Genomic DNA, 229,906 nt, shown 5'->3' with positions numbered 1-229,906 from the left:
AGTACCGTCGGGGAGGGTGAGCCAGTCCTGGCGGGCGGATGTCCGGCCGAGTGTGGCCGTTCCGCCTGTGCGTTGCGGGTGCGGAACCGAGAAGACCAGCCGCCCTTGCGACCGCAGACGTCTGGCGATGAGCGGGAGGAGGCAGTCGGGGTCGACCAGTCCGACCGCGCCGAACACCGAGTAGATCACGCTGAACCGCCTACGCTGGGAGCGCAGATAGGCGGCGGCTTCATGGGCGACGAAAGTGACCCCGTCCACCTTCCCGTATCGTTCGTTCGCCCGGCGGATCTGCGTCTTGACCATGTCGACGGCCATGACCCTGCCCCCATGCTGGGACGCGAGATGAGCGGCGTGATGTCCGGGGCCGCACCCGAGTTCCAGGATTTCCCGATCTCTGATGGCGGGGCCCAGCATCTCGGCCCCGGGGCCGACGCCCGGGGACGTGCCCCACTCCATGCGCGGCGGTGCCGTGGACGCGTTGTCCGCGAAGCCGGGCGTCTGGTCCGCATAGGCCTGCCAGGTGGGCAGCGAGTGGGCCTTCATGTGTCTTTTCTCCGGAAGCGCGCTGGACGAGGAGGCAGGGTGCGGGTTGAAGGGGGTGGCGCGGGTACGCCCGAAACGCACCCGCGCCAAGCGTTGAAGGCTCCACCGGAGACCCCAATACGGCGGAAGATGCCCGATCAGGCCAGGCCGGTCACCCGCTGGGCGTATACCTGCGCGATCCAGGCGGACTTGAACGCGGCGAGGTCCGCACGGAACGCCTCCATCGACGCGCCGTACGGGGCGACGACGCCGCCGGTCTGGTCGGGTACGGACTGGCAACCGTGCACCAGGCGCCCGCCGAGGGCCGCATGGGCCTTGATCGACTCGATGCGGCGGTACTCGTTGAACCATCCGCCGTGGTAGACCTCGTCCAGCATGCCGCCCATCTCGTCGTCGAGGTCGAAGACGACGGAAGTCGCCGCGGGGAAGAACCAGCACGGCCCGACATTGGAGATGTGCCCGTCCAGCTCGACCTTGTTGAGGGCCATCAGCGTGGCCGCCTCGCGCAGCATGCGGAGGTGGTCAGAGGTGATCAGGGGCAGACCCAGCCCGCTGAGATGTTCCTCCCGGAAGAGGAACGCGTAGACCTCGTGGGCTGTGAGGAGTACACGGGCGGGGTCGCTGGTGGAGACGGCGTTTTCCCTGATGAAGTCCAACGCCATCTGCTCCACCGCGTTCTCGGAGCTCTCCTGTACCGGAAGCAGTCGCTCCGCGACCAGATTCCAATCGGTGATGAGCCAGGTGTGTGACTCGAAGCGGAAGAAGTGCCGCTCGGGGTCGATGGTGAGTCGCCGGCCATCCACCTGCACGCCCGGCAGGCGGTTCCAGTGGGGATGGAACGCGGTCGGCAGCACGACGCTGATGGGCGAGGCCGCGGGGGCGGGCGCGGCAAGTGACACGTTCGTCATGGAGTCCTCCTAGGGTCGGTTTTGGGCATGGGGGTGCCCTGGCAGGGGGTGTGGCTGTGTGAGCGGTGCGCTCGCGAAGGCTCGGCGGTGCTGCACAGAAGCCGAGTGGTGCGCGCCAATCGGTGAGGCCTGTGCCCGGCTTGCGAGTCGTCAACGAACGTGGTGGCGGGCACGACTCATGAAGGTGGCGACGACAGTTGCCACTACGGGTTGGCTGATCTCTCCCTTCGCAAAAGCGTGCGATCACTTCTTCCCCGACATCCACTGGGGAGTGATCAGCACCATAGGCAACAGTCGCGATCTGCGCTGCGGTTCCAGGGCTTCAGGAGGGGTCATCTTTCTTCCAGTCAAGGCGGTTGAAGAAGTCACGCCCTCATGGGGCATGAAGCCCATCACCGGAAGAATGACGGCCGATCGGCCCAATTTCCCTGTCTTATTCATATAAGCACCACGGCAGTCACCGGCACCAAGCTGCGAAAGTATGCCGACAGGACAGGAGAGCCACAGCACAGAGGGAAATGAGGGGAGAGGTGTTCGTGCACGGACTACCCGGTGGGGTCAATGAACGGCTCCGCGCCGACGGCACCGGCCGCGGGATCGCCCGGTGAGTGTGGGCGGGGTCGGCATCCCGCGGCTTCAGGAACTCACCTACATCGAGATGGCGGCCAGGGCGGTGGCTGCAGGGGAACCGTTCGAGCGGGTGCGTCTGGCCATCGTCAACCAGGCCGAGCATGTCGCCCGCGCCAACGACCGGGACGGATCCTTCGACGTCGACAAATGGATCGAGCGTCACTCCAACCCCCTTCAGTACGTTCACAACACCGTGGATGTGTTGAAGGAGTTGATGCGGCTCGGCTGGCTGGAGCGGCACGCGTTGCCCTCGTCACCTCGCTCCGCGCACGCCCATGCAGACGCGACCTTCACGATGACCGAAACCGGTCGCGCCTGGACCGACCTGGTCGTCCAGGACCCATACGCCGGCTACCACGCGCTGGCAGGTGCGCTGATCGATGCCCATCCCCAGTTCGAGGGCTTTCTCCGCCTGGTGGGGGCGCGGCCCGACAGCGTGTCCGACCACCTCAGCGTGCCGCTGCTCAGGTACCGGGACGAGCACGAGGACCACGGGGCCTTCCTGACCGCCTTCATCAGCCACACCATCCTCGAAGTGGCTGACGGCACGCTGGGGTGGACGGCGGCGCCCGAGACCATCGAGGACTCACTGCGCACCTATGTCGAACGCGCCGTCCACCGTGCGGCGGTTCGCGCCGAACAGCGGGCGCAAGAGGAGAAGGAGCGGCAAGCCAAGGAGAAGAAGCCGCGGAAGCCGGGAAGCGGCCAGGCGGAGAGGCGCTGGGAAGAGATCGCCGCGCAGGTCCCGCGCCCGCAGGCATGGACCCGCAAGCGCTACGCGGCGCTATGTGAGGAGGCAGCCATCCGTCTGGCGGTCACCGCCTCAGGATGTCCGATGGACTACATCAGTCACGAGCTCCTGCGCCGCTGGTCGCGCTTTCTCGGGCTCGCCAACTTCAGCTACTACGTGCCCGGCCCACCCTCCCTGCGATTGTGGGCGACGGGCCGAGTGACCGGCCGCGGCAAGGACGTGTCGTTCATCCGCTCCGTCGGGGCCGAGGCACGCATCGCCGCGCTGAGGGCGCTCCCCCGGGTGTGGCGGGCGGAGAGCGAGCGGGCCGGGGGCGCGACCTACTGCCCCGTCTGGCGCATCCGTGCTGCGGTCTGCTGGGACCAGCGGATCAGCGACGACGAGTTCGACGCGGCCATCACCTCCGCGTTCCGCGGCGACGTCGCCGGCCTCGGCTTCCGCGTCCATCTGGACGAGGCATCCCACGTGCGTACGCCCGGCTCAGTCAAGCCACTTGTTCTCTCAAACTACTCCGGCATGCCCAAGGTCTTCCATGTGATGAGTGTCTTCACGGACCGCCACGATGAGGAGGTGCACATTCGATGAGCACATCCAGACTGCTGCCCGGGCTCGTATGGATGAAGAAGGAATGGCGGCTTCGGAGCAATCCCTTTCCAGCGACAGGAGTCGCGCGTATCGGCGGTCAGGACGCTCGCGAGAACGGTCTGCTGTACGAGCCGAACGTACATGCCGAGCAGTTGTACGAAGTCATCGAGAAGTTTGTGCTGGGCATGTCCTACTCGGGTCTCAAGTTCGGCTATCTGTGGTCGGTGGGGCTCGTACCCGGCGACTCGGATGCTCGCGGGTTCGGCAAGTCCGTCCTGATGCAGCATGTGGCCGGTAAGATCAACCGAGACTTCGGTAAGGACGCATACCTGACGGTGGGTCTGGACGAGGAGGACGCCGCCGAAGTTCCCATCTGCTGTCTGCTCACCAGTTTCGACACCACACACGTCCGCTCGCTGGGCGCGGCGCTCTTCGCCGCGGTCGAGTACGCGGTGGGCTACCACACCACGGCGGACTCCGCCCCGCTCGCCCGGCGGCTGCGCCGTCGACTGATCGAGCGGACGGCAACGGACAACGTCAGGGATCTGGTGGCGGCGGTGATGGACGAGCACCGGACCCTACGAGGCAAGACGCTCGGCCCGCCCGATGTCAAGCTAATCGCCGCCCTGTGCGACGAGAATCCCAGAGCGGCCATCGACTATCTGATCGGAATCTCACCGATCTCGCGTTCCCGTAGCGGCGCAGTCCACATGGCGACCTTCCTGGTATTCGCCGCTGCTGCCGGCATGCGTCATGTCATGGTTTTCTGCGACCAGTTGGAGGACTTGGCCAGCACCACCACGGCGAAGGCGAAGAGGAACCTGGAGGTCGAGCGGTTCCGGGACGTCATCGTGGAGACCCTGCCCATGGCGGACATGCTGACCATGGTCGTCACCATGCACCCTCGGGCCGCCCTGAACATCGGTACGCCTTGGGCCCTCGCCGACCTTCCGACCTTCGACCTGAGCAAGGCCAACGAGGGCAGCACCGTCAAGCTGCCGGCGCTCCGTGACGCTGCCCAGGTGGCACAGATGCTCCGGCCGTATCTGGTCGCGGCGACCAAGGACGGCGTGGTACGGAACGACGGGGACGAGCTGTTCCCTTTCACCCACGAGGCAGTCGCCTGCCTGTTCGAGCGTTCGGCCCGCAAGCCCCGTGATGTCCTGCGCAAGGCGCACGATTTGCTGAATGCGGCGGCCGCAAAGAACGTGGACCGGATCGAGGCAGCGGACGTCCAGAGTTTCTTGGCGGCAGGGCGGCACTACGGCGGGAGGGACAACGCCTCCGTCACAGGTGTCTCCGGCACCCTGGACTGGAGCCGCATGTGAGCACGTTCACCCTGTCCGCGCTGCTCCGCGAACGAGCGGAGGCGTGGCGCAGGCCGCTCCGTGGGCTAGATGTCCGCTCGTGCGACTACTGCGCTGCGGTCCTGAGTCCGTGGGAGAGGACGGGTTGTGCCTGCCAGGGCCTGACCGGCGGCCGCCTCGAGGACACGCTGTATGCCCTGGCCTGTTCCAGCGTTCGCCCCTCGCATACCGGGAAGCTGGTGCTGCGGGCGTGGATCGAGTACGGGGTGGAGGTGCCTCTGAAGACTGCCGGGGCACTGATGGCCGGCGACCACCGATTCTGCTGGGCGGGTGCGGGCCGGTACGGGCTGTACCGGCATGGTCCCCTCCCCGGCCCGCGGACCCTGGAGCAAGCGTGCCGGGTCGCCGTCGCCTTGTCCCGGCCACCGTTGGCGATCAGCGACCTCGACCATTGGCTCACCGGGCTCGGCTACCGCTACGAGCCGCGGTCGCTGAGGAACGCCGTGCGGTCCTCCCGGTGGCTGGTACCGCGACCGGACGGAGTCATCGAGCCGGCCGTCGGGATGGCCGAGGACCCGGCGGCCTTGGACAGCTTCCGGCTACTGGGGCTCGAGCAGCTGCCGGCGGACGAGGCCCAGGAATCCCACAGGCTCCACGGGGCCGTTGCGGAGCGGCTCGCCGCAGCGCGTGCGTCGCGGCGCCTGAGGGAGGACAGGGACGTCCTTCCCTGGGCCGCGACGGGCTTGGACTGGTCCGGTGACCCCGACGGCACTGCCGTTGCCGCAGAACACCGTACGGCCGCAGGACGTCACGCCCTCACGTCCGGCTCGACAAGCGCCGTCCACAGCGAACGCTCCCGGAGACTGGATTGATAGAGGTGCCGACCCGGTCTGACGCTCTCGAAGCGCCGTACGAGGGTTTCAGCCGCGGCGCGGGTCCGATGCGGGACCTCCCGGGCGATGATTTCTGCCCAGGGCAGGCGGCTTGCCGAGGCGTGTAGCCGAAAGCGGCGCAGGAAATTGCAGGCGGTCCAGCAGATGAGGTCGGGAGCGTAGACGATGAGGTGCCCATGTCCTTGCGACCGGGCCTTGGGCAACGCCTTGAGAGTCGCCTGCGCTGTCGCCCACGCCTCGACGGCACGAGCGACACCGACTGGTGTCATCGACGAGTGGAAGAGGGACCGGTAGGAAGGAGACGAGATGTCCTCCCACAAGGTGTGCAAGCCTTCATCGGACGACACCGTGTGCACCAGCTCCGGCCCGGGCCCCGTCAAACAGGCGAGAGCACGAGTTACGTCAGCCATCGGAACGTCGGCCCCGTCCGGTTCACGCACCATGCCCCGGCGCGGGTCGAAGCGCCATGTCTCCCAATTCGCCTGCATCAACGAGCGGATGCTGGGGCACCGGATGAGACGGTCCTGGGAGGTCCGGTGGCTGACGTACTGGTCCGCCTCGTCATGGAGACGGCGGACTCGGTCACGCTCCGCTCCGCAGATGACCTCCAATCGTACGACCACGTCGTTCAGAGCGCGTGGTCCGTGTTCGGCCCGAGCGGTCGCGAGCGCCACGAGCCGCTGCATTCCATCGATGCACTCGACGCCCTCGATCAGCACCCGATCGGCAAAGGCCCCCGAGGCCGGCAGCAGGCGCACGGCGTCTGCTCCGAGGGTGATGATGCCCACGGCACCGAAGTCCTCTGGGCGGTCTCGCAGCAGTTGTTCCCAGGCATCGGCGAGCTCGGTGCCCAGAAGCGGACCGCGGCATGCCCCGAGGGCGGCCGCCCGATCGGACCCAGCACCCAGCGAAGCGATGTCAGCGGCTGCCACATCCATGGCCCAGCTCCGCGCCATCTGTGCGAGACGCAGCGGACGCAGCACGATCGCCGGGCTGTTGGGAGGGACGGCTGCGACCTGTCGGGAACGATCACGCTTCATTCCCTGTCAACGGCCGCGGCGCATGGACGTGACGGCGCTTCGGACACCTCCGCGCGAGACCGGTTCGGAGTCTCCGTCCAGACACCGCCACTCCGTCAGTGATCGGCATGGTCCGGCCCTCCGTGGTTCCAGGGCCGACGCCCCGGCCCGCGGAGGAGCCCCCCCTTCCCCCTGGTCCCGGTCAGGCCGAGGCGAGGGCGATCTCGGTGGACTTGACCAGGGCGCGGACCTCGGAGCCCTCGGACAAGCCCAGGTCCTTGACGGCATCGGTGGTGACGTCCTGGCCGCCGGCCAGGCGTACCCGCACGGTGGACATGGCCTCGCCGCTGGTGATGGAGGAGGCCGTGCCGGGGAACTGTTCGCGGATGCTCAGGGTCATGGGGGGCCGCACTGGCGGTTCGCCTGTGCGTACGGAAGGTGGGTGACGGCAGCCGTTTCCGGGGAAGGGCGCGGAACGGCGGTCGCGGGTGCGAGGCGGGGAGGGGTGGTCACCTCGTATCCACGGCGCTGGATAGGCTCGGCGGCCGTGGACTGGTTGGAGCGGGTGGCGGGGCTGCGGCAGTGGGCGCGGGGCGGCGCGCGGGCGCCGCACAAGCCGTTGCTGCTGCTGTACGCGCTGGGCCGCTTCCAGGAGGACTCCGAGGGCGAGCTGCGCTACAGCGACGTGGAGGGGGACCTGAAGCGCCTGCTGGCCGAGTACGGGCCGAGGAACCGGACCACTCCCGCGTACCCCTTCCATCATCTGACCGGTGACGGGGTGTGGGAGGTGAGCACGGACGGCGGGGCGGGGAGCCCGGGCCCCTTGGTGACCGAGCTGCGGGCGTCCGGAGCGCGCGGCCGGCTCGACCCCGAACTGCGGGCGGCGCTGAGGCGCGATCCGGCGCTGCTGGCCCGGATGGCCCGGATCCTGCTCGACCTGCACTTCCCGCCGTCGCTGCACGGGGAGCTGTGCGAGGCGGCGGGGCTGGAGTTGGAGTACGGGGAGTTCGGGGGGCTCGGTGAGTACGGGGGGCTGGTGCCGGGGCAGCGGGGGCGGCGGCGGGATCGGCGGATGCGGGAGATGGTGCTGGCGGCGTACGAGTACCGGTGCGCGTTCTGCGGATACGACGGGGCGCTCGGCATGGTGCCGGTCGGCCTGAAGGCGGCCCATGTGCGCTGGTGGGCGTTCAAGGGGCCGGACGACGTGGACAACGGGCTCTGCCTCTGCGCCCTGCACCACAAGCTCTTCGACAAGGGCGTACTGGGTCTCGGCGAGGATCTGCGGGTGGTGGTGTCGGCGCGGTTCACGGGCCGGAGCGCGGCCGCCGAGCAGCAGGTGCGCGCCCTGTCGGGGCGGGCCCTGATCGGGCCGCGGACGGGTTCGGCGCCGGTGGCGGCCGAGCACCGCTCCTGGCACACGGACCATGTCTTCCACGGGAATGGGGAAGCGAGGGGACCTCAGACGGTCGCGTCCAGGTCGCCGGCGTAGTGCTCGATGGCCCGCCGGTAGGCCCGTACCGTCTCGTCCCCGCTGGTCCCGGCGAGCAGCCGCAGCAGCAGGGCGGTGGCCTCGTGGTGGCCGCCGGTGTTGTAGAGGGCCATCGCCAGGAAGGCGCGGAGCGCCCCGTCCTCCGGGTACCGCTCGGCGCCCCGGCGCAGGGTGTCCACCGCCTCCTCGTACCGGCCGAGGACGCGGTAGGTGCTGCCGAGCCCGAGCAGCGCGCCGCGCCGTGAGGCGTCGGAGAGCTCCGCGCCGCGCAGGCACCGCTCGTAGTACGGCACCGCCTCGGCCTCCAGCCCCAGGCGGTCGTGGACGCTCGCCGCGCGGTACGCCGTCTCGGCGTCCCCGGGGTACGCGGCGCTGAGCGCCACCAGCAGCTTCCGCGCCTCCTCGAAGCGCCCGGCCTGGTACGCGCGTTCGACTTCGGCGAGGTCGGCCGGGGGCGGTTGCGTCACCACGGGTGCCTCCTGTGGATGGCGATGTCAGTCCTGCGGGGCGCTTCGGCGGCGGCGGCCCGCGTAGACCGCACCGGCGCCCAGCAGCAGCGCCGTTCCGCTCGCCAGGGCGATGCCCGGGACGGCGGACGAGGAGCCGGTGGCGGCCAGGCTGCCGCCGAGGCCCGAGCCGGTGGCGACGGGGCCGGACGGGCCGGCCGGGGTCCACACCTGGCTCTGGGCGCCGCCCGCCGGGGACGGGGCGGGGGTGGGCGAGGTGCCGGGCGTGGCCGCGGCGTTCGCGGGAGTCAGGGCGAAGCCGTACTCGTAGTAGACCGGGGTGCCGCCGCAGGAGTCGTCGTCGTTGAGGTAGTCGGCGGCCACCGACACCGTCCCGGTGCCCAGGGGCGTCTGGGCACCGGCCTTCAGCCGTACCTTGATGTCGGCGTGCTCACCGGGCTGCAGCGTCTCGACCGCGCCCGCGAAGTTGTCGCCGTCCAGCTCCTGCCAGTCCGGGTCGCCGGCGGTGGACCAGGTCAGGTCCAGCTTGTCCCCGATGCCCTTCTGGCCGCTCTGGTCGACGGCGCTCACGGCGATGTACGGCCAGACCGTGTCCATGGTGCGGGCGGTGCCGTTGGCGACCCGCACCGTGAAGACCACGGTGTCGCCCCGCTCGACCGCGCCGGGCACGCCCAGCGCCCGGGCGGTGAGCCGCGGTTCGGGGACGCAGGCGCCCTCGACGGCCTGCTCCAGGGCGTCCTGGAGGGCCTGTTCGGCCGCGTCCAGGGCGGCCTGGGCGGCGGCCGTGGCGTCCTGGGCCTTGCGGACCTCGCGGGAGGCGGCCACCAGGGCGTCGCCCAGCGCGGTGTGCGCCGCGGTCACCTTGGCCTGCGCCTCGGTCTCCGCCTTCTCGGCCGGCGCCACGGCCGCGGTGGCGTCGGCCACCGCCTTCTCGGCGGCCTTCTTCTGGTCGTCGGTGGCGTCGTCGGGTAGCTCGGCGAGGGCGTCCTCGGCCTCGATCAGCGCCTTGTCGGCGGCCTCCCGGGCGGTGGTCGCGGCGGCGGCCGCCTTCTCGGCCTCGTCGATCGCCCGGACCAGCGGCGCGCCGTCCGCGTCCACCTTCTCGAACGCCGCCATCGCCGCCTCCTCGGCGGCCACGGCCTTCTTCAGGGCCTCGCGCGCCTCGGCGACCGCCCGCCGCAGCGCTGGGACGGAGAGGTTCTGCAGGTCGCCGCCCTTGGCCCCCTGGTCGCCCTTGCGGGATGTGTGACGGGAGTCCTGCTGGTCGGCGACCTGCCGCCTGGCGGCGGGTGCGGCGGGCTCGGGCGCCACGGTCCGGTCCCGGCTGCTCTCCGGCGCCCCGGGCTCGGCCCCGGACGTCGACCCGGACGAGCGGGGCACGGCGAGCGCGGGCGGCGCGGACAGCAGGACGACGGGGGCGGTCACGGCGGCGGCGACGGCCGTGGCCAGCGTTCGGCGGATTCTCACTTCAGCCCTTCGGTCAGGGTGCCGGGCCGGGCCCGACGTCCGGACGCGGTGCGCGCCATGACGGGTCGTCGTATTTCCAGGGAAAGGAAAGGAACGGGGGAGGGGAAGGAACGGGGGGGAAGGGCAGGTGGCAGGAGACGCCGGCGGTGGTCATCGCGGGCGGCCGCCGGTGTGCGGCCCGGGAAGATCGTATGACCGTCTCCTGTCGCCGCGAAGGGGGTTTCACCCCTTCCGGCCGCCTCTTGCCCCGTTCCGGCCCCCAACGGACGGTACAGATGGCGCAGACGGCACAAAAGGCGTGCGGGAGGGCGGGAAGGGGGCCGCCGGACGTCGCCTCGCACATGGTCGAGTGATGCAGATCACTCGGCCGTGGGAGCCCTCGTTCAGCGCACGGCGTCCAGGCGGGCGCGCTGCTCGGCGGTCAGGTCCAGATCGACGGCGGCCAGGCTCTCGTCCAGCTGGGCCACCGACGACGCCCCGACGAGCGGGATCGCGGGCACCTGGGCGCCGATCAGCCAGGCCAGCACCACCTGGTTGACGGTGGCCCCGGTCTCGGCCGCCACCTCGCGGAGCACCGCCAGCCGGGCCGGGGTGCCCGGGTGGTCCAGCTCGTGGTCGAGCGGCTTGTCCTCGCGTACGTATGCGCCCGACAGCAGCGGGCTGTACGCCACCAGCGCCAGCGCCGGCTCCTCGCGTACGTAGCTGAGGAGGGCGCCGTCGGCCACGCCCTGGTCGCCGTCCGGGGAGAGCCGGCCGGGCACATCGGTGCGGCGGCGCAGATACGTGTGGTGGTACTGGAGCACCTCGTACCCGGGCAGTCCGGCCGCCGCCGCCAGGGCCCGGGCGCGCTCCACCTTCCACGCCCAGTGGTTGGAGACGCCGAGCAGGCCGACCGTCCCCTCGCCGACCAGCCCGGCGAACGCCTCGACGGTCTCGGCCTGCGGGGTCGCCGGGTCCTCGATGTGCGCGTACAGCAGGTCCAGCCGCTCCACGCCGAGCAGCTCACGGCTGCGTTCGGCCGACTCGCGGACGACCTTCGCCGAGAGCCCTTCGCGGTCGGTGGTGAAGTCCTTGCCCGGTCCGGTCGGGCGGGCGCCGAGCTTGGTGGCGATCACGATCGCGTCGCCCACGCCCCGGGTGCGCCGCCAGCGGCCGAGCAGCGCCTCGCTCTCGCCGCCCTGGGTGCCGTGGTGCCAGTACGCGTAGTTGTCGGAGGTGTCGATGAAGGTGCCGCCGGCCTCCGCGTACCGGTCGAGGATCGCGAAGGACGTCCGCTCGTCGGTCCTGGTGCCGAAGAGCATGGCGCCGAGGCTGAGCACGCTCACCTCGCGGCGGGTGGCGGGATCGGTGCCGATGGTGCGGTAGCGCATGGAGGACCCCCTGGTACGGCCCGCTGGGCGCGGGCGGCGGTGGGAGGACTCTCGGTGTTGGAGCGCTCTCCAAGTCAAGGGCCGAGGGCGGTGGCGGTCCCGTACGGGCCCGGGCGGCTGTCCCGCCGTGCGGGGGCCGGGCGGCCGGGCGACCATCGGAGCATGACCACCACGATCCACCTGGCCCAGCAGGCCGAGGCCGACGAGCTGCTGGGACGCAGTCCGCTCGCCGCGCTCACCGGGATGCTGCTGGACCAGCAGGTGCCCATGGAGTGGGCGTTCTCCGGCCCGTACACCATCGCCCGGCGGATGGGCGGGGACGATCTCGACGCGCACGAGATCGCCGGGTACGACCCGGAGGCGTTCGCCGAGCTGCTCGCGGCCAAGCCGGCGGTGCACCGCTACCCGGGGTCGATGGCCAAGCGGGTGCAGCAGCTGTGCCGCTACCTGGTGGCGGAGTACGACGGCGCGGCGGAGGCCGTCTGGGCGGACGCGGCGAGCGGCAGGGAGCTGCTGGCCCGGCTGGTGGCGCTGCCGGGCTTCGGCAGGCAGAAGGCGCAGATCTTCCTGGCGCTGCTGGGCAAGCAGTACGGGGTGCGGCCGCCCGGCTGGCGGGAGGCGGCGGGCGCGTACGGCGAGGAGGGCGCGTACCGGTCGGCGGCCGACATCACCGGGCCCGAGTCCCTCGCCCGGGTGCGCGCGTACAAGCAGGAGGCCAAGCGCGCGGCCAAGCGGGCGAAGGAGTCGCGGTAGCGGGAGCCCCCGGAGACCTGACGGCCTCGGGGCGGGGCGGCCAAGGTCTCCGGATCGGGCGGGGGAAGCGGAGGTTCGGCACCGAAGTGACGTTCTGCGATGCCAAATGTACGGAATCAGACGTGAGTTGTGGCACATCCGTTCACAGGAGCCTGGGAGATCGCTAGCTTCCCCTCAACCTCGTTCGCCCCGGAAGGACCTCTGTGAACGCATCCCATCGCAGAGCGGCGGCCGCCCTGGCCGCGGCCGCACTCGCGACTCCGCTCCTGCTGGTCTCCGCGTCCCCCGCCTCCGCCGTCCGGACCGACCCCGGGCAGGAAGCGGCCAAGGACGCCGCGAAGCTCTCCCAGAAGCTGGTGCGCGACGCCTCCGCCAAGGACGCGTACCGGCACCTGCAGAAGTTCCAGCAGATAGCCGACTCGGCCGGCGGCAACCGCGCGGCCGGCACGCTCGGGCACGACGCCTCGGCCGCGTATGTGTACCAGCAGCTGAAGAAGGCCGGTTACCAGGTCTCGTACCAGCAGTTCGAGTTCCAGTTCACCAACACCCAGGCCGAGAAGCTGTCGGTGGTCTCGCCCGAGGCGCGGGACATCGCGATATCGGCGATGACCTACACCAAGTCGACCCCGGTCGGCGGTGTCACGGCCGCGCTGGCCTCGGTCCCCGCCCCGGCGGAGGACACCACCCCCGGCTGCGAGGCGGCCGACTACGCGGGCACCGCGTACACCGGGAAGATCGCCCTGATCAAGCGGGGCGGCTGCACCTTCGCCGACAAGCAGGCGCAGGCCGCGGCGGCGGGCGCCACCGGCGCGATCATCTACAACAACACCGCGGGCGCGCTCTCCGGCACCCTCGGCGACGCAGGCGCCGCCAAGATCCCCACCGGCGGCATCACCCAGGCCGAGGGCGAGAAGCTCGCCGCCGACGCGGCCAAGGGCCCGGTGACGGTGCGCTTCGACCTCCGCCAGCTCCAGGAGAAGCGGACCACCAACAACGTCATCGCCGAGACCGCCCGGGGCAACGCCGCCAACACGGTGATGCTCGGTGCCCACCTCGACGGGGTGACGGCCGGCCCCGGCATCAACGACAACGGCTCCGGTTCGGCCGGACTCCTCGACGTGGCGCTGAAGTTCGCCCAGTCGAAGGAGATCAACAAGACCACCAACAAGGTGCGCTTCGCCTGGTGGTCGGCCGAGGAGAACGGCCTGCTCGGCTCCGAGCACTATGTGGCCGGCCTCAGCGCGCTGGCCCGCAAGGAGATCAGGCTCTATCTGAACTTCGACATGATCGCCTCGCCGAACTACGGGCTGTTCGTCTACGACGGCGACGACTCGGACGGCGTCGGCTCCCCCGCGGGCCCGGCGGGCTCGGCCCAGCTGGAGCGGGACATCAACGAGTTCATGGACAAGCGCGGTCTGCCGCACGAGGGCACCGACTTCACCGGCCGCTCGGACTACGGGCCGTTCATCGAGGTGGGCATCCCGTCCGGCGGTACGTTCACGGGTGCCGAGGGCGTCAAGACCCCGGCGCAGGCGCAGAAGTTCGGCGGCACGGCCGGGGCCGCGTACGACGCCTGCTACCACGCCAAGTGCGATGACCTGAAGAACATCAACCTCACCGCGCTGGACGCCAACGTCGATGTCATCGCCAACGCGGTCGGCACCTACGCGCACGACCTCAGCTCGCTGCGCAAGCCGGTGACCACCGTCCCCACCGAGGGCGACGCGGGCAGCGGCGGCGGCCTGCACGACGGCCACGGCCACGAGGTCACCGAGTAGTACGCCTCTCGTACGCACGGGGCGCGGCCGGATTCCCTTCCGGCCGCGCCCCACCCGTTCGCCCGGCGACCGTACGCGAAGTGGTGGCTCGGGTGCGTACGGGGCGTCCTGGGACGTCCCCGGGGGCGTCCCGGGGTAGCCCAGCCGGGTGAACCGGCGTGATCCCACCCGTACCGGTTACCGCTTTGCTCCGGTTTCTCACGCATCGCACCGGCGCCGCGTGGCTGCGCCGGGCGCCATCCGCCCGGTAGGCTTTCCGTGTGATCTTCAAGCGCATCGGCAACGGGCGGCCGTACCCCGACCACGGCCGGGAAAGCACCCGGCAGTGGGCGGACGTCGCGCCGCGCCCGGTCCGCCTCGATCAGCTGGTGACCACCAAGGGCCAGCTGGATCTGGAGACGCTCCTGGCCGAGGACTCGACGTTCTACGGCGACCTCTTCGCCCATGTCGTGAAGTGGCGGGGCGACCTCTACCTGGAGGACGGGCTGCACCGCGCGGTGCGCGCGGCCCTCCAGCAGCGCCAGGTGCTGCACGCCCGCGTCCTCGAACTGGACTGAGGGCCGGGCCGGGGCCCCGTTGGATCAACCGTTCGGACCGTTTCAGACCCGTCCGGCGGTCATCTGCTGATCCTTTAGTAGGCATAGTCAGGGGCCAGCATTACGCTGCGCCCATGAGCATGCTCACTCCCCCCGGTATGGGCGGAAAGTACCGCATCACGGGTAACACCTACCCGCGGATGCGGCGCCCCCGGCGACGCCGCCGGATCGTGGTCGCGGGCCTCTCCGCGGTGGTCGCCCTGGGCCTGGCCGGCTGGGGAACGCTTCAGCTCGTGGACGTCTTCGGCGGTGACGGGGAGACCGGCGGCGCGAGCACCGCGGCCGCCGACCGCTGCGAACCCCGCAAGGCGACCACCGCCACCACCGTGTACGCCCCGCTCAAGCCGGCGCAGATCACGGTGAACGTCTACAACGCGACCCCCCGGGCCGGCCTCGCCAAGGCGACCGCCGACGAGCTGAAGAAGCGCGGCTTCGCCATCGGCAAGGTCGGCAACGCCCCGGCGGCCTACGACAAGAAGGTGCCCGGGCCGGGGGTGCTGCTCGGCGCCGCCAACTCCGACAAGGCGGCGTTCCCGGTGCTCGCGACCCAGCTCAAGGGCGCCGCGCGGAAGACGGACACCCGCCAGACGGCCGATGTGGACCTGATCATCGGCACCGCCTTCAAGACGCTCGCGCCTCCCCGGGACGCCACCGCCGCGCTGACGGCCCTCTCCCAGCCGAAGAAGCCCGCGCCGGAGAAGTGCTAGGCCCCTGGCGGCGGCCATGCACGGCGCGCCGGCGGAGGCAGAGCAGGCCGAGCGGTCCTGAGACGGAAGGCTCGGCCCGCGGTCCACGGCCCCTCGGTCAGTCCGCGCCCCTCGGTCAGTCCGCGGTCCCGTACATGCGGTCACCCGCGTCGCCGAGGCCCGGGACGATGTACCCGTGCTCGTTCAGCCGCTCGTCGACCGAGGCGGTGACGACCGTGACCGGGGTGCCCGCGAGCTCGCGCTCCATCACCTCGACGCCCTCCGGCGCGGCCAGCAGCACGACCGCGGTGACATCGTCCGCGCCGCGCTCGATCAGCTCCCGGATGGCGGCGACCAGCGTTCCGCCGGTGGCCAGCATGGGGTCGAGGACGTAGACCTGGCGCCCGGAGAGGTCCTCCGGCATCCGGGTCGCGTACGTCGACGCCTCCAGCGTCTCCTCGTTGCGGATCATCCCGAGGAAGCCCACCTCGGCGGTCGGCAGCAGCCGCACCATGCCGTCCAGCATGCCCAGGCCGGCGCGCAGGATCGGCACCACCAGCGGCTTGGGGCTGGAGAGCTTCACACCGGTCGTCCCGGTCACCGGGGTCTCGATGTCGACCTGCTCCGTGCGCACGTCCCGGGTGGCCTCGTAGGCGAGCAGGGTGACCAGCTCGTCGGCGAGGCGCCGGAAGGTCGGGGAGTCGGTGCGCCGGTCGCGCAGCGTGGTGAGTTTGTGCGCCACCAGCGGGTGGTCGACGACGTGAATCCGCATGCCCTCAACCCTAGCCCGCAGCGGCATCGGCCCATGCCCGGGAGGGCACACGCTGGCATCAACCCACGCCACAGGGGGAAAGTGGGGTGGACGGACCCAGCCTGGGGGTGGTCGAGATGCCGGAACGCCGAGAACCGGAACGGCGGCGTGAGCGCCGCGATCCGTCGTCCGTCCACTCGGATCGGCCGGGTGAGGAGCGGGGTCGGAGCCGGAACCGCGGCCGGAGCCGGGACCGAGGTCGCGAAGGCGACGGCGACGGCGATCGGACGTCCAGGTCCGCGCCCGGGTCCGCTCCCCGATCCCGGTCCGGGTCTGGCTCCCGGTCTGGGTCCGCCTCCCGGTCGGGGTCCGCTTCCCGCTCGGGGTCTGCCTCCCGATCCGGGCCCGGGTCCGCTTCCGGGGCCGGGCCGAGGCCGAGGTCCGGGTCTGCCTCCGGGTCGAGGTCCGCGCCCGAGCAGCGGCTGATCGACGACCCGCCCGTGGTCGGCGGGCCGCGGCCGGACGGGCCTGAGACGGACGCCGAGCGCCGGCGCCGCCGGGCGCAGTTCCTGCGCGAGCTCTACGAGGCCAAGGCGCTGCGCGACCGGGTGCAGCCGCGCCGCGCCCGGGCGGCCCGGATGCGCCAGGCCATGCGGATGCGCACCTTCCGTTGGTGAACATCCCCGCCCGCCCCTCCCGTACGCCCCTTGGCCGCCCGAGATCACTTCCTTCCGACTTCGACCGAGTCCGGCTGACTTCGACCGGCTTCGACCTGCTGTGATCGGCTGCCCTCGGTATGTCCTCCGGGGCCGACCGCCCGTCCGAGGACCGCTCGCCGGGCCCGCGCGGACGGGGTCCGCTGGTGACATCGAACGGCCGCCGGACCAGACTGGTGCACGACGCAAGAGCGGAACACCTCTCCTCCGGGCCCGGTATCTGCCACGATGCCGAGTGGGCGGGGCATTCAGGAGGGCCGCCCGATCGTCACACCTCTGATCAGTGGGAGAGTCACGGTGTACTTCGCCGCACTGCTCGCGCGCACCGAAGACGGGTGGGAAGCGAGCGACACAGAGCTCGACGATGTAGAGACCTTGTCGGATCTGATCGAGCTTGCCCGGGATGCCTCGGTGGACGACGACACGGTGATCGTCTTCATCGAGCAGGAGGACGCATGGTTCGGCATCGTCCGGGTGGAGGGTGAGGACGACCCCCGGATCTACGTGTCCGACGGAGCGGCCGCCGCCCGCTCCTCGTACGGGGAGATCCTCACCAGGGAACTGCTGGGCGACGACCAGTCGGACGACGGCACCGACCTGGACGCCCTCGACCTCGACGGCACCGAGGACGGAGAGCCGGAGGCGGCGGACGACCAGGACGCCGACACCGCGGCCGAGTCGGTGCCCTCGGCACCGGTCGGCGACCGGGAGGTCCTGGACGACCTCGGCCTGACGGAGAAGGAGCTGCTGGTACTCGACACCGACGCGCTCGGCACCATCGCGGACGCCCTGGGCGCCGCGGAGGTCCTGGAGGCCGTCCGCTAGTGCCCCACCCCCCGCACCGACCGCACGACCCGCCCGCGCCGTACGCCGTCGATCCCGTCCGGGACCCCTGGCGGGCGGCCATGCGCGACGCGCTGGCGGAGGCGGAGCGGGCCGCGCGGGCCGGCGATGTGCCGGTCGGCGCGGTCGTGCTGGGCCCGGACGGCTCCCTCCTCGCGACCGGACACAACGAGCGCGAGGCCACCGGGGACCCCACGGCGCACGCCGAGGTGGTGGCGCTGCGCCGGGCGGCGCGGGCCCTCGGCGAGTGGCGGCTGCCCGGCTGCACCCTGGTCGTCACCCTGGAGCCCTGTGTGATGTGCGCGGGCGCCCTGGTGCAGTCCCGGGTCGGCCGGCTGGTGTTCGGCGCGCTGGACGAGAAGGCGGGCGCGGTCGGGTCGCTCTGGGACCTGGTGCGCGACCGGCGGCTCAACCACCGTCCGGAGGTGATCCACGGGGTGCTCGCCGAGGAGTGCTCCGCTCTGCTCACCCGCTTCTTCCGCGACCGCTGACGCCGCCCGGGGCCGCCCGGGACGCCCGCGCGATGCCCGCCGAGTGTCCGCGAACCGGCCTGTGACGGACCCGTGCACACCCGCTGACCAGCGCCGACCGGCGCCGGAGAACCGATTTCTTCGATCAGGCACCTTTGGGCTAAGCTCTCTCTCGGTAGCGTGTCCGAGCGGCCGAAGGAGCTCGCCTCGAAAGCGAGTGTGGCGTAACCCGTCACCGTGGGTTCAAATCCCACCGCTACCGCAGGTGGACGAAGGGTCCGGCTCACCGAGCCGGACCCTTCGCTTTGTCCTCCGTCTCAGTTTCCGTCTCAGTTGGCCGGTACGAGCACCCCGGCGGCCCCATCGTCATCGTCGTCCGGCCGCTCTCCCGCCGGTTTCCAGATGAGCCCGTCGACCTGCCGCGCCACGTCCGTCCGCACGGTGTCGACCATGTGCTGATACCGCGCCGCCATAGCGGTGGTGGACCACCCCATAAGCCCCATGACAGCGCGCTCGGAGACACCGAGGATCAGCAGGACGGTTCCACTCCCAGCTTCAGGCGTTGAGTGAACGGCTCGAAGCGCTTGAAAATCGCTGCGAACTGGGTGGCGCTCGATCTGGAACCAGCATGGGAGTAACGGAGGGTGTGAGGTAAGTGACAGCCAGGGGACGGCAGAGCGGGCTAGGGGACATGTCCGGTGACACCCTCCTGTCCCCTTCCCTGTCCCCCCGCCTCGCGCGCGAGACTCGGGGTATAGGCACTCGGAGGAGGGCGCATGACTGACGACAGGCCCGCATGGGCGCGGCGTATCGCTGCCGAACGACAGGCTCGCGACTGGTCACAGCGCGACGCGGTCAGGGCCCTCCGGGCGCATGCCCCCACGGAGCTGCCCTCAGAGGAGAGCATGATTCGCCAGTGGAAGCGCTGGGAGTCAGGCCAGGCGCCGAACGACTTCTACCAACCGATCATCGCGGCTCTATTCGGCACGGTGACTCACGCACTCTTCCCCGCGCCCTCTCGCCGAGACGGAGAGAAGGAGGTCCTGGCCGCGAGCGGCATGGAGACTCTGGAGATCGTGAGCCGTCTCAACCGGTCTGACGTCGACGGTGCCACTCTCGACGCTCTGCGGATCACAACCGACCGACTGTGCTCGGAGTACCCGTTCATGCCGAGTGGGCAGCTCATCATCGAGGGACGGCAGTGGCTGCGCCGGGTCGTCGAACTCCACACGAAAAGTCTCACGCTTGCCCAACATCGAGAGGTGCTAGCGCTGTCCGGTTGGCTAGCGCTTCTGGTCGGCTGTGTCGAGTAGGACATGGGGGACCGGCACGCCGCAGAGTCGACCCGTCGCGCCGCCCTCTCGCTCGCCGCCGAGGTCGACCACTCAGAGGTAGCAGGATGGGCGCACGAGATGCGGGCTTGGTTCGCCCTAACGACCGGTGACTATCGCGGGGTCATCTCAGCTGCGCAAGCTGGAGCAGAGACAGCGCCGAACCACAGCGTTGCCGTGCAGCTTGCGGGCCAGGAAGCCAAGGCTTGGGCTCGCCTTGGAGATCGCCGGCAGGTTGAGGTAGCCCTCGACAAGGGGCGGCGACTGCTTGAGGGAATGCCGCATCCGGAGAACCTGGACAACCACTTCGTGGTGGACCCTGCCAAGTTCGACTTTTACTCGATGGACTGCTATCGGCTGGTTGGGGAAGACCGGCTTGCGCGGACGCTCGCGGAAGAGGTCCTGAGGGCTGGTACTGACTTCGACGGCACGGAGCGCTCCCCCATGCGGAACGCCGAAGCACGAGTGACTCTGGGAGTTACCGCCGCGCGCGAAGGCGACCTCGAACAGGCTCTCATTTATGGCGAGCGGGCACTTCAGGGTGACCGTCAGTCAGTCCCCTCGCTTGTTATGACCAGTCGGGAACTCGCGGCCGTCATGCGGCAGCGCTACAGCACCGAGCCCACGGCGCAGGGCTACCTGAACCACCTACAAGACCTGGGAAGGGAGAAGCCGGGGTTCCTCCCCTCCTAACCAGGTCAACGCAAAGATGGGCGCGACCTCACATTGAGGCCGCGCCCATCTAAGTTTCCGTATCATAACTATGGATATAGCGAAGCCGAACTACTTCTTTTTGCGCCGCTTGGGTCGCTGGGGTCTTTTCTTTCGACCAGATGAGGCCGATACAGCTTTCTCACCTTGCCCAAAAAATCGCAGCACCTTAGCGGCTTCCGCTCCGCGACCTTGGCGCGCAAGCTCGGTGGAAAGGATATTCTTAGCGTCAAGATTACCCGCAAGCGAGGAAATCGACAAAAGCCTCTCAGCTTCTGAATTAAACCCTGCCCTGAGGTAAATCAATCCGGCCCCCGTGGCAGCATGAGTATGCCCACGCAGAAAGGCCACATGTAGCCAGTAGTGGGCTCTCCCTAGGTAACCACGCTCAAGTAGGCTGATTCCAAAATTACAAATTTCCCACCCATCCGTCCTGTCGAGTCCATACCGAAGATTAATTTCCGCCTCTTCGATATCACCCTGCTTGGCGAGCAATAGAGAAAGGTGCAGAGCCGCCGATGGGTTCTTGCTGCAGTCTGCAGCCCTATATGCTTCCTCTGCGCCAACCAAATCACCTTCATTATCCAAGGTCATTCCTAGGTTGAACGCACTGATCGAATCGCCAGCCTTCATCCCTCTCTGCCAGAATTGCTTTGCTTGGGCCAGCTCGCCATCCTGCAAGTGCATGTACCCGAGAACGCCCAGTCCGGACGCTCCCCCTAGTTCTACTGCCTTATGCAGTAGCGCCGATCCTTCGTCTCTCCGTTTCTCATCGATCAAATGCTGTGCCCAGGTGACCATGGCGTTCGTTGATCCCTCGTCGGCGCCCCTCTTGATCCATTCATGCGCTTCCTTTTCCATACCTTCTTTCTTGAGCTGCAGCCCATAGCTGTGCATGGCGTGGGAGTATCCCCTATCTGCAGCAGACTTCCACCACCTCTTGGCGGACGTAAGGTCGCCTAGGCGTGCATAACATTGCCCCAAATTGAACGCTGATCTGCCACTAGCGTCAGAATCTGCAACTTTAAGCCACCAGTCAGCCGACTCCTCGTCGTCCGGCGTCGCGTAGGCAAGATGTTGAATCGAGTGATCATCGCCCTTTTCTGCACCACGCAAATATAGGGCGATAGCTTGTGAAATATTTCCGTCCTTCTCGTGAAGCCCACCCAAGTAAATGGCGGCGTCGAGACTGCCAAGATCAGACGCTTCTCGCCAAACGTTCTTGGCTAGCTCGCGCCTATCTGTTCGCACATAGACGCGCCCCAAATTAACCCGGGCCGGGATCGGATTCGCCTCTAGGGCACCCTCCCAGGCCTTCTCGGCTACAGGCCATTCGCGATGCTGGATCGCAGCCATTCCTACATGAAAGGAGAGGCCCTCCGGTATCGCGTACTGGAGAACCGCCTCCCAAGTCTCAGCGGGAATTTTAGGCGCCAATCCCCTGCGCGCCATGGCATCCGGCAGGTAATCAAATACCCTGTACATGAAGCCAGCCCGTATCGGTAGCAAAAGGCTGGTAATTCCGTAGTGTCGGGTCGTGGCCCACTCCAGTGCCGTGTCTAGAGGTTCGGGCCGGAGTAGGTCTCCGCCTTGTTTAGCGAGATAGGCGTGGTGGAGGTCGACCAGAAGCGTCAACGGGATGTCATTGGCGAGGCCCGCGCGAGCGCAATCCACTGCCGCCGCTACTATGGCGGCTCCACGAGGATTTCCTTCTGCTGTCCAAGCCAATGACCACTCCTCGTAAAGGCGAGGGCCGGCGGCCAGGTACTCGGCGATACCGAAGATTTCGGCGTGATTCGCTGCACCTGATACGCGGCTGTCTCCAGCACGCCGCGCGCGTTCTAATTCATTTGCGTCCCAAATTCTTGGCAAGAAAATAGGATCGAGCTGCTGCAATAGCCTTGACCCCAGCGCATAGTGACCGTGCTCGTGACTGTCCTCTCCGACCCGCCTGCCTACCGGAGAGAGACGTCGATATTGCTCGGCACGCATTGTTGCGATGACTGGTACGCGGAAATTTTTCAATAGGCCTGCCGTGGCAGGAGTCAAGCCGTCCGGCCCGATGTAGCGCTCAAGGTCATCAAGCCATAGAAAACAGCTACTGCCCGATTCGACTATATCTTGCATATGGGAGACAAGGTCACGCCCATCGATCGGCGCCCAAATATTTGCCTCGGGACTAAAGGCAAGCAGGGCTTCGAATGCTGCACGCGTTTTACCCGCAGTGGAGTCGCCAACAAGTAGCACGAATCCGCCATCTTCCCGTGCCTGAGATATACGTCGACGCAGTTGAGCGTCTACGGTTCTCTGCACGTATTCGGGAAGAAGTCCATCATGCCGACTTTCGGCCCGGTGCACTCCCATCTCATAAGCATCGGTCGATCCTATTCGAACCGTCGTGAAGGGAGTTCGGATCGAGAACCTTGAATCCTTTCCGATATCCGAAAGAGAAATCGTTTCGGCGTTTAGCTGTAGTCCCGAACCGAGTTGATATACGCGCCCCTCTTGCTCAGAGTGGCCACTTTGATAGCTGTTCGGGCTGAGTGGGTGATTCAATCCTGTTGCTCCTAGTTATTATTCTGAACTCCGGTGCCCATTTGGTAAATTCGGGAGCTATCGCGAGAGGTTGCAGATTGCGAGATATTGGTCGACCCCCTATTCTCGCCGCCATTGTCAATCTCGTTATGCAACTGCTTTAGGAAAAGTAGATCATCGGCTGCTTCCGGGTGCTCGGCAAGAAGCCGACGGAATTTACCCCTCCACATTTGCTGCATCTCGGCGACTGTCTCCTCCGAGTCGCCCCGCGCTGATGCCTGGCCGAGTTCGGTACGGGAGTCCTCCAGTAGCGCCTCTGGATCGGCTTCCGTGGTCCGCCTGAGCGCCCTCGCTACACCCTCCTTAGCTCGGTCCCAGAGGTCCGTGGTCATCAGAGTGACGAGCGCGTTCGCGCTGGCAGTAGCGATCGCGATCAGTGCTGGATCCATGTCTCTCCTCCGCAGGATTGTGCGTTCTCTCAGCAGAGTAGAGGGGCGGCCCTCCGCTCGCACAGGAAACGGTGGAGATCGCCTGGAGCAGGGCAGAACCCCAGGTGGCCCGGTAGGTGGATGTCTCCAGCCCTAGCTGCGGACCGCAGGGTGTAGCGGGTTGGCTGGTGCCCCCGACAGCAGCTATTTCGGCTCTGTCCCTTGTCAGCGCCGATCACGGGCAGCGTTGTTCATCTGCGCGTCCATCATCCTCGCCGGGACGGACCCTCAGGGATCGGGGCACTGGGCTCACGAGTGGTGTCCCAGGTGTCCGGCTGTTTGGTTGACGCGTTGACCAGCGAGAACGGGCGGGACAGCTTCAGGGGCGTACCAGGTTGTCTGGTTAAAGGGGAGCCAGCCTGGGGAGGCTGCTGCGTCATCAGAGATCTGCGGGAGGGGCGGAGCGTGCGAAGTCGACCTGAGGACATCAAGCACGAGGACGAGATCGTATGGACAGAGGACGTCAGCTCATTCGACTACGTCCGCGAGACCTTAGTGGACGGTGTCGGCACTCGGCGGCGTCCCGTCTCATGGCGTGGCCAGGCAGGACGACGAGTCGGCTACGCACTTCTCAAGTCCAACGCGCCTAGTGACCGCGATGCGCCGGGCATGTTCACGCGGCGCGTGTTCTGGGTGAAGGAGCACGATCGATCCGAACAACCGGACGGGGCTTATAGCTCCGGCGCACCATCGGAAGCGGTCGACCCTCGAACGGTGGCCCCACGGGTCTGTGGGGAGCTAACTGAGCGAGCATGGGGTGGACCTCTAGACTCCACTCCCCCCAAGGAGCGAGCCGCCGCGAAGCAAGCACAGAGTGCTCGCCCCTCACGAGTGGCGGCAGAGGCAAGTACGCCCGAGGCGCCGGCTGCCGTAGAGCAGGGCGTCAAGGAAGCCTTCGCCGACTGGCTACGCTTCCGCGATGTGAGCGTCCCCGAGACACTCGGCGCGGCTGCTGAGGAAGCCTTCTCTCGTTGGCTCTGGGGGAACTCTAAAGAACTGATGGAGGCAATCGCTGCGGCCATCGCCAAACGAGTCTCGCTTACGGAGACGCCCTCCCCCGCAGCTGCCGATGTGCCCCGCGAACAGAAGTAGCGCCGTCACGCTCAGCGCGGCCGCCCTCCTGCCTACTGGCGGACGCGGGCACCGGGCCGTCTCAGTTTCCGTCTCATTCAGTCCCGTTCAGAGGCGGCCGGAGGAGTCCGCGCGCAGCGTTGGCGGACGGCTGTGAACGGGGTCGTACGGACTCGGATCATGCTCTGAACAGCATGAACAGACCTCGAAAGCGAGTGTGGCGCAAGTCACCGAGGGTTCAAATCCCTCCGCTACCGCTTCGCACGAAGGCCCCGGCGCTGTTCCCAGCACCGGGGCCTTCGTCGTGCCGTGGCAGGAGACGCCGTGAGCAGCCCTGAGAAGCCGTGGGAAACCGGGATTGCCGGCCCGGTCTTCGTCCTCGGGTGCTCGGTTAGACTCACCCGACCGCCGAGCGGATCACCGGCAGAGCGGTGCGAAGAGACGGCGAGACGGGGGACAGGGCCGATGGTGCAGGCGAAGAAGCTCACGCTGTACGTGGTGGTCGTCTTCGTGCTGTACACGATCATCACCTCCCCGGCGCGGGCCGCCGACCTGGTCCAGGTAGGGTTCGAGGGCATTTCGAGTGCCGCGCAGGCGGTCGGCGAGTTCATGACCCAGCTCGTCAACTAGACCGGCAGGCCTGGCCGGTCCCCTGGCCCGGCGGGCTCGACGACCGGTCGACGAGGAGTCGCTGTGATCCGCCACCTGGTCCTCTTCAAGCTCAACGACGGCGTCAGCCGCGACGAACCGCGCGTGGTCGCGGGCGCCAAGGCGTTCCAGGAGCTCGGCGGCATCGTGCCCGAGCTGGAGTTCTGGGAGTGCGCCTGGAACATCACGGACCGGCCCATCGCGTACGACTTCGCGATCAACTCCGCCGTCGCCGACAAGGACGCGCTGACCCGCTACGTGGAGCACCCGGCGCATCAGGCGGCCGCCGGGCAGTGGCGCGAGTTCGCCACCTGGGTGATCGCCGACTACGCGTTCTGAGCCCCCTCCGGCCCGCGGCCGGAGCATGGAGCCCCGTACCGGAAACGGTGCGGGGCTCCTCGTATGCCCGCCCCCGGGCCATGAAACCGACGGGGCGGGCAGGGGGCAACACGAAGTGCTCCGGTGCTTGCACACAGTGGACATGTCTTGTGATGCTATGACCGCTTTGACCGCTTTTGACGGATGAGTTGACCGTTATTGACCGCGGAGTACGACCACGAAGGGGTGGCGAGAACGTGCCGGCCAGTACGACGTCTCAGGTGCCGCCCCAGAACGAGTCGACCCCCTCGGAGGCCCGGACCCGCTCGCAGAGCCGGGCCGCGGACACCCGGGCGCTCACCCAGGTGCTGTTCGGGCAGCTGAAGACGCTGGAGCCGGGCACCGCCGAGCACCACCGGGTCCGCGGGGCGCTCATCGAGGCCAACCTCCCGCTGGTGCGCTACGCCGCCGCCCGCTTCCGCTCGCGCAACGAGCCCATGGAGGACGTCGTCCAGGTCGGCACCATCGGGCTGATCAACGCCATTGACCGGTTCGACCCGGACCGGGGCGTGCAGTTCCCGACCTTCGCCATGCCCACCGTGGTCGGCGAGATCAAGCGGTACTTCCGCGACAACGTCCGCACCGTCCACGTACCGCGGCGGCTGCACGAGCTCTGGGTGCAGGTCAACGGGGCGACCGAGGACCTGACGACCGCGCACGGCCGGTCGCCCACCACGGCCGAGATCGCCGAGCGGCTGAAGATCTCCGAGGAGGAGGTCCTCTCCTGCATCGAGGCCGGCCGCTCCTACCACGCCACCTCCCTGGAGGCGGCCCAGGAGGGCGACGGGCTCCCCGGCCTCCTCGACCGGCTCGGCTACGAGGACCCCGCGCTGGCCGGGGTCGAGCACCGGGATCTCGTACGCCATCTGCTGGTCCAGCTGCCGGAGCGGGAGCAGCGGATCCTGATGCTCCGCTACTACAGCAACCTGACCCAGTCCCAGATCAGCCAGGAGCTGGGCGTCTCGCAGATGCACGTCTCCCGGCTGCTCGCCCGGAGCTTCGCCCGACTGAGATCCGCGAACCGGATCGACGCCTGAGCCGCGCCAGGCATGGACCGGGCCCGGCCCGGGAACGGATCGGTAGGCACATCCATACGTACACCTGATCGGTTCGCCACCCGATCGGTTAGACCGGTTTCGACGGCGGCACCAGCCGACGGACCGTCAAAAGGCGGCAGCAGCCGCCTTTTCGGCATATAGCCACCCTCTCCATGTCGACAAGTCACTACAGCGTGTTGCCGACATGTGACATTCTGCTGGAACCGCGTTTGCCGCAGTCTCGGCTCCGGTATTCAGGTGGAGGCTGCGTTCCTCCGATGGTCGCGGCCCGCGACCGTCCGCGATCTCAAGGGGGTGGCATGTCCGCAGAACAGGGCAGCCCGAAGGTGCTCACGCTCACGCCCGACCACGCGTCGGCGCCCGTGCGACTCGACCGGTCCGCCCCGGCCGGTCTGGCCGCCTCGGCCGACCTGTCCGCCCCGGCCGACCTGTCCGGGCTGGCCGACCCGTCCGCCGAGGCCGGGCTCCCCGCCGCCGGCAGATCCGGGCACGCCACCGAGGCCGGACCGGCCGCCCCCCTTCCCGTGGCGACGCTGCCCGCCCAGGGCGGTGACCCGGTGCCGGAGACCGCGCCCGCGGGGCCGCCCGCCGCCGCGCAGGGCACCGCGACGACCGAGGCGATCGACACCCGTACGCTCTCCCGCTCCCTGTTCCTGCGGCTCGCCGCCCTCGACGCCCAGGGCGCCGACGGGCCCGAGCGGGCCTATGTCCGCGACACCCTGATCGAGCTCAACCTCCCGCTGGTGCGGTACGCCGCCGCCCGCTTCCGCTCGCGCAACGAGCCGATGGAGGACATCGTCCAGGTCGGCACCATCGGCCTGATCAAGGCGATCGACCGGTTCGACTGCGAGCGGGGCGTGGAGTTCCCGACCTTCGCCATGCCCACCGTGGTCGGCGAGATCAAGCGCTTCTTCCGTGACACCTCCTGGTCGGTGCGGGTGCCGCGCCGGCTCCAGGAGCTGCGCCTGGCACTCACCAAGGCCGGTGACGAGCTGGCGCAGAAGCTGGACCGCTCCCCGACCGTCGCCGAGCTGGCCGCCGCGCTGGGCGTCTCCGAGGAGGACGTGGTCGACGGGCTGGCCGTCGGCAACGCGTACACGGCCTCCTCGCTGGACTCGCACGCCCAGGAGGACGACGGCGGCGAGGGCTCGCTGGCGGACCGGCTGGGCTACGAGGACACCGCGCTGGAGGGCGTCGAGTACCGCGAGTCGCTGAAGCCGCTGCTGGCCAAGCTTCCGCCGCGCGAGCGGCAGATCATCATGCTGCGGTTCTTCGGCAACATGACCCAGTCGCAGATCGGCGAGGAGGTCGGCATCTCCCAGATGCACGTCTCCCGGCTGCTGACCCGCACCCTGGCCCAGCTCCGCGAGGGCCTGATCTCGGACTGAGGGACGACGACCGCCGGGACGGCATGGCGGTACGCGGTACCGGTCGGCCGAGGCCGCGGTACCGCGTACCACCCCGGGCGCCTACGGCGTGTGCGCGACGGCCCGGCGGCGGTCAGGCCAGGGCGAGCCAGGCGACCGCCGCGACGACGATGACCGCCAGGACGACGCCGGCGATCAGACCGACCCGGGGGCCGGCCGGGGCCGCCGCCTGCGGCCGCCGCTGCGGGGTGCCCTCGTCGACGAAGGCGCGGAACATCTGGGTGCTGCCCGCGGGGTCGTGCTGACCCTCGGGGCCGGGGGTGTTGTGTGCCATGGGGCAGGACCCTAGCGAACCCGCCCGTCCGGCCCAACCCGCCGCCGTCCGCGGCCGGTCGGCCGGTCCCGGACCTGAGCCGCGGTCCGGCGGGCGGAAGCCCATCTTCCGGCTCCCGTGGGCTCCCGCCCCGCGTCCCGGACGCCCCGCTCGACGAGGGCTTTGCCAGCTCTTTAGGCCCGTTCGCCCGTTTTCGTTTGCCTGTAGCAACCAAACGCTTCTATGGTTGCCCTAAGCAACAAGACCTGGGGGTGCCATGGCGGAACGGAGCCAGTACGAGGAACTGGCCCGGCAGCTGAGCGCCATCGGAGCCGTCAAGCGGGGACTGGCGCGGGCGATGCCCGCCGAGTGCCCCGGCGGCTCCGCGGCGGTCCTCTCCCTCCTGGCCCACCACGGGGACATGCGGATGAGCCGGCTCGCCGAGCTGCTCGCCGTCGACATGTCGGTGACCAGCCGCCATGTCGCCCATGTGGTGGACCGGGGCTGGGTGGAGCGGCTGCCCGACCCGGACGACCGGCGCTCCCGGATGCTCCGGCTGACCGGGGCGGGCGAGGAGATGCTCGACGACCTGGGACGGCGCACCACGGACATGTTCGCCCGCACGCTCGGCGACTGGTCGGCCGAGGACGTGGGCCGGCTCACCGCGTTGCTGAGCCGGCTGCGGGACTCCTTCGGGGACTGCCGGAGCCACGCCGTCCGCACCTCCGGCTGAGGGCCCGCGGACCCCGGGGGCGTAGGCCCACCGGACACACGCACGCAGAACCACACGCACGTACACCAGCACACACGCACGTACACCAGACGCACGCAAAGGAAGTCCATGGCTACGACCACACCAGCCGGTGTGCGGGGCGGCCGCGCCAAGCACGGGGGTCACGCCTCTCCCGACGGCGGCGCGCCGATGACGCACCGGCAGATCATGGAGGCGCTGTCCGGGCTGCTGCTCGGCATGTTCGTCGCCATCCTGTCGTCGACGATCGTCTCCAACGCCCTGCCGCAGATCATCTCCGACCTCGGCGGCGGCCAGAGCGCCTACACCTGGGTGGTCACCGCCTCGCTGCTGGCGATGACGGCCACCACCCCGCTGTGGGGCAAGCTCTCGGACCTCTTCTCCAAGAAGCTGCTGGTCCAGATCGCGCTCGTGATCTACGTCCTCGGCTCCGCGGCCGCGGGGCTGTCGCACAGCGCCGGCTTCCTGATCGTCTGCCGCGTGGTGCAGGGCATCGGCGTGGGCGGTCTGTCCGCGCTCGCCCAGATCGTGATGGCCGCGATGATCGCCCCGCGCGAGCGCGGCCGGTACAGCGGCTACCTCGGCGCCACCTTCGCCGTCGCCACCGTCGGCGGCCCGCTGCTCGGCGGCGTCATCACCGACACCGAGTGGCTCGGCTGGCGCTGGTGCTTCTACGTCGGCGTGCCCTTCGCGATCATCGCGCTGGTGGTGCTCCAGAAGACGCTGAAGCTGCCGGTGGTCAAGCGCACGGTCAAGGTCGACTGGGCCGGTGCCTTCTTCATCAGCGCGGCCGTCTCGCTGCTGCTGGTCTGGGTCACCTTCGCCGGTGACAAGTACGACTGGATCTCCTGGCAGACGTACGCCATGGTCGGCGGCTCGATCGCGCTCGGCGCGATCTTCCTGCTCGTCGAGTCCAGGGCGAGCGAGCCGATCATCCCGCTGCGGCTGTTCCGCAACCGCACCATCACCCTGGCCGCCGTCGCCTCGCTCTTCGTCGGCATCGCGATGTTCGCGGGCACCGTCTTCTTCAGCCAGTACTTCCAGCTGGCCCGGGACAAGTCGCCGACCATGTCCGGCGTCATGACCATCCCGATGATCGGCGGCCTGTTCGTCTCCTCCACGGTCAGCGGCCTGGTCATCACCCGCACCGGCCGCTGGAAGGCCTGGCTGGTCACCGGTGGCGTGCTGGTCACCGCCGGACTGGGGCTGCTCGGCACCATCCGCTACGACACCCCGTACTGGCATGTGGCGATCTTCATGGCCGTGATGGGCCTGGGCATCGGCATGATGATGCAGAACCTGGTGCTCTGCACCCAGAACCAGGTCGCCCCCGAGGACCTCGGTTCCGCCTCCTCGGTCGTCACCTTCTTCCGCTCGCTCGGCGGCGCGGTGGGGGTCTCGGCGCTCGGCGCGGTGCTCGCCAACCGGGTCACCCACTACGTCCAGGACGGCCTCGCCGACCTCGGCCCGAAGGGTGCGGCGCTCGGCCACGGCGGTACGGGCGGGGGCGGCATCCCCGACCTGGACACGCTGCCCGGCCCGTTCCGGACCGTGATGGAGACCGCGTACGGCCACGGCGTCGGAGACGTCTTCCTCTACTCGGCGCCGTTCGCCTTCCTCGCCTTCCTCATCACCCTGTTCATCAAGGAGGTCGCCCTGAAGACGAACGCAGCGCCCGGCGGCGCGGCGGACGAGCCCGTGCCCGCCACCGCGGCGGCCCCCACCGGCGACACCCATGAGCTGCCCGCCGTGGCCCCCGCCACGGCCCCCGCGGCGGAGTCCGCGCCGGCCGCCGAGCCGGTACCCGGCCCCGGTTCCGTACCGCCGGGTGGTGGGATCACCGTCCACGGCACGGTCCGCACCGCCGAGGGCGCCTGGGTGCCGCAGGCCGCGGTCACCCTGATCTCGCTGGCCGGTCGGCAGCTGGGCCGCGCGGTGGCGCACACCGACGGCGGCTACGCGCTGGACGCGCCGGGCCCCGGCTCGTATGTGCTGATCGCCTCCGCCGACGGCTTCCAGCCGCAGGCCTCCACCGTGGTGGTCGGTGAGGAGGCCCTCGCGTACGACATCCTGCTCTCCGGCACCAGCGGGCTGGCCGGAACCGTGCGCTCCGCCGAGGGCGGGCAGCCGGTCGAGGGCGCGATGGTCATCGTCACCGACGTACGGGGCGATGTGCTCGCCACCGGGCTGTCGACGGCGGACGGCGCCTTCACCTTCGCCGAGTTGGTGCCCGGCACGGTCACCGTCGCGGTCAACGCGGAGGGCTTCCGTCCGCTGGCCCTGCCGGTGGAGATCGGCGGCCAGGGCGTGACCCGGATCGACGCGCTGCTCCAGTCCGGCGCCCGCCTCCAGGGCACCGTACGGGCCGGGGCGGACGGCCGCCCGCTGGCCGACGCCCGGGTGACCCTGGTGGACGCCGCCGGGAACGTGGTCGCCACGGCCACCACCGGTGAGGACGGGGCGTACGGCTTCGCCGACCTGACCACCGGCGACTACACCGTGATCGCCACCGGCTACCCGCCGGCCGCCGGTGCGCTGAGCATCACCGGCCGCGGGATCGACGGCCACGACATCGCCCTGTCCCACCCGGCCGAGTAGCGCCCGAGGGGCACGCACGCGGGCCGGAGGTCCGCCGAGCAGCGCCCCCCGAGGGGGACGCACGCGGTCCGGCGGACCGGGCAGCCGACTCCCGGCCGCGCTTCGAGCGGAGGCGCGGCCGGGCACCGGGGCGGCAGGCAGGGGACGGCCTGCCGCCCCCCTCACGTCTTGAGAGTGGAGAGACTTCGCATGGCACTGCACGCACAGGTACGGACCCGGGACGGCTGGGCCGTCCAGCACGCGGTGGTCACCGTCACCGACATGACCGGCACGCAGGTGCTGCGGGCCGAGGCCGACGCCGACGGGGCCGTCGCCTCCGACGCGCCGCTGGCCCCCGGCCCGTACACGGTGATCGTGACGGCGGTCGGCTACGCCCCGGCGGCCTCCACCGCGCTGGTCACCGCGAGCGGCCGGGCCTCGGTCGGCACCGTGGTGCTGGCCCGGCAGGGCGGTGCGGAGCTGCCGCCGCCCGGGCTGTGGGCGCTGGACCCGGCGCACTCCACGGTCGCCGCGACCGCCCAGCACCTGGGCATCTCCAGCGTGCACGGCCGGTTCACCGAGTTCGGCGGCCGGATCGAGATCGCGCCGGAGCTCGGCGCCTCCCGGGTGGAGGCGGTCATCTCGGCGGCCTCCGTCGACACCGGCAACGGGCTGCGCGACAAGCACCTGAAGTCCCCCGACTTCCTGGACGTGGCCGCGTACCCGGAGATCACCTACCGCAGCCACGGCCTCACCCCGGCCGGGCCGGACCGCTGGACCGTGCACGGGCTGCTCACCCTGCACGGGGTGGCCCGCGAGGTGGACCTCGACCTGTCCTACTCGGGCACCGGCCCCGACCCCTGGGGCGGCCGGCGGGCGGCCTTCCACGCCACGGCCGAGCTGCGGCGGGAGGACTTCGCGATGAACTACAACCAGGTGGTGCAGGCCGGCATCTCGGCGATCGGGACCACTCTGCGGGTGGAGCTGGACATCCAGGCGGTACGGGAGGAGCCGGGCCGGCCCGCTCGCGGCGTCTGAATTCCCGCCTCCTCCGTCACCCGTCGCGCATCGCCTCGATGCCGGCGACCAGGACCCGCAGCGCGAAGGCGAAGTCCCGTTCGAACATCTCGTCCACGGTGTCCCCGCCCCGCGCCGCCATGATCTGCCGGCCCAGTTCGAAGGTCTGCCGGCCGTCCGGGTGGTGTTCCAGGGCCTCCATCGACCGCTGGAAGAACTCGTCCGGGGTGAGCCCGGCGCTATGGGAGCGGGCCCGGTAGTGGCCCTCGATGGTGCCGAAGCCGTAGACGAACTGGAAGACCGCGGCGATCGCCCCCGCGTGCCCCTCCGGCGGCACCCCGGTCCGGACGACGATCTCCTGGACGGTGCGCGCGAACGCCAGGGAGTGCGGGCCGATGTTCAGGAACCGGCCGATCAGCGGTGACACCCACGGGTGGCGCACCAGCGTCTCCCGGTAGGTGACCGCCATCGCCCGCAGCTGCTCCCGCCAGTCGGCGCCCGGCGCCCCGGTGTCGGGCAGCCGCATCTCGCCGAAGACCGAGTCCAGGGCCAGCTCCAGCAGCTCGTCCTTGGTGTCGACGTACCAGTAGACCGACATGGCGGTGACATCGAGCGCGGCGGCGAGCCGGCGCATCGAGAACGCCTCCGGCCCGGCCGCGTCCAGCAGCCGTACGGCGGCGGCCGTGATGCGGTCGCGGTCCAGCCCGGCGGCCTGGTCGGTCCCTGCGGCCTTTCCGGTCCCTTCGGTCTTTCCGGTCCGCCGGGGCGAGCGGCCGGCCTTGCCGCCGTCCTCCAGCCATACGCTCGTACGGCCGGGACGCCTGGTGCGGTCGGCTGCCGACGCCATGGGTGCCTCCTCGTTCCTGGCCCGATGCTATTGCGCGGTACGCGGCGAAGGCCCCGCACCCCCGCCGCGTACCCCTCACGCCTCCCGGAACGTCCCGGGGGCTCCGCCGGGGCGCTCGGCCCGCCGCAGCAGCAGCGCGGCGAGGAGGCCGCCGGCCAGCACGGCCGCCGCGCCGACGAGCTGGCTGGTCTCCAGGCTGGTGGCGAAGGCCTCCGAGATCCGGGCCCGCTCGGCCGGGCCGCCGGCCGCCGCGAGCGCCGCCGGGAGGGAGGCCGCGGAGACCGGGACCAGCGCGCCGAAGCGGCTGTTGAGCACCGCGCCGAGGATGGCGACGCCGAGGCCGTTGCCGAACTCGGCGAGGGTGCCGTTGATCCCGGCGCCCACGCCCGCCTTCTCCGGCGGGATCGCGCCCATGATGGCGTTGGCCATCGCGGGCATCGACAGCGCCACGCCCACCCCCATCACGACCAGGCCGACCAGCATGCCGCCGTACCCGTGGGCGCCGCCGAGGACGGCGATCGCCGCGAGCCCGGCGGCGACCAGGGACATGCCGAGGCCGATGGTGCCCGGGGTGCCGATCCTGGGCAGCAGCCGGGCGGCCACCCCGCTGAGGTTGAGCACGACGACGGTGACGGCCAGCGGCGCGGTGCGCAGGCCGGCGTCGAGCGGGTCGTAGCCGAGCACGAACTGCAGGTGCTGGGTGAGCAGGAAGAGCGAGCCGGTCATGCCGAAGGCGACCAGGACGACACCGGCGACCGCTCCGGTGAACCGCTGGTCGGTGAAGAAGTGCATGTCCAGCATGGGGTGTTCGGTGCGCAGCTCCCAGAGCGCGAACAGGGTCAGCACCACCGCGGCCAGCCCGGCGGAGACCAGGACATGGGCGGAGCTCCAGCCGTGCTCGGGGCCGGAGATGACCGCGTACACGGCCGAGGTCATGCCGATGGTGGACAGCAGGGCGCCGAGCAGGTCGGGCCGGTCGCCCTGCCGGTGCTTGGACTCCGGTACGAGGGCGGCGACGGCGACCAGGCCGAGCACCACCACCGGGAGGTTGATCAGGAAGATCGCGCCCCACCAGAAGTGCTCCAGCACGAACCCGCCGAGCAGGGGCCCGGCCGCGAAGCCGAGCGAGCTGACGGTGGACCACAGGGCGATGGCCCTGACCCGCTCGGTGTCGTCGAAGACCAGCACCACGACGGCGAGGGTGGTGGTCATCAGCAGCGCGCCGCCGACGCCCATCCCGGCCCGGGCGGCGATCAGCTGGGCCGAGGTCCGGGCGAGCCCGGCGGCCAGCGAGCCGAGCCCGAAGAGGACCAGGCCGGCCAGCAGCATCTTCCGGCGGCCGTAGCGGTCGGCGGCGTTCCCGGCCGTGAGCAGCAGACCGGACTGCACCAGCGCATAGGCGTTGATCATCCACTGGACGTCGGAGGTGGAGGCGTCGAGCGAGCCGGTCAGGGACGGGATGGCGACGTTGAGGACGGTGTTGTCGATCAGCACGGTGAGCTGGGCGAGGCAGATGACACCCAGGATCAGCCAACGCTGGGGATGGCCGCCGGAGGGCTCGGCGGCGGTGCTCGCGGGCATGGTGGCCGTCACGGCGGCAGCTCCTTTACGGTGTAGAGGACCTTTCCTCTACACCGTACAAGCCTCTCCTCTACGCCGTACAACGAATAGCGCCGCCCCCTCTCAAACCCCCTCGCCCTCCGCCGGCTTGATCAGATAGCCCGCCCCGCGCCGGGTGTGGATCATCGGCGGCCGGCCGGCGTCGATCTTGCGGCGCAGATAGGAGATGTAGAGCTCCACGATGTTCGCCTTGCCGCCGAAGTCGTAGCTCCAGACCCGGTCCAGGATCTGCGCCTTGCTGAGCACCCGCCGCGGGTTGCGCATCAGGAACCGCAGCAGCTCGAACTCGGTGCCGGTGAGATGGACGGCCCGTCCGCCCCGCGCCACCTCCCGGCTGTCCTCGTCGAGCGTCAGATCGCCCACGGCCAGGACGGAGGCGGGGCGCGCCGCGACGACCGGCGAGCGCCGGACGAGCCCCCGCACCCGGGCGACGACCTCCTCGACGGCGAACGGCTTGACCACGGCGTCGTCCCCGCCCGCGGTCAGCCCCGCGACCCGGGCGCCGCCGGCCGTACGCCTCGGCGTCAGGAAGAGGACCGGCACCCCGGGCAGCCCGCGCCGCAACCCCGCGAGCGTCCCGGCATCCGCCCCGGCGTCCAGCACCGCGGCGTCCAGCACCACCGCGTCGGGGCGGTGCTCCCGGGCGGTACGCACCGCCGCGGCCACGTCCTCGGCGCCCCGCACCTCCCACCCCTCGTACCGCAGGGCGGCGGCCAGCAGGTCGGTGGGCGAGGTCTCCGGCCCGACGACCAGTACGTGGACCCCTCCCGGCGCCGCTGCGGACGGGAACGGAACGGTGAGCCCCTCGGGCGCGGAAACGGTCATACGGCGAGAGTGGCCCCGCCCGGTGAGAGCCCCCTGGCCCTTGTCTGTGAATCTCCTGAGAAAACCGCCTCAGTCACGCGCTGGTGAGGCCGAACAAGCCGGCCCCATTGCCGTAGCAGACCGCCCGCAGCCAGTCCGGCCCCAGCTCCAGCCGCTCCAGGGCCTCCAGCTGGTGCGGATAGCCGTACGGGATGTTGGGGAAGTCGCTGCCGAGCAGGATCCGCCCGCCCAGGTCCCGCAACCGCCCCCGCTCCTCCACCGGGAAGGGCGCCAGCCGCTCGGCGAAGTCGGTGAACGCCATGGTGGTGTCGAGCCGCACCTCCGGATACCGCTCGGCGAGGTCCAGGAAGTCCCCGTACTCGGGCATCCCCATATGGGCGACCATCAGCCGCAGTCCGGGGTGCCGGCCGAGCACCCGGGCGATCGGCTCCGGCCCGGTGTGCCTGCCCGGGGCGGGCCCCGAACCGCAGTGGATCACGATGGGCACTCCCGCCTCCGCCAGCAGCCCCCACACCGGCTCCAGCAGCGGGTCGTCGGGGTCGTAGGCGCCCACCTGCAGATGCGCCTTGAAGACCACCGCCCCGCCCTCGACCGCCTCCCGCACATACCCGGCCACGCCCTCTTCCGGGAAGAACGTCGCCGTGTGCAGGCAGTCCGGCACCCGCGCCGCGAAGTCCGCCGCCCAGCCGTTGAGCCACCGGGCCATCCCCGCCTTGTGCGGGTAGAGCATCGAGGTGAACCGGACCACCCCGAACTCCCGCAGCAGCTCGACCCGCCGGTCCTCCTCCTCGCGGTACGTGATCGGCCACGCGAGCCCGGTCGTCGGGCCCACCGCGTCGAAGTAGGCCCAGACCTTCCGCAGCACCCGCTCCGGCATGAAGTGGGTGTGCACATCCACCAGCCCCGGCAACCCGTACCGCTCCCGAAATGCCCGCACCCACGCGCCCTCGCCCGCCGGCCTCTTCCGCCCGTCCCGCCCCTCATCCACCCCGCACATGCGCCCCATCCTCCCCGTCTCCCGACCTTCTCCCCCTTCAGAACAGCCCGCCCTGCACCTCCTCCTCCCCCGGCACCCCCACCACCGGCACCGCGACTCCACCCCCACTCTCCCTCTCCCCCATCTCCCCCTCCGCCACCGCGGCCAGCCCCCAACCCACCATCAACCGCGTGTCCAGCACCACCGCCTCTCCGCCTTCCGCCTCCAGGTGCAGATCGGGCCCGGCCGCCGCGACCAGCCGCCCCACCAACCACCCACCGTCCACCAACTCGGCGACCACCCCGTCGATCCGCTCCACCGCCCCCAGGGCGAACACCTCCGCATGGTCCTCGACCCCCAGCGGCAACCGCTCCAGCGTCTCGTCCCAGCCGCCCACCTCCGCCGCCCGCCGGTACAGCCCGGTCACCTCGGCCACCCGCTCAGCCGCCCCGGGCAACCCGACCCGCGCCAGCCGCTTCACGGCGTACGGCACCCGGTCCGGCACCCCGAGCGCGGTGCCGAGCAGCTCCTCCGTCCGCCGCGCCGCCATCAGGGCCCCGCGGCCCAGCCAGGTGTACGCCACGGCCCCCTGCTCCAGCAGCCGCGCGCCGCCCCGCTCCTCGGCGGTGATCCCCACCTTCACCAACCCCGGCCCGAACCACGCCAGATACACCCGGAACGTGCGCGGGTCACCGGCCGCCGTGTCCGCCGCCACCGAGTGCGCCCGATCCAGCCGAGCGCACTCCGGGCACAACCCGCCCGTGCTCCGCCCCGGCAGCCTCGCCTCCACCGGGCAGCGGTTCCCCCGCGCCCCCGGGCACCGCCGCTCGCCGACCACCCGGAACGCCACCCGCTGCCCGTATCCGAGCCCACTCACCCGCCCGCCCTCCCACACCAACCCGGGCCCCCGCCCGCCCCCGGCCCCACCCCACCGCAACCCCCGGCACCGCCACACCCTCACCACGTCCGTTCCTTCCCGCGACCTCCCTGATCCTGGGAGTATCGAGCCGCATACCAGGTCGAGTCGACGGCAGGATTGCGCAGGGTCCCCCGGAAACGGTCATCGGGGATCGCCGGCAGTGGCGGACTGCCCACGTCCTCGGGCGGATCCGCACGCCAGTCGGCAGTGAGGTGGCGGCGCATGCTCACGCTCTCGCACATGGACCTGTAGGGCGAGCCCCAGCTCCCGTGCACCATCCTCTCCGCGGCCCATCCGCGGGGGGGTCCCGGTGGGTGTCCGCCTGCGCGATCACCGAGCGCAGTCGCAGGGCCGGCGGGTCGGCCTGTTCCGGACTCGGTGGGGCTTCGCCCCGGTCCAGCGCGTCCAGGACCGACCCGACCTCCGGGTACTTGTCCAGACCCGTCTCCGCAGTCACTCTGCGCAGCTGCCTCCGCGCGGCCTCGGCCACCTGCGCACGGGGCAGGAGGGCGAGCAACGCACCGAGCTCCTCCAGCTCGTGGAGGAGGCCGACCGGGAGGACATCGATGGGACTGCAGGACAGGTCCAGCTCCGGCAGTTGTCCGTCCGGTCGGGGAAGGGGGTCGTCGGCGCTGCCCCAGTCCGGACCGAGGGGCCGGGACCACTCCCGGACCAGTCGGCCGTCGAACGTGACGGCGCCCCCGTCCCGACCGCTTTCCAGCTGGTCGGCCGGCTCCGCCAGATACGCACCCAGCGAGTCGGCCCGACCGAAGTCGGTGCCGCTCTCGTCGAAGAAGCGTCCGATCGCACCGTGGGAGCCCTGCCCCCGGCGGCAGTCGATCGTGAGACCGTCGGCCGTCACCCCGTAGGAACCGGACTTCGGGTAGGCGTCGATCCAGTAGTCCTCGGCCTCCTCCTCGTCCAGGTCCTCGTCGGTGCCGCGCGGGGACCTGGTGTCCCCGACGATCTCGCTCACCGAGAGCAGCCGGTCGTGCGTGCTGAACCGGAAGGCTTCCGCGCACTCCGGAGCCCCGTCGTGCCGGAGCAGTGACGCGACCAGATCGGGAGGGAAGGTGACGCCCAGCTCCTCCTCCGCTGCCGCTGTCTCCTCCTCTCCAGCGGGCGGCCCAAGCGTGGCGAAGGTACGAGGTGCGTTCTCACGCAGCCACTCGTCGATGCGGTCCCACGAATCCTGGACCTGCTCTCTCCTCATGGACCGAGCCTAGAGACGGACACTGACAGCCTGATCGCCGTCCGCCGTCCGCTGTGGTCTTGTGGGCGGCTGGGCGCCGCTGGTGCGATGGGGCGAAACCCGCTCTCGTCGGCTGGAGGCATCCGTGGAAGACCTGCGCCTGGCTTCGTGGAAGCGCTACGGGCACGACCGGCTCTATGTGAACCTCCCCGACGGAACGGCCGTCGCCTGGCTCGATCGGAAGTCCGGTGCGGTCACCATCGTGGACCCCCGCCACACACAGGCCGCGCACGCACTGCTGGCGCCGCACACCGCACCTGCCCCCACCGCGGCTTCGCCCGTTGACCTGGACCCGCTGCTGCCGGACATGGACCTCGCGTCCCACGCGCCCGGTCACGGCTTACGGGTGAAGCTGAACGGCTCGGGCCCGACGCTGCTGCGACGGGTCCTCGACCGGCTGATGCGGCGGCCGAGCCCGATGGAGTCCTGGCGCAGCGGGCTGGTGGGTGAGAAGCGCGTCGGGGCGGAGCTGAACCGTCTCACCCGGCACGGCTGGCGGGTCCTGCACTCCGTGCCACTGCCTCGGGAGGTGGACATCGACCACCTGCTGATCGGCCCCGGCGGCGTCTTCACCGTGAACACCAAACGCCACCCGGGCAGGAAGGTCTGGGTGGGCGACGACATGACCAAGGTCGACCACGGCAAGCCCCACCCGTACGGCATCAAGAGCCGCGCCGAGGCCAGGCGGGCCCAACGGGTCCTGGAACGGCACTCCGGGCTCTCCGTCCCGGTCCAGCCGGTGCTGGTCTTCGTGGACATCACCGCGCTGAGGCTGGAGGCCACCCGACTGGCGATCCGGGTCTACCAGGAACGGGAGGTCGCGGCGCTCGGGCCGCTGTCCGGAGTCCTGGACGCGGAACAGGTGGAACGCCTCTACCGCGTGGCTCGTGACCGCCGGGTCTGGGAGGGCGCCTGAGCGAGCGGCCACCTCGCCGCCGGCGGCCGTTTCCCAACGCAGCACGGCGTCGCTGCGATCGGACGCGCCCCCGTCGGTGTCAGCGACACGGGTGAGCTTCGCTGCTGTACGGCCGCCAACGCAAGAGGCCCGGACTCTCGTCCGGGCCTCTCAGCTGTGTGCACTCGGCAGGATTCGAACCTGCAACCTTCTGATCCGTAGCTCTAGCCGGATCGGTCAGCGACGGTCATACCGGCCGCTACAAGGCCCGGGAGAAACAGTAGCGGACGGGGGTGGATGCTGAGGTTGCGGTACGGGGGTGCTGTACAGAAGGCCCGCCCGCCACGACAACCTAGGCTTGGCTAAGTCACTGGCAAGGGTCATTTAGCATGACACGGTGACCGGAGCTGACAAATACCCCAAAGGAACGGGTCACCAGATCCCCCTCCACCCCTAAAATTGTCCGCTTATTCCGGAAGGATTTTATCTAGCTTACCCTCGGTAAACTCTACATGCAGAACCACAGGGAGCGAATTAACAAACCCTTCCGCCTCTTGATAGAGACTGAAGACATCGGCCAGCGTCTTGTCAAGCGAGAATGCGGCATAGTTATTATGAACGAGCTGATTCCTCAATGAGCCCATTTCCAGAAATGCAGCTATTGAGCTTTCGAAACGAGGCCTACGGCGGCAAGTCTCAGCCATTTGCCGCTTAAAGTCGGCACCGAAAAGAGACCAGAACTTGCCGGCGTTTCGCTTATCCCAGTCGAATAGAGTATGGTACTGGCGCTTGATTGCTTTCTGATCTACCAGTTCCAGGATCTTTAAATCCCCAGAGTTTGCCCGAACATGTTCACGGATGACATCGCAGACGCGAGACTCAAACTCGCTAGCCGCGGCAAGTAGGAGCACCTTGGGCAGTGTCGCTTGCAGAGTCGCGTGATGAGACACTTGATTGGTCGATCCGAGATAGTCCAGAACGCTTTTTTGATCCTCGTACATTCTTTGAATTAGCGTCACAGGGTGCCCTTCGCCGCCTGGAGCAGCAATGCTTGTGTAATTTCAATGCGCCCGCGGACGTTGGCCGTCTTCGTTGATCCCTCCTGCTGGTATGAAGTGAACGTTTGATTTTTGCCAATTTGTGTTACCCAGTTCGGACTAATGTGCGGCAATTCTTCGCCCTGGTCTCGAAGCATCAACGCCGAAGCGTAGACCGCTTCGAATAGCAAGGGGCTGAACCTCGACGATCCGGCCTTATAGGTATCAGCGGCCGCATTCTCGTTAAGGCGCATGAACCAAGACCACTCCTCCATTGTTTGAGTGATCTTATCCTTTGCGAACACTTTCGACCGCTTGCAGAACCGGTTAACGAATCCGGCCATGGAACCCGCATAGGACTCGGTGCCCTCACGCAGCGCCAAGCTTCGAAGGATGACTTCCATGTCCTTCATGCGCGAGTCCGGCTGCTCGGCATCCAATAGTGCCCTCCAGGTGGGCACCTGATTCATGAGGAATACACTATCGAAGAATTTTGAGTGATATAGGCTTGCTCGGATTTCCTGCGGGTTGAGATTGACACCTCCCGTATTCAGGCGATTGAACATTTCGAACATAGCGGAGTCATCGTCGGCTGGGCTAACCTGCTTAACGATCACATTTCGAATTGTCCGCAGGTCGAGTTGACGGCGATAATCGCCAAGCTTCCCATACGTCAGACCAGAAAATTTGTTCTTCGGCCGCCCCGCTACCGATGGAAGGCTGAGCTTGAAGTTTTCGAACAACTCGTCATCTGCAAGTACGTCGTCCGAAATCCCTCCTTCGGTGTTGAACAAGTTTCGCAGAATAGCCCTCTTATCGTTACGCGGAAACCGCTGCTTAGCGAAAAAGAAAACGGTTAGAAGTCGCTGCTGGCCGTCGATTACAAGAAAGTTGTTTCGGCCTTCCTCGTACAGGAACACCTGTGGTACGGGAAGTCCGAGGATAAGCGACTCGATGAGCTTCGAAGCCCGCTTACGATCCCAGACATAGTTCCGCTGGAAGGGGGGAATCTTGATTGCCCCTTCCTCGATAAAGTTATTGATCGTGAGAGTGTTAAAATCGTTGGGCGATGCAACGATGTCATACTCGTCGATCTGGCCAACGGCTTCCTCCTCCTCCAGCTCCTGAACGTTGAGGCTGCGCAGATCAGTTACCGCTTCAGGCAAGGGGTCCTCCTGTGTTCTGGGGCTCGGCTGCACTCTAGCCGGGCGGGGCATAGAGGGAGGGGGAGAGCGCGAGATAGGACATCAGCTTGACCACCGACCTCGCCTACTGCTCATGTGACTCCCATCCCGTCTGCCGTCGACCCACACGTACGTGGAGCGGGCGCGGTGCCGGGCGTCCAGGTGGAGCGCCCCACTGGACGAACGACCTGGACGCCCGGCACCGCGCCTGCTCGGCTTGTCCTGGGTCGATGGCGGACGGGATGGGAGTCCCCCACCTCAGCCATCCACGCGCCGGCACCCGCATACAAAGCCCCCGCCATCCCGGAGCCTGAGCGCCCCCGCCGGAGGCTTGTCCGTGACGGGTGCACCATCGCCCGGCTCCCCGCCCATCAACCCGAGCCGTAGGCGTGCGGACGGCGGCCGGGCTGGAGCGGGGCGGAGACAGGAGCGCAGGCCCGGACGACGGGCCGCACGCGCCGCGCGTGCGCGGCGGGTGCCTTGATGAAGTAGGGAAACTCCTACCGCGCGGCGATCAGGTGCTTGCCGTCGTGGCTCCGCACGTGGGGCCCGTTGCCGTCCAGGGCGTCGAGGAGGCGGACGGCGTAGACCTCGGCCATGCGGTCGGAGATCTGCTCGGGGGTGAGCCAGGCAACCGCGGTCGACTCCTCCGAGGTGCGCTCGGCGCCGCCGGACGGCTTGCAGCGGAAGACCAGGGCGACGACTCCGCGCACAGTGTTCTTGTACACCCCGGTCAGCTCGTCCACCTCGACCCGGATGCCGGTCTCCTCCCAGACCTCGCGCATCACACCGTCCTCGGGGGACTCGGCGAGTTCGAGCACGCCGCCCGGGAGCTCCCAGGTGCCGTTGTCGGCCCGGCGGATGGCCAGGAGCCGGCCGTCCTCGCGTACGACCGCGCCCGCGACGGACACCGAGTGCAGTGGCGTTGACTGGGTCTCGCGGGCGCTGTTACTCATGTACAGGAGCATAGGAGGAAGAGAAGGACTATGGGAACCGCAGTAGGAGGGGACAGGGCCGTACCCCGGTACTTGCAGATCGCCGAGGAGATCGTCCAGCAGATCCGGGCAGGCGTCCTCAAGCCCGGTGACATGGTGCCGAGTGAGTCGGAGCTGACCGACCGCTACGGCGTCTCCGGCGGCACGATCCGCAAGGCCATGGTGGAGGTGCGCGCGAGCGGCCTGGTGGACACCCGGCACGGCAAGGGCTCGATGGTGAAGGACCGGCCGCCGGTACGGCTGCGCTCCTCCGACCGCTTCCGGCGCTCGCACCGCCGTGGCGGCAAGGCCGCGTACCTCGCCGAGACCGACCAGGCCGGGGCCACCTCCGAGGTGCGGATGCTCTACCGCGGCACCGCCGAGGCGCCCGCCGAGATCGCCGAACGGCTCGGGCTCGACGCCGGCACCCAGGTGCTCGCCCGGCGGCGGCTCTACTTCCGCAACGGCACCCCGGTGGAGACGGCCACCTCCTACATCCCCTGGGACGTGGCCAAGGAGATCCCCGAGCTGCACAACGACAACCCGGGTCCCGGCGGCATCTATGCCCGGTTGGAGGATCACGGGCACGAGTTCGCCGAGTTCATGGAGACGCTCGTCCCTCGGCTGGCCACCAAGGCGGAGTCCTCGGAGCTGGCGCTGAGCCCCGGTGCGCCGGTTGTGCACCTGGTGCGGAACGCGGTGACCACGGAGGGCCGGGTCGTGGAGGTCTGCGACACCCTCATGGCCGCTGACCAGTTCGTTTGGGAGTACCGCATCCCGGCCGTCGACTGACGCTCGCTCAACTCCTCGCAACCCGCCGGGACTTTCTCGCCTCGGCGGGTTGACTCATGTACAGGAGTGCTGCACTCTTCTTCATGTCACTCCTATACATGAGTGACTGAGTCAAGCACTTCTAGAGGAGTGATCCCTGTGCGCCTGATCCCCGTGGACATGAGCGGCGTGACCGTGATGGTGGCCCAGCCGCCCCAGACCAAAATGCGTGACAAGAAGAACGGCGTGGTGGCCGTGGACCCGGAGACCGGCGGCTCGCTGATGACGGTGGACGTGCTGTTCGTCGCCAACGGCAACGCCGAGGTCATCACGGTCACCGCCGCCGAGGCCGACATCTCCGGCGAGCTGGCCACGGGCACCCCGGTCGCGCTGACCGGACTCGTTGCCCGGCCGTGGGAGAACGAGTTCAACGGCCAGAAGCGGCACGGCATCTCCTTCCGCGCCGCCGCCGTCACCTCCCTGGTGAACTGACCGTGTCCGCCGGACAGTTCCTCGCCTGGCTCGGCCTGGTGCTCGTGGTCGCCGGACTCGTCGTCCTGCGGTGGCAGCGCCCGGTCTGGTTCTGGTACGCGGTCGGGGCCCCGGCCAAGCTGGTCAGGGTCCTGGTCACGTACCGCTCGGTCATGGAGGCGTGCGGGCTCACCGAGCCGCCGTCCCGCTTCGGCCTCGTGCTCGCGGCCACCACCAACCGCACCGCCGCCCGCCGGGTGCCCCGGCTGACCCGCATCCGCTTCACCGGCAGCGGACTGGTCCTCCGCATCCGGATGCAACCCGGTCAGGAAGTACGGGACTTCGAGACCGCGACCGAGCGGCTTCGGCACTCCTGGCGCGCGTACGCGGTGCACATCTCGGGGCTCGCCCCCGGTTGGCTCCAAGTGAAGGTGGTCGGATACGACGTGCTGCGGCGGGTCGTCATGCCCAAGGCGCCGCCGCCCGAGCTGCTGCGCGTCCCAGTTGCCCTCCGGTCGGACGGCTCGGCCCATGTCCGAAACTTCCGGACCGTCCCGCATGAGCTGGTCATGGGCGCGACCCTGTCGGGCAAGTCGGTTTACCTGCGCGGCCTGCTGGCCGGTCTCGCCCCGCAGCCCGTCGCCCTGGTCGGGATCGACTGCAAGTGGGGAGTGGAGCTGGCCCCCTTCGCGCCCCGGCTCTCCGCGCTGGCCTGAACTCCGGAGGAAGCGGGCGACCTGCTCGACGTCCTGGTCGAAGAGATGGTGGAGCGGTACGAGCTGATCCGCAGCGTGCAGGGGCTCGGCTCCGGCCCGGCGGAGGTCATCACCTCGGACATCTGGGGCCTGCCGGAGGACATGCGGCCGGCGCCGGTCGTCGTGGTGATCGATGAGGTGGCAGAGCTGTTCCTCACCGCCACCTCCGCCGACGAGAAGCGCCGGGACCAGATGGTCACCCAGCTCATCCGCCTTGCTCAGCTCGGTCAGGCCGCCGCCATCTATCTGGAGGTGTGCGGCCAGCGGTTCGGAGCCGAACTGGGCAAAGGAGCCACGGCACTTCGCGCCTAGCTCACCGGCCGCATCACGCACCGGGTGAACGACGAGACCACGGCCAAGATGGCGCTCGGCGACATCAGCCCGTCCGCCGTGCTCGCCGCCACCGGCATAGCGCCGGAACAGCGCGGGGTCGCCGTCGCCGGGGATTCTTCGGGCGGCTGGTCGCTGGTCCGCAGCCCGCTGACGGAGCTTGCCGACGCGGTCGCCGCCTGCGCCGAACACGCGCACCTGACCCCGGACATCCCCGGCCTCACCGCCTTCCGGCCCGTACCGGCCACGACCGCCTTCGCCCTGGTCCCGGCGGACGCCTCCGCCGCCGACAAGGACTGATCGCCGTGCGCCCCTTGCTCCGCGTGGACGCCGTCCTGGTCCAGGCCGTCATCGCCGGTGCCCTGTCCTTCTCCCACCTGCACGACCTCGCCGAAGCCGCCGGACAGCACGGGTGGAAGGCATGGGCCTACCCGGTCTCGGTGGACCTGCTGCTCGTCGCCGCCTGGCGTCGGCTGCGGTCCCTGCGGGGCACCGGGGCCTCACGCAACGCCGCCTGGTCCTGGTTCGCGGTCGCGCTCGCCGCCTCCCTCGGGGCGAACATCGCCACCGCCGGGCTCCTCGACCTGGGGCACGTCCCCGCCTGGCTGCGCATCCTCGTCGCCGGGTGGCCGGCACTCGCCTTCCTCGGCGGCGCCCTCCTCGTCCACGCGCCGCCGGAGCCCCGGGAGCCGGAGCCCGTCCCGGCCGCCGTGGCTGAGGACCCGGGCCCCCAGCTCGTACGCGAGGAGATGCCCGAGCCCCGGACTTCCCCGCCGCCCGAGCTGCTGCCGTCCGCTCCCCTTGCGCCGCCCTCCGACGCCCCGGCCGTACCGGATGCCTCGCCGTCCGTCCCGCCCGCCCTGGTGGCCCACGCCCGGAAGCTCGCCGACTCGCACCGCTCGGCGACCGGCCGTGACATCGACGCCGACACCCTGCGCTCCCGGCTCGGCGTCCCCGCTCCGATGGCCGACGCCATCGCCGCCCAACTCGCCTGAGAGGAGGTGACACCCATGCGCCGCAACCGCTTCTGGGACCTCGACCGCATCGGCCCCGTCCAGATCGGCACCCACCGCGACCGCCACGGCCGCGAGGCCCACGCCGCCGCCTGCACCGCCCCCGGCTGCAACTGGTCCGCCGACTACCACAACCGCCCCGCCGCCGAACTCGCCGCCCGTACCCACCGCTGCAACCCCCGCTGACCACCGAGGAGAACCGCGTCATGGACGTACCGCTCTGGCTCGCCCTGATCGCCGTCGGTGCCCTCGGCGTCAAGCTCGTCCGCCCGCCCTGGTGGCTCGTCGCCGTGCTCCTCCTCGGCGGCTACCTCCTCGCGGACAGCCTGTTCGCCCCGGTCATCGACCAGCTCGCCAAGTGACTCGGAAGGAGAAACCCGTGTTCAAGCCGCAGTACCCGACGCCGGACACCTACACCCCGACCGCCCTCCCGCAGGCCCCGGCCGCGCTCGACCGGACCGCCGCACCGGCGCCCGCTCCCGCGCACCGCCCCGGCCTGGTCGACCTGGCCCAGCGCAACCCGGCCGCCGCCGTCGTCGGGGTCGTCGTCACCGGCGTCGTGCTCACCTCCACGCTGCTCGCCGTCGCCATCACCGGCCTGGCGCTCGCCATCAGCGGCACCGTCCTCCTGGCGCTCGTCCGCATGCTCCGCCAGGACTTTCGTCGTTGACCGGCCTCCGGGCGGTGCCACAAGCCGCCAAGCATCGCCACCGCCCGGACGGCCACTCCACCCCTTCCAACCGCGACCGAAGGAAACCCGCCGTGGACACCTACGCACTCGCCTTATCGCTGCCGCTGATCGGCTGGGCCGCCCACTTCGGCGTCCTCGCCCACCGGCTCGCCGCCGCCCGCCGCGACCCGCTGACCGGCCTGCGCACCCGCGCCGGATGGACCGCGCTCGCCGAACGGGCCGTCCGCCGCCACCGCGAGGCCGTCGTCCTCCTGGTCGACCTAGACGACTTCAAGCAGACCAACGACCTCCACGGCCACGCCGCCGGAGACGCCGTCCTCACCGCCACCGCCGCCCGCCTCACCGCCTGGTGCGGCCGGTACGGAGCCGCGGGCCGCCTGGGCGGAGACGAGTTCACCGCCGTCGTACGGGACATCCGCCGTACCCCTGGCCTAGCCGAACTGCGCCGTGCACTCGGCGAATCGTTCCTTCACGACGGCCGCGCGCTGCCGGTCTCCGCCTCGGTCGGCGTGTGCCGCCTGGCCGAACTGCCGGTCCGCAGCCTCACCGACGCGCTCTCCGCCGCCGACGCCGCCATGTACGCGGCCAAGGGCTCGGCCGGCCGACGCGGGCCGCGCCACCTCGCTCACTGACCGGCCTCCGGGCGGCGCACAAGCCGCCAAGCATCGCCGCCGCCCGGACGGTCCGGCCCCTTCCAACCGCAATCGAAAGGACTCCCATCATGGCCCAGCACAGCCTTGCCCGCTCACGGGTCTGCGGTGACTGCGACGGCTTCCCCGTCGTCCACATCACCACCGGCACCGCCACCCCGGACGGCCAGCGCCGTACCGTCTCCGCCACCTGCCCGACCTGCCACGGCACCGGCCACCGCCCGGCGACCCCGCGCACCTCGGTGGAGGTGACCGTCTGATGGGGTTCTTCAGCCGCCGCTATCCCGACGACTACGACCACCAGGAAGTGTGCGACCGCGCCAAGCGCGAGGTTGCCCAGGAACGGCAGATCAGGGAAGCCCACAAGAAGCACGACTTCCTGCGCCCCGAGCCGCCCAAGGCCCGCGGAAGGAACCTGAGCGGCCCGACCAGCAACGACGCCAGCACCCCCCAGGGAAGGCGGCGCTGGTGACCCACTCCGCGACCCTCGCGGGCCTGGACCCGGCCACCCTCGGCGACACTCTGCGGGTGGCCGGGTCCCCCGGCTTCGACCGCTGGCGCGACCAGGTGCGCCGGACCGGCGGCTGCGCCAACCCGGTCCACCTGGCGGGCTGGACGGTCACCCGGGACAAGGCCAGCGGCGAGATCCTGCACCGCTACTCCACCGACACCGAACCCGGCGGACGGCTCCGTGTCGCCTGCGGCAACCGCCGCGCCTCGCGCTGCCCGGCCTGCGCCTGGCTCTACGCCGCCGACACCTACCACCTGATCCGCGCCGGACTGGCGGGCGACGAGACCAAGGAGGTACCCGCGACCGTCCGGGACCACCCCCGGGTCTTCGCCACCCTCACCGCCCCGTCCTTCGGACCCGTCCACAACCAGCCGAACACGGGCCGCTGCCGCTGCGGCGCCCACCACCAGGCGGACGGCGACCTCCTCGGCACACCGCTCGACCCGGATCGCTACGACTACGCCGCCGCCGTGCTGTTCAACAACCACGCCGGGGACCTGTGGCAGCGCTTCACCAACCGGCTGCGCCGGGAGATCGCCGCCCGCGCCGGGCTCACCCAGCGGGCATTGAAGGAGTCGGCTCGGGTCTCGTACGGCAAGGTCGCCGAGTTCCAGAAGCGCGGGGCCGTGCATTTCCATGCCGTCGTCCGCCTCGACGGGCCCGACGGCCATGACTCCCCGCCCCCGTCATGGGCCTCGGTGCAGCTGCTCACCGAGTCCATCCGGGCCGCCGCCGTCCACACCTACACGACCGTCACCGTCCCGGCCGCCGGCGGCCAACCCGCCCGCGCCCTGCGCTGGGGTACCCAGCTCGACATCCGCCCCGTCCGCGCCTTCGACGCCGGCACCGACATCACCGAACAGGCCGTCGCCTCCTACGTCGCCAAGTACGCGACCAAGGCCGCCGAGACCACCGGCTCCGTGGACCGTCGCATCGGCAACCGCGAGGCCCTGGTCCTCCTCGACGTGCCCGACCACCCGCGCCGCCTCATCGAAGCCTGCTTCGACCTGGACGCCGCCTATCCGGACCGGCGGCTGCGGGCCTGGGCTCACATGCTCGGCTTCCGGGGCCACTTCTCCACCAAGTCCCGCCGCTACTCCACCACCCTCGGGGCCCTGCGCCAGGTCCGCGTCGACTACCGGGCCGCCCAGCAGCGCGCCGAACTCGGCCTCCCGGACGCCGACCAGGACCCGACCGTCCTCGTCCTGGCCGACTGGCGGTACGCCGGGCAAGGCCATACCCCCGGCGAATCCGTCCTTGCCGCCTCCATCGCACGGGACCTCCGGCTCAACCGCGAGGCCGCCCGCGAAGCCCTGCACGACCTACCCGCCCCCGCACCGGAAGGAGCCGCAGCATGATCAACAATGTGATCCAGCCGAAGTGGCACAGCACCGCCGAGGTCGCCGGCATGCTCGGCTTCGGCCTGTCCAAGACCAAGATGCTGGTGCTCACCGGGGAGATCCGCTCGGTGAAGATCGGCCGCCACCGCCGCATCCTCCCGGCCTGGGTGGACGAGTACGTCCAGGGCGTCATCGCCGACGCGGAAGGGCTCGCGGCATGAGCGGCAAGCGCGGCAACGGCGAGGGCTCCATCTACTCGTACAAGAACGGCTACGCGGCCTACGTCTGGGTGACCAAGCCGGACGGCAAGCGAGCCCGGAAGTACGCGTACGGCAAGACCCGCGAGGAGGTGCACGGGAAGTGGCTCGCGCTTCACGCCGCCGCCAAGAAGGGGCCCGTGGCCACCCGGCACCGCACGGTCGCCGCCTTCCTCGGGTACTGGCTGGACACGATCGTGAAGCCCAACCTGGCCCCGCTGTCGTACGTCTCGTACGAGGGGTACGTGCGGCTCTACATCGCTCCACACCTGGGCAGGAAGCGGCTCGACAAGCTGACCGTCCGGGACGTGCGGGAGTGGCTGACCGTGCTGGCCGAGGTCTGCCAGTGCTGCGCCCAGGGGAAGGACGCCAAGCGGGACGCCAGTCGTCGCCGGTGCTGCGCGGCCGGGGAGTGCTGCGAGTCCTTCCCGTCCCGCCGGGTGGTCCAGGGGGCCCGGGACGCTCTGCGGGCCGCGCTCACCCATGCGGTCACCGAGGAGGAGATCGGCCGGAACGTCGCCTCGCTGGTGAAGGTGCCCAAGCCCCGGCGCCGTCGCGTCAAGCCGTGGTCCGCATCCGAGGCCGGCCGGTTCCTCGCGGATGCCGCCGCCCGGGACGACCGCCTGTTCGCGGCCTGGGTGCTCGTGCTCTGCCTCGGCCTGCGACGCGGTGAGGTCCTGGGGCTCACCTGGGAGTCGGTGAACTTCGAGACCGGCGAGCTGTACGTGGACCACCAGATCCAGCGGGCCGGTCGGCAACTGCTCCACCGGGAGACCAAGACCGAGGACTCGGACGACTTCCTGCCGCTGCCGTCGCTCTGCTTGAAGGCCCTCCGGATGCGCCGCGCCCAGCAGCTCGGCGACCGGAACGCGGCCGGGGAGCTGTGGCAGGACAGCCGCGGGCTGGTCTTCACGACCAAGTACGGGACCCCGATCGAGCCCGGGAACCTGACCCGGATGTTCGCGCTGCGGTCCCGCCGCGCCGGGCTCCGGGTGATCCCGCTGCGAAACACCCGACACACCTGCGGCTCGCTCCTGGTCGCGCTCCAGGTCCACCCGAAGGTGGCCCAGCGCATCCTCCGCCACTCGCAGATCGCCATGACCATGGAGGTGTACGCGGAGGCGAGCGAGGAGGAGGTGCGAGCGGCGATCGGCAAGCTGTCCGATGCCGTGGGCGGCACCACCGGCTGATGCCGATCAGCACGGTTGCTGTACTTCGCTGCTGTACGGCCGCCAACGCAAGAGGCCCGGACTCTCGTCCGGGCCTCTCAGCTGTGTGCACTCGGCAGGATTCGAACCTGCAACCTTCTGATCCGTAGTCAGATGCTCTATCCGTTAAGCTACGAGTGCTTGTGCTTCCCGGGCTTTTCGTCCCGGTCGGCGTTGCGAGAACAACATTACATGACCGGCGGCGGGACGCGAAATCCATTACCCGGACCGGTGCTGACCTGGGCAAACTCCCCAGACGATCTTCCAGGCGCCCACCCGGGGCCGTTGGCCCGAAGCCGTCGGCACGGCGGCGCTCCGGGGGCGGAAACGACCGAAGCCCCGGCCGTGGGGCCGGGGCTTCGGGTGGTGCTGCGGAGGCGGAGGGATTTGAACCCTCGATGGGCTTTAAGACCCAAACCGCATTAGCAGTGCGGCGCCATAGACCGGACTAGGCGACGCCTCCAGTGCGCGCACCCGCGCGGAGCGAGTGGTGCGTGCAGATGATGACACAGCCACGGGGGGTGCCACCAATCGATCCCTACGGTACTAGGCGGCCCCGGGGCGGGGCAAAGCGTCAGCGGGTGCGCAACGCCGTCGCCGGTGGCGCGTTAACGGGGTGAGCGAAGGTCCGGCCTCCGGCCGGGCCGCCCCCGGCTTCCGCACTCCTGGAGAACGCATGCTGCGTCGCCTCTTCCTCACCTCCGCCGCCTCCCTCGCCGTACTGGGCGCCGCCGCGCCCGGTGCCGTCGCCCTGGACACGCCGCTGCCGCTGCCGCTGCTGGCGGGGCCGGACAAGCTGACCATCACCATCGCCGACTCGGGCTACTCCACAGCGAACGGCACCTTCGAGCTGGAGTGCGACACGCGCAGCGCCGTCGGGACGCACCCGCGGGCGAAGAGCGCGTGCGCCCGGCTGGACGAGCTGGCCGCGCAGGACAGGGACCCGTTCGCGCCGGTCGCCGAGGGCACGATGTGCACCATGCAGCACGGCGGGCCCGCCACCGCGCACATCACCGGCACCTGGCGCGGCAAGGACGTGGACGCCCGGTTCTCGCGGACGGACGGCTGCGAGATCGCCCGCTGGGACGCGCTGAAGCCGGTACTGCCGAAGGTCCGGTCGTAGTCCTCACCACGGTTCGTCCGAGGCCCGCCTCCTCGCCTCACCCCGGCCCCCGCTGTGGGCTCGCCCCGCGCCCGGCCTGCGCATATGCCCGCGGCCGGGGCGGGGCCACGGCAGCCTCGTACAAGATCATCGTTCGCGACCCCCCACACAACCGCCGTCGGGCCCCCATCGGCTGCCCTTAGACTCCTTGTGCAGTGACAGGCCGAGCGGGAGGAAGCGTCGTCGTGAGCAGCAGGCCATCCCGAGGCGCTGCTCGCCTCGCAGCCATACTCGACGCGCTGCCGGACGGGCTCGTACTCGTCAACTGCAACGGCACGGTCGTCAACGCCAACACCATCGCGCTGGAGATGTTCGAGGCGCCGGGCACCGCCCTGGTCGGGCGGGGTCTGCTCGATCTGCTGCCGGCGTTCGACTCCCGGCTGATCCCCGGCTCGATGCGCCGGCCCGAGGCCGCGGACGCCCGCAGGCGGACCAAGCCGGCCAGGATGGTGGCGCGGCGGACCGACGGCGGCGAGTTCCCGGTCGAGGTGACCAGCGCGAGCCTGGAGGACGGGCGCGAGGCGTACGACCCGTACAGCGCCGGCGCGGGCTCCTCGTTCACCGGTGACGAGCTGCTGATGCTCGTGGTGCGCGACCTGTCCGGGACCATCGACACCGAGGCCGAACTGGCCCGGTCCCAGCGGCAGACCGAGATGATCCTGCGCGCCGCCGCCGAGGGCGTCGTCGGCACCGACACCGACGGCCGGGTGGTGCTGGTCAACCCGGCCGCCGCCCAGATCCTCGGTTGGCGCGCCAGCGACCTCGGCGGCAAGGAACTGCACACGCTGATGCTGCACTCCCGCGCGGACGGCGAGCCGTTCCCGTACGAGGAGTCGCCGCTGGCCGACACCCTGCGCTCCGGCCGCAAGCACCGGGTGCGCGGGCAGGTGGTGTGGGCGAAGGACGGTTCCCCGGTGCCGGTGGACCTGACCACCGCGCCGGTACGCGACGGGGACCAGCTCGTCGGCGCGGTGATGACCTTCACCGACCGCCGCCCGTACGAGGAACTGGTCGCCCAGCACGAGACCCAGGTCGCCGAGGTCGAGGCGCGGATCGCCGAGCTGACCGAGCGGCACACCGCCGAACTCGCCGAACTGGCCGAGCGGCATGTCACCGAGGTGGCCGACCGCAGTGAGCGGGACGCCGTGGAACGGGAGCGGCGCGAGGAGGCGTACGCGGCGCTCGCCGCCCGGCACACCCAGCTGACCGCCGTCCTCGGCGCCTCGCTGCGCGGCCCGCTGGAGGAACTGCGGGGCGAGCTCGGCACCCTGGCCGCCGACCCGGCCGGACAGTTGTGGCCGGAGGCCAACCAGGTTCTTCACCACCTCGCCGCCGGGTACGCCCGGATGACCACGCTCGTCGACAACGTGCTGGGCTACCAGCGCCTGGACGCCGGTGCCGAGCCGCTGCGCAAGGGCGTGGCCCTGCTCGACGGGGTCGTCGCCGCGGGTGTCGAGGGCGCGGTGGAGCTGATCGGGCCCGGCCGGGTGCAGTTCGCCGTGCACGCCCCGCCGATCGAGGCGGTGGTGGACGGGGCCCGCCTCTCCACGGCACTCGCGCATCTGATCGCGGACGTGGCCGGCGTCGACTCGACCGGACGGACCCGCCAGGTGGCGGCGGGCGGCTACGCCGACTCGACCATCGTGGTGGCCGCCGCCCAGCGCGGGGACGTGGTGCGGATCGAGGTCCGTGGACCGTACGCGGGCGGTGACCCGGTGCACGAGCCGATCGTGTGCGGCGTCGTCCGGGCGCACGGCGGAGTGGTCCAGAGCCATGAGGTCCCCGGGATGCCCGGCAGCGCGTTCGTGCTGGAGGTGCCCCTCGGCGAGGTCGACCGGGCCCGGGACGGATACGCGGGCGGAGCGGCGTTCGCGGCGGCGGGGGCCTTGCTGCCCGCCCAGCAGAACGGCGAGCGGGATGCCCCCGGCCGCCGGGGCGGCAGCATCCCGGGCAGCCGGGACGGTCGGGGCAGTGGGGACGGTCGGGGCGGTCGGGATGCCCTGGGCGGTCCCGAGTCTTTGGGCGGTCTGGATTCCTTGGGCGGTCCGGCTTCTTCGGGCGGTCTGGCTTCTTTGAGCGGTCCGGATTCTTTCGGCGGTCAGGGCGGGGACACGGCCGGTGGCGGCGGGGTGGCTCCGGCGGCGGGTACGGCCGGTGGGACCGACGGCGGTACGAGCGGTGGGGGGCGCCGGCGGGCGCGGCGGTCTTCCACGGACGCCTTCCTGGAGAGCCCGGTACGCACCGAGGATCCGGTGGCCGCGGAGCCGACCGGTCGTCGTCGTGCCCGTGCGGACGAGGCCGCGGCCGTGGGCGGAGCCGGGCCCGACCCGGTGGCGGCCGCGATGGTGCCGGCTGCCCCCACCGGGCGGCGGCGCGGACGTCCCAGCCCGGCCGAGGGCGCGGTCCTGACCGCCGCCGAGAGCGCCCAGGGCAGGCCCGCCCTGGGTGAGACGGTGCCGCCGCAGGGCGTGCCCGCCGACGCGGCGACGCCCGTCCACCCCTCCGGGCGGCGGGCCCGACGCGACGGGGAGCCCGCCGCGCTGCCCGCGCTCCCGGCCGCCCCGGTCGCGGGTGGGCCGGCCGATCGTGCCGAGGAGCCGACCGGCCGACGGGCCCGGCGCGCACTGGGCCCCGCCCAGGAACGGGCGGCCACGGCCGAGGCCGGCTCCTCCGACGCCGCTGCCCCGCGCAGCCCCTTCGCCCTGCCGCCGGCCGACGCCGACCGCCGGGCCCCCGCCGACGCCATCCAGGCGGACCCGTCCCCCGTCACGTCTGTGTCCGGTGTGTCCGGCGTGCCCGGCTCCGACGAGGAGCAGACCCGGCACGACTCGGCGGACGCGGAGCACGGGCCGGGCTCGCTGCCGACGGGGCCCCACCCGTACCAGCGGAACGGAGCCCAGCAGTCGGCCCAGGCCCACCCGGCGCCTGACCCGGCCCCCGGCCCCGATGCGGCTTCGGCGCCCACCGGGCGGCGGCGCGCGGTGGGCGAGGGTGTCTCGCGGACCGCGGACGCGGCCGGCGGACCGGCGGCGAACGGCGCGGCGCCGGAGGCGGGCAGCACGGCGGCGGACGCCGGAACGGGTGGCGGCACCGGCTCCGTACCGCTGCCTCCCGAGGCACCGGCCGGCACCGCTGCCGATCCCGGCGGGCCCGTGCCTTCCGGTCGGCCCGCCCCGGCCCGGCGGAGCCTCGCGGAGCAGCCCGCCGGCCAGTCGCCCCCGGCCTCGGCCTCGACTCAGGATCCGTCGCAGTCCACCCAGGGACGGGCGTTCAACGTGCGCACCCTCGGCCAGGGCGTGCCCTTCACCCAGCAGACGGACGGTCAGACGGCTACGGGCGGTCAGCCGGTGGTCGGGCAGCAGGCGGTCCGCCCGGGAGCCACCGGCACCGGCACCGGCACCGGCACCGGCACCGGCACCGGGGAAGGGTCCGCGGGGCCGCAGGCCGCTGGGCAGCAGGCCGCCGCGGGACAGGATGCCTCGTCCGGGTCGGGGCGGCGGCGCAAGCTGGCGACACCGCCGGAGGAGGACCCGGCGCCCGTGCTGGAGGCCGCCGCGGCGGCGCGGCCGCATCCGCAGCCGCAGCCCCGGCTCGCCTCGTCCACCGGTGGACGGGCGTACGAGATCGGCGCGCCCGACCAGGACGCCGCCGAGGGGCCGGAGCTTCTGGACGGGCCGGGCGGTGCGGTCGAGGTCGCCAACGAGCCGACACCGCAGCCGGTGGACGACGAGCTGCCGCCGGAGCCGCTGGACAACCCGCGTCGGCTGCTGGTGTGGCCCGCGCCGGATGTCTCGACGCAGGAGGCGCTCAGCGAGCGGGGCTACCGCCCGGTGATCGTGCACTCCCGCGAGGAGGTGGACGCCCAGATCGCCGCGTTCCCGGCGGCGCTGTTCGTCGACCCGCTGACCGGGCCCATCACCCGTACCGCGCTCCAGTCACTGCGGCAGGCCGCGGTGGCGGCGGAGGTGCCGGTACTGCTCGCGGCAGGGCTGGGGCAGGCGACCCGGGAGGCCGCGTACGGCGCCGATCCGGCCGTTCTGCTCAAGGCGCTGGCGCCCCGGGACAGCGAGCAGCACCCCTCCCGCGTCCTGCTCATCGAGGAGCAGGACGAGATCGCCCTCGCGCTGACGGCGTCGCTGGAGCGGCGCGGGATGCAGGTGGCGCGGGCGGCGACGGACAGCGAGGCGGTCACGCTCGCCGCGCAGACCCGGCCCAACCTGGTCGTGATGGATCTGATGCAGGTACGCCGGCGGCGGGCCGGGATCATCGACTGGCTGCGGGCCAACGGGCAGCTCAACCGCACCCCGCTGGTCGTCTACACCTCGGCCAGCCTCCAGGAGGCGGAGCTGCCCAAGCTGTCGTCGGGCGAGACCGTGCTCTTCCTCGCGGAGCGCTCGACCAGCGGCGAGGTGCAGGCGCGGATCGTGGACCTGCTGGCCAAGATCGGCACCAACTGACGGAGCCCGGCGGCGGGAGACGGGCGGAGTCGGGCGGCGTGAGGCGGACGGCGTCGGGCGGGATGTTTCACGTGAAACATCCCGCCCGACGCACTGCTGTGCCGCTCCGATTAGTCCACGGCGGTGCGGGTCACAGCTCGGTGATGTCGAGCGCGCCCTCCGCGTACTGCCGGCGGATGACCTTCTTGTCGAACTTGCCGACACTGGTCTTCGGGACCGTCGGGACGATGGTCCAGCGCTCGGGCAGCTGCCACTTGGCGATCGACTCCCCGAGGAAGGCCCGCAGCTCCGCATAGTCGGTGGTGGCGCCCTCCTTGAGGACGACGGTGGCGAGCGGGCGCTCGCCCCACTTCTCGTCCGGCACGGCGACGACCGCGGCCTCGGCCACATCGGGGTGGGCCATCAGCGCGTTCTCCAGCTCCACGCTGGAGATCCACTCCCCACCGGACTTGATGACGTCCTTGGCCCGGTCGGTGAGGGTGAGGAAGCCGTCCGGGCTGATGGTGCCGACGTCACCGGTCTTCAGCCAGCCGTCGGGGCTGAACTTGTCCTCGGGGCGCAGTGGTTCGGCGTCCGGGCCGCCGTAGTAGGCGGCAGCGATCCACGGACCGCGTACCTCCAGTTCACCGGCGGACTCGCCGTCCCACGGCATGATGTCGCCGCCGGGCCCGGTCAGCCGCGCCTCGACACCGGCCGGGAAGCGGCCCTGGGTGAGCCGGTAGGGCCACTCCTCCTCGGCGGTGAGCCCGGCCGGCGGATTGGCCATGGTGCCCAGCGGGGACGTCTCCGTCATGCCCCAGGCATGGCAGAGGCGGACGCCGAGCTTGTCGTACGCCTCCATGAGGGAGGGCGGACAGGCGGAGCCGCCGATGGTGACCCGGTCCAGGGAGGTCAGGTCACGGGGGTTGGCGGTGACCTCGGCGAGCAGCCCCTGCCAGATGGTGGGAACGGCGGCGGCGTGCGTCGGGCGCTCCCGCTCGATCATCTCGGCGAGCGGCGCCGGCTGGAGGAAGCGGTCGGGCATCAGCATATGGACGCCGGCCATGAAGGTGGAGTGCGGCAGCCCCCAGGCGTTCACATGGAACTGCGGGACGACGACCAGGCTGGTGTCCCGGTCGGTCAGCCCCATCGACTCGGTCATGTTCACCTGCATGGAGTGCAGATAGATCGAGCGGTGGGAGTAGACCACGCCCTTGGGGTCTCCGGTGGTGCCGGAGGTGTAGCACATGGCGGCGGGCGCCCGCTCGTCCAGCTCGGGCCAGTCGTACCGGGTGGGGCGGCCCGCGATCAGCTCCTCGTAGTCATGGACGGCCGGCGCGACCCCGTCCAGGGCGGAGCGGTCACCCGGACCGGCGACGATGACGTGCTCGACGCGCGGGAGGTGCGGGAGCAGCGGGACGAGGAGCGGCAGCAGGCTGCCGTTGACCAGGATGATCCGGTCGGCGGCGTGGTTGACGATGTAGGCGAGCTGCTCGGGCGGCAGCCGCAGGTTCAGGGTGTGCAGCACGGCGCCCATGGAGGGGATGGCGAGGTACGCCTCGACATGCTCGGCGTTGTTCCACATCAGCGTGCCCGCCGGCTGGCCCTCGTCGACGCCCAGCTCCCGCAGCGCGTGCGCCAGCTGGGCGGCCCGCTCGCCGATCTCGGCGAAGGTGCGCCGATGCGGCTCCGGCTCCCCGGTCCAGGTGGTGACGGTGGAGCGGCCGTGGATCGTCGACCCGTGGGCCAGAATCCGTGAGATCAGCAGCGGTACGTCTTGCATCGTGCTGTGCAGCAACAGAGCCTCCCGACATGCGCGCCATTACGCGGGGATGAAGTTCCGGCGATTGTGCGCACATACCACGTGGTATGTCACTACCCGGCTACCCGGAAGTAGGAGCCTCGCGGCGAGGGGCGTGGAGGGTGGCCGGGTCAGCGGGCCGGGGCGAGCTCCGGGTCCTCGCGGAGCTTGCCGAGCGCCCGGGACACCGCGCTCTTGACGGTGCCGACCGAGACACCGAGCACCTCGGCCGTCTGCGCCTCGCTGAGGTCCTCGTAGTACCGCAGCACCACCATGGCCCGCTGCCGGGTCGGCAGCCGTTCCACGGCGCGCCACATCGCGTCGCGCAGCGCCTGCTGCTCCGCCGGGTCGGCCGCGGGCGGCCCCAGCGGCTCGGGCAGCTCGTCGCAGACGTACTCGTCGACCCGGCGCTTGCGCCACTGCGAGGTACGCGTGTTGATCAGGGCGCGGCGCACGTACCCGTCGAGCGCCCGGTGGTCCTCGATGCGGTCCCAGGCGACGTAGGTCTTGGCGAGCGCGGTCTGGAGCAGGTCCTCGGCGTCGCACGGATTGGCCGTCAGCGACCGGGCGGTGCGCAGCAGCACGGGGCCTCGGGCCCGTACGTACGAGGTGAACGACGGGTAGGAGGAGACGTGCGCGGCGGCGGCCGTGGAGGCGCCGGCGCAGACGGGCCCGGGAGTCGCGGTCATGGGCCCACGCTAGGCGCGGGTATGACGCCCCCGTATCGCCCGGAGGTCCCGACCGCGGGTCCCCCTCAGGTCGGAGCGGTGGGGCCCTCCCCACCACCTGGAGGTGGAGGACGGCGCCTCGGCAGTCAGGGTCCGGGGCGGTGACATGGGCCTCGACGGGGTGGCGGCGAGGGTGCCGGCGGGGCGTGGGTGGGGGGCGTCGGCGGGGCGGTGGCCGGGGGGGCGAGGGCGCCGGCGGGGCATCGGTGGGGGCGCCGGCGGGGTGCTCGCGCGGGCACGCGGGCGGCCCGTGCGCCGGTACCGGGGTACCGTCGCACGGGCCGTCGCTGTGACCACGTCTCCGCCTGTCGCTCTTCCGCTTCTCTTCTGCTCCTCTTCCGCTCCTCTCCGTCCGCCTGTCGCCGTTCGGTCCCTGGCCGTCCCTGGTGGGCGTCCGGGCCTCCGGGCCTCCCTGTCCGGCCCGTGGCGGGCCGGTGCGGAGGCTCGGCGCCGGGGCCCGGCCTACCAGAGGTTGGTGAAGTAGATCGTGGTGTTGTCCTGGTCGATGACCGTGAAGGCCGACCCGTTCACACTGGCGGTGTTGTTCTGGTTGGAGGCTCCGGTTCCGGTGGCGACCTGCTGCGTGGTGGTCGAGTTGCCCTCGTTGTCGTCACCGACACCGCTGCCAATGATCGATCCCACCGACGCGTTCGATCCGTCGTCCGCGAAGCTGCCGTTGTCGGCCGTCGCCACTCCCGCGAAGAGGCCCAGGGCCAGCGGCAGGGCGGCAGCGGCGACGATCACGCGGGCGGTACGGATGCTTGCCATGTCGTTTCTCCTCCAAGGCACCGATACGGCGGTGCAAGTGCGGCTGTTTCCTGGGGAGTTGACCGTCTCCCCGAGTCCTTCGCGACGTCGTGATCCAAGAGTTGCCCACCGAATCCCCGGCGAACCAGACATGACCGGCCGATTCGCTCGCAAGCGTGAGGACAAGTCGATAAACCTCCTCACGGTGACTTCCGGGAGGAAACGACGGGCCGAAAGGGGCACACCGGGGGCGCGGCCAAGGACGGCAAGAGGAGAAGCGTTTCGGCATTACCACCGACCGGCCCGCCGGAGTCGGGTGTCGGGCGGCCCCGGCCCGTGCGGAGCCCTACGGAGCCGTACGCAGGTTCGAGTGCGGTCGGGGAGGCGTGTCTACAGTGCGCGCATGAGCACACACTCGTACCTCTCCGAACTGTTCTCGCTCGACGGACGGACCGCGCTGGTGACCGGTGGCAGCTCGGGCATCGGCCGGGCCATCGCGACCGCTCTCGCCCGGGCGGGGGCGCGGACCGTGCTCATGGCCCGCGGCAAGGAGGAGCTGGCCGCCACGGCCGACGCCCTGACCGCGGAGGGCTGCCAGGTGGGATGGGTGAGCGCCGACCTCAGCACCCGCCCCGGGGTGCACGCGGCGGCCGAGGAGGCGGTCGCACTCGTCGGCGAGCCGGACATCCTGGTCAACTCCGCCGGGATCAACCTGCGTCCGCCGATGGACGAGCTCGACGAGGAAGTCTGGGACCGCACCATGGCGGTCAACCTCACCGCCCCGTACCTGCTCGGCCGGCGCTTCGGCCCGGGCATGGCCGAGCGCGGCTACGGCCGGATCATCCACATCAGCTCCCAGCAGGCCCACCGGGCCTTCGTGCGGAGTGGCGCCTACGGCGTCTCCAAGGGCGGTCTGGAGTCGCTGGCCCGCTCGCAGGCCGAGGCCTGGTCCTCCGCCGGCGTCACCTGCAACACGCTGGTCCCCGGCTTCGTCCTGACCCGGCTGAACGCCCGCCTGGCCGGCGACCCGGCGACGGTCGACGCCCTCGCCGCCCGCACCATGGTCGGCCGCAACGGCCTCCCCGAGGACTTCGCGAGCGCCGCCGTCTTCCTGGCCGGCCCGGGCTCGGGCTATGTGACCGGACAGTCGATCTTCGTGGACGGCGGCTTCTCGGTGCACTGACCCGTCGCCGCCCGGCAGGGGCTCGGGGACCCGGGCGCTTCCTCACGCGCGGGACGGGGCGAACGCCGAAGGGGTGCCACCGGATCGGTGGCACCCCTTCTGACCAGCATGTGAGCTGACTGCTGCTGCGGTGGGTGTGGGATTTGAACCCACGGTGACTCGCGCCACGACGGTTTTCAAGACCGTTCCCTTAGGCCGCTCGGGCAACCCACCCATGCCCCTCGGCAGCGACCCGCGAGTGATCGACCATGAGGCGGCTACAGCCTACCGGTTGGCGGTCAGCGGTCGCCCTTGCGCTGGTCGAGGGTGACCTCGACGGTGTCGGACTTGCCGGAGCGCTGGTAGGTGAGGGAGACCTTGTCGCCGGGCTTATACGTCCAGATCTCGCTGATCAGGGTCGGGCCGCTGTCGATGGTGCGGTCGCCGAACTTGGTGATCACGTCGCCGGGCTTGAGGCCCGCCTTGGCCGCCGGGCCGTTCGGGGTGACCGCGGCGGAGTCGCCCTCGCCGTCGTCGGCGATGCGGGCACCGCCGCCGCCCCCGTCGGTGGTCATGTTCACGGTGGCACCGATCAGCGGGTAGACCGGCTGGCCCTCCTTGATCAGCTGCCGCGCCACCGTCTGGGCCTGGTTGACCGGGATGGCGAAGCCCAGGCCGACCGAGCCCGCCTGGGACTGGCCGAGACCGCCGCCGCCCGGGGACTGGATCGCCGAGTTGATGCCGATCACCGCGCCGCGCGCGTCCAGCAGCGGGCCGCCGGAGTTGCCCGGGTTGATGGAGGCGTCGGTCTGCAGGGCGCTCATGTACGAGCTGGCGCCGCCCCCACCGTCGCCCGAGGCGACCGGGCGGTCCTTGGCGGAGACGATCCCGGTGGTGACCGTGTTGGACAGGCCGAACGGCGCGCCGATCGCGATCGTCGAGTCGCCGACCGCCACCCGGTCGGAGTTGCCCAGCGGCAGCGGGGTGAGGCCCGAGGGCGCCTGGCGCAGCTTCAGCACCGCGACGTCGTAGCCCTCGGCCCGGCCGACGACCTGGGCCTCGTACGACTTGCCGTTGGAGAACGTCGCCCGCAGCTTGCCGCCCTCGGCCGCCGAGGCGACCACGTGGTTGTTGGTGAGGATGTGGCCTTCCTTGTCGAAGACGAAGCCGGTGCCGGTGCCGCCCTCGCCCTCCGCGCCGCCGGAGCCGCCCGACTTGGCCTCGATGGTGACGACGCTCGGCAGCGCCTTGTTCGCCACGGCCGCGACCGTGCCCGGGTCGCGCTTGAAGCTGCCCGGCGCGTCGCCCGCGGCCACCGTGGTGGAGCTGATGCCGCCCCGCTCCGCCGCCCAGTAGCCGATGCCGCCGCCCACGCCGCCCGCGACCAGCGCGGCGATCAGCACGGCGGCGACCAGGCCGCCGGAGCGCTTGCGCCCGGCCGGCTGATCCGCTCCCGGCGGGACCGGGGCACCCCAGACCGGGGTGGCGGGCGGCGGCGGGGGCCAGCCGCCTGCCAGAGTGCCGGTGTTCTGCCCGTACGGGGTCGGGGTCGGGGTGTTGTAGGAAGGTGCGCTCGCGTGGGCGGGCGGGTTCTCGTATGGGGACGAGCCGCCGGGGCCGACCGGTTCGCCCGTACCGCCGTACGGCGGCGTCGACGGGGCGTGTGCCGGGGGCGGGGGCGGGGCCTGGTGCGGCCGGTCCGATGCTGCCGGGCCCTCGGCGGAGGCGGGGGCGGCGCCCTGGTGCCCCGGGGCAGGGGAGGGGGAGGTGGAGGGCGGCACGGGAGGGTCCGACGGGGCGGGCGGGACCGCGTTGCCCTCGTTCTCGGTGCTCACAGCTCGTTCTCCTCGGGGTTCCACGGGTTCCACGGCACGTCGTCTTCCGGGCGCCTGCCCTGCCTGGGGACGGGCACTCCCGGCCCCGGCTCCGGCGGACGGTGGTGCGGCCGGTGCGCCGGGAGGCACGAAGGACTCGTCGCCTTGTGTGCTGTCAGCTTTTCCCACCGCCCGTCAGGCCACTGTAAGCCGGAGCTGTGCATCTTCCGCCCATCCTTTACTACGGACAAATCGGGCGCCTGGTGGAGGGGCCACCGGAGGGCCCACCGGGGACCCCGCCGGGGACCCGTCCTCGCGGGGCGGAGAGCCTGCCGGGAATCCCTCCTCGCGGGGCGGAGGGCCCGCCCGGTGGGGGCGGCGACCGGCGATGGCACCATGGCGCGGTGACCCACGCACGGCAGCACACCATCCAGGTCGTCGCGCACCGGGGCGCCTCCGAGGACGCGCCCGAGCACACCCTGGCCGCCTATGTGAAGGCCATCGAGGACGGCGCGGACGGGCTCGAATGCGACGTCCGGCTCACCGCGGACGGCCATCTGGTCTGCGTACACGACCGTCGCGTCAACCGCACCTCGAACGGCCGGGGCGCCGTCTCCACGCTGGAGCTGGCCGACCTCGCCCAGCTGGACTTCGGCGCCTGGAAGGACCCGCACGAGAGCCCGGACTGGGGCGACCCGGAGTACACCTCCGTACTGACCCTGGAGCGGCTGCTCGCGCTCGTCGCCGACGCCGGGCGCCGGATCGAGCTGGCCGTCGAGACCAAGCACCCCACCCGCTGGGCGGGCCAGGTCGAGCAGCGGCTGGTCCAGCAGCTCGAACGCTTCGGCCTGACCCGGCCGCCCACCGGCAGCACCTCCCCCGTGCGGGTCATGAGCTTCTCGGCCCGCTCGCTGCACCGGGTGGCCGCCGCGGCCCCGCAGATCCCGACCGTGTACCTGATGCAGTTCGTCTCGCCCCGCCGGATGCGTGACGGGCGGCTGCCCGCCGGGGCCCGGATCGCCGGCCCCTCCATCCGTACCGTCCGCAACCACCCCTCCTATGTCGAACGCCTCCACCAGGCCGGCCACCGGGTCCATGTGTGGACGGTCGACGACCCCGCGGACGTCGAACTGTGCGCGGAACTCGGCGTCGAGGCGATCATCACCAATCGCCCCCGCCAGGTGCTCTCCCAGCTCGGCCGCGCCTGAGCGGACACCGGACCGCGGGTGTGGACGGCGGTACTCCGCCCGGCCGGAACGCGGGATTCCGAAGCCTGGGCGTAACCGCCGGTAGCGGCCGTCCGACAAGGGCGGGAAGGGCGGATACGCCGGAGTGCGGCAGCACACAGCGGGCGTCGGTTTCCGGTCCAGTCCATTGGGGCATCCACCGAGTGGCGTGGGGCAAAGGAGGTCTCGGGGGTGGCGTTCGTGGTGGCACAGGAAGTGCCGGCGTCGTCGAGCATGGCCGTACCCCACGGTCCTGCCGGCGTGGGTGCGGCGAGGCGCCGCATGCGGGAGGAGTTGGCCCTGGGCGGCGTGACTCCCTCGGTCGTCGACGACGCGGTACTGGTCCTTTCCGAACTGCTCAGCAACTCCTGCCGGCACGGCAGGCCGCTGGGGCACAGGGAAGTCGGCGACGGCGACGTGCGCGCCGCCTGGGGGGTGGACGAACGGGGGGCGCTCACCGTCGAGGTGACGGACGGGGGCGGTCCGACCCGGCCGGTTCCGGCCACGCCCTCGGTGACCGCGCGCGGCGGCCGGGGGCTGAACATCATCGACGCCCTCGCCCGGCGCTGGGGGGTACGGGACGACTCCTCCGGTGAGGTCACCGTCTGGGTGATCCTCGACGGCGGGCACCGGCGCGAGGACTTCGCTACGCGCGTCACCGGACCGCTCACCGCCCCCGGCCTCGACTTCCTCGACGCCTACGGGGACGGCGGCTTCGGGGACGGGGGCCATGGCGACGGTGGCCACGGGGGCAGGGGCCACGGGGGCGGGTGACGGCCCCTCGTCCGACGGCGGCGACCGGGTGGCGGTCGCGGGGTCCCGCGCGGTGGCCCTGGCCCGCCCGGGCGGCCGGGGCGGCTAGGCTCGCGCCCGACACAGCACCGCCGCACCGCCGTTACGGGAGTAGCCACACCATGGCCAAGAAGCGACCCCAGACCAAGGCCGCGAGGCCTCAGCCGCAGCTGACGGACGGGGAGATTCCGGTCGTCGGGGCCCGCGAGCCCTGCCCCTGCAACTCGGGCCGCCGCTACAAGGCCTGCCACGGCCGGGCCGCGGCCCACGCGGTGACCGAGCTGGTCCAGCGCCCCTTCGAGGGGCTGCCGGGGGAGTGCGACTGGGTCGCGCTGCGCGAGCTGGTGCCCGCGGCGACCGCCCCGCTGCACCTCAAGGACGGGCTGCCCGAGGGTGTTCCGTCGGTGACCCTGGCGACCGTGCTGCCAATGGCCTGGCCGGCGCTGCGCCGCGACGACGGCTCGGTGCTGCTGGCCCTGCAGAACGACACCTCGTCCGGGGACCTCAGCCGCGACCTCGCCGACACCCTCCAGCGGGCGCTGACCGCGCAGCCCGGCTCCCCGGTGGCCGCCCAGCGGGTGCCGGCCGAGGGCCCGCGCCTCCAGGACCTGCTGGACACCTCCGCCGGGTTCGAGCCGGTCGTGCACACGGGCTTCGAGTTCTGGGTGCCGGAGTCCGCCGAGGGCGCCTCCGCCGAGGTGTCGGCCTCGCTGGAGCGGGCCAACGAGGCGGCCATCCCGACCGTCAAGCTGCCCGGCGTGGACGCCGCGTACTGGTGCGAGACGCCGGAGAAGAACCATCTGCGGTGGGTCATGCCGCACCCCGAGGAGCAGCTGCTCGACGCGCTCGCCCGGCTGCACGCGGCCGGCACCTCCTCGCTCGGCGAGTCCACCCGGCTGGTCGGTTCCTTCCGGGCGCACGGGCTGATGGTCCCGGTGTGGGACCTGCCGTCCGCGATGAGCGCGAAGGAGTGCGAGCAGCCGGCCGCCGAGTTCGCCGAGCGGCTGGCCGGGGCGCTCGCCGCCGACGCCCCGCTGACCGCCGACGAGCGCCGCGCCCGCAGCGGCCTGACCAACCGCCAGGTGACCCTGAGCTGAGGCCTCGACACCCGCCGGGGGCTGGGCGGCCGGGGGCCGACGCAGCGCCCCGACGCGGGTACGGGGCCGACTGCGGACGTCGCGTACGGGCACGGGGCGCCGGTTTGCGGTACGGGGCCTGGAAGCGGGACCGCGTACGAGAACGGCTGCCGGTGTCGCGTACGGGCGCGGGCACCGGGCCCGCGTACGTACGGAGGCAGCGCCCGGCTCTCCGAGGCGGCGCGCCGACCACGGCGCTCAGGCCCCACCGACCGGTGGCCTGCGTCACCGCATCCCCACCGACCGGTCGCCCACGCCGCCGCACCCCCACCGAGCGGTCGCCCACGCCGCCGCATCCCCGCCGACCGGTGTCCTCCGCCGCGACATCCCGGTCGGTCGGTGACTTCGGCCACGACTCCCTACCTGTCGGACAAATTTGTGTCCGAATAAGCGAGATCGAATTTGCGAACCGCCGATCTCTTGTTACGGTGCTGGAAGCCCGGTCGCTGGTGCATCCCCCGTCGCCAGCGACCGGGCCCTTCATTTTTCGCGGAGGCGGAAGCTCCCCTTCCGGAAGATCGGCGCCCCGCTCAACTGCTCCTGCCGCCCGTGGAGTTGCTCCCGGACCGCAGCAGCAGCGGACCATCCTCGTACCGACCGCTCGGGCCCTTGCCGGCGAACTCCGCCACAGCCGCGTATTCCCGGTGCTTAACCCCGCGATCGGCACCCTGAGCCGACCGCCGGGCCGACTCCGGACGCGGTTCCCGCGGTGTCTCGCAAACCCCCGGATCGTCCTCGGCCGGGACCCCGCAATGCGATTCCACGGTCCGTCCGCCGGGCGCCATCAGGGTCAGCACCAGACGCAGCTCGGCGCCCGTGGCATTGCGGTAGTACGTCCTGGCCCAGACCTCCCCGGCCACGGCGTCGCGCTGCACACAGGTCTGCGCCTCCACTCCGCCCGGGGACGCCACCTCCGGGCCGCAGCTCACCACCCGGGCGGCCTCCTCGGTGGCCCGGGGTGACGCTCCGGGTGCCGCGGGGGCCGCGCGTACGGCCACACCGCCGGCCCTACCGGGCGAGGGGCTCGCGGCCGCACCGGCCGGGCCGGATCCGGACAGGGGCGGGGCGGGCGGCGGCAGGGTGTCCGGGGCGACGGGGCGGACGGCGTGGGCCATCACCGGAAACAGGGCGGCGCAGGCCAAGGCCGCTCCGCATCCGATCACACGACGGTTCATGGGAGGACACACCCACCTGCCTGCTGCCGGCGCCTGCTGCCAGGACGGGTACGGACGGGACCAGAGCCGACGATATCGGCGGAAACCGGGCGGCCGATGATCGCGCGCCGGTACCCACGCGGCACCGCCCTTCCCGCCGACCTAACGGGCGGCGGGCGCCTTCGTCACGGCGGGAGAGGGGGTCGCGGCGGCCGCAGGGCCCGGCGCGGCTCAGTACCTCAGCCGGCTGCCGCCGTCCGGGGCGCTGCTGCTCGCCTCGACCAGCGCGTCCACCACGGCCTCCACATCCGGCAGCCAGGGCGCCGCGGAACCGGCCAGCGGCTCGCGCTCCCAGCGCACCTGGCCGGTCCAGGTGTCCGAGGGCGGCAGCACCAGGTAACCGCCCTCACCGTGGAACCGCAGCGAACTGGGCACCTGGTCCTTGGCGTACAGCAGCTCGCCGAGCTGCTCCAGGCTGTACGGGGCGACCAGCAGCGACCACCGGGTCGGGGTCGCCACCACCGGGCCGATACGCATGTCCATCCGGTCCAGCTCGGCCAGCGCCCGGGCACCCGCGACGGCGGGCAGGCTGACCGCGCAGGGCGCGCTGCCGCCGGTGGCCAGCAGGATCGGGGCGTCCGGGCGGTTGGTCCACCACCAGCGGACCAGCCGGGGGTCGCGCGTGGCCGCCAGCAGCCCGGGGTCGAAGGGGTGCGCGCCGGGTACCGCGCACTCGGGGTCGGGGCAGGCGCAGCCGCGGTCGCGGTCGCCACGACCGCCGGCCGCCGTGAGCCCCACGCCGGGGAGTACGGGCCAGTCCCACTCGGTGGCGCACCGGAGGGCCGCGCCGAGATGGTCAGGCCTCCTCCCGCGCCGGAGCCGGAGCCTGCGTCGCCTTCCGAGGATCTCGCGCATGTGCGCTCGTTCCTTTCCGTTGAACGCCGAGGTCATCCACTACCACGCGCTCACGACCACATACGTGGTCACAAGGCGCGTCCATCACATCGCCACATCCGCGCACATCGCCGTCGCCGCGTCATCGGGCACGACGCCGCGCGGGCACCGCGCTACCGCGGCCCGTGCGGTGCGGTCGCACTACTGCCACCGCGCTCGCTCTTCGCTGCCTGTCACGTGATCACTGCCTGCGTGCCTACTGCGTGTTCGCCGCGCCGCGCACTCGTCCGGCCGCCGCGGCGAGCTCCCGGGTGCCAGCCGCTTCGACGGCTGCGACCGTCGCGGCGGTTCCGGCCGCTCTGCACTGCTTGGACTGCATCCGACTCGCCGACCGGTCGCGACGTACGGCTACCGCCGTCCGTCCATTCAACACATGGCGCGCGGGTGGCGTATCCCTGGCGCGCGCCAGGCGATCCGTCGGAACCACCGGATCGTCACCGGTCCCGTCCCGCCGATCCCACCCGCCCGTACGGCCCCGCACGCCCCACCGTCATCGGTCCGCACACGAAGACGCACGCACGTACACGGACACGGGGACGTTCAGGGGCCGGGTATGTGCATGCGTTTGTCCTACATGTACGTACCCAGCGGGATCGGGATGACGCCCTCCCGTGGGGAAGCCCAGGGGCCTCGCCGCCGGGACGTGCCCCGTTCGAACGGTGCTCAGTCGACCGCAGCCCCGGTTCCCGTACGGCTTTTTCCGGCCAGCTTGCGGGGCCGGCAATTGGCGCGCGTCCAGTCGTGACAATGCTGGACATCCCCTTACGTGTGCGTGTACATGTGGACGCAGTGACAGCGGCGCAGATTGACATGGGGGTTTGCGATGCTTCTCGGCGAGACGCACCCATCGCAGAGCCGGCTGCCATGAGCGCCCCCCACCAGCCCAAAGTGGCTGGATTCGATCCCGGCGTTCCCTGTCCCGCGCACACTGCCGACCCGTCGGCCGACCCTTCCGCCGAGTTCTCCGCCGATCCCCCCGCCGAAGCGGCTGACGAGGCGGACGACGAAACCCGAGGCGAGGAAGCCCGAGGCGGGCCGTTCGCGGGAGGACCCATGGAAGCGCCCGCGGAACCCTCCGCCGGTTCTCCGGCGGACAGCCGTTCGACGGACAGTCATTCGACCGGCAGTCATTCGACGGGCAGTCATTCGGCCGACAGCCGTCCGGCGGCCGGTCGTTCGGCGGACGGAGGCGGCCTCGGGCCCGTGCCGGGCCCGGACGGCCCGCGTCCCGCACCCGGGGCGCTGATCCAGGACCGGCTGGCCGGCTGGGTGTCGGATCTGAGCACCCTGCACGAACTCACCGAGCGACTCGCCCGCACCGGGACGCTCGACGAGGCCCTGCGCGAACTGCTGCGGGCCGGCGCCACGCTGGTCGGGGCGCGCCGCGGTCTGGCCGTGCTGGAGCCGGCCGACGGCCAGGGCCCGGCGTCCACCGTCGGTCTGGGCCTGGCCCACTGCGACATCGGGGCCATCGAGACGGTGCCGCGTGAGGCCACCGCCTTCGGCCGGCTGCTGGACGGGCCCTCCGACGGGCGAGGGCCCGACGGCCGGCCGGCCGGGCCGGTCGCGGTCCCCGACCTGGCCGGCGACCCGGGGCTGGACCCGCGCCACCGGGAGGTCGCCGCGCGGCTCGGCTTCGCCGCGAGCTTCGCCGTACCGCTGGCCGCCGAAGCGGGCGGCCGGCTCGGCGCGGCCGTCTGGTTCTACGACGAGCCGGCCGAGCCCGCCGAGGGCCGCCGCCACCTCGCCGGCCTGTACGGGCGGTACGCCGCCGAGCACCTCGCCCGGCTGCTGGAGCTGGAACGGGCCCGGGCCCGGATGGCCGCCCTCGCCGAGGAGCTGCTGCCGACCCGGCTGCCGTATGTGCCGGGGGTACGGCTGGCCGTCCGGCACCTCACCGGGCCGCGGGGCGGCGGCGACTGGTACGACGCGCTGCCGCTGCCGGAGGGCGCGCTGGGACTGGCGGTCGGGTCGGTGTCCGGCAGCGGGCCGAGCGCACTGGCCGCGATGGGCCGGATGCGGGCCTCGCTGCGGGCGTACGCCGTGATGGAGGGCGAGGACCCGGTCGCCGTCCTGTCCGACCTGGAGCTGATGCTGCGGCTCACCGAGCCCGCCCGGTCGGCCACCGCGCTGTTCGCCTACGCCGAGCCGGAGCGGCGCAGGATCGTGCTGGCCGGGGCCGGGCACACCCCGCCGCTGATCGTCGGCGAGCACCGCACCGAGTTCGTGGAGACCTCGCTGTCCGCGCCGCTCGGGATGCTCGCCTGCTGGGAGGCGCCCAGCGTGGAGATCGCCCCGGCGAGCGGCGAGACCGTGCTGCTCTACACGGACGGGCTGCTCCGGGGCCCCGGAGAGTCGACGGACCGGGCCTTCACCCGGCTGCACGCCGCCGCGGCGACCGTGCCCCGCACCGATCGCGCCGACCCCGGTGCCGTCGCCGACCATGTCCTGCACACGCTGCTGCCGGACGGTGCCCCGGCGGGCGAGGACGTGGTCATCCTCGCCGCCCGCTTCGACTGAGCGGCCGGTCCGCTCCCCGGGCCCGGAGTCCGGAGTCCGAGACCCGGGGTCGCGGGACTGCGGGACTTACGCCTCTGGGGTGGTCGGCCGTACGACCGTACGATGGGCCCGAGGGTTCACTGTCGTACCCACGTATCGAAGAGGAGGCGGACCCGTGGCCGAAGAGCTCACCCCGGAGACCCCGGAAGAGGAAGAGCCGATCAAGCAGCGCAAGAACGGGCTGTACCCGGGCGTTTCCGACGAGCTCGCCGAGAACATGAAGTCCGGCTGGGCCGACACGGAGCTGCACGGGCTGGAGCCCATCCCGCAGGCCGAGCGGACCGCCGCCCGGCGCGCGGAGCTGTCGCGCCGGTTCCCCGGCGACCGCCTGGTGATCCCCGCGGGCAACCTGAAGACCCGCTCGAACGACACCGAGTACAACTTCCGGCCCGCCACCGAGTACGCGTACCTCACCGGCGACCACACCAACGACGGCGTCCTGGTGCTGGAGCCCACCGCCGACGGCCACCAGGCCACGATCTACCTGCTGCCGCGCTCCAACCGCGAGAACGGCGAGTTCTGGCTGGACGGGATGGGCGAGCTGTGGACCGGCCGCCGCAACTCCCTGACCGAGGCCGAGCAGCTGCTGGGCCTGCCCGCCAAGGACGTGCGCGAACTGACCGCGCAGCTGGCCGAGGCCACCGGCCCGGTCCGGGTCGTCCGCGGCCATGACGCCGCCGTCGAGGCCGCGCTCACCGACAAGGTGACCGCCGAGCGGGACGAGGAGCTGCGGATCCACCTCTCCGAGGCGCGGCTGGTGAAGGACGCCTTCGAGATCGGCGAGCTGGAGAAGGCCTGCGCCTCCACCGCGCGCGGCTTCGAGGACGTGGTCCGTGTCCTCGACAAGGCCGAGGCCACCAGCGAGCGCTATATCGAGGGCACGTTCTTCCTGCGCGCCCGGGTCGAGGGCAACGACATCGGCTACGGCTCCATCTGCGCCGCCGGGCCGCACGCCACCACCCTGCACTGGGTGCGCAACGACGGCGCGGTGCGCTCCGGAGAGCTGCTGCTGCTCGACGCGGGTGTGGAGACGCAGACCCTGTACACCGCCGACGTCACGCGCACCCTGCCGATCAACGGCCGCTTCACCGACCTCCAGCGCAAGATCTACGACGCCGTCTACGACGCCCAGGAGGCGGGCATCGCGGCGGTCACCCCGGGCGCCCCGTACCGCGCCTTCCACGACGCCGCGCAGCGCGTGCTGGCCGAGCGGCTGGTGGCCTGGGGCCTGCTCGGCGACCTCGATGTGGAGAAGGTCCTGGAGCTGGGCCTCCAGCGCCGCTGGACCCTGCACGGCACCGGGCACATGCTCGGTATGGATGTGCACGACTGCGCGGCGGCACGGACCGAGAACTATGTGAACACCACGCTGGAGCCGGGCATGTGCCTGACGGTCGAGCCGGGCCTGTACTTCCAGGCCGACGACCTGACGGTGCCCGAGGAGTACCGGGGCATCGGCGTCCGCATCGAGGACGACATCCTGGTCACCGAGGACGGCAACCGGAACCTGTCGGACGGCCTCCCCCGTCGGTCCGACGAGGTCGAGGCGTGGATGGCGTCGCTGAAGGGCTGACGTCGCCCCTAGCCGGACCCTTCGGGCGCGGTGCCCATCGCCAGGCCCTTCGGGGGTCGGCTCCTTACGGCTCTTCGGGGCGATGTTTCACGTGAAACCGATGTTTCACGTGAAACATCGCCCCGAACTGCTTCCCTGCTTCCCTGGGAGGAGTCTGGCGGGGTCAGGAGGCGACCAGCGGTGCCGGTGCGTCCGTACGCCACTTGACGATCTTGTCGAAGCTGACCACGGCCCCGCCCCGGCCGGAGCGGTTGCCGAAGTGGACATGGTCGGCCAGCTCCTCGATGAGGCTCAGCCCCCGGCCGCTCTCCGCCTCCGGGGTCGGTCTGCGCACTGCCGGGACCGGCCCCCGGGGGAAGCCCGGCCCGGAGTCGGCCACCTCGATACGGCACTTCTCACCGTCGAGGTAGGCGGTCACCCGGTACTCGGCCGACGGCTCGCCCGTCCCCGTCCGGCCGCCGTGCTCCACGGCGTTGGCGCAGGCTTCGGTGAGGGCGAGCGACAGGTCGTACGAGACGTCCGGGTCGACGCCCGCGGTCTCCATGGTGCCGAGGAGAAGGCGGCGGGCGAGCGGAACACTCGCAGCCTCACGCCGCAAATGGAGAGACCACCAGATGCTCATGCTCCAGCCTCCTGGCTGCGGCTTGACATACCGATACGTATTGCCCGGCGACACGGACCGTAAGCGCGGGGTTGACAGGAGCGCGCCCGTTCGGCGGAGGCGGGTAGCCCGGACGACGGGGTAGTGGAGCGCGGGCGCAGAGGAGCGCGAGGGTGGTGGAGTGCACGGGTAGGGGGGTGCACCGGCAGGGGAGGAGCGGGCGACCCGGGACGGCCCCAAAGGTGATGTTCCGGACCTGCCGTATGGCGGCGGGGGCGGCAGTGCGATGATGACCCGGCCATGTCTGCCCCCTCCGGGTTCGCCCCGACCACCGGTCCGCGGGTGCTTCCGCGACTGCTGAGGGCCGCGGTGTTCGCCGCGGTCTGCGTCGCGCTGTCCGGAGTGGGCCACGCCCTGGCGGCCTGCGCGACGGTCCCCTGGTGGACCCTGGTCGCCGGTTTCCTCGGGGTGTTCGCGGCGATCGTCCCGCTCGCCGGGCGTGAGCGCTCTCTGCCGCTCATCGCGACGGCCCTCGCCGGCGGACAACTCGGCCTGCATGTGCTGTTCGGGCTGGGCGAGCGCTACCAGCATCTGCTGCACACCCTGCTCGGCGGCTCCCGCGCGGGCGGCGGGAACCTCGCCGCGAGCGGTGCGGGTGCGGGCGGGCAGGCGGACGACGCTCTGATCCGGATCGCCGCCCGGCTGGTCTGCGGGGCCGGTCCGCGGTCGATCAGCACGGCGGACGCCTACCGGATCGTCGCGGGCGCGGGACTGGATCCGCATGACGCGGCCACGGCCGCCTCGGCCGGGCAGGGCGCGCACTCCGCGCACGGGGCCGCCGCGTCGGCGGCACTGCTGCCCGGCCTCCCCATGATCCTGGGCCATCTGCTGGCGGCGCTGGCCACCGGCTGGCTGCTGCGCCGCGGCGACCTGGCCCTGCTCCGGCTGGCCCGGCTCTCCGGCCGCGGCGCCTGCGAGGTGGCCGACGGCGCGCTCGTACGCGCCCTGCGGGCCGCCCTGGCCCTCGTACGCGCGCTGGCGGGCGGACTGCCCGTACCGCCCGCGGGTGGACCGCGGTACCGGCGCACCGGTGACGACTCCCCGCCGCCCGGCGCGGCGGACGCACTCCAGCACTCGGTGATCAGGCGCGGCCCTCCGGCCGTACTCGTCCTCGCAGCCTGACACGGTCCACTCGGCAGCGGGTGGTGCCGTGGCGCGTCCGCGCGCACACCGATGTCACCGCATCCCTGCTCTTACGTGGAGTGTGCTTCCGTATGAACGTTTCCCGTGCCGCCGCCCTCGTCGCCGGTGTCGCCGCCTCCTCGGTCGTCCTGCTGGCCGGGCCCGCCTTCGCGCACGTCAGCGTGCAGCCCCAGGGCGAGGCCGCCAAGGGCGGTTACGCCACCGTCAACTTCAAGGTGCCGAACGAGCGCGACAACGCCTCCACCGTGAAGCTGGAGGTCACCCTGCCGGCCGACACCCCGATGGCTTCCGTGCTGCCGCAGCCGGTCCCGGGCTGGACGGTCAAGGTCGACAAGGCCAAGCTCGCCAAGCCGCTGGACGTGCACGGCAAGCAGATCAGCGAGGCCCCGTCCAAGATCACCTGGACCGCCAAGTCGTCCAAGATCGGCCCCGGTGAGTTCCAGCAGTTCCCGGTCTCCCTGGGCCAGCTGCCGGAGAACGCCGACCAGCTCGTCTTCAAGGCCCTCCAGACGTACGACAACAAGGAGGTCGTGCGCTGGATCGAGGAGCCCAAGGAGGGTGGCGAGGAGCCGGAGACCCCGGCGCCCGTGCTGGAGCTCTCCGCGGCGACCGGCGACCACCACGGTGGCGGCGCGGCGGACCACGACAAGGCCGAGAAGGACGGCGAGCAGGGCGCGGAGGACACCAAGGACGCCGGGCACGACGACGACGGCACGCACGACTCCGCGAGCGCCGCGTCCGACTCCGAGGCCTCGTCCAGTGACACCACGGCCCGGGTCCTCGGCATCGTCGGCATCGTGATCGGCGCCGCGGGCGTGGCCTTCGGCGTCCTGGCCGGCCGCCGCCGCTCCGCCTGACGCACCAGCCGAGACCGGGACCGCCCGACGGCGCACCCTGCCCGAGGGCGCGGACGGCTCGCAGGCGCGGACCGTCCGCGGCCGGGACGAGCCGTGGGCCGGAAACGGCGGTGAGCAGCCCCGGACGACCGGGCGGGCCAGGCATCCGGACCTGGCCCGCCCGGCCCCGGCGGCCGCCCCGCCGTCCCTCCTCGCCCCCGCCGTCCCTTCCCGTCCCTCCCGGACCGCCCGCGTGCCGAGCCCCGCTCGGACGTCCCGGAACACCGTCCGGAACACCGCCGGAACATGAGAGAGAAGCCCCACCCCATGCACCACCACATCGACACCTCCCCCGCCCCAGGGCCCGAGGAGCGGGCGCAGCGCCCGGCACGGGTCCGCCGCGGCGGCCGCCGGACCGCCCGTCTCGCGACCGCTCTCGTCGCCGTGTCCGCGTTCGCCCTCACCGCCTGCGGTGGCGACGACGGAACCAAGGCGAAGGGGGACGGCTCGGTCGCCCAGGTCTCGGGCGGATCGTCCCAGGACAAGGCGGCGACCGTCCTCGACCAGCCCTTCACGAAGCCCGACCTCGTCCTGACCGACACCAAGGGCGTGAAGTTCGACCTGCGCGAACGCACCAAGGGCAAGCCGACCCTCCTCTACTTCGGCTACACCCACTGCCCGGACGTGTGCCCGCTGACCATGAGCAACATCGCCCTGGCGAAGAAGGAGCTGCCCAAGGCCGACCAGGACAAGCTCCAGGTCGTCTTCGTCACCACCGACCCCGAGCGGGACACCTCGGCGGAGCTGGCGAAGTGGCTGCCCGGAGCGGGCGACCCGTCCTTCACCGGGCTCACCGGCGACTTCGCCACCATCCAGGCGGGCGCGCGCCAGCTCGGCATCACCATCGAGCCGTCGAAGAAGAACAAGGACGGTTCGATCGAGTCCATGCACGGCACCCAGGTGATCGCGTTCTCCCCGAAGACGGACGCGGGCTATGTGCTCTACGGCGAGGACACCCGCTGGGAGGACTACGCCAAGGACCTGCCCAAGCTGGTGAAGGGGGAGCGGCCGTGACCCGCCCCGGTACGGCGCTGGGCGCCGCCATGGCACTCGCCGCGGCACTGGTCCTCGGCGGCTGCTCCTCGTCCGCCACCCACGGCGGCGGCAGCGGTACGGAGGCGGGCTCGGCGCCGCGGCTGAAGGTCGCCGACGCGTATATGCCGCAGCCGGTGGGCGACACCGCGGGCGGCTTCCTCACCGTCACCAACACCGGTGACGGGGCGGACAGGCTGGTCGGGGTGAGCAGCCCGCTCTCCGACGACGTGGAGATCCACGAGACGAAGGACCAGCGGATGCGGGAGGTCGAGTCGTTCGACATCCCCGCCGGCGGTGAGCTGCACCTCGAACGGGGCGGCAGCCATCTGATGTTCATGGAGATCAAGAAGCAGCCGAAGCAGGGCGAGAAGGTGGCGGTGGAGCTGCGCTTCGAGAAGTCCGGCCCGATCCGGATCGACCTGCCCGTCGAGGCGCCCACCCACAACCCCGCGTCCGGCCACACGGCCCACGGCTCCGCCCACCACTGAGAGACGGGGACGAGACACCATGACGGCCACTGCCCCGGGGACCGCCACCGGCACCCCCGCCACCGGCACCCCCACCCGCGACGGAACCCCCGCCCGGACACGGATCCACGGCCGGGACCGGATCCGTGGCCGGGACCGGATCCGCGGCCGGGGCGTGCGGCCCCGGGACGGCCGGCCCGGCCCGGTGGCCGTACGGCTGCTGCTGGTGCTGGCCGCGCTCCTCGGCGCCGTGTTCGCCGGGGCGGCGCCCGCGTCCGCGCACGCCGCGCTGACCGCGAGCGACCCCCGGGACGGCGCGGTCGTCGCGGCCGCCCCGAAGGAGGTGACGCTCACCTTCTCCGAGCAGGTCGCCATGGGCGACGACTCGATCCGCGTGCTGGAACCCAGCGGCAAGCGCGCCGACACCGGCACGGTCCGGGACCGGAGCGGCGGCGGCGAGGTCCGGCACGCGGTCGGGCTGCACTCCGGACTGCCGGACGGCACGTACACCGTCGCCTGGCGGGTGGTGTCCGCCGACAGCCACCCGATCTCCGGGGCGTTCACCTTCTCCATCGGCGCCCCCTCGGAGCAGCGGGCGGTGGTGGCCCAGGCGGAGGCCGGTGGCGGGCTGGTCGGGGTGCTGTACGGGATCGCGCGCTACGTCTCGTACGGCGGTTTCATCCTGCTGGTCGGCGGTGGCGCGTTCGTGCTGGCCTGCTGGCCGCGCGGGGCGGCGGTACGGCCGCTGCAACGGCTGGTGGTACGCGGCTGGGTGGCGCTGACCGGCGCGACCCTGGTCCAGCTGCTGCTGCGCGGGCCCTATACGGGGGTGGGCGCCGAGCCGGGCGCGGAGGCCTCGGTGGCCGACGCCTTCGACCTGGACGTCCTCGGCACCGTACTGGAGACCAAGACCGGAACGGCGCTGGTCTCGCGGCTGCTGCTGCTCGGTGCCGCCGCGCTGTTCGTCGCGGTGCTCTTCGGCGCGTACACCCGGCGCGCGGAGGAGAGCGAGCGCAAGGACCTGTCCTTCGGCCTGGCGGTCGGCGGCACGGTCGTCGCGGCCGGACTCGCGGCCACCTGGGCGCTGTCCGAGCACGCCTCGACCGGCATCCAGGCCGCCGTGGCGATGCCGGTGGACGTGCTGCACCTGCTCGCCATGGCCGCGTGGCTGGGCGGACTGGCGGCGCTGCTGGTGGTGCTGTTCCGGGGGCCGTCGATCGGACGGGAGGCGGTACGGCGGTTCTCCCGGCTGGCGTTCGGCTCGGTGGTGGCCCTGGCCGTGACCGGCGTCTACCAGTCGTGGCGGCAGGTCGGTTCCTGGAGCGCGCTGACCGGTACGGCGTACGGGCGGCTGCTGGTGATCAAGGTCGCGCTGGTCGCGGTGCTGGTCGGCCTCGCCTGGTTCTCCCGCCGGTGGACCGGGCGGCTGAGCGAGGCCTCCGAGACCGCCGAGACACCGGAGGGGGCCGAGGGCGCGCCGGTCGCGGCGGTCGCCGCCACGGGCGCGGCAGGCGGGGGCGGCGATGAGGCCCCCGACCGGGACGGCGACAGCGCCGCCGGGGCGGAGCCGTCCGCCGAGCGGGCACGGCAACTGGCCCGGCAGCGGGCCGCGCTGGCCACCGCCCAGGACAAGCGGCGGCGCGACGCCGACCCGGTCCGCTCCGGGCTGCGCCGCTCGGTGCTGGCGGAGGCGGCCGTCGCGGTCGTCCTGCTCGCCGTCACCACCGTGCTGACGACCACCGAGCCCGGTCGTACGGAGGAGGAGGCCGGCCGGGCGCAGGCGGGGGCGGCACAGACCGCCCCGGCACCCACCGGGCCCGTCGAGCTCACGCTGCCGTTCGACACCGGCGGCGTGAACGGCAAGGGCACCATCCGGCTCACCGTGGACCCGGGCCGGTCCGGGGCCAACGCCCTGCACGTCTTCGCGGACGGCACCGACGGCCGGCCGCTGGACCTGCCCGAGCTGAAGGTGTCGTTCACCCTGCGCGAGCAGCAGATCGGGCCGCTGCCCGTTCAGCCGGACCGCATCGCGGCCGGACACTGGAGCGCGGAGGGCCTGCAGATCCCGATGCCCGGCGAGTGGACGATCCAGGTGACCGTCCGCACCTCCGACATCGACCAGACCACCCTCGACAAGAACGTGAAGATCGGCTGACCCCGCTATGCAGCACGACCGCCGGCGCGAGCGCGAGAACGACCACCCGAGGGCTCAGGGAGCCGCGAAGGGGCTCCCTGAGCCCTCGGAACGACCAACCGCCGAGGCGCGACCCGGCCAAGAGCAGGCGTCCGGGGCGGGGGTGTCCCGGCGGCGGCTGCTGGGCAGTGCGGGCGCGGCCGGGGCGGCCGGGCTGGTGCTGGGCGGGGCGGGTGGCGCCGCCGTCCACGCCGCCACCGCGTCCGAGCCGGGGACGGCGCTGTCCACGGTCGGCTCGTCCCGGGTGCCCTTCCACGGGCGGCACCAGGCGGGCATCCTCCAGCCGATGCAGGCCCGGGGCCATCTGGTCGCCTTCGACCTGGTGCCCGGTGCCGGGCGCCGGGAGGCCGCGGCGCTGCTGCGGCGCTGGTCTGCGGTGGCGGAGCGGCTGATGGCGGGACGCCCCGTGGGCGGCGGGGACACCGGGGTGGCGCTGGACGCGGGGCCGTCCTCGCTCACGGTCACCTTCGGCTTCGGCGCCTCCTTCTTCGGCCGCACTGGACTGACCGGGCGGCGACCGGTCGAGTTGGAGCCGCTGCCCGCGTTCTCCGCCGACCGGCTCGACGCCCGGCGCTCGAACGGCGACCTGTGGGTGCAGATCGGCGCCGACGACGCCCTGGTGGCCTTCCACGCGCTGCGCGCCGTACAGAAGGAGGCGGCCGGGGCGGCGAAGGTCCGGTGGCAGATGAACGGCTTCAACCGGGCGCCCGGTGCCACCGCGCAGCCGATGACCACCCGCAATCTGATGGGCCAGGTCGACGGCACCGGCAACCCCAAGCCGTCCGAGCCGGACTTCGACGCGCGGGTGTTCGTCCCGGCGGGCGGTGGCCGTGGCGGGGGCGGGAGCGGGGCGCAGGCGTGGATGGCGGGCGGGTCGTACGCGGTGGTCCGCCGGATCCGGATGCTGCTGGACGACTGGGAGAAGCTGTCCCTGGCGAAGCAGGAGCAGGTCATCGGGCGGCGCAAGGCGGACGGTGCCCCGCTGACCGGTGGGACCGAGACGACGGAGCCCGACCTGGAGAAGGCCGGCGCCGACGGCCGCCCGGTCATCGCCGCCGACGCGCACTCCCGGATCTCGGCACCCGAGCAGAACGGCGGGGCCGCGATGCTGCGCAGGCCCTTCTCGTACCACGACGGGATCGGTCCGGACGGGGAGCCGGACGCCGGACTGATCTTCGTCGCCTGGCAGGCCGACCCGCGCCGGGGCTTCGTACCGGTGCAGCGGAAGCTGGACCGGGGCGACGCGCTGTCGCCGTTCATCCGGCACGAGGCGAGCGGTCTGTACGCGGTGCCCGGCGGCCCGGCGGAGGGCGAGTACGTGGGCCAGCGGCTGCTGGAGTCCTGAGCTGCGTTCCCCTCTTGTCCCGTGGGCCGGGTTGGCGGCCGAGGCGGGGACCCTGTCCGGTTCGGGGCCGAGGCGGGGTCCTGTCCGGCATCCGGCGACCGCCGCCCCGGCCCCGGGGGGCGCATTAGGGTGACCGGTATGTCGGCCACGCGCTATACGTATCTCGGTCCCGAGGGCACCTTCACCGAAGCCGCCCTCCGTACGCTTCCGGAGGCCGCCACCCGCGAGCTGGTGCCCATGGTCTCCGTGGCGGCCGCGCTCGACGCCGTACGCGGCGGGGAGGCGGCCGCCGCCTTCGTGCCCATCGAGAACTCGGTCGAGGGCGGGGTGACGGCCACCCTGGACGAGCTGGCCTCCGGCGAGCCGCTGATGATCTACCGCGAGGTCCTGCTGCCCATCGCGTTCGCGCTGCTGGTGCGGCCGGGCACCAAGCTCACCGACATCAAGACGGTGACCGGCCATCCGGTGGCCCAGCCGCAGGTGCGCAAGTGGCTGCGCGCCCATCTCCCGGAGGCCGTGTGGGAGTCGGCCGCCTCCAACGCGGACGGCGCGCGGCTGGTGCAGGAGGGCCGGTACGACGCCGCCTTCGCCGGGGAGTTCGCCGCGGTGCGGTACGGGCTGGAGACCCTGGTCCGGGACATCCATGACGCCGCCAACGCGGAGACCCGGTTCGTGCTGGTCGGCCGTCCGGCCCGGCCCGCCGCGCCCACCGGCGTGGACAAGACCTCGGTGGTGGTCTGGCAGCAGGAGGACCACCCGGGCACCCTGCAGGCCCTGCTCCAGGAGTTCGCCGCGCGCGGGGTCAACCTGATGCTGCTGCAGTCCCGTCCGACGGGCGCGGGTATCGGCAACTACTGCTTCGCGATCGACGCCGAGGGCCATATCGCGGACCTGCGGATGGGTGAGGCGCTGATGGGGCTGAAGCGGAGCTGCGCCAAGGTGCGGTTCCTCGGTTCGTACCCCCGGGCCGGCGCCGCCGTCGAGGACGTCACCCCGCTGCACCCGGGGATGTCCGACGCGGACTTCACGGCGGCCTCGGACTGGCTGGCCCGCTGCCAGGACGGCCGGGCCTGAGGCCGTACCGGGCGGGGGCTCGGGGCGTACCGGGCCGTACCGGGCCGGGAGAAAGTTATCCACAGGGCCGCTTCTCGACCTGGGGACAAGTCGACATCGGTCGAGGCGGGGTCGACAAATCGCCCCCAGGACGACCCGGCCGCGCCCGGGTGGGGCTCAGGCGGGACGGAGCCCCGTACCACCGCCCCGATGTCCCGATTCCACCGATCGCCCCTTTTGAGAGCTGATTTCCCACTCGAATGAGTGGGAACTCCCAGGTTTGCCCGGCAGTCCGCGGCAGGGAAATAACTTCGGAATGATCAATTCGCGAGTTCCCGCTGATCCATCCGCTGATCCACAGAACTTCCACACAGCCTGTGGATAACAATTCCCTCCCGCGGTCGGGCTGTGGACAACCGCAGCCGCCGCGCACCGCCCGGCCCCCGAGGCGCCAAGCCCGGAGCGGTCCGCTCCCGCCCCACCCCCGCCAAGCGCAAGCAACCCTATTTCGGACTTTCCGCGCGTAACGACACGCGTCGTAAATCCGTGAAGGGGCCGCCGTCCGGCACCGGTAGCCTGGTGGGGTGATTGACCTTCGCCTGCTCCGTGAGGACCCCGACCGTGTTCGCGCCTCCCAGCGCGCCCGTGGAGAGGACGTCGCCCTCGTCGACGCCCTGCTCTCCGCCGACGAGCGGCGCAGGTCGTCCGGTGTCCGCTTCGACGAACTGCGTTCCGAGCAGAAGGCGCTGGGCAAGCGCATCCCCAAGGCCTCCCCGGAGGAGCGGGCGGAGCTGCTGCAGCGCGCCGAGCAGCTGAAGACGGACGTCAAGGCAGCCGACGCCCAGCAGCACGAGGCCGACGAAGAGGCCAAGCAGCTGCTGCTGAAGCTGGGGAACCTGGTCCACCCGGACGTCCCGGAGGGCGGCGAGGAGGACTTCGTCGTCCTGGAGACGCACGGCACCATCCGGGACTTCGGTGCCGAGGGCTTCGAGCCGAAGGACCACCTGGAGCTGGGCGAGGCGCTCGGCGCCATCGACATGGAGCGGGGCGCCAAGGTGTCCGGCTCGCGCTTCTACTACCTCACCGGGGTCGGCGCCCTGCTGGAGCTGGCCCTGGTCAACGCGGCCATCGCCCAGGCGACCGAGGCCGGGTTCATCCCGATGCTGACGCCCACGCTGGTCCGGCCGCGCGCCATGGAGGGCACCGGGTTCCTCGGCCAGGCCGCCGAGAACGTCTACCACCTGGAGAAGGACGACTACTACCTGGTGGGCACGTCCGAGGTGCCGCTCGCGGCGTACCACATGGACGAGATCCTCGACGCCGACAAGCTGCCGCTGCGGTACGCCGGGTTCTCCCCCTGCTACCGGCGCGAGGCCGGGACCTACGGCAAGGACACCCGGGGCATCTTCCGGGTCCACCAGTTCGACAAGGTGGAGATGTTCTCGTACGTCGCGCCCGAGGACGCCGAGGCCGAGCACAAGCGGCTGCTGGAGTGGGAGAAGCAGTGGCTGAACTCGCTGGAGCTGCCGTTCCAGGTGATCGACGTCGCCACCGGTGACCTGGGCGCCTCCGCCTCGCGTAAGTACGACTGCGAGGCCTGGATCCCGACGCAGGGCAAGTACCGCGAGCTGACCTCCGCGTCGAACTGCGACAGCTTCCAGGCCCGCCGCCTGTCCGTGCGGATGCGCGAGGAGCGCGAGGGCAGGAAGACGGTGCAGCCGCTGGCCACCCTCAACGGCACCCTGTGCGCGGTGCCGCGCACCATCGTCGCGCTGCTGGAGAACCACCAGCAGGCCGACGGCACGGTGCTCGTCCCGCAGGTGCTCCGCCCCTACCTGGGCGGACGCGAGATCCTGGAGCCCCTCGCCAAGTGACCACGCTCCCCGGACCCGCCGCCCCCACCCAGCCGGCCTCCTTCCCCCTCCAGTCGGCCACCCGCCGGTCGGCGTTCCCGTTCAAGCTGGTCGCGACCGACCTGGACGGCACGCTGCTGCGCTCCGACGACACCGTCTCGCAGCGCACCCGCGACGCGCTTGCCGCCGCCACGGCGGCGGGGGCCGCGCACATCGTGGTGACCGGGCGCTCGGTCCCCTGGACCCGGCACATCCTGGACGACCTCGGCTACGACGGCCTCGCCGTGTGCGGCCAAGGCGCGCAGGTCTACCACGCGGGTGAGCACCGGCTGCTCACCTCGGTGACGCTGGACCGGCAGCTGGCGGGGCTGGCGCTGTCGAAGATCGAGGCCGAGGTCGGCCCGCTCGCGATCGCCGCGAGCCGGGACGGGCTCGACGGAGACGTCCTGGTCGGCCCCGGTTACCGGGTCCAGGAGGGGCCGCTGCCCTACCTGCCGTACGAGGACCCGGCCGATCTGTGGTCGGCGCCGCTCAACAAGGTGTACATCCAGCACCCCGCCCTGGACGACGACGCCCTCGCCGCCGCCGCGCGGCAGGCCGTCGGCAGCCTGGTGAACGTGGTCATGGCGGGCTCGGGCATCGTGGAGATCCTCCCGCTGGGCCTGAGCAAGGCCACGGGCCTCTCGCTGGCGGCACGGCGGCTGGGTGTGAAGGCGTTCGAGACCATCGCCTTCGGCGACATGCCCAACGACATCCCCATGTTCGCCTGGGCCGAGCACGGCGTCGCCATGGCCAACGCCCACGACGACCTCAAGGCCGTCGCCCACGAGGTCACGGCGTCGAACGACGCCGACGGCATCGCGGTCGTGCTGGAGCAGCTCCTCGCGGCGGAGTGAAGCGGCTCCTCGTGGCGGGGTGAAGCGGCTTCTCACGGTGGGGTGGACCGGCTCGCGGTGCGGTGAACCGGCTCACCGGCTTCGGTTGGGGCGGTGCTGGGTGGGCCGGTCCCGGGTTTGCCGTACGCAATCACTGGGGTACTTGGGGGGGGTCCCCCACCCCCCTCCCCCCCGCCCCCTCCCACCCCTCCCCCCGCCCCGCACGCCCTCCTCCCCTCCACGGAAACTCAGTGGTGCCCGTGCCCCGGGCCGAGGCACAGTGATGACGCACCGGGACCGGGGGGCGCGGGCCACCGCACTCCCAGCGGGGCAGGCCGCGGGGCGTCGAGCACCGGAGTCCAGCGACGACTCCGGGTGCCTGCCCCGCGCCCCGCCCGGGGCGGCCGCTTCGAGCGCGCTTTCCGCGCGGGCCGCCCCTCCCGGTGCCCACCCCTCCCGTTCCCGTCCCGTGGTGCCTCTCGGCACGGTCGGTGCCCCAATCAAGCCGGTCGGGGCAGTCCGGAACAGCCCCGGGGCACGGCGGTGAACGCGTCAGAAGTTGATCATGTGGCCTGCCAGTCCGTGCACCGCCTCCTTCACTGCCTCGCCGAGCGTCGGGTGGGCGTGGACGTTGCGGGCGACCTCGTGCACTGTCAGGTCCCACTGCTGGGCCAGGGTCAGCTCCGGCAGCAGCTCCGTGACATCCGGGCCGATCAGATGGGCGCCGATGATCTCGCCGTACGTGGCATCGCTGATCAGCTTCACGAAGCCGGTGGAGTCACCGAGGCCGTGGGCCTTGCCGTTCGCCGTGAAGGGGAACTTGGCGACCTTGACGTCGAAGCCCTTCTCCCGGGCCTGCTCCTCGGTCCAGCCGAAGCTGGCGATCTGCGGCTGGCAGTAGGTGGCCCGCGGGATCATCGGGTAGTCGAGCTCCATGGTCTCCGCGTCCGCGATGGTCTCCGCGGCGACCACGCCCATGGCCTCCGCCGTGTGAGCCAGCATCAGCTTCGCCGTGACATCGCCGATGGCGTAGATGTTCGGGACCGAGGTCCGGCACCGCCCGTCCACCTCGATGGCTCCGCGCTCGGTGAGCCGCACCCCCGACTTGTCCAGGCCGAAGCCGTCGACGTTCGGCGCGAAGCCGATCGCCTGGAGCACCTTGTCCGCCTCCAGGACCTTCTCGGCGCCGTCCTTGCCGGTGACCGTCACCCGCACCTGGTCGCCGGACTCGTCGATGGACTCGACCCGCGTCGAGGTCAGCACGTTGATGCCGAGCTTCCGGTACTGCTTCGCCAGCTCCGCCGAGATGTCCTTGTCCTCCAACGGCGCCAGGCGGTCCAGGAACTCGACGATGGTGACCTCGACGCCGTAGTTCCGCATCACATAGGCGAACTCCACGCCGATGGCACCGGCTCCGGCGATCACGACGGACCCGGGCAGGTCCTGGTCGAGGATCTGCTCCTCGTAGGTCACCACCCGGTCGCTGCGCCGGGTGCCGGGCAGCAGGCGGGGGGTCGCACCGGTGGCGATGACGCAGTGGTCGAACGAGATCGTCGTGGACGACCCGTCGGCCAGGTCCACCTGGAGCGAGTTGGCGTCGAGGAAGGTGCCCCGGCCGGTGAACTCGGTGATGCCGTTCTTCTTCATCAGGTAGTGGACGCCCTTGACCCGGCCGTCCGCGACCCGGCGACTGCGCTTGAACGCCTCCCCGTAGTCGAAGGACACCTCGCCCTCCACCTTGATGCCGAAGGTCTTGGCCTCGCGGGTGAAGATGTGCGCCAGCTCCGCGTTGCGCAGCAGGGCCTTGGTGGGGATGCAGCCGACGTTGAGGCAGACGCCGCCCCAGTACCTCTCCTCCACGACCGCGACCCGCTTGCCCAGCTGGGCGGCGCGGATGGCGGCGACGTAACCGCCGGGGCCTGCTCCGAGTACGACGACGTCGAAGCGGTCTGACATGGCGTGCTCCCCAGGTGTGTGATGTGCCCAGCTTGCGTGCTTGTGCGGCACCGGCCGGCCTCCCGTGGTGCGGGCTCGCACGGTGGTGATCCGTGCCCACAGTAAGCCCGGCGGCCCCCGGCCGTCCGGGGCCTGTGGACAAGTTGTAGGATGACCGGGCAACCGGAGACCGAGCGGGGATTGGAGCAGTGGCCCATGGCGTTGCGGGCAGCGGGGCGGATGTCCCTGGTGGACACCGTAGTCGAGCAGTTGCGCGCCCAACTGGCCGACGGAGCGTGGGCGGTGGGCGACCGCATCCCCACCGAGCACGACCTCGCCGAGCAGCTGGGCGTCGGTCGCAACACCGTGCGCGAGGCCGTGCGGGTCCTGGTCCACGCGGGCCTGCTGGAGTCCCGTCAGGGGAACGGCACCTTCGTCCGCTCCACCGCCGACCCGGCCGCCGTGCTCCGCACCGTACGGGCGGCGGGCGCCCTGGACGTGCTGGAGCTGCGGATGGCGCTGGAGACCGAGGCGGCCCGGCTGGCCGCCGAGCGGCGCGACACGCACGACCTGCTCCGGTTGCGGGCCGCGCTCTCGACCCTCCACGAGCAGGGCGACCGTGCCGCCGACGCGGATGACGCCTTCCACCGTGCCGTGGTGGAGGCCACCCACAACGCCGCGTTCAGCGAGGTCTACCGCTTCTTCTCGGTCCAGGTGCACGAGAGCCTGGTCGCCTCGCTCGGCGACCACGAGATGCCGCCGATCCACCTGGATGCCCACGCGGCCCTGGTCGTCACCATCGAGCAGCGCGACCCGGACGCGGCGGACGCCGCCGTACGGGAACTGCTCCGCGCCCCCATGGAGACGGTCCGCGCCATCGTCCACCGCCGCCACCGCTGAATCGGAACCGGGCCGGACCGGGGCCGGTCGACGCCGGGGGCGGTGCCGGCGCCGGGGGGCGGTGCCGGTGCCGGGGGTGCCTGTGTCCCGGTCTCGTGGCCTCCATGCCAAAGGCCCGTCGCGGCCGCCGCCGGGCGCGTTCCCGCAAGGCGACCACTTCCCGGCCCGAGCCGGGCCCCGCCGGTCACTCTGCCGTCCGGGTCATGGGCCCCGCGGGTCAGGGCCGCAGGTCAGGGCTGTGGCTCAGGGCCGCAGGTCCGAGCCGTCGGCCGCCCCGCTCGGCCATCCGACCCGAAGGGTGCCCCACCCCGGCCTCGGCCGTCGACCGCCTCGGGCCGGTACCGGCCCCTCCCGGCCCAGCCTCCCGGGCCGTCCGCCAGACCAATGAACGCTGTGAAAGGTGCCACCCCATGCCACGCCCCGATGCCGAGCAGTTGCTGCTGGACGCCGAAGTCGATGTGCGGCCGTCCCCGCAGGCGTCGGCGGCTCGGCGGGCGCTGCTCGCCCACCCGGTCCTGCTGCTCGTCGGCATCGTGCTCGCCTCGCTCAACATGCGGGCCGCGCTGGCCGGTGTGTCACCACTGGTCGGCGAGATCAGCGGCGACTTCGGGCTGTCCGCCACGGCGACCTCGCTGGTGACCTCGGTGCCGGTGCTGTTCCTCGGCGCCGGTGCCGCCGTGGCGCCCTGGCTCGCCCGGCGGTTCGGCGCGGAACAGGTGCTCTGCGGCGCGCTGGTGCTGCTGGCCGCGGGCATCCTGCTGCGGGTCGCCCCCTCCACGTACGCGCTCTACGGCGGCGGAGTGCTGGTGGGCAGCGCGATCGCCCTGCTCAATGTGCTGATGCCGGGTCTGATCAAGCGGGACTTCCCGGACCGGGCCGCCGCCATGACCTCGGTCTACACCGGTTCGATGATCGCCGGAGCCACCCTGGCGGCCGCCGCCTCGGTCCCCCTGGAGCACGCCTTCGGCGGCGGCTGGCAGGCCTCGCTGGCGTTCTGGTCGCTGCTGGCGCTGGTCGCGGCGGTGGCCTGGGTTCCGCAGGTGCTGTTAGCGCGGGGGCGTACGGGGCACGAGGTCCGGGCCACCGGCACCGGCACCGGCACCGGTCGGAGTGTGTGGCGGTCGGCGCTGGCCTGGCAGGTCACCCTCTTCATGGGACTGCAGTCGCTGTGGACGTACGTCCTGATCGCCTGGCTTCCGACCATCTTCACCGATCACGGGATGAGCCGTTCGACGGCGGGTGTGATCTTCGCCTTCAACAACCTGATCCAGGTCGCGGGGGCCTTCCTGGTGCCGCTCCTGGCGGGCCGGATGCGCAGCCAGCGCCTCCTGGTCGTCCTGGTGACCGGGCTCGTGGCGGCCGGCTACGCCGGTCTGCTCGCCGCGCCGGTGGCCGGTGCGTGGCTGTGGTCCGGCCTGCTGGGCATCGGGCAGGGCGGGGCGGTGGGGCTGGCGCTCACCCTGATCGTGCTGCGCAGCGGTGACGCGGCGACCGCCTCGCGGCTCTCCGGCATGTCCCAGACGGTCGGCTATCTGCTGGCCGCGGTGGGACCGCTGGCGGCCGGTGCGGTCCACCAGGCGACGGGCGGCTGGACGGTGCCGATCGTCCTGGTCCTCGCGGTGTGCGCGGCGGCGCTGGGGGTGGGGCTCCTCGCCGCCCGCGACCGGCGCGTGTAGCCGGCGGTTCGGCGGCTACGAGGCGGGGTCGGCCCCATGGGCGGCGGGGGCGAGGAGCGGGTACCGGGCGGCTACTCCTCGCCCGCCGGGGCGAGCGTGCGGAGCTTCTGGCCGGCGTACCAGGTGGCCGCCACAGTCACCGCCACCAGCAGCGTGACCGCCACCGGGAGGCCGACGTCCGAGGCGATCATCCCGTTGTCACCGCTCGCCTTCTGGGCGACGGCGAGGGACCACTGTTGGACGCTCAGGGTGCGGGCGCCCTCGATCAGGGTGCCGAACAGGGCCTCCCACACCAGGGCGTAGACCAGGCCGATGACGACCGCGTGCCGGCTGATCGTGCCCAGCAGCAGGAACAGCGAGCTGTAGGCGATCGAGGCGACCAGCGCGGCGATGGTGTAGGAGATGGCGATCTGCTGGCCGTTGCCGTTGAGGATCAGGCCGGCCAGGAAGGTGGGGACGGCGGAGAACACCATGGTGACGGCGATGGCCACGGTGAGCTTGGTGACGATGATCGTCGGCCGCTTCACCGGCTTGGCCAGCAGGTACACGATGGAGCCGTCGTCGATCTCCGGCCCGATGGCGCCCGTCCCGGCGATCACGCCGATCAGCGGCACCATGGTGGCGAGGGCGAAGCCGCCCAGGACATCGGCGGCGATCTGGTCGTCGGCACCGTTGAAGGCGCGGACGGCCGCGGCGATCAGCAGCAGCAGTCCGGGCAGCAGGAAGAGGATCGCGGCGCGGCGGCGGCCGAGCAGGGCCCGGTAGGTGAGCCGGGCGACGGTGGGGTGGTACATGGTCAAGGGCTCCCTTCAGGCCGCGACGAGGTAGGAGAAGACCGACTCCAGGGACTCGTCCGAGGGCGAGACCGTGAGCAGCCGGATGGAGTGCTTGCGCGCGACCTGCGGCAGGAGCGCGGTGAAGCGGCCGAAGTCCACGGCCTGGATGTGCAGGGCGCCCTCGGTGGTGTCCACGGTGATGCCCGCGGTGGAGGGGTCGGCGATCAGCGCGGCGGCCAGGGCCCGGTCGTCGCTGGAGCGCACCAGGTAGCGGTGCGGGCGGTCGGTCATCAGCCGGCGGATGCGGCGGAAGTCGCCGCTGGCCGCGTGCCGGCCGGCGACGATCACCTCGATGTGCGAGGCGAGTTGCTCGACCTCCTCCAGGATGTGGGAGGAGAACAGCACGGTGCGGCCGTCGGCGCCCATCCGGCGCAGCAGGTCCATCAGCTGCATGCGCTGGCGCGGGTCCATGCCGTTGAAGGGCTCGTCGAGCAGCAGCACGGAGGGTTCGTGGACCAGGGCGGAGGCCATTTTGACCCGCTGCCGCATGCCCTTGCTGTACGTGGCGATCTTGCGGTCCTGGGCGTACTCCATCTCCACGGTGGCCAGCGCCCGCTGGGCGTCCCCGGCGCCGAGGCCGTGCAGTTCGGCGTTGGCGACGACGAACTCCCGCCCGGTGAGGAAGTCGTACATCGCCTCCCGCTCGGGGACGACGCCGATGTGCCGGTAGGCGGACTCGTTGCGCCAGATCGGCGTCCCGTCGAGGGTGACGGAGCCGGTGGACGGGTCGAGGAAGCCGCCCATCATGTTGATGAGGGTGGATTTGCCGGCGCCGTTGGGGCCGAGGAGCCCGGTGACGCCCGGACCGATCGTCATGGTGACGTCGTTGACGGCGACGACGTTCCCGAACCACCGGGAGACGTGGTCGATCTGCAGAGTGCTCACGGACGCTGCCCATTCCTTGGCTGGATGGTGGTGGGTGCCGGGTGGGACGCCGGCCCGGTGGGGGGCCGCCGCCCGGTCACAGGCCGACCCTGCGGTAGCGGCGCATCAGCACGGCGTAGGAACCGGCGATCAGGGCGAGGACGGTCAGCAGATAGACCGCGCCCGGACCGGCGCCCGGACCGGACTCGTTCGGGAAGGACGAGGTGGCACCCAGGAAGGCGGTCTGCACGCCGTCGATCAGGGTGATCGGCGAGAACAGCCCCAGCCACTCGATCGCGCCGAGGTTGTCGGTGGCCCAGGCGATGCCCTGGAGGGTGGTGACCGCTCCGACGGAGATCGTCAGTACGGCGATGACGGCGGCGACACCGAAGCCGCGGCGCGGGGTGAAGGCGGCGAGGACCAGGCCGATGCCGCCGAACAGGACGGAGAGCAGTGCCACGGAGACCAGTCCCTGAGCCAGGCCCGCGGTCTGGTCGGAGAAGTCCATCTTCGCCAGCAGGGACCCGATATAGAGGATGAGCAGGGGAGACGCCGTCAGAATGAAGAGGGCCGTGGCCATCGCGCCGAACTTGGCGACGACGTAGTCGACGCGCTCGACCGGCCGGGAGAAGTACAGCGGCACCGTCCGGAACCGCAGGTCGCGGGAGACGGACTGGGGTGCCTGCCCGGCCAGGAAGAGGCCGATGACGGCCTGCATGATGATCGCGTACCGGGTGTACTCCACCGGCAGGTCGTTCAGCTTGGTGGTGACGGCGACCGCGACCATCACCAGCGCGGGGATGCACATCACCGCGAAGATGATCATCGGCAGCACCTTGGACTTGGCGCTGCGGCCGAGTCCGTACGCACCCTTCAGCGACTGGGCGAAGAGCGAGCGGCGCGCATAGGCGCGGCCGAGGCGCGGCCCGTCGTAGGAGCGGTAGCCGATGTTGTGGATCCGGGTCTGCTCACCACCGCCCTGCGCGGGCAGCTGCCCCGGGGCGGGGGCCTTGGTCCCGAGAGGTGCCGAGGGCGCCGGGAGCGGGGCGTGGGCGGGGGTCCGGTTGTCGTGGTTCACCGGGACTGCACCTCCTGGGCGGGCCGGCCCGCGTCCGCCGGCCGGTGGGTGTCGGCGGGCCGCTCGGCGTCCGCGGGGGCCTCGGCGCGGAACACCTCGGCGATACGGTGGCGGCGCTGCTCCATGCGCACCAGACCAAGGCCGAGTTCGGCCACGGTGTCGCGCACGATGTCGTAGGTCTCCTCCCCCTCGGCGTCGAGGAGCAGGATGTGGCCGGCGCCCGGCAGCCCCTCCTCCTCACCGGCGTGGAGGGCGACCCCGGCGGCGGTGAGCGCCTCGCGCAACGCCTTGGTCCCATCCGGGTGCGCGTCGGTGTCGGTGACCTCGATGGCGAGGGTGGCGGTCGCCTGGGTGAAGTCGCTGGTGGAGCTGGAGCGCAGCAGCCGGCCGCCGTCGATGACGACCACATGGTCACAGGTGCGTTCGAGCTCGCCGAGGAGGTGGGAGGTGACCAGGACCGAGATGCCGAAGTCCGTCCATACCCGCCGGATGAGGCCGAGCATCTCGTCCCGGCCGACCGGGTCGAGGCCGTTGGTCGGCTCGTCCAGCAGCACCAGCTTCGGGTCGTGCACCAGGGCCTGGGCCAGCTTGACCCGCTGCTTCATCCCCGTCGAGTAGCCGCCGATGGGCCGGTAGCGCTCCTCGTAGAGGCCGACATGGCGCAGGGTGTCGGCGGTGCGCTCGCGGGCCGCGGTGGGCGGCAGCCCCGACATCCGGGCCATATGGACGACGAACTCGGTGGCCGAGACGTCCGCCGGCAGGCAGTCGTGCTCGGGCATGTAGCCGACCCGTTCGCGGATGGCGCCGCCACTGGTGGCCACGTCGAGCCCCAGGACCTCGGCCCGGCCCTCGGTGGCCGGGGAGAGCCCGAGCAGGATCTTGATCATGGTGGACTTGCCCGCGCCATTGGCGCCGACGAGCCCGGTCACGCCCGGTCCGATGTCGAGGGAGAGCCGGTCGAGGGCGGTCACCCGGGGGAACCGCTTGCTGAGGCTCTCGGTAGCGATCACAGTCACACGTCGACCGTAGTGTCCTGGGCCACACCCGTCGTCAGACCTGACGGTCGGATCGATGTCCGACTCCAGGCGTACGGGCCCGTAGGGGCCGGTCGGCCGGTTGCCCGGCCTTGCCCGCCATGGAGGGATGTTTCACGTGAAACAGTCCATGTGCATGACATCGCCCGCCGGAGTTGTCCACAGGGCGGTGCCGCACCCTTGACGTAGCCGCCGACCATTGTCACATTCATCGATGTCACGTTACGACCACGTAGCGCTCTGCCGCGGTACGTGGGCCCGGGCCGGCCCGACCGGCCTCACGCGAGTCGACGGTGGACGGTGGCATGACTTCGACGACCTGGGCGGCTGCGGCGCCCCTGACGACCCCGCCCAGGACCTCGGCGGTCCCGGCGGCCGAGCTGGACGGCTTCCGTGAGGCGCAGCGGCTCGCCTACGACTGCGCCGAGGCGGTGGCCGCCCGGCTCCACCCCGGGATCACGGAACGCGAGGCGGCCCGCATGCTGCGCGAGTGGCTGCGGGAGCGCGGGGTCCGCGACTGGTTCCATCTGCCGTTCGCCTGGTTCGGGGACCGCACCGCCTTCACGGACTTCCGGATACCGCTGCAGTTCTTCCCCACCGGTCGCCGGCTGGAGCCCGGGATGCCGTTCATCCTGGACCTGGCCCCGGTGCACCGCGGCTTCCCGGCCGATGTCGGCTACTCGGGCTCCCTGGGGCTCAACCCCTTGCAGGACCGGCTGATGGACGACCTCCGGGAGCACCGCGAGCTCATCCTGCGGGAGGTACGGGAGCGCCGGACCCTGCGGGAGGTGTACGAGGACGTGGACCGGCTGATGGTGCGGCAGGGCTATGCCAACCGGCACCGCGCCTACCCCTTCGGGGTGATCGCCCACAAGGTGGGCGCGGTACGGCAGCGGCGCTGGTCGCCGACCGTGTTCGGCTTCGGCACCCGGGCCCTTAGGGGACTGGCGGGCGACGCCGTGCACGGGCACCGCGACGGCTGGTCCCCGCTGTGGTCGCCGTACACCTTCTCCGACCACCCGCCGCGGCCCGGGCTGTGGGCGGTCGAACCGCACCTCGGCTTCCGCGGTACGGGCGCCAAGTTCGAGGAGCTCCTGGTGGTCACTGACTCCCGGGATCCCGAGGAGAGCGCGTTCTGGCTGGATGACGATCTGCCGCATGTGCGGCGCTGGGAGGCGGTTCGATGACGGCGGAGGGGAGCGGTCCGGTGGGTCCTGCGAGGGGAAGCGGTACGGAAGGGAGCGGTGCCGTGGAGGGGGCGCGCGGGGAAGGGCTGCTGCACGGGGCCCGGGAGCGGGTGGTGCGCACCGGCGGGGTCGAGCTGTGCGTGGCCGAGCTGGGGGACGCGGCCCGGCCCACGGTGGTGCTGGTGCACGGCTATCCGGACTCCAAGGAGGTGTGGGCCGAGGTCGCCCACCGGCTGGCGGACCGGTTCCATGTGGTGCTCTACGACGTCCGCGGCCACGGCAGGTCCTCGGCGCCGAAACCGCTGCGCGGCGGCTTCACCCTGGAGAAGCTGACGGACGACTTCCTGGCCGTGGCGGCCGCGGTGAGCCCCGGGCGGCCGGTGCATGTGGTGGGGCACGACTGGGGCTCGGTGCAGGCCTGGGAGTTCGCGACGGTACGGCGCACCGAGGGCCGGATCGCCTCCTTCACCTCGATGTCCGGCCCGTCCCTGGACCACTTCGGGCACTGGATCAGGCGGCGAATGGCGCGGCCCACCCCGCGCCGGGTCGGCCAGCTGCTGGGGCAGGGCGCCAAGTCCTGGTACGTCTACGCGCTGCACACCCCGGTGCTGCCCGAGCTGGCCTGGCGCGGGCCGCTCGGCAAGCGCTGGCCGGGGCTGGTCCAGCGGCTGGAGAAGACCCCCGACGACGGCTACCCGACCTCCTCGCTGCCCCGGGACGCGGCACACGGCGCCTGGCTGTACCGGGACAACGTCCGGCCCCGGCTGCGCAGGCCGCGCCCGGACGCGTACGCCCATGTCCCGGTGCAGTTGATCACCCCGACCGGGGACGCCTTCCTGTCCGAGCGGCTCTACGACGACCTGGACCGCTGGGCGCCGCAGCTGGTGCGCCGCGCCCTGGACGCCAGGCACTGGGTGCCGAGGACCCGGCCGGACCAGCTGGCGGCATGGATCGGCGAGTTCGTCACCGCGCACGAGGAGCCGGGCGCCGAGCTTCCGGCGCCGCTCGCCGCGGCCCGCCCCTACGCGGACCGGTTCAGCGGCCGGCTGGTCCTGATCACGGGCGCGGCGAGCGGGATCGGGCGGGTCACCGCCTTCGCGTTCGCGGAGGCCGGGGCCCGGGTGGTGGCGGTGGACCGGGACGCCCAGGGCGCGGCCCGGACGGCCGAGATGGCCCGGCTGGTGGGTGCCGCGGACGCCTGGGCCGAGGAGGCGGACGTCTCCGACGAGCAGGCGATGGAGAAGCTGGCCGAGCGGGTCGCCGCCGCGTACGGCACGGTGGACGTCCTGGTGAACAACGCGGGCATCGGCCTGTCGGGCACCTTCCTGGACACCTCGGCCGAGGACTGGCGGCGGGTGCTGGAGGTGAACCTGTGGGGGGTGATCCACGGCTGCCGGCTGTTCGGGCGGCAGATGGCGGAGCGCGGTCAGGGCGGCCACATCGTGAACATCGCCTCCGCGGCGGCCTACCAGCCCTCGCGTACGCTGCCCGCCTACAGCACCTCCAAGGCGGCGGTGCTGATGCTCAGCGAGTGCCTGCGCGCCGAGCTGGGGGACCACTCCATCGGGGTGAGCGCGATCTGCCCCGGGATCGTGAACACCTCCATCACCTCCACGGCCCGGTTCGCCGGGGTGTCGGCGGAGGAGGAGCAGCGCCGGCAGCGGGAGGCGGCCCGGTTGTACGGGCTGCGCAACTACCCGCCGGAGAAGGTCGCCGACGCGATCCTGCGGGCGGTGGCGCGCAATGAGGCGGTGGTCGCGGTGACTCCGGAGGCCCGCGTCTTCCGGCTGCTCGGCCGGCTGTCCCCCGGGGCGGCCCGCGCCCTGGCCCGGATCAAACCGCGGGACTGAAGCGGCGTCTACCGTCGATCCCGGGGGCCGCCCCCTGAGTGGTCGGCGGTCCGCAGCGCGTGAGGGGAGCTGTCGTGGAGGAACGGTCGGAGTACCCGGTGACCGGAGGCCCGGTCATGGATCAACCGGTCGCCGAACAACCGGTGACGGACCGACCGGCCGTGGACCGACCGGCCGTGGACCGACCGGTCATGGACCGACCGGTCATGGACCGGCCGGTCATGGACCGGCCGGTGGCGGAACGTCCGGTCGCGGAGTACCGGATCGAGGACCTGGCGCGCCTCGGCGGCGCCACGGTCCGCACCGTCCGCGCCTACCAGGACCGCGGGCTGCTGCCGAGGCCCGAGCGGCGCGGCCGGGCCAATGTGTACGGAGACGAGCACCTGGCCCGGCTGCAGCAGATCGCCGACCTGCTGGAGCGCGGCTACACCCTCGCCTCCATCAAGGAGCTGCTGGAGGCCTGGGACACCGGCCGCGGGCTCGGCGGGGTGCTGGGACTGGTCGCCGAGGTGCACGGACCGTGGACCGACGAGCAGGAGGACCGCATCAGCCGCGCCGAGCTGGACGCGGCCTTCGGCGGCACCCCGGACGAGGACGCCGTACGGGAGGCCGTGGAGCTGGGCGTGCTGGAGCGGGTGCCGGGCCGGGACGACGAGTTCGTGGTGCCGAGCCCGCAGGAGCTCGCGGTCGCGGTCGAGCTGTACGCGGCCGGGGTGCCGCTGGCCGCGATCTCCGAGCATCTGCGGGAGCTGCGCGGCCAGGTCGAGCACATCGCCGGGCGGTTCCTGGAGTTCACCACGGAGCATGTCTTCGCCCGCTATCTCGACCGGCGCCCGCCCACCGACGCCGACGCCGCCGAGGCGGCCGCGCTGGTGCGGCGGCTGCGTCCGCTGGCACAGCAGACCGTGGACGCCGAACTGGCCCGCGCCATGCGCACCTTGGCCACCCGGCATCTCCAGCAGCAGCTCGCGCCCCCCGGACCGCCGCCGAAGGAGGACGAGCAGCGGCTGACGGCCCTGCCCGCCGCCACCGTCGAGGCCGTGACCCGGCTTGTGGGGGCCGCGCAGGTCGCGGAGTTCGTCACCGCCGCGGTCGAACGGGAGGTGCAGGGCCGGAGGTTGGACGCCCTGGCGCCACGGCACCAGCCGCACCACGCGGTTGGACAATCGGACTGACGGGCCCTCATGTTGTCCACAGCGATCCCCAACTACTCTGTGGAAAAGCGGCGTTACCTGTGGACGAAACCTCTCAGCGGAGAAAATCCGGGCACGTATCCTGTGACTCCTGGCACACTGCGCCGATGACCGCGCCTATGGACGACCGACGCACCGTGAAGGTGTCGAAGTACCTCTCCAAGCACCTGCGCCACCAGCCCGAGCGCATCGGACTGGTCCTCGACCCGCAGGGCTGGGTCGCCGTAGACGAACTGCTCGGCGCCCTCGCCCGCAACGGCATGCCGCTCACCCGCGTGGAGCTGGACCATGTGGTCGCGGTCAACGACAAGCGGCGGTTCACCATCGACGGCGACCGCATCCGGGCCAACCAGGGCCACACCGTACGGGTCGACCTGGACCTGCCGCCCGCGGTCCCGCCCGCCTTCCTGTACCACGGCACCGTCGCCGGCTCCCTGGACGCGATCCGGGCCGAGGGGCTGCGCCCGATGGCCCGCCACCATGTCCACCTCTCGCCGGACCGCGAGACCGCCACCCGGGTCGGCGCCCGGCGGGGCCGGCCCGTCGTCCTGGCCGTCGACGCCGGGGCGATGCACCGGGACGGCCATGTCTTCCGGGTGAGCGCCAACGGGGTGTGGCTCACCGACGCCGTACCCCCGGCATACCTGCGCCTCCGCGGCTGACGGCGACCCCATAGCCCGTCCGGGCGCCCGAGCCCGGACGCTCGGGACGGCCCCACCGCGGGACGTAGGCTCGGGGGCATGAGCCTGCGTCTGAGCACCGTGATCCTCCCCGTCGACCGCTGGCACGAGGGTGGCCGCGCGAAGTGGCAGCGGGCCGAGGAGCTCGGCTTCCACGCCGCCTACACCTACGACCACCTGTCCTGGCGCACCTTCCGCGACGGCCCGTGGTTCGGCGCCCTGCCGACCCTCACCGCCGCCGCCGGCGCCACCGAGCGACTGCGCCTGGGCACCCTGGTGACCTCGCCCAACTTCCGCCACCCGGTGACCCTCGCCAAGGAGCTCATCTCGCTGGACGACGTCTCGGGCGGACGGATCACCCTGGGCATCGGGGCGGGCGGCAACGGCTTCGACGCCACCGCGCTCGGCCAGCAGCCGTGGACGCCGCGCGAGCGAGCGGACCGGTTCGTCGAGTTCACCACCCTGCTGGACCGGCTGCTGACGGAGGACGCCGTCTCGCAGCAGGGCACCTTCTACTCCGCCGAGGAGGCCCGCGACATCCCCGGCTGCGTCCAGCGCCCCCGGCTCCCGTTCGCCGTCGCCGCGACCGGCCCGCGCGGACTGCGGCTCGCCGCGCGCCACGGGCAGGCCTGGGTGACCACCGGAGACCCCAAGCTGTACGAGGAGGGCACCCCGGAGCAGTCGGCGGAAGCCCTGCGCGGCCAGGTCGAGAGGCTCGGCAAGGCCTGTGCGGAGACCGGCCGGGCGGTCGGCGGGATGGAGAAGATCCTGCTCACCGGGTTCACCCCGGAGCGGAGCGGCCCGCTGGAGTCCCTGGACGCCTTCGTGGACTTCGCCGGCCGGCACCAGGAGCTGGGCTTCACCGAGCTCGTCGTCCACTGGCCGATCGCCGACTCGGACTTCGCGGCCGACCAGGCCGTCTTCGAGAAGATCGCCACCGAGGCCCCCGCCCAGCTCGCCGCCGCCGGGTAAGGCCGGGCGTCCGGCGCCCTGGACTCGCCCTGGCCGCCCTCGCGCGGCCACCAGGCGTACTGGTTCGGCCACAGCGATCACACGGCTGGCTCAGATGTGCGGTACGCCGCACGCACGTGCGGAGCGGTGCGGGAGAATGGGGGCCGTGACCACACCGACCCGCCCCACGCCCCGGCCCCTGGCGCACCGCCGTCCCCGGCTGATCGCCACCGACCTCGACGGCACCCTGCTCCGGGACGACCAGTCCGTCTCGGACCGTACCGTCGCCGCACTGGCGGCCGCCGAGCGGGAGGGCATCGAGGTCTTTTTCGTCACCGGACGGCCGGCCCGCTGGATGGGTGTGGTCGCCGACCATGTGCACGGGCACGGGCTCGCCATCTGCGCCAACGGCGCGGCGGTGGTGGACCTGCGGGCCGGCGGCACCCTGCTGGAGACCCGGCCGCTGGAGCGGGAGATCGCCTTGGACGTGGTCCACACCCTGCGGCGGGAGGCCCCGGGCACCGCGTTCGCCGTGGACCTCACCTCCGGAGTCCACTACGAACCCGACTACCCGCCGTTTTACCTGGACACCGCCGGCTCCATCGCCCCGGCCGAGAAGCTGCTGCACGAGGACGAGCCCGGCTCCGGCGACCCGGTGCTGAAGCTCCTCGCCCTCCACCCGGAGCTGAGCCCCGACGCCTTCCTCGCCCTGGCCCGTACGGCCGCCGGCGAGCGGGCGAGCATCACCCGCTCCAGCCCCACCGCCCTGCTGGAGATCAGCGGACTGGGCGTCTCCAAGGCCAGCACGCTCGCGCTCTGCTGCGCCGAGCGCGGGGTCTCGGCCGACGAGGTGGTCGCCTTCGGCGACATGCCCAACGACATCGAGATGCTGACCTGGGCCGGGCGCTCCTACGCCATGGGCAACGCCCACCCCGACGTGGTCGCCGCCGCCTCCGGACGTACCGTCGCCAACAACGACGACGGAGTGGCGCGCATCATCGAGGACCTGCTCGCCGCCCCCGCCTGACCCCCTTCCGCTACGGGGCGGGGTGCAGCCGGACCCCGCGTTCGGCCAGCCAGCGGACCGGGTGCACCGCCGAGCCCATGTACGGGGTGAGGCGCACCTCGAAGTGCAGATGGGGGCCGGTCGAGTTGCCGGTGCTTCCGGACCGGGCGATGCCCTGGCCGGCGGTGACCCGCTGGCCGGGCCGGACCCCGGGCGAGGCCAGGTGCGCGTACTGGGAGTACCAGCCGCCCGGGTGCCGCACCACGATCTCCACGCCGAACGGTCCTCCGCAGGACACCGAGTGGACCCGCCCCGGGCCGATGGACCGCACGGTGGTGCCCGGGTCCACCGCGAAGTCCTGGCCGGTGTGCCGGTGGGCCCAGTGCGCGCCGGTGCTGTCGAAGCCCGCGGACAGCGCGTACCGCGCCACCGGCGCCACCCAGCCCGGTGCCCGGACCATCCCGCGGCCGGTGCTACCGGGGGCGGACGTGCCGCCGTCCACCGCGCTACCGCCCCGGGCGGCCGGGGACAGCGGGCCGGCTCCGCCCGAGCCGCTGCCCGCCCCCGTAGCCGCGCTGGCCGTCCCGCCCTCGGTCGTCGCCGGATAGGCATCGGTGCCCACGAGGTCCGGTACATGGCCCGTGTCGGCGTCCACGCCAAGGATGGTTTCGGAGGCCGCGCCGGTCACGGTCAGCCCCGGCCGGTCGGACGGCAGGGCGGCAGTGGCGACGTCTGCCGGTGGGCGGGGCGGCCGCGGACTCGCGGCACCGGCCGGCTGCCCCGGCAGCGGGGCGGCGGTGCGGTGCGCCGTCTTCTCACCGGTCTGCCCGGTCGTGTGGACGGCGGCCGGGGAGGGGCTGCCGGCATCGGGGGACCCAGTGGTCCCCGTATCCGCTGATCCCACGCCGTGGGGGCCGCTGATGTGCGGTGTCGCGCCGGCAGGGGCCGGTGGCGGGGCGCCGCAGGGGCGCGCGGTGCGCCAGGCGTTCGCCACGGTCCGCAGGCTCAGCTCAGCGCGCTCCAGTCGGCGCTCGATCCCCTTTCGGAGGGCATTGAGCCGGGTCTGACGGTCACGCAGTCGCCGCCGGGCGGTATCGGCGGCCTCCTCCGCTCGCGCGAGTCCGCGTTCCGCGGTACGAGCGTCCGCGAGCAGCACGGCCACCGCCCGGTGTGCCCGCCGCGCCACTTCCCCGCGGCGTACCGCGCTGTCCGGATCCCCGGCGGTGAGCAGCCGGGCGGTCACTGCCAGGGCTCCACCCGTCCGGTACTGGTCCCGGGCGACCGCGCCGACCCGGTCATGGAGCTGTTCCCACGCCTGGCGCTGCTGCTCCCGTTGGTGGTTCAACCGCCCGGCGAGGGCCTGTTGGGCCGCGATCTGCCGTCGCCCCCGCTCGTACGCGTCGGTGGCAAGGGCCGCCTCCGTATAGAGGCGGGTCACTTCGGCGGCTGGGCCGGCACCGCCGACGGGCCCGGCAGGGGGAGGGAGGAAGGCCAGCACCAGGGTGAGCGCCACGACGAACATCCTGGGATGGTCCCGCCGACGGCCGCGAATCCATGGCACCCGGGCGGTGTCGTACCGCCGACCGGCCCAGAGGCGCTCCCCCCAGGGGATGTTTCACGTGAAACATCGCATCGAAGGGAGAGGGTGGCGGCTCGCCTGTTGTGTCGCCTCTCTCCGCACCCGCGTAGTCGCGGGTGCGGAGAGAGGCTCCCCCGTTGCCGGCCCGGTGAGTCCCGGGCCGGGCTGTGGCACCGCCGGAAGCGGTGCCAAGTTCCTCTCGGCTCCGATGCTTCTCCACAGCCGCGGGAAGTGCCAGGAAGCGTTCCTTCCGGCAGTCGCACTTCCGGTAGTTCGATTTCAGGAAGTTCCTCTTCAGGAAATTCCTCTTCAGGTGGCGCCTTCTCAGGCAGCGCTTCCTCAGGCAGTGCCTCCTCAGGAGGTCTGGATCGGGATCGCTTCGGGCGCGGTGGTCCGATCGGCGTCCGGCTGTCCGGTGTGCTCCGCCGACACGGCCCGGTCCCGGGCGATACGGGCGGCGTGCTCCATCGGCAGCAGCAGCTCGGGGACGGTGCGGTTGCCGTCGAGATGCCGGAACTCCGTGCTGAGGCTGATGGCCAGCCGCTCGGGCAGGCCGAGACCGGGGTAGCGGTCCTCCTCGATGAGCAACCGGGCCGCCTCCGGGGCGGTTCGGCCCTGACCGTGCAGGAGACGGGCCTGCGCGGCGAGGTTGTCGAGGTAGCCGAGGTGCTTCCGCAGCCCGTCGGGGGTCAGCAGCGGGCCGTGACCGGGGACGATCCACTCGGGTTCGAGGTCCAGGATCCGCCGGCAGGCCGCCGAGATCAGCTCCAGGGGCCCTGCCCAGTGCGAGGGATGGTCCCCGGCGAAGACCAGGTCGCCGGCGAAGACCACCCGCTGCTCGGGCAGATGGACGAACAGGTCTCCGACGGTGTGCGCGGGCCCGGCCTCGTACAGGACGACGGGCGTCCCGCCGACCGACAGCTCCTGACGGCCGGTGAACGTCGTGGTGGGAGGCAGGACCGTGATGCCGGAGAAGTCGAACGCGCCGAAGTGGCGGCGGAAGTACCAGCCCAGCGGCTGGTCCGGATCGGAGTCGTGGACGAGGGCGTGCAGCTGGCCCGGGGTCGGCTCCACGCACTGGTGCTCCAGCGCCGCCTGGGTCGCGATGATCTCGGCACCCGGGAGCTGCTGACTGCCCCAGGTGTGGTCGCCATTGGCGTGGGTGACGACAACCCGGTCCAGCGGGGTGCCGGCCCCGATCACCTCTCGCGCCGCGGCCAGGAAGGCGTCCGTCAGGGCGGGTGTGTACGGCGTGTCGACGATCAGCGCCTCACCGCCGGCCCTGATCACACCGCAGTTGGCCAGCCCCCAGGCCGCTCCTCCGTCCGGCTGCCACACATAGACGCCTGGAGCGATCGGTCCGAAGTGAGCAGTGAGTTTCATGGACAGACATTGTGGCCGGTGAACGGCGTTCCGGCCGATGCGGCCGGCGGCTACCGACCGTCCGGCTGGAAGACCAGCAGGAAGAACCGCGCCCCCGGACTACCGAAGGGCTGCGCCGCGCACATGGTCACGATGCCCGACTGCGAGACCGTATGGCGGTCGCAGCAGTGGTCCCGGGTGTCATGGCCGTCCGCCGGGAGGAAGCCCGCGTGGCGCATCCGGCGAGAGTCGCCGTCGGGGTGGACATAGGCCACGTTGTGGTTCCGGTAGATCGGCCCCGCCACCGGGTCGTCGTTGACCTCCTGGTCCAGCCGCTGGAGCTCCTCGTTGTCCGGGCGGGCCGCGACGGAGGTGCGCAACTGGGCGGCCACCGGCTCCGCCCACCGCTTCTCCCAGTCCACCAGATGGTGTTCGCGGGACTCCTCCCGCAGCAGCATCCAGCGCATCAGGTTCTGCTCCGGCAGCCGGGGGGCCTCACCGGGCACCTGCGGGAACATCCGGATGAAGTCGTCATTGGCGGCCAGCACGTTCCAGGCCACGTCGTTGATGTAGCAGGGCTGCCCGGCGACGTTGCTGACGGCGTGCTGCCAGGCCGGGGCCACATTGGTGCCCGCGGTGGGATCCATCGGGATCGGCGGCTCGTACCCGAGGGCGTAGACGTACAGGGCGGTGCGTTCCCGCTCCTCCATGCGCAGCACCTGGGCGACGCTGTCGAGAAGGTCCGTGCTCGGGGTGGCGGTGTCGCCGCGCTCCAGGTCGGCGTAGGTACGCTCGGACACATACAGCGCCTGGGCCACCTGGGCCTGGGAAAGGCCCTTGGAGCGCCGGCCCCGGCCGGAACGCCTCAGCCAGCCGAGCTCGACCGGGTCTATCTGCTGTCGCTTCCAGCGCAGCAGTTGCTGCAGCGCCTCCTTGTTGCTCAACGCGAAGCCTCTCCTGCGCCGACTCGGACAGGACGGTCCCCCACCGGGGGCTGATCGGGTGTCACCTGCGATGAAAGATGTGCCAGTCACACTACCGCCGGGGGCCGTTCGCATCGCAGTCATTTCGGCCCCGCCCTTTTCACTGTCGATTGAGGGTGTGCGCGGGGGACCGGCCGGCTGGTTGACTGCGGCACACACCTGACGAAGTCTCGGAAAGGACCGCCCGCGTGTCCCGTTCAGTCCTGATCACCGGTGGCAGCCGAGGCATCGGCCTGGCCATCGCCCGCCGTCTGGAGGCCGCCGGAGACCGTGTGGCCGTCACCTACCGCACCGGGGAGCCGCCCGAGGGCCTGCTCGCCGTGGAGTGCGACATCACCGACGCCGCGCAGGTCGACGCCGCGTTCCGGAAGGTCGAGGCCGAGCACGGCCCCGTCGAGGTGCTGATAGCCAACGCGGGCGTCACCAGGGACGCGCTGCTGCTCAGGATGAGCGAGGGCGACTTCGCCTCGGTGCTGGACACCAACCTCACCGGCGCCTTCCGGGTCGTCAAGCGCGCCACCCGCGGCATGCTGCGCGCCAAGAAGGGCCGGGTGGTGCTCATCTCCTCCGCCGTGGCCCTGCGCGGGGAGAGCGGCCAGGCCAACTACGCCGCCTCCAAGGCCGGGCTGGTCGGCCTCGCCCGTTCGGTGGCCCGCGAGCTCGGCTCACGCGGCATCACCTGCAACGTGGTCGCGCCCGGGCTCACCGAGACCGCGATGAGCAGCGGCCTCAGCGACGAGCAGCGCGCCAACCTGGTCGAGCAGATCCCCCTGGCCCGGCTGGCCAGCCCCGAGGAGATCGCCGCGGCGGTCGCCTTCCTCGCCTCCGAGGAGGCCGGATACATCACCGGTGCCGTGGTGCCGGTCGACGGCGGGGCGGGGATGGGGCACTGACATCCCGGCGGTCCGATGGTCCCCGGTGACCGGCCGGGGCCGTCAAGCGGCCGGTGCCGGAGCCTGGACCGGTGCCGGTGCCTGGACCGGTGCCGGTGCCGGTGCCGGTGCCGGTGAGCAGCGCGGCCCGATGGAGGCCGCGAGGCAGCCGCCCTCGGCCTGGCGGCTACCTCGGGGCCTCCCAGACCACGGAGGTCCCGCCGCCGTCCGCGCCGAGGCCGGGACCGCAGCGGCAGGAACCGCCCAGCGACTCCGCCCGCCGCGCCAGGTTGCGCAGCCCGCTGCGCCGGCCCTCCTCCGGCAGCCCGACCCCGTCGTCCGCCACGGCCAGCCGTACGCCGGGGATGCCGCCGGGCAGCGTCACGCGGGCGTCCACCTCGACCAGGACCCGGTCGGCGCGCGCGTGCCGGAAGGCGTTGGACAGCGCCTCGCGCAGCGCGGCGATCAGGTTCTTGCCGGTGAGCTCGCCGATCTCCGTGTCCACCGGCCCGGTGAGGCGGTACTCCGGGGTGAAGCCGAGGGCGACGGCGGACAGGGCGATCTCCCGCAGTACCCGGGTCCGCAGGCCGGCCGGTGGGTCGGCCGGGCCCTGCTGGAGGGCGAACACCGCGGTGCGGATCTCCTGGATGGTGACGTCCAGTTCCTCGGCCACCCGGCCCACCCCCTCCTGGACGGCCGGTACGGCGGAGGTCCGCTGCGCGCTCTCCAGCGCCATCCCGGCGGCGAACAGCCGCTGGACGACCAGGTCGTGCAGATCGCGGGCGATGCGGTCGCGGTCCTCCAGCACGGCGAGCCGCTCGCGGTCGCGCTGGGCGTCGGCCACCCTCAGCGCCAGCGCGGCCTGGGAGGCGAACCGGGCCGCCAGGGCGCGTTCCGCCTCGGTGAACGGCCGCTCGCCGGGCGCCCGGGGGATGACCAGGGCGCCCAGCACCCGGTCGCCGCTGCGCAGCGGCAGCAGCAGCGCGGGGCCGGACCGCCGCGCCGGCATGCCCCGCAGCCGGGGGTCGGTGGCCGCGTCGGTGACGACCAACGGCTCCCCGGCCAGCAGCAGGGCGACGGCCGGGCTCTCGGCCGGCGCGACCGCCCCCAGCAGGGCCTCCGGTCCGTCGGAGGAGACCGCCACCGCCTCCAGTCCGCCGTCGGCGGCGGGCAGCAACACGATGCCGGCCCGGGCCCGGGCCAGTACACGGGCCTGCTCGGCCACCACCGACAGCGCCTCGTCGGCGTCGGAACCGGACAGCAGCGCGGTGGTCACGGCGACCGATCCGTCGATCCAGCGCTCCCGCCGCCGGGAGGCCTCGTACAGCCGGGCGTTGCCGATGGCCGTCCCCGCTCCTGCGGCGAGCACCCGCACGGTGTGCAGATCGCCCTCGTCGAACCGCGCCCCGCCGCGCTTCTCGGTGAGGTAGAGATGGCCGAACACCTCCCCGTGCACCCGGATGGGGACACCGAGGAAGCTCCGCATCGGCGGATGCCCGGCGGGCAGGCCGGCGGCGCGCGGGTCGGTCGTCAGATCGGTGAGGCGCAGCGGCTCGGGATGGTGGAGGAGGGCTCCGAGCAGCCCGGTGCGGCCGTCCGGGCGGCGGCCGACCTCCCGGGCGGTCTCCGGTGGGACGCCATGGGTGACGAAGTCCACCAGACCGCCGCCGTCCTCGTCCACCACGCCGATCGCCGCGTAGCGGGCGTCGGTGAGCGCGGCGGCGGTCCGGCAGATCCGGTCGAGGGTGGAGTGCGGTTCCAGCCCGGTGCCCACCAGGCGCACCGCCTCCAGCAGCCGCGGCAGCCGGTCACCGGACCCGTCCGGACCCGGCGGGGGGCCGGTCGCCTCCGGCGGGGGGCCGGGGGAGTCCTGGGGATCGGGCGGGGCCATGCCCCTGAGCGTAGTAAGCCTGCTTTGTTGCGGAAAGTCGGCCATGTCCGGCTGCCCAGACGGCCGCCGCGGCGATCCGGCCGAGTCCGGCTGCGGGTACAGATCCATTATCCGGGCGCAGAGAGGTATATATCACCATTCTCCGGACTGATCTTTATGCCTGATAGGCCCCTTGAGGGTCGCCGTCGATGAGCACAACGCGTCGACGCGGCAAGGGAGTCGAAGGTGGCGCACGACGGGCCGCGCTGGCGGGGGAACTCCCCGGCATGGCGGAGGCGGATCAGCGGTCCTCGGTCCTCGCGAACAGTGACGATCCGGCCGAGCAGCTGGCGTGGCGACGGCTCACCGCACGGCACGGTGACCGACTGGGCGAGATCATGGACCGGTACGGCTGGCCGACCGCGGAACGGGTCGGCGAGGAGGCCGCCCGCGCGGCGTGGCTGATCGCCCAGCACGCCGACCGGCAGCTCGATGTCCGGCGGCGTGCCCTCCGTCTGCTGGAGCAGGCGGTGGCGGCCGGCTCGGCGGGCCCGCGCGAGCTGGCCTTTCTACGCGACCGCACACGGGTCAACGAGGACCGCGAGCAGGTCTACGGCACCCAGATCGCCGGTGTGCGGGACGGATCACCGGTTCCGTGGCCCTGTGAAGAGCCCGAGCGCCTGGACCAACTCCGTGCGGAGGTCGGCATCGAGCCCTTCGACGTGTACGTAGCCCGGTTCGCGCCGTCCTGACGGCCGCGGTAGCCGGCCGGGCGCCGCCCTAGGCGACCGGGACCCGGTGGTCCCGGTCGAGGCGGGCGGCCCGGGTGGGGGTGAGCGGGGTGGAGAGGAGGCGGTCGGCGGCCTGTTCGCGGGTGAGCATCCGGCGCAGGGGGCCGTCGACCGCCGCGAGGTCGGTGTAGGGGCCGCGCTGCACGATGCGGCCGGCCTCCAGCACCAGCACCTCGTCCACCGCCTCCAGTCCGTGCAGCCGGTGGGTGATCAGCACGGTGGCCCGGCCGCGGGTGGCGCGCAGCAGGTCGTCGGTGAGCGCGTCGGCGGTGGCGAGGTCCAGGTGCTCGGCGGGCTCGTCCAGGACCAGGACCGGGAAGTCGGCCAGCAGGGCGCGGGCGAGCGCGAGCCGCTGGCGCTGCCCGCCGGAGAGCCGGGCCCCGTGCTCGCCGACCAGGGTGTCCAGGCCGTCGGGCAGGGCGTCCGCCCAGTCGAGCAGCCGGGCCCGGGCGAGCGCGTCGCGCAGCTCCGCCTCGGTGGCGTCGGGCCGGGCCAGGCGCACGTTCTCCCGGATGGTGCTGTCGAAGAGGTGGGCGTCCTGGGCGCAGAGCCCGACCAGCCGGCGCACCTCGTCCCCGTCGAGGGCGGCGGTGTCCTCGCCGCCGATCCGGTACGCGCCCTCGCGGGTGTCCAGGAACCGCAGCAGCGTCTGGGCGAGGGTGGTCTTGCCGGAGCCGGACGCGCCGACCACCGCGATCCGCCGCCCCGCATCCAGCCGCAGCCGCACCCCGGTCAGGGCGTCCTGGTCGGCGCCGGGGTGGCGGGCCGCGATCCCGTCCAGCTCCAGCGGGAAGGGGCTCGCGGGCGCCGGGCGCGGCTGCTCGGGCTCCCGTACGGGCAGCGGCGCGTCCAGCACCTCGTACACCCGCTCTGCGCTGCGCCGGACGCGCTGGCGGTACTGGACGGCCAGCGGGAGCCCGGTGACGGCCTCGAAGGCGGCGAGCGGGGTGAGGACGACGACGGCGAGGGCGACGCCGTCCAGCCGCCCGTCCCGCACGGCGAGGACCCCGGCGAGCGCGGCGCCCGCCACGGTGAACCCGGTGACCAGGGTGGTCAGTCCGGCGCCGAGCGCGGTGGCGGCGGACTGCCGGGTGGCGATCGCGGTGAGGGTGCCGTCGGCTCCCCGGGCCCGGTCCAGCCGGTCGCGCAGGGCACCCGCCACGGTCAGCTCGGCGCAGCCGCGCAGCAGGTCCACCACCCGGCCGGCGAGCACCCCGCGGGCGGGGGCGAGCCGGGCCTCGGCGCGACGGGCGATCGCACCGGTCAGCAGGGGCACGGCCACCCCGGCCAGCAGCAGTCCGGCGGCGAGCACGGCCCCGGCCGCGGGGACCAGCCAGCCGGTGAAGGTGACCGCGGCGGTGGAGACGATCGCGGCGGTGGCGGCCGGCAGCAGCCAGCGCAGCCAGTAGTCCTGGAGCGCCTCCACATCGCTCACCAGCCGGGACAGCAGATCGCCGCGGCCCCGGTCGCGCAGTCCGGCCGGGGCGATCCGCTCCAGCCCGCGGTAGACGCCGACCCGCAGCTCGGCAAGCGTCCGCAGCACGGCGTCATGGGAGACCAGGCGCTCGGCGTAGCGGAACACGGCCCGGCCGATGCCGAAGGCGCGGGTGGCCGTCACGGCCACCATCAGATAGAGGACCGGCGGCTGCTCGGAGGCCCGGGAGATGAGGTAGCCGGAGACCGCCAGCAGACCGACGGCACAGCTCAGGGCGAGGCTGCCCAGCAGCAGGGCGAGCAGCAGCCGTCCGCGCAGCGGGGCGGCCGCTTCCCGTACCCGGGTGAGGGCGCGGTCCGCCCGGCCGCCCGCGGGCGCCACCGGGTCGGTGCCGTGCGCACCCTGGCGGACGCCCGGTCCGGTGCGCACTCCGCCGACCAGTCCGAAGGTCTCGGTGAAGGTGCCGTCGAGCGGGCCGTCCACCGGTCGGGGGGTGACGTCCGGGCGGGGTACGGCGGCGGCGGGCCCGTCCAGGGTGACCACCCGGTCTGCCACCGCGAGCAGCGCGGGGCGGTGGACGACCAGCAGCACCGTACGGCCGGCGGCGAGCCGGCGTACGGCGGCCACCACGGCCTCCTCGGTCCGCCCGTCCAGCGCGGCCGTCGGCTCGTCCAGCAGCAGCACCGGGCGGTCCGCGAGGAACGCCCGGGCCAGCGCGAGCCGCTGGCGCTGGCCGGCCGAGAGACCCGCACCGTCCTCGCCGAGCACGGTCGCCGCCCCGTCGGGCAGCGCGGCGACGAACTCCTCGGCGCCCGCGTCCCGCAGCGCCGCCGCCACCGCCTGGTCGTCCGCGTCCGGCCGGGCCAGGCGCACGTTGTCGGCGAGGGTCCCGGCGAAGAGGTGGGGGCGCTGCGGCACCCAGGCGATCCGCGAGCGCCACTGGTCCAGGTCGAGGTCGGTCAGGTCGGTACCGCCGATCCGGACGCCGCTGCCGCCCTCGGGCCGCTCCTCGGGCCGTACGAAGCCGAGGACCGCGTCGAGCAGGGTGGACTTGCCCGCGCCGCTCGGTCCGACCAGGGCCACCGTCTCCCCGGGCTCCACCACCAGGGAGGCCTCCCGCAGCGAGGGCTCGGTGCGGCCGGGGTGCCGTACGGTCACCCGGTCCAGGACGATGCGCGGGTCGTCCGGCACCGCCGCGCCGCCCCGGGGACGAGGGGCGTCGACGGTGCCGGCGGCTTTCCCGGGGTCGGCGGCGGGGCGGTCGAGGGGGGTCTCCAGCACCCCGAAGATCTCCTCGGCGGCGGCCAGGCCCTCGGCGGCGGCGTGGTACTGGGTGCCGACCTGGCGCAGCGGCAGATAGGCCTCGGGCGCCAGGATGAGGATGACCAGCCCGGTGTAGAGGTCGAGGTCGCCGTGGACCAGCCGCATCCCGACGCCGACCGCGACCAGGGCCACCGAGAGGGTGGAGAGCAGTTCCAGGGCGAACGACGAGAGGAAGGCGATCCGCAGGGTGCGGACGGTGGCCTGCCGGTACTCCGAGGTGATGGAGCGGATCGCCTCGGCCTGGGCCTTGGCGCGGCCGAACACCTTCAGGGTGGGCAGTCCGGCGACCACGTCGAGGAAGTGGCCCGACAGCCGGGAGAGCAGCTTCCACTGGCGGTCCATCCGGCTCTGGGTGGCCCAGCCGATGAGGATCATGAAGATCGGGATCAGCGGCAGGGTGCCCACGATGATCGCGGCGGACACCCAGTCCTCGGTGACGATCCGGGCCAGCACCGCCACCGGGACCACGACCGCCAGGCCCAGCTGGGGCAGATACCGCGAGAAGTAGTCGTCCAGCGCGTCCACGCCCCGGACGGCGAGGGCCGTCAGGGAGCCCACCCGCTGCCCGCTCAGCCACCCCGGGCCCAGCGCGGCGGCCCGCTCCAGCAGCCGTCCCCGCAGCTCGGACTTGACGGCCGCACCGGCCCGATGGGCGGCCAGCTCGGTCAGCCAGGACACCAGCGCACGGCCGACCGCCGTGACGGCCAGCAGCCCCAGCGGGACGGCCAGCTCCCCGGCCCCGAGGTCCCGCTGGAAGGCGCCGACCACCAGCTCGGCGATCAGCATCGCCTGGGCGATGACCAGGACGGCGCCGATGCCGCCGAGGACCACCACCGCGGCCAGGAAGAGGCGGGTGGCCCGGGCGTACCGGAGCAGACGCGGGTCGATGGGCTTCATAGGGAACATCCCCTGCCGTGGGCGGTGGTGGGAGACGGGAGAGGGCGCCGGGCGGAGGGTTTCACGTGAAACATCGAGCGATGTTTCACGTGAAACATCTTCAGCGCGGCCTGGTCGCTAGTGCGCGGCGTCGGCGATGTGCTGGGTGCCGATCCGCTTGCGGAACACCCAGTAGGTCCAGCCCTGGTAGAGCATCACCAGCGGGGTGGCGATGGCTCCGCACCAGGTCATGATCTTCAGGGTGTACGGGCTGGAGGAGGCGTTGGAGACGGTGAGGCTCCACTCCGGGTCCAGCGAGGAGGGCATGACGTTCGGGAAGAGCGTCAGGAAGAGCATCGCCACCGCGGCGGCGATGGTGACGCCGGAGAACGCGAACGACCAGCCCTCGCGTCCGGCCTTCACCGCGACCAGCGCGGCGAGCAGCGCCACCACCGCGATGCCCATCGCCACCAGGCTGCCGGCACCGCCCCGGGAGACCTGGGTCCAGCCGAGGAAGCCGGCCGCCAGCGCGGCGGTGACCAGGCCCAGGGTGAGCGCCAGCCTGCGGGCTCGCAGCCGGATGTCCCCGACCGTCTTCAGCGCGGTGAACACCGCCCCGTGGAAGGTGAACAGGGTGAGGGTGACCAGTCCGCCGAGCAGGGCGTACGGGTTGAGCAGGTCGAAGAGCGTGCCCACGTACTCCTTCTCGGCGTCGATCGGCACCCCGCGCACGATGTTGGCGAAGGCCACGCCCCAGAGGAAGGCGGGGACCAGGGAGGTCCAGAAGATGGCCCGCTCCCAGTTGCGCTGCCAGGACTCCTCCGGGCGCTTGGCCCGGTACTCGAAGGCGACGCCCCGGACGATCAGGCAGACCAGGATGGCCAGCAGCGGCAGGTAGAAGCCGGAGAAGAGGGTGGCGTACCAGTCCGGGAAGGCGGCGAAGGTGGCCCCTCCGGCGGTGAGCAGCCACACCTCGTTGCCGTCCCAGACCGGGCCGATGGTGTTGATCAGCACCCGCTTCTCGGTCCGGTCACGGGCGAGCAGCCGGGTCAGGACGCCGACCCCGAAGTCGAACCCCTCCAGGAAGAAGTAGCCGATCCACAGGACGGCGATGGCGACGAACCAGATGTCGTGAAGTTCCATGGCGCTTCCAGTCCTCGTCGATCAGTAGGAGAAGGCCATCGGCCGGTCGGCGGCTTCGGGGTCCTTGGCGTCCCGATCGTGGCCGCCGATCCTGGTGGGCGGATCGAGGTCGGCCTCGGTGAGCTCGGGCGGACCGGCCATGACGTACTTGACCAGCAGCTTCACCTCGATCACCGCGAGGATGGCGTACAGCGCGGTGAAGATGATCATCGAGGTGAGCACCTCGGCCTGCGAGACGCCCGGGGAGACCGCCGAGCGGGTCTGCAGCACCCCGTAGACCACCCAGGGCTGGCGGCCCATCTCGGTGAAGATCCAGCCCCAGGAGTTGGCGATCAGCGGGAAGCCGAGGGTCCACAGCGCCGCCAGCCAGTACAGCCGGGTGAACTTGGGGCTCAGCGGCGTCCGGAACAGCACCAGGTGGGGCACCTCGTCCTCGCCGGTGCGCAGCCGCCGGGGCAGCAGGAACCGCTTGCGGGTCAGCCAGAGCCCGAGCAGGCCGAGCGAGAAGGAGGCCATGCCGAAGCCGATCATCCAGCGGAAGCCCCAGTAGGCCACCGGGATGTTGGGCCGGTAGTCGCCCGGGCCGTACCTCTCCTGGAGCGCCTTGTTGGTGTCGTTGATGCCCGGGACATGGGACTCGAAGTCGCTGTGGGCGAGGAAGGAGAGCAGTCCGGGGATCTCGATGGCGACCTTGTTGTGGCCCTTGTCGACGTCCCCGTAGGCGAAGACCGAGAACGGCGCGGGGCTCTCGCCCTCCCACAGCGCCTCGGCGGCGGCCATCTTCATCGGCTGCTGCTGGTACATGACCTTGCCGAGGAAGTCGCCGCTGATCGCGGTGAGCATTCCGGCGATCACCACGGTGACCAGCCCGAGCCGCAGCGAGGACCGCATCACCGGCACATGCTTCCTGCGGGCCAGGTGGAAGGCGGCGATGCCGACCATGAACGCGCCACCGGTGAGGAAGGCGGCGGACATGGTGTGGAAGACCTGGGTGAGGGTGGTGTTCTGGGACAGCACCGCCCAGAAGTCGGTGAGCTCGGCCCGGCCGTTGGCCGGGTTGATCCGGTAGCCCACCGGGTGCTGCATCCAGGAGTTGGCCGCCAGGATGAAGTAGGCGGAGAGGATGGTGCCGATCGACACCATCCATATGCAGGCCAGGTGGATCCGCTTGGGCAGCTTGTCCCAGCCGAAGATCCACAGTCCGATGAAGGTCGACTCGAAGAAGAAGGCGATCAGCGCCTCGAAGGCGAGCGGCGCACCGAAGACATCACCGACGAAGCGGGAGTAGTCAGACCAGTTCATACCGAACTGGAACTCCTGGACGATGCCGGTGACGACACCCATCGCGATGTTGATGAGGAAGAGCTTCCCCCAGAACTTGGTGGCCCTGAGGTACTTCTCCTTCCCGGTGCGCACCCAGGCGGTCTCCAGCCCGGCGGTGAGCGCGGCGAGAGAGATGGTCAGGGGAACGAAGAGGAAGTGGTAGACGGTCGTGATACCGAACTGCCACCGCGCCAGCGTCTCTGGCGCCAGAGCCAGGTCCACGTCAGCTGCTCCTTACGGCCTACGTCCTACGGTCCGGACGTCCTTGCTTCGCGCCTCGTCCATTCCGGTGGATCTTGGGAGGAACCAGGCCCGCTTGTGAATGCGTTCACAATCACAAGCCATTATGACTCAAACGAAATCCATACCGGAAGCCGGGGGGTCCCCTTCCCGGAAACTTCAACATCTTGTTGAATCCGGCCGGTGCAGATACGTATCTCCTGGCCCGCCGGGCAGCTGACCGCCACCCTGGACCCCACCCCGAGCAGCAAGGCGCTGGCCGCCGTGCTGCCGATCACCTCCACCGCGCGCACCTGGGGCGAGGAGGTCCACTTCGAGACCCCGCTCACCCTGCCGAGGGAGGCGGACGCCCGGCAGGTGGTCGAACCGGGCACGGTCGCCTTCTGGACCGAGGGCGACGCGCTGGCCCTTCCATACGGGCCCACCCCGATAGCACGCGGAGAGGAATGCCGCCTGGCGAGCCCGTGCAACGTCCTCGGACGCCTCGACGGCGACCCGGGGCTGCTCGCCACCGTCCGCTCCGGCGACCCGGTCCGCGTCGAGCCGGTCCACCCCTGACCCTCCCGCCGGCCGACGCCACCGGGGCACCCGCCGACACTTCCCCGGGTGCGCCGGCACGAACACGCGGGGGCGGCCGGGCACCAGGCCCGACCGCCCCCGCGCGACCGATCCGTCAGTAGCGCTCCTTGCGGAAGGCCTCCGCCGTACGCAGGAAGATGTCGTTGCCCTCGGTCTCGCCGATGGTCACCCGCACCCCCTCGCCCGGGAACGGCCGCACCACCACACCCGCGCGCTCGCAGGCCGCGGCGAAGTCCGCCGTCCGCTCCCCCAGCCGCAGCCAGACGAAGTTGGCCTGCGACTCCGGCACCGTCCAGCCCTGGCCGGCCAGCCCCTCGTGCACCCGGGTGCGCTCGCACACCAGCGACCCCACCCGTCCCAGCAGTTCGTCCTCCGCGCGCAGCGAGGCGACCGCGGCGTCCTGGGCGACCTGGCTCACCCCGAACGGCACCGCGGTCTTGCGCAGCGCCGCCGCCACCGGCTCGTGCGCGATGGCGAACCCCACCCGCAGACCGGCCAGCCCGTACGCCTTGGAGAAGGTGCGCAGCACGGCGACGTTGGGGCGGTCGCGGTAGATCGCGCAGCCGTCCGGCACCTCGGGGTCGCGGATGAACTCCTTGTACGCCTCGTCCAGCACCACCAGCACGTCCGACGGCACCCGGTCGAGGAATCGTTCCAGCTCGGCCCGCCGCACCACGGTGCCGGTGGGGTTGTTGGGGTTGCAGACGAAGATCAGCCGCGTCCGGTCGGTGATCGCCTTCGCCATGGCGTCCAGGTCGTGCACATCGCCCTCGGTGAGCGGCACCTGCACCGAGGTCGCGCCGCTGACCTGGGTGATGATCGGGTACGCCTCGAAGGACCGCCAGGCGTAGATCACCTCGTCACCCGGGCCCGCGGTGGCCTGGACGAGCTGCTGGGCGACGCCCACCGAGCCGGTGCCGGTGGCGACGTGCGAGGCGGGCACCCCGAAGCGCTCGGCGAGCTCGGCCACCAGTTCCCCGCAGCCCATGTCGGGGTAGCGGTTGAAAGCGGCGGCGGCGGCCAGCGCGCGCTCCATCACCCCGGGCAGCGGCGGATAGGGGTTCTCGTTGGAGGACAGCTTGTACGCGACCGGTCCCCCGGCCGCCGCGGGCCGGCCCGGCTTGTAGGTGGGGATGCCGTCCAGTACGGCGCGCAGCCTGGGTCCCGTGCCGCTGGTCCCGCTCGTCTCGCTCACTGTGGTCCTCCTCGACCGAACGTGCCACCAATGCTGCTCACCTTATGAGGATTCCGCCCCGCTGCGAATGGCCGGTTTCCGGCAATCGGCCACGCACCGGCGGTCACCGGGCCGGGAGGCGGGGGCCGGCGGCCGAGGGCCGGGGGGCGTCCGCCACCGTGGCGCGCGCCCCTGGCTCACTCCCTGGCGCGCGTCCCCCGTAGAGGTGAGTTGATAGCCCGCACGAGCCGGGCTTTCTTGGCAGGCACATGCGCGGCGACAAGCGGCGGCGGGCCGCCGGACCCGCCAACCACCTGCGAATGTGTGGCATTTGGTGTTTCAGGCCTTGCAGAAACGTGCCTGTCAACGACTGAATATGCGACCGGCTCAACCGCCCGCCGTCGCCCTACTATCGGCTCGCCATGACAGCAGCAGGGAAGCACCAGGTGACCCGGACACAGTCCCGGGGGAGCCGGCAGCAGCGAGCGGGCATCCGGGATGTGGCCGCCGCGGCCGGTGTCTCCATCACGACTGTCTCCGACGCGCTCAACGGCAAGGGCCGGCTCCCGGACGCCACCCGCCGCCATGTCCGCGAGGTCGCCGACCGGCTGGGGTACCGCCCCTCCGCCGCGGCCCGCACCCTCCGTACCGGCAAGTCCGGCCTCATCGGCCTGACCGTGACGACCTACGGGGATGAACCTTTCACCTTCACCGAGTTCGCCTATTTCGCCGAGATGGCGAGGGCGGCCACCTCCGCGGCGCTGGCCCGGGGCTACGCCCTGGTCATCCTGCCGGCGACCTCACGCCATGACGTGTGGTCCAACGTCGCCCTGGACGGCACCGTGGTCGTGGACCCCTCCGACCACGACCCGGTCGTCGCCGAACTGGTCCGCCAGGGGCTGCCCGTCGTCTCCGACGGCCGCCCGGCCGGCACCCTGCCGGTGACCGCCTGGGTCGACAACGACCACGAGGCCGCCGTCCTCGACCTGCTCGACCACCTCGCCGCGGCCGGGGCGCGCCGGATCGGCCTGCTGACCGGCACCAGCACCGACACCTACACCCGGCTGTCCACCACCGCCTATCTCGACTGGTGCGCCCGGGTGGGCCAGGAGCCGGTGTACGAGGCCTACCCGGCCCATGACCCGTGCGCCGGAGCGGTGGCCGCCGACCGGCTGCTCGCCCGCCCCGACCGGCCGGACGCCGTGTACGGACTGTTCGACCCCAACGGCACCGATCTGCTGGCGGCGGCCCGCCGCTACGGGCTGCGCGTCCCGGAGGACCTGCTCCTGGTCTGCTGCAGCGAGTCCCCGGCCTACGCCACCACGGAACCGCCGGTCACCACGCTCTCACTCAAGCCGCGCCGGATCGGCACCGCCGTCGTCCAGCTGCTGATCGACGCCATCGAGGGCGTCGGTTCCGAGCGGCCGGTCGAGCAGGTGATACCGACCGAGCTGATCATCCGGACCTCCTCGCAGCGCCGGCCGCCGCGCACCACCGTCAGTCCGCCCCGGACCCCCTCCCAGGAGTGACCATCAGGGGTGATTCCGCCGGTCGCGGCTGCGGGGCCGTCCGCCACCCGAGGTGGAGGACGGCCCGGGTCATCCCTACAGAACCCACCATGTGGGGCGAAATCGACCACCCGAGACGGGTCGTCGCAGGATTCACCACCCCTGGTGCGTCACAGACGGCGAGGCGCATTCCTATGATGGGCGGACGACACCGCGGACCGCCTCGACCAGGCAGGTCCGCCAGGTGCAGGGCGTGGCGACGGTGGTGGAGGGGTCGATGACTCAGGGGGCCGGTCAAGGACCCGTGGTGCGGACGGATACGTTGCGCGACTTCCGTGTACCTCCGTACGCCCAGGTGCCCGTGCAGGGGCACCCCGGCAACGCCTTCCCCGAGGGCGCGGTGCCCGAGGGCTACACCCCCACCGAGCGGGATCTGCCGGTGATCAACCGCGGCGACACGGTCCAGGTGTCCGTCGACCCCCAGTCCGCCCCGGCGCCCGAGCCGGGCAACGGCGGGCCCGGCCCGCTGTATGTGGTCGGCGATGTCCACGGCTATCTGGACGAGCTGCTCGCGGCCCTGCGCGCCGAGGGCCTCATCGACGACGAGGGGCGCTGGGCCGCCGGGAACGCCCGGCTGTGGTTCCTCGGCGACTTCACCGACCGCGGCCCCGACGGCATCGGTGTGATCGACCTGGTCATGCGGCTGTCCGCCGAGGCCGCCGCCGCCGGCGGCTACTGCAAGGCGCTCATGGGCAACCACGAGCTGCTGCTGCTCGGCGCCAAGCGCTTCGGCGACACCCCGGTGAACTCCGGCGCCGGGACGGCCACCTTCCAGGCCGCCTGGCTGCTCAACGGCGGCCAGAAGAGCGATATGGACCGCCTCCAGGACGTCCATCTGCAGTGGATGTCCCGGCTGGACGCGGTGGTGGAGGAGGACGGCCACCTCCTGGTGCACTCCGACACCACCGCCTACCTGGATTACGGCGACACCATCGAGGACGTGAACGACACCGTCCACTCCGTGATCACCCGCAATGACGCCGACGAGTGCTGGGAGTTGTTCCGCAAGCTCACCAAGCGCTTCGCCTTCCGGGACGAGGGCGGCACGATGGCCGCACAGGAGCTGATGGCCGCCTACGGCGGTCAGCGCGTGGTCCACGGTCACAGCCCCATCCCCTATCTGCTGGGCGAGGTGGGCTCCGAGGACGACGAGGGCAGCGGCCCGGTCATCGAGGGTCCGCATGTGTACGCCGACGGCCTGGCCATCGCCATGGACGGCGGGGTGACCATGGCCGGCAAGCTGCTGGTCGTCCAACTCCCGCTGCTCAACTGACGGGTCGACCGGGCGACCGGTCGGCTGGGTGACCGGTCCACTGAGAGCAACCGGACGCAGCGATTTCGGCTAATTCCCTGTCACCTCCGGCCGCTACGGCTCTACCATCGGAATTTCCGTAGCAGGCTCTCCTCCGTTTCTGCCCGACTGCCCGGTCCGCTCGGGCACGCAGGCCCTACGGAGCATCGGGGGATGAATGCACATGAGCAAGGCTCCGCGTCTGCCGGCCGAGGACCGCGTCGAGTTCGACCGCCTCCTCGACGAGACACTGCGCACCGCGCACGACCGTCCGGACCTCTCCGGGATCGGACAGCGGCTCAACTCCGAGCAGCTGCGCACCATGGCCATGGGCGCGATCGCGCTGATCTGCTCGGCTGCCGCCTCGGAGTACGACCACTATGTCCGGGTCCGGGAGGAAGCCCGCGCACCGACCGGGCTGGCCGCGATCAGCTCCGTCCTCCAGCCGGGCGCCGATCCCGATGACGGCCCCGGCGCCGGCCTGGGGGTGATGGTCACCGTGCTGGCCCCGGTGCTCGCCGGGACGGCGGCGGTCATCTTCCTGCTGACCGGGTCCGTGCTGAAGGTGTTCGACGCGGTGCCCTCGTTCGCCGAGTCCCTGGTCACGGCGGGCTGGTTCTTCGCCGCCGTGATGGCCGCCGGCATCCTGGCCGCGGCCGTCGCCCTGCTGATCACCGCCGTGCGCAACAGCTCCACCCAGGTCCCGGCCCAGCAGCCGGGCGGTGAGCTGCCCGAGGAGGTCGCCCGGGCCCGGGAGGCCTGGCTGCACGCGCTGCTGGAGCGCGGGCTGCTGCCCTTCCTGCGCACCGCCCTGGCCGATCCGAGCGCCGATCCGGCCTCCGGCGCGCCGCCCCGTCCCGTCAGCCGCATCCCCAAGGTCGGCTACAGCGGGCCGGAGTTCTCCAGTCCCCGGGAGGGCTCGTCCGGCTCCCGTCCGGCCTTCACCAGCCCCGACTTCACCAGTCCGGACTTCGGCGGCCCGGAGCACCGGCCCGACTGACTCCCGGGTGCGCCGGGTCGGTAGGTTTCACGTGAAACCACTCCCGGACAAAGGAAGATGAGCGCATGAGGTTCGCGTGGCTGGTATGGCTGGCCGACGAGGGGCGCGAGCTCGGTTACAGCAACGGACTGCTGCCCGGAGCGATCGGCACCACCGCCGTACTGCTCACCGCTCTGCTGGTCGGTCAGGCCCTGCGACGGCACCGTCCCGCGGCCCTCGCCTGCGCCGGCCTGGTCTGCGCCGCGGGTATCGGCTGGCTGGCGACGCACTGAACCAGCGGCCCCGGAGTCGATGTTTCACGTGAAACATCGACTCCGGGGCCGCTGTACCGAACGGATCAGTCGGCGATGGGGAGGTAGAGCCGCTTCCCGCGCGCCGCGAACTCGGCGGACTTCTCCATCATTCCGGCCATGGCCTCGTCGTCGCTCAGCGGCGCGCCACCGCCGAACTGCTCGGTGATGCTCCTGCTGATCTTCATCGAGCAGAACTTCGGCCCGCACATGGAGCAGAAGTGGGCGGTCTTGGCCGGCTCCGCGGGCAGCGTCTCGTCGTGGAACTCCCGGGCGGTGTCCGGGTCGAGCGCCAGGTTGAACTGGTCCTCCCAGCGGAACTCGAACCGGGCGTCCGACAGGGCGTCGTCCCACTCCTGGGCGCCGGGGTGCCCCTTGGCCAGGTCGGCGGCGTGGGCGGCGATCTTGTAGGTGATGACGCCGGTCTTCACATCGTCCCGGTTGGGCAGGCCCAGGTGCTCCTTGGGCGTGACGTAGCAGAGCATCGCGGTGCCCCACCAGGCGATCATGGCCGCGCCGATGCCGGAGGTGATGTGGTCGTACGCCGGGGCGACATCGGTGGTGAGCGGGCCCAGGGTGTAGAACGGGGCCTCCTCGCAGATCTCCTGCTGGAGGTCGATGTTCTCCTTGATCTTGTGCATCGGGACATGGCCCGGGCCCTCGATCATGGTCTGGACGTTGTGGCGCTTGGCGATCGAGTTCAGCTCGCCGAGCGTGCGCAGCTCGGCGAACTGGGCCTCGTCGTTGGCGTCCGCGATCGAACCGGGACGCAGCCCGTCACCGAGGGAGTAGGTGACGTCGTAGGAGGCGAGGATGTCGCAGAGCTCCTCGAAGTTCTCGTAGAGGAACGACTCCTTGTGGTGCGCCAGGCACCAGGCCGCCATGATCGAGCCGCCGCGGGAGACGATGCCGGTCTTGCGGCGCGCGGTGAGCGGCACATACCGCAGCAGCACCCCGGCATGGACCGTCATGTAGTCGACGCCCTGCTCGGCCTGCTCGATGACGGTGTCCTTGTAGATCTCCCAGGTCAGCTCCTCGGCCTTGCCGTCGACCTTCTCCAGCGCCTGGTACAGCGGCACCGTGCCGATCGGCACCGGCGAGTTGCGCAGCACCCACTCGCGGGTGGTGTGGATGTTGCGGCCGGTGGAGAGGTCCATGACCGTGTCGGCGCCCCAGCGGGTGGCCCAGGTCATCTTCTCCACCTCCTCCTCGATGGAGGAGGTCACGGCGGAGTTGCCGATGTTGGCGTTGACCTTCACCAGGAACCGCTTGCCGATGATCATCGGCTCGATCTCCGGGTGGTTGACGTTGGCCGGGAGCACCGCGCGTCCGGCGGCGACCTCCTCGCGGACCACCTCGGGGGAGACGTTCTCGCGGATGGCGACGTACTCCATCTCCGGAGTGATCTCGCCACGGCGGGCGTAGGCGAGCTGGGTGACCGCCTGACCGTCCCGGCCCCGGCGCGGCTGGCGCGGGCGGCCGGGGAAGACGGCGTCCAGGTTGCGCAGCCCGCCGCGCGGCGAGGTGTGCTTGATGCCGTCGTCCTCGGGGCGGACCGGGCGGCCCGCGTACTCCTGGGTGTCGCCGCGGGCGATGATCCAGTTCTCCCGCAGCGGGGGCAGTCCGCGGCGGACGTCGGTCTCGACCTGCGGATCGGTGTACGGACCTGACGTGTCGTAGAGCGTCACGTCCTTGCCGTTGGTGAGGTGCACCTTGCGGACCGGCACCCGGAGGTCGGGGCGGGAACCCTCGACGTACCCCTTGTGCCAGCCGATGGACTTCCCGGCCTCGTCGTTCTGCTCGGAGGCAGGCGTGCGTGCGTCCTGAACGGTCATGGTGACCTATCTCCCTACGCCGGCATTACCCGGTAACAGGTTCGGCGGTCGACGCAGCGGCCTCCGTACGCCTCGTACGGATGTCAGCGCCCTCTCAGCCCGGTGCTCCGAGCTCCCGCGTGTGCAAATGCGCCCACCACGCTAGCGCCCACCTCGCCGCAATGAACAGAGGGCCCCGTCGTTCTTGCGATGATCGGGCGGTGACTTCCTCGCAGCGGTTCCCCGATCCCGACGGACACCGGCACCAGCCGGAGCAGCCTCCCGGGCAGTCGTCCGGGCCCGTGGACGACCGTGGTCACGGCGGCCGCCCCGGCGACCGCGGCCCTGGTCAGGGCCATGGCCAGGGTCCCGGCGGGGGGCATGCGCACAGCCACGGCCACAGTCATGTGCACGGGCCCGCGACCCCGGTGTCGAAGCATCTGCGCAAGGTCATCGCGGCGGTGCTCATCCCGTTCGCCACCGCGGTGCTGGTGGGGCTCGCGGTGCTGTGGCCGGGCGGCGCCCCCGCACACGAGCGGACCGGGGTCGGTTTCGACCGGCAGACCGAGCAGGGCGAGGTGGTGCGGATCGAGAAGGTCGACTGCCGGGACGTCAACGCCGCGCAGGTGCCGCCGACCGAGAACCCCACGACGCCCGAGGGCCGTGAGGCTGCCGCCGCCCAGCAGGGGCAGTGCACCAAGGCCACGGTCGAGGTCACCAGCGGCGACGACCGCGGCCGCAGGTTCGTCGAGATCGTCCAGCCCGACGCCACCCGGCAACTCGACAACGGGCAGGGCGTGGTGGTGGCGTACGCGCCGGACGCCCCGCGGGACCTGCAGTACTCCGTCACCGATGTGGACCGCACCCTGCCGATGGCCCTGCTGGCGGGCATCTTCGCGCTGGCGGTGGTGGCGGTCGGGCGGCTGCGCGGGGTGATGGCGCTGGTCGCCCTGGCGGTGAGCTTCGCGGTGCTCACCCTGTTCATCCTGCCGGCCATCCTCCAGGGTTCGAACCCGCTGCTGGTCGCCGTGATCGGGGCGAGCGCCATCATGCTGATCGCGCTCTACAGCTGCCACGGGCTGAACGCCCGCACCTCGGTGGCGGTGCTCGGGACACTGGTCTCGCTGCTGCTGATCGGCCTGCTCGGCTCGCTGTTCATCGGCTGGGCCTCGCTCACCGGGAACACCGATGACAACACCGGGCTCATCCACGGCCTCTACCCGGACATCGACATGTCCGGTCTGCTGCTGGCGGGGGTCATCATCGGATCGCTGGGTGTGCTGGACGATGTGACGGTGACCCAGACCTCCGCGGTGTGGGAGCTGAAGCAGGCCGACCCGCGGATGGGGCCGCGGGCCCTGTACCGGGCGGGTATCCGCATCGGCCGGGACCACATCGCCTCGGTGGTCAACACCCTGGTGCTGGCGTACGCGGGTGCGGCGCTGCCGCTGCTGCTGCTGTTCTCCATCGCGCAGAGCAGTGTGGGGACGGTGGCCAACAGCGAACTGGTGGCCGAGGAGATCGTACGGACCCTGGTGGGGTCGATCGGGCTGGTGGCCTCGGTGCCGGTGACCACGGCGCTGGCCGCGCTGGTGGTCTCGGCCGACCGCCCGTCGGACGGCGCCCCGGCACCGGCCACCGGACGCGGTGGACGCGGCCGGCGGCGCAAGCGGTAGGCCCTGGGGGTCTCCGGAAGGCGTCCCCGCGCGGCTCAGCCGGCGTTCTCCTCGGCGAGGATTCTGCCGAGCACCGCGTCCAGGCTGTCGGCCGGCGTGCCCAGCGCCGACTCCTGGCCGAGCGGGACGAGCCTGTCGGTCCGGTCCAGGAAGGCGACCAGCGGAGGGGCGCTGGAGCGGAACAGGGCGCGCTCACCGGCCACCTGGAGCCGCAGCAGCACATCGGACACCTCGCCCGGGCCGGCCGGCGCAATGTGCACATCGCCCTCCCCGGACGGCACATTGAGGCCGTCGAGCAGCAGCTCCCGGCCGAAGGACCAGCTCACCGGCGCATCGCCGGGCAGATGGAAGGTCAGCCGGACGGCGAAGGGGTCCGACGCCTCGTACCCCAGCTCGACCGGGATCCGGAAGGACAGCTCCTCGGTGACGACGAAGCTCATCAGGACTTCGGCCTTGACCGACTCGCTCATCGTGTACCCCGCAGTGGATGGACCGGGTGGCGGACGGCGGCGCGTACCGGAGACGCGCGGCCGGGGAACGGGAAAGGGCCGGTGAGACGGGCTCGTGCCCGCACCGGCTCTGGTCCCGCCATCGTCCAGTAAGCACCGGGTGATCACAAGGCGTGTTATTTCAGATACTGATAGAGAACCCGAACGTGGGATTCCGGCCATCCGCAGGTGCCGCGGCCGACCGGCGCGGGCCGCCGTCCGCGGCAGCGCGGTTCACGAAGGCGCGGATCGGAAGCCCGGATCTTGGAAGCCCGGATCACGGGCAGGCCGAGGAGCGGGGGCAGGCGCGGGAGCGGGCGCAGGGACAGGGCCGGGGCGGGGGCGGTTCCATGTCCGCGATCTTGCCGCGACGATTCTGCATCGCACCGTCGGCCGCCAACCGATGGGCGGCCTCACCGAGCAGGAACAGGCCCTGGTCCCTGCGGAGATAGCCCTCGTGGACCAGGGTGCGCAGCAGGTGGTAGGCGGTCGCCAGGGGCAGGCCGGTCTCCCGGGCCAGCTGCTTGGCGGGGGCGCCGCCGTGGTGCGCGCCCACCGCCTCCAGGAGCCGCAGGGCCCGCTGGACAGAGCCGATGAGGGTGGGGACATGCCCCGTCGAGCCTGGTGCCGTGGCCATGGGTCACCCATCGAAGCGGCGGAGGCTCGCCACTGTAGTGGGAGCCTCCGCCGAGGGGCGTGGCCGTACCGGACGGTTCCCCCGCGCGAGCTAACGTCCGCACACAGGCGTCACCAGCCGCCGTCGGAGGATGACGAGGACGTGAACCGGCGTACCAGATAGACCAGTCCGCCGACCAGGGCGACGAACAGCAGCACCTTGAAGAGCAGTTCGGCGACGAAGGCGAGCACCGCGCCGATCAGGCCGCCGAACACGAACAGCGCGATCAGCGGTATGGCGATCCACTTCACCCACCAGGGCATCCCCGCGAGCACTTCCCGTACCGCCATCGTCTTCTCCTCCTCGTCGCACCCGGGCCGCTCCCGGTCCAGGGATCCCCGGTCTCCGGATCCCCGGTCTCCGGATCGAAAGCCCGGACGCCTTCGATGCTAGAAGCCGGATCCCCGCGCCGGGGCGGTCGGCGGCCCGGGCTCTGCCCTGATCCGTCCCCTAGGGAACCCGGAGATCAGGGCCCGCCGGACTCAGGGGCTCCGGCTCCCGGGAGGCTCGCGCCCGGGCCCTCGGGGACCCGGGCTCCCCGTACGCTGCGGGCCTCAGGCTTCAGGGACCCAGGCTCCCCGTATGCCCCGGGGCCTCAGGCTTCAGGGGCCCGGCCTCCCCCGTACGCCCCGGGGCCTCAGCTCTCCGGCGGGGAGAAGACCACCAGGACCCGCAGGTCCTCGCTGATGTGGTGGAACTTGTGCGGCACGCCGGCCGGCACGTACACCACGCTGCCCCGTCCCACCGAGGTCGTCTCGGTGCCCACGGTGATCGCGGCGCGGCCGCTGACGACGACGTACACCTCGTCCTCGCGGTGCGGTTGCTGCGGGTCGAGCTGTCCCGCGTCGAGCGCGTAGAGCCCGACCGACATGTTCCGCTCCCGCAGGAACTGCAGGTAGGCGCCGTCGTTGGCGGCGCGTTCCGCCTCCAGCTCGTCCAGTCGGAATGCCTTCATCGCCCGCTCGCCCCTGCACTCGGTCCGATCGTGTCCGCCACGACCTGTCTGCCACGATCAGACACATGATGAATTTCCTCGTCAAGACGATCGCGAACGCCGCCGCGCTGGCCGTGGCGATCTGGCTGCTCGCCGACATCACGCTGACCGGGGACAGCACCGGCAGGAAGGCGTGGACGCTGGTGCTGGTGGCGCTGGTGTTCGGCGTGGTCAACGTCCTGGTGAAGCCGTTGGTCAGGCTGCTCACGCTGCCGCTGTACGTGCTCACGCTCGGCCTGTTCACCCTGGTCGTGAACGCCCTGATGCTGCTGCTCACCTCCTGGCTCGCCGACAAGCTGGACCTGAGCTTCCATGTGGAGGGCTTCTGGACGGCCGTGCTGGGCGGACTGATCATCTCCGTGGTGTCCTGGGGGCTCAACCTGGTCCTGCCGGACAGCCGGGACTGACCTCACCGCCGGACCCGAACCGAGACAGACGAAGGAGCGTTTCCTATGACCTGGGGCGACGGGACCAGGGCGGTCCGCGCCGGACTGCCCGAGCCGACCGCGTACGAGCCCACGCTGCCCGGGCCGGTGTTCGCCGCCCACTACCACCTGCCCGGGGAGCCGACCGGCCCGTACACCTACGGCCGGGACGACAATCCCACCTGGACCCATCTGGAGCGGGCGATCGGCGAACTGGAGGCGCCCGGGGCGGAGGTGGAGACCCTGGTCTTCGCCTCGGGCATGGCGGCGATCTCGGCCGTGCTCTTCTCGCAGCTGCGAGCCGGTGACGCGGTGGTGCTGCCGTCCGACGGCTATCAGGCGCTGCCGCTGGTGCGGGAGCAGTTGGAGGCGTACGGGATCGAGGTACGCACCGCGCCGACCGGCGGCGACGCCCAGCTCGACGTGCTGGAGGGGGCCCGGCTGCTGTGGATCGAGACGCCGTCCAACCCGGGGCTCGACGTCTGCGATGTGCGGCGGCTGGTGAAGGCCGCGCATGCCCAGGGGGCGCTGGTGGCCGTGGACAACACCCTCGCCACGCCGCTCGGCCAGCGGCCGCTGGAGCTGGGCGCGGATCTCTCGGTGGCCAGCGGAACCAAGGGGCTGACCGGCCACGGTGACCTCCTGCTCGGCTATGTGACCTGCACGGATCCGGCAGTGGCGGCATCGGTACGGCGCTGGCGCAAGATCGTCGGAGCGATCGCGGGGCCGATGGAGGCATGGCTCGCCCACCGCTCGCTGGCCACCCTCCAGTTGCGGGTGGACCGGCAGTGCGGCACCGCGCTGGCGCTCGCCGAGGCACTGGCCGCCCGGCCGGAGGTGTCCGGTCTGCGCTATCCGGGACTGCCCACCGACCCCTCGCACCGGGTGGCGTCCGCGCAGATGCGGCGCTTCGGCTCGGTGGTGTCCTTCGTGCTGGCGGACCGCGAGCGGGCGGAGCGCTTCCTGGCCGCGCTGCGGCTGGCCGAGGACGCCACCAGCTTCGGCGGGGTGCGCTCCACGGCGGAGCGGCGCGGTCGCTGGGGCGGGGACGCGGTGCCGGAGGGCTTCATCCGCTTCTCCGTCGGCGCGGAGGACCCCGCCGACCTGGTGGCGGACGTCCTACGGGCGCTGGAGGCCTGACCTCGGCCGCGGAGGGACCGCCACCCCTCTTCGCCGCCCCTTTCCGCCGGGCCGACGCGATCCGGCCATGGCGGTACGCGGAGGGCGGTCCGAGCCTCCCCCCTCGTGGCTCGGACCGCCCTGGCTGCCGCGGCCCCGCCGGTGGTCACCGGCAAACCGCCTGTACAAGGCTAGTTGACTGTGCGTCAGTGTCCAATCACGGTAGCGACAGAGACCTATCGACATATTTATAGTGAGAGGGAACTCTGAGCCACCATCAGACGGATACGACCGGGTCGCCCCCACGGACCGCGGAGAGAGGGAAGGGCATGGATCTGGCCTTGCTGCGCACCTTCGTCACGGTGCACCGGGCCGGTTCCTTCACCCGTGCCGCCGCCCTCCTCGGCCTCTCGCAGCCGGCGGTGACCAGCCAGATCCGGACGCTGGAGCGGCAGCTCGGCCGCCCGCTCTTCCTGCGCCAGGCCCGCGGTGTCACCCCGACCACCATCGGCGACGAGCTTGCGCACCGCGCCGCGCCCCATCTGGACGCCCTGGTGGAGATCACCGAGGCGGGGCTGGACGAGGCCTCGACCGTACGGACGCTGCACCTCGCCGGGCCGCCCGAGTTCACCTCGCTGCGGGCCCTGCCGGCCCTCACCACGCTGGTCTCCCAGGGGCTCGCCCTGCGCACCGCGCTCACCTCGGTGGCCTCCGAGGTCTTCGAGGGGCTCGCTGCGGGCCACCACGACCTGGCCGTCACCACGGCCCGCCCCCGCGGGGGGCTGCTCACCTCGACCCCGCTCTGCGACGAGGAGCAGGTGCTGGTGGCCTCGCCGCGGTGGGCCGCCCGGCTGGCCCCGGATGTGCTGCTGCGCAAGGGCGCGGTGGTGCTGGAGCAGCTGCCGGTGGTGGAGGTGCATGAGTCGCTGCCGTTCGTCACCCGCTACTGGGCCGCGGTGTTCGAGTCGCAGCCGGCCGCTGCCGCCACCGTGATCGCACCGGATCTGCGGGCCGTCCTGGAGACGGCGGCCGCCGGGGCCGGGCTCGCGGTACTGCCCCGCTACCTGTGCGAGGACGCCCTCGCCGCCGGGCGGCTGGTGGCCCTGCTCGACCCTCCGGTGCCGCCGCTGCGGACGTACTTCCTGGCGGTCCGCGCCGGCACCCTGTCGCTGCCGCACATCGCCCGCGCCCATGAGTCGCTGCTACGGGCCGCCGCGGCGTGGTGAGGCCTCGGGGCGGCGGGGCGGTCCACGGGGTTTCGGAGGTGCCCGGCCGGGCCATCTTCAAGCCATGACCGAACGTCCCGTGGTCAAGCGCACCGCCCGTGCCGTCCTGCTCGACGGTGACGAGCTCGTCCTGATCAAACGCACCAAGCCCGGTATGGACCCGTACTGGCTCACCCCGGGCGGCGGGGTGGAGCCCTCGGACGCGACGGTGGTCGACGCCCTGCACCGCGAGGTGGACGAGGAGCTCGGCGCCAAGATCACCGACGTGGTCCCGTGTTTCGTGGACACCGTGGAGCACATCGAGGACGGCGGGGTCTCCGGCGTCAAGGTGCAGCACTTCTTCGTCTGCCGGCTGGAGTCCATGGACCCGTCGCTGCGGCACGGTCCGGAGGTCGAGCAGCCGGAGGGCGAGTACGAGATCGTCCGGGTGCCGTTCAGCCGGGTCGGCATCGCCGCGGTCCACCTGGTGCCGCTGTCGCTGCGGCACTACCTGGACGGCAACATCGAGGGCGTACGCGCGATGCACGCCCCCGACCTGGGCTGACGCCCGCCGATCCCGGGTTGCCCGCCACGCGGCGCTCAGCCGGCCGCGGCGACGAGCTCGTCCAGGGCGTCGTGGCGGATGCGCTCGGAAGGCACCCCGACGCCCCGCAGCGCGTCGACCCCTCTGCGGATCATCCCGGGCGGCCCGGAGAGATAGGCGTCGTACTCGTTCCACGGCCCGTACTCGCGGACCAGCTCGGGAAGCTGGGTGCTGCGGTCCACGATCGCCCGCACCTGGAGCCACGGGTGGCTCTGCCGCAACCGCAGCATGGTGTCGATGTCATAGAGGTCGTGGTCGGTGCGGGCGCCGTAGAAGACCTCGACGGGCCGGCGCACCCCGCGCTCGGCCACATCCTCGACCAGGGCCTTGATCGGGGCTATCCCGGTGCCGCCGCCCAGGCACAGCAGACCGTTGTCGGTGGTGTGGTCCACGGTCATCGAACCGGCCGGCGGGCCGAGGCGCAGTACGTCGCCGGGCCGGGCGTGGTGGACCAGGGCGTTGGACACCCAGCCGGCCGGCACCGCCTTCACATGGAAGCTGAGCAGACCGTCCGGCCGGGGCGCGGAGGCGAACGAGTAGTGCCGCCAGACCCGAGGCCACCAGGGGGTCTCCAGGCTGGTGTACTGCCCGGCGAGGAAGGGGTACGGCTGGTCGGGGCGGACGGTGAGCACCGCGATGTCGGGAGTCCGCAGCTCGTGCGAGACCACCTCGCCGTGCCACCAGGCGGGCGCGCGCCGCTCGTCCTCGGCGGCGGCGTCGATCATGATCTGGGAGATCGTGGTGTAGGTCCGGACCCAGGCCGCCTCGGTCTCCTTGTCCCAGGTGGTGGTGGCGTACCGGGTCAGCGCGCCGATCAGGGCCTCGCCGACGGCCGGGTAGTGCCCGGGCTCGGTCCCGTACTTGCGGTGCCCCCGGCCCAGGTGCTGGAGGTACTCGGTGAGCACCGTGGCGTCGTCCATGTGCTCGGCCGCCGTGAGCAGGGCCTTCAGCAGCCGGTCGCGCTGGGTGTCCATGGCCGCCGGGAAGAGCCCGCGCAGCTCCGGGTGGCGGGTGAAGAGGAGCGCGTAGAAGTAGGCGGTGACCTTGTCGGCGACGGGCCCGATCTCGCCCAGGGTGCGGCGGACCAGCCGGGCGTCGGGCGACGCCGGGCTCTCCCGCGTCTCCGGCGCCTGGGGTTGTGGCTGCGGCTGCGCTGCCTGCGGTTCCGGTGCAGGGGCTTGCAGTTCCGGTGCCGATGCCGGTGCTTGCGGTTCCGGTGCCGGTGGCTGCGGGGAAGGGGCCGCTTCGGACTCCCGGACGGATCGGCTCGCGGTGGGCGGGGCGGGCGGAGCGGCGGGGCTGGGGCCGGTGGGCGCGGTGGCGACGGGGGCGGCAGGTGGCAGCGGGGCGCTGATGGAGGCACCGTTCGGGCCCGGGACGAAGGGCGCAGGGTCCGCGGTCGGGGGCTCGGCGGGGGGCCAGGGGGCCGGCTGGACATCGGTACGGCCGGGGCCGGGCGGTGGCGCGAGGTCGGGGGCCGCCGCATGGGCGTGCGTGGGCTCCGGTTCCGGGGCGCGCCGGTAGGGGGAGGGCTGGGGCCCGGTGCCGTCCACCGGAGGCGGTACGGGGGCGGGTGCCGTACGGGGCCGGGGGGCCGCGGGGGCCTCGGTGACCGCGTCGGCGGCACCCGGGGCGGGCGCGTCGGCCGCTGGCGTGGAGGAGGGCCCGGCGTGCGAGGGGTGGGCCAGCTGCGAGCCCGGGTGGGGACGGTCCGGCGGAGGCTGGGTGGCGGCGGTCCCGGGGGCGGGCGTACGGGAGGCACCGTTGCCCACCATGCGTATGGAGGTCAGCGGGCGGCGACCGGCCGACGGCCGCTCCTGTGCGGCGGCGTCATACGCGCCGGCGCCTTCGGGACGAGATGCCCCGGGGCGGGCGGAGTCCACGGTGTCCTGGTCCGACGGACCGTTCACGGGCGTGCGCGGGGTGAACCAGCCGGCTCCCCCACCGCTGTCGCCCGCGGTGCCGTTGTCGGCCGACGTGGTGGTCGGAGCGTCCATAGAGTGCCTCGCCTCGAACATCTTTCGGTCGGTCTGCCGCACCCGGTGGGAGGGTGCCTCAGTTCGCCGTTGCTGCCTGGTGATCACTGCCTGTCGCTCGCCCACGGTAACGCCCGAGCGCACAACTCACCCGAGCCCGTCGTTCGGGCCCGCGTGAGGGTGGGGTGGCCGACCGGCCACGGTGGCCGTGGTCGCAGCATGACAGCCGCCGCGCTCTCATCGGCGTGAGCGTGGAAAGTCCGGTAATCCGCCTCGGTTTTCGTTAGGCTGCGTGACCGTCATGTCCTGGGACGCGCGGTGTGGTCTCGTCAGTTCCTCGGGCCTCTCCGTGGTGGGGCGTGCGCGCGCGAGGGCATGCCCAGCGCGCGGACACGCGTTGCTCCGCGCTTCTCGCCCCGCGCCTCGCGCCCGGTCGGCAGCAGTTGCAGAGATCACCGCGTCGGACATCGAACCACCGTGTCTGCCCTGGGCGTCCACCTCTCTCGCGAACTCTGCACAGAGTCGGTTCCTGATCTTCACTTTCGCTCGGCCGCTCGGCAGGCGGCGATGTTTCACGTGAAACATCGCCGTCCCCCAGCCGGATCGGCTGGGGGACGGCGTCTGCGTGGAATGGGGCGAGTTCTGGACCGGGCGGGGTCTCCGCACCCGGCTAGCTCAGCGCCCGTACCGCCTCCACGGCGAAGTCGTGGTCCTGCTCGGGGGCTCCGCCACCCACACCGATCGAACCGATCAGCCGCCCGTCGCGGTGGACCGGGACGCCGCCCGCGATGAAGAGCAGCGGTCGGTCCAGAGCGGTCGGCAGGGTGTGGAACGGTCCGCCCGGCTGGACCGCGTCGACGAGGTCGGCGGTCGGCGCGTTGAGCTGGAGGGCGGTGTACGCCTTGCGGGTGCTGGTCTCGCCGGCGATCAGCACGGCGCGGTCGTCGCGGCGGAAGGCCAGCAAATGACCCCCGGCGTCCAGGACGGTCACCGCGACGGTGACTCCGGCGGCTGCGGCGGCCCGGCGGGCGGCGTCGAGCAGAGCCTCGGCGTCCTGGGTGCTCAACGGGGCGGCGGCGATGGTGGTTGCGGCGGTCACGGGGGTCTCCTCGATGGGGGTGGGGCGGGGGAGGGTCTGGTGAAGTCCGGCAGTCAGTGGCGGCCGACCGGGACGGCGGCCTGCTCCGGGGCGGGCGTGGGGAGGACGGCGTCCGCGGTGTGTTCGGTCCGCCGGGACTGACCGCGCTCCAGCGCCGCGGAGAGGACGGCCAGCCCCAGGGCGGCGACGGCCAGCAGTGCGCCCACCCAGTTGGGGGCGGTGATACCGAAGCCGGCCGCGATCACCATGCCGCCGAGCCAGGCGGCGATGGCGTTGCCCAGGTTGAAGGCGCCGATGTTCATGGCGGAGGCGAGCGTGGGTGCGGCGGCCGCCTGGTCGAGGACGCGCTTCTGGAGGGGCGGAACGGTCGCGAAGCCGAAGGCGCCGATCAGTGTGACGGTCACGGCGGCCGCGATCTTGTTGTCCGCGGTGAAGGTGAACGCGGCGAGCGTCAGGGCCAGCGCGGACAGCGAGACGAAGAGCATGGGCATCAGCCGGCGGTCGGCGAACCTGCCGCCGATGAGGTTGCCCACGACCATGCCGACACCGAAGAGGACGAGCAGCCAGGTCACGGAGGACTCGGCGAAGCCGGCGGCCTCGGTCATCATCGGGGTGATGTAGGTGACGGCGGCGAAGACCCCGCCGAACCCGAGGACCGTCATCGCCATGGCGAGCAGCACCTGCACATTGCGGAAGGCGGCGAGCTCCTGGCTCAGCCGGGCGCCCTCGGCCTTGGGCTGCTCGGGGACCAGCTTGGCGACGCCCAGCAGGCCGAGCACACCCAGGGCGGCGACGGCGAAGAAGGTGACCCGCCAGCCGGCGGCCTGCCCGATGAAGGTTCCGGCCGGTACGCCGACCACATTGGCGACGGTGAGCCCGGTGAACATCATGGCGATGGCGCCGGCCTTCTTCTCGGGTGCCACCAGGTCGGCGGCCACGATCGCGCCGATACCGAAGAACGCGCCATGGGCGAGGGAGGCGACCACCCGGCCCGTCAGCATCATGCCGAAGGCGGGTGCCAGGGCGGACAGCAGGTTGCCGGCGATGAACAGCCCCATCAGCAGCATCAGCATGCGCTTCCGGGAGATACGGGTGCCCAGTGCGGTCATCAGCGGGGCGCCGAGGACCACGCCGATGGCATAGCCACTGACGAGGAAGCCGGCGGTGGGAATCGACACCTGGTAGTCCGCCGCGACCTGCGGCAGCAGGCCCATGATCACGAACTCGGTGGTTCCGATACCGAAGGCCCCGATGGCCAGGGCGAGGAGCGCGAGCGGCATGGGGAAACACCTTCCATAGGTTGCGACTGCGCCTTACGAGCGACCACAATAATTGCAGACGCGCCATAAATGCAAACGCGGGCTATTGCAGTAGTCGTCTATCCTGGGAGGACGCGGCCGCTCCCGACGGAGGAGAGACAGAGATGACAGCGACAGATCCGGCGCTCACCGCCCTCTCCCAGGGCTGGTGCGCCCTCTCCCTGCTGCACGGGAGGATCGAGGCGCATATCGAGCGGGCGCTGGAGGCCGCGCACGGCCTGAGCGTGCGCGAGTACTCGCTCCTGGAGGTGCTCAGCCGCCAGCACAGCGGACCGGGGGGGCACCTCCAGATGAAGCAGGTGGCCGATGCCGTGGTGCTCAGCCAGAGCGCGACCACCCGGCTGGTGACCCGGCTGGAGGACCGGGGCCTGCTCACCCGGTACCTCTGCGACACCGACCGGCGCGGCATCTACACCGATGTCACCGACTCCGGGCTCGCCCTGCTCGCCGAAGCCCGCCCCACCAACACGGCGGCCCTGCGGGAGGCCCTGGACGAGGCAGCCCGGAACCCGGAGCTGGCCCCGCTGGTCAGGGCCGTGGAGGGACTCAACGCCCCGGCCGTCCCCACCGCCACGGTCTGACCGGTCCCGGTGGGCACGACCCGCTCGGCCCTGTGGGGGTGACGCAGGCACGCTCGGTGGGTTCTCCTGGGCCGGGTGATTCCGGTGGAAGCCTCCTGGCCGGGCGGACTCGGTGGGCCCTGCTGGGCCGGGCGTACGCTCCGCCTATGAGCGATCTTGAGATCAGGCCGGCCCGCCGTTCCGACCTGCCGGACATCGTGGCGATGCTGGCGGACGACCCCCTGGGCGCCCAGCGTGAGTCGCCCGAGGACCTCACCCCGTACACCACCGCGTTCGAGCGCCTGGCGAAGGACCCCGCCCAGCAGTTGGTGGTCGCCGTCCGAGAGCGGCGGGTCATCGGGACGCTGCAACTCACTGTCATTCCGGGGCTCACCCGACGCGGCGCTCTCCGCTCGGTCATCGAGGCGGTACGGATACATGCCGACGCCCGTGGCAGCGGTCTGGGCGCCCAGCTCATCGAGTGGGCGGTGGCCGAGTCGCGGCGCCAGGGCTGCCAGTTGGTCCAGCTCACCTCGGACGCCACCCGCACCGACGCTCATCGCTTCTACCAGCGGCTCGGCTTCGAGGCCTCCCATGTGGGCTTCAAGCTGGCGCTGGAGAACCCCTGTTGATGTGCCGGTGAGGCGGGTGATGTTTCACGTGAAACATCACCCGGCCTCCGCAGTCGTCACCGGCCGCGCCAGCCGTCCTGGTCCACTCCGCCCGGCACCGCGTCTCCCTGCTCATAGGGCTCGCGGGTGAAGACGAAGGACCCCAGATCCAGATGGCTGACCCGGCCGTCCGCACCGCGTACCACCGTCAGCGTCTCACCCGTGAAGTAGTCGTCCAGCCCGGTCCAGCCGCCGCCGGGCTCCGCACGGAACCGGGAGGCGCGGCCGGCACCCCGCAGCGGGCGTAGCTCCAGGCCGCCGTCCGCCAGGAGGGCGAGGCCATAGGCGTATGTCCCCCAGTACCAGGGCCCGGTCAGCTCCAGCAGCTCCGGATCGACGCTCGGCAGCGGCTTCCAGGGCGCGGGGATACGGGGATCGGCCTCGGCGACGATCCCCAGCAGGTCGGCGGCGACCACTCCGGGTTGAGGCCCAGAGGTGGCGTTCGCCAGCACCGCTGCCGCGACTCCGTCCGCCACGCTGAAACGCAGCCCCGCGAGGAAGCCGGGCAGTGATCCGCCATGCCCCACCAGGGTGCGTCCGCCCACCCGCTCGATCCGGAGCCCGAGGCCGAAGACCCCGTCCCACTCCCCTTCCTGCACGGGCGCGGCCGGAGCCCGCATCTCCCGTACCGTCTCGGCGGAGAGCACCATGGCGTCGCCCTCGGCGAGGAAGAGCGCGAACCGGCACAGATCTCCGACCGTGGACCAGAGCTGTCCGGCCGGCGCCATGACCCCCAGGTCCTCGGAGGGCTCCGGGAGCAGGGCATCGGCCCAGGGGTGCACCGCCCAACCCCGGGCATGCGGGGCGGAGGGGCGCACATCCGTCCGGCGCAGCCCCAGAGGCTCCAGGATCTCCGTACGCAGCGCCTCCTCCCAGCTGGTCCCCCGCACCGCGGCGACCAGCGAACCCAGCAGGGTGTAGCCGGTGTTGGAGTAGTGGAAGCGACGACCCGCCGGATGGAGGGACGGCTGAGGCCCGAGCACGTCCGCGAGTTCGGGACGGAGCGTCGCCGAAGTCCGCTCCCACCAGGGGGCGGGGGACTCGGCCGCCAAGCCCGCGGAGTGGCAGAGCAACTGGGCGATGGTCACCTCCCCGACCCCGGTGCCTGGCAGATGCTTCTCCAGAGGGTCGGAGAGGTCCAGCAGGCCCTCATCGCGCAGCCGCATCACCAGCACGGCGGTGAACGGCTTGGTGATCGACCCGATCCGGTACTGGGTGTCGGCGTCCGGGTCGGGCGTCCCGTCGCCGGAGCGGCCGCCCGACCACACCACGGCGCCGTCCCGGGCCACCGCCCCCACCAGGGAGGGGGTGCGCCCCTCCGACTGAGCGAGGGCGACCCGGTGGAACAGGGCGCGCTCCGTGCCGGGCAGAAGCGAAGCGAAGGAAGACGTCATGCGCCAGGTCTATCGGGCGCGCTCCGGACCTGTCGACCGCGATACGCCCCGCACCCGAGCGGCCCAGCCGCGCTCACACCGTCCGCACCGGCACAGCGCGCGCCTCGGGGCCGCCCGACACGGCTCAGGCCTCCCGGACCGCCCCGGCCGACTCCTCCGCCAGTGCGGCGATGGTCCGGCCGAGGAGTTGCTGCTCGTCGTCGGGTAGCCGCCGGGTGGCGTGCAGCATCTGCAGGGCGGTGGTCAACCGCGTCCGGTCCTCCTGGGTTCCGGTGTCGCCGAGACGGGCGGGCAGCACCAGGGCCAGCGCCCGCAGTTCGCCCCGGGCGCACCACCCTCGGACGAGGGCGGTGAGCTCCCGCTCGCCGGGGCGGCGGGCCGGACCACGGGTGGCCGCCAGCCCCTCCGCCACCGCGAAGCGGACCCAGTCCGCGTACGGGCCCGGCGGCAGCACGTCCAGGCAATGCGCGGCCCGGGCGAAGTGGTCCCCCGCGGCACCCGTGTTCCCCAGGTCCTGGTGGGCCCGCCCCATGGCCGCGTGCAGCGAGGGGTAGAACGCCCGCACCCGCTCGTCGCCCACCCGGTCCGCGCGCTCCAGGCAGACCCGGTTCCAGTGCAGGGTCTGCTCGGGGGACGGCTGGTGGCGGGCCAGATAGTGGGCGGCGACACAGGCTTCGTAGTCGTCACCGGCCCGCTCCCAGGCCTGCCGGAACAGGGTGAGCGCGTCGGTGCCCCGGCCGGCCGCCTCCGCCCTCATGCCCTCGCCGCACAGCCGCACCACCTCGTTGGCGGAGTCCATCGGCCGGCTCATACGGCTGTCCCGGTGTCGGCACGCACCGGCATCACCAGGGTGGTGAAGCTCCCCTGGTCGGCGGAGCGGACCAGGACGGGCTGCACGGCCGTCGCGACATCCAGCAGGACATCGGGGCCCACTCCCGCGGAGAGGGCCGCATACAGCACGCCGGGGTCGAAGGCGATCCGCAGCAGTCCGCCGCCGGAGCAGACGGCCCGCAGCATCACCCGCCCGGCGCCGGACCCGGTCGGGGAAACCTCGATGTGCTGCTCGGCCGTCCGCAGGACCACCGCCCGGCACTCGCCGAAGCGGGTGACCGCCTCGCGCAGTGCCGCACGGTCCACCACGACCCGGTGCTCGGTAGGGGGAAGGGAGTCCAGGACCATGCGGTAGTCCGGGAAACGGCCGGCGGTCACCGGCACATCCCTGCTCTCGCCGCCACCGGTCACCCGGGCCGTCCGCCCGTCGGTGCGGAGGACGAGCTCCTCCCGGCGCAGCGCCCACTCCCCGAGGGCGCGCAGCTCGTCGGCGTCCACCAGGATCCGTACCGGCTCCCCCTCGGCGGCAGTGGGCCGCAGGACCCGCAGGGAGAGCTGGTAGCGGTCGGTGGCCACCAGCCGCACCTCGTGGTCGGCCAGTTCGATCAGGACGCAGCCCAGCTCGGGGTGGTCCGCCCGGGACGCCGGCCCGGCGCAGGCAGCGGCGGTCTGGCGTACGGCACTCGCCAGCACCGCACCGTCCACCCGCGCCCAGGACCCACCGTGGTCATCATCGCCGCCGCCGGAACCCAGGTCGCGGAGGATGTCCCGGGCGGCGGCACGGGCAGCCGCCGCCATGCCCTGGACCCGTTCGACATGGTCCTCCAGCACCGCGCGGGCCGACTCGCGGTCGCCGTCCAGCACCACCGCGGTGTCCACCAGGGGCAGCCCCGCCTCCCGCAGCCGCCGCACCAGCAGGGCCCTCTCCCGTTGGTCCTCCGCGTAGAAGCGGTAGCCCGTGACCGCGTCCACCCGGGCGGGTCGCAGCACTCCGCAGTCGTCGTAGAACCGCAGGGCGCTGGGGGTGAGCCCCACCCGGCGGGCGAAGGCGCCGATGTTGAGCAGCCCCCCGGTCGACTGCGTCCGTGCCCCGGCAACGCCTCGTGGTGCTCCCGCGCCCCCGGTGGGCTCGTCGGATTGGTCCGTCCCATCATCCATGCCGGCGATTCTGGGGGTTCAGGCAACGTCAAGGTCAACCCGCCCGGACGGCCGATGTCCGGCACCACCGGGTGCTCGGCCCGCCGTCGCGGCACGTCCTCCTCAGGCGAACTCCGGCGTCATCGCGGCGGCGGTCTTCAGCCGGCGGGCGGCCTCGTCGTCCCGTCCCAGCCACCGCGCCTCCGGCGGCATCGGCCGCACCCGGCCGCCCGCGGCACGCGCGGCGTTCGCGGCGCTCCCGGCGCTTGCGGTACTCCCGGCCAGGAAGTCCGCGATCACCTCCGGCGGCTGCGCGCCGGCCAGGGGCCCGGTCGTCCACCACCAGCGTCGACGAGGTGCGGGCGGCGCAGGCCTTGCCGATCAGCAGCAGCTCCCGCGGCGAGCTCGGGGAACTCGGCCCAGATGGCGTCGGTGTGCCGGAAGCGCATGCTCAGGCCACCGCCAGCCGGGCGCTCAGCCCCACGAAGCAGGCGGCGAATACCCGGCGCAGGCCGGTCATCGCACCGGGCCGGGCCGACAGCCGGTCCCGTACGGCGGCGGCGCACAGCCCGTAGACCGCGAAGACGACCAGCGTGAGCCCCATGAAGACCGCGCCGAGCCACAGCAGCGCCGCGACGGAACCGGCTTCGCCGGGCGGCACGAACTGGGGGAGGAAGGCGGCGAAGAAGAGGGGCACCTTCGGGTTGAGCAGGTTGACGAGCACGGCGCGGCCGATCATCCGGTGCACCGGCGTCGGTTCGGTGGTCTCCGCGACGCTCAGCGCTCCTCGATCCCGGAGCATGTCCCACGCCATGAACAGCAGATAGCCGACGCCCACGTACGTGACGACCTGGTACGCGGGTGCCGGCAGGCCGAGAGACGTCCCTCAGCGGAGTTCCTGGATCCGGACGAGGTTGCCCGCGGGGTCGCGGAAGGCGCAGTCGCGGATGCCGTACGGCTGCTCGGTCGGTTCCTGGACCACCTCGGCGTCGCCGGACTGCACCTTCGCGAAGGTGGCGTCCAGGTCCCGGGTGGCCAGCAGGATCCAGCCGTAGGTGCCCTTGGCCATCATCTCGCCGATGGTGCGGCGCTCGTCCTCCGTGACCCCCGGGTCGGCGGCCGGCGGCGCCAGCAGGATGGATGTGTCGGGCTGCCCGGACGGCCCGACCACGATCCACCGCATGGTGCCCTGGCCGACGTCGCTGCGGACCTCGAAGCCGAGGACGTCGCGGTAGAACGCCAGCGAGGCGTCCGGGTCGACGTGCGGGAGGAAGCTGGTGTGAATGGTGATGTCCATGCCCTCAGGCTAGGTACGGCCCATCCCCTCCCGCTTCTTGAATCCTGACCGATCCGGGGCCTCCTACGGTGTGTGCGGGGCCTCCGCCGGGGTCAGCGCCCCGGTCAGGGCGGTCCGCAGATGGGCGCCGAAGGCGGCGGGGTGCGTGGTCAGGCCGGTGTGGCCGCCGGGGAAGTGCCGCAGGCCGGTGCCGAGCCGCTCGGCCAGGGCGGCGGCCGAGCGGTGGGGCAGCTCACCGGGTGAGTCCTGCCCGACGGCGAGCACCAGCCGGTCCGACAGCGCCGCGAGCCGGTGGAGGTCGGGCGGGTAGGCCATGAAGCGGGGGACGATGCGCCCGAGGAAGTACGGCAGGTCGGCCATCGTCCGCTCGGCTCGCGCCGCCGCGTGCGGTGGCAGCGCCGGTCCGGCCCCGGACGGCGCCGCCGAGTCAGTGTGGGAGGCCGGGTCGGGATCCGGCCGCCGGCTGCCGCCTTCTCCGGCGAGCCCGGCCGCGAACTCGGTCATCGCCGGCATCAGACCCCGGGCGTGGAGGGTCTCCCGCACCCGGGCGAGCAGGGCGCGGTGGTCGGCCGCGTCCGGCAGGACCTCCACCACCGGCGGCTCGTGCGCGACCACGCGTACAAGGCGCTCGGGACGGGTGGTCAGCAGGTGCAGCGCCGCGATCGCCCCCGAGCTGGCGCCGAACGCCCGGGCCGGCTCGTCGGGGGAGAGCAGTTCCAGGAGGCGGAACGCGTCGTCGGCGTGCTCGGCCACTCGCTGCTCGGCCTCGGGATCGTCCAGGGGGCTGCGGGACAGCCCGCGCGGATCGTAGGTCGCGACGGTGTGCTCGGCGGCCAGGTCGTCGGCGACGGCGTCGAAGGAGGCCGCACCGCCCGTCCCGCCGGGTATCAGCAGCAGCAGCGGTCCTCGGCCGCGCACCTCGTAGTGCAGGGTCGCGCCGGGTACGCGCAGGCGGCCGGTGGTCGGATCGGTCATGCCGGGTCCTTTGCTCGGGACGGGGGCCAGTGCGCGAGGAGGGTGTGCAGGGCGTCCAGGGCGCGGACCCAGGACTCCTGCGGCGAGCGCTGGTGCGCGAAGCCGCCCGAGGCCTCCAGCGTGACGAACCCGTGGAGGGCGCTGCGCAGCAGCCGGACGGCGTCGGTCAGATCGGGCTCGGCCAGTGCGTAGCCGCGCAGAATGCCGTAGGTCAGCTCCATCGCCCGTCGCGGCCCGGGCGCCCGAGCGGCCAGCGCGGGGTCGATGCGGATCCCGGCCTGGGTCGCCGCGTAGCGCCCGGGATGGGCGTGGGCGTAGTCCCGCCAGGCGTCGGCGAAGGCGATCAGCGCGTCCCTGCCCGCGCGCCCGGCCGTCGCCTCGGCGATCCGGATGGTCTTCTCGTCCGCGGCCAGGAGCGCGATGCGTCCGCGCAGGTCCTCCAGGCCGCGGACATGCGCGTAGAGGCTCGCGTCCCGGACACCGAGCCGCCGGGCGAGCTGCGACATGCTCACCCGGTCCAGCCCGACCTCGTCCGCCAGTTCGGCACCCGCGAGCGTCACCCGCTCCGCCGTCAGTCCAGCCCGCACCATGGCGCTCTCCTCGTTCCTAGGACCCCTAGCTTCAGGCTAGGGGTCCTAGGAATCAAGCGCTTATCGGGCCTCCGGGTGCCCGGGTGAGGTCGCGAGCGGACGGCTTGCCCGAGACGGCCGGGTACACCACGCTGAGCCCGAGGACGAGGACCACCGGCCGGCCCGGACCGCGCGGCACCGGTCCGTACGCCGGGCATCCGCGGACGGAAGGCTGGACCATGCGCAAACTGATCTACGGCATGAATCTGACCCTGGACGGCTACATCGCCGCGCCCGGCGACGACATCGGCTGGAGCGGGCCGCCGAGCGACGAGCTGTTCCAGTGGTGGCTCGACCACGAGCAGGCGACCGGCCTGTCCCTGTACGGGCGCAAGCTGTGGGAGGCGATGAGCTCCTACTGGCCGACCGGTGACCAGCAGCCCGACGCCACCCCGGCGGAGGCCGAGTTCGCACGGACCTGGCGGGACACCCCGAAGGTGGTGTTCTCCTCGACCATCGACACGGTCGACTGGAACACCCGTCTGGTCACCGGCGACGCGATCGCCGAGATCACCCGGCTCAAGGCCGGGGACGGCGGCCCGATGAGCATCGGCGGCGCCACGCTCGCCGGGGCGGCCATGCGCGCCGGGCTGATCGACGAGTATGTGATCGCCACCCATCCGGTCCTGGTGGGCGGCGGCACGCCGTTCTTCACCGCGCTGGACAGCTGGGTGGACCTGAGACTGCTGGAGACGCGTGCGATGTCCGGCGGTGTGGTCCTGACCAGGTACGAGATCAGGCGCTGAGCGGCTTCCCCGGCACCTGAGACCCCACCGGGCCGCGGATATCAGGTCTGGGCCATGTCCACGAAGCGCGAGTAGTGGCCCTGGAAGGCCACGGTGATCGTCGCGGTGGGGCCGTTACGGTGCTTGGCGACGATCAGGTCGGCCTCGCCGGCGCGCGGTGACTCCTTCTCGTAGGCGTCCTCGCGGTGGAGCAGGATCACCATGTCCGCGTCCTGCTCGATGGAGCCGGACTCACGCAGGTCGGAGACCATCGGCTTCTTGTCGGTGCGCTGCTCGGGGCCTCGGTTCAGCTGGGAGAGGGCGATCACCGGGATCTCCAGCTCCTTGGCCAGCAGCTTCAGGTTCCGGGACATGTCCGAGACCTCCTGCTGGCGGTTCTCCGCCCGCTTGGAGCCGCCGGACTGCATCAGCTGGAGGTAGTCGATGACCACCAGCCGGATGTCGTTGCGCTGCTTGAGCCGGCGGCACTTGGCCCGGATCTCCATCATCGACAGGTTGGGCGAGTCGTCGATGTACAGCGGCGCCTGGGAGACGTCCGGCATCCGGCGGGCCAGCCGGGTCCAGTCCTCGTCCGTCATGGTGCCGGACCGCATGTGGTGCAGCGCCACCCGGGCCTCGGCGGACAGCAGGCGCATGGCGATCTCGTTGCGGCCCATCTCCAGGGAGAAGATGACGCTCGGCAGGTTATTCTTGATGGACGCGGCACGGGCGAAGTCCAGGGCGAGGGTCGACTTGCCCATCGCGGGACGGGCGGCGATGACGATCATCTGCCCGGGGTGGAGCCCGTTGGTGAGGGAGTCGAAGTCGGTGAAGCCGGTCGGCACGCCCGTCATCTCGCCGCTACGGGAGCCGATCGCCTCGATCTCGTCGAGCGCGCCCTCCATGATGTCGCCGAGCGGCAGGTAGTCCTCGCTGGTGCGCTGCTCGGTGACCGCGTAGATCTCGGCCTGGGCGGAGTTCACGATCTCGTCGACGTCGCCGTCGGCGGCGTATCCCATCTGCGTGATCCGGGTGCCCGCCTGGACCAGGCGGCGCAGCACCGCGCGCTCGTGGACGATCTCCGCGTAGTACGGGGCGTTGGCCGCCGTCGGCACGGACTGGACGAGGGTGTGCAGATAGGAGGCGCCGCCGACCCGGTTGACCTCGCCGCGCTTGGTCAGCTCGGCGACGACGGTGATGGGGTCGGCGGGCTCGCCCTTGGCGTAGAGGTCGAGAATCGCCTGGTAGATCGTCTCGTGGGCGGGCTTGTAGAAGTCGTGCCCCTTGAGGATCTCCACGACGTCGGCGATCGCGTCCTTGGAGAGCAGCATGCCGCCGAGCACCGACTGCTCGGCGTCCAGGTCCTGCGGCGGCACCCGCTCGAAGCCGCCGGCGCCGCTGTCCCAGGGAGCCTCGCCGCCGCGCTCGTGCTGCTCGTCGCGCGACCTGCCCCGGCGGGCGAACTCGCCGCGCTGACGGGAGGCCGGCAGACGGTCACCGGGACCGGCTTCGGTCCACGGGTCGTCCAAGGGCTCGGGGATGCTCACCGGCCCACCTCCTCCCGATCCGCTGCGCGGATGATCGCCGTGCCACTCATTCCTACGGCACGACACTGACAAAGCAGGGTGCCCCACTCCGCTTGCGGCGGTCCGCTTCTCGCGCGTCGAGTGCCGCACCACGTTAGGCCCGTGGGCACCGTCAGCCAATCCGGTTATCCACAGGCCCTGTGGGTGAAGGCCCCGATGCTGTGGAGAACTCGCCGTTACCTGTGCACGGAGCGGGGGACAGTGATGTGGACAAACTCATAGCGACCCGGCCATCACCCCTCTGAGCTGCGGTTCTTCCATCCACCGACTGTGGGGGAGAAAAACTTTCCCCACCAGGTCAAGATCAGAGCAAACCACCCGCACAGCCGGGTCCGAGACCGACGGCAGGTAAGGGTCCCAAGTGCCTTGCATCTCTTACCTGTGGACGATTAGATTGCCGCCATGACCAAGGCCCCCACCCGCCCCGGGAACGCACGCCGCAGCGAGCGGCGCCGGCATGACCGCGAGATCGTCGCGCTCGCCGTGCCGGCCTTCGGCGCACTGGTGGCCGAGCCGCTGTTCGTCCTGGTCGACAGCGCCGTCGTCGGCCATCTCGGCACCCCCCAGCTGGCCGGCCTGGGCATCGCGGCGGCCCTGTTGACCACTGCGGTCAGCGTCTTCGTCTTCCTCGCCTACGGCACCACCGCGGCCGTCGCCCGACGGGTGGGCGCCGGCGACCTGCCCGCCGCCATCCGCCAGGGCATGGACGGCATCTGGCTGGCGCTCCTGCTGGGAGTCGCCGTCCTCGCCGTCACCCTTCCGTTGGCACCCTGGCTGGTGGAGCTCTTCGGCGCCTCCGGCACCGCGGCCCCGCACGCCACCACCTATCTCCGCGTCTCCGCCCTGGGCATCCCGGCCATGCTGATGGTGCTCGCCGCCACCGGGGTGCTGCGCGGACTCCAGGACACCCGCACCCCGCTGTACGTCGCCATCGCCGGCTTCACCGCCAACGCCGCCCTCAATGTGGCGCTGGTCTACGGCGCCGGGCTCGGGATCGCCGGCTCGGCCTGGGGCACGGTCATCGCCCAGTGCGGAATGGCCGCCGCCTATCTGGTGGTCGTCGTCCGGGGGGCGCGCCGCCACGGGGCCTCGCTGCGACCGGACGCGGCCGGCATCCGGAACAGCGCCCGGGCCGGCGTTCCGCTGCTGGTGCGCACCCTGTCCCTCCGGGCGGTCCTGATGATCGCGACCGCGATGGCCGCCCGGCTCGGTGACGCCGAGATGGCCGCGCACCAGATCCTGCTCTCGCTGTGGAGCCTGATGGCCTTCGCCCTGGACGCCATCGCCATCGCGGGGCAGGCGATCATCGGCCGCTACCTCGGCGCCGGGGACGCCGAGGGCGCCCGCCGCGCCTGCCGGCGGATGGTCGAATGGGGAGCGGCCTCGGGTGTGGTGCTGGGTGCGCTGATCGTGCTGGCCCGGCCGCTCTTCATCCCGCTGTTCACCGGCGACCCGACGGTACGGGAGACCCTGCTGCCCGCCCTGCTGGTGGTCGCGCTGGCCCAGCCGATCGCGGGAGTGGTCTTCGTGCTGGACGGGGTGCTGATGGGCGCGGGCGACGGGCCGTATCTGGCGGGGGCGATGGTGGTGACGCTGGCGGTGTTCGCCCCGGTCGCCCTGCTGGTGCCGGCCCTCGGCGGTGGGCTGACCGCCGTGTGGTGGGCGATGACGCTGATGATGGCGGTCCGTCTGGTCACCCTGGGGCTGCGGACGCGGTCCGGGCGGTGGATCGTCACCGGCGCCACCCGCTGACGTCCGACGCCCGGCATCCGGCATCCGGCATCCAATGTTTCACGTGAAACATCATGCGAAAGGGGCCGCACCCTGAGGTGCGGCCCCTTCCCGTGCTGCCATGAGCCCGTGCTGCAATGAGCCCGTGCTGCTATGAGCGCGATGCTCAGGCGGCGACGATCTCCACGTTGACCTTCGCGGCGACCTCGGCGTGCAGACGCACGGAGACCTGGTGCGAGCCCAGCGTCTTGATCGGCGAACCGAGCTCGACACGGCGCTTGTCGACGTCCGGGCCACCGGCGGACTTGATCGCCGAGGCGACGTCAGCCGGGGTCACCGAACCGAAGAGCCGACCGGCGTCGCCGGAGCGAACGGCCAGGCGGACCTTCGTACCCTCGAGCCGGCCCTTGATCTCGTTGGCCTGCTCGATGGTCGCGATCTCGTGGATCTTGCGGGCGCGGCGGATCTGCGCCACGTCCTTCTCGCCACCCTTGGTCCAGCGGATCGCGAAACCGCGCGGGACCAGGTAGTTGCGGGCGTATCCGTCCTTGACGTCGACGACGTCACCGGCGGTGCCGAGGCCGGAGACCTCGTGCTTGAGGATGATCTTCATAAGTCGGTCACCCTCTCCTTAGCGCGCGGTGGACGTGTAGGGCAGCAGCGCCATCTCACGGCTGTTCTTGACGGCCGTGGCGACGTCACGCTGGTGCTGCGTGCAGTTGCCGGTCACGCGGCGGGCACGGATCTTGCCGCGGTCGGAAATGAACTTCCGCAGCATGTTCGTGTCCTTGTAGTCCACGTACGCGGTCTTGTCCTTGCAGAACGCGCAGACCTTCTTCTTAGGCTTGCGCACAGGCGGCTTCGCCATGGTGTTTCTCCTGTGTGATCAAGAAGTGGGGTTACGAGCCCGCTTCCCCGGTCGGCCTTCGGAGCCGTCGGCCCTGAGGAGCCACAGGCCCTCGGAGCCGTACGGGCCCCTGGGGGCCTAGAAGGGGGGCTCGTCCGAGTAGCCGCCGCCGCTGGAGCTGCCGCCCCAGCTGCCGCCACCGCCGCCGCCACCCTGCTGCTGGCCGCCGCCGGACGGGGCGCTGGTGGCCCAGGGGTCGTCGGAGGGAGCTCCGCCGCCCTGCTGGCCACCGCCCGGGGCACCGCCCCAGTTGCCGCCGCCGCCCTGCTGGCCACCGCCGCCGTAGCCGCCCTGGCCACCGCGACCGGTGGTCTTGGTGACCTTGGCCGTGGCGTTCTTGAGACTGGGGCCGACCTCGTCGACATCCAGCTCGTAGACCGTGCGCTTGACGCCCTCACGGTCCTCGTAGGACCGCTGCTTCAGCCGACCCTGCACGATGACGCGCATGCCTCGCTGGAGCGATTCGGCGACGTTCTCCGCCGCCTGGCGCCAGACCGAGCAGGTGAGGAACAGGCTCTCGCCGTCCTTCCACTCGTTGGTCTGGCGGTCGAAGGTGCGGGGAGTGGACGCGACGCGGAACTTCGCGACCGCCGCACCGGACGGGGTGAAGCGCAGCTCGGGATCGTCGACAAGATTGCCGACGACCGTGATGACGGTCTCGCCTGCCATGGGGTACCTCTCGGCGGGATTGCTGCTGGCTGCTTGCTGCTACTCGGACCCGACGACCGTGAGCGGGATGCTCAGTGGGTCTCGGGGCGGAGGACCTTGGTCCGGAGGACCGACTCGTTCAGGTTCATCTGGCGGTCGAGCTCCTTGACGACCGCAGGCTCGGCCTGCAGGTCGATGACCGAGTAGATGCCCTCGGGCTTCTTCTTGATCTCGTAAGCGAGACGACGACGGCCCCAGGTGTCGACCTTCTCGACCTTTCCGTTGCCCTCACGGACGACGGAGAGGAAGTTCTCGATCAGGGGGGAGACAGAGCGCTCCTCCAGATCGGGGTCGAGGATGACCATCACCTCGTAGTGACGCATGTGGAACCCACCTCCTTTGGACTCAGCGGCCACGGTCGTTCCGTGGCAGGAGGGTCGTGATGCGTGCGCAACGGTAGCCGTCACCACTGACAGGCACCGCCGATGAGGCGGTGACTGCTTTCGGGCATGACGGGATACCGGTGCAGACCGTTCAGAGTACCCGCACAGCGCCTTCCGGTTGAAATCGCCGGCGCAGGGGGCCCACTCTGTACACAACGGGTGTGTGCGCCGCTACCCGGCGCCGCGCTGCTGCGAGCCAGGAGGTGCCCCATGGCCCAGGCATTCCAACGACCCCGTCGTCATCCCTCCTCGTCCCTGTTCGCCACCGACGGCAAGCCGCATCCGCTCCAGGACACCCTGATGGCGGTGACCCTGGTGCTCGGCGCCATCGCGTTCGTGACGGCCCAGTTCCACAGCCTCCACCTGATCAGCTCCTGGACCGGTCTGATCGGCGTGGTCGCCGGTGCATACGGCCAGTACGTCTCCGTGACCACCCGCGAGCGCACCGGCCTGATCATCGGCATGGGCGCCTCCGCGCTCGGCCTCGGGCTGGGACTGGCGCACGGCGGCCTCTTCGGCGGTGTGCTCGGCTGACCCGCGGCGCACCGCGCACCGATCGCGTACACCGCGCCGTACGGTCCCCAGGCGGTCCCGCCACCCCCGGGGACCGTGCGGAACGCGGTCCGGTCCCCGTCCGGCGCACGGCCCCGTGAGGGCGCTCCCCGGTGCCAGTAGGCTTCGGCGCGAGAGCCGGAGCCCCTGAACCCATGGGGACACACCTGCCGAGGAGCGCCCCGCATGAGCCTGACCCTGAGGACCATCAGCCGAGAACAGCATCTGGCGTACATCCAGAGCCTGCCGGCGGCGAGTCACTGCCAGGTCCCCGCATGGGCTGATGTGAAGTCCGAGTGGCGCTCGGAGAACCTCGGCTGGTTCGACGCCCACGGGCAGCTGGTCGGCGCCGGGCTGGTGCTCTACCGGCAGCTGCCCAAGGTCAAGCGGTACCTGGCGTACCTGCCCGAGGGCCCGGTGATCAACTGGTACGCGCCCAACCTCGACGACTGGCTGCAGCCGATGCTGGCGCACCTCAAGCGGCAGGGCGCCTTCTCGGTGAAGATGGGCCCGCCGGTGGTGATCCGCCGCTGGGACGCCGGCGCGATCAAGTCCGGCATCCAGGACCCCGACGTCAAGCGGCTGCGGGACGTGGAGGCCACCCACATCGAGCCGCGCGCCTTCGAGGTGTCGGACCGGCTGCGCAAGATGGGCTGGCAGCAGGCCGAGGACGGCGGCGCCGGCTTCGGCGACGTGCAGCCGCGCTACGTCTTCCAGGTGCCGCTGGCCAACCGCTCGCTGGACGAGGTCCTCAAGGGCTTCAACCAGCTGTGGCGCCGCAACATCAAGAAGGCCGAGAAGGCCGGCGTGGAGGTCGTCCAGGGCGGCTACCACGACCTGGAGGAGTGGCAGCGGCTCTACGAGATCACCGCTGTCCGCGACCGGTTCCGGCCCCGCCCGCTGTCGTACTTCCAGCGCATGTGGACCGTCCTCAACAACGAGGACCCCAACCGCATGCGGCTCTACTTCGCCCGCCACAACGGCGTGAACCTGTCGGCCGCGACCATGCTGGTCGTCGGCGGGCACGTCTGGTACTCCTACGGCGCCTCCGACAACATCGGCCGCGAGGTCCGCCCGTCCAACGCCATGCAGTGGCGGATGCTGCGGGACGCGTACGCCATGGGCGCCACCGTCTACGACCTGCGCGGCATCTCCGACTCGCTGGACGAGACCGACCACCTCTTCGGCCTCATCCAGTTCAAGGTCGGCACCGGCGGCGAGGCCGTGGAGTACATCGGCGAGTGGGACTTCCCGCTGAACAAGCTGCTGCACAAGGCGCTCGACATCTACATGTCGCGCCGCTGACCGCACCGGCCCCGTAGTCTCGTACGGACCGCCGCACCACCGCACACCCGTGCGGACACCGCGCGGCGGCACCGCCGACGCATCCCGCCCCCCCCGTTTCCCGTATCCACGACACCGCAGCTCTGAGAAAGGGTCAGTCCCGGCCATGGCGCTCTCCCTCTACGTCGACACCGCTCGCTGGCGGGCGCACCAGAAGACCGTGCTCGACCAGTTCCCCGGGCTGATCCCGGTCTGCAAGGGCAACGGCTACGGCTTCGGGCACGAGCGGCTCGCGGAGGAGGCGGCCCGGCTCGGCACCGACGTCCTCGCCGTCGGCACCACCTACGAGGCGGCCTGCATCAAGGACTGGTTCAGCGGCGACCTGCTGGTGCTGACCCCGTTCCGGCGCGGTGAGGAGCCCGTCCCGCTGCCCGACCGGGTCATCCGCTCGGTGTCCTCCGTCGACGGGGTGCACGCGCTGGTCGGCGCCCGGGTCGTCATCGAGTGCATGAGCTCGATGAAGCGGCACGGCATCAGCGAGCAGGACCTGCACCTGCTGCACGCGGCCATCGAGGACGTACGGCTGGAGGGCTTCGCCCTGCACCTGCCGCTGGACCGCACCGACGGCACCGACGCCGTCGAGGAGGTCATCGCCTGGATGGACCGGCTGCGCGCGGCCCGGCTGCCGCTGCACACCATGTTCGTCAGCCATCTGCGCGCCGAGGAGCAGGCCCGGCTCCAGCAGCAGTTCCCGCAGACCCGGTTCCGGGCGCGGATCGGCACCCGGCTGTGGCTGGGCGACCACGAGGCCACCGAGTACCGCGGCGCGGTGCTGGACGTCACCCCGGTCGCCAAGGGCGAGCGGTTCGGCTACCGCCAGCAGAAGACCGCCTCCGAGGGCTGGCTGGTCGTCGTCGCGGGCGGCACCTCGCACGGGGTGGGCCTGGAGGCCCCCAAGGCCATGCACGGGGTGATGCCGCGCGCCAAGGGCGTCGCCCGGGCCGGCCTGGCCACGGTCAACCGCAACCTCTCGCCCTTCGTCTGGGCCGGCAAGCAGCGCTGGTTCGCCGAGCCCCCGCACATGCAGGTGTCCATCCTGTTCGTGCCCGCCGACGCGCAGGAGCCCCGGGTCGGCGACGAGATGGTCGCCCATCTGCGGCACACCACCACCCAGTACGACCGCATCGTCGAGCGCTAGGCCCGTGAACGGCGGCGGCGCGGCCCCTCGGCAGCCGCGCCGCCGCCGTACGCGTCCGTACCGGGCCCCGGTCACTCCCGGGGCGCGCCCCAGTCCACCCGCGGCCCCTGGAGCATCGGGGCGGCGTAGGAGTCCCGGCCCGCGCTGCCGCCGAGGGTGAAGACGTCCTCGGCGCCGTCCAGGACACCGCCCGAGGGGTCGTCGGAGCCGTCCCGGCGCACCGGGTCCCGCTCCGGCATCAGGATGTCGCGCAGCACCACCGCGCACAGATAGAGCGTCCCGGCCAGGTGCAGCACGATCGCGAACTGGTAGCCCTCCGTCGGCAGGCCCTGCTTCTCCCCGCTGGAGGTGTACGCCAGGTACATCCAGATGCCGAGGAAGTACAGCACCTCGCAGCCCTGCCAGATCAGGAAGTCCCGCCACCGGGGGCGGGCCAGCGCGGCCAGCGGGATGAGCCAGAGCACGTACTGCGGCGAGTAGACCTTGTTGGTCACGATGAACACGGCCACCAGCAGGAAGGCCAGCTGGGCGAAGCGCGGCCGGCGCGGCGCCGCCAGGGCCAGCACCGCGATCCCGGCGGAGGCCAGCAGCACCAGCAGCATCCCATAGACGTTGACCGCTCCGGCGGTGATCTCCGTACCGCTGCGCTGGGTGATGATCAGCCAGAACGAGCCGAAGTCGATCCCGCGCTCCCGGTTGAAGCTGTAGAACTTCCGCCAGCCCTCCGGGGCGAGCAGCATCACCGGGACGTTGACCGCCAGCCAGGCACCGACCGCGCCGAGCAGCGCCGAGCCGAACGCCCGCCACTTCCCGGCCCGCCAGCACAGCACCAGCAGCGGCCCCAGCAGCAGGAAGGGGTAGAACTTCGCGGCGGTGGCCAGCCCCAGCAGCACCCCGCAGGCCAGCGCCCGGCCGCGGGACCACATCAGCATCGCGGCCGCGGTCAGCGCCACCGCGAGCAGGTCCCAGTTGATGGTGGCGGTCAGCGCCAGGGCGGGCGCCAGGGCGACCAGCAGCGCGTCCCACGGGCGGCGCCGGTGGGTGCGGGCCGTGCAGACCGCGAGCACCGCGGTGCAGGCCATCAGCAGGGCGGCGTTGACCAGCCAGTACATCTGCTCGCGGTACATCAGGTCGCCGTCGAAGGGCAGCGTCAGCCAGGACGCGACCTGCATGAACAGCCCCGTCAGCACCGGGTACTCCAGGTACTGCATGTCCCCACCGAGCCGGTCGACGTACGGCACCAGCCCGTCGGCGAAGCCGCGCCCGACGAACAGGTGCGGGATGTCGGAGTAGCAGGCGTGGGTGTACTGGGAGCTGGTGCCGCGGAACCAGGCCCAGTTGTAGCAGGGCAGTTTCTGCACCATGCCGAGGGCGAACATCCCGATCGCCGTCAGCGCGATGACGCGTACCGGGGTGAGCGCCGACGCCCCGGGCCGCGCCCAGCGGCCGAAGCGCCCGCCGACCAGTTCGCTGCCCGCGGCGGCGACCTCGTCCTGCCGGGTCGGGGCCACCTCGGACCGGTCGCGGTGCGCGCTCGTCGTCTTCTCCGGGATCGGCATGGGGGACATCCTGCCGTACGGCCCTGAGGACCGGGCCCGGCGCGACGGCCTGGGCACGGGTACGGCGAGGGCCGCCGCTCCCCGCGGTCCGACCGGTGACGGTGCGGTACGCGGGGCGCGGCGGCCCGGTGACGCGTTACGGGCGAGGGGCCTGCCCGGCGGGCGGGATCAGCCGTCCCGTCCGCCCAGCCAGCCTCCGTTGGCCTGTCCGCCATTGGCCTGGCCCCCGTTGGCCTGTCCGCCGTTGGCTTGGCCGCCATTGGCCTGGCCCCCGTTGGCCTGGCCTCCGTTGACCTGACCGCCATTGGCCTGACCGCCGTTCGGCTGGCCGCCCGTCTGGCCGTCTATCGTCCCGCCGTCGGTGGCTCCGCCATCGCTCTGGCCGTCGGTGGCACCGCCGTCGATGGCACCGCCGTCCTGGCCGCCGTTGGGATCGCCGCCCCCGTTGTCGCCGTCGTCGCAGGTCGGGTCGAAGGGATCGCAGTCGTCGGTCGGCTCGGGGCTCGACGGCTCCTCGCTCGGCTCCTTGGACGGGGTGGGGGACGGGCTGGTGCTCGGCGAGTCGCTCGGGGAGGGGCTGGTGCTCGGCTCCTCCTTGGACGGGGTCGGATCGGGGCTCTTGGCCCCGCCGCCGTAGAAGCTGTCGGCGTCCAGATCCTCGGGCTCGGGGAACTGGATCACCTTCTCGCCCTTGAGCGCCGCGGACATGTACGACTGGAAGATCTGCGACGGGAACGAGGAGCCGTGGATCTTCGGCTGGTCTCCGGTGCCGAACATCTCCTCGAACTGGCGCTTCTTGTTGGAGGCGTCGTCGTCGAGCCGGTACATGTCGATGGCGGTGGCCAGCTGCGGGGTGTAGCCGACGAACCAGGCGGACTTGTTGCCGTCGGTGGTGCCGGTCTTGCCGGCGACCGGGCGCCCGGGAATCGCCGCGTTGGTGCCGGTGCCCTCCTTGACCACGTCCCGGAGCACATCGGTGACATTGCTGGCGACCGCGCTGGAGAAGGGCTGGCGGGCCCCGCTGTCGTCGTGCTGGTAGACGACCTCGCCGAGCTTCTCGACCTTGGTCACCGAGTACGGCTCGCGCTGCTTGCCGTTGGCGGCGAAGGTGGCGTAGGCGCCGGCCATCCGGATGGCGCTGGGGTCGGAGATGCCGATGGAGAAGGACGGCACATCGGCGCCGATCAGGCTGTCCTCGCGCAGACCGGCGTCCATCGCCGCCTGCCGGACCTGCTTGATGCCGATGTCCATGCCGAGCTGCACGAACGGCGAGTTGGCGGAGTGGACCATCGCCTCACGCAGGTCGATCGGCCCGTAGTTCTTCTTCTCGTCGTTGGCCTGGAGCCACTCCTTGCCGTTCTCGTCGTGCCAGACGCTGCCGTCGAAGTTCTTGATCTTCAACTTGTTGTCGCCGTTGTAGATCGCCGTGTCGGGATCGATGATCTTGCGGCTCTCCGGGCCCTGCTCGGGGCCTCCCGCCGGGTCGCGCACCCCGTCCCGCATGGCGGCGGCCAGCACGAACGGCTTGAACGTCGAGCCGACCGCGGCGCCGGTCTTGTCGGCGTTGTTGGTGAAGTGCTTGGTGGCGTCCTGGCCGCCGTAGATGGCGGCGATGGCGCCGGTCCTCGGATCGATCGAGGCGCCGCCGAACTGGACGTGGGTGTCCGTGTCCGGGCGCTTCTCCGGGTCGATGTGCTTGTCGTAGACCTTCTGAACCGACTGCTCCAGCAGCTTGACCTTCTTCTTGTCGAAGGTCGTGTGGATCTCGTAGCCGCCCTCGGCGAGGTCCTTGGCCGTGATCCCCTGGCCGTTGCTGTTGATGAAGTTGGCCTTGGCCAGGTCGACCAGATAACCGATCTGCCCGCCCAGCTTGGCTTCCTTCTTCGGCGGCTTGGGCATCGGGAACTTGGTGAACTTGGCCCGGTCCGTGGCCTTCAGGCTTCCGTCCTGCACCATCTGGCCGAGAATCCAGCTCCACCGCTCGGTGGCGCGCTTGGTGTTGGCCTCCGGGGTGGCGCCCTTGGGGTCGATCTCCGGCGCGCCGGCCGGGTCGTAGTAGGTGGAGCCCTTGAGCAGTCCGGCGAGGAAGGCGCACTCGCTGGCGTCGAGCTCGTCCGCGCTCTTGCTGTAGTAGGTGCGGGCGGCGGCCTGGAGGCCGTAGGCGCCCCGGCCGTAGTAGGAGGTGTTGAGATAGCCCGCCATCACCTCCTCCTTGGAGACCTTCTGGCCGACCTTGAGGGAGATGAAGAGCTCCTTGGCCTTACGGGAGACGGTCTGGCTGCGGTCGTCCAGCATGGCGTTCTTCACATACTGCTGGGTGATGGTCGAGCCGCCCTGGGTGTCGCCGCCGGTCGCCATGTTGTAGAAGGCGCGGCCGATGCCCTTGGGGTCCACCCCCCAGTCGTCCCAGAAACTCTTGTTCTCCGCGGAGATGACCGCGTTCTGCATCGCCTTGGGGATGTCTTCGTACTTGAGGTTCTGCCGGTTGATCTCGCCACCGGTCGCGGCCATCTGACTGTCGTCGGACCAGTAGTAGACGTTGTTCTGCGCCTTGGCGGTGTTCGCCATGTTCGGCAGGTCCACCCAGGCGTAGGCGATCACCGAGGCGCCCAGCAGCGACCCCACGAACCCGAGGAACAGTCCGCCGACCAGCTTCCAGGACGGCGTCCAGTGCCGCCAGCCGTGCTTGCCGGCCCGGGGGTAGTCGATCAGGCGCTTCTTCCCGGGAGGGCCGCCCGCGGCGGTCGCGGCGCCCCGGCGGCGGCCGCCGCCGCGCTGAGCGGCCCGGCGGGCCTCGGCACGGCTGCCGTAGGCCGGCTCCTCGCCGTACGACCCGTGCGGCGCTCCGGCGCCGCTTGCCGGATGACCGGAAGCCGCCCGGCGTCCGGAGGACTGCTGGGCGGCTCGTCTGGCCGCGGCACGACCGCCACCTTGCGGCTGCGGCGGTTTGCGACGGTGCTCGCTCATCGAACGACTACTCCTCGGGCAGGCCCGCGGGCCTGGAAGCGGCTCTTGAGTTCCGGTCCCCCGACATGGATACGGACGAGCACATGTCGGGGCTCATCCGCACTGCACCCGAGGAGAAGACGCCTCCCGGTGCCTCACGGTTCCCAGTGGTGTGCATGCCGCACAGACTACGCAGGGCGCCAAACCCCCGGGGACCGAAGTTCCCCCCAAATCAGGCAAGTCACTTACTGCGAACCGCGTATGTGACGCCGCTCACCCGGGTCGCCCTTGTCGCACTTCCGAGCCACATCTATCGTCGGGATGTATCGATCCGATACATCGGAACGGCATAGCGCGCCGACACGTGGACACACGGAACGGCACCGAGCGCGGCGGCGGAATGAGGAGAAGACGGGTGAGCAGACGCTCCGGCATCCTCGAGTTCGCCGTCCTCGGCCTGCTCCGCGAGGCGCCGATGCACGGCTATGAGCTGCGCAAGCGGCTCAACACCTCACTCGGCATCTTCCGGGCCTTCAGTTACGGGACGCTTTACCCCTGCCTCAAGACGCTGGTCGCAAACGGCTGGCTGATCGAGGAACCGGGCAGCGCCCCGGAGGAGGCCCTGGCCGCGTCGCTCGCGGGCCGGCGCGCCAAGATCGTCTACCGGCTGACGGCGGAGGGGAAAGAGCACTTCGAGGAGCTGCTCTCCCACACCGGGCCCGACACCTGGGAGGACGAGAGCTTCGCCGCCCGTTTCGCCTTCTTCGGGCAGACGGAGCGCGAGGTGCGGATGCGGGTGCTGGAAGGCCGGCGTACCCGCCTGGAGGAGCGCCTGGAGAAGATGCGCGCCTCCCTGGCGCGTACCCGCGAGCGCTTGGACGACTACACGCTGGAGCTGCAACGGCACGGCATGGAGTCGGTGGAGCGCGAGGTGCGCTGGCTCAACGAGCTCATCGAGAGCGAGCGGGCCGGCCGCGACCAGCGGCCCGCCACCCCCGGTCGTCCCGCCCGGCAGGACGACACATCCTCAGACACGGGCGGCCTGCCCCGGCACGGGGGCAGTACCCGGCCGGATCCGTCCGACGACACCGACAAGTGAGACCCGCCGCCAGGCGGGTCTTCAGAGAACACAGGGAGCAACCGGAATGGGTTCGGTTCGCGTAGCCATCGTCGGCGTGGGCAACTGCGCCGCCTCGCTGGTGCAGGGCGTCGAGTACTACAAGGACGCCGACCCGGCGGCCAAGGTGCCGGGTCTGATGCATGTCCAGTTCGGCGACTACCACGTCAAGGACGTGGAGTTCGTCGCCGCCTTCGACGTGGACGCGAAGAAGGTCGGCCTGGACCTCTCGGACGCCATCGGCGCCAGCGAGAACAACACCATCAAGATCTGCGACGTGCCCTCCAGCGGTGTCACGGTCCAGCGCGGCCACACCCTGGACGGTCTGGGCAAGTACTACCGGCTGACCATCGAGGAGTCCGCCGAGGAGCCGGTCGACATCGTCCAGGTCCTCAAGGACAAGCAGGTGGACGTCCTCGTCTGCTACCTGCCGGTGGGCTCCGAGGACGCGGCGAAGTTCTACGCGCAGTGCGCCATCGACGCCAAGGTCGCCTTCGTCAACGCCCTCCCGGTCTTCATCGCCGGCACCAAGGAGTGGGCGGACAAGTTCACCGAGGCCGGTGTCCCGATCGTCGGCGACGACATCAAGTCGCAGGTCGGCGCCACCATCACGCACCGGGTGATGGCGAAGCTGTTCGAGGACCGGGGCGTCATCCTGGACCGCACCATGCAGCTGAACGTCGGCGGCAACATGGACTTCAAGAACATGCTGGAGCGGGAGCGGCTGGAGTCCAAGAAGATCTCCAAGACCCAGGCCGTCACCTCGCAGATCCCGGACCGGGACCTCGGCGAGAACAACGTCCACATCGGCCCCTCGGACTACGTGGCCTGGCTGGACGACCGCAAGTGGGCCTATGTCCGCCTGGAGGGCCGTGCCTTCGGCGACGTCCCGCTGAACCTGGAGTACAAGCTGGAGGTGTGGGACTCGCCGAACTCGGCGGGTGTCATCATCGACGCGCTGCGCGCCGCGAAGATCGCCAAGGACCGGGGCATCGGCGGCCCGATCCTCTCCGCGTCCTCGTACTTCATGAAGTCCCCGCCGGTGCAGTACTTCGACGACGAGGCCCGCATCAACGTCGAGAAGTTCATCAAGGGCGAGGTCGAGCGCTGATCTCGGCGTCTCGATGACGGCGTACCCGCCAGTCGAAGGTCCCCGTGGCAGCCTCACGGGGACCTTCGCCGTATGTGACCCTTGACGCCATGTCCGCCGTGGGTGATCTCCGCGTCCTCCTGCGTCTGGGAGACTTCCGCCGGCTGCTGGCCGTACGGCTGCTCTCCCAGTGCGCCGACGGGCTCTTCCAGGTGGCGCTGGCCGCCTATGTGGTCTTCTCGCCGGAGAAGCAGGCCTCCCCCGCGGCCATCGCCTCCGCCATGGCGGTGCTCCTGCTGCCGTACTCCCTGCTCGGCCCCTTCGCCGGGGTGCTGCTCGACCGCTGGCGGCGGCGCCAGGTACTGCTGTACGGAAACCTGCTGCGGGCCGTGCTGGCCGGCGCCACCGCCCTGCTGGTGCCGGCCTCGGTGCCGGACTGGCTCTTCTACGCCTCGGCGCTCTGCGTCACGGCCGTGAACCGCTTCGTGCTGGCCGGGCTCTCCGCCGCGCTGCCCCGGGTGGTGGACACCGAGCGCCTGGTGGTGGCCAACTCGCTGTCCCCCACCGCCGGCACCCTGGCCGCCACCGCGGGCGGCGGGATCGCCTTCGCCGTCCGGCTGGCGGGGGCCGACTCGGACGCGGCCGTCCTGCTGGTGGGCACCGTCCTCTACCTCTGCTCCGCGCTCGCCTCGCTGCGGCTGGGCCGGGAACTGCTCGGCCCGGACCCCGAGCGGGTGCAGCCCCGGGTCGGCGCGGCCCTGCTCTCCACGGTCCGCGGACTGCTGGAGGGACTGCGCCATCTCGCCGAGCGGCGCCCGGCCGCCCGGGCGCTCGCCGCGATGACGGTGGTGCGCTTCTGCTACGGCTCGCTCACCGTCATGGTGCTGATGCTCTGCCGCTACGCCTGGTCGTCCACCGAGTCGCGGGGCCTGGCGCTGCTGGGGTTGGCGGTGGGCGCCTCGGGGGTGGGCTTCTTCGCGGCCGCGGTGCTCTCCCCGTGGGGGATCGGCCGGCAAGGATCGGCGGGCTGGACGGTGGTGTGCACCGCGACCGCGGCGGTGCTGACCCCTGCGCTCGGGCTGCCCTTCTCGCTGGTCCCGATGCTGGTGGCCGCCTTCGCACTGGGGCTGACCACCCAGGGCGTGAAGATCGCCACCGACACGGCTGTGCAGACCGGTGTGGACGACGCCCTGCGCGGCCGGGTCTTCGCGCTGTACGACGTGCTCTTCAACACGGCCTTTGTCGCCGCGGCCGCGGTCTCGGTCCTGCTGCTGCCGCCGGACGGCCGCTCGGCACCGCTGATCCTGTTGGTCACTGCGCTGTACGCGGCAGTCGCCGTGCTGCTGCGGCGCCACAGCGCGCGGGAGGCGAGCTGATGTTTCACGTGAAACATCAGCCGGCCATACGGGCTCGGGGCGATGTTTCACGTGAAACATCGCCCCCGCCGGGGGCTCACCCCTGGGCGGCCCACCACTCCTTCAGCGCCGCGGCGGCCTCGTCATGCCCCATCGGGCCGTTCTCCAGCCGCAGGTCGAGCAGGAAGGCGTAGGCCTTGCCGACCGCCGGGCCGGGGGTGATGCCCAGCACCTGCTGGATCTGGTTGCCGTCCAGGTCCGGCCGGATGGCGTCCAGCTCCTCCTGCTCCTGGAGCCGGGCGATGCGCTCCTCCAACCCGTCATAGGCGCGGGAGAGCGCGCTCGCCTTGCGCTTGTTCCGGGTGGTGCAGTCCGAGCGGGTCAGCTTGTGCAGCCGGGTCAGCAGCGGACCGGCGTCCCGGACATAGCGCCGCACCGCCGAGTCGGTCCACTCCCCGGTGCCGTAGCCGTGGAAGCGCAGATGCAGCTCCACCAGGCGGGAGACGTCCTTGACCATCTCGTTGGAGTACTTCAGGGCCGTCATGCGCTTCTTGGTCATCTTCGCCCCGACCACCTCGTGGTGGTGGAAGGAGACCCGGCCGTCCGACTCGAAGCGCCGGGTGCGGGGCTTGCCGATGTCATGGAGGAGTGCCGCCAGCCGCAGCACCAGGTCGGGGCCGTCCTCCTCCAGGTCGATCGCCTGGTCCAGCACGGTGAGGGAGTGCTCGTAGACGTCCTTGTGGCGGTGGTGCTCGTCCCGCTCCAGCCGCAGGGCCGGCAGCTCCGGCAGCACCCGCTGGGCGAGGCCGGTGTCCACCAGCAGCCCCAGCCCCTTGCGGGGGTGCGCGGAGAGGACCAGCTTGTTCAGCTCCTCCCGGACGCGCTCGGCGGAGACGATCTCGATCCGGTCGGCCATCTCCGTCATCGCGGCGACAACCTCGGGGGCCACCTCGAAGTCGAGCTGGGCGGCGAACCGGGCGGCCCGCATCATCCGCAGCGGATCGTCGGAGAAGGACTCCTGCGGGGTGCCCGGAGTGCGCAGCACCCGCTGGGCCAGGTCGTCCAAGCCGCCGTGCGGGTCGATGAACTCCTTCTGCGGCAGGGCGACGGCCATCGCGTTCACCGTGAAGTCCCGCCGGACGAGGTCGTCCTCGATGGAGTCACCGTAGGAGACCTCCGGCTTGCGCGAGGTCCGGTCGTAGGCCTCGGAGCGGTAGGTGGTGATCTCGATCTGGTAGCCGGTCTTCTGCGAGCCGACCGTGCCGAAGGCGATGCCGACGTCCCACACCGAGTCGGCCCATGGCCGGACGATCTTCAGTACGTCCTCGGGGCGGGCGTCGGTGGTGAAGTCGAGGTCGTTGCCGAGCCGGCCGAGCAGGGCGTCCCGTACCGAACCCCCGACCAGCGCCAGGCTGAACCCGGCATCCTGGAAGCGGCGGGCGAGATCGTCGGCGACAGGGGACACGCGCAGTAGTTCACTGACCGCACGGCGTTGCACCTGGCTCAGCGTGTTCGGGGTCTCTTCGTTGGCGTTCGGCACAACAGAAAAGGGTACGTGCCGCGGTCCGGGCCGGTGGCCCGGATTTCGCGCGGTGGTGGCGTCCCCGTCCCGATCAGGTGGAGCAGTCCGCGGCACTCGGCGGCGGCGCTCCTCGTTACCATGCCTGGACGCAAGGAACCGGCACCACGCCAGGGCGCGGCCCGGTGCGACGGCGGCAGACGACCGACAGACGACGAGGACGGGCGAGCACGTGGCCGAGGCGGCAGATCTCCAGGGGACCGGTCCCTCGCCTGCCCGGCGGTGGGTACGGCGGACGGCCGCCGCCCTGGCCGGCGCCCCACTGCTCGCCGCGCTGCTGGCACTGCCGCCGGCGCACGCCGCACCGGAGGCCTTGGCGGCGGCGTCGCCCTCGGCCCCGGCCGCCGCCAAGGCCTCCGGCCAGCGGTCCGTGGATGTGTCCCTGGACACGCTGACGCCCAGTGCCCCGACGGAGGGCGACACCCTCAAGATCAGCGGCACCGTGACCAACCAGGGCAAGGAGACGGTCAGCAACGCGGTGGTCGACCTGCGGGTCGGCCCGCGGATGTCCAGCCGGGGACAGATCGACTCCCTCGCCAAGCGCTCCGGCTTCCGGCCCGGCTCGGACGGCGAGGCGCTCGGCGGCACCTACACGGTGAAGATCCCCCAGCTGCCCGCCGGGATCAGCCATGACTTCAGCCTGAGCGTCCCCGTGGACAAGCTGGGCCTGGACGGCGAGGGCGCCTACCAGCTGGGCGTCTCGCTGACCGGGCGGACCACCAGCGAGCCGTACGACCAGGTCCTCGGCATCGAGCGGACCCTCCTGCCCTGGCAGCCGGAGGCCACCGAGACGAAGACCCAGCTCACCTATCTCTGGCCGCTGATCTCCTCCGCCCACCTCTCCGCCGAGACCGGCACGGATGACCAGCAGACGCCGGTCTTCGAGGACGACAAGCTGGCCGAGGAGCTGGCGCCCGGTGGACGGCTGGAGCGGCTCGTCTCCCTCGGCGCCGAGCTGCCGGTGACCTGGGTGGTCGATCCGGACCTGCTCGCCACGGTCGAGGCGATGGCCAACAGCTACCAGGTGAAGAACGGGGACCAGCGCGTTTCCGGGAAGAACCAGGCCCGCGCCGAGCAGTGGCTCGACTCCCTGCAGAAGGCCGTCCAGGGGCGCAAGGTCGTCGCCCTGCCCTACGGCGACCCGGATCTGGCCTCGCTGGCCCACCGGGGCAGGGAGGTCTCCGGCTCGCTGGGCCATCTGCGGCCCGCCACGGACGTGGCCGAGACCACCGTGGAGACCATCCTCCATGTGAAGCCGTCGGTGGACTTCGCCTGGCCGGTCGACGGGGCGGTCGACCCCTCCATCGTCGATGTGGCCACCTCGGCCGGCGCCGACAAGGTCATCGCCCGCGGCGACAGCCTCCGCGACGACCTCCCCTACGCGCCGAACGCCGCCCGGCCCATCGGCGGCGGGACGACCGCCGTCGTCTCCGACGCCTCGCTGTCCACCGCCTTCCAGGGCGATATGACCCGGGCCGACACCGCCACCCTCGCGGTCCAGCAGTTCCTCGCCCAGACCCTGGTCCTCACCCACCAGCAGCCCGGCAAGCAGCGCAGCATCGTCGTCGCCCCGCAGCGCATGCCCACCGCCGCCCAGGCCCAGTCGATGGCGACCGCGCTGCGCGGGCTCTCCGCCCAGCGCTGGAGCCAGCCCAGCGACCTGGTCGCGGCCGCCGCCGCCAAGCCGGACCCCGACACGGCGACCAAGGTGCCCGCCAGTCGGCAGTACCCCGGCCGGCTCCGCCGCGGGGAGCTCCCGGTGGCCGCGTACCACGATGTGCGGGTGACCCAGGAGACCCTGGACGACTTCGCGGGCATCCTCACCCAGCCGGACCGGGTGGTGACCCCGTTCGGCAACGCCATCGACCGCGGAATGTCGACCTCCTGGCGCGGCCGGGGCGAGGCGGCGAGCGACTACCGCGCCGGAGTGCTGCGGCATCTGAAGGACCTCACGGCCGAGGTGCAGCTGATCGACAAGTCCGATCTGACGCTGTCCGGGCGGAGCGCCACCATCCCGGTGACCGTGCAGAACCAGCTCGTCCAGGGCATCGACCGGCTCACCCTCAGGCTGACCTCCACCAAGCCCACCCGTCTGAAGCTCAACGGCGACGACACGGTGGCCACGCTGCCGGTGCGGATCGACGGCGGCCACAGCCAGTCGGTGAAGTTCACCGCCTCCGCCAACGCCAACGGCCCCGTCCCGATGACGGCCCAGCTCTACACCGCCGACGGCAAGCCGTACGGCAAGCCGATGACCTTCACCGCCAAGGTCTCCGAGATCACCCCGACCGTGATGCTGGTCATCGCCGGCGGGTTCCTGCTGCTGGTGCTGGCCGGTGTCCGGATGTACTCCCGGCGCAAGAAGGCCGTCGCGGCCGACGGCGGCGACGGTGACGGAGCCCCGGCACCGGGCGCACCGGACGGTCCGGCGGGCAACGGCGGCGACGGTACGGACGGCGGTGAGCCGGTGGACGGCCCGCCCGCCGGCGGGAGCGACGCCCCCGCGGCTCCGGGCTCCGGCCGGGCGCAGCCGAGTGACCCTGCGCCGGACACCGCCGCACAAAGCGCCGACGCACCGGGCCAGGGTGAGAAAGTGGACCGTTGAGCGATGTCGTGGCCGGTCGGCCGGGGACGATGAGGTGGGGTAGACCATGAACGCGCCGTACGACGGTGACCGCGGTCAGGGCGCGGGCGGGAGCAGTACGCCCTATGGCGGGCCGGCTCCCGAGTCGGACCCGAACCTGCCCGCCGCGCCGGACCCGTATCTCCAGCACGCCTACGACCAGGACCCCTACGGCAGCCGCGACCTGGCCGCGCAGGACCCGGTGGGTGAGGCGCTGTACGACCGGGCCGCCCACCCCCCGCCGCCACCGGGCACCTACCAGGAGCCGCAGTCGCTGTACCAGCAGCCCGCGGCCCCGCAGTACGCGCCCGACCCCCGGGTCTGGGCGCAGACCCCGCCGCCCGAGCCGGACGGGCCGTCCCGGCACCTGCCGTACGGCGACGACGCCCGCACCGTGCAGTTCACCGGCGTGGACGACCTGGTCACCCACGCCGGGGAGCAGCAGCCGGAGCCGGACGCCTTCGCCCACCTCTACCGCGACCAGCAGGGCCAGGGCGGGCAGCCCGCGGCGCCCGAGCCGGAGGCCGCCCCGGCGCCGGCACCCGCCCCGAAGAAGTCCGGTGGCGGCCGCGCCTCCGGGCTGCTGAAGTCCAGTGCCGTCATGGCGGCCGGCACCCTGGTGTCCCGGCTCACCGGCTTCGCCCGCACCCTGGTCATCACCGGCGCGCTCGGCGCCGCCCTGCTCGGTGACGCCTACACCGTGGCCGCCACCCTGCCGACGATGATCTACATCCTCACCGTGGGCGGCGGACTGAACTCGGTCTTCGTGCCGCAGCTGGTCCGGTCCATGAAGGACGACCCGGACGGCGGCGAGGCCTACGCCAACCGGCTGCTGACCCTGGTCATGGTGGCGCTCGGGGTGATCGTCGCCATCGCCGTGCTCGGGGCCCCGCTGCTGGTCAAGGCGATGTCCGACACCATCGCGGACGATGTCGCCGCCAACAGCGCGGCGGTGACCTTCGCCCGCTACTGCCTGCCCACGATCTTCTTCATGGGCGTGCATGTGGTCATGGGACAGATCCTCAACGCCCGTGGCCGGTTCGGCGCGATGATGTGGACCCCGGTCCTCAACAACATCGTGGTGATCTTCACCTTCGGGCTGTTCATCTGGGTGTACGGCACCTCGTCCGAGTCCAGGATGGGCGTGGACACCATCCCGGCCGAGGGTGTGCAGCTGCTCGGCATCGGCACCCTGCTCGGCCTGGTGGTCCAGGCACTGGCGATGCTGCCCTATCTGCGGGAGGCCGGTTTCCGGTTCCGCCCCCGGTTCGACTGGAAGGGCCACGGCCTCGGCAAGACCGTCAAGCTGGCCAAGTGGACGGTGCTGTTCGTCCTGGCCAACCAGGCCGGCGTGGTGGTCGTCACCCAGCTCGCCACCGCCGCGGGCAAGACCTCCGGCATGGACGGCACCGGCTTCCTCGCCTACTCCAACGCCCAGCTCATCTGGGGCATGCCGCAGGCCATCATCACCGTCTCGGTGATGGCCGCACTGCTGCCGCGGATCTCCCGCGCCGCCCACGACGACGACCCCGGCGCCGTCCGGGACGACATCTCGCAGGGCCTGCGCAACTCGGCCGTGGCGATCGTGCCGGTCGCCTTCGGCTTCCTGGCACTCGGCCTGCCGATGTCCACCCTGCTCTACGCCTCGGCCGGCACCGAGGCCGCCACCGGCATGGGTTACATCCTGATGGCCTTCGGCCTGGGCCTGATCCCCTACTCGGTGCAGTACGTGGTGCTCCGCGGCTTCTACGCCTACGAGGACACCCGCACCCCCTTCTACAACACGGTGATCGTGGCCGCGGTCAACGCGGCGGCCTCCTTCGCCTGCTACCTGGTGCTCCCCGCCCGCTGGGCGGTCGTCGGCATGGCGGGCTCCTACGGCCTGGCGTACGCGGTCGGCGTCGGCATCGCCTGGCGGCGGCTGCGCAACCGGCTCGGCGGCGACCTGGACAGCGCCCAGGTGATCCGGACCTACGCCCGGCTGTGCATGGCCTCGCTGCCCGCCGCGGTGCTCAGCGGTGCCACCGGCTTCGCCCTCCTGGAACTGCTCGGCCGGGGCGCCGGCGGCTCGCTGATCGCTCTGGCCGCGGGCGGACTGGTGCTGCTGGTCGTCTTCTACGTGGCGGCCCGGAAGATGCGTATCGCGGAGCTGAACACCCTGGTGGGCATGGTCCGAGGCCGTCTCGGCCGCTGACGGGGCGAACCGTGCCCGGCACCGCAGCACAACCATCGCCGGGGGCCGCGTGTCGTGCATAGCACCGGACTGTGGGCACAATTGGCTTGGCTGTGGGACATGGCGCTACGGATGGGGAGGCAGGAACGACGGTGGCGGAACGGAGCACGGCTGCCGTCGACGTGGCCGACAACAGCGGTGGCGAACCGCTGACCGCGAAGGCGGGGCAGGCCGCGACCGACGGGGTGGCGCAAGCGCAGGACCAGGCGGGGGACACCACCGCCGATGCCGGTGCGGAGGATGGCGGCAAGGGCGAGCGGCCCGCCGCGACCGGCCCCGAGCTGCACAGCGGCTACAAGATCGCCAGACGCTACCGGCTGGAGGAGTGCGTCACCCGTCTGGACGGCTTCAGCAGCTGGCGGGCGGTCGACGAGAAGCTGCGCCGGGCCGTCGGCGTCCACGCCCTCCCCGCCAGCCACCCCCGGGCCCGCTCGGTGCTGGCGGCCGCCCGCTCCTCGGCCCTGCTGGGGGACCCCCGGTTCGTCCAGGTCCTCGACGCGGTGGAGGACAGCGAGCTGGTCTATGTGGTCCATGAGTGGCTGCCGGACGCCACCGAGCTGACCACCCTGCTCGCGGCCGGACCGATGGCCGCCCATGACGCCTACCAGCTGGTCAGCCAGGTCTCCCAGGCCATGGCGGCCGCCCACCGCGAGGGCCTGGCCCATCTGCGGCTCACCCCCGGGGCCGTGCTCCGCAGCTCCACCGGCCAGTACCGCATCCGCGGCCTCGCGGTGAACGCGGCACTGCGCGGTATCACCGCCGAGCAGCCCCAGCGCACCGACACCGAGGCCATCGGCGCCCTGCTGTACGCCGCGCTGACCCAGCGGTGGCCCTACGAGCAGGACGCCCACGGGCTGTCCGGGCTGCCCAAGGGCGTGGGTCTGCTCCCGCCCGACCAGGTGCGGGCGGGGGTGCACCGGGGTCTCTCCGAGATCGCCATGCGCGCCCTGATCAACGACGGCGCCACCGCCTCCCGGCAGGAGCAGCCCTGCACCAGCCCGGACGAACTGGCCAAGGCGGTCGCGGCGATGCCCCGCATCCGCCCGCCCGAGCCCGATTTCCCCACCCCCGCCGACTACCAGCACACCACCTACCAGCAGGGCTACGGGCGCTCCGCACCGCACCACAGCCCGCAGACCAGTGGAATGCCGCCGGTTCCGCCCCCTCCGCTGGGCTCGCGCACCGGCAAGGCGCTGAAGTGGGCGGTCTCGGCGCTGCTGATCGCCGCCCTGGGACTGGGCAGCTGGCAGATCGCCGACAAGCTCCTCGACCGCCAGGACACCGCGGACGAGCCCAACCCCGGGCAGTCCACGACCACCACCACGGGCGGTGGCACGGACGACGAGAAGCCGAAGGTGCCGGTACCGCTGCGGGTCGAGAGCGCACAGGAGTACGCCCCGGACGGCACCCCGCAGGACGCCGCGGATGTCTCCAAGACCTACGACGGCGACAGCAGCAGCCACTGGCGCACCAAGTACTTCCTGGACGGGCCCGAGCTCGTCCCGAAGGTGAAGAAGGGGGTGGGCATCGTCTACGACCTGGGCGCCGAGAAGGAGGTGTCCGCCGCCTCCCTCGCGCTGCGGTACGGCGGTCCGCGCACCACGGTCAGTCTCTACGCCACCGACTCGCTGCAGCCGGCCGGCGACGCCGCCGACCCGGTGGGCTCCCTGACGCGGATCGCCCAGGGCACCACCAGCGGCACCACGCTCGACCTGAAGGCGGACAAGCCGGTCAAGAGCCGCTATGTGCTGATGTGGATCACCGCGATGCCGTATTCGGGCTCGGACGGCTACAGTTCGGCGGGTTACAAGCAGGGCGTCGCCGACGTGCGCTTCACCGGCTGAGGCGCTCGCCATGACCCGCCGGGGAGGGGGCTCTTCGATGGACGCCGACGGCCTGGGCGACATGGACGACAAGGACCTGCTGGCGCGCCATGTCGCCGGTGATCCCGACGCCTTCGGCGAGCTGGTGCGACGCCATCGCGACCGCCTCTGGGCGGTGGCGGTGCGGACCCTGGGGGACAGGGAGGAGGCCGCGGACGCCGTACAGGACGCGCTGGTCTCCGCCTTCCGCGCCGCTGCCACGTTCCGCGGCCAGTCCGCCGTCACCACCTGGCTGCACCGCATCACGGTCAACGCCTGTCTGGACCGGGCGCGGAAGGCCGCCTCCCGCAGGACCTCCCCGGTGGACGACACCCAGCGACTGGAACAGCTGCTGGAGCCGCATGAGTCCGCCGAGGCACCCGCCGAACGGCAGGACCTCCACCGGGAGCTGTTGGCGGCGCTGGGCCGTCTGCCCAGCGAGCAGCGCGCGGCACTGGTGCTGGTCGACATGCAGGGATACCCCGTCGCGGAGGCCGCCCGGATCCTGGAGGTCCCCGCCGGCACCATCAAGAGCCGCTGCGCCCGAGGACGGGCACGGCTGCTGCCCATGCTCACTCATCTGCGCGGTGACAACGGGGATAGCCCGCCCGCCGACGGGGGAAGGAACCGGACGCCAGGGACATCCGTCCCACCGGCGTCGGGACCGAGGGATGCGGGACCGCACGATCCTGCAGCAGTGAAGGGCGGAGGTGGGCGCACATGACATCCACGACCGACACGACCCGGCACCCGGACGTCTCGGAGATCTCCGATCTGACCGAGGGGCTGCTCGCCCCGTCCCGCACCGCCGACATCCAGGCGCATGTGGACGGCTGCGGGCTGTGCTCCGATGTACGGGCCTCGCTGGAGGAGATCCGCGGTCTGCTGGGCACCCTGCCCGGCCCGGCCCGGATGCCCGCCGACATCGCCGGGCGCATCGACGCGGCGCTGGCGGCCGAGGCACTGCTGGACGCGACCGCGCCCGCCGACCCCGAGGGAGCCGGAACCGGCACGCAGAGCTCGCGCGCGCTCGGCGATGTTTCACGTGAAACATCGCCCACCCCGACGGCTGCCAGCGCAGCGCGTGCGGACCGGCGACCGCGCTCCGGGGACCGTCCGGCCGGCCGCTCCTCCTCCGCTACGGGCCCGGGCCGCCCCAAGCACCCGGCACGGCGCCGCCGGACCGCGGTCCTGGGCGCCCTGTTCGGTGTGGCCGCGGTCTCGCTGAGCGTCTTTGTGCTCCAGGCGATCCAGCCCTCGGACAACGGCCCGAGTGCCCAGGCCGACCGCTCCGCGGCCTCCGCCAAGCAGCAGACCTTCGCGGGCGCGCCGGTCGGCGACCAGGTCAAGAATCTGCTGAGTACCACCGGTGAGAGCAAGCGGGAGAACGTCCCGGAGTCCTCGAAGGCGCCGCGCAGCGCCGAGGCCCCCTCGACCTTCCGCACCGAGGAGGTGGCCGTGCCGCCGTGTGTGCAGGAGGGGACCGGCCGTACCGAGGCGGCGCTCGCCGCCGAACGCGGTGACTACGGCGGGACGCCGGCCTATCTGGTGGTCCTTCCGCACGCCCAGGATGCGGCCCAGGTGCAGGCCTATGTGATGGACGCCTCCTGCACGGCCCGGCCGGAGGGCGGCGCCAAGGCGGACGTCCTGCTGACGCACGCCTATCCCCGTCCCTGATACCCGTCGCGGAGCCGCAGAGCCGTCCCGGGAATGCCTGCCCCGTAGTATCCGTTGCGTGGGGTAAGAGTCCGTGATTCGGCCCCGCAGGCAGCAGGCAGTCCCCAGAGACGAGGAAGAATTCCGTGAGCGACGTCCGTAACGTGATCATCATCGGCTCCGGGCCCGCCGGCTACACAGCGGCGCTGTACACCGCGCGCGCCTCCCTCAAGCCCCTGGTCTTCGAGGGTGCCGTGAGCGCCGGCGGCGCGCTGATGAACACGACCGACGTGGAGAACTTCCCCGGCTTCCGTGACGGCATCATGGGCCCGGACCTGATGGACAACATGCGGGCCCAGGCCGAGCGCTTCGGTGCGGAGCTCATCCCGGACGACGTGGTCTCGGTCGACCTCTCCGGCGAGATCAAGACGGTCACCGACACGGTGGGCACGGTCCACCGCGCCAAGGCCGTGATCATCACCACCGGCTCCCAGCACCGCAAGCTCGGTCTGCCCAACGAGGACGCGCTGTCCGGCCGCGGTGTCTCCTGGTGTGCCACCTGCGACGGCTTCTTCTTCAAGGACCAGGACATCGCCGTGGTGGGCGGCGGCGACACCGCGATGGAGGAGGCCACCTTCCTCTCGCGGTTCGCCAAGTCCGTCACCATCGTCCACCGCCGCGACACCTTGCGGGCGTCCAAGGCCATGCAGGAGCGCGCCTTCGCCGACCCGAAGATCAAGTTCGCCTGGGACAGCGAGGTCGCCACCGTCCAGGGCGAGCAGAAGCTGAGTGGTCTGACCCTGCGCAACACCAAGACGGGCGAGACCAGCGAGCTGCCGGTCACCGGACTGTTCATCGCCGTGGGCCACGACCCGCGCACCGAGCTGTTCAAGGGCCAGCTGGAGCTGGACGACGAGGGCTACCTCAAGGTGGACGCGCCCTCGACCCGCACCAACCTGACCGGTGTCTTCGCCGCCGGTGATGTGGTCGACCACACCTACCGCCAGGCCATCACCGCGGCCGGTACCGGCTGCTCGGCGGCCCTGGACGCCGAGCGCTTCCTCGCCGCCCTCTCGGACAGCGAGCAGACCGCCGAGCCGGAGAAGACCGCGGCGATCTGACCAACCCCCCATCCCCCGTACACACGCGAAGTGAAGGAGGCCGCCGTGGCCGGCGACCTGAAGAACGTGACCGACGCGTCCTTCGAGGAGGACGTCCTCAAGAGCGACAAGCCCGTACTGGTCGACTTCTGGGCCGCCTGGTGCGGACCGTGCCGCCAGATCGCCCCGTCGCTGGAGGCGATCGCCAAGGAGCACGGCGACCAGATCACGGTGGTCAAGCTGAACATCGACGAGAACCCGGCCACGGCGGCGAAGTACGGGGTCATGTCCATCCCGACCCTCAACGTCTACCAGGGCGGCGAGGTCGCCAAGACCATCGTCGGCGCCAAGCCGAAGGCCGCCATCGTGCGGGACCTGGAGCCCTTCCTCGGCGACGCCCCCGCGAAGGCCTGACCCGCCTGCGCCTCGGATCCCGGGGCGATGTTTCACGTGAAACATCGACGGCCCACCCCCAAGGGGTGGGCCGTTCGCCGTGTCGCCCCGAACGGTCCTCAGAGCGGGCGCAGGGCGGGCTCCTTCTTCACCCCGCCGAGGAGACGGTCGAGGGCCAGCTCCACGTCCTCCTTCCAGGACAGGGTGGAGCGCAGCTCCAGGCGGAGCCGTGGATAGACCGGATGGGGGCGCACGGTCTTGAACCCGACGGAGAGCAGATGGTCGGCCGGCAGCAGGCAGGCCGGCTCCTTCCACCGCGCGTCACCGAACGCCTCGATCGCCTTGAAGCCGCGGCGCAGCAGATCCTTGGCGACGGTCTGCACCATGACCCGGCCGAGTCCCTGTCCCTGGTAGCCGGGGACGATCACCGCGGTGATGAGCTGGACCGCGTCGGGGGAGACCGGGCTGGTCGGGAAGGCCGTGGCCCGGGGCACATAGGCGGGAGGTGCGTAGAGGACGAACCCGACCGGGGCGTCGTCCACATAGACCACACGCCCGCAGGAGCCCCAGTCCAGAAGCACTGCCGAGATCCAGCCCTCCTTCTCCAGCTCGGAGGTTCCTGCCTTTATCGCCGCTGCTCCGCTGACCGGATCAAGCTCCCAGAAGACGCAGGCTCGGCAGCGCTGGGGGAGATCCGGAAGGTTGTCCAGCGTGAGCGGTACGAGCCGACGCCCCATGAAGGATCTTCCTCACTTCCCTCGCCGGCCGCGCTGAGCGCCGCTGCCAGCGTGCTCCGTTCCCGGAGCAGACCGCCGATGAACCCACCGACCATCCCGAGTCCCAGTGTCGCTGTCACCAGCCGGCTGCGGCTCACCTCTCGCATGCCCGGGTCTCCCTCCGCGGTGGATCAGGCCGGATGCGCATACCAGAACGCATCGTATCGATGGGGTGATGAGCCGCATACGGGAACAGGCCACGGGGGCGGGTCCTGTCCGATTCGGACCAGGTCCCGCCCCCGTGTCGGAGTGCGGCGGTCAGCCGTCGCGCTCGGAGCGGCTTCCCGTGATCACCGGGCCCTCGTCCGGGGCCAGCGTGGAGAGAATGCGCTCCAGGTCTTCCATGGAGGCGAACTCGACGACGATCTTCCCCTTCTTCTGCCCCAGGTCGACCTTCACCCGGGTCTCGAAGCGGTCCGAGAGCCGGGTGGCCAGCTCGGAGAGCGCGGGGGAGACCCGGCCGCCGGCTCGGGGACCCTTGCCCTTGGGCGCGGTCGCCTCGGGCTCGGCGCCCATCAGCCGGACGATCTCCTCCACCGAGCGCACCGACAGCCCCTCGGCCACGATGCGGTGCGCCAACTCCTCCTGGGCTCGGGAATCCTCCACCGGAAGGAGGGCCCGGGCGTGGCCGGCCAGGATGGTGCCGGCGGCGAGCCGCGTCTGCACGGTGGGCGCCAGCCGCATCAGCCGCAGGGTGTTGGTCACCTGGGAGCGGCTGCGTCCGATGCGATCGGCGAGCTGGTCGTGCGTGCAGTCGAAGTCCTGGAGGAGCTGGTCGTAGGCGGCGGCCTCCTCCAGCGGGTTCAGCTGGGCCCGGTGAAGGTTCTCCAGCAGGGCGTCCAGCAGGAGCTTCTCGTCCTCGGTGGCCCGGACGATCGCGGGGATACGCTCCAGCCCGGCCTGCTGGGAGGCCCGCCAGCGGCGCTCGCCCATGACCAGTTCATAGCGGTCGGCACCCAGCGGCCGCACCACCACGGGCTGGAGCAGGCCGACCTCCTGGATGGAGGTCACCAGCTCGGCGAGCGCGTCATCGTCGAACACCTGGCGCGGCTGGCGCGGGTTGGGTGTGATGACATCCAGTGGCAGCTCGGCGAAGTAGGCACCCTCGGGTGCCGTGTACGCCGGCTCGGGTTCACGGACATCGTCCACCGGCCCACTGCTCTGGGGGATCGCGGTCACCCTGGCGGCGGCCACCCCCCGCTCGCTGGTCAGGACGGAGCCCGCACCGGGGGCAGCGGAGTGCGCTGCCGTCGTGGTGGTGGACCGTTCCTGGGGTGCGGCGGGAATCAGCGCGCCGAGTCCCCGTCCCAGCCCCCTTCGTCGCTCACTCACTTGATCCCCTCCGACGTGCTGTGCTGGTTGTTCTGGTTGCCCAGATGGGTCTGCGGTGCCTCGTAGTGGAGGCCGACCCCGCGCAGGGCGATCTCCCGGGCCGCTTCCAGATAGGAGAGCGATCCGCTGGAGCCCGGGTCGTAGGTCAGTACGGTCTGTCCGTAGCTCGGTGCCTCGGAGATCCGGACGGAACGGGGAATGCTGGTGCGCAGCACCTCTTCGCCGAAGTGGCTCCGCACCTCCTCGGCCACCTGGGAGGCCAGCCGGGTACGCCCGTCGTACATGGTCAGCAGGATGGTCGAGACATGCAGTGACGGGTTGAGGTGGGCGCGGACCAGATCCACATTGCGCAGCAGCTGGCCGAGCCCTTCCAGCGCGTAGTACTCGCACTGGATCGGGATGAGCACCTCGGCACCGGCGACCAGCGCGTTGACCGTCAGCAGGCCGAGGGAGGGCGGGCAGTCGATCAGGACGTAGTCCAGCGGCTGCTCATACGCCTGGATCGCCCGCTGGAGGCGGCTCTCCCGAGCCACCAGGGAGACCAGCTCGATCTCCGCGCCGGCCAGGTCGATGGTGGCGGGGGCGCAGAAGAGGCCTTCCACGTCCGGCACCGGCTGGACGACGTCCGACAGCGGCTTGCTGTCCACCAGGACGTCGTAGATCGACGGGACCTCGGCGTGGTGGTCGATACCGAGAGCCGTGGAGGCGTTGCCCTGCGGGTCGAGGTCGATGACCAGCACCCGGGCCCCGTGCAGGGCGAGGGAGGCGGCCAGGTTCACCGTGGTGGTGGTCTTACCGACCCCGCCCTTCTGATTGGCGACCACCATGATGCGGGTCTGCTCGGGCCGGGGAAGCCCCTGACCGGCGCGGCCCAGTGCCTCGACCGCCAGTTGGGCGGAGCGCCCCACGGGGGCGTCGTCCATGGGGGGCGGTGTTTCACGTGAAACATCCTCCCCCACCGTTTCGGAGCGGGGACCGGGGACCGGGTCGGTCATCGGTCCCGCGATGTTGGCGTCGGACCGCAAGGATTCACTCTCCTCGGCTGCTTCAGGCTCGCAATGGGGAGAGCCTGTCATGTTTTCGGGGTCGTGAACCAGCGAGGCCGGTGGTTCTGTGGAGAACTCCACCTCTGTGGACAACTCGGAAACCCGCAGGGGTGAGCGGCGGTCGCGCGGTGTGGCGGCCGCGCGACCGCGGCCGATGATTCCCTGCAGCAGTGGGCGACGTTTCACGTGAAACATTGAGTCACTCGGCGCAGGGCCGGGAGTCACGACACTCCGGCATGCACACATATGGGACAGGCCCGGGCTCGCCGCCGCATCCACCGGTCCGGACTTCACCGCCGCACCCAGCAGGCCCGGGACGCCCCGCCCCGCCCTGCGGGCCCCGGCCCACCGCGGATCAGCGGCGGCGGCGCGAGGTGCGGGCGGCCTTGGCGCGCTTGGCGGCGAAGCGGACACCGCCCGGGCTCTCGCCCACCTCCACCCGGACCACGGTGGACAGAGGGTCGACCAGCCCCTCGCCGACCTGGAGCACCGAGGTGCCCACCACTCCGAGCTTGCTCAGCGCGGCCCGGGCGCCCTGGATCTCCTCGGCGGCGGTGTCCCCCTTGAGCGCCAGCATCTCCCCGTAGGGGCGCAGCAGCGGAACCCCCCAGCCGGCCAGCCGGTCCAGCGGGGCCACCGCGCGGGCCGTGACCACATGAACCGGCGGCAGCTTGCCCATGACCTCCTCGGCCCGGCCCCGCATCACGGTCACATGGTCCAGGCCCAGCAGCTCGACGACCTCCTGGAGGAAGTTCGTCCGGCGCAGCAGCGGCTCCAGCAGGGTGATCTTCAGATCCGGCCGGACCAGGGCCAGCGGGATACCCGGCAGTCCGGCGCCGGAGCCGACATCGCAGACGGTCACCCCCTCGGGCACCACCTCGGAGAGCACCGCGCAGTTCAGCAGGTGCCTCTCCCACAGACGCGGCACCTCACGGGGGCCGATCAGTCCGCGGCGGACACCCGCGTCGGCCAGGAGTTCGGCGTACCGGACCGCCTCCGGGAAGAGCTCGCCGAAGATCGTCCGCGCTTCCTGGGGAGCCTGGGGAAGCTCTTCTGCTTCCGTCACGGGAAACCGTCCTTCCGTACCGCTTCGCCGCACCGCGGCGGGGCCGCCGGTGTGAGGTGAGTGTGAGGATGACAAGTCGGCCCCGTCTGCCGAACAGACGGGGCCGAGCGAGAGAGGTGTCAGGCGGGGAGCACGACGACGAAGCGCTGCGGCTCCTCGCCCTCGGACTCGCTGCGCAGTCCGGCGGCGGCCACCGCGTCATGGACGACCTTGCGCTCGAACGGGGTCATCGGCTTGAGCTTGACGGGCTCGCCGCTGCTCTTCACCTCGTCGGCGGCCTGGGCGCCCAGCTGGGCGAGCTCGGTGCGCTTCTGGGCCCGGAAGCCCGCGATGTCGAGCATCAGCCGGCTGCGGTCGCCGGTCTCCCGGTGCACCGCCAGCCGCGTCAGCTCCTGGAGCGCCTCCAGCACCTCGCCGTCGCGGCCCACCAGCTTGCTGAGGTCGCGGCTGTCCGAGTCGCTGACGATGGAGACCGCGGCCCGGTCCGCCTCGACGTCCATGTCGATGTCGCCGTCGAGGTCGGCGATGTCGAGCAGGCCCTCCAGGTAGTCGGCCGCGATCTCCCCCTCCTGCTCCAGGCGGGTGAGGGTGTCCCCACCCTCGGCGGCGGAGGTGGTGGCTTCCGTCACGGATGGACTCCTTAAGTACGGCTGTACGAGTACGCGGGTACGGGGTGCTGGGAGGTCTTACTTCTTGGACGACGGGTGCTTGGGCCGCTGCGGGCCCTTGCGCTGTCCGGCCTTGCTCTGCCGGGTGCCGCCGCCGGCGGGCTTGGCCGGCTGCTTCGGCGTGGCGCCGGAGGGCTTGTCGGACTTCTCCAGCGAGGGCTTCTCCAGCGAGGGCCCCTCGGCCGGGTCGGCCGTCGCGGTCCCGGCGCCGCCCTGCTGGCGCTTGGCCTTGGTCTGCCGCTTGGGCTGCTGGCGGCGGGCGTTGGCGGCCTCGGCCTCGGCGACGGCGGGGTCGGCCTTGGTGACCGTGCCGTCGGCCTGGGCGGAGTAGCCTTCCTTGGCGAGCGCCGCGATGAACTTGCGCTCGTTGTCGTTGCGGTCCGGACCCTTGGCCACGATGGCGCGGACGATGTTGCGGCGGCGCCGGCCCCGGATCTCACCGTGCGTGGAGACGCTCTTCAGCAGCCGCTGGAGGTAGTTGTCCTGCGCCTTGCTGCCCGGGGTGGGGTTCTGGTTGATCACGTACATCTGCTGGCCCATGGTCCACACGTTGGTGGTCAGCCAGTAGACGAGGACGCCGACGGGGAAGTTGATGCCCATCACGGCGAAGATCAGCGGGAAGATGTACATCAGCATCTTCTGCTGTTGCATGTACGGGGTCTTCACCGTGAGGTCGACGTTCTTCTGCATCAGCTGGCGCTGCGTGTAGAACTGCGACAGCGACATCAGCACGATCATGATCGCCGTGACCACGCGGACGCTGACGATGTCGGCGTTGAGGCTGGCGACCTTCTCCGCGCTGTCGGTGAAGGTGGCGGCCAGCGGGGCGCCGAAGATGTGGGCCTCACGGGCGCTGGCGAGCAGCGGCTGGTCGATGACGCCGATGGTCTTGCCCGAGGCGATGCTGGACAGCACGTGGTAGAGGGCGAAGAAGAACGGCGACTGCGCCAGGATGGGCAGGCACGAGGACAGCGGGTTGGTGCCCGCGTCCTTGTACAGCTTCATCATCTCTTCTTGCTGGCGCTGGCGGTCGTTCTTGTAGCGCTCCTGGATCGCCTTCATCTTCGGCTGGAGCACCTGCATGTTCCGCATCGACTTGATCTGCTTCACGAAGAGCGGGATCAGGCAGATACGGATCAGCACCACGAGGGACACGATCGACAGACCCCAGGCCCAGCCCGTGTCGGGTCCGAAGACCGCGCCGTACAGCTTGTGGAACTGGACGATGATCCACGAGACGGGTGTGGTGATGAAGCTGAACAGACTGGCAATCGTGTCCACTAATCAGGCTCCTTGAGCATGGGGCGAGGTCTCGTCGGCCGGGCTCGTCTCGGCGGAGGGCCCGCCCTTGCCGCCGCGCAGTCGGTCGCGCAGCATTTCGTGCCACCGGGGGCGCTTACGTGGGGGAACGTGGTCGACGCCGCCCGGCGACCACGGGTTGCACCGCAGGATCCGCCAGGCGGTCAGGGCGGTGCCCTTGATCGCGCCGTGCCGGTCGATGGCGGTGAATCCGTAGTGCGAGCACGACGGGTAGTACCGGCAGACGGGGCCCAGCAGCGGGCTGATCGTCCACTGGTACAGCTTGATCAGGGCCAGCAGCGGGTACTTCATCGCGCGCCCCCTCCCAGCAACCGCTGAAGGGCGGCATCCAGGTCTCGGGCCAGCTGAGCGTGGTCGGCGTCGCCCGCTCCGGGCAGCGCCCGTACTACCACCAGGCTACCGGGGGGGAGCGAGGCCAGCCGGTCCCGTACCAGGTGGCGCAACCGGCGCTTGACGTGGTTGCGGACCACGGCACCGCCGACGGCCTTGCTGACAACGAAACCCGCACGGGTCGGAGGAGCGTTCTCCCCCAACGCGTGCGGGTCCGTGGCACCGCTTCGTAGATGGACGACGAGGAGCGGGCGCCCGGCCCGGCGTCCTCGGCGTACCGCGGTCGCGAAGTCCTCGCGCCGCCTCAGCCGATTCTCGGTAGGCAGCACGTCATGACCTGTGCGCGGTTCAGGCGGACAGGCTCGCGCGACCCTTGCTCCGGCGGGACGCGAGGATCGCGCGGCCGGCGCGGGTACGCATGCGCAGACGGAAACCGTGGGTCTTGGCACGACGACGGTTGTTCGGCTGGAAGGTGCGCTTGCTCACTCGGGGGCTCCAGAAGGGAATCGTGGGGTGGCGGGACATCGCCTGGCTGTCACCGTGCGCCCACGAGTAGCTCGCAATACGCCCGAGTGCACCGCTGAACGATCACCAGTGGTGACCTTTGCCCATCGGAGGCAGGCGGCAGCAGCCATCGACAACTCGACCTGGTTACGGTACGCGCGGCTACGCCATCCGGTCAAACCAGCCCCGGTCCGGCGCGGGGCCGGAGCCGGACGGGGGCGGGGCCGGGGCGGGAACGGGGCCGCTGGGCCGACCGGCGGCGGCACGCTATACACAGGCTGTGGACAACAACTTGAAGGACGAGAGTCCGCCCGTCTACCGTGGCTGAACTCGGATTCTTTTCCTGCCTGTCCTTCCATCCCGTCCCGAGAACCACACATTCTTGGGACCTGTGAGAGAGCGTGCCCTGTGGCTGACGTACCTGCCGATCTTGCCGCAGTCTGGCCGCGCGTCATCGACCAGCTCCTCGGCGACGGCGGCCAGCAGGGCATCGAGGCCAAGGACCGGCAGTGGATCGAGCGGTGCCAGCCGCTCGCCCTGGTCGCCGACACCGCGCTGCTCGCCGTCCCCAACGAATGGGGCAAGCGGGTGCTGGAGGGCCGTCTCGCCCCGCTGATCAGCGAGACCCTCAGCCGCGAGTGCGGGCGGCCGATCCGGATCGCGATCACCGTGGACGACTCGGCGGGCGAGCCGCCGGCCCCGCCCGGAGCGCCCGCGCACGACCGCCCGCGCTACGACGACCGCGCGCCGCAGGACGGCTACGGCGCCCCCGACTCGTACGACAAGCAGTACGAGAAGCAGCAGTACGACCGGCCCTACGACGGCTACGACGACGGCGGCGGCTACGGGCGCCAGCCGGACGGCGGCGGCTACTCCCCCCAGCAGCTGCCCGACGACGGGCTGCCCACGGCACGCCCCGCCTACCCCGACTACGTTCAGCAGCGCCCGGACCCGGGGGCCTGGCCTCGTACCCAGGAGGACCTCTCCTGGCAGCAGCAGCGGCTCGGCGGCTTCCCGGAGCGCGACCCCTACGCAAGCACCCGTCCCCCGCAGCAGCCGCATCGCGACTACCGCGGCCCGGGGCGCGGCGACTCCGCTCCGTACGACGCGCAGCCGGCCGACCGCCGGGAGCAGCCGGGCGGCGGCGCGCCCCTGACCGGCGGCTCCACCGGCTCCGGCAGCGGTACGGGGACGGGCAGCGGTGCCGGTGGGGCGGGCACCGGGCGGCCCGGTGAGCCGCACGCCCGGCTGAACCCGAAGTACCTCTTCGACACCTTCGTCATCGGCTCGTCGAACCGGTTCGCGCACGCGGCCGCGGTGGCGGTCGCCGAGGCGCCGGCCAAGGCGTACAACCCCCTCTTCATCTACGGGGAGTCGGGACTCGGCAAGACGCATCTGCTGCACGCCATCGGCCACTACGCGCGCAGCCTCTACCCGGGGACCCGGGTGCGGTACGTGAGCTCGGAGGAGTTCACCAACGAGTTCATCAACTCGATCCGCGACGGCAAGGGCGACACCTTCCGCAAGCGCTACCGCGATGTGGACATCCTGCTGGTGGACGACATCCAGTTCCTGGCGAGCAAGGAGTCGACGCAGGAGGAGTTCTTCCACACCTTCAACACCCTGCACAACGCCAACAAGCAGATCGTGCTCTCCTCGGACCGGCCGCCCAAGCAGCTGATGACCCTGGAGGACCGGCTGCGCAACCGCTTCGAGTGGGGCCTGACCACCGATGTGCAGCCGCCGGAGCTGGAGACGCGGATCGCGATCCTCCGCAAGAAGGCGGTGCAGGAGCAGCTGAACGCCCCGCCGGAGGTGCTGGAGTTCATCGCCTCGCGGATCTCCCGCAACATCCGGGAGCTGGAGGGGGCGCTGATCCGGGTGACGGCGTTCGCCAGCCTCAACCGCCAGCCGGTGGACCTGGGGCTGACCGAGGGCGTGCTGAAGGACCTGATCCCAGGTGGTGAGGACGCGGCCCCGGAGATCACGGCCGGCGCGATCATGGCGGCGACCGCGGACTACTTCGGGCTGACCGTCGAGGACCTGTGCGGCTCCTCGCGCAGCCGGGTGCTGGTGACGGCCCGCCAGATCGCCATGTACCTGTGCCGGGAGCTGACCGACCTCTCGCTGCCGAAGATCGGCGCGCAGTTCGGCGGCCGCGACCACACCACGGTGATGCACGCCGACCGCAAGATCCGCGCGCTGATGGCGGAGCGGCGCTCGATCTACAACCAGGTCACCGAGCTGACCAACCGCATCAAGGCGGGCTGAGGAGCCTGCCGGCGCAGGCGCGGACGACCTGAGACGAGGGGCCGCCCACGGATTTCCGTGGGCGGCCCCTCGTCGTCGACCGCGGTCGCGGTCGTCGGGGGCCGGGGGCCGGGAGCGGGTGCGCCGACGGGCGCGGTGGTGCGCGGGTGGAGCGGTACGCGACGAGGCCGGGCGGGACAGTACGCAATGGGGCGGTACGGGGTGGTCGCGCCGGAGCCGTGGTCGGTGGGGCCCGCGCGGGGTTTCCGTATCCACGGGCTGTGGACGCCCGCCGGGGTGAGCGGCGGGCGGTCGTCCGGAGGCCGGGGCGTTCGATTAGACGATCGGGTCACGGCCTCGTCCACAAGAATGCGGCCGAAGTGCCGTCCACACCCTGGGGACTGCCGAGTTGTCCAGAATCCATCCACAGAGGACCCTGGGGAGGAAAGATCACCGCACGTCAGACGGCTGTGGAATTGTGGCTGGCGCTCGTCCACAGGCTGTGGACAAGGTAGGTGTTCACCGCACCGGTCTGGCGTTGTCCACCGGCGGCCCACAGGCGGAGGCCCGTGATCCACAGCTTCTCCACACCCCTGTCCACTGTTCGGCAACTTCCGGACCCCCATCACCGCGCCGAGTGAAAGCGGTCACACGAGGTTGCCGGATTGGCCTGTGGGGAAGCGGGGTAAAACTGGGGACGGAGCTGTGGGGAAGTGGGGCCCGCCTGTGCATCGGGTGTGTATAAGTCCCCGGTGTCCACAGAAGGGGCCGGTTGTCCACCGGTGCCGCCCACAGGGCCAGTGGATAAAAAACCAGGGCTGACCTGCGCAAACGACGTTATCCACGGTTTCCACAGGCCCTACTACTACTCCCACTCATAGTTAGCTCGGAATCCGTTTCGAAGCAGGGCCTGTGCACAACTGGCTCTCGGGTGCCGGATCCCGATTTGACCCCGAGCCGCACCGGCTGTCGGCGGCGTGCGTCAGACTGGTCCAGCAGTCGACGAGAGCCAGCAACAGCAGGAGGCGGTTTCCGGTGAAGATCCGGGTGGAGCGCGATGTACTCGCGGAGGCGGTGGCCTGGGTGGCCCGCAGCCTTCCGGCCCGTCCGCCGGCGCCCGTTCTCGCGGGCCTTCTGCTGAAGGCCGAGGACGGCGCCCTCAGCTTCTCCAGCTTCGACTACGAGGTCTCCGCGCGGGTCTCCGTCGAGGCCGAGGTGGAGGAGGACGGCACGGTCCTCGTCTCCGGCCGCCTGCTCGCCGACATCTGCCGCGCCCTGCCCAACCGGCCGGTGGAGATCTCCACAGACGGTGTGCGGGCGACCGTGGTCTGCGGCTCCTCCCGCTTCACTCTCCACACCCTCCCGGTGGAGGAGTACCCGGCGCTGCCGGAGATGCCGACCGCCACCGGCACCGTCCCGGGTGAGGTCTTCGCCTCCGCCGCCGCCCAGGTCGCCATCGCCGCCGGCCGCGACGACACCCTCCCCGTGCTGACCGGTGTGCGCATCGAGATCGAGGGCGAGACGGTCACCCTGGCCTCCACCGACCGCTACCGCTTCGCGGTCCGCGAGTTCCGCTGGAAGCCCGAGTCCCCGGACGCCTCCGCGGTCGCTCTGGTACCCGCCAAGACCCTGCTGGACACCGCCAAGGCGCTCACCAGCGGCGACACGGTCACCCTGGCGCTCTCCGGCTCCGGCAAGGGCGAGGGCCTGATCGGCTTCGAGGGCGCCGGCCGCCGCACCACCACCCGGCTGCTGGAGGGCGACCTCCCCAAGTACCGCACCCTGTTCCCCACCGAGTTCAACTCGGTCGCGGTGATCGAGACCGCCCCCTTCGTGGAGGCCGTCAAGCGCGTCGCGCTGGTCGCCGAGCGGAACACCCCGGTCCGGCTCACCTTCGAGCAGGGCGTGCTCATCCTGGAGGCCGGCTCCAGCGACGACGCACAGGCTGTGGAGAGGGTCGACGCCCAGCTGGAGGGCGACGACATCTCCATCGCCTTCAACCCGACCTTCCTGCTGGACGGCCTGAGCGCGATCGACTCCCCGGTCGCCCAGCTGTCCTTCACCACCTCCACCAAGCCGGCGCTGCTGGGCGGCAAGCCCGCGCTGGACGCCGAGGCGGACGAGTCCTACAAGTACCTGATCATGCCGGTGCGGTTGAGCGGCTGATCGCCTGCCGAGCCTTCGTCCCCAGGGCTGGGGACGGGTGGGGACGGCGGTGGAGAGTGCGGCGAGGGGCGCTGCGCTGAGCGGCTGACGGGCGTCCGATGAGCGGGCGACCCCACAGGTGTGCACGGGGGTCCGGGCGTAGGCTCGGACGCGGGTTTCGCACCCCGGCACCATCCCGCGACACCCCCCTCGCAACTCTCCGCACACAACGATTGAGGATTCTCTGATGGAGCTCGGTCTCGTCGGTCTCGGCAAGATGGGCGGCAACATGCGCGAGCGCATCCGCCGCGCGGGTCACACCGTCATCGGGTACGACCGCAACCCGGACCTCGCCGACGTCAACAGCCTCGAGGAGCTGGTCGGCGCCCTCAAGGGGCCGCGGGTCGTGTGGGTCATGGTCCCGGCCGGTGCCGCCACCCAGGCCACCATCGACGAGCTCGCCCAGCTGCTCTCCCCCGGCGACGTGGTGGTGGACGGCGGCAACTCCCGCTGGACCGACGACGAGAGGCACGCCGTCGAGCTGGGCCTGAAGGACATCGGCTTCGTCGACTGCGGTGTCTCCGGCGGTGTCTGGGGCCTGGAGAACGGCTACGCGCTGATGTACGGCGGCACCGAGGAGAACGTCGCCAAGGTCCAGCCGGTCTTCGACGCGCTTAAGCCCGAGGGCGACTTCGGCGCCGTGCACGCCGGCAAGGTCGGCGCCGGCCACTTCGCCAAGATGGTCCACAACGGCATCGAGTACGCCATGATGCAGGCCTACGCCGAGGGCTGGGAGCTGCTGGAGAAGGTCGACTCCGTCACCGATGTGCGCGAGGTCTTCCGCTCCTGGCAGGAGGGCACCGTCATCCGCTCCTGGCTGCTCGACCTCGCGGTCAACGCGCTGGACGAGGACGAGCACCTGGAGCAGCTGCGCGGCTTCGCCCAGGACTCCGGCGAGGGCCGGTGGACGGTCGAGGCCGCCATCGACAACGCGGTCCCGCTGCCGGCGATCACCGCCTCGCTGTTCGCGCGGTTCGCCTCCCGGCAGGAGGACTCGCCGCAGATGAAGATGATCGCCGCGCTGCGCAACCAGTTCGGCGGCCACGCGGTCGAGGCCGCGAACAAGAAGTAGTCGTACCCGCGGGCGGAAGGCAGCCGGCGGGCGAAGCAGTCCACAGGCTGTGCACGGTGATGTGTACGGCCCCCGCCGGGGGAAGGTCGGCGCCACACCATGCACGTCACGCATCTGTCGCTGGCCGACTTCCGCTCCTACGCCCGGGCCGAGGTCCCTCTCGGCCCGGGCGTCAGCGTCTTCACCGGTGCCAACGGCCAGGGCAAGACCAACCTGGTGGAGGCGGTCGGCTATCTGGCCACCCTGGGCAGCCACCGGGTCTCCTCGGACGCCCCGCTGGTGCGCACCGGTGCCGAGCGCGCGATCATCCGCGCGGCCGTCACCCAGGGCGAGCGCTCCCAGCTGGTCGAGCTGGAACTCAACCCGGGCCGCGCCAACCGGGCCCGGATCAACCGCTCCTCCCAGGTGCGGCCCCGCGATGTGCTCGGCATCGTGCGCACCGTGCTCTTCGCCCCCGAGGACCTGGCCCTGGTCAAGGGCGACCCGGGTGAGCGGCGCCGCTTCCTGGACGAACTGGTCACCGCGCGCTCGCCGCGGATGGCCGGGGTGCGCTCGGACTACGAGCGGGTGCTGCGCCAGCGCAACACCCTGCTGAAGTCCGCCGCGATGGCCCGCCGGCACGGGGGACGGGGCATGGACCTGTCCACCCTGGACGTCTGGGACCAGCATCTGGCCCGGGCCGGCGCCGAACTGCTGGCGCAGCGCCTGAACCTGGTCGCCGCGCTCCAGCCGCTGGCCGCCAAGGCGTACGACCAGCTCGCTCCCGGCGGCGGCCCGGTGGCTCTGGAGTACCGGGGCGCCGCCCTCGCCGTGCGCCCCCGCGAGGAGCTGTACGAGGTGCTGCTGGCCGCGCTCGCCGAGGCCCGCAAGCAGGAGATCGAGCGCGGGGTCACCCTGGTCGGCCCGCACCGCGACGAACTCCAGCTGCGGCTGGGCGACCTGCCCGCCAAGGGGTACGCCAGCCATGGCGAGTCCTGGTCGTACGCGCTGGCCCTCCGGCTGGCCTCCTACGACCTGCTGCGCTCCGAGGGCAACGAGCCGGTGCTGGTGCTGGACGACGTCTTCGCGGAGCTGGACACCCGCCGCCGGGAGCGGCTCGCGGAGCTGGTCGCCCCCGGTGAGCAGGTGCTGGTCACCGCGGCGGTGGACGACGACGTCCCCGGGGTGCTCGCCGGGGTGCGCTACGACGTGGCGGAAGGAGAGGTGGTGCGGCGGTGAACTCCCCCTCCACACCCCCGCTGCCCGAGCCTCTGGGCTCCTCCGGCGCCTCGGCTCCCGGGCAGGGGCTGCCCGGCACGGGCCAGGGCCTGCCAGGGACGCCCAGTGCGGCCGGGCAGGACGGCGCCTCCGGGGTGGACCTGGCCCGGGTGGCGCTGCGCGCGGCCAAGGAGCAGGCCCGGGCGCGGGGCGCGGCCGCCCGCGACCGGAAGCAGGCCCGCCGGGGCGGCGGGCTGCGCTCGGGCGCCCGGGCCGACGGGCGCGACCCCCAGCCGCTGGGCGCCGCGATCAACCGGCTGATCACCGAGCGCGGTTGGGAGGCCCCGGCGGCGGTCGGTGGAGTGATGGGCCGCTGGCCGCAGATCGTCGGCGAGGACCTGGCCCGGCACTGCGCCCCGGTGCACTACGACGAGGAGCCCGACCAGCGGGTGCTGACCGTGAGCTGCGACTCCACCGCCTGGGCCACCCAGCTGCGGCTGCTGGCGCCCCGGCTGGTCGCCCGGCTCAACGAGGACCTGGGCCAGGGCACCGTACGGATGATCAAGGTGCTGGGCCCCGGCGGCCCCCGCCGCGGCTACGGCGGCCCCCTGCGCGCCCCGGGCAGCACCGGCCCGGGCGACACCTACGGCTGAGGGCGGCACCTACGGCTGAGGGCGGCGCGGAGGCCGACGAGAGCGCCGGCTGCGGCGGACGGCCGCACCTACGGCGGACGCTCATGCCTACGGCGGACGGGACCTCGTCCTCGTACCGCTGCCCCTTCCCGTACGGCTGCGCCCGCTCCCGTCCCGGGGGCGGCCGGGTACCGGCGCCCCATCCCCGTGGCCCCTCCCCTCCCTGTGGGCGATGTTTCACGTGAAACATCGCCCACAGGCGTATCGGGAGCCAACCCGATCCGATACCCCGGTGGCCGTCGCGCACGCCCGCCACGGGGCCGGTCGGCGGGTTCGGGGGGTTCCGTACCCGCCGGTCGGTACGGAGGGGGTCGGACCGTCGCGAGCGGTTGACGGCCCGAAGCTCTGAGTGGCGGTGTGAGCCTCTTGGAGCCCCGGCCCGTATATGGGGAGTCGGACGGTGGCGGTTCAGGGCGGCACATGCGTACTCAGGCACCCGCAAACGGCCACGAGTGTCAGTGCTACCGGTAGACTGCTAGGTAATCCCGCCCCTGCGGAAATGTCGAACGACGCAGCCGCTCCCGGATGGTCCGAGAGACGGCTTGTGCTGTGCCAGAAAGGGCGCTTCGTGGCCGATTCCGGCAACCCCAACGAGAACATTCCGTCCACTGCCGCCGGCCAGAGCGGCGAGGCCCCTGCGCAGGGGGCCTCGTCGTATGACGCCAGCGCCATCACCGTCCTCGAAGGGCTGGACGCGGTCCGCAAGCGGCCGGGCATGTACATCGGCTCGACCGGTGAGCGCGGCCTGCACCACATGGTGCAGGAGGTCGTGGACAACTCCATCGACGAGGCGCTGGCCGGTTACGCGGACACCATCGATGTGACGATCCTGGCCGACGGCGGCGTGCGGGTGGTCGACAACGGCCGAGGCATCCCGGTGGGCATCCACCCGGTGGAGAAGAAGCCGGCGGTCGAGGTCGTGCTCACCGTGCTGCACGCGGGCGGCAAGTTCGGCGGCGGCGGGTACTCCGTCTCCGGCGGTCTGCACGGTGTCGGCGTCTCCGTGGTCAACGCGCTCTCCAGCAAGGTCGCGGTGGACATCAAGACCGACGGCTACCGCTGGACCCAGGAGTACAAGCTCGGCGTCCCCACCGCCCCGCTGGCCCAGCACGAGGCGGTCCAGGACACCGGCACCACGGTGACCTTCTGGGCCGACCCGGACGTCTTCGAGACCACCGAGTACTCCTTCGAGACGCTGTCCCGGCGGTTCCAGGAGATGGCGTTCCTCAACAAGGGCGTCACCATCAACCTGACCGACGAGCGCGAGTCGGCCAAGGCCACGATGAACGCCGACGACCCGGACGCCGCCGAGGCGACCGAGGAGCAGCCGGCCCGCACGGTGTCGTACTACTACGAGGGCGGCATCGTCGACTTCGTGAAGTACCTCAACTCGCGCAAGGGCGAGCTGATCCACCCCACCGTCATCTCGATCGAGGCCGAGGACAAGGAGCGGATGCTCTCGGCGGAGATCGCGATGCAGTGGAACTCGCAGTACAGCGAGGGGGTCCACTCGTTCGCCAACGTCATCCACACCCATGAGGGCGGTACGCACGAGGAGGGCTTCCGGGCCGCGCTGACCGGTCTGGTCAACCGCTACGCCCGCGACCGCAAGCTGCTGCGGGAGAAGGACGACAACCTCACCGGCGACGACATCCGCGAGGGCCTGACGGCGATCATCTCCGTCAAGCTGGGCGAGCCGCAGTTCGAGGGCCAGACCAAGACCAAGCTGGGCAACACCGAGGTCAAGACCTTCGTCCAGAAGGTGGTCCACGAGCACCTGACGGACTGGTTCGACCGCAACCCCAACGAGGCCGCGGACATCATCCGCAAGTCCATCCAGGCCGCCACCGCGCGCGTCGCCGCCCGCAAGGCGCGCGACCTGACCCGCCGCAAGGGCCTGCTGGAGTCCGCCTCACTGCCGGGCAAGCTGAGCGACTGCCAGTCCAACGACCCGACCAAGTGCGAGATCTTCATCGTCGAGGGTGACTCCGCCGGCGGCTCGGCGAAGTCCGGCCGCAACCCGATGTACCAGGCGATCCTGCCCATCCGCGGCAAGATCCTGAACGTCGAGAAGGCCCGGGTCGACAAGATCCTGCAGAACACCGAGGTCCAGGCGCTGATCTCGGCCTTCGGCACCGGGGTCCACGAGGACTTCGACATCGAGAAGCTCCGCTACCACAAGATCATTCTCATGGCGGACGCCGACGTCGACGGCCAGCACATCAACACCCTGCTGCTGACCTTCCTCTTCCGCTTCATGCGGCCGCTGGTCGAGGCGGGGCACGTCTACCTCTCCCGCCCGCCGCTGTACAAGATCAAGTGGGGTCGGGACGACTTCGAGTACGCGTACTCCGACCGCGAGCGCGACGCCCTGGTCGAGCTGGGCAAGCAGAACGGCAAGCGCATCCGCGAGGACTCCATCCAGCGCTTCAAGGGCCTCGGCGAGATGAACGCCGAGGAGCTGCGGATCACCACGATGGACGTCGACCACCGGGTCCTCGGCCAGGTCACCCTGGACGACGCGGCCCAGGCGGACGACCTCTTCTCGGTGCTGATGGGCGAGGACGTCGAGGCCCGGCGCTCCTTCATCCAGCGCAACGCCAAGGACGTCCGCTTCCTCGACATCTGAGTCGGTCTCGGCTGAGTACCGCACGAAAGGACTGATCACCGGCCATGGCCGACGAGAACACGCCCGACCCCACCGAGCCGACCCCCGCCGCCGCCGTCGAGGCGGCGGCCGCGGTGGAGGACGAGACGCAGCTGCGGATCGAGCCCGTGGGGCTCGAGACGGAGATGCAGCGCTCCTACCTCGACTACGCGATGTCCGTCATCGTCTCGCGCGCGCTGCCGGACGTCCGGGACGGCCTCAAGCCCGTCCACCGCCGGGTGCTCTACGCGATGTACGACGGCGGCTACCGGCCCGAGAAGGGCTTCTACAAGTGCGCCCGCGTCGTCGGCGACGTGATGGGCACCTACCACCCGCACGGCGACACCTCCATCTACGACGCCCTGGTCCGGCTCGCCCAGCCCTGGTCGATGCGGATGCCGCTGGTGGACTCCAACGGCAACTTCGGTTCCCCGGGCAACGACCCGGCCGCGGCCATGCGGTACACCGAGTGCAAGATGGCGCCGCTGTCCATGGAGATGCTCCGGGACATCGACGAGGAGACCGTCGACTTCCAGGACAACTACGACGGCCGCAACCAGGAGCCGACGGTTCTGCCGTCCCGCTTCCCGAACCTCCTGGTCAACGGCTCGGCCGGGATCGCGGTCGGCATGGCGACCAACATCCCGCCGCACAACCTGCGCGAGGTCGCGGCCGGCGCCCAGTGGGCGCTGGAGCACCCGGACGCCAGCCACGAGGAGCTGCTGGACGCGCTGATCGAGCGCATCAAGGGCCCCGACTTCCCCACCGGTGCCCTGGTCGTCGGCCGCAAGGGCATCGAGGAGGCGTACCGCACCGGGCGCGGCTCCATCACGATGCGCGCCGTGGTCGAGGTCGAGGAGATCCAGAACCGCCAGTGCCTGGTGGTCACCGAGCTGCCCTACCAGGTCAACCCGGACAACCTTGCCCAGAAGATCGCCGACCTGGTCAAGGACGGCAAGGTCGGCGGCATCGCCGACGTCCGCGACGAGACCTCCTCGCGGACCGGGCAGCGCCTGGTCATCGTCCTCAAGCGGGACGCGGTCGCCAAGGTCGTGCTGAACAACCTCTACAAGCACACCGACCTCCAGACCAACTTCGGCGCCAACATGCTGGCCCTGGTCGACGGGGTGCCGCGCACCCTCTCGCTGGACGCGTTCATCCGCAACTGGGTGACGCACCAGATCGAGGTCATCGTCCGGCGCACCCGCTTCCGGCTGCGCAAGGCCGAGGAGCGCGCCCACATCCTGCGCGGTCTGCTGAAGGCGCTGGACGCCATCGACGAGGTCATCGCGCTGATCCGGCGCAGCGACACCGTCGAGATCGCCCGCGGCGGCCTGATGGAGCTGCTGGAGATCGACGAGATCCAGGCCAACGCGATCCTGGAGATGCAGCTCCGCCGGCTCGCCGCCCTGGAGCGCCAGAAGATCATCCAGGAGCACGACGAGCTCCAGGCCCGGATCCGCGAGTACAACGAGATCCTGGGCTCGGAGTCCCGCCAGCGCCAGATCGTCAGCGAGGAGCTGGCCGCGCTGGTCGAGAAGTTCGGCGACGACCGGCGCTCCAAGCTGGTGCCCTTCGAGGGCGACATGTCCATCGAGGACCTGATCGCCGAGGAGGACATCGTCGTCACCGTCACCCGCGGCGGCTACGTCAAGCGGACCAAGACCTTCGACTACCGCGCCCAGAAGCGCGGCGGCAAGGGCGTGCGCGGGACGAAGCTGCGCGAGGACGACATCGTCGACCACTTCTTCGTCTCCACCACGCACCACTGGCTGCTGTTCTTCACCAACAAGGGCCGGGTCTACCGGGCCAAGGCCTACGAGCTCCCGGACGCCGGACGGGAGGCCCGCGGCCAGCACGTCGCCAACCTGCTGGCCTTCCAGCCGGACGAGCAGATCGCCGAGATCCTGGCCATCCGCGACTACGACGCCGTGCCCTACCTGGTGCTCGCCACCAAGGCCGGACTGGTCAAGAAGACCCCGCTGAAGGACTACGACTCGGCCCGCTCCGGCGGTGTCATCGCCATCAACCTCCGTGAGATGGAGGACGGCCGCGATGACGAGCTGATCGGCGCCGAGCTGGTCTCGGCCGAGGACGACCTGCTGCTCATCAGCAGGAAGGCCCAGTCGATCAGGTTCACCGCGACGGACGACGCGCTGCGCCCGATGGGCCGCGCCACCTCGGGCGTCAAGGGCATGAGCTTCCGCGAGGGAGACGAACTGCTCTCGATGAATGTCGTCCGGCCCGGTACGTTCGTCTTCACCGCCACCGACGGCGGGTACGCCAAGCGCACCCCCGTCGACGAGTACCGCGTCCAGGGGCGTGGCGGCCTCGGGATCAAGGCTGCGAAGATCGTGGAGGACCGCGGTTCACTGGTCGGCGCGCTGGTGGTGGAGGAGACCGACGAGATCCTCGCCATCACGCTGTCCGGTGGTGTGATCCGTACGCGAGTCAGCGGAGTCAGGGAGACGGGCCGTGACACCATGGGCGTCCAACTGATCAACCTGGGCAAGCGCGACGCCGTCGTGGGCATCGCCCGCAACGCCGAGGCCGGCCGCGAGGCCGAAGAGGTCGACGGGACGGCGGAAACCGACGGGACCGAGGGAACCGAAGGGACCCCCGGCACCGACTTGACCAACGGTACCGATGGCACCACCGGTACCGGCGGGAACACCGGGACGGACGCGTCCGGTGGGACCGGGGCGACCGAACCGGCAGGCAGCGCCGGCGAGGACGCCGACACCGCGGCAGCCGCACCGAGCGGTGCCGCGGAAGCAGCGGCCGAGGACACGGAGTCCCCGGCCGGGGAGCACGAGGAGTAGATCGTGAGCGGAGCCACGGGCGCCGGGTCGGCCACTACCGGAACGGACGGGTCCCGTGGCTCCGCCGCGGACTCCCAGGGAGCAGCGGTGACCACGTACGACGACGGCCCCCTTCCGGCCGACCGCCCCGCCTCGGGGAAGAAGTCGGCGCAGCCCTACCACCCCCCGCAGGCCTACGCGGCCCAGGGCGGCGGCCAGGGCAAGGGCGGCGGCAGCAGTTCCGGTTCGCCGGACGGGGCCGGGGTCCGCCGGCCGCGTACGGGGGCGAAGACCACGCCCCGTACCCGCAAGGCCCGCCTCCGGGTGGCCAAGGCGGACCCGTGGTCGGTGATGAAGGTGAGCTTCCTGCTCTCCATCGCGCTCGGCATCTGCACGGTGGTGGCGGCGGCGGTGCTCTGGATGGTCATGGACGCGATGGGCGTGTTCTCGACCGTCGGCGGCACCATCAGCGAGGCGACCGGCTCCAACGAGAGCAACGGCTTCGACCTCCAGGCCTTCCTGTCGCTGCCGCGCGTGCTGATCTTCACGTCGGTGATCGCGGTGATCGACGTCGTCCTGGCCACCGCGCTGGCGACGCTCGGCGCCTTCATCTACAACCTGTCCGCGGGCTTCGTGGGCGGCGTGGAGCTGACCCTCGCCGAGGACGAGTAGCCGGCCGGTGGCGGGTGGTGCGGGCCGCGTCCCGCACCACCCCCACGTCGCCGCGGGGCGGGTCCACCGCCCCCGGCCTGCGATTTGGGAACTCCCGGCTCGGTGCGCTAATCTTCAGAGGTCAGCGCGCAGCGCGGAGGGGCTATAGCTCAGTTGGTTAGAGCGCATCCCTGATAAGGATGAGGCCACAGGTTCAAATCCTGTTAGCCCCACAGCAGAGAAGACCTCCCACCGATCACGGTGGGAGGTCTTCGGCTTTTCCCGCCGCCACCTAGATCACCGATTGGTATCGGCCGGTGTGTATAGTCGGGCGGCGAAAGGGTCTTCTATGTCAAGGAAAGACGAGGTCGCGCGGTGAAGAAGCTTCTCCTGGTCGCACTGGCCGCCATCGCAGGGCTCTTCGTGTACCGCCAGATCCAGGCGGATCGCGCCGAGCAGGACCTGTGGACGGAGGCGACCGACTCCGTGCCCGCAGGTACGGGCGTCTGAGCCGGACGCACACATACTGCAGACGAGCCCCGGTCGCCGAGCGCGACCGGGGCTTCTCGCTGTCCGGGGGGCCGGGAGGGGACGAAGAGGGGCAGCGGATGTGCGCGGACCATTGCGTACGGTGGTGCGGAGGTGACATTCCGTGCCGGGAATTCGCCTTGGCAAAGCACAGTGATGTGATGTGACGAGTGCTCGCGGTGATGAGGGGGCGCGGTGAGGGGCGGACGGATACCCGGCGTACGGGCGGCACGGGGCCTGCGGGTGGGAGCGGTGCTGGTGGCGCTGGTGGCGGTGCCCGCCTGGCCGGGGGGCGGCGCGGCGGTCGGTGCCGGGGGCGGTGGGGCCGCTGCGGGCGGTGGGCCGTATGCGTACCGGTTCGCGAAGGGTGCCGTGGCGGTGCGCGGTGCACCGACCCCGACCCAGGCGCCGACGCTCGCCGCGGGAGGGGTGTACCGGGACGCGGTGCCCGCCGGCGGGACGCGCGTCTACCGGCTGGACCTGGACGACCGCTCGGGTGCGTATGTCTCGGCCGTCGCCGTTCCCCCGCCGACCGCCCGGGTGGGCATCGCCGAGGGGGTGGCCGTCTCGATCCGCGACCCGGGCGGGCGGGTCTGCGGCTCCCGGGAGGCGCGGTTCGGCACCGCGGCGTTCCCCCGCCCGCTCGCCGCCTCCGCCGGCCGCACGGGCACCGAGGGGGCCTCGGCCTGCCGCCGGGCGGGAACCTATCTCGCGGTCGTCGAGCGACTGGGCGGTGAGGGCGGTGTCGCGGGGGCGGGGGACTGGCAGGTGGAGCTCCGCTACGAGCGGGAGCCGGCGCTCCGTGGCGGGGTGCCGTCGGGGGCAGGTGAGGGGTCCTCAGCACCTGTGGACGGGAACGAGGGTGACGGGGGCTCGGATGCCGGGCCGGGGGGCGGAGAGCCGGGGGTACGGGTCGGGGGCGGCGGGTTCTCGGAGGCGGCCGCGCTGGCCTCCGGGGAGTGGGACGACCGGATCGAGCCGGGGCAGTCCCGCTTCTACCGGGTGCCGGTCGACTGGGGGCAGCGGGTCTCCGCCCGGGTCGCCGGGGGCGCGCTGGCGGTGACGCTGTACAACCCGGTGCAGGGCATGGTCGCGGCCGCGGAGACGGTGGCCGCCTCCCCGGGGCGGCCGATGGCGGCCGAGCTGCCGGTGCTGCCACCGGTGCGGTACGAGAACCGGTACGGGGGTGAGTCGCCGGATGGGCGGGCCAGACCGGGGGATGTGCGGTTCGCGGGGTGGTACTACCTGGTGGTCAGCGCGCGGCCGGAGACGGCCGGTACGGGACGGTACGGGCTCCGTCTCTCCGTGCGGGTCACCGGCGCCGCGCGGCCGGGGCCCGGGTACGAGGGGCCGCCGGGGGTCTTCACGGTCACGGACGCCGACCGGCGGGCCGCCGCCCCGGCCACCGCCGCCCCCGCGTCCTCGGCCGCCGGACGCCCGGGGATGCGGCTGCTCGCCACCGCCGCGTTCGGCACCGGGACGGCCCTGCTGGTGGGGCTGGCGGGCTGGACGCTGATCGCCCGCCGACGGGCCCGCGGCGCGCACTGACGGCTTCACCCCTGGGCGAGGGCCCAGAAGCCGATGGCGAAGCAGAGCAGGGCCAGGAGCACGACGGCCAGGGCGGTCCTGGGGGAGGGCCCGGGGCGGGGAGGGGCGGTAGGCGGGGTGGGCCGGGGGGTGGTGTACGGGAGGGTGGGGCCGGTTCCTCGGTGCGGTGACGGGGCGCCGGGGGCCGGAGGCGCGGCGGGGCCGGGTGGGGGCGGGTGCGGCGCCGGTGCGGGGGCGGATGTGGAGGCGGTGCCGCCGCCGGTCAGGGCGGAGGCGGGCGCGTAGTGGACCGGGATGCCCTCCGGGCGCCCGGGCTCGGATACGCGGCGGTGCCGGCCGGCGGGACGGGGCGGGTACGGGGTCGGAGGTGGGGTCGGGGTCCCGGCAGGTGGGACCTCGGGCGGGGTCGGGCCGTACGGTCGTTCCTCCGAGCCGTACCGTCGTCCCTCCGGGCCGTACTGTCGTCCCTCCGGGCCGTACCGCTCCTTGGGTCCGTACTGTCGTCCCTCCGGGCCGTACCGCTCCTCGGGTCCGTACCGGCGGTCCTCCGGGCCGTTCGGGCCGAAACCGGGGGGTAGGGGGCCGATCTGGTCGAATATCTCGACGGGTTCGTCCTCCTCCCCCGACGGCGGGCCGGGCAGCAGCTCGACGGCGGAGGCCAGCGCCTTCCGGGCGGCGGTGGCGGTGCGGAAACGTGCCTGCGGATCGGTGTGCAGAAGGTGGCGGAGCGCCTGCCACAGCGGCTCGGGGACGCCCGCCGGGGCGGTCGCGGTGTCCTGGGCGGCGAAGTGCCCCGCCAGCGCCTGCCCGTCGGGTTGGCGGCCCAGCAGCAGATAGAGCCCGACCAGTCCGGCCGCGTACAGGTCGGCGGGGAAGTCGGGCTCGGCTCCGTCCAGTTGCTCGGGGGCGAAGAAGCCGGGCGTCCCGACCACATGGTCGGTCTCGGTGAGCCGGGGCTCGCCCTTGCGCATGGCGATGCCGAAGTCGGTCAGCCGCAGGTGCGGGCGGCCCGTGCCGGTCGCCTCCAGCAGCAGGTTGGCCGGCTTGACGTCCCGGTGGACCAGGCCCTCGGCGTGCACCGCGGCGAGCCCGGCGAGGAGCTGGTCGAGCAGTACGCAGACCAGCCGTGGCGGCAGCGGCCCGTAGTCGCCGATGACGTGCGCCAGCGAGCCGCCGCGCACCAGGTCCATGGTGAACAGCACCTTGTCGTCGTCGGCCGCCCAGCTGGCCGGGGCGAGGACATGCGGGTGGTCGATGCGCACCGCCTGCTCGCGGACGAAGCGCAGCAGGGCGTACGCGTCGCTCTGCCGGAGCACCTTGGCGGCCACGTACCGCCGCCGCCGGTGGTCCCAGGCCCGCCACACCGCTCCGGCGCCGCCGCGCCCGATCGGGTCGACGAGCTCGTACCGCCCGGCGAACACCTCACCCATGCCCCCACCTTCCGGCCCCCGCGCCCGCCCCGCTGTAAGGCTTCCGGCCCCCGGACCCGCCCCCTCGGGTCCGGACCGCCGACGTCAGTGCTGGTGCGACTCGTAGTGCGCCACCGCGTCGGCGGTGCGCCCGGCCCCGTACACCCGCAGGAACTCGGCGAGTTCCGGGTGGGCGGGGGCGAGCGAGTCGGCCGCGTCGATGATGTCCCCGGCGGCGGCGACGGAACGCAGCAGCGACTGGATCTCGCGGACGACCCGGCGCACGGTCGGGGCACCCGTACCGGAGGAGGACTGGCCGGTGGCGGTGAGCACCGAGCCGCCCTGGGACTTCTTGATCTCGTCCATCCGGGCCGTCGCCTCGGCGGCGCTGGCGCTGCCGTCCGCGACCTGGCCGGCCAGCTCCTGGAGGGCCTGCACCCGCTGGACGACGGCCGGGTTGCCGATCTTGGCGCGCTGACCGCTCATCAGCTGGGAGAGCATGGGGGCCGACAGCCCGAGCACCGCGGCGAGCCGGGCCTGGTTGAGGCCGAGGTCGTCGATCAGCCGGCGGAAGAGCGCTCCCAGGGGCTCCCCGTACCAGCTGCGCTGGAGCTCTCTGGCTCTCGCGGTCGCTTCCTGCTGTACTGCGTCCATTGCGTCTCCCCATCGCTGCGGTTCGCTGCTGCGAACCTGGCCAGCATCCTACGGAGAGCGGTCGCTTACCGGGAGTCCCAAACCTTTTGCCGCACACCCCCGGGGACCCGGTACTCTGGTTCCCGGCGGCAGTCAGGCGCGATCATGGGCCTGGCGGCGGCCACCCGTCACGGGGCCTTAGCTCAGTTGGTAGAGCGCTGTCTTTGCATGGCAGATGTCAGGGGTTCGACTCCCCTAGGCTCCACTCGGATCAGTTGGATCACTCGGTTCAGTCGGATCCACTCGGCTCCACTTCGAGAAGCCCCTCCGTACCGTGGGAACGCGGTCGGAGGGGCTTTTCGCATGGGGGGTGCCGTCGTGGGGCGTCGGGGGCTGCGGGCCGGATAGCGGGCGGATAGCCGGTCGGGACGGGGCGGATAGCCGGGGCGGGGAGTGTGGGTCGGACCAGGCACCCCCGTTGAGATGGTGAGGACCCGAAAATGATCACATCCCGACCGCGTCCGGTGTCCGAGGAGGTGACGTCCTCGGATGCCGTCCGGCTCAGCTCGGTCGTGAAGCGGTTCACCGATGCCAAGGGGCAGCGTTTCAGCGCTGTCGACGGCATCGATCTGCGCATCCGGCGGGGCGAGGTGCTGGCGTTCCTCGGGCCGAACGGCGCCGGCAAGACGACCACCATCGACATGCTGCTGGGGCTGACCCGGCCCGACGAGGGCTCGGTGGAGCTGTTCGGGGGCGAGCCGGAGCGGGCGGTGCGCTCCGGGCGGGTCGCCGCGGTGCTGCAGAGCGGCGGGCTGCTGCCCGATCTGACCGTCGAGGCCACCGTGCGGATGCTCGGCTCGCTGCACCCGGGGTCCGACGCGGACACGGTGCTGGTCCGGGCCGGGCTTGACCGGCTGCGGGGGCGCCGGGTCGCGGAGTGCTCGGGCGGCGAGCAGCAGCGGTTGCGCTTCGCCCTCGCCCTGCTGTCCGGGCCCGAGCTGCTGGTCCTGGACGAGCCGACGGCCGGGATGGACGTGGTGGCCCGCCGGGAGTTCTGGGCCGCGGTCCGGGAGGACGCCGAGCGCGGGATGACGGTCATGTTCGCCACCCACTACATGGAGGAGGCGGACCGGTTCGCGGACCGGGTGGTGATGATCGACCGCGGCCGGGTGGTGGCCGACGGATCGGTGTCCGAGGTGCGGTCCGCGCTGAGCGGGCGCACCGTCTCGGCGCTGGTCCGCGAGGAGGACGCCGCCGAGCTCACCCGGTCCCCGCTGGTGCGCTCCTGCGCCCTGCGCGGCGGCCGGTACCACTTCGACACCCCCGACTCCGACGCGCTGCTGCGCCTGCTGGTCGAGCGGCGCCTGGGCACGGAGATCGAGGTCACCCCGCGCAGTCTGGAAGAGGCTTTCATGACCATCACCGCCAGCGGCCGCACCGCCGGGGAGGGCGTCCGATGAGCGCCGCCACCTCCTCCGCCCGCGCGGCCCGGACCTCGCCGCTGGGCGGGGTGAACCCGGTGTTCATCGGCTACGAGCTGCGGCGCCGCTTCAACCGGCAGACGACGATCTTCACCCTGCTGCTGCCGGCCGTGCTGTATCTGGCGCTGTTCCGCACCGCGCCCGACGATGCCACGCTGCCGCACGGCAACTTCGCGGCCTGGATGATGACCGGTATCGCCGTGTACGGGGCGGCGACCGCGGCGGTCAGCTCCTCGGCCACCATCTCGGTGGAGAAGGCGTCCGGCTGGATGCGCACCATGGCGCTCAGCCCGCTCTCGCCGCCCGGCTACCTCTTCGTCAAGGTGCTGTCCTCCGTGGTGATGGCGGCCGTGCCGGTGGCCATCGTCGGTGTGCTCGGCGCGTTCACCGGGGTGCGGGCCACCGCCGCGGTGTGGGTGACCTCGCTTCTGGTGGCGTGGCTCGGTGCCGCCGTCTTCGCCGCGCTCGGCATCTTCCTGGGGCTGGCCCTCAAGCCCGAGACCGTGATGCACATGCCGGGGCTGACCATGACGGCGCTGGCGTTCCTGGGCAACCTCTTCATCCCGCTGTCCGGCACCATGCTGGAGATCTCCCGCTACTCGCCGATGTTCGGCGTCTCCACGCTCGCCCGCTACAGCCTCACCGACGGCTACTCCTTCAGGGGCGAGCACTCCAGCCTCGCGATGGCGGCCGTCAACACCGCCGCCTGGTTCGCGGCCTTCGCCTTCATGGCGGTCCGGCGGTTCCGCAAGAGCACCGGGCGCGGCTGAGTTTCCGGTACGCGGTGTGCGCCGCCTGCCGGCTGGGTTTCCGGCACACGGTGTGCGCCGTCTGCCGTCGGCGGGCCGGCTCGGGTGTGCCGAGGCGGCCGTCTCCAGGGTGATGTTTCACGTGAAACATCGCTCCTCTCAGCCCGGCTCAGTAGTGGCGTGCGGGCCGTACCCGATTGACCGCGTCGAGCCGGGAAGTGGCATCGAGCTTGAGGAAGATGTTTCGCAGATGACGCTTGACCGTGCCCTCGGTGATCCCGAGGCGGCTGCCGACCTGACGGTTGCTCAACCCCTTCGCGACCAGTTCCATCAGCTCCCGCTCGCGCAGGGTGAGGGCGTCGGCGGGGTCGGTCTCCCGCTGCGGCCGGGAGCCCTTGGCGGTGCGCGGCAGGAACATGGTGGTGCCGCCCGCCCTGGCGCTGCGGATCGCGGCGACCAGCACCTCCCGGTCGGCCTCCTTGTGCAGATAGCCCACCGCCCCCGCGGACAGCATCGAGTCGATGAGCCGGCGGTCGTCGTGCATCGTCAGCACGATGACCCGGGCCTCGGGCGCCGCCAGCCGGATGGCCCGCAGATTGGCCAGCGGACCCGGCCCCGGCATCTCCACGTCGAGCAGCACCACGTCCGGCCGGTGCAGCCCCGCCATCCGCACCCCGCTGGGCCCGTCGTCGGCCTGGGCGACCACCGTCAGGCCCTGGTACAGCTCCAGCAGCTCGCAGAGCGCCTCGCGCAGCAGCCGGTGGTCGTCCACGGCCAGCACCCGGATGTCACCGCCGTCGCCGGCGCCGCCGTCCGCCTGCGCGCTCACCGTCCGCCCCTCTCGGCCCCGTCGCCGCCGAGGGGGACCCGCAGACCGATCCTGGTGCCCTGGCCGGGCTCGCTGATCAGCTCCAGGGTCCCGCCGAGCGCGGCGACCCGCTGCCGCATGGCGGTCAGACCGGTACCTCCGCCGTCGAGATGGGACGGCAGCCCGGCCCCGTCGTCGGCGACCGTGGCGTGCACGGCGTCGGGGAAGACGCTCACCAGGATGTCGATATGATCCGCGCGGGCGTGGGTGAAGGCGTTGCGCAGGGCTTCCCGGATGACCAGGAACAGTTCCTGGCGTGCCTCCTCCGGCAGCCAGGACTCGTCGCCGTCGATCCGGCAGCGGACCTCCGCGGGCCGGTCGGAGGCGGCGGCGCTGTAGGCGTCGATCTCCTCCTTCAGCCCGTCGTGCAGCTCGTTGACGCGCAACCCGCTGACCATGGAGCGGGTGAAGCCGAACACGTCCCGCAGCGCCTGCCGGGCGTCGGCGAGCCGATCGCGCGGCGCGGTGACCCCGTTCGCCTGCTCCAGGGCGTACAGGTCGAGGCAGCGCAGCGCCAGGCTGATACTGCTGCCGACGTGGTCGTGCAGATCGCGGGCGATCCGATGGCGGCGGGCCGTGCTGGCCTGGCCCACATCGCGCAGGGTGGCCGACTCGTAGCCGATGGCGGCGGCGCTGACCCGGGTGAAGATCGCCTCGTGCAGCATCCGTACGGCGGTCAGGAACCGGGACAGCACGAGGTCGGCGGGCAGCCGGGCGGCGGTCTCGGTCATCGTCCCGACCGCCACGTCGAACAGCAGGCGGGCCGCGTGCACCGAGTCGATCGGCGGGACGTGGTCGTCGGAGCGCTGCACCCCGAGCGCCATCGAGACCAGTTCGGCCTCGGCGGCGACCTGCACCGGCATGCCGAGCAGGGTGCCGACGCACTCGCCGAGGATCTGCCGGGCCTGCTTCTCGCAGGAGACCCACAGCTCCGGGCGGAGCACCAGCGGATTGCCGGCTTCCCGCAGGCCGTCGGCATAGCGGGCGACGGCGGTGTCGACCAGCTGGGACCGGTCGGTCGACGGATCGACGGAGAGTCCCATGGCACGCCCCCCAAGTGGGGAGCGGTCAGGGTCGGGCGGCACGATTCCCCACGCTCACCCACCCTTCGGGATCATAACAACGCTCGAAAATGCAGACGAGAGCGGACACCGGGGGCATAGCGGTCCGTGGTCTCCACGGCCTGGCGGTGTATCAGGTCCGCCTCCGGCGCGCCGCGACCCCGACGCTGATCGGATCCGGCGGCGCCCGGTTCGGCGGTGTACCGGGTCCACGTCCATGCCTGTGCGTACTCGCGCACGCGGAGTCGATATGTCCGGTTCTGGTGTGTGTCCTTGGAGGTACGGCAGGTGCCCTCGGGGGTAGTCGTGTGGCCCCCGCGAGGCCTCAGCGCCTAGCGTCGTGGCAGCGCAGTCACGCCGCACAGGGCGGCACGTCGGGGGTGGCAAGAGTGGAGTTCCTGGTTCTGGGACCGCTGGAGGTACGCGAGTCGGGCAGAGCGGTCCGGCTCAGCGGAATGCGCCGCCGGCGGCTGCTGGCGTTGCTGCTGCTGGACGCCGGCCGCACGGTGTCGACCGACACCCTGGTGGACGGGTTGTGGGAGGACCCGCCGGCCTCCGCGCGGCACCAGGTGCACAACGCGATCCGCGATCTGCGTGCCGCGCTGGCCACCCGCGAGGGCGGCGGCCTGGTCACCGCGGACGCCGGCTACCGCCTGGACGTGCCGCCCGGCGCGGTGGACGCGCACCGCTTCACCGAAGGGGTCCGCGCCGCCCGGGCCGCCCGGCGCGAGGGCCGCGACACCGAGGCCGCGCTGCTCCTGCGGTCGGCGGTGGAGCTGTGGCGCGGCGACGCCTTCGCGGGCATCGACTGCCCGGCGGTGACCGCCGCGGCGGCGGGCCTGGACGAGCAGCGGCTCACCGCGGTCGAGGAGCTGATGGACCTGCGCCTCGCGGCGGGCGAGGCCGCCTCCCTGGTGGCCGAACTCTCCACGCTGACCGCCGCGCACCCGCTGCGCGACGCCCTCCGCGGCAGTCTGATGCTCGCCCTGCACCGCAGCGGACGGCAGGCCGACGCGCTCGCGGTCTACGAGGAGGGGCGCCGCCTGCTCGCCGAGGAACTGGGCCTGGAGCCCGGCCCCGGACTGCGGCGCCTGCACGCCGAGGTCCTCGCCGACGCGCCCCATCCCGAGCCGCGGCCCGAAGCCCTCCCACCCGCCCGCCCCGCCCCCCGCGCCTCCGGCAACCACCTGCCGCGCGACCTCCCCGACTTCACCGGCCGCACCGCCGAACTGGCGCTGCTGGACCGGGCCGTCGGCGACCAGCGCCCCGGCTCCCCCCGTACGGTCGTGATCGACGGCATGGGCGGCATCGGCAAGACGGCCCTGGCCGTCCACTACGCCCACCGCCGCACCGCGGACCACCCGGACGGCCAGTACCACCTCGACCTGCACGGCTTCAGCCCCTCCCGGGCGCCGCTCACCCCCGAGGAGGCGCTGGGTGTGCTGCTGCGCTCCGACGGCGCGGCGCCCGAGGCCATCCCGGCCGGCCCGGCCGAACGCGGCGCGGTCTGGCGCGCCCGCCTCGCCGGCCGCCGCGCCCTGCTGGTCCTCGACAACGCGGCCGACGCGGCGCAGGTGGCCCCGCTGCTGCCCGGCACCGGCGACACGCTCACCCTGATCACCACCCGCCACCGCCCGGCCGCCCCGGACGGCGCCCGCTCCCTGCCCCTGGGCCCGCTGACCCCCGCCGACGCCGAAACCCTCTTCCGCCGCGTCGCCGGCGCCGCCCGCACCACCGCACCCCCGACCGACACCGCCGCCCTCTGCGGCCACCACCCGCTGGCCCTGCGGCTCGCCGCCACCCGGCTGCGCGACCGCCCCTCCTGGACCCTGGCGGACCTGACGGCGCGCCTGCGCACCACCGCCGGCCGCACCACCCTGCTCCGTACCGCCGACCGCGACCTGATGTCCCTGCTGGCCCTCTCCCACGCCCGGCTGCCCGCCGACCTCCACCGGCCCACCCGCGCCCTCGCCCTGCACCCGGCGGCCCTCCACGACATCCCCGGCGCCTGCGCCGTCACCGGCCTCGACCCCACCGCCGTGGAACGCCTCTTCGACACCCTCCTTGACCACAACCTCGCCCACGAGCCGAGCCCCGCCCACCTCGCCATCCCGCCCCTGCTCCGGGACTGCGCCCACACCCTCACCCCCACCTCAACTCCCTCCCGCCCCCGCCACCTGACAGCGGTGGCCTGACCCACCTCACCCCACCCCACCCCATCCCGTCACAGCAGATCGGTGAGGTCCGGCCCGAGCCCGTCGATCACATCCGGCACCTTGAGCCCATGCCCTACCGCGGTCCCGAAGTAGGTCGGCTCACCCGGCTCACCATCCACCCCCAGCAGGGCGTCCAGCCCGCGCAGGGCCGCCGCGAGGCGCGGGGCGTTCCGCGCGTGCACCGCGGGCTGGGGCCTGCCGCGGAAGTCGTACCGGGCCCAGACGTCGTGGTGCACCGCCAGCTCGGCCCAGGAACTGACCGGGTCCGGTGAGACGGTGAGCTCCACCAGGCCGGGCTCCCACCGGGAATTCCCCTTCCCGTCCCACCACATCCCCCGCCCCAGCACCAGGATCGAGGACATCTCCGCCGCCGGGTACCCGGCCGGCCGGCACGCCTCCGCCCGCTCGGCGACCGACGCCGCGTCGATCCGCCGCCCCGCGAGATCCAGACGGCTGTGCGACCCCAGCCCACCCACCCCCGGCTGCCACCAACTCCACTCCAGCGAAGCCGGCTCCAGCAGCCCGCCCGACTCCAGTACGTCGGCCATCCGCGCGGCCGTGGCCAGGGCCGCGCCGAGCCCCGGCGCCGTCACCCCGTCCAGGTCCCACCACCACGAGCCGCACTCCCTCGGCGCGCGCATCAGCACCGACACACCATCCTCCTGTGCGTTCGCTGCCGGTCGGCTGGGTCTGCTTCTCAAGTCTCCGGTATCGCGATGCCATGTCGTCAGCCGGTTGCCGTTCCCATCCCAGGATTCCTCCTCACGGAGAGCCAAGCGAGTCACCGAAGGGGATCGGGATGCCGGGCCCCCTCCGATACGGTGCGGATCATGGCGGACATCTCCGAGCTGACGGTGGCACTGAACCTGCGGGACGATCTCACGGACGCGGAGCTGGCCGAGCTCCGCTGGCACCTGGGCCTGGGACCACGACCGGAGCCGCCGTCGGCCATCTCGCTGATGCCCACCGTCGACCCGCCGTCGGCCGACGACGCCGCGTACGCGATCGAATTCGAGGTCGGGTTCGAGATCGAGGACGAGCCCCTGCTCGGCTACCACGGCGAGGCATGGAAGGTGGGCGGCGCGCTCACCTCGGTGCTGGTACGCCGACGGGACGGCTGGGCGCTGACCTCCCGCCAGGAGATCCACCCCGATCAGCACGGCTACGTCGGCCCGCTCCTCGCGTGGCTGGCCGACCGGTCCACCGCGCGGGACGAACGGACCGACGGCTCGGTGCTGGTCGGCTGGACCCGCTTCTACGAGGAGGACCGCCCCGAGCCGTTGGTGGTACGGGACGGGCGGGTCGACTGGCCCTGAGCGGGCCCCGTCGGCACGCCCTGCTCGTCCCGGGTCTCGTGTTCCCGGAGCGAGGACCCGAAGTCGCCGAGGAACTTTCGGGATGCCGGCGTGCCGTTACGGTGCCACTTTCTTAACTCGCCCCGCGGAAAGCCCCCTCGGACCGCACCCTCCGACCGGAGGGTCTGACGAGAGGCATGGATCCAGTCCTCCTGGTGGTTGTGTGCTGTCTGGGGCCTGGATGGCGGCCGGCACTATCTCGCCGAGCCGAGGCGCTCCAGCCAGTACGTCTGGATGGCGTCGATCCACAGGTGGGCGAACTCGTACTGCGAGCCGGAGACGCCCAGTACGTCCTATTCGGCCACCTTGCGCCATTCCTTGGTCTGATGTCCCTGCTCGTCCCACGTCGCTTCCGCGACAAGGGTCATGCCGTCCTCGGAGAAGACCTGCTCGGAGGCGAGTCGACCGTTCGCATGCCATTCTCGCCAGAGGCCTACGGGACGGGAATGGTGCGTTCTTCCTTCTGAGCGCAGGGTGCCGTTCTTGTACCACTCCTGGCTTATGCCGTGCTGAACGCCGTCCACATAGCCGTCCAGGCTGACGAGCGCACCCGCCAAGTGTTCGGTCACTTCACCCGTGAACGGCTTTCCCTGGTGGAGAAGGCGTCCGCCGCCGTCCATGTCGACGTCCGGGGCGTCGATATCAATGCGCACTACCTCGGTCATTCGGGAATCCAGTTTTCGTCAGAGGCCGGGTTGCCTGTGAACCTGCCATGCGCACTGTCCACGCCATCCAGCATATGGTGGCAGTTCGCACAGAAGGGGGCGGGGCGTCCGGGAAGGTCGGTCTTTCGGTGGTTCATGTACGGGAACTCGATGGAAGCTCGGAGTTCGGACAGAGCGGACTCATCGTCCGGCAGGCCACGCTTCCGACGCTCCCAGAGCAACTCGTTGACCGCCTTCACCTCGGCATGACCCAATGGATGGTCCGGAGCGGGCTGAGGATGCAGTTCCGCCTGCCTCGCTGCCACGGTGGGATGCACTCGTCCCTCCGGAATGATATTGGTGGCCTTGCCATTGATGCCTTCGACGACCATTCCTGTACGAAGATCCATAACCGGGCCTATGCATGCGCCTGTCTGCTTTCGCGGGAAGGTGCCCAGCTCCTTCGCTTCCCGGTAGAGGGTCGCGCGCTGGAAGGCGAGGTCCTTGAGCCAGTGCTCGACCGGACGGCCATCGACGAGTGAGATGAGGTTGTTCTTGTCTCGCCGCACGCGACTTTCTTCCAGCACGCCCAGCACCTTCTCCCCCGGGCCGGCCGGAGGGAGCGGCTGGTCACCGATGGTGATGGGATCTGCCGCGCGGCGGGCCGCGTCGTCGACGACGCTTCCACCGGCCTCACGCGTGTCCCTCTCGTGAGGAGGGACGTTGTCGGGGTCGACGTCCGTCCCATCACCCGCATGACCGACGGGGTTTCCCTCGTCCCCCGCGCGCCCGGCGTCGTCCGCGCCCGCCGCGCCCTCGTCCACGGCACCGGTGCCCGGCCCGTCGCCGTGACCGCCCGTGCCGGGCCCGTCGCCATGTCCGCCCGGGGCCTCATGACCGTTCCCGCCCGTACCGGGCCCGTCACCGTGGCCACCCGGGGCCTCATGACCGTTCCCGCCCGTGCCGGGTCCGTCGCCGTGGCCGCCCGGGGGCGTGTGGTCGAGGCTGTTGGAGGGCAGGTGGTCGCCCGCGCTGCCACCCGGCAGGTGGTCGCCGGCGTGGCCGGAAGGCAGGTGGTCCCCCGCCCGCCCACCGGGCAGGTGGTCGCCCAGCCCGCCCGGGCCGTGGTTCCCCAGTCCGCCCGGCGCATGCCCGCCCGGGCCGCGGCCCGGCGCGTCGTCGCCGAGGCGGGCCGGGAGGTCGTCGCCCACGTGGCCCGGGAGGTCGTCGCCGACGCGTCCCACGTCGCCGAGGTTGGTGTCCAGGTCGCCGCCCAGGTGGATCGGGGCGTTGTCGCCCGTGTGGACGGCGGCGCCGGCCAGGGCGGGGACCTTCTGCGGGGTGTCCACGCGGGGGTTGTCCGCGCCGGAGGTGGGGGCGTCGGGGGTGCCGTCGAGGGTCGCGCGGTCCACGACGTCCGTGGGCGCGTCCTTGGAGGAGCTGACGACCTTGCCGTGCCCGTCGAGGAGGTTGCCCTCGCGGTCGAAGTACCGGGCGTCCGAGGCCTCGTCCACCTGCTGGAGGGGGAGGGAGTCCTGGGGGATGGCCGGGGTGTCCTTGGGGAGGGCGACGGTGCCCTCCTCCAGGGGGGTCGCCCCGGCCGGGACCGGGGTGTCCTCGGGGAGCTTCACCACGCCGTCGCCCAGGTCGACCGCGCCCGGTGGGACGGCGGCGCCCTCCGGGAGGCGGACCGCGTCGGCGGGGATCTCGATGCCGCCCGGCGGCAGCTCGGCACCGTCGGGGAGCCGGATGGTGCCGTCGGGGAGCGCGAGGGAGCCCTCGGGGAGGATGACGGTGCCCTCGGGGATGGCGGGAATGTCGATGTTGCCCATGGCCCTGATGCCGGACATGGCGTCACCGATCTTGGTGAAGCCCATGCCGGCGCCCTTGAAGAGGTACGTGGCCGGGTCGATCGCCCGCCCCGCCTTGCCCGCGAAGGAGATCGCCTTGGCCACCGCGCCCGCCTTGCCCGCGCCGGCCGCCGCACCGCCCGCGCCACCGGTGAACACGGTGGTCAGCACGTTGAAGGTGACCGCGCCCGCGGCCCGCGCCGGGTTGGAGCCCCACTGGTCCCAGGCGACCAGCGCCTTGCCGGTCTCCTTCATCGCGGTACGGGAGTCCCGCAGCCACGCCGGCAGGTCCTTGTCGTCGGCCGTCCAGTAGACGGCGGCCAGCGGGGTCGCCGTGATGGCCAGACCGGTGGCCAGCTGCCCCAGCCCCTTCCAGGCCTGCCCGGCGGCGTCCCAGCCCTGGAAGCCGACCAGGGTGCCCAGCCCCTTGATGGTGCCCCACACCCCGTCGACGATGATGCCCTTGCCGAAGTCGTAGGCGTGCTCCCACACCTGCCACCAGGGCGTGGACTCCTCCACCGCCTCGCCCCACGGCAGGCTCTTGGCCCCCTTGAGCGCCTCGGCGTCGTAGCCGTACATGCCCTCGCCGTTGGAGCCGTCGTTGACCTTGAGGGCCTTGCCGCCGACCAGGGCGACGATCTTGGCGTGGGCGGAGCGCTCGGCGGCCTGGAACTGGGTCCAGACCTCGGCGATCTCGTTGCGGCGGTCGTTGTTCTCCTCGACCAGGTCGCCGTCCTCACGCCACTTGTCGTCCTCGGCGATCTTCGTCCGGAAGTCGACGGCGGCCTGGCGCAGGTCGTCCAGCTTCTGCTTCAGGGGCCGGACCTCGCTCGCGTACGAGCCCAGTGCGCCCGTGATGGTGCACATGTCCCCGCTGATGGCGAGGGCCTTGTCCTTCACCGGCTGGGTGGTGGCGAACAGCTGCTCCGCCTCGGGGGCCTGGTAGAAGGCGCGCAGCCCGCCGAAGGAGGTGTGCACGTCGCCGGCCGCGGTGGCGATCTTGCCGCCGGTGCCGGAGAGCGCCTTCACCTTCGCGTCGAGCACTTCCAGGTCGCCGGTGAAGACGGGGACCTCGGCGGGGTTGACCGGCTGGTTCTCGCTCACTTCTTGCCCCCGGGCTCCTTCAGCAGGTCCAGACGGACCTGGCGCGCCGCGTCCTGGGCCTCCTTGGCCTGGTCCAAGTCGCCCTGGACGTACTCGTTGGTCGCCTTGGCGGCGCCCAGCACCGCCGCCTGGATGCGCTGCGCCATCGGCTCGAAGTGGGTGGTCTTGCGCCCGTTCATGTACTCGGCGAGCGCCGCGCCCACCGGTCCGCTCGCCTTCCGGGTGAGCGGCTTGCCGGAGGCCGTCGGCCCCTGCAAGGGCGTCTCGGCCGCCGAGCCCGGCACCGCCGTCCCGGCCGCCTGCGCGGCCTCCTGCATATCGGTGACCAGGGTGTTCAGGGCCTTCTCCAGATCACCGGCATGGGTGCCGACAACCTTGAGCTGGCCCTGTACGCCCTGGGGCTGGATGTCCCATCCCGTCATGAACGCTCCCCCGTGACTTCTTCGCGTGACGCGGCCGTGATGCCGGCCGTGGTGCCGACCTGGTGCCCGGTCGGCCGGTGCCGTCGACCGCGGCCGGCGGCCGGTGCCGTGGTGCCCGGTGCCGTGGTGTCCGGTGCCGGCGGCCGCGGCCCGGTCGATGCCCCGGACCGCGGCTCAGCCGGTGCCGGCGGCCGCGGCCCGGCCGATGCTCCGGACCGCGGCTCAGCCGGTGCCGGCGGCCGCGGCCGTAGCCCGGCCGACTCCCCGGACCTGGCTCAGCCGATGCCGTCGACCGCGGCCTTGGCGCGCTGCAGGGTCTGCTGCGCGGTCACGTCGTTCTTCTCCAGCGTCGTCTTGAGCAGCTGGATGATGTTGCGGACCTCCTGGGAGGCCGACTTCCAGCGCAGCTCCTTGCCGTGGTACTCGTCGGCCACGCCGTCGGCGGCGAAGTCGGTCATCGCCGCCGCCACCTGGGCGTCGCGTGCCGTCATCACCTGTTCCAGGCGGGCGACCACCGCCTGGATGTTGGTCTGCGCCTCGGAGGACGCACCGGTGTCGTACGCACGACGATCGGTCATCGGCTTTCAGCTCCCCGTGGTTTCGGATCGGTGTACGGGGTCGGCGGCCCGCCCGGATTCGGTGCGCGGGCCCGACCGGTGTACGGGTCGGGTGTGCGGGTGCGCCGTACGGCTCGGGGCCGGCGGCCCGGTGCCGTACGGCTCGGGGCTAGCGGCCCCCGAAGCGCGCGGCGTCGAAGTTGGCCGACGACTCGGTCGTCTTGGCGTTGTCGCCCTGCTCGGTGTCACCGGTGCCGAACGCCGTCTCCATGCCCGACTGGCCGCCCAGGATGCCGGACAGCGCGCTGTTCAGCGCCGCCGTGATCTCGTCGGACCGCGACTTGAACGAGTCGAACGCCACCTTGCCCGAGCCCTGGAACTTGCCCTCCAGGGGCGCCGCCGCCTGGATCAGCTGACGGATCAGCAGGCCGAGATCGGTGCTCGAACTCTGCGACTTGGACATCAGGGTCGACAGGACCTGCGCCCCCATGTCGAACTTCATCGGAACCACCCCCGTTGCGATGGAAGACTGCTGCGACCGAGGCGGGCCACCGCAGCGACCGCGTCGATCGTATGGATCGAATGTACGACATGCCTATCAAGTCAAGCGTCGCGGCTGCAATCGGCAATCACCGGACCCTCACCTACCTGTGACGAAGGCATGACACAGGCGCCGGCCACCGGCCCGGCGCCCCCGGCTCACTCGCCCTTCAGATGCCGCATCAGCCGCTCGAAGTCCCGCCACCCCGACAGGTCCGACGGGTCGCCGGGCAACGGGTAGTAGAGCGCCGGCCGGTTCGTGGCGCCCAGCGGGACCGGGGCCCCGGCCAGCGGCGTACGGCGGGCGCGGTCCCCGGGCATCGCCCGCACCTCCTCCGCGCCGAGCACGAACGCCACCGGCACCCCGGGCCCCTCGAAGCGCGGAGGCACCGCCAGATCGCGCCGGGCTTTGCGGAGTTGTACGAGCATCGACTGCAGATGGTGGCGGGTGGCGAGCACCTCGGCGGCCCGCCGCACGGCGTCCAGCGGGGGCTCCTCGTCCGGTCCGTAGCCGAACGCGAGGGTGACCTCCTCCTCCACGCCCGCCGTGGTCCGGCCGACCCGTACGGTGGCGAGGCCGGGCCGCTCCGGGCCGCCGACCACCACCGCCCAGGTCGGCTCCGGCGCCCGCTCGAAGGCCACGTCCGTCAGCCGGCGCGGCGACCAGGGCAGGTTGGCGGGCTCCGCCGTACCCCAGCCGGCCGGCGCCGCGCCGGTCAGCTCGCGCCACACCGCCTCCAGGGCACCGCCCAGCACCAGCCGGTCGTCGGCGGCCCGGACCGTCCGGAAGGTCACCGCCAACTGCCGCTCACCGGTGTCCCGTACGCCCTCCTGGTAGGAGGCGGCCACCCGGGCGCGCGGCTCCCCGGGGACGGAGTCCTCCTCCGGGCCGGAGTCCTCGGCCGGGACCGGGGCGAACATCCCGCCCTGCCAGGCCAGCACCGCCCCGGACAGCCCGTCGTAGTAGCCGTCCCGCTCGTCCTGCACCACCCACCGGGACGGCCAGTCCGAGAGCGCGGAGCGCACCGCGGGGGAGAGCGTGGTGCCGGCCGGGCTGACCACCTGGAGCCCGAGGCCGCCCTCGGCCGCCGCCCGGAACGCGTCCGCCAGCCAGGCCGTCATCGCCACCACCGGCCGGTCCGCGATCACCACGGCGACCTGCTCGGTGAGCACGTCCACCGCGGGCGACCCGGCGTCCGCCGGCGGGGCCACCACCACCCCCTGGGAAGCTCCCGCGGAGGCGTTCTCGGAGGGCACCACGGCCAGCGACCGCGCGGCCTCCGGCGGCCACGCCGCACCGCCGGCCAGCGAGGCCAGCCGGGCCGCGAAGGTGCCCGCCAGCCGCTCGGCCTCCGCCACCCCGGTGGTGGCCCGGACCTCGGTCCACCAGAACGGCACCGGCGGAGCGCTCGCCCCCAGCAGCCGCTCCGCCTCGCCCGCCACCTGCACCAGCAGCGGCGCCTCCACCGAGACCAGCGGCCGCCCCCGCTCGTCGCAGAGCCGCACCACGGCGTCCTGGCCGGCGGTGTGCACCAGCTTGTCCGGGCCGCCGGAGAGCAGCCCCGCCAGCACGGTCAACGGGTCGGGCATGCGCGCGGTGAGCGCGATGACGTCCTTGGTCATGGGGCGGTCCGGCCCTTCGTCTCCGTCAACACCGTCGTCACGGGGTGAACACCGTCTGGATCAGCCGGTTGGACTGGCCGCGGCGGATCAGCACGCCCCGGCCGGCCGGCTGCTGGGAGGCGTAGACGCCCGGGAACAGCTGCCCCTCGCTGCGGTCGCCGGCCATCACGATCGCCGACGCCCCCGACTCGCGCAGCCCCTGCACCAGCGGCTCGTACATCCCGCGCGAGGCGCCCGCGACCCGCCGGGTGACGACGAAGTGCAGGCCGATGTCGACCGCCGAGGGGATGTACGGGAGGAAGGGGGCCAGCGGGGACTGGCCGGCCGTGGTCAGCACGTCGTAGTCGTCGACCAGGACCACGATCCGCGGCCCGCTGCCCCAGCTGCCCGGCTCCAGGTCCTCCAGCCGGGCGGTGTCGTCCGGCAGCCGCTTCTCCAGCTCGGTGGCGATGCCCGCGGCCAGCCCGCCGCAGAGCTTGGCGTTGTACGCGTAGCCGCCGAGGAACTCCTCCGGCACCACCCCGCGCAGCCCGCGCCGCGGGTCCATCACCGCGAGGACCAGCTCGTCCTCCCCGTACCGCTCCACCAGCCCGCCGGCGATGGTCTTCAGCAGACTGGTCTTGCCGCACTCGCTGTCGCCCATCACCACCAGGTGCTGGTCGTGCGCGAACAGGTCGAGCAGGACGGGCGCCAGCGCGGTCTGGTCCAGCCCGATGGGCACCCGCCGGGGCTCGGCGACCGGGCCGGGCAGCTCGTACGGCTCCAGGACGTGCGGCAGCACCCGTACGGGCTGCGCGGTCTCCCCGCTCCACGCGCCGCGCACCTGGCGGGCGGTGCGCTCCAGCACGGCGCCCAGCTCGGCGGCGTCGGCCAGGCCGTCGGTACGGGGCAGGGCTACCTGGGCGAAGAGCTTGCCGTCGGTCAGCACCCGGCCCGGCTCGTCGGGGGAGAGGGTCTCGGCCAGCTTGCGGTCGATGCTGGACTCGGTGGCGTCGTTGAGGCGCAGCTCGACCCGGGTGCCGAAGTACGACTGGGTGGCGATCCGCACGTCGTTCCAGCGGAGCATGCCCGCGACCACGTGGATGCCGTAGCCGCCGCCCCGCTTGAGGATGTCCACCACCGCGTCGTCCAGCTCGTCGAAGTCGTCGCGCAGCGCGCCGAAGCCGTCCACGACCAGCACGATCTCGGCGGAGGCCAGCTGCGGCAGCCGGCCGGCGGCGTGCAGGGTGCGCAGCTGCTCCACGGAGTCGATGGAGTGCTCGCGGAACAGCTCCTCGCGCAGCGCCAGCATGCCCCGCACCTCCTCCACCGTGCGGGCGGCCCGCTCCCGGTCGGCGCGGCTCGCGATGCCGCCGACGTGCGGCAGCCCGGCGAGCGCGGCCAGGCCGCCGCCGGCCAGGTCCAGGCCGTAGACGCCGACCTCCTTCGGGGTGTGGGTGAGGGCGAGGGAGAGCACCAGGGTGCGCAGCAGGGTGGTCTTGCCGGACTGCGGGCCGCCGATGACGGCGGCGTGCCCGCCGGCCACCGTGAGGTCCAGGTACCAGTCGCCCTGCCACTGCCGGGTGGGGTCGTCCAGCACCCCGAGCGGCACCCGCAGCGGGCCCCGGCGGGCGGTCAGCTGCATCCCGCGCGGCCCGGCCGAGAGCGGCCCGGCGATGCGGTCCAGGGCGATGGCGGAGGGCAGCGGCGGCAGCCAGATCCGGCGTACCGGAGCGGTGGGGGCGGCCTCCAGCTGTTCGACCATGACGCCCAGTTCGGTGGGGCCGGTCTCCCGGCGCCGCCCGGCGGCCTCCTGGGGGGCGCCGGAGTCCTCGGCCTCGCCCAGGGTGTTGAACGCCTCGTAGGCCAGCGCCAGCGGACCGGCGTCCTCCTCCTGCTCGCGCCGGGCCGGGCCGCGGTAGCCGCCGGAGACGTAGGAGGCCTTGAACCGCTCGTAGTGGCTGGTGTCCACCTTGAGGTAGCCGAAGCCGGGCAGCGGCGGCAGATGGAAGGCGTCGGTGGTGTCCAGCACCGTCCGCGACTCGTCGGCGGAGAAGGTGCGCAGGCCCAGCCGGTACGAGAGGTAGGTGTCCAGGCCCTTGAGCCGGCCGCCCTCGATGCGCTGGCTGGAGAGCAGCAGATGGACGCCGATGGAGCGGCCGATCCGGCCGATGGAGAGGAACAGGTCGATGAAGTCCGGCTTGGCGGTGAGCAGTTCGCCGAACTCGTCGATGACGATGAAGAGGTGCGGCAGCGGTTCGAGGTCGGGCCGCTTCTCGGCGCGCAGCGCCGCGTAGTGCCCGATGTCGGCGACGTTCCCGGCGTCCTTCAGCACCTGCTGGCGGCGCTTGACCTCGCCGGCCAGCGAGGCGTGCACGCGCTCCACCAGCCCGGCCTGGTTCTCCAGGTTGGTGATGACCCCGGCGACGTGCGGCAGCTCGGCGAACGGGGCGAAGGTTGCGCCGCCCTTGTAGTCGACCAGCACCAGCGCCAGGTCCTCCGGCGGATGGGTGGCCACCAGCGCCAGCACCAGGGTGCGCAGCAGCTCGGACTTGCCGGAGCCGGTGGCGCCGACGCACAGCCCGTGCGGGCCCATGCCCAGCTCGGAGGACTCCTTGAGGTCCAGCAGCACCGGCTCACGGGAGTCGCTGACGCCGATCGGCACGCGCAGGAAGGCGCGTTCGCCGCGCGGCGCCCAGAGCGCCGCCAGGTCCAGCCGGGCCACGTCGTCGATGCCCAGCAGCTCGGCGAAGTCCACCGGCCCGGAGAGCGGGGCGTCCACCAGGGACTCGGCGGACAGCCGCAGCGGCGCCAGCATCCGGGCCAGGCCCTCGGCGAACGGGGTGCCCACCTCGTCCACCGCGCCGTGCGCGCCGATCGGCTCCTCCTCGCGCAGGTCCTCGATGGCGACCCGGTCGCCCTCGACGGTGATCCGCACCCCGACCTGGCCGGGCTCCTGCACCCGCCGCTCCAGCAGGTGCAGCACGGTGACGCCCATCTCGCGCAGGCCCACCGCCTCGTCGGGCAGCGGCAGGTCCACCGCGTCCTCGCCGTGCCCGTCGGCCACCACGAGGAGACGGGAGGACATCGACAGGGCGTCCCGGCCGGCCAGCCCGCGCCGCACCTCGGCGGCGTAGGAGGCGCGGCGGCGCAGCTCGGGCCCGAGCTGCCGGGCCAGCTGCGGCGCGGACGGCGCGATCCGGCGGGCGGCCACCGGGCCGTCGAACTGGTCGGTGTCCAGCAGGTGCGGCAGCCACTTGGCCCACTCCCAGTCGGCCAGCCGGTCACCGGGCACCGCGAGCGCGATACCGACGTCGTCGGGCGCGTGCAGCGCGGCGGTCTGCACCATCAGGGCGCGGGCCAGGCGCAGGCAGTCCTCCCGGGGGCCGACCACGCTGATGTTGCCGACCCGGTCCAGCGGCACGGTCAGCGGCAGCTCGGTGCCGGTGCGGAAGCGGTCCATCAGCGCCGACGCCTCGTTGAGCATGAAGCGGTCCGGCGGAGTGAGCACCGAGGAGCCCTGGTCGGTGATGCCCAGGTCCCGTACCGGCATCTCGCCGGTGCCCACCCGCACCCGCAGGAAGTCGGCGTCCAGCCGGCGGCGCTCCCACAGCCGGGCCGGGTCGCGGACGATGTCGTACAGCGAGTCCGGCGGCGGGTTGAGCACCCCGGCGTGCTCCCGGCGGGCCCGCTCCTCGCCGGACAGCTCCTCGCGCAGGTCCTCCAGATAGGCGAGATAGGCCTCGCGCTGGGTGCGGCGGGTGCGCTGCGCCTTGCCGCGCTGGGAGAAGACCAGCACCAGTGAGCCGATGACGGTGACCACCAGGATCAGCGCGCCCAGCGCGGCGAACTGGCTGTTGCGGACGACCGTCATCATCACCACGGACGACATCACCCCGGCGACGGGCAGCAGCGACATGGCGATGTTGCCGCCCTTGCCCTCGGGGAGGTTGGGCGGCGCCTCGATGGCGCGCGCCTCGGAGGGGGCGGGCGGCCGGGTGGTCCGGGCGGGGCGGTGTATCAGCCGGGTGCTCATGCGTGTCCCTCGCCCTCAGCGCCGCTGCTGCGACAGCCGGAAGACCTCGGCGGCGATCCGGGTGGCGGCCTGCCGGGTGGGCTGGGCGAGCAGCTCGGTGCGGATGGTGCCGCCGGCCGCCAGATGCCGGTCGTACGGGAGGTGCCGCACGCTCGCCCCGGTGGCCGCCAGCTGCTCGCGGGCCCGGTCGAGGTCCAGCCCGGAGTGCGGGACGAGTTCGGTGAGGACGACCACGGTGCCGGCGATGATGTGCGGGGGCAGGCCCTGCATCCAGGTCAGGACCGCGTGGGTGCTGGCGACGCCCTCCAGGGTGGCGGGCGCGGTCAGCACCCGGGCCTGGGCGGCGGACAGCGCGACCCGGGCCACCTCGGCGGGCAGCGTCTCGCAGTCGGCCACCGTGACGCCGAAGTAGCGGCGCAGCGAGACCATCACCCGCTCGTACGCCGGGGTGTCCAGCATGGCGCCGATCCGGCCCTGGCTGCCGGGCAGCAGCCAGGCGTTGTCCGGCAGCTGCACCAGGTAGCCGGTGACGTCCAGCAGCGACATCTGCGGTTCGACGATCCCGGCGAGGTCCCCGGTGGTCCAGCGCAGGGTCTCGGCGCCGAGCCGCAGCGGCAGCGAGCCGAGCGCCGGGTCGGCCTCCACCAGCAGCACCGGGTCCTGCCGGTAGTGGGCGTAGGTGAGGCCGAGCAGCGCGGCCACGGTGGACTTGCCGGCGCCGCCGCGGATGGAGGTGACGGCGATCTGCCGCCCGGTGGTCACCGGCTGCTGGAGCAGCTCGGCGGTACGGGTGGTCTCGGCGACCTCCCGGGCGGCGGAGGAGGAGACGGTGCGCCGCAGCGCCCGTACCGCCCGCGCGGCCAGCGCCTCCCCGTGCCGCGGCCTGCGCCCGACCCCGGCCAGCTGCTTGTCCAGGACGGGGCGGGAGTCGGGCGTGGTGGTACGGGGGGCCGCCGGGCGGTACGCGGCGGGGGCCGGCCGCGCGGCGGCGGGGGCCTGCGGGTACGCGGTGGCGGGCGCGGGCTGCCGAGGGGGCACCGGGGCGGCCTCCGGCTGGTGCGGCTGCGGCTGCGGCTGCGGCTGCGGTTGGGGGACGGCCGGGTCCGCGCCGGGCCGGGGGGCGGCCCCGGCGCGCAGGTCGCGCAGGACATCGCCCTGCCAGTTGTCTCCGTTCGGCATGTGCCTCTTCTCCCGCCCCTGCCGCTTCCCGATGAACCCGGAACGCTGAACTCAGAACACTGGACGCCGGCCCCGCCGGCGCCGACCTCAGAACCTGTCGAGCAGCTGCCCGTAGACGCCGAACACCCCGACCGCGAGCGGGAACAGCGCCACCATGCCGATGGACTCGACCAGATCGGCCATGCGCCCCAGCCGCACCCGTACGTGCTCCGGCGGCTGGACCGCCAGCACGAGCAGCGGCAGCACCGCGGCCGCGCCGAGCACGGTGAGCGGTCCGGCGCCGCCGGCGTGGTCCATCCAGAGCACCACCAGCCGCACCACCAGGGCCCCCGCCGCGGCGAAGAGCGCCACGACCTCGGCGACCAGCGGGAAGGCCCGCGCCCGGGACAGCAGCACCACGGCGGTGACCGACGGCAGCAGCACCGTCCACACCGTCGGCCGCTCCGCGAGGGTGAGCAGCCAGCCGCCGGCCGCCGCCGAGGCCGCGGTGACGATCGTCGCCAGGGCCAGGCCCCGGTGGGTGGCCGCCAGGGCGGTGCCCACCCGGTGGCGGCTGACCGAGGCGCCGCCCGAGCGCCGGTCGTCGAGCGCGGTGAGCCCCGAGGCCATCAGCGCGAGCCGGGGCAGCAGTCCGAGCAGCACCACGGAGAGGACGGCCATCACCGCGCCCAGCCGGGCCAGGTCGTCCTGGACGGCGGCGACGGCCAGCCAGACCAGGGTGATCACCGCGGCGGCACCGGCGCCGACCAGCCCGCCGCGGCCGAGCGGCGAGAACTGCCCGAGCATCGCCAGCACCACCACCAGCGCGCCCGCCACGGCGGCCAGGCGCGCGGCGCCGGACCAGCCGTAGGCGTCGGCGGCGGTCCAGGCGGTGAGCACCCCCAGCCCGCCGGAGGCCAGCAGCAGCGCGGTGGCCAGCCCCCGGTTGCCCGGCCCGATCCGGGCCACCAGCGCCCCGGCCGCCAGCAGGACCAGCGTCACCGCGGCGAGGGCGCCGGCCAGCGCGTCCAGGGTGAACTCCCGGCGGGCCAGCAGCGCGGCGATCACCGCGAAGGCGACCGTGGCCACGCCCGCGGAGGCCCGCCGGGCGGCGGGCCGCCAGCGCCAGGCCTGGATGTCGAGGTCGTCGGCCACCTGGTCGGTGACATCGTGCACCACCGGCGCGGGCGGCGCGGAGTGGGCCCGGACCAGCCGCAGCACGGCGCCGTCGGCGATCCCGGCGGACGCGAGGGTGCTGTCGTGCGGAAGCGCGGAGCCGTCGGAGGCGATCAGCTGCCGGGTCATCGGCCGGGACGCGGCCCGGTCGTCCAGCAACTGAAGGATGTCCGGAAGGAGTTGGCCGATCGGGGTGTCGGCGGGCAGAACGATGTCGGCCCGTCGCCGCTCGCCGACCAGGGTCACCCGGCTCAGCTGCGTCCAGGGCGTCGCTGCTGTACTCACCACTTGGCGGAACCTATCATCGCGGCGTCCTCGGCATTCGAGTCGGTGTTCGAGCCGGTCATCACGAGCCCCCGCCGGCGCCGGCGGACTCCTCCGGCCTCACCGACCCCTCGGGCTTCGCCGGCTGCTGGAAGCGCTCCTCCTGCTTCCGCTGCTCGGCCTTCTGCTCGGCCAGCGTGTGCTGGAGGAAGGACCAGCCGACGCACCCCGCGCACAGCACGGCCGCGATGGCGATGCCTGCGAACACCTTCCCGAGCCGCTCGTCCGCCGTACGGCGGGCCCGCTGCGCGCCGAACAGCAGCGCGTCCCGCATTCTGCGCCGGCGTACGGCGACCGACTCCAGCAACTGGCTGTCGTAGTCCCGTGCCATCGCTCGTTTGTCCCCCTTGCTTTGCCCCCGCAACATAAGCCATCCGCGAGCGGCCGGTACACCCCCGGGGTGTGCCGCCCGGCCAGCCCGGGCCGCCGACGCCGCGGGCACCCTGGAGCTGTCCGGCTCGCCCAGACCGCCGCCGACCGCCTCAAGCGCCGGCCGTCGCAGCCGCCTTCCGGCGCCGGTGGCTCGCGCGGTGGCTACCGGGTGAGCTCGGCCAGCCGGGCCAGGCTGTCGCGAGCCGCCGCGCGCTCCTCCTCACCCGGACCGTCCGGCCCGTCCAGGTCGCCGAGCGGGAGCGCGGCGGCGCGGGCCGCCAGCCGGGCCGCCAGCGGGGCGTCCCCGAGGCGCTCGGCGAGATCGGCGCGGAGCACCAGCAGCCGCAGATGCTGTACGGGTGAGGGGTCCGGGCCGCCGGGCCGGGGCGCGTGGTCGTGCTCCGGCGGCAGTACCCGGTCGATGACCCTCACCGCGCCCGCCAGGTCCTCCTTGGAGTCGGTGAACAGGTCGGCCAGGTGCAGCGCCCGCTCGAACGGCCCCCTGGGCACCGGGCGCATGCTCGGATCGCCACTGATCGGCTGCCCCACCCGGATGCTGTTGCCGGCCGGGTCGGTCATCAGGAACTGCCGCACCCCGTACGACATGTCCTTCACCGGGCCGATCCGCGGCAGCCCCCGGTTCGGTATCCGCCCGTACGCCGCCTTCAGGCCGGCCCGGAAGGCCGCGTGCAGCCCGTCCACGTCCTCGGTCAGCACATAGCAACCCGAGTAGGACGCGGCCGGGTCGTACCCCTTCGGGGAAGTCGCGGAATAGGGCGGATCTGCATGCCCGGGCAGAGGCCGCAACTCGGGGAGCTGAGCCGAACGAGTGGTGTTCATCAGAAGATCTGCCGCGCGGTGGCGTCGGTCCGTGCCTTCTGAAGGTGCGTACACATCATGAGAAAGGTATGTAGATCGCCCAACCCGAACTACCGACTCCGGACGGACCCGGAGACCCCGAAAACCCGACACGAAAGCGAGGGACCATGGCCGCCACCACGAAGGCCGCGCAGTTCTGGACCGCCTTCCTCACCCTGCTGTCCGCGATCCTCTCCCCTGTCCTCTCCGCCGTCGGCCTCACCCGCCGCTCGGCGATCACCGGCGGCGCGGTGACCACCGGCGCCCCCACCGCCCCGGCGACCGCCGAGGCCGCCGTCGCGGAGCCGCGCCCGGAGGGAGGGACGACCGCGCCGCCCAGGGGGGCCGACCGGAGGGCCGACGCGCTCACCCCGGTCGACATGAGGCTCGGACGTACGGCGAGCGGCAGCGCCTCGACCTCCTGCGTCCCGTCGGCATCCGCCGGAAGCCCCGGCACCCGGGACCGCTCCCTGCCCCCCACCATCAAGCAGCGCATCCGGGCCGAGGCACACGGCTCCTCCCCCTCGGTACGCCACCTCCCGGCCGTCGCCCCGCTGCCCGCCGGGATGGACCTCGCCGACCTCGCCCTCGCGGCGTGAGCCGCCTCCCACTGGCCGAGCCGGTGCGTGTTTCACGTGAAACCATCCCGGCCGCCGCGACAGCGACCCTCCGCCGCACCCCCGTCCCGTGCCTCATGGCGCCGGCCCCGGACATGACTCGGCCGGCCGCCCGGAACGTGCGGACCGGAGTCCGCGACGAACCGAAGGCGACCGGCCGGTATCCGACCGCGTGGAGCGGTCAGGGACGCTTGTCGTCCGCGTCGGCCTCGGCCTGCTTGGCCTCGACCTCGGGGTCCAGCGCCTCCGCGCCGGTGCCGTCGACCGAGGTGAGCGGGGCGCGGTCGGAGACCTCGGTGGGCGCCGGCGGCTCGACCAGCCAGTCCGGGTTGGCCTGCTTGTCCCACCACTTCCAGGCGGCGAAGGCACCGCCCGCCAGCGCCCCGAAGAGCGCGAGCCCCTTGAGGACGCGTCCGGCGCGACCTCGGCGCTCGTTCTTCCGCACCAGCTTCTGGATGTCCTTGGCCGACACCTGTCCGCGGAGCGCCGCCAGCGTGGCGAGCGAGCGGGCCGCGGCCTCCTCGCGGGCCGGAGCGGTCGCGGCGACCGCCTGCTCCACCCGCGGCACGGTGTAGTCGGCGGCCTGCTTGGCCGCCCGGCGGGTCTTGACCACCGCACGCTGCGCGGCGTCGCCGAGCTCCGGCGGCACCTTCGGCGCGACATACGCGTCGTACTGCACACGTGCCTGGTGAGCGGCCTTCGACACCTTCGGCGCTACCTTGACGCGGGCCTCATGCGCGTACTGCGCGGCTGTGTCCTTTGCCGTTCCGGCGTAGGGCGCCACCACTTCCGCGGCGTGCCGCACGCTGTCTTTCGCCGAATTGGTCGCGGCGCGCACGCTGTCCTTGCGGGTCACGGCTTTCCTCCTCCTCGGTGGCGGGGTAGGTACTCGCGTATCCGTCCTCCTCGAAATCATGCCTGCCGACCCTGACCTCGGCATGCGGTACGGCGGCATCCGGGGCATCCCCTTCCCCCGTACAGCCCTCCGGCCTCCCGGCCCCCACGCCTTTCCGCACGCCTTTCCTCCGCACGCCCGCAGCCGCTCCGGCCGCCGGGCGCACCGCCATGTCCGCGCCCCTGTACGCCGCCGCCGGCCGCCGGGTCCGCCGCCGGGCGTGCTGCCCTGCCCGCGCCGCCGTCTTCCGTGCGAGGATCGGTAGTCGTCAGAGCAGACTTACGGAAGGCACATCGTGGCCGAGAACCTTTACGCCACCCTGAAGACCAATCACGGCGACATCGAGGTGCGGCTCCTGCCGAACCACGCGCCCAAGACGGTCAAGAACTTCGTCGAGCTCGCGCAGGGCGAGCGGGAGTGGACGCACCCGGCCACCGGCAAGAAGTCGAACGACCGCCTCTACGACGGCACGGTCTTCCACCGCGTCATCAGCGGCTTCATGATCCAGGGCGGGGACCCGCTGGGCAACGGCACCGGCGGCCCCGGCTACGAGTTCGGTGACGAGTTCCACCCGGAGCTGTCCTTCAACAAGCCGTACCTGCTGGCCATGGCCAACGCCGGCCCGGGCACCAACGGTTCGCAGTTCTTCATCACCGTCGCCCCCACCACCTGGCTGACCGGGAAGCACACCATCTTCGGCGAGGTGGTGAACGAGGAGGGCAAGAAGGTCGTGGACGCCATCGCCGGCGCCCAGACCAACCCGCGCACCGACCGCCCGGTGAACGACGTGGTCATCGAGTCGGTGGTGATCGAGAAGCGCCAGGGCTGACCCCCGCCGCCTCTCCCCGGGCTCCCGCGGCCGCCGCACGTCAACGGCGGGTGGACGCGGGGAACCTTTCCGCCCCGCCCGTCCGTAAGGAGGGGCGGGGCGCCGCACTGACCGGGGGTGCCCCGTGACGACAGGGGCGTCCCGTCCGGACCCGCCGGGACCGCCGGCCGACCACCGCCGGGACCGCCGGCCGACAAGGGGGCTCGCATGAGCAGGGGGCTTGCATGAGCGAGGTGCCGCACTGCTACCGCCACCCGGGCGCGGAGACGGGGATCCGCTGCGCCCGGTGCGAGCGGCCGATCTGCACCGACTGCATGGTCGACGCGTCGGTGGGCTTCCAGTGCCCCGACTGCGTGCGCGGCGGGGGCGGCACCGGCCACTCCCGTACCGCCGACCAGCCGCGCACCCTCGCCGGCGGCCGGATCACCGGCGGGGACCCGCACCTGGTCACCCATCTCCTCATCGGCGCCAATCTGCTGGTCTTCCTGGTGGCGCAGATCGTCCCCCGGTTCATCGACGAGACGGTGCTCATCGGGCTGGCCTTCGACCCGGCCCTGGGCCGGGTGGTGGGCGTCGCCGACGGCGAGTGGTACCGCCTGCTCAGCAGCATGTTCCTGCACGAGCAGATCTGGCACATCGCGGGGAACATGCTGCTGCTGTGGTTCCTCGGGGTGGGGCTGGAGGAGCAGCTGGGGCGGGTCCGCTTCCTGGTGCTCTATCTGCTGTCCGGGCTGGCCGGCGGGGCGCTGACCTATCTGCTCGCCGCCCAGAACCAGTCCTCGCTGGGAGCCTCCGGGGCGGTCTACGGACTGCTCGGCGCCACCGTCGTCCTGCTGCGGCGGCTCGACCGGGATCTGCGGCCGGTCCTCGCCCTGGTGGCGCTCAACCTGGTGATCACGTTCTTCTGGGAGAACATCGCCTGGCAGGCGCATATCGGCGGCCTGGTGGCGGGGGTGCTGATCTCCTACGCGATGATCAACGGACCGCGCGAGCGCCGGGGCCTGGTGCAGTGGGGCACCTGCGGGGCGGTGCTCGCCCTCTCCGTGCTGCTGATGGTGCTGCGGACCTCCGCGCTCAGCTGAGCGGGCCTTTCCGCCCGGGCCCGGCCCGGTTGTCCCCACCCTTGTCCACAATATGTGTTCGACCTTGCGCCCCGTGTGCGGAACAGCTGTACGGATCCGCGCTGACCTGCGATTTCACCGCCGGAGCGGGCCGAGGGCGCGCTCGCCCTCCCATCGCGCCGACGTCAACGCGATGGGAGTTATCCACAGATCTTCCTACCTATCCACGACCTGTGTACAACGCTGTGGATAACCATGGGCAAGGCTTGACGGGAGACCCCGGACCGTGCGTTGCGACCGGTGTGCCGACCGCGCTACTTCCACTGGGTCGAGACGGCGAAGCCACCCGCGATGAAGCCGAAGCCGACCACGATGTTCCAGTTCCGCAGCGACTCCAGCGGCAGCGAGCCGTCCGTCACATAGAACACGACGATCCAGGCCAGGCCGATGGCGAACAGCGCCAGCATCACCGGGGCCACCCAGCTGCGGTTGGTCAGCTTGATGGCGGTGGCCTGCTTCGCGGCCGGCGGCGGGGTGAAGTCGGCCTTCTTGCGGATACGTGACTTCGGCACGAGGAGCTCTCCTGTCGATGCGCTGCGTGACCGCGCGGGGGACGTGGGCTGCGCCGGGGAAGCGAGCGGGACAGCCGCCTCGTCCGGGCGTCCGTTAGCGTAGTGCTTCCGCGGTGCTGAAGGAGATAAGGGTACGTTGAGCACTTCCCCCGGCGCTCCCCCCGAACCGGCCCGGCGACGCCGCCTGCGGCCGGTCCGGCTGCTCACCGCTGCCGTCTTCGCCCTCGCCGGACTGATCTTCGTCACCAGCTTCAACACCGCCAAGGGCACCAACCTCCGCACCGACGACTCGCTGCTGAAGCTGTCCGACCTCATCCGCGAGCGCAGCCACAAGAACGGACGGCTGGACGAGACCACCGCGGCGGTACGGGAGGAGGTGGATGCCCTCGCCCGGCGCGACGCCGGCGGCACCCGCGCCGAGGACGCCCGGCTGCGTGCCCTGGAGGAGGCCGCCGGCACCACCGAGGTCTCCGGCGACGGCCTGACCGTCACCCTCGACGACGCCCCGCCCGACGCGCAGGCCGCGCCCGGCTACCCCGAGCCCCAGGCCAACGACCTGGTCATCCACCAGCAGGACCTCCAGGCCGTGGTCAACGCGCTCTGGAAGGGCGGCGCCAAGGGCATCCGCGTGATGGACCAGCGGCTGATCTCCACCAGCGCCGTGCGGTGCGTGGGCAACACCCTGATCCTCCAGGGGCGGGTCTACTCACCCCCGTACAAGATCACCGCCGTCGGGGACACCGGCGACCTCCAGAAGGCGCTGGACGGCTCCACCGCCGTACGGAACTACCTGCTGTACGTGAAGGCCTACGGGCTCGGCTGGAAGGTCGACGACCACGACGAGGTCTCGCTGCCCGGCTACTCGGGCGCGGTCGACCTCCACCACGCCCGGCCCTCCGGCCCCTCGGGCGCCACCGGCTCCCCGTAGCCACCCCCCGCCAACTCCCGCGCCCCGTACTCTGGTCTCCGACAGCAGCGGCGAAGAGCAGCGAGGAAGGACCGGCGGACGGCATGTACGGCTGGATCTGGCGGCACCTGCCGGGCAACGCGTGGGTACGGGCGCTGATCTCGCTCGTCCTGGCCCTGGCGGTCGTCTATGTGCTCTTCCAGTATGTGTTCCCCTGGGCGGAGCCTCTGCTTCCGTTCAACGATGTGACGGTGGACGGTCAGTGAGCGCGCGCATTCTCGTCGTCGACAACTACGACAGCTTCGTCTTCAACCTGGTCCAGTACCTCTACCAGCTCGGCGCCGAGTGCGAGGTCCGGCGGAACGACGAGGTCGAGGTCCACCACGCGCAGGACGGCTTCGACGGGGTGCTGCTCTCCCCGGGCCCCGGCATCCCCGAGGAGGCCGGGGTCTGCGTGGACATGGTCCGGCACTGCGCCGACACCGGGGTGCCCGTCTTCGGCGTCTGCCTCGGCATGCAGTCGATGGCGGTGGCGTACGGCGGAGTGGTCGACCGGGCGCCGCAGCTGCTGCACGGCAAGACCTCCCCCGTCGTCCACGGCGGGCAGGGCGTCTTCGCCTCGCTGCCCTCCCCGTTCACCGCCACCCGCTACCACTCGCTGGCCGCCGAGCCCGCGGCGCTGCCGGCCGCGTTGGAGGTCACCGCGCGCACCGAGGACGGCATCATCATGGGGCTGCGCCACCGCGATCTGCCGGTGGAGGGCGTGCAGTTCCACCCCGAGTCCGTGCTCACCGAGCACGGGCACCTGATGCTCGCCAACTGGCTCGCCCAGTGCGGCGACACCGGCGCGGTCGCCCGGTCGGCAGGGCTCGCGCCGGTGGTGGGCAAGGCCGTCGCGTGACCACCCCGCGCCGCCCGGGACACGGCGGCGGTACGGGACCGGGCGGCGGCGGTACGGAATCGGGCGGCGGTGAGCCGGGCGGCCACCACTCGCCCTGGTTCCGGGCGGCCAACCTGCCGGAGCAGCCGGGACCACCCGAGCAGGCCGCGCCACGGGACCGGACGGCGCGAACAGAGCGCGTCGAGCCCGCCGAGCCCGCGCGGCCACGGCTCCGGGCGGAACGGGACGGGGCGCGCGGCCGCCTCCCCGGGCCGCTGCCCCCGGAGGCCCCGCCCCCGCGGACCAGCAGCCCCGAGCCCCCGGCCACCGGGGGCCGCGCCGAGCGCCGCCGGGCGGCCAAGGCCCGCGGCAGACGCGGCGCCGGCCACCGGGCCGCCCCCGGCGGGGGGAGATCCGCCGGACGGCACTCGGCGGCCCCGGGAGCGGCCGGGGGCGGCGGGCGCCCGCTGACCCGGGTGGAGGCGCGCAGGGCCGCCCGCGCCCGCAAGGACAGCGTGGGCGTGGTGGCCAGCCGGGTGGCGGGCGAGCTGTTCATCACCTTCGGGGTGGTGATGCTGCTCTTCGTCACGTACCAGCTCTGGTGGACCAACGTCCGCGCGGGCATCCAGGCGGACCAGGCCAAGAGGGGCATCGAGAACGCCTGGGCCGAGGGCCGCAAGCCGGGCGCCTTCGAACCCGGCCAGGGCTTCGCCATCATGTACCTGCCGACGCTGGACGTGGTGGTGCCGATCGCCGAGGGCATCGACAAGGAACGCGTCCTGGACCGCGGCATGGTCGGCCACTACGCCGAGGGCCGGCTGAGGACCGCGATGCCCTCCGACCGCCAGGGCAACTTCGCCGTCGCCGGCCACCGCAACACCCACGGCGAGCCGTTCCGCTACATCAACCGGCTGCGCCCGGGCGACCCGATCGTGGTCGAGACCCAGGACACGTACTACACCTACGAGATGGCGAGCATCCTGCCGCAGACCGAGCCGTCCGACGTCTCGGTCATCGACCCGGTGCCCGCGGGCTCCGGCTTCACCGGCCCCGGCCGCTACCTCACCCTGACCACCTGCACCCCGGAGTTCACCAGTACGTACCGCATGATCGTGTGGGGCAAGATGGTCGAGGAACGGCCGCGCAGCAAGGGCAAACCGGACGCGCTCGTGAGCTGACGATTCGAGACGGGACAGATGTAGTGGCACGTGCGCGCAACCGGATCGCCGGCGCCGTCAGCGTCTTCGGCGAACTGCTGATCACGGCGGGGGTGCTGATGGGGCTGTTCGTCGTCTACTCGCTGTGGTGGACCAACGTCCTGGCCGACCGGGAGGCCGGCCGCCAGGGCGACCGGGTCCGCGACAGCTGGGCGGCCGAGGGCCCCGCCGCCGGGCCGGGCGCCCTGGACACCGGAGAGGGCATCGGCTTCCTGCACGTACCGGCGATGGGCGGCGGCGAGGTGCTGGTCCGCAAGGGCACCACCCCGGAGATCCTCAACGACGGCGTGGCCGGCTACTACACCGACCCGCTCGCCTCCGCCCTACCCAAGGACCCGCAGGGCAACTTCACCCTGGCCGCGCACCGCGACGGGCACGGCGCCAAGTTCCACAACATCCACAAGCTGCGCGACGGGGACGCGATCGTCTTCGAGACCCGGGACACCTGGTTCGTCTACAAGGTCTACAAGACGCTGCCGGAGACCTCGAAGTACAACACCGAGGTGCTGCGGCCGGTGCCCAAGGAGTCCGGCAGGACCGCGCCCGGCCGCTACATCACCCTGACGACCTGCACCCCGGTCTACACCTCGGACTACCGCTACATCGTCTGGGGCGAGCTGGAGCGCACCGAGAAGGTGGACGCGGACCGCACCCCGCCCGAGGAGCTGCGCGCCTCCTGACGGCCCGTCCGCTGTTTCGGGGAACGGCAGAGCCCCGGCGTCCGCATTCGGCGGGTGCCGGGGCTCTCAGGTGTCCGTCAGCGGACCTCGCGGGAGACGACCGCGGAGGGGCCGCCGAAGAGGTTGATGCCCCCGTCCCCGTCCCCGTTGCCACCGTCCTGGCCGCCGTTGCCGCCGTTCTGACCGCCGTCCTGGCCGCCGTTCTGGCCCCCGTTGCCGCCGCCCTGGCAGCCCAGGGTGGTCAGCGTGACCGTGGTGGCCGCCGGGTCGACCTGCGTCCCGGCCTGCGGGTCGCTGCCGGTGACGAGGGCGTTGTCGTCGGCCGGGCAGCCCGGGGCGACCTGGACGTTGGTGAAACCGGCCTGCTGGAGGGTCTGCTTGGCCTGCCCGAGCCGCTGCGGGACGACGTTCGGCACCGGCTTCTGGGTGGGCGTGGGCGTCTGCGGGCCCTTGGACACCTGGAGGGTGACCTTGCTGCCCTTGGGGGCGCGGGAGTTGCCCCGCGGGTCCTGGGCGGTGACCTCGCCGGCCGGCTTGTCGGAGTCCACGTCCGAGCGGGCCACTTCAAAGCCCAGCGTCTCCAGCTGGCTCTTGGCCGCGTCGAACTGCGAACCGGTGACCGCCGGGACCGTCTCCCGGGCCTGCCGCGAGATGGTGATGACGACCTCGCTGCCCTTCTCGGCCTCGGTGCCGCCCTCCGGGCTCTGCTCGATGACCTCGCCCGGGTCCGCGTCGGACTCCTTCTGCTCCACGCTGACGTCGAAGCCCTGCGCCTTGAGGTTCTGGGTGGCCGTCTGCTGCGACTGCTCCATCACATTGGGCACCTGGACCTTGGGCGAGCCCTCGGAGACCACCACCGTGATGGTCTCGCCCTTGTCCATCGTCCCGGACTCGGGCGTCTGGGAGCAGACCGAGCCCTTGGGCTGGTCGCAGCGGTCGGTGCCGTTCTCCTGGAGCTTGACGCCCGCGGTCTCGGCCTGCGAGCGGGCCTGGGCCAGCGGCTTGCCGACCACCTGGGGCACGCTGATCTGCTCGCTGCCGCCACCGCCGCCGCCGTCGTCGCTGTTGAAGACGACCCGGCCGATCAGGATCGCGCCGACCAGCACCATGATCCCGGCCAGCACCAGCAGGATGGTCGAGGTGTTGGACTTCTTCTGCCGGCGGCGGCCCCGCTCGTCGTAGCCGAAGCCGCCGTCGTCCGGGTTCATCGGGGGCAGCATCGAGGTCTGGCCCGCCGGGTCGGCGCCCTGGCCCTCGTCGTGGCCGTAGCCGCCGTAGCCGGCCGGGACGCCGAGCGCGGCGGTCGCGGCCACCGGCTGGCCGTCGAGGCAGGCCTCGATGTCGGCGCGCATCTCGTCGGCCGACTGGTAGCGGTAGTCGGGGTCCTTGACCAGCGCCTTGAGGACGATGGCGTCCATCTCGGGCGTGATCTCGGGGTCGAAGTTGCTCGGCGGCTGCGGCTCCTCGCGTACGTGCTGGTACGCGACGGCCACCGGGGAGTCGCCGACGAACGGCGGACGCACGGTCAGCAGCTCGTACAGCAGGCAGCCGGTGGAGTACAGGTCGGACCGGGCGTCCACCTGCTCGCCCTTGGCCTGCTCGGGGGAGAGGTACTGGGCGGTGCCGATGACCGCGGAGGTCTGGGTCATCGTCATCCCGGCGTCGCCCATCGCGCGGGCGATGCCGAAGTCCATGACCTTGACCTGGCCGGTGCGGGTCAGCATCACGTTGGCCGGCTTGATGTCGCGGTGCACGATGCCGGCCCGGTGCGAGTACTCCAGCGCCTGGAGGATGCCGACGGTCATCTCCATCGACCGCTCGGGCAGCAGCTTGCGGCCCGAGTGCAGCAGCTCCCGGAGGGTGGAGCCGTCGACGTACTCCATCACGATGTACGGGATGGAGATGTTGTCGACGTAGTCCTCGCCGGTGTCGTAGACCGCGACGATCGCCGGGTGGTTGAGCGAGGCGGCCGACTGGGCCTCACGGCGGAACCGGGCCTGGAAGGACGGGTCGCGGGCGAGGTCGGCCCGGAGCGTCTTCACGGCGACGGTGCGGCCGAGCCGGGTGTCGTGGGCGAGGTAGACCTCCGCCATGCCACCGCGGCCGAGCACCGAGCCCAGCTCGTACCGGCCGCCGAGGCGACGCGGCTCTTCCATAACTGATCCAGCCCTCTCCGTCAGTCCCGACCGCGCACCCCTGTGTGTGGTCCGGCGGTGTGCTGTCCGGGCATACGCTACCGGCCGCGGCCGGCCGGCCCGTCCGTGGCCGCCACCTGATACGGGACCGGTACACGCGGGTGCGGACCGGGCGCCGGGGTGGTACGTCGCGCCGCCTTCCGGGGCTCACGCCCCGACGGGCGCCGTCACTTGCCGTCGAGCACCGCCTTCATCACGTCCTTGGCGATGGGGCCGGCCAGGCCGCCGCCGCTGATGTCCTCACGGGCGACGGCGGAGGAGTCCTCGACGATGACGGCGACCGCCACCGGGGAGCCCTGGTCGGTCTTGGCGTAGGAGATGAACCAGGCGTACGGGCGGGCCTTGTTCTGCTCGCCGTGCTGCGCGGTGCCGGTCTTGCCGCCGACCCTGGCGCCCTCGATGCCGGCGCTCTTGCCGGTGCCGTTCTCGACGACGTTCTCCATCATCCGCTGCACCAGCTGGGCGGTCTCCGCGGACATCGGCCGGTCCATCTCCTCCGGCTCGTGCTTCTCCAGCAGGTCGACGTCGGGGGAGCGCAGCTCGTCCACCATGTACGGCTTCATCAGCTTGCCGTCGTTGGCGATCGCGGCCGTCACCATCGCCATCTGGAGGGGCGTGGTGGCGGTGTTGAACTGGCCGATGGAGGACTGGGCGTTGCCGTCCCGGGACATGGTCTTGTCGTAGACGGAGGCGGCGGCCCGGACCGGGGTGTCGATCTCCGGGTTGTTGAAGCCGAACTTCTCGGCCATCTCCACCATCTTGTCCCGCCCGACCGCGTCGCCGAGCTTGGCGAACACCGAGTTGCAGGACACCTCCAGCGCCTGGTTGAGCGAGGCGTTCTCGCAGCCGGAGGCGTGGTTCTTCATCGGGATGCGGGTGCCGGGCAGGATGTACGGCTCGGGGGTGTCGGTCGGCGCGTCGATGTCCTTGACCACGCCGTTCTCCAGCGCGGCGGCGGCGGTGAGCACCTTGAACGTGGACCCGGGCGGGTAGATCTCGCGCAGCGCCCGGTTGAGCATGGGCTTGTCCTTGTCCTTGTCCAGCCGCTGGAAGTTGCCGGCCTCCTCCTGGGAGAAGCCGGCGGCGAAGGACGAGGGGTCGTAGGACGGGGTGGAGACCAGGGCGAGGATCTTGCCGGTGGACGGCTCGATCGCGGCGACCGCGCCCTTCTTGTCACCGAGCCCCTTGAACGCGGCCCGCTGGGCGGCCCCGTTGAGGGTGGTGATGACATCGCCGCCCTTCTTCTTCTCACCCGTGAACATGGCCAGGGTGCGGTCGAAGAACAGCTGGTCGTCGTTGCCGGTGAGGATGCCGTCTTCCAGCTTCTCGATCTGGTTGGCGCCGAACGCCTGGGAGGCGTACCCGGTGACCGGGGCCCACATCGCCCCGTCGCTGTAGGTGCGCTTGTAGACGAAGTAGTTGGAGTCCGTCCTCACCGAGCCGGTGATCGGCTTGCCGTCCACCACGATGTTGCCGCGCGGGCTGGCGTACCGCTCGATGACCACCCGCTGGTTGTACTTGTGCGAGCTGAGCTCGTCGGCGCGGACGTACTGGACCCAGTTGTCCCGGACGAGCAGGGCGAGGACGAGCAGCCCGCAGAAGATCGCGATATGGCGCAGCGGCTTGTTCACGGGCGGACCACCTGGGTCATCTCGGCGTCGGGTGACGGGGCGGGCGCCGGGGCGGGGCGGCGCGCGGTGTCGCTGATACGGATGAGGATGGCGATCAGCGCCCAGTTGGCGATCACCGAGGAGCCGCCGTAGGCGAGGAACGGCATGGTCATACCGGTCAGCGGGATGAGCCCCATCACGCCGCCGGCGACGACGAAGACCTGGAGCGCGAAGGCGCCGGACAGGCCGGTCGCCAGCAGCTTGCCGAACGGGTCGCGGGCGGCCAGCGCGGTGCGGATGCCGCGCTCCACGATCAGCCCGTACAGCAGCAGGAAGGCCATCACCCCGGTGAGGCCCAGCTCCTCGCCGACGGTGGCGAAGATGAAGTCGGAGTTGGCGGCGAAGCCGATCAGGTCGGAGTCGCCCTGGCCGAGGCCGGTGCCCAGGGTGCCGCCGGAGCCGAAGGACAGCAGCACCTGCGCCATCTGCTGGCAGGCGTTGGAGTCCGCGTAGCAGGAGCCGAACGGGTCCGCCCAGGCGTCCACCCGGGACTGGACGTGGCCGGCGAAGGAGGCCACGCCGACCGCGCCGCCGACGGCCATCAGCAGGCCCATCACGATCCAGCTGGTGCGCTCGGTGGCGACGTACAGCATGACCACGAACATGCCGAAGAACAGCAGCGAGGTGCCGAGGTCGTTCTCGAAGACCAGGATCAGCAGGCTGACGGCCCAGATCATCAGGATCGGGCCGAGGTCGCGGCCGCGCGGCAGGTACAGCCCCATGAAGCGGCGGCTGGCCAGCGCCAGCGCGTCCCGCTTCACCATCAGGTAGCCGGAGAAGAACACCGCGATGATGATCTTGGCGAACTCGCCGGGCTGGATGGAGAAGCCGGCCACCCGGATCCAGATCTTGGCGCCGAAGCTGTCGGTGCCGAGCCCCGGCACCAGCGGCAGCAGCAGCAGGACGATGGCGGCCATCATCGAGATGTAGGTGTAGCGCTGGAGCACCCGGTGGTCCTTGAGCAGGACCAGCACGCCGAGGAAGAGCGCCACGCCCATCGCCGAGTACAGCAGCTGGGTGGGGGCGTCCGGGCTGAAGCTGCCGTAGACCCGCTTGGAGGTGGAGATCAGCCGCGGGGACTGGTCCAGCCGCCAGATCAGCACCAGGCCGAGGCCGTTGAGCAGGGTCGCCAGCGGCAGCAGCAGCGGGTCGGCGTACCGGGCGAACCGCCGCACCAGCAGATGCGCGATCCCGGCCAGCAGGCCGAGCCCGATCCCGTAGCCGAGCATCCCGGCGGGGACCTTGCCGTCCAGGGCGAGGCCCACGTTCAGGTACGCGAACACCGGGATGGCGACGGCGAAGCCGAGCAGCGCCAGCTCGGTGTTGCGGCGGCTCGGCAGATCGATCGCGCCGATGGTGGTCGTGTTGGTGACAACGCTCATGGTGGTGAAAGGCCCCCCTACGGGTGCGTTAGCTCTTGCCGCAGTTCGGGGCCAGCTTCTGCTCCTCGTCCGAGAGGGTGGGGCCCGGGCTCGGAGGGGGCGTGCTGGTGCTGGGCTTGGGCGACGGGGACGGCGAGGGGCTCGGGGCCTGGGGCAGACCGGTGATGCCGCCCGCCTGGCCCTCGCCGGGCGGCGGGGTGCTCGCGGCCCGCTCGCCGGCCTCCCGGCGCTCCTCCTGCTTGCGGCAGGCGGACGCCTGGAGACCGAGCGCGTCGACCTTGTCCTGCGCCTTGGCGAGGCTGCCGCCGGCGATGGTCTCCTCGACCTGCTTGCGCTGGTAGTCCGGGAGGTACTTGAGTTCGATCTCGGGGTGGTCCTTCTCCACCTCGGAGAGCGAGAACCACGCCAGGTCCTGGCTGATGCCGCGGTAGAGCGCGACATGCTCGTCCTTGGTGCCGACGTAGAACTGGGTCTGCGTCCAGCGCCAGCCGCCGTACAGGGCGCCGCCGACCACGGCGAGCGCGAGGACCGCGTAGAACGATCTCTTCAGCCACCTGCGGCCGCCGCGCTTCTTGTGGAAGTCCTCCTCGGAGTACGACTCGAAGCCGTCCTGCGGCGGCATCCCGCCGTAGCCGAGGTCCTCGCCGCTGCCGGGCGGGCCGAAGTTGCCCCGGGGGGCCGGCGGGGGCGCCTGGCGGCCCAGCCCGGAGGCGCGGCCGGCCGGGGTCTGCATGGCGCCGTCGTCGCCGAGCTGGGTCTGCGTCTCGGCGACCGCGCCGACGACCACCGGGGTGTCGCTGAGCTGCCCGGCCAGGGTGTCCCCGCCGTCGGTGTCCAGCACATCAGCGATGATCACGGTGATGTTGTCCGGGCCGCCGCCGCGCAGGGCGAGCTGGATCAGGTCCTGGACGGTCTCCTGCGGGCCCTGGTAGCTGGCGAGGGTCTCCTCCATCGTCTGGTGGGAGACCACGCCGGACAGGCCGTCGGAGCAGATCAGATAGCGGTCGCCGGCCCGCACCTCGCGGATGGACAGGTCCGCCTCGACATGGTCGGCGCTGCCCAGCGCGCGCATCAGCAGGGCGCGCTGCGGGTGGGTGGTGGCCTCCTCCTCGGTGATCCGGCCCTCGTCCACCAGCCGCTGCACCCAGGTGTGGTCCTGGGTGATCTGGGTGAGGACGCCGTCCCGCAGCAGATAGGCGCGGGAGTCGCCGACATGCACCAGGCCGAGGCGCTGACCGGTCCACAGCAGGGCGGTGAGCGTGGTGCCCATGCCCTCCAGCTGCGGGTCCTCCTCGACCATCAGCCGCAGCTGCTCGTTGGCCCGCTGCACCGCGGTGCCGAGCGAGGTGAGCAGGTCGCTGCCGGGCACGTCGTCGTCGAGCGTGACCAGCGTGGAGATCACCTCGGAGGAGGCGACCTCGCCGGCGGCCTGGCCGCCCATGCCGTCGGCGATCGCGAGCAGCCGGGGACCGGCGTAGCCGGAGTCCTCGTTGCCCTCGCGGATCATGCCCTTGTGCGATCCGGCGGCGAAGCGCAGTGACAGACTCATGCGCACCTCGCCAGTCGGCTCCGGGTACAGCCGGTCTCGCGCCACACTGCCCACCCTCCGGTCGGGAGCCGGTGGCCGGTGCCGGTGCCGCCCGCGGGACGGGTCACGCCGGCCGGCTCAGCTGCGGCTCGCTCGCTCCGCTCGCGCCTACTCATGATGTAGCACTACTTCCGCAGCTCGATGACGGTCTTGCCGATGCGGATCGGCGCGCCCAGCGGAACGGGCGTCGGGGTGGTGAGCCGGGTCCGGTCGAGATACGTGCCGTTGGTGGACCCGAGATCCTCGACGATCCACTGGCCGTCACGGTCCGGGTAGATCCTGGCATGCCTGCTGGACGCGTAGTCGTCGTCCAGGACGATCGTGGAGTCATGGGCGCGGCCCAGGGTGATCGTCTGGCCCTGGAGGGCCACCGTGGTGCCCGTGAGGGTGCCCTCGGAGACGACCAGCTTGGTCGGCGCCCCGCGCCGCTGGCGGCCGGAC

General features: G+C 71.9%; 200 protein-coding genes, 6 tRNA genes and 6 pseudogenes (2 of these 212 only partly in view). 113 read left to right on the top strand and 99 right to left on the bottom strand.

Going from position 1 to position 229,906, the window contains the following annotated elements; genetic code table 11:
* Both M1O15_RS03250 and M1O15_RS03245 read right to left on the bottom strand, forming a co-directional pair.
* A protein-coding gene (locus tag M1O15_RS03250; protein ID WP_248631618.1) for a class I SAM-dependent methyltransferase crosses the window boundary here: on the bottom strand, positions 1-543 show its 5' portion. Its footprint begins 144 nt before the window's first position; 543 of the gene's 687 nt are visible here — the first part of the coding sequence; it begins with the start codon at positions 541-543; the stop codon falls past the left edge of the window.
* A gap of 137 nt (positions 544-680) precedes the next feature.
* Complete coding sequence (locus M1O15_RS03245; RefSeq protein ID WP_248631617.1) at positions 681-1,451, bottom strand: hypothetical protein; 771 nt, start codon at positions 1,449-1,451, stop codon at positions 681-683.
* Between the two features lie 604 nt (positions 1,452-2,055).
* Here M1O15_RS03245 and M1O15_RS03240 point away from each other — a divergent pair.
* Positions 2,056-3,417 carry a hypothetical protein gene (locus M1O15_RS03240; RefSeq protein ID WP_248631616.1) on the top strand — a complete coding sequence of 454 codons (1,362 nt, stop codon included), beginning with the start codon at positions 2,056-2,058 and terminating at the stop codon, positions 3,415-3,417.
* A complete protein-coding gene (locus M1O15_RS03235; RefSeq protein WP_248631615.1) occupies positions 3,414-4,745 on the top strand; it encodes a hypothetical protein in 1,332 nt (443 codons plus the stop codon). The genes M1O15_RS03240 and M1O15_RS03235 overlap by 4 nt, the downstream gene beginning before the upstream one ends.
* Positions 4,746-5,532: 787 nt before the next feature.
* Here the strand turns inward: M1O15_RS03235 and M1O15_RS03230 are convergent.
* Both M1O15_RS03230 and M1O15_RS03225 read right to left on the bottom strand, forming a co-directional pair.
* Positions 5,533-6,555 carry a hypothetical protein gene (locus M1O15_RS03230; RefSeq protein ID WP_248631614.1) on the bottom strand — a complete coding sequence of 341 codons (1,023 nt, stop codon included), beginning with the start codon at positions 6,553-6,555 and terminating at the stop codon, positions 5,533-5,535.
* 289 nt (positions 6,556-6,844) lie between these two features.
* Positions 6,845-7,036: pseudogene (locus M1O15_RS03225) on the bottom strand (TOBE domain-containing protein); the annotation flags it as partial.
* A gap of 147 nt (positions 7,037-7,183) precedes the next feature.
* On the opposite strand from M1O15_RS03225, the gene M1O15_RS03220 reads away from it, so the two are divergent.
* A complete protein-coding gene (locus M1O15_RS03220; protein ID WP_248631613.1) occupies positions 7,184-8,125 on the top strand; it encodes a phosphorothioated DNA-binding restriction endonuclease in 942 nt (313 codons plus the stop codon).
* Here M1O15_RS03220 and M1O15_RS03215 read toward each other — a convergent pair.
* The 3 genes from M1O15_RS03215 to M1O15_RS03205 form a co-directional block, all read right to left on the bottom strand.
* On the bottom strand, positions 8,095-8,592 hold the full coding sequence (locus M1O15_RS03215; protein WP_248631612.1) for a tetratricopeptide repeat protein: 498 nt from the start codon (positions 8,590-8,592) through the stop codon (positions 8,095-8,097). The two genes, M1O15_RS03220 and M1O15_RS03215, sit on opposite strands and share 31 nt — an antisense overlap.
* 27 nt (positions 8,593-8,619) lie before the next feature.
* The gene (locus M1O15_RS03210) at positions 8,620-10,059 is read right to left on the bottom strand and encodes a hypothetical protein (protein WP_248631611.1); all 1,440 of its coding nucleotides are present in this window, start codon (positions 10,057-10,059) and stop codon (positions 8,620-8,622) included.
* Positions 10,060-10,442: 383 nt separating this feature from the next.
* Positions 10,443-11,429, bottom strand: a complete 987-nt coding sequence (locus M1O15_RS03205; RefSeq protein ID WP_248631610.1) for an aldo/keto reductase — start codon at positions 11,427-11,429, stop codon at positions 10,443-10,445.
* A 162-nt stretch (positions 11,430-11,591) separates the two neighbouring features.
* On the opposite strand from M1O15_RS03205, the gene M1O15_RS03200 reads away from it, so the two are divergent.
* The 4 genes from M1O15_RS03200 (at position 11,592) to M1O15_RS03185 (ending at position 15,263) form a co-directional block, all read left to right on the top strand.
* Positions 11,592-12,182, top strand: a complete 591-nt coding sequence (locus M1O15_RS03200; RefSeq protein WP_248631609.1) for an HhH-GPD-type base excision DNA repair protein — start codon at positions 11,592-11,594, stop codon at positions 12,180-12,182.
* A gap of 203 nt (positions 12,183-12,385) precedes the next feature.
* Entirely contained in the window at positions 12,386-13,960 is a 1,575-nt protein-coding gene (locus tag M1O15_RS03195; protein ID WP_248631608.1) for a M28 family metallopeptidase, read from the top strand.
* Between the two features lie 260 nt (positions 13,961-14,220).
* Positions 14,221-14,517: a type II toxin-antitoxin system VapB family antitoxin gene (locus M1O15_RS03190; protein WP_003949502.1), complete on the top strand. Its 297-nt coding sequence runs from the start codon at positions 14,221-14,223 to the stop codon at positions 14,515-14,517.
* Positions 14,518-14,630: 113 nt separating this feature from the next.
* Positions 14,631-15,263, top strand: coding sequence for a LytR C-terminal domain-containing protein (locus M1O15_RS03185; RefSeq protein WP_248631607.1), 633 nt, complete (start codon positions 14,631-14,633; stop codon positions 15,261-15,263).
* 115 nt (positions 15,264-15,378) lie between these two features.
* On the opposite strand, the gene upp is transcribed toward M1O15_RS03185, so the two are convergent.
* Positions 15,379-16,014, bottom strand: a complete 636-nt coding sequence (gene upp, locus M1O15_RS03180; RefSeq protein WP_248631606.1) for a uracil phosphoribosyltransferase — start codon at positions 16,012-16,014, stop codon at positions 15,379-15,381.
* A gap of 461 nt (positions 16,015-16,475) precedes the next feature.
* On the opposite strand from upp, the gene M1O15_RS03175 reads away from it, so the two are divergent.
* From M1O15_RS03175 to M1O15_RS03160, 4 genes are all read left to right on the top strand, one after another.
* A complete protein-coding gene (locus tag M1O15_RS03175; RefSeq protein ID WP_248631704.1) occupies positions 16,476-16,670 on the top strand; it encodes a hypothetical protein in 195 nt (64 codons plus the stop codon).
* Between the two features lie 336 nt (positions 16,671-17,006).
* On the top strand, positions 17,007-17,534 hold the full coding sequence (locus M1O15_RS03170) for a tRNA adenosine deaminase-associated protein (RefSeq protein ID WP_248631605.1): 528 nt from the start codon (positions 17,007-17,009) through the stop codon (positions 17,532-17,534).
* A gap of 80 nt (positions 17,535-17,614) precedes the next feature.
* The gene (gene tadA / locus M1O15_RS03165) at positions 17,615-18,043 is read left to right on the top strand and encodes a tRNA adenosine(34) deaminase TadA (RefSeq protein ID WP_248631604.1); all 429 of its coding nucleotides are present in this window, start codon (positions 17,615-17,617) and stop codon (positions 18,041-18,043) included.
* Positions 18,044-18,196: 153 nt separating this feature from the next.
* Positions 18,197-18,284, top strand: a tRNA-Ser gene (locus M1O15_RS03160).
* Between the two features lie 67 nt (positions 18,285-18,351).
* Here M1O15_RS03160 and M1O15_RS03155 read toward each other — a convergent pair.
* Positions 18,352-18,570 (bottom strand): annotated as a pseudogene (locus M1O15_RS03155) (site-specific integrase); the annotation flags it as partial.
* A 228-nt stretch (positions 18,571-18,798) separates the two neighbouring features.
* Between M1O15_RS03155 and M1O15_RS03150 the strand changes: the two are divergent.
* Both M1O15_RS03150 and M1O15_RS03145 read left to right on the top strand, forming a co-directional pair.
* Positions 18,799-19,335 carry a hypothetical protein gene (locus M1O15_RS03150; RefSeq protein ID WP_248631603.1) on the top strand — a complete coding sequence of 179 codons (537 nt, stop codon included), beginning with the start codon at positions 18,799-18,801 and terminating at the stop codon, positions 19,333-19,335.
* A gap of 3 nt (positions 19,336-19,338) precedes the next feature.
* Positions 19,339-20,046 carry a hypothetical protein gene (locus M1O15_RS03145; RefSeq protein WP_248631602.1) on the top strand — a complete coding sequence of 236 codons (708 nt, stop codon included), beginning with the start codon at positions 19,339-19,341 and terminating at the stop codon, positions 20,044-20,046.
* A 90-nt stretch (positions 20,047-20,136) separates the two neighbouring features.
* Here M1O15_RS03145 and M1O15_RS03140 read toward each other — a convergent pair whose 3' ends face one another.
* Together M1O15_RS03140 and M1O15_RS03135 are read right to left on the bottom strand one after the other, a co-directional pair.
* Positions 20,137-22,620: a tetratricopeptide repeat protein gene (locus tag M1O15_RS03140; RefSeq protein ID WP_248631601.1), complete on the bottom strand. Its 2,484-nt coding sequence runs from the start codon at positions 22,618-22,620 to the stop codon at positions 20,137-20,139.
* 11 nt (positions 22,621-22,631) lie between these two features.
* Positions 22,632-23,048: a hypothetical protein gene (locus M1O15_RS03135; RefSeq protein ID WP_248631600.1), complete on the bottom strand. Its 417-nt coding sequence runs from the start codon at positions 23,046-23,048 to the stop codon at positions 22,632-22,634.
* A gap of 294 nt (positions 23,049-23,342) precedes the next feature.
* Here M1O15_RS03135 and M1O15_RS31575 point away from each other — a divergent pair, with 294 nt between their 5' ends.
* The 5 genes from M1O15_RS31575 to M1O15_RS03110 all read left to right on the top strand — a co-directional run bounded on the left by M1O15_RS31575 (position 23,343) and on the right by M1O15_RS03110 (position 27,630).
* Positions 23,343-24,179 carry a DUF6009 family protein gene (locus M1O15_RS31575; protein WP_308282201.1) on the top strand — a complete coding sequence of 279 codons (837 nt, stop codon included), beginning with the start codon at positions 23,343-23,345 and terminating at the stop codon, positions 24,177-24,179.
* 444 nt (positions 24,180-24,623) lie between these two features.
* Positions 24,624-24,788 (top strand): hypothetical protein, encoded by a 165-nt coding sequence (locus M1O15_RS03125; RefSeq protein ID WP_248631599.1) that lies wholly within the window; start codon positions 24,624-24,626, stop codon positions 24,786-24,788.
* A gap of 63 nt (positions 24,789-24,851) precedes the next feature.
* Positions 24,852-25,145 (top strand): Dabb family protein, encoded by a 294-nt coding sequence (locus tag M1O15_RS03120; protein WP_248631598.1) that lies wholly within the window; start codon positions 24,852-24,854, stop codon positions 25,143-25,145.
* 260 nt (positions 25,146-25,405) lie between these two features.
* Complete coding sequence (locus M1O15_RS03115; protein WP_248631597.1) at positions 25,406-26,221, top strand: RNA polymerase sigma factor SigF; 816 nt, start codon at positions 25,406-25,408, stop codon at positions 26,219-26,221.
* A gap of 320 nt (positions 26,222-26,541) precedes the next feature.
* Positions 26,542-27,630 (top strand): RNA polymerase sigma factor SigF, encoded by a 1,089-nt coding sequence (locus tag M1O15_RS03110; RefSeq protein ID WP_248631596.1) that lies wholly within the window; start codon positions 26,542-26,544, stop codon positions 27,628-27,630.
* 112 nt (positions 27,631-27,742) lie between these two features.
* On the opposite strand, the gene M1O15_RS03105 is transcribed toward M1O15_RS03110, so the two are convergent.
* Positions 27,743-27,943 (bottom strand): hypothetical protein, encoded by a 201-nt coding sequence (locus tag M1O15_RS03105; protein ID WP_248631595.1) that lies wholly within the window; start codon positions 27,941-27,943, stop codon positions 27,743-27,745.
* A 256-nt stretch (positions 27,944-28,199) separates the two neighbouring features.
* Between M1O15_RS03105 and M1O15_RS03100 the strand changes: the two genes are divergently transcribed.
* The 3 genes from M1O15_RS03100 to M1O15_RS03090 all read left to right on the top strand — a co-directional run bounded on the left by M1O15_RS03100 (position 28,200) and on the right by M1O15_RS03090 (position 32,288).
* Positions 28,200-28,655 carry a MarR family winged helix-turn-helix transcriptional regulator gene (locus tag M1O15_RS03100; protein WP_248631594.1) on the top strand — a complete coding sequence of 152 codons (456 nt, stop codon included), beginning with the start codon at positions 28,200-28,202 and terminating at the stop codon, positions 28,653-28,655.
* A 189-nt stretch (positions 28,656-28,844) separates the two neighbouring features.
* Entirely contained in the window at positions 28,845-31,271 is a 2,427-nt protein-coding gene (locus M1O15_RS03095; RefSeq protein WP_505017676.1) for an MFS transporter, read from the top strand.
* Between the two features lie 189 nt (positions 31,272-31,460).
* Positions 31,461-32,288: a YceI family protein gene (locus tag M1O15_RS03090; RefSeq protein WP_248631592.1), complete on the top strand. Its 828-nt coding sequence runs from the start codon at positions 31,461-31,463 to the stop codon at positions 32,286-32,288.
* Positions 32,289-32,304: 16 nt separating this feature from the next.
* Here M1O15_RS03090 and M1O15_RS03085 read toward each other — a convergent pair whose 3' ends face one another.
* From M1O15_RS03085 to M1O15_RS03060, 6 genes are all read right to left on the bottom strand, one after another.
* The gene (locus M1O15_RS03085) at positions 32,305-33,114 is read right to left on the bottom strand and encodes a TetR/AcrR family transcriptional regulator (RefSeq protein ID WP_248631591.1); all 810 of its coding nucleotides are present in this window, start codon (positions 33,112-33,114) and stop codon (positions 32,305-32,307) included.
* A 75-nt stretch (positions 33,115-33,189) separates the two neighbouring features.
* The gene (locus tag M1O15_RS03080) at positions 33,190-34,695 is read right to left on the bottom strand and encodes an MFS transporter (protein ID WP_248631703.1); all 1,506 of its coding nucleotides are present in this window, start codon (positions 34,693-34,695) and stop codon (positions 33,190-33,192) included.
* A gap of 102 nt (positions 34,696-34,797) precedes the next feature.
* The gene (locus tag M1O15_RS03075; protein ID WP_248631590.1) at positions 34,798-35,559 is read right to left on the bottom strand and encodes a response regulator transcription factor; all 762 of its coding nucleotides are present in this window, start codon (positions 35,557-35,559) and stop codon (positions 34,798-34,800) included.
* Positions 35,560-35,632: 73 nt separating this feature from the next.
* Positions 35,633-36,556 (bottom strand): amidohydrolase family protein, encoded by a 924-nt coding sequence (locus tag M1O15_RS03070; RefSeq protein ID WP_248631589.1) that lies wholly within the window; start codon positions 36,554-36,556, stop codon positions 35,633-35,635.
* 37 nt (positions 36,557-36,593) lie between these two features.
* Positions 36,594-37,496, bottom strand: a complete 903-nt coding sequence (locus tag M1O15_RS03065; protein ID WP_372499339.1) for a DUF2797 domain-containing protein — start codon at positions 37,494-37,496, stop codon at positions 36,594-36,596.
* 184 nt (positions 37,497-37,680) lie between these two features.
* Complete coding sequence (locus tag M1O15_RS03060) at positions 37,681-38,667, bottom strand: SMI1/KNR4 family protein (RefSeq protein ID WP_248631588.1); 987 nt, start codon at positions 38,665-38,667, stop codon at positions 37,681-37,683.
* Between the two features lie 124 nt (positions 38,668-38,791).
* Here M1O15_RS03060 and M1O15_RS03055 point away from each other — a divergent pair, with 124 nt between their 5' ends.
* The gene (locus M1O15_RS03055; protein ID WP_248631587.1) at positions 38,792-39,622 is read left to right on the top strand and encodes a nuclease-related domain-containing protein; all 831 of its coding nucleotides are present in this window, start codon (positions 38,792-38,794) and stop codon (positions 39,620-39,622) included.
* 446 nt (positions 39,623-40,068) lie between these two features.
* Here M1O15_RS03055 and M1O15_RS03050 read toward each other — a convergent pair whose 3' ends face one another.
* The 3 genes from M1O15_RS03050 to M1O15_RS03040 form a co-directional block, all read right to left on the bottom strand.
* A complete protein-coding gene (locus M1O15_RS03050) occupies positions 40,069-40,602 on the bottom strand; it encodes a HEPN domain-containing protein (RefSeq protein ID WP_248631586.1) in 534 nt (177 codons plus the stop codon).
* Between the two features lie 14 nt (positions 40,603-40,616).
* On the bottom strand, positions 40,617-41,804 hold the full coding sequence (locus M1O15_RS03045; protein WP_248631585.1) for a GmrSD restriction endonuclease domain-containing protein: 1,188 nt from the start codon (positions 41,802-41,804) through the stop codon (positions 40,617-40,619).
* Positions 41,805-42,322: 518 nt separating this feature from the next.
* The gene (locus M1O15_RS03040) at positions 42,323-42,790 is read right to left on the bottom strand and encodes an NUDIX hydrolase (RefSeq protein WP_248631584.1); all 468 of its coding nucleotides are present in this window, start codon (positions 42,788-42,790) and stop codon (positions 42,323-42,325) included.
* Between the two features lie 18 nt (positions 42,791-42,808).
* Between M1O15_RS03040 and M1O15_RS03035 the strand changes: the two genes are divergently transcribed.
* The 13 genes and pseudogenes from M1O15_RS03035 to M1O15_RS02975 all read left to right on the top strand — a co-directional run bounded on the left by M1O15_RS03035 (position 42,809) and on the right by M1O15_RS02975 (position 50,775).
* On the top strand, positions 42,809-43,588 hold the full coding sequence (locus M1O15_RS03035) for a GntR family transcriptional regulator (protein ID WP_248631583.1): 780 nt from the start codon (positions 42,809-42,811) through the stop codon (positions 43,586-43,588).
* 138 nt (positions 43,589-43,726) lie between these two features.
* Positions 43,727-44,059 carry an SCO3933 family regulatory protein gene (locus M1O15_RS03030; RefSeq protein WP_248631582.1) on the top strand — a complete coding sequence of 111 codons (333 nt, stop codon included), beginning with the start codon at positions 43,727-43,729 and terminating at the stop codon, positions 44,057-44,059.
* Positions 44,056-45,423 (top strand): annotated as a pseudogene (locus tag M1O15_RS03025) (FtsK/SpoIIIE domain-containing protein). The gene M1O15_RS03030 and the pseudogene M1O15_RS03025 overlap by 4 nt, the downstream one beginning before the upstream one ends.
* Positions 45,424-45,428: 5 nt before the next feature.
* On the top strand, positions 45,429-46,118 hold the full coding sequence (locus M1O15_RS03020; protein WP_248631581.1) for a DUF2637 domain-containing protein: 690 nt from the start codon (positions 45,429-45,431) through the stop codon (positions 46,116-46,118).
* A gap of 15 nt (positions 46,119-46,133) precedes the next feature.
* The gene (locus M1O15_RS03015; RefSeq protein ID WP_248631580.1) at positions 46,134-46,322 is read left to right on the top strand and encodes a mobile element transfer protein; all 189 of its coding nucleotides are present in this window, start codon (positions 46,134-46,136) and stop codon (positions 46,320-46,322) included.
* A 20-nt stretch (positions 46,323-46,342) separates the two neighbouring features.
* Positions 46,343-46,498, top strand: a complete 156-nt coding sequence (locus M1O15_RS03010) for a hypothetical protein (RefSeq protein WP_248631579.1) — start codon at positions 46,343-46,345, stop codon at positions 46,496-46,498.
* Between the two features lie 17 nt (positions 46,499-46,515).
* Complete coding sequence (locus M1O15_RS03005; RefSeq protein ID WP_248631578.1) at positions 46,516-46,806, top strand: SpdD protein; 291 nt, start codon at positions 46,516-46,518, stop codon at positions 46,804-46,806.
* Positions 46,807-46,898: 92 nt separating this feature from the next.
* Positions 46,899-47,459 (top strand): GGDEF domain-containing protein, encoded by a 561-nt coding sequence (locus M1O15_RS03000; RefSeq protein WP_248631577.1) that lies wholly within the window; start codon positions 46,899-46,901, stop codon positions 47,457-47,459.
* An 89-nt stretch (positions 47,460-47,548) separates the two neighbouring features.
* A complete protein-coding gene (locus M1O15_RS02995; protein WP_248631576.1) occupies positions 47,549-47,737 on the top strand; it encodes a hypothetical protein in 189 nt (62 codons plus the stop codon).
* A complete protein-coding gene (locus tag M1O15_RS02990; protein WP_248631575.1) occupies positions 47,737-47,949 on the top strand; it encodes a hypothetical protein in 213 nt (70 codons plus the stop codon). Before M1O15_RS02995 ends, M1O15_RS02990 begins: the two co-directional genes overlap by 1 nt.
* Entirely contained in the window at positions 47,946-49,346 is a 1,401-nt protein-coding gene (gene repSA, locus M1O15_RS02985) for a replication initiator protein RepSA (RefSeq protein ID WP_248631574.1), read from the top strand. The genes M1O15_RS02990 and repSA overlap by 4 nt, the downstream gene beginning before the upstream one ends.
* Positions 49,343-49,549 (top strand): excisionase family DNA-binding protein, encoded by a 207-nt coding sequence (locus M1O15_RS02980; RefSeq protein WP_248631573.1) that lies wholly within the window; start codon positions 49,343-49,345, stop codon positions 49,547-49,549. The genes repSA and M1O15_RS02980 overlap by 4 nt, the downstream gene beginning before the upstream one ends.
* The gene (locus M1O15_RS02975; protein ID WP_248631572.1) at positions 49,546-50,775 is read left to right on the top strand and encodes a site-specific integrase; all 1,230 of its coding nucleotides are present in this window, start codon (positions 49,546-49,548) and stop codon (positions 50,773-50,775) included. Before M1O15_RS02980 ends, M1O15_RS02975 begins: the two co-directional genes overlap by 4 nt.
* A gap of 86 nt (positions 50,776-50,861) precedes the next feature.
* On the opposite strand, the gene M1O15_RS02970 is transcribed toward M1O15_RS02975, so the two are convergent.
* Both M1O15_RS02970 and M1O15_RS02965 read right to left on the bottom strand, forming a co-directional pair.
* Positions 50,862-50,934: transfer RNA gene (locus M1O15_RS02970), tRNA-Arg, on the bottom strand.
* Between the two features lie 231 nt (positions 50,935-51,165).
* Positions 51,166-51,256: transfer RNA gene (locus M1O15_RS02965), tRNA-Ser, on the bottom strand.
* Positions 51,257-51,469: 213 nt separating this feature from the next.
* Between M1O15_RS02965 and M1O15_RS02960 the strand changes: the two genes are divergently transcribed.
* On the top strand, positions 51,470-51,916 hold the full coding sequence (locus M1O15_RS02960) for an SSI family serine proteinase inhibitor (protein WP_248631571.1): 447 nt from the start codon (positions 51,470-51,472) through the stop codon (positions 51,914-51,916).
* A 224-nt stretch (positions 51,917-52,140) separates the two neighbouring features.
* Entirely contained in the window at positions 52,141-56,412 is a 4,272-nt protein-coding gene (locus M1O15_RS02955; protein WP_248631570.1) for a PAS domain-containing protein, read from the top strand.
* A 130-nt stretch (positions 56,413-56,542) separates the two neighbouring features.
* Here M1O15_RS02955 and M1O15_RS02950 read toward each other — a convergent pair whose 3' ends face one another.
* The 3 genes from M1O15_RS02950 to M1O15_RS02940 all read right to left on the bottom strand — a co-directional run bounded on the left by M1O15_RS02950 (position 56,543) and on the right by M1O15_RS02940 (position 59,688).
* Entirely contained in the window at positions 56,543-58,186 is a 1,644-nt protein-coding gene (locus M1O15_RS02950) for a long-chain fatty acid--CoA ligase (RefSeq protein WP_248631701.1), read from the bottom strand.
* A 137-nt stretch (positions 58,187-58,323) separates the two neighbouring features.
* Entirely contained in the window at positions 58,324-58,881 is a 558-nt protein-coding gene (locus tag M1O15_RS02945; RefSeq protein ID WP_248631569.1) for a SigE family RNA polymerase sigma factor, read from the bottom strand.
* A 501-nt stretch (positions 58,882-59,382) separates the two neighbouring features.
* Positions 59,383-59,688: a hypothetical protein gene (locus tag M1O15_RS02940; protein WP_248631568.1), complete on the bottom strand. Its 306-nt coding sequence runs from the start codon at positions 59,686-59,688 to the stop codon at positions 59,383-59,385.
* Between the two features lie 382 nt (positions 59,689-60,070).
* On the opposite strand from M1O15_RS02940, the gene M1O15_RS02935 reads away from it, so the two are divergent.
* The gene (locus M1O15_RS02935; protein WP_248631567.1) at positions 60,071-60,850 is read left to right on the top strand and encodes an SDR family NAD(P)-dependent oxidoreductase; all 780 of its coding nucleotides are present in this window, start codon (positions 60,071-60,073) and stop codon (positions 60,848-60,850) included.
* A 128-nt stretch (positions 60,851-60,978) separates the two neighbouring features.
* Here M1O15_RS02935 and M1O15_RS02930 read toward each other — a convergent pair.
* Together M1O15_RS02930 and M1O15_RS02925 are read right to left on the bottom strand one after the other, a co-directional pair.
* Positions 60,979-61,063 (bottom strand) — tRNA-Ser (locus tag M1O15_RS02930).
* A gap of 65 nt (positions 61,064-61,128) precedes the next feature.
* Positions 61,129-62,664, bottom strand: a complete 1,536-nt coding sequence (locus M1O15_RS02925; protein WP_248631566.1) for a S1C family serine protease — start codon at positions 62,662-62,664, stop codon at positions 61,129-61,131.
* A 383-nt stretch (positions 62,665-63,047) separates the two neighbouring features.
* On the opposite strand from M1O15_RS02925, the gene M1O15_RS02920 reads away from it, so the two are divergent.
* The 3 genes from M1O15_RS02920 (at position 63,048) to M1O15_RS02910 (ending at position 65,758) form a co-directional block, all read left to right on the top strand.
* The gene (locus tag M1O15_RS02920; RefSeq protein WP_248631565.1) at positions 63,048-63,851 is read left to right on the top strand and encodes a glycerophosphodiester phosphodiesterase; all 804 of its coding nucleotides are present in this window, start codon (positions 63,048-63,050) and stop codon (positions 63,849-63,851) included.
* A gap of 114 nt (positions 63,852-63,965) precedes the next feature.
* Positions 63,966-64,643: an ATP-binding protein gene (locus M1O15_RS02915; protein WP_248631700.1), complete on the top strand. Its 678-nt coding sequence runs from the start codon at positions 63,966-63,968 to the stop codon at positions 64,641-64,643.
* A gap of 140 nt (positions 64,644-64,783) precedes the next feature.
* Complete coding sequence (locus tag M1O15_RS02910) at positions 64,784-65,758, top strand: DUF5926 family protein (RefSeq protein ID WP_248631564.1); 975 nt, start codon at positions 64,784-64,786, stop codon at positions 65,756-65,758.
* Positions 65,759-67,182: 1,424 nt separating this feature from the next.
* Here M1O15_RS02910 and M1O15_RS02900 read toward each other — a convergent pair.
* Positions 67,183-67,866 carry a bifunctional DNA primase/polymerase gene (locus M1O15_RS02900; RefSeq protein ID WP_248631562.1) on the bottom strand — a complete coding sequence of 228 codons (684 nt, stop codon included), beginning with the start codon at positions 67,864-67,866 and terminating at the stop codon, positions 67,183-67,185.
* A gap of 786 nt (positions 67,867-68,652) precedes the next feature.
* Between M1O15_RS02900 and M1O15_RS02895 the strand changes: the two genes are divergently transcribed.
* Positions 68,653-70,425 (top strand): PP2C family protein-serine/threonine phosphatase, encoded by a 1,773-nt coding sequence (locus M1O15_RS02895; RefSeq protein WP_248631561.1) that lies wholly within the window; start codon positions 68,653-68,655, stop codon positions 70,423-70,425.
* Positions 70,426-70,579: 154 nt separating this feature from the next.
* On the top strand, positions 70,580-72,037 hold the full coding sequence (locus M1O15_RS02890; protein ID WP_248631560.1) for an aminopeptidase P family protein: 1,458 nt from the start codon (positions 70,580-70,582) through the stop codon (positions 72,035-72,037).
* A gap of 163 nt (positions 72,038-72,200) precedes the next feature.
* On the opposite strand, the gene M1O15_RS02885 is transcribed toward M1O15_RS02890, so the two are convergent.
* The gene (locus M1O15_RS02885) at positions 72,201-72,659 is read right to left on the bottom strand and encodes an ATP-binding protein (protein ID WP_248631559.1); all 459 of its coding nucleotides are present in this window, start codon (positions 72,657-72,659) and stop codon (positions 72,201-72,203) included.
* Between the two features lie 279 nt (positions 72,660-72,938).
* Between M1O15_RS02885 and M1O15_RS02880 the strand changes: the two genes are divergently transcribed.
* The 9 genes from M1O15_RS02880 (at position 72,939) to M1O15_RS02840 (ending at position 83,580) form a co-directional block, all read left to right on the top strand.
* On the top strand, positions 72,939-73,820 hold the full coding sequence (locus tag M1O15_RS02880) for a hypothetical protein (protein ID WP_248631558.1): 882 nt from the start codon (positions 72,939-72,941) through the stop codon (positions 73,818-73,820).
* 92 nt (positions 73,821-73,912) lie between these two features.
* A complete protein-coding gene (locus M1O15_RS02875; protein ID WP_248631557.1) occupies positions 73,913-74,698 on the top strand; it encodes a YcnI family copper-binding membrane protein in 786 nt (261 codons plus the stop codon).
* Positions 74,699-74,983: 285 nt separating this feature from the next.
* The gene (locus tag M1O15_RS02870) at positions 74,984-75,751 is read left to right on the top strand and encodes an SCO family protein (RefSeq protein ID WP_248631556.1); all 768 of its coding nucleotides are present in this window, start codon (positions 74,984-74,986) and stop codon (positions 75,749-75,751) included.
* Positions 75,748-76,260 carry a copper chaperone PCu(A)C gene (locus tag M1O15_RS02865; RefSeq protein WP_248631555.1) on the top strand — a complete coding sequence of 171 codons (513 nt, stop codon included), beginning with the start codon at positions 75,748-75,750 and terminating at the stop codon, positions 76,258-76,260. Before M1O15_RS02870 ends, M1O15_RS02865 begins: the two co-directional genes overlap by 4 nt.
* 19 nt (positions 76,261-76,279) lie before the next feature.
* Positions 76,280-78,394, top strand: a complete 2,115-nt coding sequence (locus M1O15_RS02860; RefSeq protein WP_248631554.1) for a copper resistance CopC/CopD family protein — start codon at positions 76,280-76,282, stop codon at positions 78,392-78,394.
* A gap of 7 nt (positions 78,395-78,401) precedes the next feature.
* Entirely contained in the window at positions 78,402-79,778 is a 1,377-nt protein-coding gene (gene efeB, locus M1O15_RS02855) for an iron uptake transporter deferrochelatase/peroxidase subunit (protein ID WP_248631553.1), read from the top strand.
* Positions 79,779-79,916: 138 nt separating this feature from the next.
* On the top strand, positions 79,917-80,852 hold the full coding sequence (gene pheA, locus M1O15_RS02850) for a prephenate dehydratase (RefSeq protein WP_248631552.1): 936 nt from the start codon (positions 79,917-79,919) through the stop codon (positions 80,850-80,852).
* Between the two features lie 563 nt (positions 80,853-81,415).
* Positions 81,416-82,705: a serine--tRNA ligase gene (gene serS / locus M1O15_RS02845; RefSeq protein WP_248631551.1), complete on the top strand. Its 1,290-nt coding sequence runs from the start codon at positions 81,416-81,418 to the stop codon at positions 82,703-82,705.
* A gap of 86 nt (positions 82,706-82,791) precedes the next feature.
* Entirely contained in the window at positions 82,792-83,580 is a 789-nt protein-coding gene (locus tag M1O15_RS02840; protein WP_248631699.1) for an HAD family hydrolase, read from the top strand.
* Positions 83,581-84,111: 531 nt separating this feature from the next.
* On the opposite strand, the gene lpdA is transcribed toward M1O15_RS02840, so the two are convergent.
* Entirely contained in the window at positions 84,112-85,515 is a 1,404-nt protein-coding gene (gene lpdA / locus M1O15_RS02835; protein WP_248631549.1) for a dihydrolipoyl dehydrogenase, read from the bottom strand.
* 195 nt (positions 85,516-85,710) lie between these two features.
* Here lpdA and M1O15_RS02830 point away from each other — a divergent pair, with 195 nt between their 5' ends.
* Both M1O15_RS02830 and M1O15_RS02825 read left to right on the top strand, forming a co-directional pair.
* On the top strand, positions 85,711-86,394 hold the full coding sequence (locus M1O15_RS02830; protein WP_248631548.1) for a FadR/GntR family transcriptional regulator: 684 nt from the start codon (positions 85,711-85,713) through the stop codon (positions 86,392-86,394).
* A 410-nt stretch (positions 86,395-86,804) separates the two neighbouring features.
* The gene (locus M1O15_RS02825; protein WP_248631547.1) at positions 86,805-88,070 is read left to right on the top strand and encodes a CynX/NimT family MFS transporter; all 1,266 of its coding nucleotides are present in this window, start codon (positions 86,805-86,807) and stop codon (positions 88,068-88,070) included.
* A 71-nt stretch (positions 88,071-88,141) separates the two neighbouring features.
* Here the strand turns inward: M1O15_RS02825 and M1O15_RS02820 are convergent, their stop codons facing one another.
* The 4 genes from M1O15_RS02820 to M1O15_RS02805 form a co-directional block, all read right to left on the bottom strand.
* Positions 88,142-88,864, bottom strand: a complete 723-nt coding sequence (locus tag M1O15_RS02820; RefSeq protein WP_248631546.1) for an ABC transporter permease — start codon at positions 88,862-88,864, stop codon at positions 88,142-88,144.
* A 15-nt stretch (positions 88,865-88,879) separates the two neighbouring features.
* The gene (locus M1O15_RS02815; protein ID WP_248631545.1) at positions 88,880-89,791 is read right to left on the bottom strand and encodes an ABC transporter ATP-binding protein; all 912 of its coding nucleotides are present in this window, start codon (positions 89,789-89,791) and stop codon (positions 88,880-88,882) included.
* Positions 89,792-89,867: 76 nt separating this feature from the next.
* Entirely contained in the window at positions 89,868-90,761 is an 894-nt protein-coding gene (locus tag M1O15_RS02810) for an ABC transporter permease (protein WP_248631698.1), read from the bottom strand.
* 83 nt (positions 90,762-90,844) lie between these two features.
* On the bottom strand, positions 90,845-91,864 hold the full coding sequence (locus M1O15_RS02805) for an ABC transporter ATP-binding protein (RefSeq protein ID WP_372499338.1): 1,020 nt from the start codon (positions 91,862-91,864) through the stop codon (positions 90,845-90,847).
* Positions 91,865-92,187: 323 nt separating this feature from the next.
* On the opposite strand from M1O15_RS02805, the gene M1O15_RS02800 reads away from it, so the two are divergent.
* The 6 genes from M1O15_RS02800 to M1O15_RS02775 all read left to right on the top strand — a co-directional run bounded on the left by M1O15_RS02800 (position 92,188) and on the right by M1O15_RS02775 (position 98,770).
* The gene (locus M1O15_RS02800; protein WP_248631543.1) at positions 92,188-93,069 is read left to right on the top strand and encodes a M24 family metallopeptidase; all 882 of its coding nucleotides are present in this window, start codon (positions 92,188-92,190) and stop codon (positions 93,067-93,069) included.
* A 62-nt stretch (positions 93,070-93,131) separates the two neighbouring features.
* Entirely contained in the window at positions 93,132-94,919 is a 1,788-nt protein-coding gene (locus M1O15_RS02795; protein WP_248631541.1) for an SDR family oxidoreductase, read from the top strand.
* A 221-nt stretch (positions 94,920-95,140) separates the two neighbouring features.
* Positions 95,141-96,094, top strand: coding sequence for a MerR family transcriptional regulator (locus M1O15_RS02790; protein ID WP_248631696.1), 954 nt, complete (start codon positions 95,141-95,143; stop codon positions 96,092-96,094).
* A gap of 137 nt (positions 96,095-96,231) precedes the next feature.
* A complete protein-coding gene (locus tag M1O15_RS02785; protein ID WP_248631695.1) occupies positions 96,232-96,774 on the top strand; it encodes an RNA 2'-phosphotransferase in 543 nt (180 codons plus the stop codon).
* Between the two features lie 78 nt (positions 96,775-96,852).
* The gene (locus tag M1O15_RS02780) at positions 96,853-97,764 is read left to right on the top strand and encodes an LLM class flavin-dependent oxidoreductase (protein ID WP_248631540.1); all 912 of its coding nucleotides are present in this window, start codon (positions 96,853-96,855) and stop codon (positions 97,762-97,764) included.
* 136 nt (positions 97,765-97,900) lie between these two features.
* Positions 97,901-98,770: a Cof-type HAD-IIB family hydrolase gene (locus M1O15_RS02775; RefSeq protein WP_248631539.1), complete on the top strand. Its 870-nt coding sequence runs from the start codon at positions 97,901-97,903 to the stop codon at positions 98,768-98,770.
* A gap of 10 nt (positions 98,771-98,780) precedes the next feature.
* Here the strand turns inward: M1O15_RS02775 and M1O15_RS31570 are convergent.
* From M1O15_RS31570 to M1O15_RS02760, 3 genes and pseudogenes are all read right to left on the bottom strand, one after another.
* Positions 98,781-99,197: pseudogene (locus M1O15_RS31570) on the bottom strand (M23 family metallopeptidase); the annotation flags it as partial.
* 1,485 nt (positions 99,198-100,682) lie between these two features.
* Entirely contained in the window at positions 100,683-101,711 is a 1,029-nt protein-coding gene (locus tag M1O15_RS02765; protein ID WP_248631537.1) for an MBL fold metallo-hydrolase, read from the bottom strand.
* A 50-nt stretch (positions 101,712-101,761) separates the two neighbouring features.
* Positions 101,762-102,634, bottom strand: a complete 873-nt coding sequence (locus M1O15_RS02760) for an MmyB family transcriptional regulator (protein ID WP_248631536.1) — start codon at positions 102,632-102,634, stop codon at positions 101,762-101,764.
* A 227-nt stretch (positions 102,635-102,861) separates the two neighbouring features.
* On the opposite strand from M1O15_RS02760, the gene fabG reads away from it, so the two are divergent.
* The gene (fabG, locus tag M1O15_RS02755; RefSeq protein WP_248631535.1) at positions 102,862-103,566 is read left to right on the top strand and encodes a 3-oxoacyl-ACP reductase FabG; all 705 of its coding nucleotides are present in this window, start codon (positions 102,862-102,864) and stop codon (positions 103,564-103,566) included.
* Between the two features lie 166 nt (positions 103,567-103,732).
* Here fabG and M1O15_RS02750 read toward each other — a convergent pair whose 3' ends face one another.
* Positions 103,733-105,436 carry a sensor histidine kinase gene (locus M1O15_RS02750; RefSeq protein ID WP_248631534.1) on the bottom strand — a complete coding sequence of 568 codons (1,704 nt, stop codon included), beginning with the start codon at positions 105,434-105,436 and terminating at the stop codon, positions 103,733-103,735.
* A 266-nt stretch (positions 105,437-105,702) separates the two neighbouring features.
* On the opposite strand from M1O15_RS02750, the gene M1O15_RS02745 reads away from it, so the two are divergent.
* Positions 105,703-106,167: a DUF6624 domain-containing protein gene (locus M1O15_RS02745; RefSeq protein ID WP_248631533.1), complete on the top strand. Its 465-nt coding sequence runs from the start codon at positions 105,703-105,705 to the stop codon at positions 106,165-106,167.
* A 28-nt stretch (positions 106,168-106,195) separates the two neighbouring features.
* On the opposite strand, the gene cydD is transcribed toward M1O15_RS02745, so the two are convergent.
* The 3 genes from cydD to M1O15_RS02730 all read right to left on the bottom strand — a co-directional run bounded on the left by cydD (position 106,196) and on the right by M1O15_RS02730 (position 112,528).
* Positions 106,196-109,861, bottom strand: coding sequence for a thiol reductant ABC exporter subunit CydD (gene cydD / locus M1O15_RS02740; protein ID WP_248631532.1), 3,666 nt, complete (start codon positions 109,859-109,861; stop codon positions 106,196-106,198).
* Positions 109,862-109,978: 117 nt separating this feature from the next.
* Positions 109,979-110,983 (bottom strand): cytochrome d ubiquinol oxidase subunit II, encoded by a 1,005-nt coding sequence (gene cydB, locus M1O15_RS02735; protein ID WP_248631531.1) that lies wholly within the window; start codon positions 110,981-110,983, stop codon positions 109,979-109,981.
* Between the two features lie 21 nt (positions 110,984-111,004).
* On the bottom strand, positions 111,005-112,528 hold the full coding sequence (locus M1O15_RS02730; protein ID WP_248631530.1) for a cytochrome ubiquinol oxidase subunit I: 1,524 nt from the start codon (positions 112,526-112,528) through the stop codon (positions 111,005-111,007).
* 201 nt (positions 112,529-112,729) lie between these two features.
* Here M1O15_RS02730 and M1O15_RS02725 point away from each other — a divergent pair, with 201 nt between their 5' ends.
* Positions 112,730-113,104, top strand: coding sequence for a cyclophilin-like fold protein (locus tag M1O15_RS02725; RefSeq protein ID WP_248631528.1), 375 nt, complete (start codon positions 112,730-112,732; stop codon positions 113,102-113,104).
* A gap of 115 nt (positions 113,105-113,219) precedes the next feature.
* Here M1O15_RS02725 and hisC read toward each other — a convergent pair whose 3' ends face one another.
* A complete protein-coding gene (gene hisC / locus M1O15_RS02720) occupies positions 113,220-114,320 on the bottom strand; it encodes a histidinol-phosphate transaminase (protein ID WP_248631527.1) in 1,101 nt (366 codons plus the stop codon).
* A gap of 401 nt (positions 114,321-114,721) precedes the next feature.
* Here hisC and M1O15_RS02715 point away from each other — a divergent pair, with 401 nt between their 5' ends.
* The 4 genes from M1O15_RS02715 to M1O15_RS02700 all read left to right on the top strand — a co-directional run bounded on the left by M1O15_RS02715 (position 114,722) and on the right by M1O15_RS02700 (position 118,430).
* Positions 114,722-115,828 carry a LacI family DNA-binding transcriptional regulator gene (locus M1O15_RS02715; protein ID WP_248631526.1) on the top strand — a complete coding sequence of 369 codons (1,107 nt, stop codon included), beginning with the start codon at positions 114,722-114,724 and terminating at the stop codon, positions 115,826-115,828.
* Positions 115,829-116,084: 256 nt separating this feature from the next.
* Positions 116,085-117,140 carry a metallophosphoesterase gene (locus M1O15_RS02710; RefSeq protein WP_282576170.1) on the top strand — a complete coding sequence of 352 codons (1,056 nt, stop codon included), beginning with the start codon at positions 116,085-116,087 and terminating at the stop codon, positions 117,138-117,140.
* Between the two features lie 196 nt (positions 117,141-117,336).
* Positions 117,337-118,158: a hypothetical protein gene (locus tag M1O15_RS02705; protein ID WP_248631525.1), complete on the top strand. Its 822-nt coding sequence runs from the start codon at positions 117,337-117,339 to the stop codon at positions 118,156-118,158.
* Positions 118,159-118,223: 65 nt separating this feature from the next.
* Positions 118,224-118,430 (top strand): hypothetical protein, encoded by a 207-nt coding sequence (locus tag M1O15_RS02700; RefSeq protein WP_248631524.1) that lies wholly within the window; start codon positions 118,224-118,226, stop codon positions 118,428-118,430.
* Between the two features lie 65 nt (positions 118,431-118,495).
* On the opposite strand, the gene thiC is transcribed toward M1O15_RS02700, so the two are convergent.
* Positions 118,496-120,283 carry a phosphomethylpyrimidine synthase ThiC gene (gene thiC, locus M1O15_RS02695; RefSeq protein ID WP_248631523.1) on the bottom strand — a complete coding sequence of 596 codons (1,788 nt, stop codon included), beginning with the start codon at positions 120,281-120,283 and terminating at the stop codon, positions 118,496-118,498.
* Between the two features lie 200 nt (positions 120,284-120,483).
* Here thiC and M1O15_RS02690 point away from each other — a divergent pair, with 200 nt between their 5' ends.
* Entirely contained in the window at positions 120,484-121,938 is a 1,455-nt protein-coding gene (locus M1O15_RS02690; protein ID WP_372499337.1) for a YibE/F family protein, read from the top strand.
* A gap of 35 nt (positions 121,939-121,973) precedes the next feature.
* Here M1O15_RS02690 and M1O15_RS02685 read toward each other — a convergent pair whose 3' ends face one another.
* The 4 genes and pseudogenes from M1O15_RS02685 to M1O15_RS02670 all read right to left on the bottom strand — a co-directional run bounded on the left by M1O15_RS02685 (position 121,974) and on the right by M1O15_RS02670 (position 124,057).
* The gene (locus tag M1O15_RS02685) at positions 121,974-122,408 is read right to left on the bottom strand and encodes an SsgA family sporulation/cell division regulator (protein WP_248631521.1); all 435 of its coding nucleotides are present in this window, start codon (positions 122,406-122,408) and stop codon (positions 121,974-121,976) included.
* A gap of 370 nt (positions 122,409-122,778) precedes the next feature.
* A pseudogene (locus tag M1O15_RS02680) lies at positions 122,779-123,063 on the bottom strand (helix-turn-helix domain-containing protein); the annotation flags it as partial.
* Positions 123,064-123,173: 110 nt separating this feature from the next.
* Positions 123,174-123,392 (bottom strand): DUF5326 family protein, encoded by a 219-nt coding sequence (locus M1O15_RS02675; RefSeq protein WP_248631520.1) that lies wholly within the window; start codon positions 123,390-123,392, stop codon positions 123,174-123,176.
* Positions 123,393-123,739: 347 nt separating this feature from the next.
* Positions 123,740-124,057: a cupin domain-containing protein gene (locus M1O15_RS02670; protein ID WP_248631519.1), complete on the bottom strand. Its 318-nt coding sequence runs from the start codon at positions 124,055-124,057 to the stop codon at positions 123,740-123,742.
* Positions 124,058-124,122: 65 nt separating this feature from the next.
* Here M1O15_RS02670 and M1O15_RS02665 point away from each other — a divergent pair, with 65 nt between their 5' ends.
* The 4 genes from M1O15_RS02665 (at position 124,123) to M1O15_RS02650 (ending at position 127,410) form a co-directional block, all read left to right on the top strand.
* Positions 124,123-124,503, top strand: coding sequence for a phage holin family protein (locus M1O15_RS02665; RefSeq protein WP_248631518.1), 381 nt, complete (start codon positions 124,123-124,125; stop codon positions 124,501-124,503).
* 45 nt (positions 124,504-124,548) lie between these two features.
* Positions 124,549-125,661 carry a cystathionine gamma-lyase gene (locus M1O15_RS02660; RefSeq protein WP_248631517.1) on the top strand — a complete coding sequence of 371 codons (1,113 nt, stop codon included), beginning with the start codon at positions 124,549-124,551 and terminating at the stop codon, positions 125,659-125,661.
* A 308-nt stretch (positions 125,662-125,969) separates the two neighbouring features.
* Positions 125,970-126,866 (top strand): LysR family transcriptional regulator, encoded by an 897-nt coding sequence (locus M1O15_RS02655; protein ID WP_248631516.1) that lies wholly within the window; start codon positions 125,970-125,972, stop codon positions 126,864-126,866.
* Between the two features lie 64 nt (positions 126,867-126,930).
* Positions 126,931-127,410, top strand: coding sequence for an NUDIX domain-containing protein (locus tag M1O15_RS02650; protein ID WP_248631515.1), 480 nt, complete (start codon positions 126,931-126,933; stop codon positions 127,408-127,410).
* Between the two features lie 35 nt (positions 127,411-127,445).
* Here the strand turns inward: M1O15_RS02650 and M1O15_RS02645 are convergent, their stop codons facing one another.
* From M1O15_RS02645 to M1O15_RS02635, 3 genes are all read right to left on the bottom strand, one after another.
* Positions 127,446-129,002 (bottom strand): globin domain-containing protein, encoded by a 1,557-nt coding sequence (locus M1O15_RS02645; RefSeq protein ID WP_372499341.1) that lies wholly within the window; start codon positions 129,000-129,002, stop codon positions 127,446-127,448.
* Positions 129,003-130,095: 1,093 nt separating this feature from the next.
* On the bottom strand, positions 130,096-130,524 hold the full coding sequence (locus tag M1O15_RS02640) for a GlcG/HbpS family heme-binding protein (protein WP_248631514.1): 429 nt from the start codon (positions 130,522-130,524) through the stop codon (positions 130,096-130,098).
* A gap of 53 nt (positions 130,525-130,577) precedes the next feature.
* On the bottom strand, positions 130,578-131,804 hold the full coding sequence (locus tag M1O15_RS02635; protein ID WP_248631513.1) for an MFS transporter: 1,227 nt from the start codon (positions 131,802-131,804) through the stop codon (positions 130,578-130,580).
* Positions 131,805-131,947: 143 nt separating this feature from the next.
* On the opposite strand from M1O15_RS02635, the gene M1O15_RS02630 reads away from it, so the two are divergent.
* Both M1O15_RS02630 and M1O15_RS02625 read left to right on the top strand, forming a co-directional pair.
* On the top strand, positions 131,948-132,424 hold the full coding sequence (locus M1O15_RS02630; protein WP_248631512.1) for a MarR family winged helix-turn-helix transcriptional regulator: 477 nt from the start codon (positions 131,948-131,950) through the stop codon (positions 132,422-132,424).
* Between the two features lie 146 nt (positions 132,425-132,570).
* Positions 132,571-133,035 (top strand): GNAT family N-acetyltransferase, encoded by a 465-nt coding sequence (locus tag M1O15_RS02625; RefSeq protein ID WP_248631511.1) that lies wholly within the window; start codon positions 132,571-132,573, stop codon positions 133,033-133,035.
* 56 nt (positions 133,036-133,091) lie between these two features.
* Here the strand turns inward: M1O15_RS02625 and M1O15_RS02620 are convergent, their stop codons facing one another.
* The 8 genes from M1O15_RS02620 to M1O15_RS02585 all read right to left on the bottom strand — a co-directional run bounded on the left by M1O15_RS02620 (position 133,092) and on the right by M1O15_RS02585 (position 139,298).
* On the bottom strand, positions 133,092-134,468 hold the full coding sequence (locus M1O15_RS02620; protein WP_248631510.1) for a serine hydrolase domain-containing protein: 1,377 nt from the start codon (positions 134,466-134,468) through the stop codon (positions 133,092-133,094).
* A gap of 124 nt (positions 134,469-134,592) precedes the next feature.
* Entirely contained in the window at positions 134,593-135,267 is a 675-nt protein-coding gene (locus tag M1O15_RS02615) for a hypothetical protein (RefSeq protein WP_248631509.1), read from the bottom strand.
* 8 nt (positions 135,268-135,275) lie between these two features.
* Positions 135,276-136,457: a MerR family transcriptional regulator gene (locus tag M1O15_RS02610; RefSeq protein WP_248631508.1), complete on the bottom strand. Its 1,182-nt coding sequence runs from the start codon at positions 136,455-136,457 to the stop codon at positions 135,276-135,278.
* Positions 136,458-136,559: 102 nt separating this feature from the next.
* Complete coding sequence (locus M1O15_RS02605; protein WP_248631507.1) at positions 136,560-136,736, bottom strand: hypothetical protein; 177 nt, start codon at positions 136,734-136,736, stop codon at positions 136,560-136,562.
* 151 nt (positions 136,737-136,887) lie between these two features.
* The gene (locus M1O15_RS02600) at positions 136,888-137,307 is read right to left on the bottom strand and encodes a LysE family translocator (protein ID WP_282576214.1); all 420 of its coding nucleotides are present in this window, start codon (positions 137,305-137,307) and stop codon (positions 136,888-136,890) included.
* A 15-nt stretch (positions 137,308-137,322) separates the two neighbouring features.
* Positions 137,323-137,733, bottom strand: coding sequence for a VOC family protein (locus M1O15_RS02595; protein WP_248631505.1), 411 nt, complete (start codon positions 137,731-137,733; stop codon positions 137,323-137,325).
* A gap of 63 nt (positions 137,734-137,796) precedes the next feature.
* A complete protein-coding gene (locus M1O15_RS02590; RefSeq protein WP_248631504.1) occupies positions 137,797-138,708 on the bottom strand; it encodes an alpha/beta fold hydrolase in 912 nt (303 codons plus the stop codon).
* Entirely contained in the window at positions 138,705-139,298 is a 594-nt protein-coding gene (locus M1O15_RS02585; protein ID WP_248631503.1) for a TetR/AcrR family transcriptional regulator, read from the bottom strand. The genes M1O15_RS02590 and M1O15_RS02585 overlap by 4 nt, the downstream gene beginning before the upstream one ends.
* A gap of 218 nt (positions 139,299-139,516) precedes the next feature.
* Here M1O15_RS02585 and M1O15_RS02580 point away from each other — a divergent pair, with 218 nt between their 5' ends.
* Positions 139,517-140,083: a dihydrofolate reductase family protein gene (locus M1O15_RS02580; RefSeq protein ID WP_248631502.1), complete on the top strand. Its 567-nt coding sequence runs from the start codon at positions 139,517-139,519 to the stop codon at positions 140,081-140,083.
* A 41-nt stretch (positions 140,084-140,124) separates the two neighbouring features.
* Here M1O15_RS02580 and dnaB read toward each other — a convergent pair whose 3' ends face one another.
* Positions 140,125-141,609 (bottom strand): replicative DNA helicase, encoded by a 1,485-nt coding sequence (dnaB, locus tag M1O15_RS02575; RefSeq protein WP_248631501.1) that lies wholly within the window; start codon positions 141,607-141,609, stop codon positions 140,125-140,127.
* Between the two features lie 441 nt (positions 141,610-142,050).
* Here dnaB and M1O15_RS02570 point away from each other — a divergent pair, with 441 nt between their 5' ends.
* Positions 142,051-143,400, top strand: a complete 1,350-nt coding sequence (locus M1O15_RS02570) for an MATE family efflux transporter (RefSeq protein WP_248631500.1) — start codon at positions 142,051-142,053, stop codon at positions 143,398-143,400.
* A 145-nt stretch (positions 143,401-143,545) separates the two neighbouring features.
* Here the strand turns inward: M1O15_RS02570 and rplI are convergent, their stop codons facing one another.
* The 4 genes from rplI to rpsF form a co-directional block, all read right to left on the bottom strand.
* On the bottom strand, positions 143,546-143,992 hold the full coding sequence (rplI, locus tag M1O15_RS02565) for a 50S ribosomal protein L9 (RefSeq protein WP_248631499.1): 447 nt from the start codon (positions 143,990-143,992) through the stop codon (positions 143,546-143,548).
* An 18-nt stretch (positions 143,993-144,010) separates the two neighbouring features.
* A complete protein-coding gene (rpsR, locus tag M1O15_RS02560) occupies positions 144,011-144,247 on the bottom strand; it encodes a 30S ribosomal protein S18 (protein WP_005315025.1) in 237 nt (78 codons plus the stop codon).
* A 117-nt stretch (positions 144,248-144,364) separates the two neighbouring features.
* Positions 144,365-144,955, bottom strand: coding sequence for a single-stranded DNA-binding protein (locus tag M1O15_RS02555; protein ID WP_248631498.1), 591 nt, complete (start codon positions 144,953-144,955; stop codon positions 144,365-144,367).
* Positions 144,956-145,026: 71 nt separating this feature from the next.
* Positions 145,027-145,317, bottom strand: a complete 291-nt coding sequence (rpsF, locus tag M1O15_RS02550) for a 30S ribosomal protein S6 (protein WP_093655579.1) — start codon at positions 145,315-145,317, stop codon at positions 145,027-145,029.
* A 270-nt stretch (positions 145,318-145,587) separates the two neighbouring features.
* On the opposite strand from rpsF, the gene M1O15_RS02545 reads away from it, so the two are divergent.
* From M1O15_RS02545 to M1O15_RS02535, 3 genes are all read left to right on the top strand, one after another.
* A complete protein-coding gene (locus M1O15_RS02545; RefSeq protein ID WP_248631497.1) occupies positions 145,588-145,911 on the top strand; it encodes a hypothetical protein in 324 nt (107 codons plus the stop codon).
* A gap of 204 nt (positions 145,912-146,115) precedes the next feature.
* Entirely contained in the window at positions 146,116-147,234 is a 1,119-nt protein-coding gene (locus M1O15_RS02540) for a lipid II:glycine glycyltransferase FemX (RefSeq protein ID WP_248631496.1), read from the top strand.
* 145 nt (positions 147,235-147,379) lie between these two features.
* Positions 147,380-148,411 carry an alanine racemase gene (locus tag M1O15_RS02535; protein ID WP_248631495.1) on the top strand — a complete coding sequence of 344 codons (1,032 nt, stop codon included), beginning with the start codon at positions 147,380-147,382 and terminating at the stop codon, positions 148,409-148,411.
* Between the two features lie 71 nt (positions 148,412-148,482).
* On the opposite strand, the gene M1O15_RS02530 is transcribed toward M1O15_RS02535, so the two are convergent.
* Positions 148,483-149,970 (bottom strand): glycosyltransferase family 87 protein, encoded by a 1,488-nt coding sequence (locus M1O15_RS02530; RefSeq protein ID WP_248631494.1) that lies wholly within the window; start codon positions 149,968-149,970, stop codon positions 148,483-148,485.
* Positions 149,971-150,138: 168 nt separating this feature from the next.
* The gene (locus tag M1O15_RS02525) at positions 150,139-152,937 is read right to left on the bottom strand and encodes a transglycosylase domain-containing protein (protein WP_248631493.1); all 2,799 of its coding nucleotides are present in this window, start codon (positions 152,935-152,937) and stop codon (positions 150,139-150,141) included.
* Positions 152,938-153,331: 394 nt separating this feature from the next.
* Between M1O15_RS02525 and M1O15_RS02520 the strand changes: the two genes are divergently transcribed.
* The 3 genes from M1O15_RS02520 (at position 153,332) to M1O15_RS02510 (ending at position 156,499) form a co-directional block, all read left to right on the top strand.
* Positions 153,332-154,015: a PadR family transcriptional regulator gene (locus M1O15_RS02520; RefSeq protein WP_248631492.1), complete on the top strand. Its 684-nt coding sequence runs from the start codon at positions 153,332-153,334 to the stop codon at positions 154,013-154,015.
* 46 nt (positions 154,016-154,061) lie between these two features.
* Positions 154,062-155,144 carry an inositol-3-phosphate synthase gene (locus M1O15_RS02515; protein ID WP_248631491.1) on the top strand — a complete coding sequence of 361 codons (1,083 nt, stop codon included), beginning with the start codon at positions 154,062-154,064 and terminating at the stop codon, positions 155,142-155,144.
* Between the two features lie 89 nt (positions 155,145-155,233).
* Positions 155,234-156,499, top strand: a complete 1,266-nt coding sequence (locus M1O15_RS02510) for an MFS transporter (RefSeq protein ID WP_248631490.1) — start codon at positions 155,234-155,236, stop codon at positions 156,497-156,499.
* Between the two features lie 76 nt (positions 156,500-156,575).
* Here M1O15_RS02510 and M1O15_RS02505 read toward each other — a convergent pair whose 3' ends face one another.
* The gene (locus M1O15_RS02505) at positions 156,576-158,018 is read right to left on the bottom strand and encodes a CCA tRNA nucleotidyltransferase (RefSeq protein WP_248631489.1); all 1,443 of its coding nucleotides are present in this window, start codon (positions 158,016-158,018) and stop codon (positions 156,576-156,578) included.
* A gap of 211 nt (positions 158,019-158,229) precedes the next feature.
* Between M1O15_RS02505 and M1O15_RS02500 the strand changes: the two genes are divergently transcribed.
* From M1O15_RS02500 to trxA, 7 genes are all read left to right on the top strand, one after another.
* Positions 158,230-160,662, top strand: coding sequence for a DUF6049 family protein (locus M1O15_RS02500; RefSeq protein WP_248631488.1), 2,433 nt, complete (start codon positions 158,230-158,232; stop codon positions 160,660-160,662).
* A gap of 46 nt (positions 160,663-160,708) precedes the next feature.
* The gene (murJ, locus tag M1O15_RS02495) at positions 160,709-162,874 is read left to right on the top strand and encodes a murein biosynthesis integral membrane protein MurJ (protein ID WP_248631487.1); all 2,166 of its coding nucleotides are present in this window, start codon (positions 160,709-160,711) and stop codon (positions 162,872-162,874) included.
* A gap of 131 nt (positions 162,875-163,005) precedes the next feature.
* Positions 163,006-164,757 carry a protein kinase family protein gene (locus tag M1O15_RS02490; protein ID WP_248631486.1) on the top strand — a complete coding sequence of 584 codons (1,752 nt, stop codon included), beginning with the start codon at positions 163,006-163,008 and terminating at the stop codon, positions 164,755-164,757.
* Between the two features lie 37 nt (positions 164,758-164,794).
* A complete protein-coding gene (gene sigM / locus M1O15_RS02485; protein WP_248631485.1) occupies positions 164,795-165,499 on the top strand; it encodes an RNA polymerase sigma factor SigM in 705 nt (234 codons plus the stop codon).
* Entirely contained in the window at positions 165,496-166,452 is a 957-nt protein-coding gene (locus M1O15_RS02480; RefSeq protein ID WP_248631484.1) for an RsmA family anti-sigma factor, read from the top strand. Before sigM ends, M1O15_RS02480 begins: the two co-directional genes overlap by 4 nt.
* Positions 166,453-166,577: 125 nt before the next feature.
* Positions 166,578-167,552: a thioredoxin-disulfide reductase gene (gene trxB / locus M1O15_RS02475; RefSeq protein WP_248631483.1), complete on the top strand. Its 975-nt coding sequence runs from the start codon at positions 166,578-166,580 to the stop codon at positions 167,550-167,552.
* 45 nt (positions 167,553-167,597) lie between these two features.
* Positions 167,598-167,945, top strand: a complete 348-nt coding sequence (gene trxA / locus M1O15_RS02470; RefSeq protein WP_248631482.1) for a thioredoxin — start codon at positions 167,598-167,600, stop codon at positions 167,943-167,945.
* A gap of 98 nt (positions 167,946-168,043) precedes the next feature.
* Here the strand turns inward: trxA and M1O15_RS02465 are convergent, their stop codons facing one another.
* The 9 genes from M1O15_RS02465 to rpmH form a co-directional block, all read right to left on the bottom strand.
* Positions 168,044-168,661 carry a GNAT family N-acetyltransferase gene (locus M1O15_RS02465; protein WP_248631481.1) on the bottom strand — a complete coding sequence of 206 codons (618 nt, stop codon included), beginning with the start codon at positions 168,659-168,661 and terminating at the stop codon, positions 168,044-168,046.
* Positions 168,662-168,958: 297 nt separating this feature from the next.
* Positions 168,959-170,032 (bottom strand): ParB/RepB/Spo0J family partition protein, encoded by a 1,074-nt coding sequence (locus tag M1O15_RS02460; RefSeq protein ID WP_248631480.1) that lies wholly within the window; start codon positions 170,030-170,032, stop codon positions 168,959-168,961.
* The gene (locus M1O15_RS02455; RefSeq protein WP_248631479.1) at positions 170,029-171,108 is read right to left on the bottom strand and encodes a ParA family protein; all 1,080 of its coding nucleotides are present in this window, start codon (positions 171,106-171,108) and stop codon (positions 170,029-170,031) included. The genes M1O15_RS02460 and M1O15_RS02455 overlap by 4 nt, the downstream gene beginning before the upstream one ends.
* 325 nt (positions 171,109-171,433) lie before the next feature.
* Positions 171,434-172,144, bottom strand: coding sequence for a 16S rRNA (guanine(527)-N(7))-methyltransferase RsmG (gene rsmG / locus M1O15_RS02450; RefSeq protein WP_248631478.1), 711 nt, complete (start codon positions 172,142-172,144; stop codon positions 171,434-171,436).
* Positions 172,145-172,263: 119 nt separating this feature from the next.
* The gene (locus M1O15_RS02445; protein WP_248631477.1) at positions 172,264-172,773 is read right to left on the bottom strand and encodes a Jag family protein; all 510 of its coding nucleotides are present in this window, start codon (positions 172,771-172,773) and stop codon (positions 172,264-172,266) included.
* Between the two features lie 57 nt (positions 172,774-172,830).
* Positions 172,831-174,093, bottom strand: coding sequence for a membrane protein insertase YidC (gene yidC / locus M1O15_RS02440; RefSeq protein ID WP_248631476.1), 1,263 nt, complete (start codon positions 174,091-174,093; stop codon positions 172,831-172,833).
* 3 nt (positions 174,094-174,096) lie between these two features.
* Positions 174,097-174,423, bottom strand: a complete 327-nt coding sequence (gene yidD / locus M1O15_RS02435) for a membrane protein insertion efficiency factor YidD (protein WP_248631475.1) — start codon at positions 174,421-174,423, stop codon at positions 174,097-174,099.
* Complete coding sequence (gene rnpA / locus M1O15_RS02430; RefSeq protein WP_248631474.1) at positions 174,420-174,791, bottom strand: ribonuclease P protein component; 372 nt, start codon at positions 174,789-174,791, stop codon at positions 174,420-174,422. Before rnpA ends, yidD begins: the two co-directional genes overlap by 4 nt.
* Before the next feature lie 19 nt (positions 174,792-174,810).
* Positions 174,811-174,948 carry a 50S ribosomal protein L34 gene (rpmH, locus tag M1O15_RS02425; RefSeq protein ID WP_006348049.1) on the bottom strand — a complete coding sequence of 46 codons (138 nt, stop codon included), beginning with the start codon at positions 174,946-174,948 and terminating at the stop codon, positions 174,811-174,813.
* Between the two features lie 426 nt (positions 174,949-175,374).
* Here rpmH and dnaA point away from each other — a divergent pair, with 426 nt between their 5' ends.
* From dnaA to M1O15_RS02370, 11 genes are all read left to right on the top strand, one after another.
* A complete protein-coding gene (gene dnaA, locus M1O15_RS02420) occupies positions 175,375-177,237 on the top strand; it encodes a chromosomal replication initiator protein DnaA (protein WP_248631473.1) in 1,863 nt (620 codons plus the stop codon).
* A gap of 1,014 nt (positions 177,238-178,251) precedes the next feature.
* Positions 178,252-179,382, top strand: a complete 1,131-nt coding sequence (gene dnaN, locus M1O15_RS02415; protein WP_248631472.1) for a DNA polymerase III subunit beta — start codon at positions 178,252-178,254, stop codon at positions 179,380-179,382.
* 226 nt (positions 179,383-179,608) lie between these two features.
* Positions 179,609-180,493, top strand: a complete 885-nt coding sequence (gene gnd / locus M1O15_RS02410) for a phosphogluconate dehydrogenase (NAD(+)-dependent, decarboxylating) (protein ID WP_248631471.1) — start codon at positions 179,609-179,611, stop codon at positions 180,491-180,493.
* A gap of 99 nt (positions 180,494-180,592) precedes the next feature.
* Positions 180,593-181,711 carry a DNA replication/repair protein RecF gene (gene recF / locus M1O15_RS02405; protein ID WP_248631470.1) on the top strand — a complete coding sequence of 373 codons (1,119 nt, stop codon included), beginning with the start codon at positions 180,593-180,595 and terminating at the stop codon, positions 181,709-181,711.
* Between the two features lie 68 nt (positions 181,712-181,779).
* Positions 181,780-182,343, top strand: coding sequence for a DciA family protein (locus M1O15_RS02400; RefSeq protein ID WP_248631692.1), 564 nt, complete (start codon positions 181,780-181,782; stop codon positions 182,341-182,343).
* A 583-nt stretch (positions 182,344-182,926) separates the two neighbouring features.
* Positions 182,927-185,011, top strand: coding sequence for a DNA topoisomerase (ATP-hydrolyzing) subunit B (gyrB, locus tag M1O15_RS02395; RefSeq protein WP_248631469.1), 2,085 nt, complete (start codon positions 182,927-182,929; stop codon positions 185,009-185,011).
* 44 nt (positions 185,012-185,055) lie between these two features.
* Entirely contained in the window at positions 185,056-187,851 is a 2,796-nt protein-coding gene (gene gyrA, locus M1O15_RS02390; protein WP_282576165.1) for a DNA gyrase subunit A, read from the top strand.
* A gap of 3 nt (positions 187,852-187,854) precedes the next feature.
* The gene (locus M1O15_RS02385) at positions 187,855-188,502 is read left to right on the top strand and encodes a DUF3566 domain-containing protein (RefSeq protein WP_248631468.1); all 648 of its coding nucleotides are present in this window, start codon (positions 187,855-187,857) and stop codon (positions 188,500-188,502) included.
* Positions 188,503-188,640: 138 nt separating this feature from the next.
* Positions 188,641-188,714, top strand: a tRNA-Ile gene (locus M1O15_RS02380).
* A gap of 142 nt (positions 188,715-188,856) precedes the next feature.
* Positions 188,857-188,991, top strand: a complete 135-nt coding sequence (locus M1O15_RS02375; protein WP_248631467.1) for a DLW-39 family protein — start codon at positions 188,857-188,859, stop codon at positions 188,989-188,991.
* Positions 188,992-189,387: 396 nt separating this feature from the next.
* A complete protein-coding gene (locus M1O15_RS02370) occupies positions 189,388-190,557 on the top strand; it encodes a hypothetical protein (protein WP_248631466.1) in 1,170 nt (389 codons plus the stop codon).
* A 5-nt stretch (positions 190,558-190,562) separates the two neighbouring features.
* Here M1O15_RS02370 and M1O15_RS02365 read toward each other — a convergent pair whose 3' ends face one another.
* Positions 190,563-191,987, bottom strand: a complete 1,425-nt coding sequence (locus M1O15_RS02365; protein WP_248631465.1) for a serine/threonine-protein kinase — start codon at positions 191,985-191,987, stop codon at positions 190,563-190,565.
* An 84-nt stretch (positions 191,988-192,071) separates the two neighbouring features.
* Positions 192,072-192,620, bottom strand: a complete 549-nt coding sequence (locus M1O15_RS02360) for a helix-turn-helix domain-containing protein (protein WP_248631464.1) — start codon at positions 192,618-192,620, stop codon at positions 192,072-192,074.
* 171 nt (positions 192,621-192,791) lie between these two features.
* Here M1O15_RS02360 and M1O15_RS02355 point away from each other — a divergent pair.
* The 3 genes from M1O15_RS02355 (at position 192,792) to M1O15_RS02345 (ending at position 194,850) form a co-directional block, all read left to right on the top strand.
* Positions 192,792-192,864: transfer RNA gene (locus tag M1O15_RS02355), tRNA-Ala, on the top strand.
* A gap of 235 nt (positions 192,865-193,099) precedes the next feature.
* Positions 193,100-194,059: an ABC transporter ATP-binding protein gene (locus M1O15_RS02350; RefSeq protein ID WP_248631463.1), complete on the top strand. Its 960-nt coding sequence runs from the start codon at positions 193,100-193,102 to the stop codon at positions 194,057-194,059.
* A complete protein-coding gene (locus tag M1O15_RS02345; protein ID WP_248631462.1) occupies positions 194,056-194,850 on the top strand; it encodes an ABC transporter permease in 795 nt (264 codons plus the stop codon). Before M1O15_RS02350 ends, M1O15_RS02345 begins: the two co-directional genes overlap by 4 nt.
* A gap of 148 nt (positions 194,851-194,998) precedes the next feature.
* On the opposite strand, the gene M1O15_RS02340 is transcribed toward M1O15_RS02345, so the two are convergent.
* Positions 194,999-195,658 carry a response regulator gene (locus M1O15_RS02340; protein ID WP_248631461.1) on the bottom strand — a complete coding sequence of 220 codons (660 nt, stop codon included), beginning with the start codon at positions 195,656-195,658 and terminating at the stop codon, positions 194,999-195,001.
* Positions 195,655-196,740 (bottom strand): sensor histidine kinase, encoded by a 1,086-nt coding sequence (locus M1O15_RS02335; protein WP_248631460.1) that lies wholly within the window; start codon positions 196,738-196,740, stop codon positions 195,655-195,657. The genes M1O15_RS02340 and M1O15_RS02335 overlap by 4 nt, the downstream gene beginning before the upstream one ends.
* A gap of 407 nt (positions 196,741-197,147) precedes the next feature.
* Here M1O15_RS02335 and M1O15_RS02330 point away from each other — a divergent pair, with 407 nt between their 5' ends.
* Positions 197,148-198,953 (top strand): AfsR/SARP family transcriptional regulator, encoded by a 1,806-nt coding sequence (locus tag M1O15_RS02330; RefSeq protein ID WP_248631459.1) that lies wholly within the window; start codon positions 197,148-197,150, stop codon positions 198,951-198,953.
* A 29-nt stretch (positions 198,954-198,982) separates the two neighbouring features.
* Here M1O15_RS02330 and M1O15_RS02325 read toward each other — a convergent pair whose 3' ends face one another.
* Positions 198,983-199,627: a hypothetical protein gene (locus M1O15_RS02325; RefSeq protein WP_308282195.1), complete on the bottom strand. Its 645-nt coding sequence runs from the start codon at positions 199,625-199,627 to the stop codon at positions 198,983-198,985.
* A 177-nt stretch (positions 199,628-199,804) separates the two neighbouring features.
* Between M1O15_RS02325 and M1O15_RS02320 the strand changes: the two genes are divergently transcribed.
* On the top strand, positions 199,805-200,290 hold the full coding sequence (locus tag M1O15_RS02320; RefSeq protein ID WP_248631458.1) for a hypothetical protein: 486 nt from the start codon (positions 199,805-199,807) through the stop codon (positions 200,288-200,290).
* Between the two features lie 332 nt (positions 200,291-200,622).
* On the opposite strand, the gene M1O15_RS02315 is transcribed toward M1O15_RS02320, so the two are convergent.
* From M1O15_RS02315 to M1O15_RS02265, 11 genes and pseudogenes are all read right to left on the bottom strand, one after another.
* Positions 200,623-200,994 carry a toxin-antitoxin system YwqK family antitoxin gene (locus M1O15_RS02315; RefSeq protein WP_248631457.1) on the bottom strand — a complete coding sequence of 124 codons (372 nt, stop codon included), beginning with the start codon at positions 200,992-200,994 and terminating at the stop codon, positions 200,623-200,625.
* On the bottom strand, positions 200,991-203,927 hold the full coding sequence (locus M1O15_RS02310) for a YwqJ-related putative deaminase (protein ID WP_248631456.1): 2,937 nt from the start codon (positions 203,925-203,927) through the stop codon (positions 200,991-200,993). Before M1O15_RS02310 ends, M1O15_RS02315 begins: the two co-directional genes overlap by 4 nt.
* Entirely contained in the window at positions 203,924-204,349 is a 426-nt protein-coding gene (locus M1O15_RS02305) for a DUF6507 family protein (protein ID WP_248631455.1), read from the bottom strand. The genes M1O15_RS02310 and M1O15_RS02305 overlap by 4 nt, the downstream gene beginning before the upstream one ends.
* Before the next feature lie 275 nt (positions 204,350-204,624).
* Complete coding sequence (locus M1O15_RS02300) at positions 204,625-204,927, bottom strand: pore-forming ESAT-6 family protein (protein WP_248631454.1); 303 nt, start codon at positions 204,925-204,927, stop codon at positions 204,625-204,627.
* A 148-nt stretch (positions 204,928-205,075) separates the two neighbouring features.
* Positions 205,076-205,408, bottom strand: coding sequence for a hypothetical protein (locus tag M1O15_RS02295; protein WP_248631453.1), 333 nt, complete (start codon positions 205,406-205,408; stop codon positions 205,076-205,078).
* A 197-nt stretch (positions 205,409-205,605) separates the two neighbouring features.
* A complete protein-coding gene (locus tag M1O15_RS02290; protein WP_248631452.1) occupies positions 205,606-207,069 on the bottom strand; it encodes a DUF6177 family protein in 1,464 nt (487 codons plus the stop codon).
* Between the two features lie 37 nt (positions 207,070-207,106).
* On the bottom strand, positions 207,107-211,084 hold the full coding sequence (gene eccCa, locus M1O15_RS02285; RefSeq protein WP_248631451.1) for a type VII secretion protein EccCa: 3,978 nt from the start codon (positions 211,082-211,084) through the stop codon (positions 207,107-207,109).
* A 15-nt stretch (positions 211,085-211,099) separates the two neighbouring features.
* Positions 211,100-212,263, bottom strand: coding sequence for a MinD/ParA family ATP-binding protein (locus M1O15_RS02280; RefSeq protein ID WP_248631450.1), 1,164 nt, complete (start codon positions 212,261-212,263; stop codon positions 211,100-211,102).
* Between the two features lie 87 nt (positions 212,264-212,350).
* Positions 212,351-213,706, bottom strand: a complete 1,356-nt coding sequence (eccD, locus tag M1O15_RS02275) for a type VII secretion integral membrane protein EccD (RefSeq protein WP_248631449.1) — start codon at positions 213,704-213,706, stop codon at positions 212,351-212,353.
* A 58-nt stretch (positions 213,707-213,764) separates the two neighbouring features.
* Complete coding sequence (locus M1O15_RS02270) at positions 213,765-214,073, bottom strand: hypothetical protein (RefSeq protein ID WP_248631448.1); 309 nt, start codon at positions 214,071-214,073, stop codon at positions 213,765-213,767.
* Positions 214,074-214,276: 203 nt separating this feature from the next.
* A pseudogene (locus tag M1O15_RS02265) lies at positions 214,277-214,870 on the bottom strand (DUF8817 family protein); the annotation flags it as partial.
* 230 nt (positions 214,871-215,100) lie between these two features.
* Between M1O15_RS02265 and M1O15_RS02260 the strand changes: the two are divergent.
* Positions 215,101-215,571: a DUF6344 domain-containing protein gene (locus M1O15_RS02260; protein ID WP_248631447.1), complete on the top strand. Its 471-nt coding sequence runs from the start codon at positions 215,101-215,103 to the stop codon at positions 215,569-215,571.
* A 199-nt stretch (positions 215,572-215,770) separates the two neighbouring features.
* Here M1O15_RS02260 and M1O15_RS02255 read toward each other — a convergent pair whose 3' ends face one another.
* Positions 215,771-216,445: a DUF5324 family protein gene (locus tag M1O15_RS02255; RefSeq protein WP_248631446.1), complete on the bottom strand. Its 675-nt coding sequence runs from the start codon at positions 216,443-216,445 to the stop codon at positions 215,771-215,773.
* Positions 216,446-216,779: 334 nt separating this feature from the next.
* On the opposite strand from M1O15_RS02255, the gene M1O15_RS02250 reads away from it, so the two are divergent.
* Both M1O15_RS02250 and M1O15_RS02245 read left to right on the top strand, forming a co-directional pair.
* Complete coding sequence (locus M1O15_RS02250; RefSeq protein ID WP_248631445.1) at positions 216,780-217,313, top strand: peptidylprolyl isomerase; 534 nt, start codon at positions 216,780-216,782, stop codon at positions 217,311-217,313.
* Positions 217,314-217,537: 224 nt separating this feature from the next.
* The gene (locus M1O15_RS02245; protein ID WP_248631444.1) at positions 217,538-218,395 is read left to right on the top strand and encodes a rhomboid family intramembrane serine protease; all 858 of its coding nucleotides are present in this window, start codon (positions 217,538-217,540) and stop codon (positions 218,393-218,395) included.
* Between the two features lie 293 nt (positions 218,396-218,688).
* Here the strand turns inward: M1O15_RS02245 and crgA are convergent, their stop codons facing one another.
* Positions 218,689-218,946, bottom strand: coding sequence for a cell division protein CrgA (crgA, locus tag M1O15_RS02240; protein ID WP_248631443.1), 258 nt, complete (start codon positions 218,944-218,946; stop codon positions 218,689-218,691).
* Positions 218,947-219,082: 136 nt separating this feature from the next.
* Between crgA and M1O15_RS02235 the strand changes: the two genes are divergently transcribed.
* The 5 genes from M1O15_RS02235 (at position 219,083) to M1O15_RS02215 (ending at position 222,630) form a co-directional block, all read left to right on the top strand.
* Positions 219,083-219,874, top strand: a complete 792-nt coding sequence (locus tag M1O15_RS02235; protein ID WP_248631442.1) for a DUF881 domain-containing protein — start codon at positions 219,083-219,085, stop codon at positions 219,872-219,874.
* 83 nt (positions 219,875-219,957) lie between these two features.
* Positions 219,958-220,119, top strand: coding sequence for a hypothetical protein (locus tag M1O15_RS02230; protein ID WP_189549781.1), 162 nt, complete (start codon positions 219,958-219,960; stop codon positions 220,117-220,119).
* Entirely contained in the window at positions 220,116-220,754 is a 639-nt protein-coding gene (locus M1O15_RS02225; protein ID WP_248631441.1) for an aminodeoxychorismate/anthranilate synthase component II, read from the top strand. Before M1O15_RS02230 ends, M1O15_RS02225 begins: the two co-directional genes overlap by 4 nt.
* The gene (locus M1O15_RS02220; RefSeq protein ID WP_372499336.1) at positions 220,751-221,911 is read left to right on the top strand and encodes a class E sortase; all 1,161 of its coding nucleotides are present in this window, start codon (positions 220,751-220,753) and stop codon (positions 221,909-221,911) included. Before M1O15_RS02225 ends, M1O15_RS02220 begins: the two co-directional genes overlap by 4 nt.
* 23 nt (positions 221,912-221,934) lie before the next feature.
* Positions 221,935-222,630: a class E sortase gene (locus M1O15_RS02215; protein ID WP_248631440.1), complete on the top strand. Its 696-nt coding sequence runs from the start codon at positions 221,935-221,937 to the stop codon at positions 222,628-222,630.
* 77 nt (positions 222,631-222,707) lie between these two features.
* On the opposite strand, the gene pknB is transcribed toward M1O15_RS02215, so the two are convergent.
* From pknB to M1O15_RS02190, 5 genes are all read right to left on the bottom strand, one after another.
* Positions 222,708-224,786, bottom strand: a complete 2,079-nt coding sequence (gene pknB / locus M1O15_RS02210; RefSeq protein ID WP_248631439.1) for a Stk1 family PASTA domain-containing Ser/Thr kinase — start codon at positions 224,784-224,786, stop codon at positions 222,708-222,710.
* A gap of 206 nt (positions 224,787-224,992) precedes the next feature.
* A complete protein-coding gene (locus M1O15_RS02205; protein WP_248631438.1) occupies positions 224,993-226,456 on the bottom strand; it encodes a peptidoglycan D,D-transpeptidase FtsI family protein in 1,464 nt (487 codons plus the stop codon).
* Entirely contained in the window at positions 226,453-227,877 is a 1,425-nt protein-coding gene (locus tag M1O15_RS02200; protein WP_248631437.1) for an FtsW/RodA/SpoVE family cell cycle protein, read from the bottom strand. Before M1O15_RS02200 ends, M1O15_RS02205 begins: the two co-directional genes overlap by 4 nt.
* 28 nt (positions 227,878-227,905) lie before the next feature.
* Positions 227,906-229,426 carry a Stp1/IreP family PP2C-type Ser/Thr phosphatase gene (locus M1O15_RS02195; protein WP_248631436.1) on the bottom strand — a complete coding sequence of 507 codons (1,521 nt, stop codon included), beginning with the start codon at positions 229,424-229,426 and terminating at the stop codon, positions 227,906-227,908.
* A gap of 164 nt (positions 229,427-229,590) precedes the next feature.
* Positions 229,591-229,906, bottom strand: the 3' portion of a protein-coding gene (locus tag M1O15_RS02190) for an FHA domain-containing protein FhaB/FipA (protein ID WP_248631435.1). It continues 209 nt past the right edge of the window; 316 of the gene's 525 nt are visible here — the last part of the coding sequence; its start codon lies off the right edge, out of view; it ends in the stop codon at positions 229,591-229,593.

The organism is Streptomyces lichenis (assembly GCF_023218175.1).
In the GTDB taxonomy this organism is placed as follows: Bacteria; Actinomycetota; Actinomycetes; order Streptomycetales; family Streptomycetaceae; genus Streptomyces; species Streptomyces lichenis.
The sequence above is the reverse complement of the archived record's forward strand: the minus strand, read 5'-3'. Positions and strand labels throughout refer to the sequence as shown.

Coding starts and splice junctions, on each gene's coding strand:
- M1O15_RS02790 (WP_248631696.1), top strand. CDS start 95,141: ATGGACCGGCCGGTGGCGGAACGTCCGGTCGCGGAGTACCGGATCGAG.
- M1O15_RS02280 (WP_248631450.1), bottom strand. CDS start 212,263: ATGCCGAACGGAGACAACTGGCAGGGCGATGTCCTGCGCGACCTGCGC.
- sigM (WP_248631485.1), top strand. CDS start 164,795: ATGGACGCCGACGGCCTGGGCGACATGGACGACAAGGACCTGCTGGCG.
- M1O15_RS02830 (WP_248631548.1), top strand. CDS start 85,711: ATGGCGTTGCGGGCAGCGGGGCGGATGTCCCTGGTGGACACCGTAGTC.
- M1O15_RS03230 (WP_248631614.1), bottom strand. CDS start 6,555: ATGGATGTGGCAGCCGCTGACATCGCTTCGCTGGGTGCTGGGTCCGAT.
- M1O15_RS03200 (WP_248631609.1), top strand. CDS start 11,592: ATGACCACCACGATCCACCTGGCCCAGCAGGCCGAGGCCGACGAGCTG.
- M1O15_RS03245 (WP_248631617.1), bottom strand. CDS start 1,451: ATGACGAACGTGTCACTTGCCGCGCCCGCCCCCGCGGCCTCGCCCATC.
- M1O15_RS02900 (WP_248631562.1), bottom strand. CDS start 67,866: ATGCGCGAGATCCTCGGAAGGCGACGCAGGCTCCGGCTCCGGCGCGGG.
- M1O15_RS02590 (WP_248631504.1), bottom strand. CDS start 138,708: ATGACCGATCCGACCACCGGCCGCCTGCGCGTACCCGGCGCGACCCTG.
- M1O15_RS03205 (WP_248631610.1), bottom strand. CDS start 11,429: ATGCGCTACCGCACCATCGGCACCGATCCCGCCACCCGCCGCGAGGTG.
- M1O15_RS02270 (WP_248631448.1), bottom strand. CDS start 214,073: ATGGCACGGGACTACGACAGCCAGTTGCTGGAGTCGGTCGCCGTACGC.
- M1O15_RS03150 (WP_248631603.1), top strand. CDS start 18,799: ATGACTGACGACAGGCCCGCATGGGCGCGGCGTATCGCTGCCGAACGA.
- M1O15_RS02510 (WP_248631490.1), top strand. CDS start 155,234: ATGTCCGCCGTGGGTGATCTCCGCGTCCTCCTGCGTCTGGGAGACTTC.
- M1O15_RS02765 (WP_248631537.1), bottom strand. CDS start 101,711: ATGAAACTCACTGCTCACTTCGGACCGATCGCTCCAGGCGTCTATGTG.
- M1O15_RS02585 (WP_248631503.1), bottom strand. CDS start 139,298: ATGGTGCGGGCTGGACTGACGGCGGAGCGGGTGACGCTCGCGGGTGCC.
- upp (WP_248631606.1), bottom strand. CDS start 16,014: ATGCGGATTCACGTCGTCGACCACCCGCTGGTGGCGCACAAACTCACC.
- M1O15_RS02200 (WP_248631437.1), bottom strand. CDS start 227,877: ATGAGCGTTGTCACCAACACGACCACCATCGGCGCGATCGATCTGCCG.
- M1O15_RS03185 (WP_248631607.1), top strand. CDS start 14,631: ATGAGCATGCTCACTCCCCCCGGTATGGGCGGAAAGTACCGCATCACG.
- M1O15_RS03075 (WP_248631590.1), bottom strand. CDS start 35,559: ATGACCGTTTCCGCGCCCGAGGGGCTCACCGTTCCGTTCCCGTCCGCA.
- M1O15_RS03015 (WP_248631580.1), top strand. CDS start 46,134: ATGCGCCGCAACCGCTTCTGGGACCTCGACCGCATCGGCCCCGTCCAG.
- M1O15_RS02350 (WP_248631463.1), top strand. CDS start 193,100: ATGATCACATCCCGACCGCGTCCGGTGTCCGAGGAGGTGACGTCCTCG.
- M1O15_RS02555 (WP_248631498.1), bottom strand. CDS start 144,955: ATGGCAGGCGAGACCGTCATCACGGTCGTCGGCAATCTTGTCGACGAT.
- M1O15_RS03145 (WP_248631602.1), top strand. CDS start 19,339: ATGGGGGACCGGCACGCCGCAGAGTCGACCCGTCGCGCCGCCCTCTCG.
- efeB (WP_248631553.1), top strand. CDS start 78,402: ATGCAGCACGACCGCCGGCGCGAGCGCGAGAACGACCACCCGAGGGCT.
- M1O15_RS02345 (WP_248631462.1), top strand. CDS start 194,056: ATGAGCGCCGCCACCTCCTCCGCCCGCGCGGCCCGGACCTCGCCGCTG.
- M1O15_RS02465 (WP_248631481.1), bottom strand. CDS start 168,661: ATGGGGCGTCGGCTCGTACCGCTCACGCTGGACAACCTTCCGGATCTC.
- M1O15_RS02665 (WP_248631518.1), top strand. CDS start 124,123: ATGATGAATTTCCTCGTCAAGACGATCGCGAACGCCGCCGCGCTGGCC.
- M1O15_RS02480 (WP_248631484.1), top strand. CDS start 165,496: ATGACATCCACGACCGACACGACCCGGCACCCGGACGTCTCGGAGATC.
- M1O15_RS02260 (WP_248631447.1), top strand. CDS start 215,101: ATGGCCGCCACCACGAAGGCCGCGCAGTTCTGGACCGCCTTCCTCACC.
- M1O15_RS02515 (WP_248631491.1), top strand. CDS start 154,062: ATGGGTTCGGTTCGCGTAGCCATCGTCGGCGTGGGCAACTGCGCCGCC.
- M1O15_RS03060 (WP_248631588.1), bottom strand. CDS start 38,667: ATGAGGAGAGAGCAGGTCCAGGATTCGTGGGACCGCATCGACGAGTGG.
- M1O15_RS02980 (WP_248631573.1), top strand. CDS start 49,343: ATGATCAACAATGTGATCCAGCCGAAGTGGCACAGCACCGCCGAGGTC.
- M1O15_RS02685 (WP_248631521.1), bottom strand. CDS start 122,408: ATGAGCGAGTCGGTCAAGGCCGAAGTCCTGATGAGCTTCGTCGTCACC.
- M1O15_RS02995 (WP_248631576.1), top strand. CDS start 47,549: ATGGCCCAGCACAGCCTTGCCCGCTCACGGGTCTGCGGTGACTGCGAC.
- M1O15_RS02230 (WP_189549781.1), top strand. CDS start 219,958: ATGTACGGCTGGATCTGGCGGCACCTGCCGGGCAACGCGTGGGTACGG.
- M1O15_RS02570 (WP_248631500.1), top strand. CDS start 142,051: ATGACCAAGGCCCCCACCCGCCCCGGGAACGCACGCCGCAGCGAGCGG.
- M1O15_RS02635 (WP_248631513.1), bottom strand. CDS start 131,804: ATGCCGCTCGCGCTCCTCGCCCTGGCCATCGGGGCCTTCGGTATCGGA.
- M1O15_RS02990 (WP_248631575.1), top strand. CDS start 47,737: ATGGGGTTCTTCAGCCGCCGCTATCCCGACGACTACGACCACCAGGAA.
- M1O15_RS02580 (WP_248631502.1), top strand. CDS start 139,517: ATGCGCAAACTGATCTACGGCATGAATCTGACCCTGGACGGCTACATC.
- M1O15_RS02910 (WP_248631564.1), top strand. CDS start 64,784: ATGGCCAAGAAGCGACCCCAGACCAAGGCCGCGAGGCCTCAGCCGCAG.
- M1O15_RS02940 (WP_248631568.1), bottom strand. CDS start 59,688: ATGGCAAGCATCCGTACCGCCCGCGTGATCGTCGCCGCTGCCGCCCTG.
- M1O15_RS02705 (WP_248631525.1), top strand. CDS start 117,337: ATGCACATGAGCAAGGCTCCGCGTCTGCCGGCCGAGGACCGCGTCGAG.
- M1O15_RS02885 (WP_248631559.1), bottom strand. CDS start 72,659: ATGAGCATCTGGTGGTCTCTCCATTTGCGGCGTGAGGCTGCGAGTGTT.
- M1O15_RS02335 (WP_248631460.1), bottom strand. CDS start 196,740: ATGGGACTCTCCGTCGATCCGTCGACCGACCGGTCCCAGCTGGTCGAC.
- M1O15_RS02945 (WP_248631569.1), bottom strand. CDS start 58,881: ATGACCGCGACTCCCGGGCCCGTCTGCGCCGGCGCCTCCACGGCCGCC.
- pheA (WP_248631552.1), top strand. CDS start 79,917: ATGTCGGCCACGCGCTATACGTATCTCGGTCCCGAGGGCACCTTCACC.
- lpdA (WP_248631549.1), bottom strand. CDS start 85,515: ATGTCAGACCGCTTCGACGTCGTCGTACTCGGAGCAGGCCCCGGCGGT.
- M1O15_RS03105 (WP_248631595.1), bottom strand. CDS start 27,943: ATGGCACACAACACCCCCGGCCCCGAGGGTCAGCACGACCCCGCGGGC.
- M1O15_RS02785 (WP_248631695.1), top strand. CDS start 96,232: ATGGACGACCGACGCACCGTGAAGGTGTCGAAGTACCTCTCCAAGCAC.
- yidD (WP_248631475.1), bottom strand. CDS start 174,423: ATGAAGTACCCGCTGCTGGCCCTGATCAAGCTGTACCAGTGGACGATC.
- M1O15_RS02595 (WP_248631505.1), bottom strand. CDS start 137,733: ATGGACATCACCATTCACACCAGCTTCCTCCCGCACGTCGACCCGGAC.
- M1O15_RS02895 (WP_248631561.1), top strand. CDS start 68,653: ATGCTGGACATCCCCTTACGTGTGCGTGTACATGTGGACGCAGTGACA.
- M1O15_RS02860 (WP_248631554.1), top strand. CDS start 76,280: ATGACGGCCACTGCCCCGGGGACCGCCACCGGCACCCCCGCCACCGGC.
- rpsF (WP_093655579.1), bottom strand. CDS start 145,317: ATGCGTCACTACGAGGTGATGGTCATCCTCGACCCCGATCTGGAGGAG.
- M1O15_RS02880 (WP_248631558.1), top strand. CDS start 72,939: ATGTCTGCCCCCTCCGGGTTCGCCCCGACCACCGGTCCGCGGGTGCTT.
- M1O15_RS02615 (WP_248631509.1), bottom strand. CDS start 135,267: ATGGACTCCGCCAACGAGGTGGTGCGGCTGTGCGGCGAGGGCATGAGG.
- M1O15_RS03050 (WP_248631586.1), bottom strand. CDS start 40,602: ATGTACGAGGATCAAAAAAGCGTTCTGGACTATCTCGGATCGACCAAT.
- tadA (WP_248631604.1), top strand. CDS start 17,615: ATGCGCGACGCGCTGGCGGAGGCGGAGCGGGCCGCGCGGGCCGGCGAT.
- M1O15_RS02360 (WP_248631464.1), bottom strand. CDS start 192,620: ATGGACGCAGTACAGCAGGAAGCGACCGCGAGAGCCAGAGAGCTCCAG.
- M1O15_RS02290 (WP_248631452.1), bottom strand. CDS start 207,069: ATGACCAAGGACGTCATCGCGCTCACCGCGCGCATGCCCGACCCGTTG.
- M1O15_RS02535 (WP_248631495.1), top strand. CDS start 147,380: ATGGCGCTCTCCCTCTACGTCGACACCGCTCGCTGGCGGGCGCACCAG.
- M1O15_RS02780 (WP_248631540.1), top strand. CDS start 96,853: ATGAGCCTGCGTCTGAGCACCGTGATCCTCCCCGTCGACCGCTGGCAC.
- M1O15_RS02295 (WP_248631453.1), bottom strand. CDS start 205,408: ATGAAGTTCGACATGGGGGCGCAGGTCCTGTCGACCCTGATGTCCAAG.
- rpsR (WP_005315025.1), bottom strand. CDS start 144,247: ATGGCGAAGCCGCCTGTGCGCAAGCCTAAGAAGAAGGTCTGCGCGTTC.
- M1O15_RS02800 (WP_248631543.1), top strand. CDS start 92,188: ATGACTTCGACGACCTGGGCGGCTGCGGCGCCCCTGACGACCCCGCCC.
- M1O15_RS03235 (WP_248631615.1), top strand. CDS start 3,414: ATGAGCACATCCAGACTGCTGCCCGGGCTCGTATGGATGAAGAAGGAA.
- M1O15_RS03125 (WP_248631599.1), top strand. CDS start 24,624: ATGGTGCAGGCGAAGAAGCTCACGCTGTACGTGGTGGTCGTCTTCGTG.
- M1O15_RS02870 (WP_248631556.1), top strand. CDS start 74,984: ATGAGAGAGAAGCCCCACCCCATGCACCACCACATCGACACCTCCCCC.
- M1O15_RS02620 (WP_248631510.1), bottom strand. CDS start 134,468: ATGACGTCTTCCTTCGCTTCGCTTCTGCCCGGCACGGAGCGCGCCCTG.
- M1O15_RS03135 (WP_248631600.1), bottom strand. CDS start 23,048: ATGGATCCAGCACTGATCGCGATCGCTACTGCCAGCGCGAACGCGCTC.
- M1O15_RS03110 (WP_248631596.1), top strand. CDS start 26,542: ATGTCCGCAGAACAGGGCAGCCCGAAGGTGCTCACGCTCACGCCCGAC.
- M1O15_RS02700 (WP_248631524.1), top strand. CDS start 118,224: ATGAGGTTCGCGTGGCTGGTATGGCTGGCCGACGAGGGGCGCGAGCTC.
- M1O15_RS02245 (WP_248631444.1), top strand. CDS start 217,538: ATGAGCGAGGTGCCGCACTGCTACCGCCACCCGGGCGCGGAGACGGGG.
- M1O15_RS02975 (WP_248631572.1), top strand. CDS start 49,546: ATGAGCGGCAAGCGCGGCAACGGCGAGGGCTCCATCTACTCGTACAAG.
- M1O15_RS02300 (WP_248631454.1), bottom strand. CDS start 204,927: ATGACCGATCGTCGTGCGTACGACACCGGTGCGTCCTCCGAGGCGCAG.
- M1O15_RS03090 (WP_248631592.1), top strand. CDS start 31,461: ATGGCACTGCACGCACAGGTACGGACCCGGGACGGCTGGGCCGTCCAG.
- M1O15_RS02670 (WP_248631519.1), bottom strand. CDS start 124,057: ATGAAGGCATTCCGACTGGACGAGCTGGAGGCGGAACGCGCCGCCAAC.
- M1O15_RS02960 (WP_248631571.1), top strand. CDS start 51,470: ATGCTGCGTCGCCTCTTCCTCACCTCCGCCGCCTCCCTCGCCGTACTG.
- M1O15_RS02710 (WP_282576170.1), top strand. CDS start 116,085: ATGACTCAGGGGGCCGGTCAAGGACCCGTGGTGCGGACGGATACGTTG.
- M1O15_RS02750 (WP_248631534.1), bottom strand. CDS start 105,436: ATGGCCCCGCCCGATCCCCAGGACTCCCCCGGCCCCCCGCCGGAGGCG.
- recF (WP_248631470.1), top strand. CDS start 180,593: ATGCACGTCACGCATCTGTCGCTGGCCGACTTCCGCTCCTACGCCCGG.
- M1O15_RS02305 (WP_248631455.1), bottom strand. CDS start 204,349: ATGACGGGATGGGACATCCAGCCCCAGGGCGTACAGGGCCAGCTCAAG.
- M1O15_RS03070 (WP_248631589.1), bottom strand. CDS start 36,556: ATGTGCGGGGTGGATGAGGGGCGGGACGGGCGGAAGAGGCCGGCGGGC.
- M1O15_RS02745 (WP_248631533.1), top strand. CDS start 105,703: ATGGCGGAGGCGGATCAGCGGTCCTCGGTCCTCGCGAACAGTGACGAT.
- M1O15_RS02525 (WP_248631493.1), bottom strand. CDS start 152,937: ATGAGCGAGCACCGTCGCAAACCGCCGCAGCCGCAAGGTGGCGGTCGT.
- M1O15_RS03040 (WP_248631584.1), bottom strand. CDS start 42,790: ATGCTCCTGTACATGAGTAACAGCGCCCGCGAGACCCAGTCAACGCCA.
- cydD (WP_248631532.1), bottom strand. CDS start 109,861: ATGAAGCCCATCGACCCGCGTCTGCTCCGGTACGCCCGGGCCACCCGC.
- M1O15_RS03095 (WP_505017676.1), top strand. CDS start 28,845: ATGACGCACCGGCAGATCATGGAGGCGCTGTCCGGGCTGCTGCTCGGC.
- rplI (WP_248631499.1), bottom strand. CDS start 143,992: ATGAAGATCATCCTCAAGCACGAGGTCTCCGGCCTCGGCACCGCCGGT.
- M1O15_RS02715 (WP_248631526.1), top strand. CDS start 114,722: ATGACAGCAGCAGGGAAGCACCAGGTGACCCGGACACAGTCCCGGGGG.
- M1O15_RS03085 (WP_248631591.1), bottom strand. CDS start 33,114: ATGGCGTCGGCAGCCGACCGCACCAGGCGTCCCGGCCGTACGAGCGTA.
- M1O15_RS02650 (WP_248631515.1), top strand. CDS start 126,931: ATGACCGAACGTCCCGTGGTCAAGCGCACCGCCCGTGCCGTCCTGCTC.
- thiC (WP_248631523.1), bottom strand. CDS start 120,283: ATGACCGTTCAGGACGCACGCACGCCTGCCTCCGAGCAGAACGACGAG.
- M1O15_RS02660 (WP_248631517.1), top strand. CDS start 124,549: ATGACCTGGGGCGACGGGACCAGGGCGGTCCGCGCCGGACTGCCCGAG.
- gnd (WP_248631471.1), top strand. CDS start 179,609: ATGGAGCTCGGTCTCGTCGGTCTCGGCAAGATGGGCGGCAACATGCGC.
- M1O15_RS02365 (WP_248631465.1), bottom strand. CDS start 191,987: ATGGGTGAGGTGTTCGCCGGGCGGTACGAGCTCGTCGACCCGATCGGG.
- M1O15_RS02315 (WP_248631457.1), bottom strand. CDS start 200,994: ATGACCGAGGTAGTGCGCATTGATATCGACGCCCCGGACGTCGACATG.
- M1O15_RS02195 (WP_248631436.1), bottom strand. CDS start 229,426: ATGAGTCTGTCACTGCGCTTCGCCGCCGGATCGCACAAGGGCATGATC.
- M1O15_RS02530 (WP_248631494.1), bottom strand. CDS start 149,970: ATGCCGATCCCGGAGAAGACGACGAGCGCGCACCGCGACCGGTCCGAG.
- M1O15_RS02630 (WP_248631512.1), top strand. CDS start 131,948: ATGACAGCGACAGATCCGGCGCTCACCGCCCTCTCCCAGGGCTGGTGC.
- M1O15_RS02540 (WP_248631496.1), top strand. CDS start 146,116: ATGAGCCTGACCCTGAGGACCATCAGCCGAGAACAGCATCTGGCGTAC.
- M1O15_RS02655 (WP_248631516.1), top strand. CDS start 125,970: ATGGATCTGGCCTTGCTGCGCACCTTCGTCACGGTGCACCGGGCCGGT.
- M1O15_RS02610 (WP_248631508.1), bottom strand. CDS start 136,457: ATGGATGATGGGACGGACCAATCCGACGAGCCCACCGGGGGCGCGGGA.
- M1O15_RS02675 (WP_248631520.1), bottom strand. CDS start 123,392: ATGGCGGTACGGGAAGTGCTCGCGGGGATGCCCTGGTGGGTGAAGTGG.
- M1O15_RS03010 (WP_248631579.1), top strand. CDS start 46,343: ATGGACGTACCGCTCTGGCTCGCCCTGATCGCCGTCGGTGCCCTCGGC.
- M1O15_RS02625 (WP_248631511.1), top strand. CDS start 132,571: ATGAGCGATCTTGAGATCAGGCCGGCCCGCCGTTCCGACCTGCCGGAC.
- M1O15_RS02545 (WP_248631497.1), top strand. CDS start 145,588: ATGGCCCAGGCATTCCAACGACCCCGTCGTCATCCCTCCTCGTCCCTG.
- M1O15_RS03100 (WP_248631594.1), top strand. CDS start 28,200: ATGGCGGAACGGAGCCAGTACGAGGAACTGGCCCGGCAGCTGAGCGCC.
- M1O15_RS02875 (WP_248631557.1), top strand. CDS start 73,913: ATGAACGTTTCCCGTGCCGCCGCCCTCGTCGCCGGTGTCGCCGCCTCC.
- pknB (WP_248631439.1), bottom strand. CDS start 224,786: ATGGAAGAGCCGCGTCGCCTCGGCGGCCGGTACGAGCTGGGCTCGGTG.
- M1O15_RS02820 (WP_248631546.1), bottom strand. CDS start 88,864: ATGTACCACCCCACCGTCGCCCGGCTCACCTACCGGGCCCTGCTCGGC.
- murJ (WP_248631487.1), top strand. CDS start 160,709: ATGAACGCGCCGTACGACGGTGACCGCGGTCAGGGCGCGGGCGGGAGC.
- M1O15_RS02775 (WP_248631539.1), top strand. CDS start 97,901: ATGGGGGCCGTGACCACACCGACCCGCCCCACGCCCCGGCCCCTGGCG.
- M1O15_RS02935 (WP_248631567.1), top strand. CDS start 60,071: ATGAGCACACACTCGTACCTCTCCGAACTGTTCTCGCTCGACGGACGG.
- gyrA (WP_282576165.1), top strand. CDS start 185,056: ATGGCCGACGAGAACACGCCCGACCCCACCGAGCCGACCCCCGCCGCC.
- M1O15_RS02825 (WP_248631547.1), top strand. CDS start 86,805: ATGCCACGCCCCGATGCCGAGCAGTTGCTGCTGGACGCCGAAGTCGAT.
- cydB (WP_248631531.1), bottom strand. CDS start 110,983: ATGGAACTTCACGACATCTGGTTCGTCGCCATCGCCGTCCTGTGGATC.
- M1O15_RS02320 (WP_248631458.1), top strand. CDS start 199,805: ATGGCGGACATCTCCGAGCTGACGGTGGCACTGAACCTGCGGGACGAT.
- M1O15_RS02455 (WP_248631479.1), bottom strand. CDS start 171,108: ATGACAGGCTCTCCCCATTGCGAGCCTGAAGCAGCCGAGGAGAGTGAA.
- M1O15_RS03035 (WP_248631583.1), top strand. CDS start 42,809: ATGGGAACCGCAGTAGGAGGGGACAGGGCCGTACCCCGGTACTTGCAG.
- eccCa (WP_248631451.1), bottom strand. CDS start 211,084: ATGAGCACCCGGCTGATACACCGCCCCGCCCGGACCACCCGGCCGCCC.
- M1O15_RS03080 (WP_248631703.1), bottom strand. CDS start 34,695: ATGCCCGCGAGCACCGCCGCCGAGCCCTCCGGCGGCCATCCCCAGCGT.